212 protein-coding genes, 4 tRNA genes, 1 pseudogene and 2 riboswitches (1 of these 219 cut by a window edge) are annotated in these 230,686 nt (G+C 66.2%); of the genes and pseudogenes, 150 read left to right on the forward strand and 67 right to left on the reverse strand.

Annotation, left to right across the window (positions count from 1 at the left end):
• The 4 genes from infB to GOACH_RS07275 all read left to right on the forward strand — a co-directional run.
• On the forward strand, positions 1-2,026 hold a 2,026-nt coding region (gene infB / locus GOACH_RS07260), incomplete at its 5' end, for a translation initiation factor IF-2 (protein WP_005172780.1).
• Between the two features lie 120 nt (positions 2,027-2,146).
• Positions 2,147-2,629 (forward strand): 30S ribosome-binding factor RbfA, encoded by a 483-nt coding sequence (rbfA, locus tag GOACH_RS07265; protein ID WP_005172783.1) that lies wholly within the window; start codon positions 2,147-2,149, stop codon positions 2,627-2,629.
• Positions 2,626-3,585 carry a DHH family phosphoesterase gene (locus GOACH_RS24225; protein WP_005172786.1) on the forward strand — a complete coding sequence of 320 codons (960 nt, stop codon included), beginning with the start codon at positions 2,626-2,628 and terminating at the stop codon, positions 3,583-3,585. The genes rbfA and GOACH_RS24225 overlap by 4 nt, the downstream gene beginning before the upstream one ends.
• 2 nt (positions 3,586-3,587) lie before the next feature.
• On the forward strand, positions 3,588-4,967 hold the full coding sequence (locus tag GOACH_RS07275) for an MATE family efflux transporter (RefSeq protein WP_005172789.1): 1,380 nt from the start codon (positions 3,588-3,590) through the stop codon (positions 4,965-4,967).
• A gap of 18 nt (positions 4,968-4,985) precedes the next feature.
• Here the strand turns inward: GOACH_RS07275 and GOACH_RS07280 are convergent, their stop codons facing one another.
• Both GOACH_RS07280 and GOACH_RS07285 read right to left on the reverse strand, forming a co-directional pair.
• Positions 4,986-5,630, reverse strand: a complete 645-nt coding sequence (locus tag GOACH_RS07280; protein ID WP_174320815.1) for a hypothetical protein — start codon at positions 5,628-5,630, stop codon at positions 4,986-4,988.
• 202 nt (positions 5,631-5,832) lie between these two features.
• Positions 5,833-6,135, reverse strand: a complete 303-nt coding sequence (locus tag GOACH_RS07285) for a hypothetical protein (protein ID WP_157227582.1) — start codon at positions 6,133-6,135, stop codon at positions 5,833-5,835.
• A gap of 18 nt (positions 6,136-6,153) precedes the next feature.
• Here GOACH_RS07285 and GOACH_RS07290 point away from each other — a divergent pair, with 18 nt between their 5' ends.
• Genes GOACH_RS07290 through truB form a run of 3 tightly spaced genes read left to right on the forward strand, consistent with a single transcriptional unit; the run spans position 6,154 to position 8,700 of the window.
• The gene (locus GOACH_RS07290) at positions 6,154-7,146 is read left to right on the forward strand and encodes a metallophosphoesterase family protein (protein WP_005172796.1); all 993 of its coding nucleotides are present in this window, start codon (positions 6,154-6,156) and stop codon (positions 7,144-7,146) included.
• Positions 7,143-7,799, forward strand: a complete 657-nt coding sequence (locus GOACH_RS07295) for a 4'-phosphopantetheinyl transferase family protein (RefSeq protein WP_005172798.1) — start codon at positions 7,143-7,145, stop codon at positions 7,797-7,799. The genes GOACH_RS07290 and GOACH_RS07295 overlap by 4 nt, the downstream gene beginning before the upstream one ends.
• A gap of 1 nt (position 7,800) precedes the next feature.
• The gene (gene truB, locus GOACH_RS07300; RefSeq protein WP_005172801.1) at positions 7,801-8,700 is read left to right on the forward strand and encodes a tRNA pseudouridine(55) synthase TruB; all 900 of its coding nucleotides are present in this window, start codon (positions 7,801-7,803) and stop codon (positions 8,698-8,700) included.
• Between the two features lie 27 nt (positions 8,701-8,727).
• Here the strand turns inward: truB and GOACH_RS07305 are convergent, their stop codons facing one another.
• Positions 8,728-9,483: a metal-dependent transcriptional regulator gene (locus tag GOACH_RS07305; RefSeq protein WP_005172802.1), complete on the reverse strand. Its 756-nt coding sequence runs from the start codon at positions 9,481-9,483 to the stop codon at positions 8,728-8,730.
• A 203-nt stretch (positions 9,484-9,686) separates the two neighbouring features.
• Here GOACH_RS07305 and GOACH_RS07310 point away from each other — a divergent pair, with 203 nt between their 5' ends.
• The 4 genes from GOACH_RS07310 to GOACH_RS07325 all read left to right on the forward strand — a co-directional run bounded on the left by GOACH_RS07310 (position 9,687) and on the right by GOACH_RS07325 (position 15,441).
• Positions 9,687-10,661 (forward strand): bifunctional riboflavin kinase/FAD synthetase, encoded by a 975-nt coding sequence (locus GOACH_RS07310; RefSeq protein WP_040518071.1) that lies wholly within the window; start codon positions 9,687-9,689, stop codon positions 10,659-10,661.
• Positions 10,662-10,841: 180 nt separating this feature from the next.
• Positions 10,842-11,111 carry a 30S ribosomal protein S15 gene (rpsO, locus tag GOACH_RS07315; RefSeq protein WP_005172806.1) on the forward strand — a complete coding sequence of 90 codons (270 nt, stop codon included), beginning with the start codon at positions 10,842-10,844 and terminating at the stop codon, positions 11,109-11,111.
• Positions 11,112-11,568: 457 nt separating this feature from the next.
• Entirely contained in the window at positions 11,569-13,845 is a 2,277-nt protein-coding gene (locus tag GOACH_RS07320; RefSeq protein WP_005172807.1) for a polyribonucleotide nucleotidyltransferase, read from the forward strand.
• Between the two features lie 108 nt (positions 13,846-13,953).
• Complete coding sequence (locus GOACH_RS07325) at positions 13,954-15,441, forward strand: putative nucleotidyltransferase substrate binding domain-containing protein (protein WP_005172810.1); 1,488 nt, start codon at positions 13,954-13,956, stop codon at positions 15,439-15,441.
• A gap of 45 nt (positions 15,442-15,486) precedes the next feature.
• On the opposite strand, the gene ald is transcribed toward GOACH_RS07325, so the two are convergent.
• Positions 15,487-16,602, reverse strand: coding sequence for an alanine dehydrogenase (gene ald / locus GOACH_RS07330; RefSeq protein WP_005172814.1), 1,116 nt, complete (start codon positions 16,600-16,602; stop codon positions 15,487-15,489).
• Positions 16,603-16,797: 195 nt separating this feature from the next.
• Here ald and GOACH_RS07335 point away from each other — a divergent pair, with 195 nt between their 5' ends.
• The 6 genes from GOACH_RS07335 to GOACH_RS07360 all read left to right on the forward strand — a co-directional run bounded on the left by GOACH_RS07335 (position 16,798) and on the right by GOACH_RS07360 (position 20,564).
• Positions 16,798-17,280: an Lrp/AsnC family transcriptional regulator gene (locus tag GOACH_RS07335; RefSeq protein WP_005172817.1), complete on the forward strand. Its 483-nt coding sequence runs from the start codon at positions 16,798-16,800 to the stop codon at positions 17,278-17,280.
• A gap of 151 nt (positions 17,281-17,431) precedes the next feature.
• A complete protein-coding gene (dapB, locus tag GOACH_RS07340) occupies positions 17,432-18,184 on the forward strand; it encodes a 4-hydroxy-tetrahydrodipicolinate reductase (protein ID WP_005172819.1) in 753 nt (250 codons plus the stop codon).
• 5 nt (positions 18,185-18,189) lie between these two features.
• Positions 18,190-18,702, forward strand: a complete 513-nt coding sequence (locus GOACH_RS07345) for a hypothetical protein (protein ID WP_005172821.1) — start codon at positions 18,190-18,192, stop codon at positions 18,700-18,702.
• Positions 18,699-19,274 (forward strand): maleylpyruvate isomerase family mycothiol-dependent enzyme, encoded by a 576-nt coding sequence (locus GOACH_RS07350; RefSeq protein ID WP_005172824.1) that lies wholly within the window; start codon positions 18,699-18,701, stop codon positions 19,272-19,274. The genes GOACH_RS07345 and GOACH_RS07350 overlap by 4 nt, the downstream gene beginning before the upstream one ends.
• Positions 19,271-19,720: a flavodoxin family protein gene (locus GOACH_RS07355; RefSeq protein ID WP_005172826.1), complete on the forward strand. Its 450-nt coding sequence runs from the start codon at positions 19,271-19,273 to the stop codon at positions 19,718-19,720. Before GOACH_RS07350 ends, GOACH_RS07355 begins: the two co-directional genes overlap by 4 nt.
• Before the next feature lie 166 nt (positions 19,721-19,886).
• Positions 19,887-20,564, forward strand: a complete 678-nt coding sequence (locus tag GOACH_RS07360; RefSeq protein ID WP_005172827.1) for a GAP family protein — start codon at positions 19,887-19,889, stop codon at positions 20,562-20,564.
• A gap of 10 nt (positions 20,565-20,574) precedes the next feature.
• On the opposite strand, the gene GOACH_RS07365 is transcribed toward GOACH_RS07360, so the two are convergent.
• On the reverse strand, positions 20,575-20,940 hold the full coding sequence (locus GOACH_RS07365; RefSeq protein WP_005172830.1) for an HNH endonuclease: 366 nt from the start codon (positions 20,938-20,940) through the stop codon (positions 20,575-20,577).
• A 117-nt stretch (positions 20,941-21,057) separates the two neighbouring features.
• On the opposite strand from GOACH_RS07365, the gene GOACH_RS07370 reads away from it, so the two are divergent.
• The 5 genes from GOACH_RS07370 to GOACH_RS07390 all read left to right on the forward strand — a co-directional run bounded on the left by GOACH_RS07370 (position 21,058) and on the right by GOACH_RS07390 (position 26,416).
• Positions 21,058-21,891, forward strand: a complete 834-nt coding sequence (locus GOACH_RS07370; RefSeq protein WP_005172834.1) for a thymidylate synthase — start codon at positions 21,058-21,060, stop codon at positions 21,889-21,891.
• Positions 21,892-22,118: 227 nt separating this feature from the next.
• Positions 22,119-23,747, forward strand: coding sequence for a PE-PPE domain-containing protein (locus GOACH_RS07375; protein WP_005172836.1), 1,629 nt, complete (start codon positions 22,119-22,121; stop codon positions 23,745-23,747).
• A 9-nt stretch (positions 23,748-23,756) separates the two neighbouring features.
• Entirely contained in the window at positions 23,757-24,281 is a 525-nt protein-coding gene (locus tag GOACH_RS07380) for a dihydrofolate reductase (protein WP_005172837.1), read from the forward strand.
• A gap of 38 nt (positions 24,282-24,319) precedes the next feature.
• On the forward strand, positions 24,320-25,564 hold the full coding sequence (locus GOACH_RS07385) for a winged helix-turn-helix domain-containing protein (RefSeq protein WP_040518003.1): 1,245 nt from the start codon (positions 24,320-24,322) through the stop codon (positions 25,562-25,564).
• A gap of 87 nt (positions 25,565-25,651) precedes the next feature.
• A complete protein-coding gene (locus tag GOACH_RS07390; RefSeq protein ID WP_005172841.1) occupies positions 25,652-26,416 on the forward strand; it encodes an HAD-IIB family hydrolase in 765 nt (254 codons plus the stop codon).
• Positions 26,417-26,464: 48 nt separating this feature from the next.
• Here GOACH_RS07390 and GOACH_RS07395 read toward each other — a convergent pair whose 3' ends face one another.
• Entirely contained in the window at positions 26,465-27,883 is a 1,419-nt protein-coding gene (locus GOACH_RS07395) for an amidase (RefSeq protein WP_157227584.1), read from the reverse strand.
• 144 nt (positions 27,884-28,027) lie between these two features.
• Here GOACH_RS07395 and thyX point away from each other — a divergent pair, with 144 nt between their 5' ends.
• The 7 genes from thyX (at position 28,028) to GOACH_RS07435 (ending at position 37,733) form a co-directional block, all read left to right on the forward strand.
• Positions 28,028-28,780 (forward strand): FAD-dependent thymidylate synthase, encoded by a 753-nt coding sequence (thyX, locus tag GOACH_RS07400; protein WP_005172845.1) that lies wholly within the window; start codon positions 28,028-28,030, stop codon positions 28,778-28,780.
• A gap of 84 nt (positions 28,781-28,864) precedes the next feature.
• Positions 28,865-29,770 (forward strand): 4-hydroxy-tetrahydrodipicolinate synthase, encoded by a 906-nt coding sequence (gene dapA, locus GOACH_RS07405; RefSeq protein ID WP_005172847.1) that lies wholly within the window; start codon positions 28,865-28,867, stop codon positions 29,768-29,770.
• Positions 29,770-31,779, forward strand: coding sequence for a ribonuclease J (locus GOACH_RS07410; RefSeq protein ID WP_005172849.1), 2,010 nt, complete (start codon positions 29,770-29,772; stop codon positions 31,777-31,779). The genes dapA and GOACH_RS07410 overlap by 1 nt, the downstream gene beginning before the upstream one ends.
• A 46-nt stretch (positions 31,780-31,825) precedes the next feature.
• The gene (locus GOACH_RS07415) at positions 31,826-32,764 is read left to right on the forward strand and encodes a tyrosine-protein phosphatase (RefSeq protein ID WP_005172851.1); all 939 of its coding nucleotides are present in this window, start codon (positions 31,826-31,828) and stop codon (positions 32,762-32,764) included.
• A 35-nt stretch (positions 32,765-32,799) separates the two neighbouring features.
• Complete coding sequence (locus GOACH_RS07420) at positions 32,800-33,432, forward strand: TIGR03085 family metal-binding protein (protein WP_005172853.1); 633 nt, start codon at positions 32,800-32,802, stop codon at positions 33,430-33,432.
• Positions 33,433-33,542: 110 nt separating this feature from the next.
• On the forward strand, positions 33,543-36,488 hold the full coding sequence (locus tag GOACH_RS07430; RefSeq protein WP_169330858.1) for an FtsK/SpoIIIE family DNA translocase: 2,946 nt from the start codon (positions 33,543-33,545) through the stop codon (positions 36,486-36,488).
• A 246-nt stretch (positions 36,489-36,734) separates the two neighbouring features.
• A complete protein-coding gene (locus GOACH_RS07435; RefSeq protein ID WP_005172858.1) occupies positions 36,735-37,733 on the forward strand; it encodes a TerC family protein in 999 nt (332 codons plus the stop codon).
• 26 nt (positions 37,734-37,759) lie between these two features.
• Here GOACH_RS07435 and GOACH_RS07440 read toward each other — a convergent pair whose 3' ends face one another.
• Positions 37,760-38,044 (reverse strand): YciI family protein, encoded by a 285-nt coding sequence (locus tag GOACH_RS07440; protein WP_005172860.1) that lies wholly within the window; start codon positions 38,042-38,044, stop codon positions 37,760-37,762.
• 49 nt (positions 38,045-38,093) lie between these two features.
• A complete protein-coding gene (locus GOACH_RS07445) occupies positions 38,094-38,654 on the reverse strand; it encodes an amino-acid N-acetyltransferase (protein WP_005172863.1) in 561 nt (186 codons plus the stop codon).
• 37 nt (positions 38,655-38,691) lie between these two features.
• Here GOACH_RS07445 and pgsA (GOACH_RS07450) point away from each other — a divergent pair, with 37 nt between their 5' ends.
• The 5 genes from pgsA (GOACH_RS07450) to GOACH_RS07470 all read left to right on the forward strand — a co-directional run bounded on the left by pgsA (GOACH_RS07450) (position 38,692) and on the right by GOACH_RS07470 (position 42,482).
• Complete coding sequence (gene pgsA / locus GOACH_RS07450) at positions 38,692-39,453, forward strand: CDP-diacylglycerol--glycerol-3-phosphate 3-phosphatidyltransferase (RefSeq protein ID WP_005172866.1); 762 nt, start codon at positions 38,692-38,694, stop codon at positions 39,451-39,453.
• A 300-nt stretch (positions 39,454-39,753) separates the two neighbouring features.
• Positions 39,754-40,098, forward strand: coding sequence for a helix-turn-helix domain-containing protein (locus GOACH_RS07455; protein WP_005172870.1), 345 nt, complete (start codon positions 39,754-39,756; stop codon positions 40,096-40,098).
• Between the two features lie 137 nt (positions 40,099-40,235).
• Positions 40,236-41,060 carry a PspA/IM30 family protein gene (locus GOACH_RS07460; RefSeq protein WP_005172872.1) on the forward strand — a complete coding sequence of 275 codons (825 nt, stop codon included), beginning with the start codon at positions 40,236-40,238 and terminating at the stop codon, positions 41,058-41,060.
• On the forward strand, positions 41,060-42,277 hold the full coding sequence (locus GOACH_RS07465; protein ID WP_052003941.1) for a glycosyltransferase: 1,218 nt from the start codon (positions 41,060-41,062) through the stop codon (positions 42,275-42,277). The genes GOACH_RS07460 and GOACH_RS07465 overlap by 1 nt, the downstream gene beginning before the upstream one ends.
• Before the next feature lie 10 nt (positions 42,278-42,287).
• The gene (locus GOACH_RS07470) at positions 42,288-42,482 is read left to right on the forward strand and encodes a DUF3046 domain-containing protein (protein ID WP_005172877.1); all 195 of its coding nucleotides are present in this window, start codon (positions 42,288-42,290) and stop codon (positions 42,480-42,482) included.
• Between the two features lie 35 nt (positions 42,483-42,517).
• Here the strand turns inward: GOACH_RS07470 and GOACH_RS07475 are convergent, their stop codons facing one another.
• The gene (locus GOACH_RS07475; RefSeq protein WP_005172880.1) at positions 42,518-43,795 is read right to left on the reverse strand and encodes a reverse transcriptase family protein; all 1,278 of its coding nucleotides are present in this window, start codon (positions 43,793-43,795) and stop codon (positions 42,518-42,520) included.
• 533 nt (positions 43,796-44,328) lie between these two features.
• Here GOACH_RS07475 and recA point away from each other — a divergent pair.
• Together recA and GOACH_RS07485 are read left to right on the forward strand one after the other, a co-directional pair.
• A complete protein-coding gene (gene recA / locus GOACH_RS07480; protein WP_005172883.1) occupies positions 44,329-45,372 on the forward strand; it encodes a recombinase RecA in 1,044 nt (347 codons plus the stop codon).
• 16 nt (positions 45,373-45,388) lie between these two features.
• Entirely contained in the window at positions 45,389-45,958 is a 570-nt protein-coding gene (locus tag GOACH_RS07485; protein WP_040518012.1) for a regulatory protein RecX, read from the forward strand.
• A gap of 61 nt (positions 45,959-46,019) precedes the next feature.
• On the opposite strand, the gene GOACH_RS07490 is transcribed toward GOACH_RS07485, so the two are convergent.
• The 4 genes from GOACH_RS07490 to GOACH_RS07505 form a co-directional block, all read right to left on the reverse strand.
• Complete coding sequence (locus tag GOACH_RS07490; protein WP_005172888.1) at positions 46,020-46,928, reverse strand: amino acid ABC transporter permease; 909 nt, start codon at positions 46,926-46,928, stop codon at positions 46,020-46,022.
• Positions 46,925-47,596: an amino acid ABC transporter permease gene (locus GOACH_RS07495; protein ID WP_005172891.1), complete on the reverse strand. Its 672-nt coding sequence runs from the start codon at positions 47,594-47,596 to the stop codon at positions 46,925-46,927. The genes GOACH_RS07490 and GOACH_RS07495 overlap by 4 nt, the downstream gene beginning before the upstream one ends.
• A gap of 14 nt (positions 47,597-47,610) precedes the next feature.
• A complete protein-coding gene (locus GOACH_RS07500) occupies positions 47,611-48,570 on the reverse strand; it encodes a glutamate ABC transporter substrate-binding protein (protein WP_005172894.1) in 960 nt (319 codons plus the stop codon).
• A gap of 127 nt (positions 48,571-48,697) precedes the next feature.
• Positions 48,698-49,426, reverse strand: a complete 729-nt coding sequence (locus GOACH_RS07505) for an amino acid ABC transporter ATP-binding protein (protein ID WP_052003950.1) — start codon at positions 49,424-49,426, stop codon at positions 48,698-48,700.
• A 183-nt stretch (positions 49,427-49,609) separates the two neighbouring features.
• Here GOACH_RS07505 and miaB point away from each other — a divergent pair, with 183 nt between their 5' ends.
• Together miaB and GOACH_RS07515 are read left to right on the forward strand one after the other, a co-directional pair.
• On the forward strand, positions 49,610-51,160 hold the full coding sequence (miaB, locus tag GOACH_RS07510) for a tRNA (N6-isopentenyl adenosine(37)-C2)-methylthiotransferase MiaB (protein ID WP_373279078.1): 1,551 nt from the start codon (positions 49,610-49,612) through the stop codon (positions 51,158-51,160).
• 64 nt (positions 51,161-51,224) lie between these two features.
• Positions 51,225-51,899, forward strand: coding sequence for an Rv2732c family membrane protein (locus GOACH_RS07515; protein ID WP_005172904.1), 675 nt, complete (start codon positions 51,225-51,227; stop codon positions 51,897-51,899).
• A 29-nt stretch (positions 51,900-51,928) separates the two neighbouring features.
• Here GOACH_RS07515 and GOACH_RS07520 read toward each other — a convergent pair whose 3' ends face one another.
• The gene (locus GOACH_RS07520) at positions 51,929-53,317 is read right to left on the reverse strand and encodes a DUF349 domain-containing protein (protein WP_040518015.1); all 1,389 of its coding nucleotides are present in this window, start codon (positions 53,315-53,317) and stop codon (positions 51,929-51,931) included.
• 109 nt (positions 53,318-53,426) lie between these two features.
• Here GOACH_RS07520 and GOACH_RS07525 point away from each other — a divergent pair, with 109 nt between their 5' ends.
• The 4 genes from GOACH_RS07525 to hflX all read left to right on the forward strand — a co-directional run bounded on the left by GOACH_RS07525 (position 53,427) and on the right by hflX (position 57,826).
• A complete protein-coding gene (locus GOACH_RS07525; protein WP_005172907.1) occupies positions 53,427-54,305 on the forward strand; it encodes a class III extradiol ring-cleavage dioxygenase family protein in 879 nt (292 codons plus the stop codon).
• On the forward strand, positions 54,302-55,228 hold the full coding sequence (miaA, locus tag GOACH_RS07530; RefSeq protein WP_005172910.1) for a tRNA (adenosine(37)-N6)-dimethylallyltransferase MiaA: 927 nt from the start codon (positions 54,302-54,304) through the stop codon (positions 55,226-55,228). Before GOACH_RS07525 ends, miaA begins: the two co-directional genes overlap by 4 nt.
• A 25-nt stretch (positions 55,229-55,253) precedes the next feature.
• Entirely contained in the window at positions 55,254-56,153 is a 900-nt protein-coding gene (dapF, locus tag GOACH_RS07535) for a diaminopimelate epimerase (protein ID WP_005172914.1), read from the forward strand.
• A gap of 80 nt (positions 56,154-56,233) precedes the next feature.
• Positions 56,234-57,826, forward strand: coding sequence for a GTPase HflX (hflX, locus tag GOACH_RS07540; RefSeq protein WP_005172917.1), 1,593 nt, complete (start codon positions 56,234-56,236; stop codon positions 57,824-57,826).
• A gap of 3 nt (positions 57,827-57,829) precedes the next feature.
• Here the strand turns inward: hflX and GOACH_RS07545 are convergent, their stop codons facing one another.
• From GOACH_RS07545 to GOACH_RS07560, 4 genes are all read right to left on the reverse strand, one after another.
• Positions 57,830-58,090 carry an HPr family phosphocarrier protein gene (locus GOACH_RS07545; protein ID WP_005172919.1) on the reverse strand — a complete coding sequence of 87 codons (261 nt, stop codon included), beginning with the start codon at positions 58,088-58,090 and terminating at the stop codon, positions 57,830-57,832.
• 41 nt (positions 58,091-58,131) lie between these two features.
• Complete coding sequence (locus tag GOACH_RS07550) at positions 58,132-60,231, reverse strand: PTS fructose transporter subunit IIABC (RefSeq protein ID WP_005172921.1); 2,100 nt, start codon at positions 60,229-60,231, stop codon at positions 58,132-58,134.
• Positions 60,232-60,335: 104 nt separating this feature from the next.
• Positions 60,336-61,301 (reverse strand): 1-phosphofructokinase family hexose kinase, encoded by a 966-nt coding sequence (locus GOACH_RS07555; protein ID WP_005172922.1) that lies wholly within the window; start codon positions 61,299-61,301, stop codon positions 60,336-60,338.
• On the reverse strand, positions 61,298-62,068 hold the full coding sequence (locus tag GOACH_RS07560) for a DeoR/GlpR family DNA-binding transcription regulator (RefSeq protein ID WP_005172924.1): 771 nt from the start codon (positions 62,066-62,068) through the stop codon (positions 61,298-61,300). The genes GOACH_RS07555 and GOACH_RS07560 overlap by 4 nt, the downstream gene beginning before the upstream one ends.
• A gap of 241 nt (positions 62,069-62,309) precedes the next feature.
• Between GOACH_RS07560 and ptsP the strand changes: the two genes are divergently transcribed.
• Positions 62,310-64,007, forward strand: coding sequence for a phosphoenolpyruvate--protein phosphotransferase (ptsP, locus tag GOACH_RS07565; protein WP_052003952.1), 1,698 nt, complete (start codon positions 62,310-62,312; stop codon positions 64,005-64,007).
• A 30-nt stretch (positions 64,008-64,037) separates the two neighbouring features.
• Here the strand turns inward: ptsP and lexA are convergent, their stop codons facing one another.
• Positions 64,038-64,778, reverse strand: a complete 741-nt coding sequence (gene lexA / locus GOACH_RS07570; RefSeq protein WP_005172930.1) for a transcriptional repressor LexA — start codon at positions 64,776-64,778, stop codon at positions 64,038-64,040.
• Positions 64,779-65,042: 264 nt separating this feature from the next.
• Here lexA and GOACH_RS24230 point away from each other — a divergent pair, with 264 nt between their 5' ends.
• Both GOACH_RS24230 and nrdR read left to right on the forward strand, forming a co-directional pair.
• The gene (locus tag GOACH_RS24230) at positions 65,043-65,660 is read left to right on the forward strand and encodes a LysM peptidoglycan-binding domain-containing protein (protein ID WP_245551841.1); all 618 of its coding nucleotides are present in this window, start codon (positions 65,043-65,045) and stop codon (positions 65,658-65,660) included.
• A 144-nt stretch (positions 65,661-65,804) separates the two neighbouring features.
• On the forward strand, positions 65,805-66,368 hold the full coding sequence (nrdR, locus tag GOACH_RS07580) for a transcriptional regulator NrdR (protein WP_040518081.1): 564 nt from the start codon (positions 65,805-65,807) through the stop codon (positions 66,366-66,368).
• On the opposite strand, the gene hrpA is transcribed toward nrdR, so the two are convergent.
• Positions 66,342-70,352, reverse strand: a complete 4,011-nt coding sequence (gene hrpA / locus GOACH_RS07585) for an ATP-dependent RNA helicase HrpA (RefSeq protein WP_005172937.1) — start codon at positions 70,350-70,352, stop codon at positions 66,342-66,344. The two genes, nrdR and hrpA, sit on opposite strands and share 27 nt — an antisense overlap.
• Positions 70,353-70,444: 92 nt before the next feature.
• On the opposite strand from hrpA, the gene GOACH_RS07590 reads away from it, so the two are divergent.
• On the forward strand, positions 70,445-71,674 hold the full coding sequence (locus tag GOACH_RS07590; RefSeq protein ID WP_040518082.1) for an aminotransferase family protein: 1,230 nt from the start codon (positions 70,445-70,447) through the stop codon (positions 71,672-71,674).
• Between the two features lie 9 nt (positions 71,675-71,683).
• On the opposite strand, the gene GOACH_RS07595 is transcribed toward GOACH_RS07590, so the two are convergent.
• On the reverse strand, positions 71,684-72,451 hold the full coding sequence (locus tag GOACH_RS07595; protein WP_005172947.1) for an SDR family oxidoreductase: 768 nt from the start codon (positions 72,449-72,451) through the stop codon (positions 71,684-71,686).
• Positions 72,452-72,550: 99 nt separating this feature from the next.
• On the opposite strand from GOACH_RS07595, the gene GOACH_RS07600 reads away from it, so the two are divergent.
• Entirely contained in the window at positions 72,551-73,375 is an 825-nt protein-coding gene (locus GOACH_RS07600) for a helix-turn-helix transcriptional regulator (RefSeq protein ID WP_005172950.1), read from the forward strand.
• Positions 73,376-73,433: 58 nt separating this feature from the next.
• On the opposite strand, the gene ahpD is transcribed toward GOACH_RS07600, so the two are convergent.
• Positions 73,434-73,967, reverse strand: coding sequence for an alkylhydroperoxidase, AhpD family (gene ahpD / locus GOACH_RS07605; protein ID WP_005172953.1), 534 nt, complete (start codon positions 73,965-73,967; stop codon positions 73,434-73,436).
• An 11-nt stretch (positions 73,968-73,978) separates the two neighbouring features.
• On the reverse strand, positions 73,979-74,566 hold the full coding sequence (locus tag GOACH_RS07610) for a peroxiredoxin (protein WP_005172956.1): 588 nt from the start codon (positions 74,564-74,566) through the stop codon (positions 73,979-73,981).
• A 106-nt stretch (positions 74,567-74,672) separates the two neighbouring features.
• Between GOACH_RS07610 and GOACH_RS07615 the strand changes: the two genes are divergently transcribed.
• The gene (locus GOACH_RS07615) at positions 74,673-75,644 is read left to right on the forward strand and encodes a hydrogen peroxide-inducible genes activator (RefSeq protein WP_005172960.1); all 972 of its coding nucleotides are present in this window, start codon (positions 74,673-74,675) and stop codon (positions 75,642-75,644) included.
• Positions 75,645-75,646: 2 nt separating this feature from the next.
• Here the strand turns inward: GOACH_RS07615 and GOACH_RS07620 are convergent, their stop codons facing one another.
• Positions 75,647-77,770 (reverse strand): DEAD/DEAH box helicase, encoded by a 2,124-nt coding sequence (locus tag GOACH_RS07620; RefSeq protein WP_005172962.1) that lies wholly within the window; start codon positions 77,768-77,770, stop codon positions 75,647-75,649.
• Between the two features lie 11 nt (positions 77,771-77,781).
• Positions 77,782-78,774 (reverse strand): PAC2 family protein, encoded by a 993-nt coding sequence (locus GOACH_RS07625; RefSeq protein ID WP_005172964.1) that lies wholly within the window; start codon positions 78,772-78,774, stop codon positions 77,782-77,784.
• A gap of 240 nt (positions 78,775-79,014) precedes the next feature.
• Between GOACH_RS07625 and GOACH_RS07630 the strand changes: the two genes are divergently transcribed.
• Positions 79,015-79,677, forward strand: a complete 663-nt coding sequence (locus tag GOACH_RS07630) for a hypothetical protein (protein WP_157227586.1) — start codon at positions 79,015-79,017, stop codon at positions 79,675-79,677.
• Between the two features lie 91 nt (positions 79,678-79,768).
• Positions 79,769-80,854 carry a DUF4192 domain-containing protein gene (locus GOACH_RS07635; RefSeq protein WP_040518085.1) on the forward strand — a complete coding sequence of 362 codons (1,086 nt, stop codon included), beginning with the start codon at positions 79,769-79,771 and terminating at the stop codon, positions 80,852-80,854.
• Between the two features lie 48 nt (positions 80,855-80,902).
• Here the strand turns inward: GOACH_RS07635 and GOACH_RS07640 are convergent, their stop codons facing one another.
• Complete coding sequence (locus GOACH_RS07640) at positions 80,903-81,586, reverse strand: iron-dependent transcriptional repressor DtxR (RefSeq protein ID WP_005172972.1); 684 nt, start codon at positions 81,584-81,586, stop codon at positions 80,903-80,905.
• A 133-nt stretch (positions 81,587-81,719) separates the two neighbouring features.
• Between GOACH_RS07640 and GOACH_RS07645 the strand changes: the two genes are divergently transcribed.
• Together GOACH_RS07645 and GOACH_RS07650 are read left to right on the forward strand one after the other, a co-directional pair.
• Complete coding sequence (locus tag GOACH_RS07645; RefSeq protein ID WP_005172974.1) at positions 81,720-82,964, forward strand: acetoin utilization protein AcuC; 1,245 nt, start codon at positions 81,720-81,722, stop codon at positions 82,962-82,964.
• A 31-nt stretch (positions 82,965-82,995) separates the two neighbouring features.
• On the forward strand, positions 82,996-85,872 hold the full coding sequence (locus GOACH_RS07650) for a bifunctional acetate--CoA ligase family protein/GNAT family N-acetyltransferase (RefSeq protein ID WP_085950592.1): 2,877 nt from the start codon (positions 82,996-82,998) through the stop codon (positions 85,870-85,872).
• Positions 85,873-85,878: 6 nt separating this feature from the next.
• Here GOACH_RS07650 and GOACH_RS07655 read toward each other — a convergent pair whose 3' ends face one another.
• Positions 85,879-86,889 carry a sigma-70 family RNA polymerase sigma factor gene (locus GOACH_RS07655; protein WP_005172977.1) on the reverse strand — a complete coding sequence of 337 codons (1,011 nt, stop codon included), beginning with the start codon at positions 86,887-86,889 and terminating at the stop codon, positions 85,879-85,881.
• A 199-nt stretch (positions 86,890-87,088) separates the two neighbouring features.
• Positions 87,089-87,475 carry a DUF3099 domain-containing protein gene (locus GOACH_RS07660; RefSeq protein WP_005172980.1) on the reverse strand — a complete coding sequence of 129 codons (387 nt, stop codon included), beginning with the start codon at positions 87,473-87,475 and terminating at the stop codon, positions 87,089-87,091.
• 212 nt (positions 87,476-87,687) lie between these two features.
• Between GOACH_RS07660 and GOACH_RS07665 the strand changes: the two genes are divergently transcribed.
• The gene (locus GOACH_RS07665; protein WP_005172981.1) at positions 87,688-87,963 is read left to right on the forward strand and encodes a DUF3039 domain-containing protein; all 276 of its coding nucleotides are present in this window, start codon (positions 87,688-87,690) and stop codon (positions 87,961-87,963) included.
• A 25-nt stretch (positions 87,964-87,988) separates the two neighbouring features.
• On the opposite strand, the gene GOACH_RS07670 is transcribed toward GOACH_RS07665, so the two are convergent.
• Complete coding sequence (locus GOACH_RS07670) at positions 87,989-89,224, reverse strand: YihY/virulence factor BrkB family protein (RefSeq protein WP_005172984.1); 1,236 nt, start codon at positions 89,222-89,224, stop codon at positions 87,989-87,991.
• A gap of 333 nt (positions 89,225-89,557) precedes the next feature.
• Between GOACH_RS07670 and GOACH_RS07675 the strand changes: the two genes are divergently transcribed.
• Entirely contained in the window at positions 89,558-91,282 is a 1,725-nt protein-coding gene (locus tag GOACH_RS07675; protein ID WP_005172987.1) for a DEAD/DEAH box helicase, read from the forward strand.
• 88 nt (positions 91,283-91,370) lie between these two features.
• On the opposite strand, the gene GOACH_RS07680 is transcribed toward GOACH_RS07675, so the two are convergent.
• Positions 91,371-91,577 (reverse strand): DUF7455 domain-containing protein, encoded by a 207-nt coding sequence (locus GOACH_RS07680; RefSeq protein ID WP_005173003.1) that lies wholly within the window; start codon positions 91,575-91,577, stop codon positions 91,371-91,373.
• Between the two features lie 252 nt (positions 91,578-91,829).
• Between GOACH_RS07680 and GOACH_RS07685 the strand changes: the two genes are divergently transcribed.
• Positions 91,830-92,207: a DUF952 domain-containing protein gene (locus tag GOACH_RS07685; protein ID WP_040518025.1), complete on the forward strand. Its 378-nt coding sequence runs from the start codon at positions 91,830-91,832 to the stop codon at positions 92,205-92,207.
• 42 nt (positions 92,208-92,249) lie between these two features.
• Here the strand turns inward: GOACH_RS07685 and GOACH_RS07690 are convergent, their stop codons facing one another.
• Together GOACH_RS07690 and ppgK are read right to left on the reverse strand one after the other, a co-directional pair.
• Positions 92,250-93,707 carry an RNA polymerase sigma factor gene (locus tag GOACH_RS07690; RefSeq protein ID WP_005173007.1) on the reverse strand — a complete coding sequence of 486 codons (1,458 nt, stop codon included), beginning with the start codon at positions 93,705-93,707 and terminating at the stop codon, positions 92,250-92,252.
• A 234-nt stretch (positions 93,708-93,941) separates the two neighbouring features.
• Positions 93,942-94,727 (reverse strand): polyphosphate--glucose phosphotransferase, encoded by a 786-nt coding sequence (gene ppgK / locus GOACH_RS07695; protein ID WP_005173009.1) that lies wholly within the window; start codon positions 94,725-94,727, stop codon positions 93,942-93,944.
• A gap of 179 nt (positions 94,728-94,906) precedes the next feature.
• Between ppgK and GOACH_RS07700 the strand changes: the two genes are divergently transcribed.
• Positions 94,907-95,812, forward strand: coding sequence for an inositol monophosphatase family protein (locus tag GOACH_RS07700; RefSeq protein WP_005173011.1), 906 nt, complete (start codon positions 94,907-94,909; stop codon positions 95,810-95,812).
• A 55-nt stretch (positions 95,813-95,867) separates the two neighbouring features.
• Here the strand turns inward: GOACH_RS07700 and cei are convergent, their stop codons facing one another.
• Positions 95,868-96,581: an envelope integrity protein Cei gene (gene cei / locus GOACH_RS07705; RefSeq protein WP_005173013.1), complete on the reverse strand. Its 714-nt coding sequence runs from the start codon at positions 96,579-96,581 to the stop codon at positions 95,868-95,870.
• Positions 96,582-96,955: 374 nt separating this feature from the next.
• Between cei and GOACH_RS07710 the strand changes: the two genes are divergently transcribed.
• On the forward strand, positions 96,956-97,255 hold the full coding sequence (locus GOACH_RS07710; RefSeq protein ID WP_005173015.1) for a DUF4193 domain-containing protein: 300 nt from the start codon (positions 96,956-96,958) through the stop codon (positions 97,253-97,255).
• 120 nt (positions 97,256-97,375) lie between these two features.
• On the opposite strand, the gene GOACH_RS07715 is transcribed toward GOACH_RS07710, so the two are convergent.
• Positions 97,376-97,939 (reverse strand): DUF3093 domain-containing protein, encoded by a 564-nt coding sequence (locus tag GOACH_RS07715; protein ID WP_052003942.1) that lies wholly within the window; start codon positions 97,937-97,939, stop codon positions 97,376-97,378.
• 22 nt (positions 97,940-97,961) lie between these two features.
• On the opposite strand from GOACH_RS07715, the gene dut reads away from it, so the two are divergent.
• The gene (gene dut / locus GOACH_RS07720; RefSeq protein ID WP_005173020.1) at positions 97,962-98,516 is read left to right on the forward strand and encodes a dUTP diphosphatase; all 555 of its coding nucleotides are present in this window, start codon (positions 97,962-97,964) and stop codon (positions 98,514-98,516) included.
• Positions 98,516-99,352 (forward strand): DUF3710 domain-containing protein, encoded by an 837-nt coding sequence (locus GOACH_RS07725; protein WP_040518028.1) that lies wholly within the window; start codon positions 98,516-98,518, stop codon positions 99,350-99,352. The genes dut and GOACH_RS07725 overlap by 1 nt, the downstream gene beginning before the upstream one ends.
• Positions 99,353-99,385: 33 nt before the next feature.
• Here GOACH_RS07725 and GOACH_RS07730 read toward each other — a convergent pair whose 3' ends face one another.
• Complete coding sequence (locus GOACH_RS07730) at positions 99,386-100,138, reverse strand: alpha/beta hydrolase (protein WP_005173026.1); 753 nt, start codon at positions 100,136-100,138, stop codon at positions 99,386-99,388.
• Positions 100,139-100,260: 122 nt separating this feature from the next.
• Here GOACH_RS07730 and GOACH_RS07735 point away from each other — a divergent pair, with 122 nt between their 5' ends.
• Positions 100,261-100,638, forward strand: a complete 378-nt coding sequence (locus GOACH_RS07735; RefSeq protein ID WP_005173029.1) for an OB-fold nucleic acid binding domain-containing protein — start codon at positions 100,261-100,263, stop codon at positions 100,636-100,638.
• Positions 100,619-101,272 carry a DUF3159 domain-containing protein gene (locus GOACH_RS07740; protein WP_005173033.1) on the forward strand — a complete coding sequence of 218 codons (654 nt, stop codon included), beginning with the start codon at positions 100,619-100,621 and terminating at the stop codon, positions 101,270-101,272. Before GOACH_RS07735 ends, GOACH_RS07740 begins: the two co-directional genes overlap by 20 nt.
• A 10-nt stretch (positions 101,273-101,282) precedes the next feature.
• On the opposite strand, the gene GOACH_RS07745 is transcribed toward GOACH_RS07740, so the two are convergent.
• Both GOACH_RS07745 and GOACH_RS07750 read right to left on the reverse strand, forming a co-directional pair.
• Positions 101,283-101,942 (reverse strand): potassium channel family protein, encoded by a 660-nt coding sequence (locus tag GOACH_RS07745; protein WP_005173035.1) that lies wholly within the window; start codon positions 101,940-101,942, stop codon positions 101,283-101,285.
• A gap of 9 nt (positions 101,943-101,951) precedes the next feature.
• A complete protein-coding gene (locus GOACH_RS07750; RefSeq protein ID WP_040518031.1) occupies positions 101,952-102,617 on the reverse strand; it encodes a potassium channel family protein in 666 nt (221 codons plus the stop codon).
• A gap of 226 nt (positions 102,618-102,843) precedes the next feature.
• Here GOACH_RS07750 and GOACH_RS07755 point away from each other — a divergent pair, with 226 nt between their 5' ends.
• The 3 genes from GOACH_RS07755 to dxs all read left to right on the forward strand — a co-directional run bounded on the left by GOACH_RS07755 (position 102,844) and on the right by dxs (position 108,290).
• The gene (locus tag GOACH_RS07755; RefSeq protein ID WP_174320816.1) at positions 102,844-104,847 is read left to right on the forward strand and encodes an APC family permease; all 2,004 of its coding nucleotides are present in this window, start codon (positions 102,844-102,846) and stop codon (positions 104,845-104,847) included.
• Entirely contained in the window at positions 104,844-106,193 is a 1,350-nt protein-coding gene (locus tag GOACH_RS07760) for a class I SAM-dependent RNA methyltransferase (RefSeq protein WP_005173042.1), read from the forward strand. Before GOACH_RS07755 ends, GOACH_RS07760 begins: the two co-directional genes overlap by 4 nt.
• A 105-nt stretch (positions 106,194-106,298) precedes the next feature.
• Positions 106,299-108,290, forward strand: coding sequence for a 1-deoxy-D-xylulose-5-phosphate synthase (gene dxs, locus GOACH_RS07765; protein ID WP_005173044.1), 1,992 nt, complete (start codon positions 106,299-106,301; stop codon positions 108,288-108,290).
• 22 nt (positions 108,291-108,312) lie between these two features.
• Here dxs and GOACH_RS07770 read toward each other — a convergent pair whose 3' ends face one another.
• Together GOACH_RS07770 and GOACH_RS07775 are read right to left on the reverse strand one after the other, a co-directional pair.
• Entirely contained in the window at positions 108,313-109,611 is a 1,299-nt protein-coding gene (locus GOACH_RS07770; protein WP_005173046.1) for an HRDC domain-containing protein, read from the reverse strand.
• Complete coding sequence (locus GOACH_RS07775; RefSeq protein WP_005173048.1) at positions 109,608-110,246, reverse strand: DUF3000 domain-containing protein; 639 nt, start codon at positions 110,244-110,246, stop codon at positions 109,608-109,610. The genes GOACH_RS07770 and GOACH_RS07775 overlap by 4 nt, the downstream gene beginning before the upstream one ends.
• 143 nt (positions 110,247-110,389) lie before the next feature.
• Between GOACH_RS07775 and hemE the strand changes: the two genes are divergently transcribed.
• The 3 genes from hemE (at position 110,390) to hemQ (ending at position 113,652) form a co-directional block, all read left to right on the forward strand.
• Positions 110,390-111,415 carry a uroporphyrinogen decarboxylase gene (gene hemE, locus GOACH_RS07780; RefSeq protein WP_005173050.1) on the forward strand — a complete coding sequence of 342 codons (1,026 nt, stop codon included), beginning with the start codon at positions 110,390-110,392 and terminating at the stop codon, positions 111,413-111,415.
• Positions 111,416-111,434: 19 nt separating this feature from the next.
• Complete coding sequence (gene hemG, locus GOACH_RS07785) at positions 111,435-112,847, forward strand: protoporphyrinogen oxidase (RefSeq protein ID WP_005173052.1); 1,413 nt, start codon at positions 111,435-111,437, stop codon at positions 112,845-112,847.
• Between the two features lie 109 nt (positions 112,848-112,956).
• Positions 112,957-113,652 (forward strand): hydrogen peroxide-dependent heme synthase, encoded by a 696-nt coding sequence (gene hemQ / locus GOACH_RS07790; protein WP_005173054.1) that lies wholly within the window; start codon positions 112,957-112,959, stop codon positions 113,650-113,652.
• A 43-nt stretch (positions 113,653-113,695) separates the two neighbouring features.
• Here the strand turns inward: hemQ and msrB are convergent, their stop codons facing one another.
• The 4 genes from msrB to GOACH_RS07810 form a co-directional block, all read right to left on the reverse strand.
• Positions 113,696-114,151 carry a peptide-methionine (R)-S-oxide reductase MsrB gene (gene msrB / locus GOACH_RS07795; RefSeq protein WP_005173056.1) on the reverse strand — a complete coding sequence of 152 codons (456 nt, stop codon included), beginning with the start codon at positions 114,149-114,151 and terminating at the stop codon, positions 113,696-113,698.
• Positions 114,152-114,206: 55 nt separating this feature from the next.
• Positions 114,207-115,460 carry a glycosyltransferase family 87 protein gene (locus tag GOACH_RS07800; protein WP_005173059.1) on the reverse strand — a complete coding sequence of 418 codons (1,254 nt, stop codon included), beginning with the start codon at positions 115,458-115,460 and terminating at the stop codon, positions 114,207-114,209.
• 89 nt (positions 115,461-115,549) lie between these two features.
• Entirely contained in the window at positions 115,550-117,163 is a 1,614-nt protein-coding gene (locus GOACH_RS07805; RefSeq protein WP_245551844.1) for an alpha/beta hydrolase, read from the reverse strand.
• A 14-nt stretch (positions 117,164-117,177) separates the two neighbouring features.
• A complete protein-coding gene (locus GOACH_RS07810) occupies positions 117,178-117,930 on the reverse strand; it encodes a pyrimidine reductase family protein (protein WP_005173064.1) in 753 nt (250 codons plus the stop codon).
• Between the two features lie 35 nt (positions 117,931-117,965).
• Here GOACH_RS07810 and zapE point away from each other — a divergent pair, with 35 nt between their 5' ends.
• Both zapE and GOACH_RS07820 read left to right on the forward strand, forming a co-directional pair.
• Positions 117,966-118,982, forward strand: a complete 1,017-nt coding sequence (zapE, locus tag GOACH_RS07815; RefSeq protein ID WP_005173065.1) for a cell division protein ZapE — start codon at positions 117,966-117,968, stop codon at positions 118,980-118,982.
• Between the two features lie 160 nt (positions 118,983-119,142).
• On the forward strand, positions 119,143-120,123 hold the full coding sequence (locus GOACH_RS07820; RefSeq protein WP_005173066.1) for an alpha/beta hydrolase: 981 nt from the start codon (positions 119,143-119,145) through the stop codon (positions 120,121-120,123).
• A gap of 15 nt (positions 120,124-120,138) precedes the next feature.
• Here the strand turns inward: GOACH_RS07820 and GOACH_RS07825 are convergent, their stop codons facing one another.
• From GOACH_RS07825 to GOACH_RS07835, 3 genes are all read right to left on the reverse strand, one after another.
• Positions 120,139-120,774: a GNAT family N-acetyltransferase gene (locus tag GOACH_RS07825; RefSeq protein WP_005173067.1), complete on the reverse strand. Its 636-nt coding sequence runs from the start codon at positions 120,772-120,774 to the stop codon at positions 120,139-120,141.
• 152 nt (positions 120,775-120,926) lie between these two features.
• On the reverse strand, positions 120,927-121,139 hold the full coding sequence (locus tag GOACH_RS07830) for a hypothetical protein (RefSeq protein WP_005173068.1): 213 nt from the start codon (positions 121,137-121,139) through the stop codon (positions 120,927-120,929).
• Positions 121,140-121,162: 23 nt separating this feature from the next.
• Complete coding sequence (locus tag GOACH_RS07835; RefSeq protein ID WP_005173069.1) at positions 121,163-121,936, reverse strand: 3-oxoacyl-ACP reductase; 774 nt, start codon at positions 121,934-121,936, stop codon at positions 121,163-121,165.
• Positions 121,930-122,026: riboswitch (TPP riboswitch) on the reverse strand. Its footprint overlaps the gene before it by 7 nt.
• Positions 122,027-122,088: 62 nt before the next feature.
• On the opposite strand from GOACH_RS07835, the gene GOACH_RS07840 reads away from it, so the two are divergent.
• The gene (locus GOACH_RS07840; RefSeq protein ID WP_040518035.1) at positions 122,089-122,955 is read left to right on the forward strand and encodes a Gfo/Idh/MocA family oxidoreductase; all 867 of its coding nucleotides are present in this window, start codon (positions 122,089-122,091) and stop codon (positions 122,953-122,955) included.
• A gap of 107 nt (positions 122,956-123,062) precedes the next feature.
• Here the strand turns inward: GOACH_RS07840 and GOACH_RS07845 are convergent.
• From GOACH_RS07845 to GOACH_RS07855, 3 genes are all read right to left on the reverse strand, one after another.
• Positions 123,063-123,137: transfer RNA gene (locus tag GOACH_RS07845), tRNA-Val, on the reverse strand.
• 19 nt (positions 123,138-123,156) lie between these two features.
• Positions 123,157-123,230 (reverse strand) — tRNA-Cys (locus GOACH_RS07850).
• A 22-nt stretch (positions 123,231-123,252) separates the two neighbouring features.
• Positions 123,253-123,325 (reverse strand) — tRNA-Gly (locus GOACH_RS07855).
• 233 nt (positions 123,326-123,558) lie between these two features.
• On the opposite strand from GOACH_RS07855, the gene GOACH_RS07860 reads away from it, so the two are divergent.
• A tRNA-Val gene (locus tag GOACH_RS07860) sits at positions 123,559-123,633 on the forward strand.
• A gap of 7 nt (positions 123,634-123,640) precedes the next feature.
• On the opposite strand, the gene GOACH_RS07865 is transcribed toward GOACH_RS07860, so the two are convergent.
• The 4 genes from GOACH_RS07865 to GOACH_RS07880 all read right to left on the reverse strand — a co-directional run bounded on the left by GOACH_RS07865 (position 123,641) and on the right by GOACH_RS07880 (position 126,124).
• On the reverse strand, positions 123,641-124,234 hold the full coding sequence (locus GOACH_RS07865) for a mycothiol transferase (RefSeq protein WP_040518037.1): 594 nt from the start codon (positions 124,232-124,234) through the stop codon (positions 123,641-123,643).
• A 414-nt stretch (positions 124,235-124,648) separates the two neighbouring features.
• Positions 124,649-125,212 (reverse strand): NADPH-dependent FMN reductase, encoded by a 564-nt coding sequence (locus GOACH_RS07870; RefSeq protein ID WP_005173072.1) that lies wholly within the window; start codon positions 125,210-125,212, stop codon positions 124,649-124,651.
• 55 nt (positions 125,213-125,267) lie between these two features.
• A complete protein-coding gene (locus tag GOACH_RS07875; RefSeq protein ID WP_005173074.1) occupies positions 125,268-125,522 on the reverse strand; it encodes a hypothetical protein in 255 nt (84 codons plus the stop codon).
• Positions 125,519-126,124: a recombinase family protein gene (locus GOACH_RS07880; RefSeq protein WP_005173077.1), complete on the reverse strand. Its 606-nt coding sequence runs from the start codon at positions 126,122-126,124 to the stop codon at positions 125,519-125,521. The genes GOACH_RS07875 and GOACH_RS07880 overlap by 4 nt, the downstream gene beginning before the upstream one ends.
• A gap of 256 nt (positions 126,125-126,380) precedes the next feature.
• Here GOACH_RS07880 and GOACH_RS07885 point away from each other — a divergent pair, with 256 nt between their 5' ends.
• The 16 genes from GOACH_RS07885 to GOACH_RS07960 all read left to right on the forward strand — a co-directional run bounded on the left by GOACH_RS07885 (position 126,381) and on the right by GOACH_RS07960 (position 141,917).
• Positions 126,381-127,805, forward strand: coding sequence for a carboxylesterase/lipase family protein (locus tag GOACH_RS07885; protein WP_040518093.1), 1,425 nt, complete (start codon positions 126,381-126,383; stop codon positions 127,803-127,805).
• Between the two features lie 105 nt (positions 127,806-127,910).
• Positions 127,911-129,470, forward strand: coding sequence for a glycosyltransferase 87 family protein (locus tag GOACH_RS07890; RefSeq protein WP_005173082.1), 1,560 nt, complete (start codon positions 127,911-127,913; stop codon positions 129,468-129,470).
• Positions 129,409-129,822, forward strand: coding sequence for a TIGR02611 family protein (locus GOACH_RS07895; RefSeq protein WP_005173086.1), 414 nt, complete (start codon positions 129,409-129,411; stop codon positions 129,820-129,822). Before GOACH_RS07890 ends, GOACH_RS07895 begins: the two co-directional genes overlap by 62 nt.
• Before the next feature lie 122 nt (positions 129,823-129,944).
• A complete protein-coding gene (gene thrS / locus GOACH_RS07900; RefSeq protein WP_005173088.1) occupies positions 129,945-132,002 on the forward strand; it encodes a threonine--tRNA ligase in 2,058 nt (685 codons plus the stop codon).
• The gene (locus tag GOACH_RS07905; protein ID WP_040518094.1) at positions 131,995-132,609 is read left to right on the forward strand and encodes an ATP adenylyltransferase; all 615 of its coding nucleotides are present in this window, start codon (positions 131,995-131,997) and stop codon (positions 132,607-132,609) included. Before thrS ends, GOACH_RS07905 begins: the two co-directional genes overlap by 8 nt.
• An 85-nt stretch (positions 132,610-132,694) precedes the next feature.
• Positions 132,695-133,381 carry a phosphatidylinositol phosphate synthase gene (gene pgsA / locus GOACH_RS07910; protein WP_005173093.1) on the forward strand — a complete coding sequence of 229 codons (687 nt, stop codon included), beginning with the start codon at positions 132,695-132,697 and terminating at the stop codon, positions 133,379-133,381.
• On the forward strand, positions 133,378-134,298 hold the full coding sequence (locus GOACH_RS07915; protein WP_005173095.1) for a phosphatidylinositol mannoside acyltransferase: 921 nt from the start codon (positions 133,378-133,380) through the stop codon (positions 134,296-134,298). Before pgsA (GOACH_RS07910) ends, GOACH_RS07915 begins: the two co-directional genes overlap by 4 nt.
• A complete protein-coding gene (locus GOACH_RS07920; RefSeq protein WP_040518041.1) occupies positions 134,295-135,419 on the forward strand; it encodes a glycosyltransferase family 4 protein in 1,125 nt (374 codons plus the stop codon). Before GOACH_RS07915 ends, GOACH_RS07920 begins: the two co-directional genes overlap by 4 nt.
• Before the next feature lie 82 nt (positions 135,420-135,501).
• On the forward strand, positions 135,502-136,035 hold the full coding sequence (locus GOACH_RS07925) for a LemA family protein (protein ID WP_005173100.1): 534 nt from the start codon (positions 135,502-135,504) through the stop codon (positions 136,033-136,035).
• 107 nt (positions 136,036-136,142) lie between these two features.
• A complete protein-coding gene (gene pdxS, locus GOACH_RS07930) occupies positions 136,143-137,105 on the forward strand; it encodes a pyridoxal 5'-phosphate synthase lyase subunit PdxS (protein ID WP_005173102.1) in 963 nt (320 codons plus the stop codon).
• Positions 137,106-137,190: 85 nt separating this feature from the next.
• A complete protein-coding gene (locus GOACH_RS07935) occupies positions 137,191-138,081 on the forward strand; it encodes a PP2C family protein-serine/threonine phosphatase (protein ID WP_005173103.1) in 891 nt (296 codons plus the stop codon).
• A gap of 22 nt (positions 138,082-138,103) precedes the next feature.
• A complete protein-coding gene (locus GOACH_RS07940; protein WP_040518097.1) occupies positions 138,104-138,841 on the forward strand; it encodes a hypothetical protein in 738 nt (245 codons plus the stop codon).
• A 220-nt stretch (positions 138,842-139,061) separates the two neighbouring features.
• Positions 139,062-139,583, forward strand: coding sequence for a helix-turn-helix transcriptional regulator (locus GOACH_RS07945; RefSeq protein ID WP_005173107.1), 522 nt, complete (start codon positions 139,062-139,064; stop codon positions 139,581-139,583).
• Positions 139,584-139,631: 48 nt separating this feature from the next.
• The gene (locus GOACH_RS07950; RefSeq protein ID WP_005173109.1) at positions 139,632-140,486 is read left to right on the forward strand and encodes an acyl-CoA thioesterase; all 855 of its coding nucleotides are present in this window, start codon (positions 139,632-139,634) and stop codon (positions 140,484-140,486) included.
• Complete coding sequence (pdxT, locus tag GOACH_RS07955; protein WP_005173111.1) at positions 140,483-141,106, forward strand: pyridoxal 5'-phosphate synthase glutaminase subunit PdxT; 624 nt, start codon at positions 140,483-140,485, stop codon at positions 141,104-141,106. Before GOACH_RS07950 ends, pdxT begins: the two co-directional genes overlap by 4 nt.
• Positions 141,107-141,164: 58 nt before the next feature.
• A complete protein-coding gene (locus tag GOACH_RS07960; protein ID WP_005173114.1) occupies positions 141,165-141,917 on the forward strand; it encodes a YebC/PmpR family DNA-binding transcriptional regulator in 753 nt (250 codons plus the stop codon).
• A gap of 126 nt (positions 141,918-142,043) precedes the next feature.
• On the opposite strand, the gene GOACH_RS07965 is transcribed toward GOACH_RS07960, so the two are convergent.
• Positions 142,044-142,556: a nucleoside/nucleotide kinase family protein gene (locus tag GOACH_RS07965; protein ID WP_005173117.1), complete on the reverse strand. Its 513-nt coding sequence runs from the start codon at positions 142,554-142,556 to the stop codon at positions 142,044-142,046.
• Between the two features lie 94 nt (positions 142,557-142,650).
• Between GOACH_RS07965 and ruvC the strand changes: the two genes are divergently transcribed.
• The 9 genes from ruvC to GOACH_RS08010 all read left to right on the forward strand — a co-directional run bounded on the left by ruvC (position 142,651) and on the right by GOACH_RS08010 (position 153,487).
• Entirely contained in the window at positions 142,651-143,289 is a 639-nt protein-coding gene (gene ruvC / locus GOACH_RS07970; protein ID WP_040518099.1) for a crossover junction endodeoxyribonuclease RuvC, read from the forward strand.
• Positions 143,286-143,879, forward strand: a complete 594-nt coding sequence (ruvA, locus tag GOACH_RS07975) for a Holliday junction branch migration protein RuvA (protein ID WP_005173123.1) — start codon at positions 143,286-143,288, stop codon at positions 143,877-143,879. The genes ruvC and ruvA overlap by 4 nt, the downstream gene beginning before the upstream one ends.
• Positions 143,879-144,961 (forward strand): Holliday junction branch migration DNA helicase RuvB, encoded by a 1,083-nt coding sequence (ruvB, locus tag GOACH_RS07980; RefSeq protein ID WP_005173125.1) that lies wholly within the window; start codon positions 143,879-143,881, stop codon positions 144,959-144,961. Before ruvA ends, ruvB begins: the two co-directional genes overlap by 1 nt.
• Positions 144,962-145,070: 109 nt before the next feature.
• Positions 145,071-145,517 carry a preprotein translocase subunit YajC gene (yajC, locus tag GOACH_RS07985; protein WP_005173128.1) on the forward strand — a complete coding sequence of 149 codons (447 nt, stop codon included), beginning with the start codon at positions 145,071-145,073 and terminating at the stop codon, positions 145,515-145,517.
• 156 nt (positions 145,518-145,673) lie between these two features.
• On the forward strand, positions 145,674-147,377 hold the full coding sequence (gene secD, locus GOACH_RS07990) for a protein translocase subunit SecD (RefSeq protein ID WP_040518045.1): 1,704 nt from the start codon (positions 145,674-145,676) through the stop codon (positions 147,375-147,377).
• Positions 147,374-148,576, forward strand: coding sequence for a protein translocase subunit SecF (gene secF / locus GOACH_RS07995; protein WP_005173135.1), 1,203 nt, complete (start codon positions 147,374-147,376; stop codon positions 148,574-148,576). The genes secD and secF overlap by 4 nt, the downstream gene beginning before the upstream one ends.
• Positions 148,577-148,583: 7 nt before the next feature.
• Positions 148,584-150,263 (forward strand): ABC transporter substrate-binding protein, encoded by a 1,680-nt coding sequence (locus tag GOACH_RS08000; RefSeq protein ID WP_005173143.1) that lies wholly within the window; start codon positions 148,584-148,586, stop codon positions 150,261-150,263.
• Positions 150,256-150,864 carry an adenine phosphoribosyltransferase gene (locus GOACH_RS08005; protein WP_005173144.1) on the forward strand — a complete coding sequence of 203 codons (609 nt, stop codon included), beginning with the start codon at positions 150,256-150,258 and terminating at the stop codon, positions 150,862-150,864. The genes GOACH_RS08000 and GOACH_RS08005 overlap by 8 nt, the downstream gene beginning before the upstream one ends.
• 130 nt (positions 150,865-150,994) lie before the next feature.
• On the forward strand, positions 150,995-153,487 hold the full coding sequence (locus GOACH_RS08010) for a RelA/SpoT family protein (RefSeq protein ID WP_005173147.1): 2,493 nt from the start codon (positions 150,995-150,997) through the stop codon (positions 153,485-153,487).
• Between the two features lie 119 nt (positions 153,488-153,606).
• On the opposite strand, the gene GOACH_RS08015 is transcribed toward GOACH_RS08010, so the two are convergent.
• On the reverse strand, positions 153,607-154,551 hold the full coding sequence (locus GOACH_RS08015) for a peptidylprolyl isomerase (protein WP_005173150.1): 945 nt from the start codon (positions 154,549-154,551) through the stop codon (positions 153,607-153,609).
• Between the two features lie 201 nt (positions 154,552-154,752).
• Here GOACH_RS08015 and GOACH_RS08020 point away from each other — a divergent pair, with 201 nt between their 5' ends.
• On the forward strand, positions 154,753-155,472 hold the full coding sequence (locus GOACH_RS08020; protein WP_005173151.1) for an MBL fold metallo-hydrolase: 720 nt from the start codon (positions 154,753-154,755) through the stop codon (positions 155,470-155,472).
• A complete protein-coding gene (hisS, locus tag GOACH_RS08025) occupies positions 155,469-156,734 on the forward strand; it encodes a histidine--tRNA ligase (protein WP_005173152.1) in 1,266 nt (421 codons plus the stop codon). Before GOACH_RS08020 ends, hisS begins: the two co-directional genes overlap by 4 nt.
• Before the next feature lie 68 nt (positions 156,735-156,802).
• On the opposite strand, the gene GOACH_RS08030 is transcribed toward hisS, so the two are convergent.
• Positions 156,803-158,458: a DUF885 domain-containing protein gene (locus GOACH_RS08030; protein ID WP_005173153.1), complete on the reverse strand. Its 1,656-nt coding sequence runs from the start codon at positions 158,456-158,458 to the stop codon at positions 156,803-156,805.
• Positions 158,448-159,326 carry a KPN_02809 family neutral zinc metallopeptidase gene (gene ypfJ, locus GOACH_RS08035; protein WP_040518107.1) on the reverse strand — a complete coding sequence of 293 codons (879 nt, stop codon included), beginning with the start codon at positions 159,324-159,326 and terminating at the stop codon, positions 158,448-158,450. Before ypfJ ends, GOACH_RS08030 begins: the two co-directional genes overlap by 11 nt.
• Positions 159,327-159,511: 185 nt before the next feature.
• Here ypfJ and aspS point away from each other — a divergent pair, with 185 nt between their 5' ends.
• From aspS to GOACH_RS08065, 6 genes are all read left to right on the forward strand, one after another.
• Complete coding sequence (aspS, locus tag GOACH_RS08040) at positions 159,512-161,344, forward strand: aspartate--tRNA ligase (RefSeq protein ID WP_005173155.1); 1,833 nt, start codon at positions 159,512-159,514, stop codon at positions 161,342-161,344.
• A 139-nt stretch (positions 161,345-161,483) separates the two neighbouring features.
• Positions 161,484-164,951 carry a transglutaminase family protein gene (locus GOACH_RS08045; protein ID WP_005173156.1) on the forward strand — a complete coding sequence of 1,156 codons (3,468 nt, stop codon included), beginning with the start codon at positions 161,484-161,486 and terminating at the stop codon, positions 164,949-164,951.
• Positions 164,948-167,689, forward strand: coding sequence for a circularly permuted type 2 ATP-grasp protein (locus tag GOACH_RS08050; protein WP_040518046.1), 2,742 nt, complete (start codon positions 164,948-164,950; stop codon positions 167,687-167,689). Before GOACH_RS08045 ends, GOACH_RS08050 begins: the two co-directional genes overlap by 4 nt.
• A complete protein-coding gene (locus GOACH_RS08055) occupies positions 167,683-168,603 on the forward strand; it encodes a transglutaminase family protein (protein ID WP_005173160.1) in 921 nt (306 codons plus the stop codon). The genes GOACH_RS08050 and GOACH_RS08055 overlap by 7 nt, the downstream gene beginning before the upstream one ends.
• A gap of 205 nt (positions 168,604-168,808) precedes the next feature.
• On the forward strand, positions 168,809-169,948 hold the full coding sequence (locus GOACH_RS08060; RefSeq protein ID WP_005173161.1) for a protein kinase family protein: 1,140 nt from the start codon (positions 168,809-168,811) through the stop codon (positions 169,946-169,948).
• A 5-nt stretch (positions 169,949-169,953) separates the two neighbouring features.
• Positions 169,954-171,432 carry a replication-associated recombination protein A gene (locus tag GOACH_RS08065; RefSeq protein ID WP_040518112.1) on the forward strand — a complete coding sequence of 493 codons (1,479 nt, stop codon included), beginning with the start codon at positions 169,954-169,956 and terminating at the stop codon, positions 171,430-171,432.
• Between the two features lie 35 nt (positions 171,433-171,467).
• On the opposite strand, the gene GOACH_RS08070 is transcribed toward GOACH_RS08065, so the two are convergent.
• On the reverse strand, positions 171,468-171,959 hold the full coding sequence (locus GOACH_RS08070; RefSeq protein WP_245551846.1) for a hypothetical protein: 492 nt from the start codon (positions 171,957-171,959) through the stop codon (positions 171,468-171,470).
• A gap of 217 nt (positions 171,960-172,176) precedes the next feature.
• On the opposite strand from GOACH_RS08070, the gene alaS reads away from it, so the two are divergent.
• The 8 genes from alaS (at position 172,177) to aroB (ending at position 181,567) form a co-directional block, all read left to right on the forward strand.
• A complete protein-coding gene (gene alaS, locus GOACH_RS08075; protein WP_005173168.1) occupies positions 172,177-174,849 on the forward strand; it encodes an alanine--tRNA ligase in 2,673 nt (890 codons plus the stop codon).
• Entirely contained in the window at positions 174,846-175,274 is a 429-nt protein-coding gene (gene ruvX / locus GOACH_RS08080) for a Holliday junction resolvase RuvX (protein ID WP_005173171.1), read from the forward strand. The genes alaS and ruvX overlap by 4 nt, the downstream gene beginning before the upstream one ends.
• A gap of 445 nt (positions 175,275-175,719) precedes the next feature.
• Positions 175,720-177,327, forward strand: coding sequence for an endolytic transglycosylase MltG (gene mltG / locus GOACH_RS08085; RefSeq protein ID WP_005173179.1), 1,608 nt, complete (start codon positions 175,720-175,722; stop codon positions 177,325-177,327).
• A 4-nt stretch (positions 177,328-177,331) separates the two neighbouring features.
• Complete coding sequence (locus tag GOACH_RS08090) at positions 177,332-178,189, forward strand: shikimate dehydrogenase (protein WP_005173182.1); 858 nt, start codon at positions 177,332-177,334, stop codon at positions 178,187-178,189.
• Between the two features lie 102 nt (positions 178,190-178,291).
• The gene (locus GOACH_RS08095) at positions 178,292-178,681 is read left to right on the forward strand and encodes an A24 family peptidase (protein WP_005173185.1); all 390 of its coding nucleotides are present in this window, start codon (positions 178,292-178,294) and stop codon (positions 178,679-178,681) included.
• A 26-nt stretch (positions 178,682-178,707) separates the two neighbouring features.
• Complete coding sequence (aroC, locus tag GOACH_RS08100; RefSeq protein WP_005173186.1) at positions 178,708-179,916, forward strand: chorismate synthase; 1,209 nt, start codon at positions 178,708-178,710, stop codon at positions 179,914-179,916.
• Positions 179,917-179,969: 53 nt separating this feature from the next.
• Complete coding sequence (locus tag GOACH_RS08105) at positions 179,970-180,464, forward strand: shikimate kinase (RefSeq protein ID WP_174320820.1); 495 nt, start codon at positions 179,970-179,972, stop codon at positions 180,462-180,464.
• On the forward strand, positions 180,461-181,567 hold the full coding sequence (gene aroB / locus GOACH_RS08110; protein WP_005173190.1) for a 3-dehydroquinate synthase: 1,107 nt from the start codon (positions 180,461-180,463) through the stop codon (positions 181,565-181,567). The genes GOACH_RS08105 and aroB overlap by 4 nt, the downstream gene beginning before the upstream one ends.
• 84 nt (positions 181,568-181,651) lie before the next feature.
• Here aroB and GOACH_RS08115 read toward each other — a convergent pair whose 3' ends face one another.
• The 4 genes from GOACH_RS08115 to GOACH_RS08130 form a co-directional block, all read right to left on the reverse strand.
• Complete coding sequence (locus tag GOACH_RS08115; protein WP_040518116.1) at positions 181,652-182,182, reverse strand: B-4DMT family transporter; 531 nt, start codon at positions 182,180-182,182, stop codon at positions 181,652-181,654.
• Between the two features lie 130 nt (positions 182,183-182,312).
• Positions 182,313-183,665 (reverse strand): MFS transporter, encoded by a 1,353-nt coding sequence (locus tag GOACH_RS08120; protein WP_005173195.1) that lies wholly within the window; start codon positions 183,663-183,665, stop codon positions 182,313-182,315.
• A gap of 41 nt (positions 183,666-183,706) precedes the next feature.
• A complete protein-coding gene (locus GOACH_RS08125; protein ID WP_005173199.1) occupies positions 183,707-184,579 on the reverse strand; it encodes a shikimate dehydrogenase in 873 nt (290 codons plus the stop codon).
• 140 nt (positions 184,580-184,719) lie between these two features.
• Complete coding sequence (locus GOACH_RS08130) at positions 184,720-185,364, reverse strand: TetR/AcrR family transcriptional regulator (protein ID WP_005173200.1); 645 nt, start codon at positions 185,362-185,364, stop codon at positions 184,720-184,722.
• A 77-nt stretch (positions 185,365-185,441) separates the two neighbouring features.
• Here GOACH_RS08130 and GOACH_RS08135 point away from each other — a divergent pair, with 77 nt between their 5' ends.
• The 23 genes and pseudogenes from GOACH_RS08135 to ribD all read left to right on the forward strand — a co-directional run bounded on the left by GOACH_RS08135 (position 185,442) and on the right by ribD (position 209,596).
• A complete protein-coding gene (locus GOACH_RS08135) occupies positions 185,442-187,214 on the forward strand; it encodes a bifunctional sugar phosphate isomerase/epimerase/4-hydroxyphenylpyruvate dioxygenase family protein (RefSeq protein ID WP_005173203.1) in 1,773 nt (590 codons plus the stop codon).
• A gap of 60 nt (positions 187,215-187,274) precedes the next feature.
• A complete protein-coding gene (locus GOACH_RS08140) occupies positions 187,275-188,390 on the forward strand; it encodes an aminopeptidase P family protein (RefSeq protein ID WP_005173207.1) in 1,116 nt (371 codons plus the stop codon).
• A 64-nt stretch (positions 188,391-188,454) separates the two neighbouring features.
• Entirely contained in the window at positions 188,455-189,018 is a 564-nt protein-coding gene (efp, locus tag GOACH_RS08145) for an elongation factor P (protein WP_005173212.1), read from the forward strand.
• Between the two features lie 30 nt (positions 189,019-189,048).
• Positions 189,049-189,528 carry a transcription antitermination factor NusB gene (gene nusB / locus GOACH_RS08150; RefSeq protein ID WP_005173214.1) on the forward strand — a complete coding sequence of 160 codons (480 nt, stop codon included), beginning with the start codon at positions 189,049-189,051 and terminating at the stop codon, positions 189,526-189,528.
• 63 nt (positions 189,529-189,591) lie between these two features.
• Positions 189,592-190,164 carry a bifunctional pyr operon transcriptional regulator/uracil phosphoribosyltransferase PyrR gene (gene pyrR, locus GOACH_RS08155; RefSeq protein ID WP_005173217.1) on the forward strand — a complete coding sequence of 191 codons (573 nt, stop codon included), beginning with the start codon at positions 189,592-189,594 and terminating at the stop codon, positions 190,162-190,164.
• A complete protein-coding gene (locus tag GOACH_RS08160) occupies positions 190,164-191,135 on the forward strand; it encodes an aspartate carbamoyltransferase catalytic subunit (RefSeq protein WP_005173220.1) in 972 nt (323 codons plus the stop codon). Before pyrR ends, GOACH_RS08160 begins: the two co-directional genes overlap by 1 nt.
• Positions 191,132-192,463, forward strand: coding sequence for a dihydroorotase (locus tag GOACH_RS08165; RefSeq protein WP_005173221.1), 1,332 nt, complete (start codon positions 191,132-191,134; stop codon positions 192,461-192,463). Before GOACH_RS08160 ends, GOACH_RS08165 begins: the two co-directional genes overlap by 4 nt.
• Positions 192,460-192,981 carry a PH-like domain-containing protein gene (locus GOACH_RS08170; protein WP_005173222.1) on the forward strand — a complete coding sequence of 174 codons (522 nt, stop codon included), beginning with the start codon at positions 192,460-192,462 and terminating at the stop codon, positions 192,979-192,981. The genes GOACH_RS08165 and GOACH_RS08170 overlap by 4 nt, the downstream gene beginning before the upstream one ends.
• Positions 192,978-194,147 carry a glutamine-hydrolyzing carbamoyl-phosphate synthase small subunit gene (carA, locus tag GOACH_RS08175; protein WP_005173223.1) on the forward strand — a complete coding sequence of 390 codons (1,170 nt, stop codon included), beginning with the start codon at positions 192,978-192,980 and terminating at the stop codon, positions 194,145-194,147. The genes GOACH_RS08170 and carA overlap by 4 nt, the downstream gene beginning before the upstream one ends.
• Positions 194,147-197,482: a carbamoyl-phosphate synthase large subunit gene (gene carB / locus GOACH_RS08180; protein WP_005173226.1), complete on the forward strand. Its 3,336-nt coding sequence runs from the start codon at positions 194,147-194,149 to the stop codon at positions 197,480-197,482. The genes carA and carB overlap by 1 nt, the downstream gene beginning before the upstream one ends.
• Positions 197,483-197,484: 2 nt before the next feature.
• Complete coding sequence (gene pyrF / locus GOACH_RS08185) at positions 197,485-198,324, forward strand: orotidine-5'-phosphate decarboxylase (RefSeq protein ID WP_005173229.1); 840 nt, start codon at positions 197,485-197,487, stop codon at positions 198,322-198,324.
• Between the two features lie 471 nt (positions 198,325-198,795).
• Complete coding sequence (gene mihF, locus GOACH_RS08190) at positions 198,796-199,110, forward strand: integration host factor, actinobacterial type (RefSeq protein ID WP_005173231.1); 315 nt, start codon at positions 198,796-198,798, stop codon at positions 199,108-199,110.
• Complete coding sequence (gene gmk / locus GOACH_RS08195) at positions 199,107-199,709, forward strand: guanylate kinase (protein ID WP_040518123.1); 603 nt, start codon at positions 199,107-199,109, stop codon at positions 199,707-199,709. Before mihF ends, gmk begins: the two co-directional genes overlap by 4 nt.
• Positions 199,706-200,005 carry a DNA-directed RNA polymerase subunit omega gene (gene rpoZ / locus GOACH_RS08200; protein WP_005173238.1) on the forward strand — a complete coding sequence of 100 codons (300 nt, stop codon included), beginning with the start codon at positions 199,706-199,708 and terminating at the stop codon, positions 200,003-200,005. Before gmk ends, rpoZ begins: the two co-directional genes overlap by 4 nt.
• 11 nt (positions 200,006-200,016) lie before the next feature.
• A complete protein-coding gene (coaBC, locus tag GOACH_RS08205) occupies positions 200,017-201,261 on the forward strand; it encodes a bifunctional phosphopantothenoylcysteine decarboxylase/phosphopantothenate--cysteine ligase CoaBC (protein ID WP_005173243.1) in 1,245 nt (414 codons plus the stop codon).
• A gap of 130 nt (positions 201,262-201,391) precedes the next feature.
• Positions 201,392-202,603, forward strand: coding sequence for a methionine adenosyltransferase (metK, locus tag GOACH_RS08210; RefSeq protein WP_005173246.1), 1,212 nt, complete (start codon positions 201,392-201,394; stop codon positions 202,601-202,603).
• Positions 202,604-202,663: 60 nt separating this feature from the next.
• Positions 202,664-204,595, forward strand: a complete 1,932-nt coding sequence (locus tag GOACH_RS08215) for a primosomal protein N' (protein ID WP_005173247.1) — start codon at positions 202,664-202,666, stop codon at positions 204,593-204,595.
• Between the two features lie 38 nt (positions 204,596-204,633).
• Entirely contained in the window at positions 204,634-205,593 is a 960-nt protein-coding gene (fmt, locus tag GOACH_RS08220; protein WP_005173249.1) for a methionyl-tRNA formyltransferase, read from the forward strand.
• Entirely contained in the window at positions 205,590-206,963 is a 1,374-nt protein-coding gene (locus GOACH_RS08225; protein ID WP_005173251.1) for an RsmB/NOP family class I SAM-dependent RNA methyltransferase, read from the forward strand. The genes fmt and GOACH_RS08225 overlap by 4 nt, the downstream gene beginning before the upstream one ends.
• Before the next feature lie 121 nt (positions 206,964-207,084).
• Positions 207,085-207,225: pseudogene (locus GOACH_RS24235) on the forward strand (type I methionyl aminopeptidase); the annotation flags it as partial.
• 26 nt (positions 207,226-207,251) lie between these two features.
• Positions 207,252-207,881, forward strand: coding sequence for a GtrA family protein (locus tag GOACH_RS08230; protein ID WP_005173253.1), 630 nt, complete (start codon positions 207,252-207,254; stop codon positions 207,879-207,881).
• 31 nt (positions 207,882-207,912) lie between these two features.
• Complete coding sequence (gene rpe / locus GOACH_RS08235; RefSeq protein WP_040518126.1) at positions 207,913-208,590, forward strand: ribulose-phosphate 3-epimerase; 678 nt, start codon at positions 207,913-207,915, stop codon at positions 208,588-208,590.
• A 22-nt stretch (positions 208,591-208,612) separates the two neighbouring features.
• Positions 208,613-209,596, forward strand: a complete 984-nt coding sequence (gene ribD / locus GOACH_RS08240) for a bifunctional diaminohydroxyphosphoribosylaminopyrimidine deaminase/5-amino-6-(5-phosphoribosylamino)uracil reductase RibD (RefSeq protein WP_040518048.1) — start codon at positions 208,613-208,615, stop codon at positions 209,594-209,596.
• Between the two features lie 3 nt (positions 209,597-209,599).
• Here the strand turns inward: ribD and GOACH_RS08245 are convergent, their stop codons facing one another.
• A complete protein-coding gene (locus GOACH_RS08245; RefSeq protein WP_005173267.1) occupies positions 209,600-209,863 on the reverse strand; it encodes a lipopolysaccharide assembly protein LapA domain-containing protein in 264 nt (87 codons plus the stop codon).
• Between the two features lie 151 nt (positions 209,864-210,014).
• Positions 210,015-210,169: riboswitch (FMN riboswitch) on the forward strand.
• Between the two features lie 83 nt (positions 210,170-210,252).
• Between GOACH_RS08245 and GOACH_RS08250 the strand changes: the two genes are divergently transcribed.
• From GOACH_RS08250 to ppc, 13 genes are all read left to right on the forward strand, one after another.
• Positions 210,253-210,903, forward strand: coding sequence for a riboflavin synthase (locus GOACH_RS08250; RefSeq protein WP_005173268.1), 651 nt, complete (start codon positions 210,253-210,255; stop codon positions 210,901-210,903).
• Between the two features lie 89 nt (positions 210,904-210,992).
• A complete protein-coding gene (locus GOACH_RS08255) occupies positions 210,993-212,294 on the forward strand; it encodes a bifunctional 3,4-dihydroxy-2-butanone-4-phosphate synthase/GTP cyclohydrolase II (RefSeq protein ID WP_040518128.1) in 1,302 nt (433 codons plus the stop codon).
• Complete coding sequence (gene ribH, locus GOACH_RS08260) at positions 212,291-212,779, forward strand: 6,7-dimethyl-8-ribityllumazine synthase (protein ID WP_005173272.1); 489 nt, start codon at positions 212,291-212,293, stop codon at positions 212,777-212,779. The genes GOACH_RS08255 and ribH overlap by 4 nt, the downstream gene beginning before the upstream one ends.
• A 92-nt stretch (positions 212,780-212,871) precedes the next feature.
• Positions 212,872-213,312, forward strand: a complete 441-nt coding sequence (locus GOACH_RS08265) for a PH domain-containing protein (protein WP_052003955.1) — start codon at positions 212,872-212,874, stop codon at positions 213,310-213,312.
• A 48-nt stretch (positions 213,313-213,360) separates the two neighbouring features.
• On the forward strand, positions 213,361-215,436 hold the full coding sequence (gene uvrC / locus GOACH_RS08270) for an excinuclease ABC subunit UvrC (protein ID WP_005173278.1): 2,076 nt from the start codon (positions 213,361-213,363) through the stop codon (positions 215,434-215,436).
• Positions 215,429-216,331: an RNase adapter RapZ gene (gene rapZ, locus GOACH_RS08275; RefSeq protein ID WP_005173281.1), complete on the forward strand. Its 903-nt coding sequence runs from the start codon at positions 215,429-215,431 to the stop codon at positions 216,329-216,331. The genes uvrC and rapZ overlap by 8 nt, the downstream gene beginning before the upstream one ends.
• Positions 216,328-217,338, forward strand: a complete 1,011-nt coding sequence (locus tag GOACH_RS08280) for a gluconeogenesis factor YvcK family protein (RefSeq protein WP_005173282.1) — start codon at positions 216,328-216,330, stop codon at positions 217,336-217,338. The genes rapZ and GOACH_RS08280 overlap by 4 nt, the downstream gene beginning before the upstream one ends.
• 109 nt (positions 217,339-217,447) lie before the next feature.
• A complete protein-coding gene (gene whiA / locus GOACH_RS08285; RefSeq protein ID WP_174320817.1) occupies positions 217,448-218,425 on the forward strand; it encodes a DNA-binding protein WhiA in 978 nt (325 codons plus the stop codon).
• Between the two features lie 196 nt (positions 218,426-218,621).
• Positions 218,622-219,644 (forward strand): type I glyceraldehyde-3-phosphate dehydrogenase, encoded by a 1,023-nt coding sequence (gene gap, locus GOACH_RS08290; protein ID WP_005173287.1) that lies wholly within the window; start codon positions 218,622-218,624, stop codon positions 219,642-219,644.
• Entirely contained in the window at positions 219,644-220,855 is a 1,212-nt protein-coding gene (locus GOACH_RS08295; RefSeq protein WP_005173290.1) for a phosphoglycerate kinase, read from the forward strand. Before gap ends, GOACH_RS08295 begins: the two co-directional genes overlap by 1 nt.
• Positions 220,855-221,646: a triose-phosphate isomerase gene (gene tpiA / locus GOACH_RS08300; protein WP_005173293.1), complete on the forward strand. Its 792-nt coding sequence runs from the start codon at positions 220,855-220,857 to the stop codon at positions 221,644-221,646. The genes GOACH_RS08295 and tpiA overlap by 1 nt, the downstream gene beginning before the upstream one ends.
• A gap of 146 nt (positions 221,647-221,792) precedes the next feature.
• On the forward strand, positions 221,793-222,026 hold the full coding sequence (gene secG, locus GOACH_RS08305) for a preprotein translocase subunit SecG (protein ID WP_005173296.1): 234 nt from the start codon (positions 221,793-221,795) through the stop codon (positions 222,024-222,026).
• 126 nt (positions 222,027-222,152) lie between these two features.
• Positions 222,153-224,987 (forward strand): phosphoenolpyruvate carboxylase, encoded by a 2,835-nt coding sequence (gene ppc, locus GOACH_RS08310; RefSeq protein ID WP_005173299.1) that lies wholly within the window; start codon positions 222,153-222,155, stop codon positions 224,985-224,987.
• Here ppc and GOACH_RS08315 read toward each other — a convergent pair.
• A complete protein-coding gene (locus tag GOACH_RS08315) occupies positions 224,984-226,357 on the reverse strand; it encodes a glycosyltransferase (RefSeq protein ID WP_005173302.1) in 1,374 nt (457 codons plus the stop codon). The two genes, ppc and GOACH_RS08315, sit on opposite strands and share 4 nt — an antisense overlap.
• Before the next feature lie 91 nt (positions 226,358-226,448).
• Between GOACH_RS08315 and GOACH_RS08320 the strand changes: the two genes are divergently transcribed.
• Positions 226,449-227,075 (forward strand): TetR/AcrR family transcriptional regulator, encoded by a 627-nt coding sequence (locus GOACH_RS08320; RefSeq protein WP_245551848.1) that lies wholly within the window; start codon positions 226,449-226,451, stop codon positions 227,073-227,075.
• Positions 227,076-227,247: 172 nt separating this feature from the next.
• The gene (locus GOACH_RS08325) at positions 227,248-228,294 is read left to right on the forward strand and encodes an alpha/beta fold hydrolase (protein ID WP_005173307.1); all 1,047 of its coding nucleotides are present in this window, start codon (positions 227,248-227,250) and stop codon (positions 228,292-228,294) included.
• Positions 228,295-228,342: 48 nt separating this feature from the next.
• On the opposite strand, the gene pgl is transcribed toward GOACH_RS08325, so the two are convergent.
• From pgl to zwf, 3 genes are all read right to left on the reverse strand, one after another.
• The gene (gene pgl, locus GOACH_RS08330; protein ID WP_005173309.1) at positions 228,343-229,095 is read right to left on the reverse strand and encodes a 6-phosphogluconolactonase; all 753 of its coding nucleotides are present in this window, start codon (positions 229,093-229,095) and stop codon (positions 228,343-228,345) included.
• A complete protein-coding gene (locus tag GOACH_RS08335; protein ID WP_005173311.1) occupies positions 229,092-230,009 on the reverse strand; it encodes a glucose-6-phosphate dehydrogenase assembly protein OpcA in 918 nt (305 codons plus the stop codon). Before GOACH_RS08335 ends, pgl begins: the two co-directional genes overlap by 4 nt.
• Positions 230,010-230,089: 80 nt before the next feature.
• Positions 230,090-230,686 carry the final stretch of a glucose-6-phosphate dehydrogenase gene (gene zwf, locus GOACH_RS08340; RefSeq protein ID WP_005173329.1) on the reverse strand. The gene runs 939 nt beyond the window's last position, so only the last 597 of its 1,536 coding nucleotides appear in the window; the start codon falls outside the window, past its right edge; it ends in the stop codon at positions 230,090-230,092.

Genomic DNA, 230,686 nt, shown 5'->3' on the forward strand with positions numbered 1-230,686 from the left:
TGGCGGTGGCGGAGGCTATCGCGGTGGCGGCGCTCCCGGCGGCGCACCGGGAGGTCCTCCCGGCGGTTTCCGCGGTCGCCCCGGTGGTGGTGGCCGAGGACGTGGCGGCGCAGCCGGTGCGTTCGGTCGTCCCGGCGGTGCACCCCGGAAGGGGCGCAAGTCCAAGCGGCAGAAGCGCCAAGAGTACGACTCGATGCAGGCTCCGGCCGTCGGCGGCGTCAGGCTGCCCCGCGGCAACGGCGAGACCATTCGTCTCGCCCGAGGAGCGTCGTTGTCCGATTTCGCCGACAAGATCGATGCCAACCCGGCATCGCTGGTCCAGGCGCTGTTCAACCTCGGCGAGATGGTCACGGCGACAGAGTCGGTCAACGATGAGACGCTGGAACTGCTCGGCTCCGAGATGAACTACATCGTCCAGGTCGTCAGTCCGGAGGACGAGGATCGCGAACTCCTCGAGAGCTTCGATCTCTCCTACGGTGAGGACGAGGGCGGCGAAGAGGACCTCGAGCAGCGTCCACCGGTGGTCACCGTCATGGGCCACGTCGATCACGGCAAGACCCGACTGCTCGACACGATCCGCAAGGAGAACGTGCGCGAGGGCGAAGCCGGCGGCATCACTCAGCACATCGGTGCTTACCAGGTCAACACCCACCTCAACGGTGACGATCGACTGATCACGTTCATCGACACCCCGGGTCACGAGGCATTCACCGCCATGCGTGCGCGTGGTGCGAAGTCGACGGACATTGCGATCCTGGTGGTCGCTGCCGACGACGGCGTCATGCCGCAGACGGTTGAGGCGGTCAACCACGCGCAGGCCGCAGATGTGCCGATCGTGGTGGCGGTCAACAAGATCGACAAGGAAGGCGCTGACCCCTCGAAGATCCGCGGCCAGCTCACCGAGTACGGCCTGATTCCCGAGGAGTACGGCGGCGACACGATGTTCGTCGACATCTCGGCCAAGCAGGGCACCAACATCGAGCAGTTACTCGAAGCGGTGCTGTTGACGGCTGACGCGTCGCTGGATCTGCGCGCCAACCCCGACATGGACGCCCAGGGTGTCGCCATCGAGGCACACCTCGACCGTGGTCGCGGACCTGTGGCAACCGTGCTGGTCCAGCGCGGAACACTGCGTGTCGGTGATTCGGTCGTCGCGGGCGACGCATACGGTCGTGTCCGTCGCATGGTCGACGAGCACGGTGACGACGTCAGCGAGGCATTGCCATCGCGTCCGGTCCAGGTCATCGGCTTCACGTCGGTGCCAGGTGCGGGCGACAACCTGCTCGTCGTCGAGGAAGACCGCACCGCGCGGCAGATCGCCGACCGCCGCAATGCGCGCAAGCGCAACGCGTTGGCGGCGCGCAGCCGCAAGCGGATCAGCCTCGAGGATCTCGATTCGGCGCTGAAGGAAACCAGTCAGCTGAACCTGATCCTCAAGGGCGACAACGCCGGTACCGTCGAAGCACTCGAAGAGGCTCTCCTCGGTATCGACATGGGCGACGAGGTTTCACTGCGCGTGATCGACCGTGGTGTCGGTGGCGTGACCGAAACCAACGTCAACCTCGCCGCGGCGTCGGATGCGATCATCATCGGATTCAACGTCCGCGCGGAGGGCAAGGCCACAGAGCTCGCCAACCGCGAGGGCGTCGACATCCGGTATTACTCGGTGATCTACCAGGCCATCGACGAGATCGAGAGCGCGCTCAAGGGCATGCTCAAGCCGATCTACGAAGAGGTGGAACTCGGCCGCGCCGAGATCCGCGCGATCTTCAAGAGCTCGAAGATCGGCAACATCGCTGGTTGTCTCGTGCAGTCCGGTCTCATTCGCCGCAATGCCAAGGCGCGTCTTCTCCGCGACAACGTCGTTGTCGCCGAGAACCTCACGATTGCGTCGCTGCGGCGCGAGAAGGACGACGTCACCGAGGTCCGCGAAGGCTACGAATGCGGTCTCACGCTGACGTACAGCGACATCAAGGTCGATGACGTCATCGAGAGCTACGAATTGCAGGAGAAGCCGCGCGACTGACGCGCGAATCGTCGAACATGCTCCCCTTCCGGGGCCAGCGGGAATCTGTTGCCCGGACGGCCCCGGAAGGGGAGTACGTTCCTCGCAGCCCGCGGTTCGATTCTCGAGGAAGGACACACCATGGCTGACCCTGCACGGGCACAGCGAATGGCCAAGCGGATCTCGTCGATCGTGGCGTCGTCGATCGCCCACGACATCAAGGACCCGCGGTTGGCCCATGTCACGATCACCGATGCCAAGGTGACCAACGACCTGCACGACGCGACGGTGTTCTACACCGTGATGGGCGAATCGATCGACTCCGAACCCGATTACGACGCGGCGGCCGCAGGGCTGGCCAAGGCGACCGGGATTCTGCGCTCGAAAGTGGGTGCAGGAACGGGTGTCCGATTCACTCCGACACTGAGTTTCGTCCTCGACACCGTTCCCGACGCGGCGCGGCACATGGAAGAGCTTGTCGCGCGTGCGCGTGCCAACGACGAATTCGTCGCGCGCCAGGCGAGAGAAGCACGCCCGGCCGGTGATCCCGACCCGTATCGAAACATGGACGACGACACCGGAGATGACGGCGGAACTGACGGCGCGGACGGTCCACGGGAGTGACCGCGGCCTCCACAGCGGCGATCGCGGATGTACTCGGCGGGGCGTCGGCGGTGACGATTCTCTGTCACGTGCGTCCCGACGCCGACACCATCGGCAGCGGACTGGCCCTGGGCCACGCGCTGAAGGCGCGCGGTCTCGACGTCGAGGTCGCGTTTCCCGGCCCCGAGAGCCTGCCACACGCGCTGCGCGACCTTCCCGGCGCACAGGGTCTGCTCGTTGACCCGCCCGCGCTCAAGGGGCACGACGTGACCGTGTCGGTCGACGCCGCGGGGCCTGATCGGCTCGGCGAGCTGACGCCGGTGTTCGACGGTGCGGTCACGTCGATCGTCGTCGATCATCACACGTCCAATCGTGGGTTCGGCGACCTCGACTTCGTCGACCCCGACGCCGACTGCACCGCGGTGCTCATCCTGCGACTCATCGACCAACTCGGCGTTCCGCTGACCGCCGACATCGCGACGTGTCTCTATGCCGGCCTGGCAACAGACACGGGTTCGTTCAAATGGGCGCGCCCGGACTCGTTCCGCGTCGCGGCACGACTACTCGACGCGGGTGTCGACGGTCGGCGGTGGAGTCGGGCGCTCTTCGACACCCACCCGTTCTCGTGGCTCGCGATGGTATCGGGGGTGCTGGCATCCGCGACCCTGGTTCCCGGGGTCTGCAGCGACGGGGGACTGGTGTACGCCGTCGTCGATCGCGACGCGATGGCCGGCATGAGCTGGGAGGAATCCGAGAGCATCATCGACATCGTGCGGACGACTGCCGACGCCGAGATCGCCGCGGTGTTCAAGGAGATCGAGCCGTCGAGTTGGACGGTGTCGCTGCGGTCGAAGTCATCGGTGGATCTCGTACCGATCGCCCGCGCCCTCGGCGGTGGCGGACACCGGCATGCATCCGGCTACAGCGACACCGGTACCGCGGCCGAGGTTGTCGAGCGACTGGTGGGATCACTCTGACGGTGTCCGCAGAAGCTGCAGACCCGCAGGCCACCGCTCCGGAGACGGGGATACGACGCATCGCGGTGCTCTCGGTGTCGGCGCTGGCCGTCTTGACCGCGCCGCCGCTGTACCTGCTGCTCGACCTCGCCGTCGTCGGACGCCTCGGCGGTGACGAACTGGCCGCACTGGGCGTCGGCGCGCTGGTCCTCTCCGTCATCAGCACCCAACTGACCTTCCTTTCGTACGGTACGACCGCGCGATCGGCTCGACGCTTCGGTGCGGGTGACCGTGCAGGCGCGGTAGCCGAAGGGGTACAGGCGACGTGGATAGCACTCGGTGTCGGTGCGGCGATCGTCGCCGTGATCTACCCGTTCGCGCCGTGGGTGATGCGACTCATGGTCGGAACATCCGGTCCCGATGCGAATCACGTTGCAGCGGAAGCGACGTCGTGGCTGCGCATTGCATGCTTCGGTGTGCCGCTCATCCTCGTGTCGATGGCAGGCAACGGGTGGATGCGTGGCGTCCAGGAAACTCGACGACCGGTGGTCTATGTGGTGGTCGGTGTGGCGGTCGGAGCTGTGCTCCTGGTGGGGTTGGTCCACGGTGTGTGGTTCTTTCCACGCCTCGGCCTACAGGGCAGCGCAGTGGCCAACGTTCTCGGACAGTCGATCACCGGTGTGCTGTTCGCAGCCCGACTCCTGCGCGAGGTGCTGCCGGAGGGCGGACGCCATTCCCTGGGTCCACGGTGCGCCGTGATCCGCGCACAGCTGGTGATGGCCCGCGATCTCGTCGCGCGCAGCCTCTCCTTCCAGGTGTGCTTTCTCTCGGCGGCTGCCGTCGCGGCTCGCTTCGGGGTCGCTGCCGTCGCCGCACACCAGTTGACACTCCAGCTCTGGGAGTTCATGTCGTTGTTCCTCGACTCGGTCGCCATCGCAGCACAGGCGCTTGTCGGTGCGGCCCTGGGTGCAGGCGCTGTGTCCGCTGCACGCAGCGTGGCCCGCAGGGTGACCATCGTGTCGGTGATCGCCGCGTCCGTGATGGCTGCGGTGTTCGCGATGGGTGCGGGAGTGCTACCGAAGCTGTTCACCAGCGACGCGCGCGTGCTCGATGTGATCGGCACACCGTGGTGGTTCTTCGTGGCGATGTTGCCGATCGCGGGCATCGTCTTCGCGCTCGACGGTGTGCTGCTCGGCAGCGGCGATGCCGCCTACCTGCGCACAGCGACGCTGATCGCCGCGCTGACCGGATTCTTGCCGTTGATCTGGTTGTCGCTGGTCTTCGACTGGGGACTCGCAGGGATCTGGACAGGTCTCGTCGTGTTCATGGTGATCCGCATGCTGACCGTTGTGTGGCGAATCCGGTCGGGACGGTGGCAGCGCGTCGGCCGCGAGAGGCACTGACGTCCCGTGCCCGGTCGGTCAGTTGGGCGGCCACCCGCCGAGCTGATTCGGTGGCGGCGCGGTCGGCTGCGGATACGGTCCGACGGCGTTGGCGCCGGGCTGGCGTCGGGTGCGGCCACCGCGGATGGCGAGACCGAGCCCATCGCAGGCCCACACGCACAGGATGGCCAGAACGGCGAGGCCGAAGAACACAAGAGTGTCGAGAAGCGACGCCCACAGAAACGAGTGCGGATAGCGGATCGACTGTTCGGCCCACCCGCCGAGGCCGCTCACGGCAACCATCGGGATGATCCCGAGGAACGCGATGAACGTTCGCCTGCGCGCGAGCGACCAACCTGCGGCGACACCGAACAGGCACAGACCATTCCCCACGGTGAACCACGTCGTGAACTCGGCGTCCGTCCAGCCCGAATAGAGGTCGGGACCGATAACCAGGAACAGGCCGTCGAGTCCGCGCTGCAGACCGAGAAAACCCAGGGCTACGAGGGGGCCGAGGATTCGCTGCGGTGTCGATCGGCCCCAGATGCCCAGAACGCACACGTACAGCAGGATCAAGACGCTGAGGCCGCTGAATGACCACCAGTCGAACAGCTTGAACCGATAGATGGCGAACTCCACGGCGAAATACAGCACAGCGAATACCAGCGCGATCCCCGCGCTCACCAGTGTTTGTGCCCACCACGGACCGCGATCGCCAAGGGGCCGACGGGATATGGGGCGCCCGGGGTAGGGCGGGTAGGCAACCGGCTGCGACGGGTTCGGGTACACGAGCGCATCGTGCCATACCCGGGCCCCTCTCACCCCACAGGACCGCAGGGTGGGCCGACTCCAACTCGGAGCTGCGCTGATCGTCGGAGTCGTGGGCCTACGTCGAGACGACGACCCGAGACGATCCGCCCACGGTGACATAGGAACTGGCCAGGAACCAGACAAGCGCCAATCCGACGAGGAGGAGTGTGGTGATCAGTGCCTGCGTCGTCGGAGACCCCCGATTGCCGGGGCGTGCCCGATTGCCGGGGCGTGCCCCCGGGGTGCTCTGGGGAGGTACGAACCCGGCCGGGCCGGTGAATCTCGCGTGGTTGTCGGCCACGCCAGGCATGCTCTCACATGCCCGGTCGTCGGCCTCGCTGCGCTGTCCGGATGCGCCGCAGGTTGGGGACGCAGCCATCTGGCACGATGGATCCTCGTGGCAACACTCTGGGCGATCAGCGATCTGCACGTGGCACACCGCGGCAACGAGAGCATCGTCGACCAGATCCGACCGTCGGCATCCGACGACTGGCTGATCGTCGCGGGCGACGTGTCCGAACGCACCGACGACATCGTCGACACGCTGCGTCGGCTCAAGGCGCGTTTCGGCACCGTGATCTGGGTACCGGGCAATCACGAGCTCTACACGACGGCCAAGGACCCGCTGCAGATCTTCGGCGTGGCCCGCTATGACTACCTCGTCCAGGCGTGCCGCGACATCGGGGTCATCACGCCCGAGGACATCTATCCGCTCTTCGACGCGGACGACGGCAGTGAACCCGTGCGGGTCGTGCCCATGTTCCTGCTCTACGACTACACCTTCCGGCCGGAGGGAACGACAACGGCGCTGCAGGCGCTGGCGGTTGCCCGAGAGCGCAACGTGGTGGCCACTGATGAATTCCTGCTCTCCGCCGAGCCGTATCCGACCCGAGACGCGTGGGGCAGGGCACGAATCGATGCCACGCGCCGTCGACTCGAAGCGCTCGACCCGTCGGAGAAGACGATCCTGATCAATCACTGGCCCCTGCGCCGCGAACCGACAGACGCCCTGTTCTACCCCGAATTCGCGTTGTGGTGCGGCAGCGAACTCACCGCAGACTGGCACACCCGTTTCAATGCGGCGTGCAGCGTCTACGGGCATCTGCACATACCGCGCACCACGTGGTACGACGGCGTTCGATTCGAGGAGGTGTCGGTCGGTTATCCGCGCGAATGGAAACGACGCGGGCTTCCCGAGCCGCTGCTACGGCAGATCGCCCCGGATCCCGGCGTCCGCGAAGAGGATCTACCCGACCACGGAGCACGTTTCACACTGCCGCCCGACTATGCTGAGCGCGCTCGCGAGTTCGCCGAACGGATGGCGCAGCGACGTGCGGAGCGGTCGGGCTCATCGGCGCAGCGCCCGCACACCCAGGAGGGAAACCAGTGATCGAACGACTCGTCCCGCCGGGCGTGGCTGCCGCCGAGTCCTTCGGGGACCCGCCCGGCCTCGCACCGATGCCCGCGGAGGAATCGTTGATCGCGCGGGCTGTGGAGAAGCGACGTCGAGAATTCATCACAGCGCGACACTGCGCGCGCCAAGCACTTGCGCAACTCGGCGTCGAGCCGACCCCGATCATGCGCGGCGACAAGGGGATGCCCCTGTGGCCCAAGCAGGTCGTGGGCAGTATGACGCACTGCGACGGTTATCGTGCCGCGATCGTCGCCTACGCCATGGGGGTTCGCTCACTGGGTATCGACGCCGAACCCCACGACGAATTGCCCGATGGTGTGCTCGAGCACACCAGCCTTCCCGCCGAGCGCGACGTTCTCGCCACCAGGCCGTCCGGCCTGCATTGGGACCGACTGCTGTTCTGCGCCAAGGAAGCGACGTACAAGGCATGGTTCCCGTTGACCCAGCGCTGGCTCGGCTTCGAGGACGCGCACATCACGTTCGAGCAGACAGGGGAGAACGCGGGGACTTTCCGCTCGGCGATACTGATCGACGGATCGGTCATCGACGGCGGCACACCGATCACCGGTTTCTCGGGACGGTGGCTGGTCGACGACGGGTACATCACCACAACGATCGTGATGAGCTGACGTGGCCGATTCCTCCATCGAGAACGCCGGGCTGGTCATCGTCGACAAGGACGAGGGCATCACGAGCCACGACGTCGTGTCGCGGTGTCGAAAGTTGTTCAACACCAGACGTGTTGGTCACGCGGGCACGCTCGATCCGATGGCCACCGGCGTACTCGTCGTCGGTGTCGAACGGGCGACCAAGCTCCTCGGACTGTTGTCGTTGAACACCAAGTCGTACACCGCGACCATCCGGCTCGGGGCCGCGACCGACAGTGACGACCGCATGGGCGAGGTCATCTCGGGAGCGGACGCATCGTCGATCACGGACGAGCAGATCGCCGATGTCGTCGCGACGCTCACCGGCGACATCGAGCAGGTACCCGCAAAGGTCAGCGCCATCAAGGTCGACGGCAGACGGGCGCACGCGCTGGCACGGACAGGTGAGGAATTCGAACTCGCGGCGAGGCCGGTCACGGTGTCCCGATTCGACGTGTCGGCTCGTCGCGACGAGGGCGCCTTCGTCGATCTCGACGTCGTCGTCGAGTGTTCGGCGGGAACCTATATCCGTTCTCTCGCACGTGATCTCGGTGCCGAACTCGGAGTCGGGGGTCACCTGACCGCGTTGCGCAGAACCTCGGTCGGGCCGTTCACGCTCGAGCATGCGCGCACTCTCGAGCAGCTCGCCGAGAACCCGGAGCGCAGTCTCACCATCGACGAGGCGGCATTGATCTCGTTCCCGCACCGCGACATCGACGACGACGAGGCCGAATCCATCAGCCAGGGACGGTGGTTGACCCCGATCGGCCGCAAAGGCGTCTACGTGGTGGTCGATCCGGCGGGGCGAGCCATCGCGCTGGTGCAGGAGAAGGGTCGGCGCGCGAGTTCGGTGATGGTCGTCCGACCTGCGACGCTGCGCTAGCGCGGGAGGACCGCCGCCGCGCGACGGTCAGTGCTCGGCGACCAGGAAGATCGCCCGAGCGGCGATGTCGCCGAGCACGATCGGCTCGGCGTCGTCGACCGAGATCGAAATGGTGCCGGCGAACGGTCGTTTCTCGGCGACGCGGACAGTGCAGTCCAATGCCACCCCGAGCTGGTCGAAGTAACGGAGTACCTCGGGGTCGGTGTCGGAGATGCGCGCGATCCGGCCGCCTTCACCGGTGTCGAGGTCGGCCAGTGAGAATGCCTCGGGCGCGGGTATCGACCCGTCGATGCGGGGAATGGGATCGCCGTGTGGATCGCGGTCGGGGTGACCGAGTTTGGCGTCGAGGCGTGCCATGAAGCGGTCGGACATCGCGTGTTCGAGGATTTCGGCCTCATCGTGCACCTCGTCCCAGCCATAGCCGAGTTCGCGCACCAGGAAGGTCTCGATCAGGCGATGGCGACGCACCATCAGGACGGCCGCCGCGCACCCTTCCTCGGTGAGTGTGACCGCGCCGTAGCGTTCGTGGGCGACGAGTCCCTGGTCGGCGAGCTTGCGGATCGCTTCCGACGCCGTCGAGGCCGATACGCCCATCTTGTCGGCCAGCATCTTCGTCGTCACCTTGACCTCGGCCCATTCCTGGGTGGTCCAGATGACTTTGAGGTAGTCCTGGGTGACCGTCGACAACTCGGTGACGGATGTCTCGGGGACGCGCGTCCCGGCAGGGTCGGTCGGGTGTCCGGGGTCGGAGGTGGTGGCACCGGCCGCTCGGGGTTGGGGCATGGATCGAGCTTAGCGCCGCCTACCCACACCGAGCGGCCGTGCCCGTCCGAACGGGCGTTGCGACGGCACCGACCATGACGGTTGGCCTGGCGGGGTGCGGTGATTCATCGTGCGGATACACGCTATTCACCTCGGGTGGTCGATCGGTGTTTCGCGGGCGCGGGCGCTGGTTCGTCGGCGTCGGGCATCGTAGGCTGGTCGGCGTGTTGCGATGGCGAGGTCTCGAGGATGTGCCCGCGGACTGGGGCAGGTGCGTGGTGACCATCGGCGTGTTCGACGGGGTCCACCGCGGGCACGCGCAGTTGATCAACGCTGCGACGTCCGCGGCGGCCGAGCGTGGCATCCCTTCGGTGTTGATGACCTTCGACCCGCACCCGGCGGAAGTGGTGCGCCCCGGCACGCATCCACCGCAGTTGACGACCCTCACACGTCGGGCGGAGCTGGCCGAGGAGCTCGGTATCGACGTGTTCTGTGTGATGCCGTTCACCCCGGAGCTCGCGGCCCGCTCACCCAAGGACTTCGCCCACGATGTGCTCGTCGAGAGCCTGCATGCCGCAGAGGTCGTGGTGGGCGCCAACTTCACGTTCGGCAAGAAGGCCGCCGGGAACGTCGAGAAGCTCACCGAACTCGGTGAGCGGTTCGGGTTCGAGGTGCAGGCCATCTCACTGTTCGGTGAGCACGCGGTGACCTATTCATCGACCTATATCCGCTCGTGCGTCGCCGCAGGCGACGTCGAGCGTGCGGCCGAGGCACTCGGGCGACCCCATCGTGTCGAAGGTGTTGTGGTCCGCGGTGATGGCCGTGGACGCGAATTGGGTTATCCCACAGCGAATGTTGCGCCGCCGATGTACGCCGCGATCCCTGCTGACGGGGTGTACGCGGCGTGGTTCACGGTGCTCGGGCCCGGCCCCGTCGTCGGGCAGGTGGTACCGGGCGAGAGCTATCAGGCAGCGGTGTCGGTGGGTACCAACCCGACCTTTTCGGGACGTACACGCACGGTCGAGGCGTTCGTGCTCGACACGACGGCCGATCTCTACGGACAGCACGTCGCCGTCGACTTCGTCGATCGGATTCGAGGCATGGAGAACTTCGACAGCATCGACGACCTGCTGACGGCGATGGCGGGCGACGTCGACACGACGCGCGAGATACTGGCCTCCGGTCACACAGCGTCGTAGCCGCGGCCGAGCCGTCGACGGCGGCTGTTCGCGATTTGGGTCCGGACCAGCGGGGTTGGTAGCCTGGTGAGTCGGTGCCGCTGCAGTCCGCGGTGGCGCACCGAGCCGATGTCGACAATCCCAGGGTGGGGTCGTTGCCGGTCACAGATGACGCGGGACTGAAACAACAGGAGTATCTCCATGGCATTGACTGCCGAGCAGAAGAAGGAAATCCTCAGCGAGTACGGGCTGCACGAGACCGATACCGGCTCGCCCGAGGCGCAGGTCGCGCTGCTGACCAAGCGCATCACCGACCTGACCGAGCACCTCAAGGAGCACAAGCATGATCACCACAGCCGTCGTGGTCTGCTGCTGCTGGTCGGCCGTCGTCGCCGCCTGCTCAAGTACGTCGCCAAGGTCGACATCGCACGCTACCGCTCGCTGATCGAGCGCCTCGGTCTGCGTCGCTGACCTATCGCCACAACGCGGCGATAAGACTTCCCGACCGGCCACCTCCCATTGCGGAGGTGGCCGGTTCGTCGTTTCCTGGTGTTCGGGGGCGCAATGATAGGCTGACAAGCGGAACGTTGCAGATCTGTGTGCCCGCACATGTCGCAGAGTCAGATCGGTCCTCGGTAGTGGCCGCCGGAGTCGTCAGAGATTCCGGCCGCTTCGATCGAAGGCCGTCTGAGCACCACGGATCACCTGAGGCTAATCCGGGCATGCGGTGGCCATTTCCCCGCGATGTTCTGGGCCGGTAGTGGCGCCACGCGCGCCCCGGTGCGCGGCATCATGTGCCGCGCAGTTCACCGGGAGCGCACGTCGGTTGTTCGCTCGCCGGTCCCTATCCGCATATTCGGGCCGCTGCGAGCGGCCACCACCACGATCGCGCCGTGATGCGATCGGCACGAAGGGATTCATAGCCCACATGACAGATGTCAACACCACCGACGTCGTCGAGGAGTTCGACGACGCCATCACCGAGGCGACCGCCGTCATCGACAACGGCAGCTTCGGCACCCGCACCATCCGGTTCGAGACCGGACGCCTCGCACTGCAGGCCGCCGGTTCGGTGACCGCCTACCTCGACGACGAGACCATGCTGCTGTCGACGACAGCGGCGTCGAAGCACCCCAAGGAGCACTTCGACTTCTTCCCGCTCACCGTCGACGTCGAAGAGCGCATGTACGCCGCCGGACGCATCCCCGGATCGTTCTTCCGCCGCGAGGGTCGTCCGTCGACCGACGCGATCCTCACCTGCCGCCTGATCGACCGCCCGCTGCGCCCGTCGTTCGTCGACGGCCTGCGCAACGAGATCCAGGTCGTCGTCACGGTCCTGAGCCTCGATCCCAAGGATCTCTACGACGTTGTCGCGATCAACGCGGCCTCGGCGTCGACCCAGCTCGCGGGCCTGCCGTTCTCCGGTCCCGTCGGCGGTGTGCGCGTCGCGCTCATCCCCACGGAGGAAAACAAGGCCGGTCAGTGGGTCGCGTTCCCGACCGTCGAGCAGCTCGAAGGTGCCGTGTTCGACATGGTCGTCGCGGGTCGCGTGGTCGAGGGCGGCGACGTCGCGATCATGATGGTCGAGGCCGAGGCCACCGAGAACGTCATCGACATCGTCGCAGGCGGCGCGCAGGCACCGACCGAGACCATCGTCGCCGAGGGGCTCGAGGCCGCAAAGCCGTTCATCGCGCGTCTGTGCGAGGCGCAGAAGTCGCTTGCGGATGCTGCCGCGAAGGAGACCGCCGAGTTCCCGCTGTTCCCGCCCTACGAGTCCGACGTCTACGACGCCGTCTCCGCCGCCGTCACCGAGCGTCTGTCGCAGATCCTCACCATCGCAGGCAAGCAGGAGCGCGACGACAAGACCGACGAGCTCAAGGCCGACATCCTCGCCCAGCTCGGCGAGCAGTTCGAGGGCCGCGAGAAGGAGATCGGCGCGGCATACCGCTCGGTCACCAAGAAGCTCGTGCGCCAGCGCATCCTGACCGACCACTTCCGTATCGACGGCCGCGGCATCACCGACATCCGGTCGCTGTCGGCCGAGGTCGCCGTGATCCCGCGCGCACACGGTTCGGCGCTGTTCGAGCGTGGCGAGACCCAGATCCTCGGTGTCACCACCCTCGACATGGTCAAGATGGCCCAGCAGATCGACTCGCTCGGACCCGAGACCTCCAAGCGCTACATGCACCACTACAACTTCCCGCCGTACTCGACCGGTGAGACCGGTCGCGTGGGATCGCCCAAGCGCCGCGAGATCGGTCACGGAGCGCTCGCCGAGCGGGCTCTCGTGCCGGTCATCCCGAGCGTCGAGGACTTCCCGTACGCCATCCGTCAGGTGTCGGAAGCGTTGGGCTCCAACGGTTCCACCTCGATGGGGTCGGTTTGTGCGTCGACGATGTCGCTTCTCAACGCCGGTGTGCCGCTGCGCGCGCCGGTTGCGGGTATCGCGATGGGTCTGGTCTCCGACACCGTCGACGGCGAGACCCGCTACGTGGCGCTCACCGACATCCTCGGCGCCGAGGATGCCTTCGGCGACATGGACTTCAAGGTTGCAGGCACCAAGGACTTCGTCACCGCGCTGCAGCTCGACACCAAGCTCGACGGCATTCCGTCGAAGGTGCTTGCCGGTGCGTTGAGCCAGGCCAAGGACGCGCGCCTGACCATCCTGGACGTGATGGCCGAAGCGATCGACGAGCCCGACGAGATGAGCCCGTACGCGCCGCGGATCACCACCATCAAGATCCCGATGGACAAGATCGGCGAGCTGATCGGCCCCAAGGGCAAGACGATCAACGGCATCACCGAGGACACGGGCGCGAACATCTCCATCGAGGACGACGGCACCGTGTTCATCGGTGCGGCAGACGGTGTGTCGGCGCAGGCCGCGATCGACAAGGTCAACGCCATCGCCAATCCGCAGTTGCCCAAGGTGGGCGAGCGTTTCCTCGGCACCGTGGTCAAGACCACGGCCTTCGGCGGGTTCGTCTCGCTGCTTCCCGGCCGTGACGGCCTGGTGCACATCAGCAAGCTCGGCAAGGGCAAGCGCATCAACAAGGTCGAGGATGTCGTCAAGGTCGGCGACAAGCTGCAGGTCGAGATCGCCGACATCGACGAGCGCGGCAAGATCAGCCTCGTCCCGGTCGACGACAGCGACAAGTCCGGTGCTGCGGAGAAGTCCGACGACACGGCATCGGCAGACGCCTGATCTGCTGACGTAGCAGCGGCGTGCTCGCCGCGAGAATTCGACGGCCCGTCGTCCACAATGGTGTGGACGACGGGCCGTCGTCGTGGATCGAGAGGAGGCTGGTCGTCGATGGCACATCACACCCAAGACGACGTCGTCGCCGACAAACTCACGGTGCCGCATCGTCGCGATCCGTCCGGCAGCGGCGACAGCACCGTCGAGAGTCTCATTCGATCAGAGCCTCTACTCGGCACGCCCGACATGTCGGTGCGGCAGGCAGCGCAGTTGATGACAGAGCGGGGCCGCGACCACGTACTGATCCCGTTGCGTGACCGCGGTTTCGGTGTGCTCACAGACGCGCTCATCCGCGAGCGGGTGGTGGCGGCGGGAGCGGACCTCGACACGCCGGTGACCGTACTGACGGAGAGACGGGCGACCGTCGTCGCGCCGCACGTCGCGGCCTCCGACGCGCTCGCGGTCATCCTCGAGAACGACCTGACAGCGCTGCCCGTGGTCGACGCTGCCGGAGTGGTGCATGGCGTGGTTGCGCCCTCGGATTTCGTTGCAGTACCCGGTGGCCCGAGTGTGGCTCTGCGCGAACAGATCTCCCGTGCGCGAGACGTGCCGGAGTTGCAGGAGCGGGCATCTCGGGTGCCATACCTCGTCGCCGATCTCGTGCGACGTGAGCAACCGGCGCATTCGGTCACGACGATGGCCTCACTCGTCACCGACGCAGTGGTGCGGCGAGCGCTCGAGCTCGTCCTCGCAGCGCATCCCGAGGTCGATCCGACCCATCTGACGTGGATGTCGTTGGGTAGCAACGCTCGTCGAGAAACCGTTCTGAGTTCTGATATCGATTCGGCCGTGTCGTTCGCCGATGACGTCAGCGATGCGCAGGCGCAGGCGTTTCGGGTTGCATTCGGAGAGGTCGACGATCTGCTCCGCGGGGCGGGCATGAAAGTCGACGACAACGGCGCCGTCGCCTCGATGCCGTTGTTCTCCCGCACTCACGCGCGCTGGCGCCGGGCAGCTCAGCGGTGGCTCGACGATCCGCTGGAGAACAAGGGCATGATCCTCACGTCGTTGCTGATCGACGCTCGGCCGATCTGGGGAGACGAGGGACTGCCGGCCGTCGGCGAAGTGTTCGCCGATCTGAGACGTCATCGAGGAACGCTGAATCTCCTACTAGCAGAAGCGCTCGCCACCCGAGCGAAGATGAGGTCAGTGCGCGATCTGCTGACCCGTCGGGGCGACGACTTCGACATCAAACAGCATGCGATAGGCCCACTGGTGAATCTCGCCCGATGGGCGGCGCTGTCGGTCGGTTCCGCGCAACTGGACACCCGTGGCCGCCTGCGTGCGGCGTCGGGCACGGACCTGCTACCAGACGACCATGCGGAGACGTTGGTGGAGGTGTTCGAGGTCCTGCAGCGGGTGCGCCTGAATTATCAAGTCGCCCAGTTCGATCGGGGAGAAGTTGTCAGTGACGTGCTCGACATGAAACGTCTCTCGCCGCTCGATCGCAGTATGGTGGCCCAGGCTGTCCGTGAGATCGCCGGTGCGCAGCGTCGAGCCGCGAATCGTGCACATTACCTCCCGCTCGGTTCGTCGGAGTGAGGTGCTCGGCGGGCGGAAAGCGCGGTCTCGCGAAGAGGATCTGAATCAGTTGGTGCTGAACGGATTCTGCTCGGCGGGAAGGTCGAGTGCGGCGCCGACCTCCGCGTTGTACAACTGCCCCGAGTGGGTGCTCAGGCCGCCGGCCAGTGCTGCGTTCTCCGATAGTGCCTGCTTCCAGCCCTTGTCGGCGAGCTGGAGCACGTACGGCAGGGTCGCCCCGGTCAGTGCCTGCGTGGAGGTTCGCGCGACGGTGCCGGGCATGTTGGCGACGCAGTAGAAGACGCTGTCGTGCACGGTGAACGTCGGGTCGTCGTGGGTGGTTGGGCGCGAATCCTCGAAGCAGCCACCCTGGTCGATCGCGATGTCGACGAGCACCGAACCCGGCTTCATCTGCGCCACAAGGCTGTTGGGCACGAGGACCGGCGCCTTGGCGCCGGGGACGAGAACGGCACCGATCACGAGGTCGGCCTGCTTGAGTGCGTCGGCGAGGGCCAGCGACGTCGAGTACCGGGTGTGGACGCGTCCGCCGAAGCGGGCGTCGACAGCACGCAGCTTGGCGATGTCGAGATCGAAGACGGTGACCTGCGCACCCATTCCCACGGCGATCGTGGCCGCATTGACACCGCTGACACCGGCTCCGATGACGACGACATCGGCGGGCTCGGTGCCGGGAACCCCGCCCATCAGTACGCCGCGGCCTCCTTCCGACCGCATCAGGTGGTACGCCCCGACCTGGGGTGCGAGACGGCCGGCGACCTCACTCATGGGGGCCAGCAGCGGCAGCGAACCGTCCGCTGCGCGGACCGTCTCGTAAGCGATCGACGTGGTTCGCGACGCCAGCAGGGCGTCGGTGCACGGACGGCTCGCAGCGAGGTGGAGGTAGGTGAAGATCGTCTGGTCCTCACGCATCATGGCGTACTCGGCCTCGATCGGCTCCTTCACCTTCAGGAGCAGGTCGGCCTGCTCCCACACAGCGGCTGCGGTGTCGAGTGTCTGTGCGCCTGCGGCTTTGAAGTCGGCGTCGTCGATGGCCGAGCCGAGCCCGGCATCGGCCTGGACGATGACGTCGTGGCCGCGCTTGGTCAGCTCGGCCACACCGGCGGGCGTGATCGCGACGCGGTACTCGTTGTTCTTTATCTCGGTGGGGATGCCGATACGCATCAGGTGCTCCTTGACGTTCATATAAGAGGGCGATGTCGGTGCGCTTCGGGAGCGCGGGTGGTGGCTCGAATAGGGGCGCTACTCTGCGCTGAACACCTTCAAGAGTGAAGGAACGTCGAAGAGGGCACAATGTGGATGAGGAAAGTTCTGTAGAAGTGTCATGAAGGCGAAGAATCGTCGAGAGGGAGAGTTGTGATGGCCGCCACGCCGAAGGATGTTCGGGCGATCGAGCTCGACGCCACCGACCGTGAACTGCTGCGAGTGCTGCAACTCGACGCACGCATTCCGAACAGTGAGCTCGCAGCGAGGGTGGGGATCGCGGCGTCGACAGCGCACGGCCGCGTTCGACGCCTCGTCGACGCCGGCGTCATTCGGGGCTTCTTCGCCGACGTCGACCCGGCTGCGGTGGGACGTCCGTTACGCGCGATGGTCGCGGTGAGCCTGCAGTCGGACGCGCGTGGACAGATTCGGCAGTTCGTCGGCGAGATCGCGCGCCGCGACGAGGTGATCGACGTGTTCTTCCTCGCCGGTGCCGACGATTACCTGTTGCACGTCGCGACCGCCGACACCGAGGCCCTCCGGACCTTCGTCGAGATGCTCAACGCGCGGCGCGAGGTCGCGGGGACGACAACCTCCCTGGTCTTCGACCACCAACGCGGCGATGCGCCGATCTACTGAGGTGTGTGGTCTGTGCCGTAGTCCGATGCCACCTGGTGACACCGGACTACGGCACACGGGTGCGTGTGCGGCATGACCGGTCGGGAACGGACCTTCTCGCGCACTAGACTCGGACGGGAATGTTCGACCGAGGGCGCGAGGAGAGGCATCGATGAGTGACGAGATCAGAGTGGGCGTGTTCGGCAGTGGGGGCAAGGTCGGGCAGGCCATGGTCGACGCCGTCGAGGCAGCCGACGACCTGGTCTTCACCACGGGCGTCGACAAGGGCGACGACCCGACGGCCTTCGTCGACGCCGACACCTCCGTCGTCATCGACTTCACACATCCGAGCGTCGTGATGGACAACCTGAAGTTTTTGATCGACAACGGCATTCACGCCGTCGTCGGAACCACGGGCTTCACAGCCGAACGTCTTGATCAGGTACGCGCGTGGCTGTCGGAGGCGCCCGGGGTCGGCGTGCTCATCGCTCCCAACTTCGCTATCGGCGCGGTCCTGTCGATGCGTTTCGCGCAGCAGGCGGCTCGGTTCTTCGAGTCGGTCGAGGTCATCGAGTTGCACCATCCGCACAAGGCCGACGCGCCATCGGGCACGGCGTACCGTACCGCGGCGCTGATCGCCGAGTCCCGTGCGCAGGCCGGTGTCGGGCCGAGCCCGGATGCCACGACCGACGAACTCCCCGGTGCACGAGGTGCCGTCGTCGACGGTGTGCACGTGCACTCGGTGCGCCTCGCCGGTCTTGTCGCGCACCAGGAGGTGCTGCTCGGCACGCAGGGGGAGACACTGACCATTCGCCACGACTCGATCGACCGCAGTTCATTCGCGCCCGGAGTGCTGCTCGGTGTGCGGCAGATCGGCAGTCGGCCGGGCCTGACCGTCGGCCTCGACGAATTGATGGACCTGTAGTCGCCATGTCCGCCGACCCGAGCAAGCCCAAGAAGGATCCGACGCAGCGTGACGCCCGACCGATCGTGTGGATGATCGGATTCCTCGTCGTCGCGATGATCGTGTACTTCGTGCTGCTCGGTCGGACCGGCGTACAACTGATCGCGCACGGCGGGGTGGTCGCCGTCGGGCTCGGCATCGGCGTGCTGATCCTGCCGTTCCTGGGTGCGTGGCTCATCTACTCGACGCTGCGTGCGGGACTCGAACACCAGCGACTCGCGCGGATCATGGCCGACGAGGGGCGTGAACTCGACGTCTCGGAGCTTCCGCGCCGAGCCTCCGGTCGGATCGAACGGGAGGCTGCCGACGAGCTGTTCGCCCAGGTCAAGCAGGAGTGGGAAGCCAACCCCTCGGACTGGCAGAACACGTATCGGATCGCCAGGGCCTATGACTACGCGGGTGATCGCTCCCGTGCGCGGGAAATGATGAAACGCGCAGTGGCGCAGTTTCACGGTCGCGAACAACGGCGCAGCGCATGAGTGAGACCCTTCGTGCACTGCTCGACGCCGAGCAGTTGTGGGCTGACGCTCTCGCGCAGGTCGGTCCGGCGACACTCGATCGGCCCAGCGGCGCGGAGTCCTGGACCAACCGAGATCTGATCAATCACGTCACCGGCGGGGGTCATCGCTATGCGATGTTGCTGGCGGGCGGGAGCGCCGTCGACGCAGAGACGACCAGGGGCACCGACTACATCGTGGACGATCCCGTCGGCGAGTTCTGGAGCTACGAGACCATGTTGCGCGAGTCGGCTGCCGCAGCCGATCTCGATGCGCTCGTGGATCATCGTGCGGGGCCACGCACGGGCGAGGAGTTGTTGCTCATGCGCGCCATGGATCTCACGCTGCACACACACGACCTGTGCGTCGGCATCGGACTCAGGTGGGAGCCGTCGGAGGCCCTGGCGACATACCTCCTCACCGACGCGTCGTCGATCATCGAGCAGCTCCGCGGTCTCGGGCTGTTCGGTCCGGCCGTCGAGTACGCGGGAGCAGATGTCGAGTCGACGAGCGCGGCCGACCGTTTGCTGGCATTCGCGGGGCGGTCACGATGACCCGCCTGCTGATCGTCCACCACACTCCGTCGCCACATTGCCAGGCGATGTTCGAGGCAGTTGTCTCGGGCGCGACCGACCCGGAGATCGAAGGTGTCGAGGTCGTTCGCAAAGCGGCACTGGAGGTGTCGGCATCGGACATGCTTGCTGCCGACGGCTACCTGCTGGGCAGCCCGGCCAACCTCGGCTACATCTCCGGGGCACTCAAACACGCCTTCGACGTCTGCTATTACCCGATTCTCGATTCCACCAGGGGGCGGCCGTTCGGCCTGTACCTGCACGGCAACGAGGGGACCGAGGGCGCGGTGAACGCCGTCGACCGGATCACTGCCGGACTCGGGTGGGAGAAGGCCGCCGAGTACGTGATCGTCTCCGGCCCGCCGTCGAAGTCCGATCTCGAGGCCTGCTGGGAGCTGGGGGCGAGCGTCGCGGCACAGCTGATGTGAGTCGCTGAGTCCGACATGGTTCGATCTGTGCCATATCGGATGACTCGAGTGTCGAATCCGTTGATGCGGTGCAAAAATTCAACTTTCCGCACCAGGTGCGCACGCCGCGATCAGGCGAGCACGCGCCTGATCGATTGTTGGGAGGCGCTGTGTCGAGGTCTGCGTCGTGATCGCCCACGCGATCGGGGATGTGCTGCCGGTCGCCGTCGCGGTGGCGATCAGTCCGGTGGCGATCATCACCGGCGTCGTGCTCCTGCTGTCGGATCACGGTCGTGGCAAGGCGGCACTGTTCGCAGTCGGGTGGATTCTGACCCTGCTGATCGTCACCGGTATCGCGGTCGCGGTCACCGACGTCGCCGAGGAGGATGAGCCCGCCGCCACCGAGCACGGTGTGCAGATCTTCACCCTTGTGCTCGGGCTGTTCTTCCTCGCTCTCGCGGTGATGTCCTGGCGCAACCGACCGGCGCCGGGAGAGCCGGCCAAGGAGGCCAAACTCCTCGCGCGTGTGACCGCGATGTCGGGGCTCTCGGTATTGGCTCTCGGTCTGATCGAGGGTGTCGCGATCGTCAAGAACGTGCCGCTCAGTCTCGGTGCGGGGGCACGGATCGCCGAGGACACCCTCGGTGGTGCCTCGGCGTGGGTGGCGTTGGTCATCTACGTGCTCATCGCCAGTATCGGCATCGTCCTGCCGCTGCTGATCGCCGTTGTCGGCGGTCACCGCCTCGACCCCGCCCTGGGCAATTTCCGACAGTGGCTCGAGGACAACATCTCACCGATCACGATCATCACGCTCCTCGTGGTGGGCGCCTACTTCGTCGGCAAGGGGCTTGCGATCTTCTCGTGAACGGCTGCGTTCAGGGCTGCTCGTCGTCGAATCGGTCGACGAGCAGAGCGCTGATCTGCACCTGACGGGTGAGGAACTGACGCTCGTCGAGCTTCTTACGCCGCATCCAGGTGGTGACCTCGGTGTTGCACTTGCTGGCATTGCACGAGCGACAGCAGGGCACCACGTTGGTCAGGGTGTAGCGTCCGCCGCGCGAGATCGCGAGCATGCAATCACGTTGCAACGCAGCGCCTTCGGCGCCGCAGTACGCGCACCCGCCCCAGGCCTCGCGGAGTGCGGTCCACTGGGCGGGAGTCAGATCATGAGACTGTGCGGCGACCCGGGACCTACGACGGCGTGCATACCGATTGGCCCGGGTCCGTGAGCGGGGTGGCATGCAGCCAGACTAATCTCGATGCCCCACGCGTCACTTGCGCCACACCGTGAAGGAGGTGCTCGCGGAGCGGCCGCGCCATCCGCGGGCACGGCGACGCGTCGTCCTAGACTGGCAGCCGTGAGTACGGCCATTCGCGACCTCCGACCGACCGGGGCCATCCCGACACCATATGAGGACCTCCTGCGTCTGGTGATGGACACCGGTACGCCGAAGGCCGATCGCACCGGGACGGGAACGCGCAGTCTGTTCGGACATCAACTCCGCTATGACCTCAGCCAGGGTTTCCCGCTGGTCACCACCAAGAAGGTCCACCTGAAGTCGATCGTCTACGAGCTGCTGTGGTTCCTCCGGGGCGACTCCAACGTGCGGTGGCTGCAGGAGCGGGGCGTGACCATCTGGGATGAGTGGGCCGACGATCACGGCGAGCTGGGTCCCGTCTACGGCGTCCAGTGGAGAAGCTGGCCGACGCCCTCGGGCGAGCACATCGATCAGATCGCCGCCGCACTCGACACTCTCAAGACCAACCCGGATTCGCGACGCAACATCGTCTCGGCGTGGAACGTGGGGGAGATCCCACAGATGGCGCTGCCACCGTGCCATGCGTTCTTCCAGTTCTACGTGGCCGATGGCAAGCTCTCGTGTCAGCTCTATCAGCGCAGCGCCGATCTGTTCCTCGGCGTGCCGTTCAACATCGCGTCATACGCCCTGCTGACGCACATGATGGCGCAGCAGGCGGGCCTCGATGTCGGCGACTTCGTGTGGACCGGCGGTGACTGCCATATCTACGACAACCACGTCGACCAGGTGAACCTGCAGCTCTCGCGCGAAGCGTATCCGTACCCCACCCTGCGACTCCGCAGGCGCGACTCGATCTTCGACTACGAGTTCGACGACATCGAGGTGATCGACTACCAGTCGCATCCCGGCATCAAGGCGCCCGTCGCCGTGTGAATCCCAGACGTCTGACGTGTCCTCCGAACGGAGGATTTGTCGCGGACTACTTTTCAGTACCGACGGTATCGACATGAAAAGCGTGTTAGCCATGAGGTGCCGCGCGGAGATCTGATGGGCCTCACCGCACTCTGCCGGTCTCGTTCGTCGGCCGAGTTCGGACGCGGGGCGAGCCGAATGTCACTGTCGGGTCGGGAGCGGGCGGCCCGATCGGTTGGCAACTGCATATGGGATCGATTCTGCGCGCCTGCGTGGCGGTGACATCGGCGCTGGGTGGCGCCGTCGGGGCTGCCTGGGCGGCCGCCGCCATGACAGTGGCGAATGCGGCCACGGTGACTGCGCTCATCATGGGCGGCACCTGGAATCCTCTGGTGGACTTCGGCCCTCAAGCGCAATCAGACGAGTTCGTCGCCACCTATCTCGACCTCGTCGCATCGAACTACGTTGCGCAGGCGAGTGGCGTGAATCCAGCCGACCTGAACAAGGTTGCCGTCTACACCCCCGAGCAGTTCGCGCCGTTCACCAAGGGTGATCTGAGCTTTGACCAGTCGGTCGCGCTCGGTGTGGCCAATCTGAGCGCCTGCATCTCGGGAGGCAGCGGGTGTCCCCGGAACCCTTCCTTCGGTACTCCAACGACGGGCGATCAGCTCGTGGTGTTCGGCTATTCGCAGAGCACAAGGGTCGCAGCCATCACCAAGCGCTCACTGATCGACTACTACTCGAGCATCGGCTGGGAATCGGCTCCCGACGTATCTTTCGTGCTCGCCGCGGACGTCAACCGGCCCAATGGCGGGATCCTGGAGCGATTTGCCGGACTGTCGATTCCCTTCCTCGGGATCAGTATGGACGGCGCGGCGCCGACGAACAGTTGTGTCGACGGCCACTGTCATTTCCGCACGACCGACATCAGCTTCCAGTACGACGGCTTCTCGGACTTTCCCTCGCATCCACTGAACATTCTCGCCGATCTCAACGCCGTGCTCGGTATCGCTCTTGAACATGGTCTGTACCCGTTCGAATCGCCATTGGGGGCACCGGGCACGGTCGACCAGGGCGTCTACGGAGACACCCACTACTACCTGATCCCCGCCGAGGTCGTACCGATCCTCGTTCCGCTCGTCGGCACCCTGCCCGCGCCGTGGATCACGGCGTTGGACATGCCGTTGCGCACCATCATCGAGATGGGTTACAACCGTGAGATCAGCCCAGGGGAACCTGTTGCGGCACAATGGTTCCGATTCTCGCCGGTGCGCGATGCCATCACCGTTGCCATCGCGATCGCCACCGGTGTCGACGACGCCGTCGCGCAGAAGACCGGCGACTCGTCGAACAGGCCATTCGGCACGGCTCCGGTCGGCGGGCCGTTCGGGGTGCCGGAGTTCAGCTTCCGCGGTTGGTATGACGCCCCACACGGCGACAGTTCGCCCGGTTCGACGACCGCAGCAGCCGTGGCCCCGGTGGGCGAACCGACGCGATCCGCGGCGACAACCGACCCGTCTTCCGGATCGCGCGGCCGACCGCGCACCGATGCGCCGTCGACAGTGGGTGTCGAACCCCGTGATTCATCTGCGCCGGCGGACGTGCACCCGACGCCCGTAGGAGATGCGTCGCCCACCGACCCGCCCGCGGTAACCGAGCCGACTGCGCGGCCCTCGGCAGAGCCGACACAGGCCCCGGCGGGCGATGTTCCGGCCGGGAACAGTCGGCCGGAGGCTGATGCGCCAGGCGTCACAGAACCGATCAGCGAACCACGTGCGTCCATCGACCGTGCCGAGGGTGCTGTGCGAGAGAATGATTCGGCCGCTGCCGGCCCCACCGGGGCGGAGGCGGGTGAGCCTGTCGGAACCCGGCGGTAGTCTCGATCCATGGCCACCGTCATCACACTCATCTGGGCGCAGGACCGAGTCGGCGCCATCGGGCGGCAGAACGCGATTCCGTGGCGTGTGCCCGAGGACATGCGCCGATTTAGAGAACTGACGGGCTCGGATCCGGTGGTGATGGGGCGCAAGACATGGGAGTCGTTGCCCGAGCGGTTCCGGCCCTTGCCCGCACGGCGCAACCTCGTCATCAGTCGGAACCGTGAGTACGTGGCAACCGGGGCGGAGGTGGTGGAGTCGTTGCGCGACGCGCTCGACCGGATCGTAGGAGCGGTCACGGTGATGGGCGGCGGAGCGATCTACGAGGCAGCGATGGAACACGCCTCGCGGCTGCAGGTGACCGAGATCGACCTTCTCGTCGAGGGTGCCGACGCTTTCGCACCCGAGATCGATCCGTACGCCTGGGAAGTCGCGGACACCACATCGTGGCAGACCTCGTCGGGCGGCTTGCGCTACCGCTTCGTCGAGTATTCGCGTCACGGCGCGGCGTCGGACGTGCGTCGAGGAGCCTGACCGTCCCGTAATGACACCTCCGCAATGACACCCCCGCAATGACACCCCCGGAAATCTCGACCGCCCAGGCTGCTCGAATAGCTCTCGTCGCACAGGGATTCGGTTCCAGGCAGCCCACAGGAGCCGTGACGCGCAGACATCTGTCGCGGATCGTCGAGCGAACGAGAGTGATTCAGATGGATTCGGTGAACATCGCGGTGCGTGCGCACTATCTGCCGGTGTTTTCGCGTGTGGGTCCGTACGACCGAACCCTTCTCGATCGCGCCGCGTGGCGTCCGGGACGGACATCTCGGATGCTTGTCGAGTACTGGGCGCACGAGGCCGCATTGATCCCGGTCGACGACTGGCCGTTGTTCGGTTGGCGCATGGATGAGTATCGCGATGGGCGATACCGCCATACGCGACAACTCATGCGCGACAACAGAGAACTCGCTGCGGATATCCGGACGCTCATCGCCGAGATCGGACCGTCGACGCCGCGCCTCATCGAGAACCATCTCGGCATCGAACGCGAACCCAGCGCGCCGGGCGGCTGGTGGAATCGAGGCGATGTGAAGCACCTCTGTGAGGCGATGTTCGCCTCCGGGGAGTTGTCCGCCGTACGTGACCCCAACTTCGGTCGCCACTACGACCTCACCGAGCGCGTCATCGGCGACGTGGCGCAGCGACAGGTCGAGAGAGTCGACGCGCATCGTCAACTCGTGGCGAATGCCGCTGCGGCACTTGGTGTCGCGACGATCGCCGACCTTGCCGATTATTACCGACTCACCTCCGCCGAGGTGCGCCCCGCCGTCGCGGACCTGGTCGACGACGGCGTGTTGCAGCAGGTGTCGGTTCGTGGTTGGAAAGACGCAGCATTCATTCACGGCGAGATTGCCATTCCGCGGCGCATCGCACGCGCCGACGCACGGTCGACGCTCCTGCCACCGTTTGATCCGCTCGTGTTCTTCCGTCCGCGTGCCGAACGGCTCTTCGGGTTCCGCTACCGGATCGAGATCTACGTGCCCGAACACAAGCGTGTCCATGGTTACTACGTGCACCCATACCTGCTCGGCGATGACATCGTCGCGCGGGTCGACCTGAAGGCCGACCGCGCCGCGGGCCTTCTGCGCGTTCCGGCGGCTCATCTCGAAACCGGTCGTGATGGGGACGTGGTAGCCGAGCGTCTCGCCGCCGATCTCGCCGTGACGGCACGTTGGCTCGGACTAGACGGCGTCGCCGTCGGCGACCGCGGAGATCTCGCCGCACGGTTGGCACATGCGGCGTCGGGATCCACGGCATGACATGCTGTGTCCGGCTTTGAGACAATCCAGCACACATTCACCACGGCACACGCATTCGCCGCACTGCAGAGTTCACGAGAGGTAACGATGACGGTCACGCACGACGGGCGCCACTACCAACTGGTCATGTTCGACCTCGACGACACCCTGGCGCCGTCGAAGAGCCCGATGGACGACTCCATGGTTGAGGTATTCGGCCGACTGTTGGACCGCAGCATGGCGTGCATCATCTCCGGTGGGCGCTTCGAGCAGTTCCAGGTCCAGGTGCTCGACCGGCTCGGCGACGACGTGAACCGCCCCAACCTGCACCTGATGCCCACGAACGGAACCCAGTACGTGCGGTGGGACGGCTCCGAGTGGGCCACCGTCTACGCCGAGTACCTCACCGATGACGAGAAGCAGCGCACCCTGACAACTCTGGAGACCGGCGCGAAGGAACTGGGTCTCTGGGAAACAGAGACATGGGGGCCGGTACTCGAGGACAGGGGCAGCCAGATCACGTTCAGCGCGCTGGGGCAGGCTGCTCCCGTCGACGCGAAGAAGGCGTGGGACCCCGACGGCCGGAAGAAGGAGTCGTTGCGCGCGTATGCGGCGCAGCGCCTTCCCGACCTCGAGGTGCGCAGCGGCGGTTCGACGTCGGTCGATGTGACGCGCAAGGGCATCGACAAGTCGTACGGTGCGCGCCGACTGATGGAGATCCTCGACCTCGGCGTCGACGACATCCTCTTCTACGGCGACCGCCTCGACGACGGTGGGAACGACCGGCCCGTGATGGAACTCGGCATCACCTCGATCGGCGTGACCGATTGGCACGACACGCTGGGCAAGCTCACGGCGTTGCTCGACGAGTGACGCACCACTTCACCTATCGATGACCACGTAACCTATCGATGACCCGCGTCATCGACGCCGCGGGCGATGCCTGGCGAAGTCGACGATTCGCTCTATCTCCGCGCACAGCGAGACGAGCAACAACTCGCTGTGCGCAGGCCCGACGAGTTGAGCGCTCTGGGGCAGTCCGCTGCGGTCGAGCCCGATGGGTACTGCCGCAGCAGGATTGCCGAGCACGTTCCACGGTGAGGTGAACGACGACGTCGAGGACGCCGCCCGCAGGATCCCGACAAAGCCGTGCCTGTCGAGCTGTCCCACCGGGACCGCTGTGGTTGGTGTGGTCGGGGTCAGCAGGACGTCGTACTCGGCGAACAACTCGTCGAGGAACCGCGCCGCTGTACGTTCGGCCTGCTGCTCTGCTCGTCCGACGCCACGTCGAGCGACGCGGCCGACCCGCGCGATGCGTCGCGTGTACTGTTCGAGCAAGGCCGGATGCTCTACCCGCGCGGCCTCCTCGGCGACCCCCGTCGCGACCTGTATCGAGAAGGGCGCCGCAAGGAGCGGGTAATCCGGATCGGATTCGACCACGGTGTGCCCGGCGTTGCGTAGCCGATCGGCGAGAAGGTGCAGTGCCCCAATCGATTCGGCGTCGGCATGGGCGCCGCCCAGTGGGCCCTCGCCGGCAGGGTTGCGCGTCGACATCCGGATTCTGAGTCGCTCAGGAGAGCGCGACGCGGCGTCGACGAACGATCCCGACAGCGGCGCGGCGTGGAACCTGTCGACGGAGGTCGTGCCGGAGATCACGTCGTAGATGAGTGCGCTGTCGGCGACGGTGCGGGTCAGGGGGCCGAGGGTGCCCAGCGCACGCCACAGGTCGCGGTTGGGTGCTGTGCTGACCCGGCCGCGCTGCGGCTTGAGGCCGAACAGTCCGCACCAACTCGACGGCAGCCGAATCGAGCCGCCCCCGTCGCCGCCGATTCCGGCAGCCACCATGCCCGAAGCGACCGCCGCCGCCGTGCCGCCGCTCGATCCGGCGGGGGAGCGGTCGAGATCCCAGGGATTGCGGGTCCAGCCGTGGGCCGCGGTCTCGGTATACGGCCAGATACCGAACTCGGGCATCCGGGTCTTGCCGATGATCACCGCACCTGCATCGCGCAGGCGCCTGACCACCTCGGAGTCTGCCGCTGCCGGCGTGGTCACCGATGCACCGCCGTACGCCGTCGGCACGCCGCGGACATCGTTCTCGTCCTTCACCGCGATGGGAACCCCATGGAGTGGCCCGGGCTCGGAGCCATCGCGCAGCTCGGCATCGAGGCGATCGGCGTCGGCGCGCGCCTCGTCGGCCAGCACGGCGGAGAACGCATTGAGCGCGGGGTCGAGCCGTGTTATCTGGGCGAGGCTGTGTTCGACGAGCTCGCGCGAGGTCACCTGAGAGCCGACAACCCAGTCGCGTTGATCGCGGACAGTACTGAAGTTCAGATCGGACATGGTCTTCATCGTCCCCCTCGTACGAGTCTCCGGCAGCAGAAACTCCGCGGTGACGTGACCGCGTGGTCGCTTGCCGGGGTGGTCGGGCCGTCGACCTCGGGCTGGTGGACAATCGTTGATGCCCTATAGGTGAGAGGAGGCGACATGGCCGACATGGTCCCGTTGAAGGTGCAGATGGTCGCCGCGACCACGTTCAACGCACCCGGCGATGTTGCGTGGAGCACTGACGCCGACGGGGGCGAGGCACTCGTCGAGTTCGCCGGCCGCGCCTGTTACCAGAGTTGGGACAAACCCAACCCGCGAACCGCGACCAATGCCGGCTACCTGCGGCACATTCTCGAGGTCGGTCATCTCTCGCTGCTCGAGCACGCGAACGTGACCTTTTACATCACCGGAATCTCACGGTCGTGTACGCACGAACTCATCCGGCACCGCCATTTCTCGTATTCACAGCTCTCCCAGCGGTTCGTCCCCGAACACGACTCCAACGTCGTGGCGCCACCGGCGATCGAGGGGGACGCGCATCTCGAAGCGTTGTTCACCGAGGCCACCGACGCGAGCCGCAAGGCATACGGGGAGTTGCTCGACGCGCTCGAGGCGAAGTTCGCCGACGTCCCCAACGCCATCCTTCGTCGCAAGCAGGCGCGACAGGCCGCCAGGTCGGTGCTGCCCAACGCGACCGAGACCAAGATCGTCGTCACCGGCAACTACCGCGCATGGCGGCATTTCGTGGGCATGCGTGCGACCGAGCATGCCGACGTCGAGATCAGGCAGCTCGCCGTCGAATGTCTCCGTCAGCTGATGGAGGTGGCGCCGACGGTGTTCGGCGACTTCGAGATCGGCACTCTCGCCGACGGCACCGAGGTCGCCACGTCGCCGTTCGTGCTCGAAGGCTGAGTGACCTGCTCCCGCACGTCGGAGGCAACGGGTCGGCGTGGCCAATTCGTTAGCGCAGGATCGGTCACGGTAGCCTTGACCACCATGAACGCAGGAGCGCAGCAGCTGCACACGCACCCCTTCGGGACCAACGTGGTGGCAATGGTGACCCCCTTTCGCGCCGACGGCTCGCTCGATCTCGACAAGGCCGCTGAACTGGCAGATCATCTGGTCTCCAAGGGATGTGACGGCCTGGTGGTTTCCGGAACCACCGGTGAATCGCCGACGACCACTCCGCAGGAGAAGCTCGACCTGCTGCGCGTCGTGCTCGACGCCGTCGGCACCCGAGCCCGCATCACGCAGGGTGCGGGAAGCTACGACACCGCGGAGAGCATCCGCTTCGCGCAGGCGTCCGAACGAGCGGGCGCGCACGCGCTTCTCGTCGTCACGCCCTACTACTCCAAGCCACCGCAGGCCGGGCTGCTCGCACACTTCCGTGCCGTTGCCGATTCGACGTCGCTGCCGGTTCTGCTCTACGACATTCCGCCGCGCTCGGTGGTGCCGATCGCCAACGAGACGCTCATCGCACTCGCCGAACACCCGCGCATCCGGGGAGTCAAGGATGCCAAGGGAGATCTGCACTCGGCAGCGGGCATCATCGCCACGACCGGGTTGGAGTACCTCTCCGGTGAGGACGCGCTGAATCTTCCCTGGCTGTCGGTGGGCGCGACCGGGTTCGTCAGTGTGATCGGCCACCTTGTTCCGGACCGCCTGCGTGACATGCAGATCGCCGTGGAGAAGGGGGATCTCGTCGCTGCGCGAGCAATCAACACCTCGCTACTGCCGCTCGTCAACGCCATGGGACGCCTCGGTGGAGTGACCATGGTCAAAACATCGTTACGCGTCCTGGGATTCGACGTCGGCGATCCACGATTGCCGCAGGTGCCCGCGACCGGCCCACAGATCGAAGCGCTGATCGCCGATCTTCGCACGGCAGGAGTGCTTGCCTGATGGCCACGCAACGCCGACGCAGCGCCTCCCGCAAGGCGGGCCCGCCCTCCCCGGTCGCCGAGCGCCCGGCTTCCGCCGCATCCGATGCCCCGAACCCGAACGCCCCTGCCGCAGACGCCCCGACCTCGGACGTTGTGACCCCAGCCGCGCCGCCCTCGGACGCCGCGACGACCGACTCCCCGACGCCGGAGGCGCGGGGATCGAACCAGGGTCGTGGTCGGCGCCGTGGCCGACACGAGCGTCGCGACGAGGCACACGCTTCCACAGGGGGAAAGCAGTCCGGCGGCCAGTCCGCCCGCCGCGAATCGATTCCCGTCGACCCCGCGGTCGACCGGCTCGGTACCCCGCGCAAGCTGCCACGTGGCGGCCTGCGCGTGGTCGCGCTGGGCGGGATCGGCGAAATCGGCCGCAACATGACCGTTTTCGAATACAACGGTCGGTTGCTCATCGTCGACGCCGGAGTTCTGTTTCCCGAGGATGCTCAGCCGGGCGTCGATCTCATCCTCCCGGATTTCCGCTATATCGAAGACCGCATCGACGACGTCGAGGCAGTGGTGCTCACGCATGGGCACGAGGACCACATCGGCGCCGTGCCGTTCCTGTTGCGCTTGCGCAGTGACATCCCGGTCGTCGGCGCCAAATTCACGCTCGCGCTGGTCGACGCCAAGTGCAAGGAGCACCGTCTCCGCCCGAAGCTCGTGGAGGTGCGTGAGGGGGATCGGCTCGACTACGGTCCGTTCGACCTCGAGTTCTTCGCCGTCAACCACTCCATCCCGGACGCGCTTGCCGTCGCCATTCGCACGCCCGCCGGGCTGGTCCTGCACACCGGCGACATCAAGCTCGACCAGCTACCGCTCGATCACCGTCTTACCGACCTCGCCGGGTTCAGTCGACTCGGTGATGAGGGCGTCGACCTGTTCCTCGTCGACTCCACCAACGCCGAGGTGCCCGGTTTCGTGACGCCCGAACGCGAGATCGGCGGGGTCCTCGACCAGGTGATCGGCAAGGCCAGGCAGCGGGTGATTGTTGCATCGTTCGCCAGTCACGTGCACCGCATTCAACAGATCATCGACGTCGCGCACGCCCACAACCGGCGCGTGACCTTCGTCGGACGGTCGATGGTGCGCAACATGCAGATCGCCCAGGATCTGGGATACCTGAGCGTGCCCGACGGCGTCGTCGTCGACATGGACACCGCGGCAACGCTTCCCGATCATCGGCTGGTGCTGATCTCAACCGGTTCTCAAGGGGAGCCGCTGTCGGCGTTGTCACGCATGGCCCGGGGTGAGCACCGGCAGATCAACATCCGCGCCGACGATCTCGTCGTGCTGGCTTCCTCGTTGATCCCGGGTAACGAGAATTCGGTGTTCGCCGTCGTCAACGGCCTGGCCAAGCGTGGCGCCACCGTGATCACGCAGCAGAACGCCAAGGTGCACGTCTCCGGGCACGCCTCGGCGGGCGAGTTGCTCTACCTCTACAACGCGGTGCGACCCACCAATGCCATGCCCGTTCACGGGGAATGGCGGCACCTGCGGGCCAATGCGGCTCTCGCGGTGGCGACCGGTGTGCACCCCGACCGTGTCATGCTCGCCGAGGACGGAGTTGTCGTCGATCTCCTCGATGGTCAGGCCGAGATCGTTGGTCGGGTACCTGTTGGGCACGTCTACGTCGACGGTCTGTCGGTGGGCGATGTCGGGGAGTCGACGTTGTCGGAACGGCTCGTGCTCGGTGAGGGCGGATTCATCGCGATCACCGTGGCGATCGATACCGCGACGGGGCGTCCGGTCAGCCCGCCCGAGGTGTCCGGCCGCGGGTTCTCCGACGATCCGGAGGCACTCAAAGAGGCCGCAGGTCTTGTCGATCAGGCGCTCGATTCGCTTGCGGCAGAAGGCGTCACCGACACTCATCGGATCGCGCAGACGATCCGCCGAGTCGTCGGCCGCTGGGTTGCCGACACCTACCGTCGACGTCCGATGATCGTGCCGACGGTGCTCGCGGTCGGTTCCTGACGAGACCTCGGCCGGTCCCGACTGCCGAAGGCATATATGTGCCGATATGCTCTGTGCGGCCCGTGGTTTCACGGGAGGCGACGGGGCGCAGGCCCTGCCGGGACGTGACAGCAAGCACGAAAGGCCACCAGTGACTCCTCGCTCGACTGCCGGCTTCTTCTCCCGTGGAACCTCGTCGCGGACGGTCGGCCGCAGAGTGGCCATAGCGGCCACCGTGGTGACCACCGCGATCCTCCCGCTCGGGGCCGTCACGGCCGCGCAGGTGCAGGCCGCGCCGACCGTCATGCCCGCGCACACCATTCCCGCGCCGCTTGCCATCTCGGTGCCAGAGGTCGTGAACGCGCGCACCTTTGCCAACTACACGACCAACGACGGAATGCGTATCTCCGACAAGGTCATTCGCAGCGCCAACCTCTCGAGCCTGACCCCGGCGGGCATCACTGTCCTGCAGCGACACGGTGTGCGCTCGATCATCGACCTGCGCACTCAGCTCGAGGCGGCGGTCCAGCCGGACAAACCAGTGCCGGGTGCCACCCGCCGGAACCTCGACGTCCTCGGCGCGGTTCCCGCGTCGTACCTGGTGGATCTGCCGAACGCCTACCGTGCTTTCGTCACCGATGCCCACGCGCGCGACGCGTTCCGCAGGTCACTGCTCGAGATCAAGGACACGGTGACGGCGGGCGGGAGCGTGCTGTTCCACTGCAGCGCGGGTAAGGACCGCACGGGCTGGCTCGCCGCGGTGCTCCTGACAATCCTCGGTGTCGACCGCGGTGTCGTCGACGCTGATTTCCTCGCGAGCAACTCCTTCCGCCACGCGTCACCCGATGATCCGCTGAACGGCGTCAACATCGGTTGGCTGAACGCATCGTTCGACGCCGCGGACAAGACCTATGGCAGCTTCGACGGTTACGTCCGCAAAGGTCTGCGATTGTCGGATTCCGACATCGACGGACTGAAGAAGGCGCTGCTGCGTCCGTCGATCTGAGAGGGTCTCGGCGGCGGCGTGGCTAGGCTTGGGGTGTGACTCTCGCTCAGTCTGAACGCGCAGCCCTCGTCGACACCCTGCGTGCGGTCGGCCCCGACGCGCCCACGCTCTGCGGTGACTGGGATGCTCGGGCGTTGGCCGCGCATCTCGTGATCCGCGAGCGCAGACCCGACGCCGCACTCGGCATCATGGTCAGTCCGCTCGCCGGGCACACCGAGAAGGTCCAAGCCGCCGCGGCGGCACAACCCTGGCCCGATCTCGTCGGTCAGGTGGCCGACGGTCCGCCGTGGTACTCGATGTTCAAACTGGTCGACCGGTGGGTCAACCTGGCCGAGATGTTCATCCACCACGAGGACCTCTTGCGCGGAAGCGCCGACCCGGATGGCCCCTGGACACCGCGGCAGGTGAGCACCGACATGACACAGGCGCTCCGGACTCCGCTGAAGGGGGCGGGAAAGATGACGCTGCGATCCATGCCCGCGCGCGTCACCCTCGCCACACCCGATGGCCAGACCATCCTCGTCGCGGGCTCCGGCCAGCCGGTCACAGCAGTCGGCGGCGTGGGAGAGCTGTTGCTGTTCGCCTATGGTCGCGCGCCCGTCGCGCTCGAGTGGGATGGCGATCGCGACGCCGTCGCGGCAGTGATAGGGACGCCTCGGTCGGTCTGAGGGCCGGGGTCCGACATCGAAGCAGGGCATCGGTTACGAATTCGACACACAGTCGTGTTGCCTGTGTTGTGCATGTGACTCAGGAGATGGGTGACCACTAGTCTGTCCCTATGGCTTCAAAGGCAGGCACGGGAACCCGCGCGGCCGCGTCACGTGCGACCAGCGGACAGCGTGCGTCGGGGGGACGGGCGTCGGCTCGGAAACAGGGCACGAGTACGCGCAGCTCACGCGCGTCAACCAGCGGTAACAGCCGTCGTGCGCAGGGTGCACGTTCGTCGTCCGCGGGTACCTCGCGACGCCCGGCCACGCAGTCGACCGCGCGCCGCGAGTCCGCAGACATCAGCCGACGCTCGGCAGGTGCGGCGGTCGGTAGGGGAGTGGGCCGCGGAGTCGGCGGCGCCTGGTCGCTACTCGCACGCGGTGTCGGTTCTGTTGCGCGCGCGGGCAGTGGGCGGTCCCCTGGGCTCACAGTGCACGACGAGGAGCTCCGCGACGCAGACGATGAGTACCTGACCTCGGACGATGTCGATGGTTCCGAGGGACGGGCTGTTCGACGGGCGGCGGGGGCTCAAGGCCATTCGCATCGGCGCGACGGGACCGGATTGGCGCTGCTGGCGCTCGCACTGCTGGTCTCCGTCGGCGTCTGGCTCGGTGCAGCCGGGCCGGTGGGAGCGTTCATCGACGCACTCGTGCGGGCCGTCGTCGGGACCGCAGCGTTGCTGGTGCCGATCGCTCTGGCCGCAGGTGCGATCGTGCTGATGCGGCGCGGCCCGAACCCGGAGAAGCGCGCCCGGTACATCGGTGGGGCACTGCTCGTGGTGCTGCCGCTGCTCGGTTTGATGCATCTGGTCGCCGGCGCACCCGAGGACTTACCCGGGCGCTCGCATGCGGGTGGCTTCGTCGGCTATGTCGTCGGTACCCCGCTCACGGCGGGTGTCACCGCATGGGTGTCGGTGCCGATCCTGGTGCTGTGCATGGCTTTCGGTGTGCTGATCCTTTCGGGCCGCACGATTCGCGAGGTGGTCGATGCTGCCGCGGGTTGGCTCGGACTCGGCGGTGGCCAGATCGACGACGACGATCTGCCGTGGGACGACGACGTCGACGACTCGTACGGCGACCCTGACGACTCGTACGACGAGCTTGACGAGCTTGACGACGCGGGTGACGCGGACCTGAGCAGTTCGTACGGAACCCGCGGGTGGTCGGGCCAGGCGGCGAGCGGTCGCTCGGACGATCCCTACGAGAACTACCCGCCTGATGACTCCGCCCCGCGTCCTCGTCGACGCGGTTCGCGGTCTGACCGGCGTAGTGCGCCCATCTCTGTGCCCACACCGGACGTCGATGTCACTGACGCCCCGACCGACAACGTCGACGACATGGTTACAGAACCCGTCGTCGACGAGGTCACCGAACAGATCGCGCGTCCGGCCAGCAGAAGCCGTCAGCGCGCCGGAGAGGTCGCGAAGGCCAGTGGCCGTGACCGGCGGGAGACGGCGGCTCGGCCTGCCGCCACCGAACCCGCAGCCGATGCCGACCCGGACGCGCTGGTCGTGTCCGACGTCGAAGGCGACTACCGACTGCCGCCGGCGACGCTGCTCGTCGACGGCGATCCGCCGAAGCGCGGTAGCCAGACCAACGACGACATGATCGATCGCATCACCGGCGTGCTCGAACAGTTCAAGATCGACGCCGCGGTCACCGGCTACACGCGTGGTCCGACGGTGACGCGATACGAGGTCGAACTGGGACCGGGCGTGAAGGTCGAGAAGATCACCGCGCTCCAACGCAACATCGCGTACGCGGTGGCCACCGACAACGTCCGCCTATTGGCGCCCATCCCCGGCAAATCCGCGGTGGGCATCGAGGTACCCAACTCCGACCGCGAGATGGTGCGTCTGGCCGACGTCCTCAAGTCGCCGTCGACGCGCAAGGATTCGCATCCGCTGGTGATCGGCCTCGGCAAGGACATCGAGGGCGACTTCGTCAGTGCAAATCTCGCGAAGATGCCGCACCTGCTCGTTGCGGGCTCCACTGGTTCGGGCAAGTCGAGCTTCGTGAACTCGATGCTCGTGTCGCTGCTGACGCGTGCGACTCCCGAGCAGGTCCGGATGATCCTCATCGACCCGAAGATGGTGGAGCTCACTCCCTACGAGGGCATTCCGCACCTGATCACCCCGATCATCACCCAGCCCAAGAAGGCTGCGGCTGCGCTCGCGTGGCTCGTCGAGGAGATGGAACAGCGATATCAGGACATGAAGGCGTCGAGGGTGCGCCACATCGACGACTTCAACACCAAGGTGCGATCGGGTGAGATCAGCACCCCGCTCGGGTCCGAGCGTGTCTACAAGCCGTATCCGTACATCCTGGCCATCGTCGACGAGCTCGCCGACCTCATGATGACCGCTCCGCGGGACGTCGAGGACGCGATCGTGCGTATCACTCAGAAGGCACGTGCCGCGGGTATCCACCTGGTGCTCGCTACCCAGCGGCCCTCTGTTGACGTCGTGACCGGACTGATCAAGACCAACGTGCCGTCGAGGTTGGCGTTCGCGACGTCGTCGCTGACCGACTCCCGCGTCATCCTGGACCAGCCGGGAGCCGAGAAGCTCATCGGCATGGGTGACGGTCTCTTCCTGCCGATGGGTGCCAACAAGCCGATCCGCATGCAGGGCGCGTTCATCACCGACGAGGAGATCGCAGCCGTCGTCGACTACACCCGTGAGCAGGCGGACCCGGAATACACCGAGGGTGTCACCACTGCCAAAGCCGGTGACAAGAAGGAGATCGACGGCGACATCGGCAACGATCTCGACGATCTGCTGCAGGCGATCGAACTGGTCGTATCCAGTCAGTTCGGCTCGACGTCGATGTTGCAGCGCAAACTGCGGGTCGGATTCGCCAAGGCCGGTCGTCTGATGGATCTCATGGAAACCCGCGGCGTGGTCGGTCCGAGTGAGGGTTCAAAGGCGCGTGAGGTGCTCGTCAAGCCCGATGACCTCGCCGGGGTCATCGCATCGATCACCGGTGGAGGCGGCGACGAGGCCGAGGGCGAGTAGTCGACAGGCATGTCCGGCAAGTCGGATATGCCTGTGCGGGCGCTCCTGTTAAGGTGGTCGGCAGATCGAAGAGGGGAGTATCCCCATCTCGCAGCCCTTCCGTCAATACGGTCGAGAGGTCACACGATGCCGATCATCGTGCGGCGCTCCCGACCCGGATCGGCTGGTGCGGACACACTGTCCGCGCGGGAGAGACCTCTGGCATCGCAACCGTTGTGTGCTGCGCGCTGGAGGTAGATCGCTCTCATGAATGTTTCGCCCACCGTCTGGGTCATCACCTGTGTGGTGATCCTCGGACTCTTCGTCTTCGACTTCTTCGCCCACGTTCGGGTTCCACACGCACCGTCGCTCCGTGAATCGGGGACATGGTCGGCGATCTACATCTCGATCGCCGTTCTCTTCGGATTGTTCGTGTGGTGGCAATGGGGCGGTACATACGGCGGTGAGTATTTTGCGGGCTATGTGACGGAGAAAGCACTCTCCGTCGACAACTTGTTCGTGTTCGTGATCATCATGAGCAAGTTCGCGGTCCCGCGGGAGTACCAGCAGAAGGTGCTGTTGCTCGGCATCGTGATGGCGCTGGTCATGCGCGGTGCGTTCATCGCGGTGGGTGCCGCAGCCATCAACGCCTACAGCTGGGTGTTCTACCTGTTCGGCGCGTTCCTCATCTTCACCGCGGTCAAGCTGCTCCGCGAGAGCGATGATCCCGTCGGGCACGAGGAGGAACGCGAAACCCGGCTCGAGCGATTCCTCAAGAAGCGCCTGCGGACGAGCGATGAATACGACGGTGACAAGCTCTTCACCAGGATCGACGGCAAGCGGTGGGCCACGCCGATGCTGATGGTCCTCATCGTGATCGGGTTCACCGACGTGCTGTTCGCTCTGGACTCGATCCCAGCGATCTACGGGCTGACGCAGGAACCGTATCTGGTGTTCACAGCCAACGCGTTCGCCCTGATGGGCCTCCGTCAGCTCTACTTCCTGCTCGGTGGTCTGCTCGACCGGCTGGTGTTCCTGTCCTACGGACTCTCGTTCATCCTCGGCTTCATCGGCGTGAAGCTCGTTCTGCACGCCCTGCACGAGAACACGCTGCCGTTCATCAACGGCGGACAGCACGTCGCGGTACCGGAGATCTCCACAGTGGTGTCCTTGTCGGTCATCATCGTGACTCTTGTCGTCACGACCGTCGCGAGCCTGCTGTGGTCAAGGCGCAAGGGTGCTTCGACGGACGAACCGGCGACCTGACGTGCGGTGCCGGTGGGGCCTCGGGCCTACTCCGTGAACGGACCGTAGATCTGGGTGACCTCGACGACACGAACGCCGTCGACGGCCTGGTGCGCGTTGAACGGGTCGTTCGCGATGAAGGCCTCGGCCTCGTCGAGGTCGCTGCCGCGTACGAGGATCAGCGCACCCGAACCGTCGGGGTACGGACCGGAGAACAGAACGTTCCCTGCGGAGAACTCCTCGGATAGCCACTGGCGATGCAACGCCCGATGCTCGTCACGCACCGCCGCCTTGGCGGGTCCGTAGGTGTAGTGGACTGCGAAGATCGCCATGATGTCGCTTCCTCGTCTCTCGTCTGTCGAAGTGTGATCGGTTGACGTCTCAGGCAGGGGTCTCGCCGGTTGGGGTCCCGCCGGGCGGGGTCTGGTCGAGATGGGCGAGCATGCGCGTGTTGCCGAGGGTGTTGGGTTTGACGTAGCTCAGATCGAGGAATTCGGCGACACCGGTGTCGTACGAGCGGCACATCTCCTCGTACACCTCGCGCGTGACGGGCGTCCCTTGTATCTCGCGGAACCCGTGCTTGCCGAAGAACGTCGTCTCGAAGGTCAGTACGAAGACCCGCGACAGCTGCAGTTCGCGAGCGACCGACATCAGCTTCCCGACGAGCAGATGCCCGATGCCGCGGCCGGAGAACCGTGTGTCCACCGCGACCGTACGCACCTCGCCGAGATCGGCCCAGAGAACGTGCAACGCTCCGCAGCCCACAACGTGGTCGTCGACCTCGGCGACCCAGAATTCCTGCACGGACTCGTAGAGGGTGACGAGGTTCTTCTCGAGCAGGATTCTGCCCGCGTAGAGGTCGATCAGCTCCTTGATGCGCGGCACGTCGGACGTGCGGGCGCGCCGGATGACGGGCGCCGTTTCCTGTTCGGCAGTGGGCACGGCATATGAGCCTAGTCGCGACAGATACCCTGGAGGGGTGCGGACTCCCGATCACATCACCGACCCGGTCGATCCGGTACCGGTGGTCAACATCGCCAACGCGCTGACGGTGTTCCGCATCCTGCTGGTCCCGGTGTTCATCGTCGTCCTGTTCATCGACGGTGGGCACGACACGGTGTGGCGGATCGTCGCCGCTCTCGTCTTTGCCGGTGCCGCTTTCACCGACAGGGTCGACGGCAGGCTCGCCCGCGAGCGTGGCCTGGTGACCGACTTCGGGAAGATGGCCGATCCGATCGCCGACAAGGCATTGATCGGCGCGGCATTGATCGGCTTGTCGGTCCTGGGTGATCTGAGCTGGTGGGTGACCGGCATCATCGGCGTCCGAGAGTTGTGGGTGACGCTCCTGCGGTTCTGGGTCATCCGATACGCGGTCATTCCGGCCAGCCGGGGCGGCAAACTGAAGACGCTGCTGCAGTCGGTGGGCATCGGGCTTCTCGTCCTTCCCTTGGGCGGGGCGTGGCACACAGCAGCGATGGTCATCATGTGGGTGGCGGTCGCTGTCACCGTCGTGACGGGCATCGACTACACGTGGCAGGCCTTGCGGGTTCGTGTGCAGGCTGCCCGGTCGGATTCGACCACGGGGTCGCTGCGCAAGTCTCCGACACCGCCTGCGGAACCCCGCGCGTCGTCGAAATCCCGTAGTTCTTCGAAATCCACTGTGTCCGCCGAGCGGGCGCGTGACGACGACGGCAGAGTCGATGTCGATACGTCGTCTCCCCGCCACTCCGACACGGTGTGAGTTGTGAGTGTGACACCGCGTTGGGTGCCCGACCGGCTCCGGTGTCGTCCGAACGAATGGCGTCGCGAATGTTCGCGACGCGCGGACAGGTGGCGTACGGCGACTGTCGGCACTTTGGACTAATGTCGTCCAGACACACGGGGAGTATTCGCAACACGGAATTCGTCGGGCGGGGAACGTATCGGACGCCCCAGGCGTTGACTCCGAACGGACATACAACCGCCACGACACACACCTACGACACACCACCTACGAGACACAACCAACGGACACATCACACAGACATTGAGAGGAGACTCGATGGCGATGCTCTTGCGCGAGGCGCTGGGCGACAGCCTGCGCCGGGTGCGTACCCAGCAGGGCCGAACGCTGCGCGAGGTATCCACCGGTGCACGGGTCAGTCTGGGATATCTGTCCGAAGTGGAACGCGGCCAGAAGGAAGCGTCGAGCGAGTTGCTTGCCGCGATCTGCGACGCACTCGACGTCGAGATCGCGGATCTGCTGCTCGACGTCGGTACCGCGATGCGGCCGGCGGAGGCCGACGCCGAAGCGATGGCACTGGCGGGCGAATCCGGGCTCGGTTCCACCAAGGTCGTCATCCCATCGCCCGACGCTCATCGGGCTACTGCCCTTGCCGCTGCCTGACAAGTGCGTGTCTGTCGGTGGGTAGGCGCTAGATTGGATTCAACACCCCCGACAGAACCGTCGGTCAGACAGACCCGCCGGACACACGACCGTCGGACAGAGGTTTCGACGACCGCTGAATGGAGTTGACGAAGAGCATGGCGAATCCGTTCGTGAAGCTGTGGCGCTACCTGATGGCAGCAGGCAACGCGAAAATCGACGAGAACGCGGATCCGAAGATCCAGATCCAGCAGGCCATCGAGGACGCGCAGCGTCAGCACCAGGCACTGTCGCAGCAGGCAGCGGCGGTCATCGGTAACCAGCGTCAGCTCGAAATGAAGCTCAATCGACAGCTGGAGGAGATCGAGAAGCTCCAGGCAAACACGCGTCAGGCGTTGACCCTCGCCGATCAGGCCACTGCAGCGGGCGACACGCAGAAGGCACAGGAGTACACGAACGCCGCCGAGGCGTTCGCCGCGCAGCTCGTCACCGCAGAACAGAGCGTCGAGGACCTCAAGGTCTTGCACGACCAATCGCTGCAGGCCGCGGAGCAGGCCAAGCAGGCTGTCGAGCGCAACGCGATGATCCTGCAGCAGAAGCTCGCCGAGCGGTCGAAGCTCCTCAGCCAGCTCGAGCAGGCCAAGATGCAGGAGCAGGTGTCGGCGTCACTCAACCAGATGAGCGAGTTGTCGGTGCCGGGCAACACCCCGAGCCTCGATCAGGTGCGTGACAAGATCGAGCGGCGCTACGCCAACGCCCTCGGCTCCGCCGACCTCGCCAGGAACAGCGTTCAGGGGCGCATGCAAGAGGTGCAGCAGGCCAGCGTCCAAATGGCGGGTCATTCGCGTCTGGAGCAGATCCGGGCGAGCATGAACGGCGGAGCGTTGCCGTCGGGCGGAAACTCGGCGGCCCAGCCGACGCAGAATGTCACTCCGGCGCAGCAGCCGACGCAACCCGCGGCCGAGCCCCCGAACAGCAACTGATACCCCGTCGGCCGCAGGCGGTTTCACCACCACGGGTCGGGATAGTTGCCGGTCCCGACGCCGGGCACGCGTTCCCGGCTTTCGCCCTCGCCGAGCGGTGCCGGGAGGCGGGGTGGGAAGCAACTGTGTTCACCGGCACGCAGTGGTACGCGGCCGCTGGTCAGCGCGGGATCGACATCGCAGAGCTACCGGGTTTGCAACCCGACGACACCGACGACGACGGTGACGCCGGCCAGAAGCTGAGTGCTCGCGCGGCGCGGATGGCCGTTCGGCTCGCGCCCGTGCTCGCCAGTCGTGGCATCGACCTCGTGGTGTCGGACGTCATCACTGTTGCCGGCAGGTGGGCGGCCGAACTGATCGGGTTGCCCGTCGTCGAATTGTCGCCGCACCCGCTCTATCTGCCGTCCGCCGGATTGCCGCCGATCGGCACGGGATTGGCGCCGGGCCGTGGTCTACGCGGTCGGTTGCGTGACGCCGCGATGCGGACTGCGAGCAACCGCTCCGTTGCCCTCGGTGTCCGTCAGCGTTCCGCAGCGCGACGCGATATCGGGCTCACCTGCGACGCACCATCGCCGGCCGCGCGGCTGATCGCAACCCTTCCCGCGCTGGAGGTGTGGCGTCCGGATTGGCCTCGCGACACCCACCTGATCGGACCACTTCTCTGGGAGCCGACCGATCAGGTCTTCGAACGTCCGACCGGCGACGGACCGCTGATCGTCGTGGCACCGTCGACGGCGGTGACCGGAAGCCACGATCTCCTCGACGAGACGCTCAGCGCTCTCGGTGGCATCGCGACGCGCACGCCCGTGCGTGCGGTGATCTCGTCGCTCAACCCACCCGCACGTGAGTCACTCGCACGGGCCGAAGGAACGGCCGTGACGTACGGGCTCGGCCGGCAGGATGAGTTGCTGGCCGACGCCGACCTCGTGGTGTGTGGCGGCGGACACGGGATGCTGGCGAAATCACTGCTGGCGGGTGTCCCCGTGGTCGTCGTCCCCGGCGGCGGCGACCAGTGGGAGCTGGCGAACCGGGTGAGCAGGCAGGGCAGCGGGAGACTTGTGAGGCCCGCCACCGCGGAAGCCGTCGAGGAGGCCGTCGACTCGGTGTTGTGTGATGGCCGCTACCGCGCCGCGGCGGTTCGGGCGCGCGAGTCCGCGGACGCGGTGTCCGACCCGATCGACGTGCTGCGCGAGGTGCTCGCCTCGTCGGGAACGTAGGCTTTGCCGAGTGCGTCTCACGGAGTTCACAGAACTGATGACAACCGAGTTCGGCGTGTCGTCGGCCGATACGATCCTCGCCGATCACGTTCTCATCGAGTTCGGTGGTCGGACGGGTGCGCAAGCCATCGAAGATGGCGTCGATCCGCGCGATGTGTGGGTTGCCATCTGTCGCGACTTCGATGTGCCACGCTCGCGGTGGTGACATCCACGCCGTGACCGCGCGGCCTGTTGGCGCGTTCACCTGTTCCAGTCGACGCGGTCGGCCATCTCGAGCAGCCGTTGTCTGCGAACCTCCCCGGTGGCTCCGATCCAGGCGATCAGCCCGTACACGTGAGCGCGGAAGTCATTGTGCCCATGACGGTTCTGCGCGTTCGCACCGGTGATCGCCGCGTTGTGCAACAGTGCCCGGACAGCGTCGTACTCGCGACGCGATACCTGCGGGCGGTCGTTGACGACGAGTCCCGCCAGACGCTGTTGCTGATGCCGATGCATGACGCGGGTCTTGGCGGCGTTCAGGTGTAACCCGCAATCATCGACTATGCGCAGGACCGTCCAGAGCGCTCGGCCCGCGTCGAACTCGTCCCCGGAGATCGCCAGGTCGTCGCCGTAGCGGGTGTAGCGCAGACCATTGGCGTTCGCATACCCTTCCAATCGCCGATCAAGTTGCGCGAGAGCGAGATTCGCGAGGTGAGGTGACGTCGGTGCTCCCTGGGGGAGATGGCGTCGGCGGAGAAGGCTCGCGTGTGCGTGGTCGATTCCGGTGAGCTGGTCGGCAGGCGTCGACGTGGTGCAGAGTTCGGCGATCAGACGCGCGATATGCGGCGGATAGCCGACGTCCTCGACAACCCGACGGACGCGACCCGCGCCGATCGATTCGAAGCAGTGTTGGAGGTCGACGCGCAGTACCGTGGGGCGGTCGCTGTGCGGCCACCCGAACGCAGCGGGCGACGACCCGGGTTCGAATCCACGCGCCGCGCGGTGGGCGGGTATGCGGGCGATCAGCCGATGGAGAAGTCGACGCTGCGTCTCACGCATACGCGGTTTGGGGGCTTCGATGACGCGGACACCGGAACGCTTTTCCCGGCGGGAGACCCGGTAGTGGCGCAGTCGAGGGTTCGCGGTTCGCAACCACCCCCCGCGATCGGCGAACCACTCCAACTCGGGCACAGTGAAATCGAGCCACGAGGCGAACTCTGAGACATCCGCGAGTGGCGGCAGGCCGTGGGGGAGACCTGCCACCGGCGTCGGCCCGGTGAGTTCGACGATGCGCCCGGACGGTGAATCGGCCGCCGTCCACGGCAGCAACGCCAGCCGGAACACCTCTGCGGTGTGTGCGGGTTCGGCGGGTGCCATCGCGAACGCCGATTGTGCGATGTCGGCGCTGATCTCGGCGGGGAGTTGGGCACCGACCGCACGCAACGCCTCCGGCCACGTCCAGTCGGCCATCGCGTCGGCGATGGCCGCCGAGATGGCTCTGGCCTGGGCGGCGGTGAACGGCGGTTCAGGCCGGGTCATCGGGTCCCGTCGATCGGTCCCGGTCCGCGGGGCGGGGCGCTTGGCGATGCGGATGGACGGTCGAGGTGACCACGAGCCGAGTGCTCGTCGCCGCCCGGCACGCGCAGCGTGCGGACCGGCGTCGGACGCAGGAACCAACTGTCACATGTACCCAGGGGTTGCCCCTGGGACGGATCTCTCGATCCACTCTCACCCCGACCGCCCACGCCGGGAACTCTAGTCGTTCTCATGATCAACCACCGTCGATGGTGCATTGGGCATGCTGTCTGGGAGATCGGCGATTCAGCTTCCGCCCGCGTGTCGCACTTGCCGTCGAACACCTGTTCGCGCCATGCTGTATTCAGTGGAACCACAGCGGTAGCGGGCGCGTCAGAGTATGCACCGGAGCGTTTCTGTCAGACCCGCCGACTAGCGTCCAACGCAACATGAAACGAACATCCGCCTCGAAGACAACACGTTCAGCGTCGACATCTCGTTCAGCACGAAGCGCGCAGGACGCCACACCTCAACCATCTCGAACAAGGAGAGATCCCATGGCAGCAGCTCCCCAGGACCGCGAGAAGGCTCTCGACCTCGCGCTGGCCCAGATCGACAAGAACTTCGGCAAGGGTTCTGTGATGCGACTCGGCGAAGAGAGCAGGCAGCCGATCGAGGTGATCCCGACCGGTTCCATCGCGCTCGACGTCGCACTCGGTATCGGAGGGTTGCCCCGTGGTCGTGTCATCGAGATCTACGGGCCGGAATCGTCGGGTAAGACGACGGTCGCGCTCCACGCGGTGGCCAACGCCCAGGCGGCGGGCGGCATCGCTGCTTTCATCGATGCTGAGCACGCTCTCGATCCCGACTATGCAGCCAAGCTCGGTGTCGACACCGATGCGCTCCTGGTCTCCCAGCCCGACACCGGTGAGCAGGCCCTGGAGATCGCCGACATGCTGATCCGTTCCGGTGCGCTCGACATCCTGGTCATCGACTCGGTTGCCGCGCTGGTACCTCGCGCCGAGATCGAGGGTGAGATGGGCGACAGCCACGTCGGTCTGCAGGCGCGTCTGATGAGCCAGGCGCTGCGCAAGATGACCTCAGCGCTGAGTAGTTCCAAGACCACTGCGATCTTCATCAACCAGCTCCGCGAGAAGATCGGCGTGATGTTCGGTTCGCCCGAGACCACCACGGGCGGCAAGGCACTGAAGTTCTACTCGTCGGTGCGACTCGATGTGCGTCGTATCGAAACCCTCAAGGACGGCACCGAAGCCGTGGGTAACCGCACCCGTGTCAAGGTCGTCAAGAACAAGGTTGCCCCGCCGTTCAAACAGGCCGAGTTCGACATCCTGTACGGCCAGGGCATCTCCAAGGAGGGTTCGCTCATCGACATGGGTGTCGCCGAGGGATTCATCCGCAAGTCCGGTTCGTGGTTCACCTACGAGGGAGATCAGCTCGGCCAGGGCAAGGAGAACGCCCGGAAGTTCTTGCTGGAGAACACCGACATCCGTGACGAGGTCGAGAAGAAGATCAAGGAGAAGCTGGGCATCGGTGCCGTCGTCGACGCCGACGACATTGCGCCTGCTCCGGTGGAATTCTGATCTCCGCTCATCGCCGATGACGTCATCCGATGGCCCCGAGGAGCCGAGTGGGCACCCAGAACGGACTGGTCCGGAACGGACTGGACCGTCCGCATGGGATGTCGCACTGCGGCTCCTCGGGGTTCGTGCGCGTAGCCGTTCGGAAATGGCACAGCGTCTGGCGCGTAGAGGTTTCGATGCCGACACCGTCGCCGAGGTGATGACGCGGCTCGACGCCCACAAGCTGCTCGACGATGAGGAGTTCGCCGCAGAATGGGTGCACTCGCGACACACGTACTCCGGTCGTGGGCGCGTTGCGCTACGGCACGAGCTGGCCGCGAAGGGGGTCGAGGTTGCGATCGTCGAGCGGGCACTCGATGAGATCGATCCCGACGATGAGCGCGCCGCCGCGAGCACCCTCGTCGGTCGCAAGCTCACTCCGACCGTGACCGAGCAACTCGAACGCGCAGCCGCCGACAACGACAGGTCGGTGCGCGACAAGCACTTTCGACGTCTGGTCGGGATGCTCGTCCGTCGCGGTTACCCGCAGGCGATGGCCATCGACGTCGTCGGCGGGGCGATCGACGAGATCACATCCACCAACTGAGATCACCACCGCACGCCAGGAGCGGGCCCGACCACTCGGTGGACGGGCCCGCCCCTGTGCTTCAGGCGCGGGGCTTGGGTGAGGGCACCGGGACGTTCTCCATCGCGGCCTGGTCGACCTGATCAGCGTGGGGCACGTCGTCGGCACTGCTGCCGCGACCCTGCCGGAGTCTCCGTTCGATGTACGTCGCGAGCGACGACAGTGCGAAGTTGATGATGATCAGGATGATCGCGATCACGACGAGAACGGGAATGTAGTTGCCGTACCGGGCGGCCGACAGCTGCGCCATGTGGATGATCTCGGAGTAGCCGATGACGTAGCCGAGCGCAGTGTCTTTGAGGGCCACGACCATCTGCGAGATGATCGCCGGCATCATCGCCGTCACGGCCTGCGGAAGAAGCACCGACAGCATCATCTGCGTCTTGCGCAGGCCGAGTGCCTTGGCGGCTTCGGTCTGCCCGGTGGGGAGTGACTTGATACCCGACCGCAGGATCTCCGCCATGACCGATCCGTTGTAGAGCGTCAGACCACAGACCACGGCCGCGAACGCCAACTGCGACGACGGCACCACGCCGTACTGGGCGAAGAAGAACCATAGGAACAGCATCAGGATCAGCACCGGGATCGCCCGGAAGACCTCGATGAGCACGGTGCACACGCCCCGCACCCACGCGTGATCCGACAGTCGGCCGATGCCCAGGACCGAACCCAGGATCAGGGCGAGGACGATCGAGAGAGCTGCGGCTGCCAGGGTGCGCCACAGGCCGGGGAATATGTAGCCCGTCCACGTGCTCCACGTGACGAACGGCCGCCACTTCTCGGCCGTGAACTGGTCATTGCTTGCGAACACCGTGATCACGTACGCGAGGATTGCGACCAGGATCGCGATGAACACGATCGCGACGATCGCATTGCGTATGCGCGCCCGCGGACCGGGTGCGTCGTAGAGAACAGTTGCCTGATCGCTCATCGCTTGACCGCCCATCGCTTTGCGAGCCAACCGAACACGGCACCCTCACTCAGTGTGATGATCATGAATCCGACCGCGATTACCGCGAAGATCACCAGCAGTTGATCGGCGAACGACTCGATCTCGGTCTTCATCAGGGCCGCGGCTTCGGCGACACCGATGACGGAGGCGATCGTGGTGTTCTTGGTGAGCGCGATCAGCACGCTGCCCATCGGGCCGATCGTTGCCCGCAGCGCCTGCGGGAGCACGATGATGCCGAACACCTGGGTGAACGACAATCCGAGTGATCGGGCCGCTTCCGCTTGTCCGAGGGGAACGGTATTGAAACCCGAGCGCAGGGTCTCGCACACAAACGTCGAGGTGTAGACGATGAAGGCGAGTACCGCGAGCCAGAAGTTGTTGGTCTTGATCGTCGACGAGAACGTGAGCCCCAGGTTCTGGTACAGCCCGATCGCCGCGAACAGGACGATGAGGGTGAGCGGTGTATTGCGCACGATGTTGACGTATGCCGTGCCGAAACTGCGCATCACCGGCACGGGGGAGACCCGCATGGCGGCCAGGATGGTGCCCCAGATCAGGGAGCCGATCGCCGACCAGAAGGTCAACTGGCTCGTCACCCAGAAGGCGGGCCACAATTGCGGCCCCATGTCTTCCCAGAGTTCATTCACGAGTGGTCACCTCCTCACTTCAGGCCCGGTGGGCAGGGCGTGGACTTCGATTCGAGAAACGCGAGATCGCCGGGCTTCGGTGTGAACGTGAACTTCGAGTCCGGAGTCTGGGCTCGCTGTGAGATCTGGTTCACGTAATCGTCGCCGAGGTTGTCGCGCAGCGCGGTGATCCAGGGCGACGGTCCGTTGCCGGGGCCGGGTTTCAACATCGAGTCGAGCGCCTCGTTCACCTTGTCCACCGACGCCGTGTCGCCCTTGGCCAGTCCGATGCCGTAGCGCTCGGTCGAGAACGGTGTTCCCGCTGACTTCAGCGCCTTCTTGACGCACGCGTCCTTCAGATAGGTCATCTCCACCAGTCGGAACTCGCCCTTCCAGAAGTTCGAGTATCCGGCGAGGATCGACTCGTCTGTGGTCAGCGCATCGACCTTGCCCCGACGCAGCGCCTCAACACATGCGGAGTACGAATCGTATTCCTGCAGTTCGATGTTGGGGAGCTGTGCCTTGACGTTCTGGGCGGAGGTCGATCCGGTGACCGAACACAGCTTCTTCCCGTTGCCGAGGTCGGGGAGGTTGTGGATGGAGTCGTCGGACTTGCGCACCATCAGCCCCTGGTACGTGATGAGGTAGGGGCCACCGAAATCGACCTTCTTCGCGCGATTCTCGTTGATCGAGTACGTGGCCGCGATCATGTCGACCTCGCCGTGCTCGATCATGGCCTCGCGTCGGGCTGACGGAGTCTCACGCCAGGAGATCTTCGGATGGGCCACCCCGAGGGAATCGGCGATGTGATTGACCACGTACTCCGACACCGCCGGGTCGAATCCGCTCATCGTCTTGTCCGGGTTGTAGATTCCCAACCCCGGCTGGTCGAACTTCGTGCCCAGCACGACCTCACCACTACGGATCGAGTCGAGCAGACTCTTGGCCTCGGTGCTTCCGCAGCCCGCGAGCAGCGAGATGAACAGCGTAGACACCGCGAGCAGTATCGCGGACGCTGTCGTCCGGCGTCGTGAACGTGGTCTGGACCCTCGGGCATCGGCGGGCCTGCGCTCGGTCGTGGACCGCGGTGCCCCATGCGTCGTCGGCGACGTGTCACTCATGTCAGTGGCCCAGGATCTTGCCGAGGAAGTCCCTGGCGCGGTCGGATTGGGGATTGTCGAAGAAGCTGTCCGGATCGGTGTCTTCGACGATCGCGCCGTCGGCCATGAAGATCACGCGGTCGGCCGCCTTGCGGGCGAAGCCCATCTCGTGGGTGACCACGAGCATGGTCATTCCCTCTTTGGCCAGCGACACCATCACGTCGAGCACCTCGTTGACCATCTCGGGGTCGAGTGCCGACGTCGGCTCGTCGAACAACATCACCTTCGGGTCCATCGCGAGCGCACGTGCGATGGCGACGCGCTGCTGCTGGCCGCCGGAGAGTTGCGCGGGGTACTTGTCCTTCTGGCTGGCGATGCCGACGCGCTCGAGCAGCTCGAGTGCGCGCTTCTCGGCGTCGGCCTTGTTCTTCTTGCGGACCTTTGTCGGGGCCAGCGTGACGTTCTGGAGAATCGTCTTGTGCGCGAAGAGGTTGAACGACTGAAAGACCATGCCGACGTCGGCGCGTAGTGAGGCGAGGTCTTTGCCCTCGGCGGGCAGCGGTCGACCCTCGACCAGGATCTCGCCCGAATCGATCGGTTCGAGGCGGTTGATCGTGCGGCACAACGTCGACTTGCCCGAGCCCGACGGGCCCAGTACGACGACCACCTGCCCGGCCGGGACGTCGAGATCGATGTCTTTGAGCACGTGAAGCTCGCCGAAGTGCTTCTGGACATTCTTGAGCACGATCATGGGTGTGCCGGAGGCAGGAGCCGGAGTCGCGGGTCCGACCGCCGCACCCCCCGTCGGTGATTCGGTCATAACCGTCGACCCTAATGCGGAGAACTCCTGTAGGCGCGGTGAATGCGAACCTCGGTGTTGCGTGTCCGGGTGACCGCGTGAGCCGATTTGCACCGGCACCGTACCCTGGATCCAGTGAGTACGGAGTTGTCGGAGCGGCATGAGCTGCCGCAATCGCGGCGCAGCTATCAGGTGCGCACGTATGGCTGCCAGATGAACGTGCATGATTCCGAGCGCATCGCGGGTCTGCTCGAGGACGCCGGCTATGTGCGCGCCGCCGAGGACGACGACGCCGATCTCGTCGTCTTCAATACGTGCGCGATCCGCGAGAACGCCGACAACAAGCTCTACGGCAACCTGTCACACCTTGCACCGGAGAAGACGCGCCGACCCGGAATGCAGATTGCCGTCGGCGGCTGTCTTGCGCAGAAGGACAAGGACACGGTCCTGCGTAAGGCTCCCTGGGTCGACGTCGTATTCGGCACGCACAACATCGGATCGTTGCCTGCACTGCTTGATCGAGCACGCCACAACGAGGAGGCGCAGGTCGAGATCCTCGATGCGTTGGAGGCATTCCCGTCAACGCTGCCGGCCAAACGCGACTCCGCTTACTCCGGTTGGGTATCGGTGTCGGTCGGGTGTAACAACACCTGTACCTTCTGCATCGTCCCGTCCTTGCGTGGCAAGGAGGTTGATCGACGCCCGGGCGACGTGCTCGCCGAGGTCAAGGCACTCGTCGACCAGGGTGTGCTCGAGGTGACACTGCTCGGTCAGAATGTGAACGCATACGGCATGTCGTTCGCCGATCCCGAGCTGCCGCGCAACCGCGGCGCCTTCGCCGATCTGCTGCGTGCCTGCGGCGACATCGACGGCCTCGAGCGTGTGCGGTTCACCTCGCCGCACCCGGCAGAGTTCACCGACGACGTGATCGACGCGATGGCGCAGACGCCCAACGTGTGCCCGCAGCTGCACATGCCGCTGCAGTCGGGTTCCGACCGAATCCTGCGCGCCATGCGCCGTAGCTACCGCACCACAAAGTTCCTCGGCATCCTCGACAAGGTCCGCGCGGCCATGCCGCACGCAGCGATCACCACCGACATCATCGTCGGCTTCCCGGGGGAGACCGAAGAAGACTTCGCCGCGACGCTCGACGTGGTGGAGCGTGCGCGCTTCTCGAGCGCTTTCACCTTCCAGTACTCGCCCCGCCCGGGCACACCGGCGGCGACAATGCCCGATCAGGTGCCGCCGGAGGTCGTCAGTGAGCGCTATCAGCGACTGATCGCCCTACAGGAGCGCATCTGTCTGACCGAGAACCGCAACCTCATCGGCTCCGAGGCCGAACTGTTGGTCGTCGCCGATTCCGGACGTAAGTCGGCCAACACCGGACGCCTGACCGGTCGGTCGCGCGACGGGCGACTTGTCCACTTCCGTGCCGACGATGCCGCGGCAGCGATACGCCCGGGCGACGTGGTGGTCACGACGATCACCGACGCGGCGCCGCACCACCTGATGGCGGACGGGTCGATTGCGTCGCATCGCAGAACTCGTGCAGGCGACGCGCACGAACTCAGCCGCACCCCGATGACGGCACCGGTCGGCGTCGGACTCGGAATGCCCGGCATGGGTCCCGCACCGATGCCCGAGGTGGCGTCGACCGGATGTTCATCCGGCGCCTGCGGTGCATGAATCAGCTACCGGCAGACGCACACCGAGTGATACGCGATGGGCGATGAGAGATGAGAGGCGCGAGATGAGCGACGAACCGCGCGACGACGAGAACGCCGAACGGCCCATACCGCGGACCGACGGGTCCCGGACGGACGAGAGCCGGAGCGGTGATAGCAGAAGTGACGAGGTCGAGTTCGCGCAGTACGCCGACGACCTCCGTAAGGCAGAGCGCAAGGTCGCCGGTGAGATCGATCCGGGCGCCCGCGCCGTGGTGGTCGCGGTTGCGGTTCTTGTCGCCATGGGGTCGTTGCTACTCCCGCACACCGGCTCGGCGAGCGGGCTCGATGTGCTGACGTCCGCTGCGGACGCCGCTACCGAGCGCGTCGCGGTCGTCTCGAAGGTTTTCGTGTGGTTCCTGGTGGTCTTCGGGATCTGCGGATCGATGCTCGCGTTGGTCACTCGCCGATGGGTGATCGCGTGGATTGCATTGTGCGGCTGCGCGATCGGCTGCGTGGCAGGCATGTTGGCATGGTGGTCGCGAAACACCCCCGGTGTCGGGGGAGTGGCCCCGCCGTCGGGGGTCGGCGCCGGGTTGGTCATCGGGTGGTTGGCGCTGCTGGTGTTGACGTTCCACTGGTCGCGTGTCGTGTGGGCGCGCAGCACCTACCATCTCGCCCTCGAGGAGGAGCGGCGTCGGGAAGCGGTGGCGCGCGAAGAGGCCGCCCGCAAGCTGAAGCAACGCCCGGGCGAGCACTGATCGTCTGACCGGGGTAACTCGCCGGGGCGCTACCGATCGGCGATGGCGCTCTGCGCGGCCTGTGCCCACTCGCGCCACTGCGCGGCCTGCTCGCGGAGTTTCTCCGCGTCCCTGTTCTTGCCGCGCTCGGCAGCCTTCGCTGCCTGTTCCTCGAGTTGTGCTGCCCGGTCGGCGAACTGCGCCGCGCGCGCCTGCGCTTCCGGATCGGTGCGCTGCCACTGCGCGTCCTCCGCGTCGCGAATGCGCTTCTCCAACGCACGCGCGCGGCCCTCGAGGCTGTGCATCTGGTCGCGCGGCACCTTGCCGATCTCGTCCCACTTCTCCCGGAACGTGCGGAATTCGCGCCGTGCACCGTCGAGGTCGGATGCGGGATCGATCGACTTCTCCGCCTCGTCGAGCAGCGCGAGCTTCGCGGTTGCGTTTGCGCTGAATTCGGCGTCTCGCTCCGACGATGCGGCGTTGCGCGCGGCGAAGAAGACGTCCTGAGCGGCCTTGAAACGCTGCCACAGTGCTTCGTCGGCGTCGCGTGGCGCCCGACCGGCCGCTTTCCATTCGGTCAGCAGATCACGGAAGGCGCCCGCGGTTGGCCCCCAATCGGTCGAGGACGACAGAGTCTCGGCCCGGGCGATGAGCTCTTCTTTGCGTGCCTTGGCTCCGGCACGCTCGCGATCGAGTTCGGCGAAGTGGGCACCGCGGCGTCGATTGAACGCGTCGCGCGCCTTCGAGTAGCGCTTCCACAGTGCATCATCGGTCTTCCGGTCGATGCCCTTGATGGTCTTCCACTCGTCGAGGATCGCGCGCAGGCGATCGCCCGCAGCTTTCCATTGTGTGGATTCGGCGCCGATCGTCTCGGCTTCGGTGGCCAGTTCTTCCTTGCGCGCGATGGCAGCGGCGCGTGCCTGCTCACGCTCGGCCTTCAGCGAGTCGGCGACATCGTCGGCGCTACCGACGATGATCGTCAGCCGCTGCTCGATGGCCGCCACGTCGCCGATGACGCTGGCGTCGTGGAGGGTGTCGAGGAGATGTTTGGCCGCGGCCTGCGATTTACGAGGATCTCCCGTGCGTGCGGCGAGGCGCTCTTCGAGGATCTCCACCTCGGTCGCGAGGTCGGTGTAGCGACGGGCAAAGTGGGCGAGCCCCTCGTCGATGGTGCCCGCTTGCCACGAGCCGATCTCGCGCTCACCGTCGGGGGGGATGAGCCACACGACGCCGTGTTCATCGATCCGTCCGAAATCGCGCGGATCGAACGACGCGGGCTTGCCGACAGGCACCGCGGGGGCGGCTGTCGGTTTCTGAGCGGTCGGCGTGGGACCCGGGCGGGGGCCGGGTTTGGGGCCCGGCTTCGGTGGACCCGGCCTTGGGGCTGCGGTGTGTTCGGATGCAGATGTCGTCGGTCCGCTGAACTCGTCGCTCGTCATGGTGTGGTCCCCTCACAGCCTCGGTGGTGCCGCGCGTCACGGCTGCCTGTCACTTCGTCCCGGGTTCGCACGCCAGGACTGCACCTATTCAAGCAGGTCAGGGTTCCCGATGTGCGGCCTGCGTAACATCGCTGACCCGACAACGGGTGTCGCGGTGCTCTCCGCGGTGTCGAGTACGTCGTCGGCTAGCGTCGACGATGTGCTGGCCTGCGTGGTTTTCGTCCCGAGCGCACCGCTGCTGGTTCCCGAACTCGCGGGACCGGACGCGGTGGACACCGTCGAGGTGCGTTCTGCCGTGCGTGATGCCGGCGAGCTACTCGCCCGACACGCGCCACGCTGGCTGGCGGTGGGAGTCGACGACGTCGCTGCGGGACGCGACGCCGCCACGTCGGGGAGGTCGCGGGTACCGCGATCGATCCCCACGACAGGCGGGTTCGGCAGATTCGGCGTCGAGGTACCGGTCTCACTCGACGCCGCGCACGAGCGGCTCGACGCCGAATCCGGTGGCCGCATGCCGTTGTCGATGTTGATCGCCGGGTGGTTGCGCGAACAGGTGGGTGCGGAGTCTGTGCGTCCGGTCGTCGTCGCACCCGACACCGAGCCCCAGGCGGCTGCCGCCCTCGGCCGTGCACTGGGTGCCGAGGTCTCCGCCGATCCCGACGCGGTCGGTGTGCTCGTCGTGGCCGACGGCGCGACGGCACTCACACCGAAGGCTCCCGGCGGTTCTCGACGCGAGGCCGCCGTGCGCCTTCAAGAGCGCATCGATGCCTGCATTGCGAAGGCGGATGTCGCGGCACTGAACGACCTCGACGTGGCCGCATGCGCCGCCGAGGGTGTCGCTGGGCGCGCGGCGTGGCAGGTGGCCGCGGGGATCGTGGGCGACCGGGCGGTGTCGGCCGAGCAGTACTACGCCGACGCGCCGTTCGGGGTCGGCTATACCGTCGCGGCCTGGACGCCGGGAGATCTACCGGAGAGGGCGTCCGAATGAGTGACACGACGCGACGACCCGCGGTGTCGCCGATCGCCGTCGTCGGCCCCACCGCCACCGGGAAATCCGACCTCGCGCTCGATCTCGCGGAGCATCTCGGCGGCGAGATCATCAACATCGACGCCATGCAGCAGTACCGGGGAATGGACATCGGCACGGCCAAGCTTCCGCAGCAGGAGCGGCGCGGGATTGCGCACCATCAACTCGACGTGCTCGATGTGACCGAAACCGCGACCGTCGCCCGCTATCAGGAGGCGGCGTCCGCCGAGATCGACTCGCTGCTCGCTGCCGATCGGACACCGGTGATCGTCGGCGGTTCGATGATGTACATCCAGGGCCTGCTCGACGACTGGCGCTTCCCGGCAACCGATCCGGAGGTCCGTGCGCGTTACGAGGCGATGCTCGATGAGATCGGCGTCGCGGCGATGCACCGACATCTCGCATCGGTCGACCCGGCCGCCGCGGAGTCGATTCTCGACACCGATTCGCGACGTATCGTGCGTGCGCTCGAGGTGGTGGAGCTGACCGGGGAGCCGTTCGCGGCGTCGGCGCCCAAGATAGGCGAGCCACGTTGGGGAACAACTATTCTCGCTCTCGATCGCGACACCGTCGAACTCGACGAGCGGATCGCGTTGCGCACGCGATCGATGTTCGCGAACGGGTTTGTCGACGAGGTGAGGTCGCTGGTCGATGCGGGGCTGCGCGACGGGGTCACCGCTCGACGAGCCATCGGATACGCACAGATCCTCTCTGCGCTCGATGGTGACCGTGACCTCGCCACAGCGGAGGAACTGACCTTCATCGGCACCAGGCGCTACGTTCGCAGGCAGCGATCGTGGTTCCGCCGCGATCACCGCATCCGGTGGCTCGATGCCGCAGCGCCTGGAGTGCTCGACTCCGCGCTTGCCGCCGTGCAGGCATGACAACGCACGCACGTATCCTGGCCGGGTGACGACGATCAGCGAGGCAGTGACGTACGTGAAGGGCCACGGCACCCAGAATGACTTCGTCGTGCTCACCGACCCGGCGGTCGAACTCGACCTGACAACCGACTTCGTCGCAGCGGTATGCGATCGCCGACGGGGTATCGGCGCCGACGGAATGCTGCGCGTCGCGCGGGCGGTGGCACTGGTGCGCGCAGGTGTCCTCGACGGACTCCCCGAGGGCGTCGAACCCGATGACTGGTTCATGGACTATCGCAACGCCGACGGTTCGATAGCGGAGATGTGCGGCAACGGTGTCCGGGTGTTCGCCCACTACCTGCGAGCCACCGGGCTCGTCGAGGTCGACGAATTCACAGTGGGCTCGCGAGCCGGAGCGCGACCGGTGCATGTTCACTCGTACGACGACTTGCATGCCGACGTCAGCGTGCGCATGGGTCCGGTGACGATCGGCGACGATGCCACCGTGCGGATCGGCGACGACCTCTATCCCGGTGTTGCTGTCGACGTCGGCAATCCGCATCTGGCCTGCGTCATGCCCGACCTGTCGGCGACCGACCTCGCAGCGGTCGACTTCTCGGCCGGTGTCGTCCTACCGGACGGGGTCTTTCCGCACGGGGCCAATGTCGAGGTGCTGACCGCACCGGACACCGGCACACATGGCCTGCACGCCACGATGCGTGTCTTCGAGCGCGGGGTCGGGGAGACCAGAAGCTGTGGAACGGGCCTGGTGGCAGCGGCGGCGGCCGCACTGCGCACGCTCGAGCTCGAGAGTGGCGAGATGGTGATCGACGTACGAGGTGGCCGGGTGACGGTGACCGTCGACGCCGGTGAGGCGACACTGCGCGGTCCGTCCGCGCTCGTCGCCGACGGCACCTTCCGAGCAGGCTGGTACCGCGTCGACTGACTGTCGCGAGATGTCCGCGAGGCGGGACGTCGAATATCCACGTGCTCGAACACCCGTCGGCGTGTCACCATGGATGATGTATGACCGAGACATCACCACAGGTATCTGACCTGCACGACACACATCCCGTCGGCGCGAGCACTCGCGGAATCGACCTCGCCGACGATCTGATCGATCCGAACGATCTCGCCGACCTTCCCGACCACGACCAGTCGTCCGCCCACGACGGCGGTGCGACCGACTCACATGAGCGCATGGGCACACCGACAACGGGCGAACTCGCGCTCTCCGATCGCGCGTCGCTGCAACGCGTCGCGGGACTCTCCACCGAACTCACCGACGTCACCGAGGTCGAGTACCGGCAGCTGCGCCTCGAGCGTGTGGTCCTCGTGGGTGTGTGGACCGAGGGCACAGCCGCCGCCGCGCGAGCCAACATGGAGGAGCTGGCCGCTCTCGCCGAGACCGCCGGGTCGGCGGTTCTCGAGGCGGTGATCCAGCGGCGGTCCTCTCCCGATCCCGCGACCTACATCGGCTCCGGCAAGGCCCAGGAATTGCGCGACGTCGTCGCCGATACCGGCGCCGACACCGTCATCTGCGACGGCGAGCTGACCCCGGCACAGCTCACCGCGCTGGAGAAGGTGGTCAAGGTCAAGGTGATCGACCGCACCGCGCTCATCCTCGACATCTTCGCCCAGCACGCAAGCTCGCGCGAGGGCAAGGCCCAGGTGGCGCTTGCGCAGATGGAATACATGCTTCCGCGACTGCGCGGTTGGGGCGAGTCGATGTCGCGGCAGGCGGGCGGCCGCGCGGGCAGCAACGGCGGCGTCGGGCTGCGCGGACCCGGTGAGACCAAGATCGAGACCGACCGCCGACGTATCCGCGAGCGGATGGCCAAGCTGCGTCGCGAGATTCGTGAGATGCGTACCGCGCGCACGACCAAGAGGTCCGCACGCCTGCGGGGTGCGGTGCCGCGCATCGCCGTCGCCGGATACACCAACGCCGGTAAGTCGAGTCTGGTCAACGCGATGACCGGCTCGGGCGTGCTCGTGCAGGATGCGCTGTTCGCGACGCTCGATCCCACGACGCGGCGCGCCACCCTCGAGGACGGGCGCGAGTTGGTCTTCACCGACACCGTCGGATTCGTTCGTCACCTGCCGACCCAGCTCGTCGAGGCCTTCCGATCGACCCTGGAGGAGGTGGTCGACGCCGACCTCGTGCTGCACGTCGTCGACGGCAGCGACCCGTTTCCGGCCGAACAGATCACAGCGGTTCGTCGGGTTATCAACGACGTCGTGGCCGACGAGGGTGTCGCCCCGCCTCCGGAGTTGTTGGTCATCAACAAGATCGACGCCATCGACGCGTCGCGCCTCACCGAACTACGCGCCATGCTCGGCGCGGGCGGCAGCACACACGGCCCCAATTCCGCAGGGGTGGTCTACGTGTCGGCGCGCACAGGCGAGGGCCTGCCGGAGTTGTTCGAGACGGTCCGGGAGTTCGTCGGACGCGACGACGTCGAACTCGTCGTCGACATTCCGTTCACGCGTGGCGATCTGGTGTCACGGATTCATCGCGAGGGCGAGGTGCTCTCCACAGACCACAGCACCGAGGGCACCCGGATGCGTGTCCGTGTGCCCTCGGCGCTGGCGGGAGAACTGGCCTCGTTGGCCGAGTAGGCGCTATTCGGCGTCGAGGTCGGCGGCGACGAGCTTGGCGATGGCGTCGAGCGTTGCCTGATCATCGGATTCGACGACGACGGCGGTGCCCTTCTCGGCGCCGAGCGTCATGATCATCAGTGCCGATCCGGCGTCGACCGGCTCGCCCCCCACCACCGAGATGGTGACGGGTGTTCCCGCGTCGGCGACGGCCTCGGCGATGATGGTTGCGGGCCGCGCGTGCAGTCCGACGGCTGATCCGACCTCGACGGTGGTGCTTGGCATGGGGTGCTCCTTTGCAGATGGTGTCAGGTGACGGGTGATGGTCAGGCCGCGACGGTCTCGAGCGCGGGTGTTGCAGAGCGTTCGGTGTGCGACTTGCCCACTTGCTTGGCGGCGACGACGCAGACCGTGCCGAGGACCGTACCGGCCGCGAGTGCTGCGAGGAAGAGAAGCCAGTGGTTCATCGTGAAGAAGACGAAGATTCCGCCGTGCGGAGCGCGCTGGGTGACGCCGAAGGCCATGATCAGTGCTCCGGTGAGCGCGCCGCCCGCCATCATCGACGGGATCACGCGTACCGGGTCCTTCGCGGCGAACGGGATGGCGCCCTCGGAGATGAACGCGGCGCCGAGGAACCATGCGGCCTTGCCGTTTTCACGCTCGGGTTCGGTGAACAACCCGGGACGAATGACGGTGGCGAGCGCCATGGCCAGCGGCGGGACCATGCCTGCGCACATCACGGCGGCCATGATCTCCAGCTGCGGGGTATCGCCGATCGCGAGGCCGGTGGTTGCGAACAGATATGCGGCCTTGTTGACCGGCCCGCCGAGGTCGAAGCACATCATCAGCCCCAACACGATCCCGAGCACGATCTTGGAGCTTCCGTTCATGCTGTTGAGGCCGTCGGTGAGCTGGGTGGTGACCCAGGCCAGCGGCTTGCCCAGAAGCATGAACATGAGACCGCCGACGATGAGGCTGCCGAACAACGGGATGTTGATGACAGGCTGGAGGCCCTTTGCCCACTGGGGCAACGGAAGTCGCGAGATCGCGAGACAAACGGCACCCGCGATCAGGCCGCCGATCAGACCACCGATGAAGCTCGCGCCCACCGCAACCGACACCAGACCTGCGACGAATCCGGGCGCGATACCGGGACGGTCGGCGATCGCGAATGAGATGTAACCCGCGAGCACCGGGACGAGCATGCTCATGGCAAGCGCACCGATCGCAAAACTCACGCCGCCGAGGTACTGGCCGAGACCGCCTGCGGGCAGATCCCAGAGACTGTTGTGCAGAGCGATGTACGCGCCGTCGGACAGTGTCTTGCTCGAATCGAGCGTCTTGTTGGCGATCTGGTAGCCGGCGAGCAGGAATCCCAGGGCGATCAGCAGGCCGCCGGCTGCGACGAACGGGATCATGTAGCTGACGCCGGTCATCAACGCCTGCTGGATCTTCTTGCCGAAGGACAGACTCGACGACGTCCCCTCGGCGGTACCGGCACCGTCGCCGACAGAACCCTCGACGCGCGAGGCGTGCGGATTATGCGACGCTTCGACCGCTTCGGCGATCATCGCGTCGGGTTCGTTGATCGCACGCTTGACTCCCGACTCGATCACAGGCTTGCCGTGGAACCGGCTCTTGCCCTTCACCCCGACGTCGGTGGCGAAGATGACGGCGTCGGCACCGGCGATCACGTCGGGTGTAAACGGTGTGGTGCCCGATGATCCCTGCGGTTCGACGTGGAAGTCGACGCCCGCGCGCTCAGCGGCATACTTGAGGGCATCGGCTGCCATGTACGTGTGTGCGATTCCGGTGGGGCAGGCGGTGATCGCGACGATCGACGGCCGTTTCCCCGAGTCGGTGGTCTTGTGCATCTGCGGACCTACTGTGTCCGCCGCGGCCCCGCCCGACGTCGCACCGGCGGCGGAAGCGCCGGTCGCCGAGGCTGTGGCGGCTGTGGTGGCCGGAGCGGACGGGTTGATCGCCTCGTCGACCAGCTCGACGATGCGCGCATCATCGGGGGCTTCCCGCAGGGCGGTGACGAAATCGGGCCGCACGAGGGCGCGGGCGAGAGAGCTCAGCAGCTTCATGTGGTCGGATGCGGCGCCTTCTGGCGCTGCGATCAGGAACACAAGGTCGGCTGGGCCGTCGGGGGCGCCGAAGTCCACCTTGTGGGCCAGCCGTGCGAATGCGAGGCTCGCGGTGCTGACAGAGGCTGCGCGCGCGTGCGGAATCGCGATGCCGCCGGGCAGACCGGTCGCCGATTTCGCCTCGCGTGCCAGGGCGGCACGGCTCAGCTCGGACGGATCGGTCGTGCGCCCGGCGTCGCCGAGGTTCTCGGCGAGATAGGTGATGACGGCGGCTGGATCATTGCCGGCGTCGACATCGAGATTCACCGTTGCAGCGGTGATGATGTTGTCGGACATGGGGTTTCCTTTGATTATCTCTGTGCCGTGTGGGTGTTCCGGTGATGTTTGGTTGTAGGTGTGCGCACGGGGTGCTCCGGTGCGAGATCACCCGTGGTGTGGTGTCACGTGATCGGGGCGGCTCCGCAGAGTTCGACGACGCGCACCGAGTCGATGTCGACCAGTGACGGAAGCGGCGGTTGGGTTCCTGCGAGACCCGCGGCTGCAGAGCCATAGGCGACTGCCGTCCGGAGACGGTCGGGATCGGCGGCACCTGCAGCGTGCGCGATGAGGTATCCGGCGAGGGAGGCGTCGCCCGCCCCGACAGTGCTGCGCGGCACGATCGGTGGGGGAGTCGCCAGCCAACTGCCGGTCGCCGTCGTCAGCACTGCGCCTGCGGCGCCGAGAGTGGCGAGCACGGACCCGCCGGTGGTTGCGATCAGGGTGCGCGACGCAGCGACGACGGGCAGGTAGTCGCCGGCGGCGATGGATGCGGCGAGCTCGGTCGCATTGGTACCACTGACCTCGGCGAGTTCTTCGTCGTTGGGTTTGATCAGGTCGACCGGCCCCGACGTCGCGGCACCCAAAGGGGCGCCCGAGGTGTCGATGGCCACGCGACGCCCGCTCTCGACGAGGCGATCGGCGATGCGTCGGTACCAGTCGTCGGGCACGCCCGGCGGAAGTGATCCGCACAGCGCCACCCAGGATGCCTTCTCGGCGCCCGCGAGAACCAGTGCGGTGAGCTCGTCGAGTTCGGCGCCCCCGAGGGTGTGGCCGGGAGCGTTGATCTTCGTCGTGGTCCCATCGCCTTCGGCGACGGTGATGTTGTTGCGGACCTCACCGTCGATGTCGACGGAGCGGTAGGGAAGTGCGACGGCGTCGAGCGCGGTGAGCAACGGGTCGCCCGTGTGGGCGGGAAGCAGCGCCACGGTGGCGATTCCCGAACCCGCGATGACGCGTGACACGTTGACTCCCTTGCCACCGGGTTCGACCCGCGCGTCGATGCTGCGTTGGACCTGGCCCCGCAACAGCGGACCCGGGATCTCCAGAGTGCGATCGAGACTGGGGTTGGCCGTGACTGTGACGATCATGCGATCACGACCTCGACGCCGCGCGCGGAGAGCACAGCCGAGAACTCGGGATCGATACCGTCGTCGGTGATCAGGACGTCGATGTCGTCGAGGGAGGCGAACGAGCTGAAGTCCTCGCGGCCCATCTTCGACGAGTCGGCCAGCACGACGACACGCTGTGCGGCAGAAACAATGGCCGCCTTGACCGATGCCTCCTCGGCGTCCGGCGTGGACAGGCCATGGGCTTCGCTGATCCCGTTGGTGCCGACGAAGGCCACCGATGCCCGCATCCGACGAAGGGCGGCGACCGTCTCGGCGCCGACCGCGGCCTGCGTGAGCCCTCGGACCCGACCACCGACCATGAGCAGCGTGGCCCGCTCGTGCGCTGTGAGCGCCTGGCCGAGTTGCAAGCTGGTCGAGATCACTGTCAATCTGCGGTCCGCGGGTAGGAGTTTCGCAGCCTGGTACGTGGTAGTGCCCGCATCGAAGATCACCGAACCCCCGTCCGAGGGCAGGAATCGCATGGCAGCGCGCGCGATCGACGCCTTTTCCTCGATGTGGGCGGACTCGCGTTGGTCGATGCCGAGCTCATCGAGAACCTCGACCGTTCCTGCCTTGACCGCACCACCGTGGACGCGCTGCAGGCTGCCGGCGCGTTCGAGAACGGCCAGATCGCGCCGCACCGTCTCGCTCGTCACGTCGAACCGGTCGGCCAACGCGGTCACGGAGGCGCGGCCATGCGTGCGTACCTGATCCGCTATTGCCCGCTGTCGCTCTTCGGCGTACACCTGTCGTCTCCGATCTGTGGTGTGGCTCTCACATCGGGGGTATCGACTGTGAGTTTCTGTTGGTTTGAATGTTGATATATATGGTTTTACGCCCGACTATGTTGACAAGTCAAGGCTTCGGAGTAACTTTGATCACAGAAAATGTCGGCAGTCAGCGTCACTCACAGCGCTGGTACGGCAGGTGGACCCGGAAGGCGGTAGGCACATGGAGCATGACTTGGTATCGGACGATCGGGTCTCGATGAATGGACAGGAAGAGGTGAATGGGCAGGGAGAACTGACAGGAACCCCTGTCGTCGCCGGATATGCGTTCGGGCCCGCGCTGTGGCCCGGTGGCCGTGTCGAGCACGACGATCGACTCCTGGGGATGGACCGAACGCTCGCCGAGGAGGACCGAGATGCCGAGGCTGACAGGCTGGTGGCTGCCGCCGCAACGGTCGCAGGCCGACTGCGTAACCGCGCGTCGCACGCGTCGGGCGCTGCTGCAGAGGTGCTGAACGCGACCGCCGGTCTGGCCGAGGACAGAGGCTGGATAGGCGCGGCCGACAAGCTCATCGCAGTCGGCACACCGGCACCCGCGGCCGTCGTCGCTGCAACGCAGACCTTCGCCGAGATGTTCGCCAAGCTGGGCGGACTCATGGCTGAGCGCATCACCGACCTCAACGATGTGCGAGACCGCGTCGTCGCAGAACTCCTCGGTGAGCCCGAGCCTGGAATCCCGACGCCCACCCAACCGTCGATCCTGCTGGCCGACGATCTGGCTCCCGCCGACACCGCGGGCCTCGACCCGACCGTCATCGTCGGACTCGTGACACGGTTTGGCGGCCCGACCAGCCATACGGCGATCATCGCCCGGCAACTGGGTATTCCGTGTGTGGTCGCCGTGGCCCGGCTCGGCGAGATCACCAGCGGTACAGAGGTGTTGGTCGACGGCGCGGCCGGCTCGGTTGTCGTCGAACCCGATCCCGTGTCGGCTCAGGAACTCGTCGATCGTGGGGCCGCCGAGGCTGCGTTGGTCGCCGCCTGGAGTGGCCCCGGGCGCACCGCCGACGGCGTGGAGGTGGCCATCCTCGCGAATGTCGCCGACGGGGCGTCGGCGCGACGTGCTGCCGATGCACCGGTCGAGGGGATTGGATTGTTCCGCACCGAATTGGCGTTTCTCGACCGGGGCGATGAACCGGGCGTTGACGAGCAGACGCGGCTCTACCGCCACGTTCTCGATGCGTTTGATGGCCGGAAGGTCGTCATCAGGACGCTCGACGCGGGGTCGGACAAACCGTTGGCGTTCATCGAGCATCCCGACGAGGCGAATCCCGCGCTCGGGGTGCGGGGCAACCGAATTGCCGTCGATCACCCCGAGATCGTGCGCGGCCAACTCGACGCGATTGCCCGCGCCGGGGCCGAAACGGGGTCGCGCCCATGGGTGATGGCGCCCATGATCGCCACCGCTGCGGAGGCTGCACAGTTCGCGCGCATGGTTCGCGAGCGTGGACTGACCGCCGGCGTGATGATCGAGATCCCCGCGGCAGCGATCCTCGCTCGAGCGATCCTGGCGGAGGTCGATTTCGTATCGATAGGCACCAACGACCTGACGCAGTACACGATGGCCGCCGACCGCATGTCCGCGGAACTGGCCGAATTGACCGACCCGTGGCAGCCTGCTGTGCTCGCGTTGATCGCGCAGGTAGCCGATGCCGGGGCAGACCTGGGCAAGCCTGTGGGAGTCTGTGGCGAGGCAGCCGCCGACCCGGCGTTGGCGTGCGTGCTGGTCGGACTCGGTGTCACTTCGTTGTCGGCAGCACCGGCCGCGACACCCGCAGTGGGGGCGAAGCTGTCGACGGTGACACTCGACCAGTGTCGGGCAGCGGCCGAGGCCGTCCTCCAGACCACGAGCCCGACATCGGCCCGCCGCGCGGCCGCCGAGCACCTCGACGCCTGACAGCCGACGCCCGCCTACGACGGGCGTCAGTCAGACCCGGCGCATCACCGTCACGACCTTGCCGAGGATCGCGGCGTCGTCGCCGGGGATCGGATCGAAAAGCGGATTGTGTGGCATCAACCAGACGTGCCCGTCCTTGCGCTTGAAGGTCTTGACCGTTGCCTCGCCGTCGATCATCGCTGCGACGATGTCGCCGTTGTCGGCGACGTTCTGCTGACGGACGACCACCCAGTCGCCATCGCAGATGGCGGCATCGATCATCGACTCACCAACCACGCGGAGCAGGAACAGGGAGCCCTCGCCAACGAGTTCGCGAGGTAGCGGAAAGACGTCTTCGACTGCCTCTTCGGCGAGGATGGGCCCGCCGGCGGCGATGCGGCCCAGGACGGGGACGAATGTCGGGGTCGGGAGGTCTCCGTTGATAGCGTCCGAGTGTTGCGTGTCCGGAGCGTCGGAGACGTTCACCGCGCGCGGCCGGTTGGCGTCTCGCTTGAGCAACCCCTTCCGCTCCAGCGTGCGCAACTGGTGCGCGACCGACGACGTGGATGTGAGGCCGACGGCATCACCGATTTCGCGGATGCTCGGCGGGTAACCGCGCTCACGCACCGACTTGCGGATCACGTCGAGAACCCCGCGCTGGCGGTCGGTGAGTGACGCCTCGGCCGCGACCGGATCGATGGGTGCCTCCACGCCGCCCCCGCTCTTGTTGGCGGCGTCGCCGCGATCGTTGCCCTTGGGCGACGACGGGCTGCGTCGTGACTTCTCTGTCATCGAATCCGTCCTTCCCGGATGTGGTGAGGCGCTCCCGGTGGTGAACGCCTTGCTGTCGTGAAACGCCTTGCTCTGACGAAGCGCCGTGCTGCGGTGAAGCGCATGTCGGGCTATGTGTCCTGCTGCAACTTCTGGCGCCGACATTAGCCGAGGCCACCGACAACATCAAACACCTGTTCGACGTGTCGCAGGACTTTGTCGTACCCCCGTGGTAGAACTCGAACATCCGTTCATCGAACGCATGAGCGACCATTGGAGGTAGCGATGACCAGCACGATGACCACCCCAGCGTTTCGTTCGTCAAGCGCTCCGGTCACAACGCCGCTGGAGAAGCGGTCGGCAGCGCCCGGGACTGCCGGGACGGCCCATCACCGTGCCCACAGCCCGGCGGTCGGCGGCGGTCGGGCGTCGACGATCGGCACGGGCCGCGACGCGCGTCGTGTGTCAGGAAGCGTGCGCACACGCCAACCGCACCGAGCCGTGCATGCGGGCGTCGCGCCCCGTGGCCGAGCGGAGATCGTCGTCGAGCGCGGCACCTCGACACGACCCGTGGGTACACGGTGCGCAGGAGGTGTCGGCGAACTCACGGCGGCTCGTCGCCGCAGGGCGGCCGTACTCGCGGTGCTCGCCGGGATCGGGCTGGCACTCACGGTATGGGTGGTCGGTGTCGTTGGCGCCGATTACCAACGGGCGAGCGCACCCGCGGCAACCTCGACCCAGGTGGTCCACGTGCGAGCCGGCGAGTCGCTGAGTTCGATCGCGGCTCGCGTGGCACCCGATGCGCCGCGCCAGACCGTCATCGACGAGATCATCGACCTCAACGACCTGCCGTCGAGCGGGCTACGTGTGGGCCAACCACTCCTCGCGCCCACCTACCGATGAGGGCGGGCGGTATTCTCGATGTCACAGGGTCCAGTCGGAAACCGACACGGTCACCGCTGCGGTCTCGAATCACCGGGTCGTCTGACGATCCGGACGACCGAGACCGTCGGAGCCGCTGCGTCCCGAGATTTGCACGAGGACTACATGCGCTGCCCGTTTTGCAAGAACGAAGACACCAAAGTCGTCGATTCGCGTGTCGCCGATGAAGGGCAGGCCATTCGTCGGCGTCGCGCCTGCAGTGAATGCGGGCGACGTTTTTCGACCGTCGAGAGTGCTGTTCTGTCAGTGGTGAAGCGCAACGGAGTGACCGAGCCGTTCAGCCGGGAGAAAGTGATGCGCGGAGTGCGACGTGCGTGCCAGGGGCGGCAGGTGAATGAGGACGATCTCGCACAGCTGGCTCAGCAGGTCGAAGATGCGGTGAGGTCGTCGGGATCTGCAGAGATCCCGAGTAATGAGGTCGGTCTTGCCATTCTCGGTCCGCTTCGCGACCTCGACGAGGTTGCGTATCTGCGCTTTGCCTCTGTGTATCGCTCGTTCGACTCCGTCGAAGACTTTCAGCGTGAGATCGATGATCTCCAGGGAAACCTCACTGGTTCGCGCGACGGCTCCGGCGATCTCGACGATTCCTCAGTGAGAGACGATGCCGCTGACAGCGAGGCGTCGACCACGCACGCTGCGCTGTCACCCGAGTCGGTCAAGAGCTCGTAGCGCTCGCTTCTCCGAGATCGGGTAGGCGGTTCCGAGCTGCTGGGCGAAGAGGCTGACCCGTAACTCCTCGACGATCCAGTGTGCCTCCTCGCTCACTGCGTCGCGACGTGCCTCGGGCAGCTGTGTGAGGCATTGATTCCATCGTTCTGTGACCCTGTCGATGCTGGCCATCGCTTCTCGATCGCGAGCCGCGGCGGCTGGGAGTTGTTCGAGGCGTCGTCGAGCCGCCGTCAGATACCGCGGCACATGCTGGAGGTGTTCGCGTCCGGTGCTGAGGACGAACCCATCGAAAACCAGATCGTTGAGCTGTTCGGCGACATCGTCAGACGCTGCCTGACCCGAGTGACTGTCGATGTCGGCGCGCAGCGGAGCCACCTCTCGCAGGACTGCTACCGCCAGCGAGAAGTACTCCGGGGCCTCTGCAGCGACGAGCGGACGTAGAGTCGTGACGAGGTGTGCGAACGCTTCCGGTGTTCGGATGGACCCGAGATCTACTGTCGCGGGGGCGATGTCACGGATCGCCCGGCGTGTGCAGTCGGAGTAGAGCGCGTCGGGGTCGGTATACGGGCTCTGGCTGAGCGCCAGTCGATCAGCCGGGTCGAGCCCGGCACTGATCTTTCGCGAGAGCGGAGCTATTGCGTGATCGAGAAGTGTTGTCACTGCTCCGCGGAGCTGCGCGTGTCGCTGCGCGTCCGACGTGGCGAGCGTGCGTGCCACGCCTCGATCGCCATCGGCGTCAACCACCTCCAATGACGGATATCGCGTGATCTGTTGTCCGGCAACGGAGTCGATGGTCGAATCGGCAAGCGTTCCGATCCCGTCTGCCGTCCATGCCGTGTACCTCCGACGCGCTGGAGCGGGCGTCGCCTCACCGTCGACGCGTCGACGCAGTTCGGCCAGTGACTTGCCGGTGGCGACCGTCTCCTCCTTCTCGTCGATCACGACGAAATTCATCCGTAGGTATGCCGGAAGACGGTCCGGTGCGAAGTCCTCCGGCGCGATCGCATGTCCGGTGATCGTCGACAACTCCCGGGCGAGGCCGACGGTCAGTGGCTCCTTGCGCGGAGTGAGCCGCGACAGCGCGAGGTCGGCGAACCGCTGGGCGGGCGCCATGGTCTTGCGGATGGGCTTGGGCAGCGTTTTGATCAGCTCGGTCGCGAGTTCGTTGCGCATCCCCGGCACCAGCCAGTCGAAGCCCGCCGGTCTGACGTGGCGCAGGAGCGGACGTGGAATCAGTACCGACACACCGTCGTCCGGCGCGCCGGGCTCGAACCGGTACCGCAGGCGATACCGGGTGTCGCCCTGCTGCCACGCTCCGGGATAGTCGGCATCTGCGACGTGGACGTCTGCGGCCACGTCCTCGGGGGTCAGGTCGAGAAGTGCCGCATCGGATCTCCTCGCCTTCTTCCACCAGGTGTCGAAGTGACGTGCGGACGTGACATCGGGGCCGATGCGCTGGTCGTAGAACTCGAACAGCTGGTCCTCGGTGATCACCACATCGCGCCGACGTGCGCGGTGTTCGACTTCGGCCGCGTCGGAGAGAAGCGCTCGATTGCGTTCGAAGAACGCGTGATTCGTTTTCCAGTCACCTTCGACGAGCGCGTGTCGGATGAACATGTCGCGCGCGGCTGCCGGATCGATGGGGCCGTAGTCGACACGGCGTCGGGCCACCAGCGGAACGCCGTAGAGGGTGACCCGTTCGTAGGCCATGCTCGCTCCGCGCTTCGACGACCAGTGCGGTTCGCTGTGGGTGCGCTTGACCAGGTCACCCGCGAGTCGTTCAGCCCACAGCGGGTCGATTCCTGCGACGGTGTGGGCGAACAGCCGCGAGGTCTCCAGGATCTCGGCAGCCATGAGAAAGGCTGGCGGCTTCTTCGACAGTGACGACCCGGGGAAGATCATCAGTGTCGTGTTGCGTGCGCCGGTGTACTCGCGGCCTTCGGCGTTGCGGGCGGCGATGTTGCTCAGGAGTCCGGACAGTATCGCCCGGTGAATCGCATCGGTGTGGTGTGATACCTCCGCGCTGCCTGAGTCCGACGGTGTGGGCTCCGTTGTCGCCCAGCCGAGATCGTCGACGATGCGTCTCAGTTGTCGGTGCAGATCCTGCCACTCGCGGATGCGCAGGTAGTGCAGGAATTCGCGCTCGCAGGTACGTCGGAACTGGTTGCCGGACAATTCCTGTCGCTTGTCCTGCAGATAGCGCCACAGACTCAGATACCCCAGGAAATCGGAGCCGGGCACGACGAACCGTTTGTGCGCAGCGTCGGCCACCTCCCTGTGATCGGCGGGCCGCTCGCGGACGTCGGGGATCGACAGCGCTGCGGCGATCACCAGAACGTCGGCAAGACAACCGGATTCGTGTGCTGCGATGAGCATTCGCGCGACCCGCGGCTCGACCGGGATGCGTGACATCGTGCGGCCGACCGGAGTCAAACGGGGAGTGGTGTCGGTCTTGTCGGTCGTCGTGATCGCACCGAGTTCGGTGAGGACGCCGATACCGTCGCGAATACCGCGGGCGTCGGGGGGTTGCACGAACGGGAAGTCGGCGATGTCGCCGAGCTTCAGCGACGCCATCTGCAAGATCACCGAGGCGAGGTCGGTGCGGAGGATCTCGGGGTCGGTGAACGCCGGTCGGGCATCGAAGTCGGCCTCGCTGTAGAGGCGGATGCAGATGCCCGGCGCGACACGTCCGCACCGGCCTGCGCGCTGACGAGCACTGGCCTGCGAGACCGGCTCGACCGGAAGCCGGTGGATCTTGGTGCGCGCCGAGTACCGCGAGATGCGCGCGGTGCCGGTGTCGATGACGTAGCGGATACCCGGGACCGTCAGCGATGTCTCGGCGACGTTGGTGGACAGAACGATCCGGTTCCCGCGGGACGGGGTGAAGACCTTCTGCTGTTCGGCGATCGACAGCCGTGCATACAGCGGCACCACCTCGGCGCCCGCGGCGACGCGTCGCGACAGAGAATCGGCGGCTTCACGGATATCGCGCTCGGTCGGCAGGAACACGAGGATGTCGCCGCCGGAGGTGCTACGCCCCCATAGCTCGTCGATCGCCGCGTCGATGCCCTGGATCTGATCGAGATCGGCGTGTTCGCCGCCCCCGCGTTCGTCACCGGTGTCGGGGCTGTCGGAGGTGGTCAGTGGGCGATACCGCACGTCGACCGAGTAGGCGCGCCCGGACACCTCGAGCACAGGGACCTCGGTGTCGGCCGTGGTGAAGTGTCGTGCGAACCGGTCGGGTTCGATCGTCGCCGACGTGATGATGAGCTTCAGGTCGGGCCGTCGGGGGAGCAGCCGGTGCAGATAGCCCAGGATGAAATCGATGTTGAGGCTGCGCTCGTGCGCCTCGTCGACGATCAGCGTGTCGTAGGCACGAAGCATCGGGTCGGTGGCGATCTCGCGGAGCAGGATGCCGTCGGTCATGACCTTCACGAGGGTGTCGGCACCCGACCGGTCGGAGAACCGCACCGAATATCCCACGGCGTCACCGATGTCGGTGTTCGTCTCGTCGGCGATGCGTCGGGCCACGGAACTGGCGGCAATGCGGCGCGGCTGGGTGTGGCCGATGGAGCCGCGGATCCCTCGTCCGAGTTCGAGACAGATCTTGGGAAGCTGCGTTGTTTTGCCAGAACCCGTTTCGCCTGCGATCACGACGACCTGGTGTGCGGCGATTGCTGCCGCTATCTCGTCACGGGCCTCCGATACGGGAAGCTCGGGCGGGAAATCGAGGACCGGCACCGCGGCTCGACGACGCTCGATACGCCGTGACGCGGCATCGATGTCGCGGGTGAGCGCGCGAACCGCATCGGCGTTCGGTGAAGCCCCGAGCTTGTCGACGCGACGCCGTAATCGGTGCTGGTCGACGATCGTCAGGTCGGCAAGCCGGCGGCGAAGCGAGCGTGGGTCCGTCGACACGGGCCGTGCCTCCGGTGCGGACGCCTCGTCTGGCCGATCGGGCCGGGATTCGGGGGAGACGGACATGATGTCTCCAGGATATGGGTCGATCCCGCGTCGTCGTCCCACAGGTGACCCTGCCTGGCTCTGTCGCGACGCCGACGGGCATCATTGAGCACATGTCAGGTTCACTGTGGCACGGATTCGCCGACATGGGGTCGGTCACCGCAAGCGGCCCGTTCGTCATCACGCGGGGCGAGGGCACCCGCGTCTGGGACCGCGACGGCAACGAGTATCTCGATACCACCGCCGGGCTGTGGTTCACCAACATCGGACACGGCCGGACCGAGGTCGCGCAGGCGGTGGCCGATCAACTCTCGACGCTCGCGCACTACTCGGGATTCGGTGATCTCACCGCCGATGTGACCGACGCGCTCGCGGATCGTCTTGCCACCATCGCGCCGGTACCGGGAAGCAAGATCTTCTTCACCTCCGGCGGAAGCGACTCGGTCGACACCGCGGCCAAACTCGCCCGACGCTACTGGGTCGAGGTGGGCCGACCGGAGAAGACGATCATCGTCGGCCGGACCAAGGCCTATCACGGCATGCACGTCGCGGGTACGTCGCTCGCGGGCATCCCCAGCAATCACGACGGCTACGGGACCTTGATGCCCGACGCCCAGACCGTCGAGTGGGACGACGCCAAGAGTCTGCTCGGCCTGATCGAACGCGTGGGGGCCGACAAGGTCGCCGCGTTCTTCTGTGAGCCGATCATCGGCGCGGGCGGCATTTACCTCCCGCCGGCGGGCTACCTGGCAGAGGTCAGGCAGATCTGCCGCGACAACGACGTGCTGTTCGTCGCCGACGAGGTGGTCACGGGATTCGGGCGCATCGGTGGAGACAGCTGGTTCGCCTCGACGCGCTTCGACCTCCAACCCGACATGATGACCACGGCCAAGGGATTGACGTCGGGTTATGTCCCGATGGGCGCGGTGTTCATCGCGCCGCGCGTCGCGGAACCCTTCTACGCCGGCGGGGTGTGGTGGCGGCACGGTTACACCTACGGCGGCCATGCCGGTGCCGCGGCGGCGGCGATGGCCAACCTCGACATCATCGAACGGGAGGGCCTGCTCGGCGAGGCGTCGAGGCTCGAAGGTGATCTCGCGGACAAGCTGGGTCCGCTTGTCGAGCTCGACGCGGTCTCGGAGATCCGCACCGGACTCGGTGCCGTCACCGCCGTCCAGCTCGCCGACCCCGCCACGGCGCCCGCAGCGGTCGGTGCGCTGCGCAAGCACGGCGTCAGTACCCGGGCCGCAGGACAGGGTGCGCTGCAGATCTCTCCGTCGTTCGTCATGCAGACCTCCGAGGTGGGCGAGTTGGCTGACCGCATCACCGCCGCGCTCGGCTGAGAGTGCGCCTTACCCCTGCGTCGTCGGCAGGACCTCTATCGACGCGGCGTTGACCGCTGCGGGAAGCGATACCGACCAGGCGACGGTCTCCGCGATCGCTGAGGCGGGTATAGGCGGGTTCGCCACCGCGAAGTCGGCGAGAAGCTCCTTCGAGCCCGGATAGCTCATGTCGTGACCGAGATCTGATTCCGTCATGCCCGGTTCGATGGCCCGCACCCGGATACCGTCGGGTCCGAGCTCCGCTCGCAGTATGCGCGTCAGATGGGTGACGGCAGCCTTCGTTGCCATGTAGACCGCGTACGTCGGGAGCACCATGTGCGCACCGATCGAACTGATCAGGACGAGGTCGGCAGCCCGCCGATTGTCCGCCGCCGCCCTCAGTCCCGGGACGGCTGCACGCGCGGTGTCGAGAACGCCCATCACGTTGACGTCGAGCATGCGACGCCACTCGGCACGGTCGGCGTCGACGAACGGCGCGGCCAGCATCGCCCCGGCGTTGGCGACGACGAGGTCCGGCGCACCGAGCCTTTCGGTCACCTCGTCGAAGGCCGCGACGACCGCGGTCGGATCGCTGACGTCGGCCACGACCGGCACTCCGTCTATGTCCTGCGCGACCCGTGCGATCTTGTCGATTCGCCGGCCCAGGAGCGCAACCCGGGCTCCGCGGGCCGCGAGCGCGCGTGCGGTCGCGGCGCCGATACCTGTTCCGGCGCCGGTCACCACGGCGATGCGGTCGGTGAGGGTGGGTGTGAATGCGATGCTCTCCTGCTGTGTCATGTCCTCAGCGTCGACGAGGTCAGACGACCGGCACAGACCGTGTGGTGAGGGGTCCTCGCACTACCTGGCTGAGCACGCCAGGCGTCCTAGACTCTCCCCATGACCGCACTCGGTGAGTTTCTTCGCGCGCGACGCGAACGAGTGGACCCTGCCACATTGGGCCTACGCACGGTGGGACCGCGTCGGACACCAGGGCTCCGGCGTGAAGAGCTTGCGAGTCTCGCCGGTATCAGCGTCGAATACCTGATCCGGCTCGAACGTGGACGCGATCGGAACCCATCGGCGGCAGTGGTGAGCGGCCTGGCTGATGTCCTGGGACTCGACGACTCCGAACGCGATCACCTCGCCGCCCTCGCCGACGTACGGATCGACGTCGACTTCTCCGATGACGAAGTGGGCGAATCGATCCGGGTGTTGATGGCGCAGTGGCGCCAACCCGCGATCGTCATGAATCGATTCATGGACCTGCTCGCGGTCAACGACGCCGGTGCCCCGCTGCACGGAGCACTCGGAATCGGAGTCGGAGACAACATGCTGCGCAAGCTCTTTCTGGATCCGCGAGCTCGTCCCATCTACCTCGACTTCGAGGAGGTCGCTGCGGAGATCGTCGCCAACCTCCGGTCACTCACCGGCGGTGACATCGACCATCCACGCCTCCGCGACCTCGTCGGCGAGCTCTCGCTGCGCTCTCGATTGTTCGCCAAGATCTGGGCTCGTAACGATGTCCAGGTCAAGTCGAGAGGCTCGAAGCGGATGTTGTTACCCGAGGTCGGCGTTCTCGAGTTGCGTTGGGACACACTCGAGGTGGCAGGTGCCCGAGGACAGCGTGTCGTCGTTTATCAGCCGGTCGAGGGCACGGGTAGCGCGGAGAAGCTGCTGCGCCTCGAGGCCGCGGCGACGGCGACAACGTCCGTCGGACGCTGACCGGACGCCAGAATGCCCCGGTCTCTGGCGAGACCGGGGCATTCATGTTCGCTGGTGATCAGGCGTTGGCCAGCACCTCGGTGGTGGCGATGGCCTGCGCGACACCGGAAACGGTCGCGGCGACCTTGACGGCCTCCCAGACCTGTTCCTTGGTGAGGCCCGCGTCGCGGACGACCTTCGCGTGTGCGGCGGTGCAGTCGTGACAACCGTTGATGGTCGACACGGCGAGGCTCCACAGCTCGAAATCGGTCTTGTCGACGCCGGGGTTGCCGATGATGTTCATCCGCAGTCCCATACGCACCTGGGCGTAGTCGTCGCCGAGAAAGCTCTTGGCCCGGTAGGCGACGTTGTTCATACCCATGATCGACGCCGCGCCCAGCGCCGCGTTGTAGGCGTCGGCCGACAGGGTGTCGGCGGCTTCCTCGGATACCTCGGCGAGCACCTTCGCATTACGCGATGCCGCCGCGGTGGCGAGGAAGGTGCCCCAGAGCTGCTGCTCGGAGAGCTCGGTCGAGCGAGCCAGTGAACCCAGGTTCAGCTTGAGGTCCTTGGCGTACTCGGGAAGAGCCTCTTTGAGATTGTCGATGCTCATGCGAATTCCTCTCAGACGCTTGCGGTGAGGAGCTCGCCGGCGTCGATGGTCGGGTCGCCCTTCTTCCAGTTGCAGGCGCACAGTTCGTCAGACTGCAGTGCGTCGAGAACGCGGAGCACCTCGTCGACGTTGCGGCCGACGGAGCCGGCGGTCACCGAGACGAACTGGATCTCGTTGTTGGGGTCGACGATGAACGTCGCGCGATCGGCAACACCATCGGCGTTGAGAACGCCGGCCGCGGTTGCCAGCTCACGCTTGAGGTCACTCAGCATCGGGAAGGGGAGGGTCTTGAGATCCTCGTGCTGTGCACGCCACTGGAAGTGGACGAATTCGTTGTCGACCGACGCGCCGAGTACCTGTGCGTCACGGTCGGCGAACTCGTCGTTCAGCTTGCCGAAGGCGGCGATCTCGGTCGGGCACACGAACGTGAAGTCCTTGGGCCAGAAGAAGATGATCCGCCACTTGCCGGGATGATCGTCGCTCGACACCTGGGTGAAGTAGTCGTCGGGCTGCTGCGCGTCGACCTTGCTCAGATCGCCTCCGATGACAGCCGTCAGGTTGTATGCGGGGAATTGATCTCCGATGGTCAGAAGAGCCATGTGTCTTTCGCTCCTTCGTGTCGATGGCGTTCGTGGGTGGCGCGCGAACTCACGTATCTGCAGTTGCCCCTCAATTCTGCCCAAAGACCACCGAAAACGAAACGTGATGATTAGCACTAGACTGATAGGTATGAGTGATAGAAGTTATCAGCCGTCGATCGCCGGTCTGCGGGCATTCGTCGCGCTGGCGCGAAAACGTCATTTCGGCTCGGCGGCAACGGAACTCGGTGTCAGTCAACCGTCACTGTCGCAGGCGCTCGCCGGCCTGGAGGCAGGGCTGGGTAGGCAACTCATCGAACGTACAACCCGGCGTGTCTTCTTGACTGCGGAAGGCGAAGCGCTCCTACCCAAGGCGATCGCGGTGACCGACGCCGTCGATGAATTCCTCTCCGCGGCCGCGGGATCCGACGACCCGTTGACCGGCACCCTGCGCCTCGGCTTCATACCGACGGTCGCGCCCTACATTCTGCCCACAGTGCTGCGCGGACTCGCCGATCGATTGCCTTCTCTCACTTTGCGTGTGGTCGAGGATCAGACCGCGCGACTGCTGGCTCAGTTGAGGGAGGGATCGCTCGACGCGGCCTGTCTCGCCCTGCCGGCGGACGCTCCCGGACTTGCCGAGATACCCATGTACGCCGAGGATTTCGTCCTCGCTCTGCCGTCCGATCATCCGTTGGCCGGGCGCAAACGGGTTGATCCGAGCTCACTCGCCGATCTGCCGCTTCTGCTGCTCGACGAGGGGCATTGCCTGCGCGACCAGGCGCTCGAGGTGTGCAGGCTTGCCGGGGTGCGCGCCGACATCGGGCACACCCGCGCGGCGTCCCTCGCCACCGCGGTGCAGTGCGTGGAGGGTGGCTTGGGGGTGACCCTCATCCCCGGCACTGCCGTTGCCGCGGAGACCGCGGGCGGGGACCTCGCCACTGCCACGTTCACCACGCCCCGCCCGGGAAGGCGGATAGGACTGGTCTACCGCGAGTCGTCGGGGAGAGGTGAGTCGTATCAGCGACTCGCGTCGATCATCGCGCGGCTCGTCGAGCAGACCGGCGCGGTGCGCGTGGAAAAGGCCGCGTCGATATGAGGTCACTTCTCGCGGGCAAGGGTGTCGGCGGCATCGGTGCGAGCCAACTCCTCCCACTCGTCGAGCAGACTCGAGTCGACCTCACGCACCATGTCTCCGACCCGCTCCGTGATCTCGACGATCTCGTCGGTGAGGACCGTCGTCGGTACCCCCTGGCGTAGAACGCGATAGCAGTCGGACAGGTACCGCAGTACCACTCCTTCGCTGCGGGCAAGGCCGTATGCCGAGATCAACTCGGTGAACGTCATGGCTCGCTCGAGCATGAGGCGTAATACCGACTTCGGCGACGGCGGAAAGCCCGCGATCCACGGATGCGAACGTCGATAGACGCCGAAGGCGTAGTCGATCTCCTCCGCGAGTGGACGCGGCCAGGTGATCTCCTCCAGGCGAGCCATGCGCTCCTCGTACTCGACCCCGTCGGCCTTCATCTCGGCGATCGCCGCGTCGCGCGCTTCTTTCCGCTGCGCCATCAGGACGGGGCGGGGGTCGTCGAGCGTCGCTTCGAGGACAGAGATCACGTCGAGCGCATAGGTCGACGACTCCGGGTCGAGCAACTCGAACGCGGCAAGGGCGAACGCCGACAGTGGATTGGTGAGCGCGAAATTCTCCGGCATGTCGACGCTGAGCGCGATGTAGCGGCCGTCGGAGTCGGGCTCGGGCAGTTGTACGACGATGCCAGCGTCGCGCAGGTCGCGGTAGAGACGAATCGTGTGCCGGATCTGGCCGAGCTGGCGGTGGCGCGGGAGGTGGTTCTCCTCCAACAGATGCCGCGTGGCGGCAAAGCAGTCGCCTGGCCGTCCGAGTACCTCGAGCAGCATCGCCGTGGTCATGCGGAAATGGGACCGCAGTGGCTCGTCCGGTGCGTCGACGAGTTGCAGGAACGTCTTCTCGCCCCATGAGACGAAACCCTCGGGTGGCTTCTTGCGGACGATCTTGCGCAGGTTCTTCGGGTCGTCACCTGCCTTGGCCACGGCTCGCGCATTCTCGACGTCGTGTTCGGGCGCCTGGGCGACCACGTAGCCGATGGTGTCGAACCCCGCCCGCCCTGCGCGACCCGCGATCTGGTGAAATTCGCGCGCGCGAAGTCGACGTACGCGCGTGCCGTCATACTTGCTCAGCCCAGCGAAGAGCACGGTCCGGATCGGCACGTTGATCCCGACGCCGAGGGTGTCGGTACCCGCGATCACCTTGAGGAGCCCCTGCTGGGCGAGCCGCTCGACGAGTCGCCGATAGCGAGGCAACATCCCCGCGTGGTGCACCCCGATTCCGGCGCGTAGGAGCTTGGAGAGCGTGGAGCCGAAGCCGGTGGAGAAGCGGAAGTCGCCGATCGCCTCGGCGATCTGCGCTTTCTCCTCCTTGGTGGTGATGCGCGCAGACAACAGGGCTTGCGCGCGCTCGACCGCGGAGGCCTGGGTGAAGTGCACGACGTAGACGGGCGCGCGACCGGCGTCGATCAGGCCCTCAATGGTCTCGTGGACGGGCGTCATCGCATACGTGTACTCGAGCGGCACCGGGCGATGTGTTCCGGTGACAGCCGTGGTTGTGCGGCCGGTACGCCGGGACAGGTCGTCGACGAAGAAGCTGACGTCGCCGAGTGTTGCGGACATGAGCAAGAACTGGGTCTGCGGCAACTCGATCAGCGGCACTTCCCACGCCCAGCCGCGATCGGACTCGCCGTAGAAGTGGAACTCGTCGGCGACGAGGACCCCGATGTCGCTGTCCGGACCGTCACGAAGTGCGAGGTTCGCGACGATCTCCGCGGTGGCACAGATGATCGGAGCATTTGCGTTGACCGAGGCGTCGCCGGTCATCAGGCCGACCTGATCTGCGCCGAACTGTGCGCAGAGATCGAAGAACTTTTCGCTGACCAGCGCTTTGATCGGTGCGGTGTAGAAGGCCCGCGCGCCCCGACACCGAGCAAAGTAGATGGCCGCCGAGGCCACCAGCGATTTTCCCGAGCCCGTCGGCGTCGCGAGTATGACGTTGTTGCCCGAGATCAGCTCGAGCAGCGACTCCTCCTGGTGCGGGTAGAGGTCGATCCCGCGGTCGGCCCACCACCGGGTGAACGTGTCGAATGCGGCGTCGTCGTCGGCGACGGGGGTCAGCGTAGACGCCGACTCGGACACGGATCCGTCGATCAGTTCGGCGATGACGAACCGCCGTCGCCGTTCTCGTTCCGCGACGAGTCGTCGGGATCGACGTCGTCACGCGATTGCTCTGCGAGGAAGCGCTCGAGTTCGGCGCCGAGTTCGTCGCCGCTGGGCAGCGGTTCGTCCGCGGCGAGGAGCGATGCCCGCTGCGTCTGTGCCTCGGTGAAGCTGTCGTACTGCGCTTCGAGTGCCGCGACAACGGATTCGATTTCTCCGTTGCCCGATACCTCGGCGTCGACCTGTTCGCGAACGGCTGCCGCGGCCGATTCGAGTGCGCCGGTGGGTAATTCGAGTCCGGTCAGCCCTGATACGGCTTCGAGGAGCCGAGCCGCCGCCGCGGGATAGTCGGTCTGCGACAGGTAGTGCGGCACATGCACCGAGAGGCCCGACGTACGGCGTCCACCCTGTCCCAGACGCAGCTCGAGAAGCATCGAGGCGCTCGCGGGCAACTTCATCTGTGAGCCCCACGTCGGCAGATCCCCCAGCGATTCGGGTTCGTTGCCGTGTGCCGTCAGCGATGCAGGCCGGGTGTGGGGCACGGCCATCGGGATGGCGTTGAGACCAATCACATCGGTCACCCGGAAGTGGTCGGCGAGACGGCGGATGGCCTCGGTGAACTGTTCCCACCGCAGATCGGGCTCAGAACCCGACAACAGCAGAAACGGTTTGCCGGCGTTGTCGCGGATCGCGTGCAGCGTCAGGGTGGGCATCTGGACCTCGGTGAAGGTCTCGCCGCTGAATGTGATCGTCGGGCGCCGCGAGCGGTAGTCCATCAACTCGTCGTTGTCGAACGTTGCGACCACCTCGGAATCGAGGGAGTCCCGCAGATTCTGGGCTGCCAGCGCAACCGCGTGGCCCGCATCGGCGAAGCCGTCGAGGGCGTGGATGAGTACCGGCCCGGTTCCGGCGTCGTCGGACACCCGCGGGGCGGGGAAGGCGAGCTCGAAGAGCTGACGGCCCTCGTCCGGATGGGGATCCATGTCGTCCCTCCTCTTGAAGATCGGCACGTGCCTGTCCTACCTGTTCGTCGAATTGTCCCGCATGCACACCTGTTGTGACGAATCGGTGTCGTCTGTCGACGCATCGTTGTCGTCGAAATGCGCGGGACCGTCTGTGCTGTGTCAACAACGGAGCAGACCTACCGATTCCCGACATCGATCCGATCGCGGCCGGAGTGTCGCGGCGGGCTTACCCGCAACACGGTGGCACAGTCGAAACTCATGGCTGTGCGCAGGGTCGGTGTGGTGATGGGTGTGGCCGCTGTCTTGTTGATGGCGGCGTGTTCTGTCGACGGCGATCCGACGCAGAACAACGCTGATCTCTCGTCGCGATCGGTGACCGCAGCCGACTTCCCGGTGTCGGGGGCGACCCGCGTTCCGCAGAACTCGGTCGCGTACGCGATCGGCGACCTCATCGGCAGGCCCGCGAACTCCCCGTACGACCCGCCCTCCTGCCAACCGGCAGCAGTGGGCTCCGACGGCGCGGTGGTCTACCTGGGCATTGTCGAGGCCGACCGCGCGTCGTTCACGTCAGCTGTCGTCGGGGTCGACACCTCGTTGTCATCGGTGGTCGATCAGGCCCGGGCATGTCCGAGGGCAACGACGGGCTCTGCCTCGACCGCGCGGAGCACAGTGCAGACGACGATATCCGACGCTCCGCAGCATCCATCGGGCATCGACACCACGGCGATACAACGAACCGTCGAGACCGGTGGCGATCAGGCGCCGCTGCTGACACGCACGATGACCTATATCGGACAGCGTGGCACAGTGCGCGTGTACTGCCAGTACCGATGGCCGTCGGCAGGTGACATCAACCCGGAGGTCTCCGGCCAGCTCGAGTCACTGTTCGACAAGGCGCTGCGGGCGGCCTTCGGTACATGACGTTGTGCACGCGGCCCGGAATGTGCACAACCCCGGTGTACCGGGCATGCGTGGGGAACAAGCGTCCGCCCACACACCGAAGATGTTCGACATGTCACCTCGCAACGTCTCCTCGAACGGCCCCATCCGAACCGTCTCCGCACTGCTGACCGCAGTCCCCGGCTTCTTCGGATTCGTGCCCGTACGCTCACTCGTGCTTCTGTCGCTGGCATCGGACGCGCGCACGGTCCACGCATCAGTGCGACTCGATCTCAGCATCGGACCCGACGGTTCGCCGACGCCACACATGCTCGCCGAGATCGACAATCTGGCGCGCATTCTCCACGGTTACGGCAGCGCGGATGTCATCGCGATCATCGGCGACGACAGGTTCGAACCGACCTCGCCGAGATACAAGGAGATCCTGTCCGTCGTCGATCGGAGGATGCGACTGTGCGGCGGGGTCGGCCGGGGGTACATCTGCAGGCATTTCCGGGAAGGGGAGCGGTGGATACAGATCTGGGAGGAGGGCGCTGCGCTGATGACCCGGTCGCCGAGACACAGCGGTGTACTCGACGATCCGCGTATCTCGCCGACAGCTGTTGCCGGTGCGGTCAATTCGGGACGGTTCCTCCTCGGCAACCGCGAGGAGATCGCATCGATGTTGGCGCCGACGTCGCATTGCGACGAGGTGTGCTGCGATCTGGGCTCGTGCGCCATCGCGTGCGATGGCTGGTCGGGTGAGGCGTCGCCGTCGGAACTGATGGCCGCGGTCTTCGAGGCGGTCGTGGTGGGACCCGACCGCTTCGACTGTGCATCGGTGACCGAACTCGAGCGCGCGATCTGCGACGTGCAGGTGCGGGACGCGGCATTGGCGTTCGCGGTCACTGACCTCCGTTCAGAGGCCGAGATCCTGTGGCGCGAACTGACCCGACGGCTCGGTGGAACGGGCCGAGCGAGCGCAGCGACGCTGCTCGCTCATCTGCACTACATCGCAGGTGAGGGAAGCTTCGCGGGGGTTGCGCTCGACGTGGCACGCCACGCCGACCCGTCCTGGAAACTCGCTGAGCTCCTCGACCACTCGCTGCGCAACGGACTACGGCCCGACAACCTGTGGCACATCATCGGCGACTCGTATGAGGCCGCCAGGCGACTCGGCGTGACCCTCCCGAGCGCCACCCTGCGCGACGCGAGTTGACACGGCCGGCGCAGATCGGGCACATGCTGAGTCGACAACTGCTGGTGCTCAGACCTTTTCGACGAACAACGAGTGAGCCATCTCCGGCGACAGCGTCAGGCCGGCATGCCCGGGGGTGCTGATCTCCACCTTCTGCGGTGTGCACGTCACGGTGACACGCGCATTGGGGACCACACCCGCCTCACGCAACGCCGCGATCAGTTCGGTGTCGGACTGGGCATGCTCGGAGAGTCGGCGAACGATCACCGGAACTGCCTCGCCCTGCGGAAGATCCGACAACCGAGCGGCCTCGCCCATGGCCTCGGGCGGCTCGACCCCCAACTCGGCGAGCCCGGGGATCGGGTTGCCGTAGGGCGACGTCGTCGGATTGTCGAGGACGGACAGCAGCCGCCGCTCGACGTTCTCGCTCATCACGTGCTCCCAGCGGCAGGCCTCCTCGTGGACCTCGTCCCAGGGCATCCCGATGACGTCGACGAGCAGTCGCTCTGCGAGACGGTGCTTGCGCATCACGGCGATCGCGAGGGCCCGACCCTTGTCGGTCAGTTCGAGGTGGCGGTCGCCGGCAACGCGCAGCAACCCGTCACGCTCCATACGTGCGACGGTCTGCGAGACCGTCGGGCCACTCTGCTCGAGACGTTCGGCGATGCGTGCGCGCAGTGGGACGATTCCCTCTTCTTCGAGGTCGTAGATCGTCCGGAGGTACATCTCGGTGGTATCAACCAGATCGTTCACTTGAGTCCAGTCCCTTCCGTCCCCACAAGGGTACCTTGACCTGCATCGCGTCCGGCTCGTCACATGCTGAACGCGTCCGGGCCGCGCGGCGAGGCACTAACGTGGGGAATGTGGCGAGTGCGTGGAGACGACGATGAATGCGGCTGTGATCTGGAGTGAGGACTTCCTCTCGTATCGCTGGGCGCACACGCACCCGATGAACCCGGTACGGCTTGCACTGACGATGACACTCGCGCAGAGCCTCGGAGTGCTCGACGACATCGACGTCTCGCCGCCCCTCGACATCGGCGACGACGCACTCACCGTGGTGCACAGTCAGGACTACATCGACGCCGTGCGCGCGGTCGGATCCGGTACCGCGTCGTTGTCGGGGCCGCTTCTCGAGCGCCTGTTCGGACTCGGGGACTCCGACAATCCCGTGTTCGACGGGATGCACGAGGCGGCGCGTCTGCTCGTCGGCGGTACGTTGGCCGCGGCTCAGGCCGTCGGATCGGGTGCGGTGCGTCGGGCCGTCAACATCGGCGGGGGGATGCACCACGCGATGCGGTCGCGCGCAGCAGGATTCTGCATCTACAACGACTGCGCCGTTGCCATCCACTGGTTGCTCGAGAACGGCTTCGACCGCATCGCCTATATCGATATCGACGCACACCACGGCGACGGCGTACAGGTGGCCTTCGCGTCCGACCCCCGCGTGATGACCGTGTCGCTGCACCAGCACCCGGCGACGTTGTGGCCGGGCACGGGTTGGCCGACAGAGGTCGGAGAAGACGCAGGCCAGGGTGCCGCGGTCAACATCGCGTTGATGCCGGACACCCGGGACCGCCTCTGGCTGCGTGCATTCCACGCTGTTGTTCCGTCGCTCATCGCCGAGTTCAAACCGCAGATCATCATCAGTCAGTGCGGTGCGGACAGTCATCGCGCCGATCCGCTCACCGATCTGTCGTTGACAGTCGACGGGCAACGCGCCGCCATGATCGCGATGCGCGACCTCGCCGAGAAGTACAGCGACGGCCGCTGGATCGCGGTCGGAGGAGGCGGCTACGGCGTGGTCAACGTGGTGCCGCGTAGCTGGTCGCACCTGTTGGGCGTCGTGCTCGATCGTGACGTCGACGTCTCGACACAGATCAACGAATCATGGTGTGCCACAGCAGAAGAGATTGCCACCCAGGTCCACTCGGAATACTCCCAGGCGCCCGTGCGCGTGATGGGCGACGGCGGCGACGTCGACTTCGTCGAGTGGGACGGCGACACCGGGCAGGAACCACCCCCCGGCATCGACGAGAGCGCACAACGACAGACCGACCGCGCCATCATGGCCACCCGCCGTGCGGTGTATCCGCTGCACGGCCTCGACCCGGAGGATCCCCGTGACTGATTCCCCCGCAACCGATGTGCCCGAAACAGAGGTGACAGGGTCCACCGGGGAACACGCTGAACACGGCGAGGGTGAGCGCCCCCGCGGCCCGTGGGATTACCCCCGCCACTGGATCGCCGACGTTCTGGCATCAGACGGCGGTGTGGTGCATCTGCGCCCGATCGTGCCCGACGACGCCGACCGCGTCGTGCGCTTCCACGCTGGACTGTCCGAACGTACGCGCTACATGCGGTACTTCGGTCCGACTCCGACGCTCCCGCCGCGCGAGGTTGCACGCATGACCACAGTCGACCATCACAACAGGGTTGCGCTCGTCGCCGTGCTCGGCGGCGAGATCATCGCGATCGGCATCTACGAGGGCCTCGCCGCCGACGGGAAGCCCGAATCGGCCGAGGTCGCGTTCGTCGTCGCCGACGAACACCAGGGCCGCGGCCTCGGGCCCATCCTGCTCGAACACCTCGCAGGCGCCGCGGCCGAGAACGGGTTCACCCGATTCGAGGCCGAGGTGCTCAGCGAGAACCCGAACATGGTGGCCGTGTTCCGCGACGCGGGTTATCAGATCTCCCGTGCCTTCGACGGATCGACTGTCCACGTCGAGTTCACGATCGATCCCACCGAGGCCATGCTCTCGGTACGCAACGACCGCGAGCGTGCATCGGAGGCACGCAGCGTCGCGAATTTGTTGCGTCCGGCCTCCGTAGCGGTGATCGGGGCGTCGACCGATCCAAAGAAAGTGGGAAACGCGCTGCTGGCCAATATCATTGCCGGTGGCTTCACCGGGCCGGTCTTCCCGGTGAACGGACCGGACCGAGACCCCGACGACGAGCAGGACAGCACGTCGGCACACGATGCCGTGCGTGCGAGGGCGACTGCGCCGCAGCCTCGCCGCCATCACGGCCCCTCTCGATCGCCGCGCGTACGGCCGCCGTCGGTCAGGGGAATCCGCGCGTATCCCACCGTCCGCGACATCCCCGATCCCGTCGACCTCGCCGTGGTCGCTGTGCCCGCGGCGAGTGTCGACGAGGTACTCGACGACTGCATGGTCAAGGGCGTGCGCGCGCTTGTCATCGTGTCGTCCGGATTCGGCGAGAGCAGTGAGGCGGGCCTGGAGAGCGAGCACCGGCTCGTGCAGCAGGTACGCGAGCACGGAATGCGGCTGGTCGGCCCGAATGCGCTCGGCGTCGCGAACAATGACCCGTCGATCGCGTTGAACGCCACGCTCGCACCACGCATCCCGCCGTTGGGACGCGTCGGATTCTTCTGCCAGTCCGGCGCGCTGGGTATCGCGATCCTCGATACGGCCGCGCACCGACAAATCGGACTGTCGACGTTCGTCTCGGCAGGCAATCGCGCCGACGTCTCGGGTAACGACCTGCTCCAGTACTGGGATTCGGACACCGCCACCGACGTCGTGTTGCTGTATCTGGAGAGCTTCGGTAATCCGCGGAAGTTCTCGCGTATCGCCCGTAGGGTGTCGCGGTCCAAGCCGATCGTGGCGGTGAAGTCGGGCAAGGGGGCGATGAGTCCGGTGCGCGCGGCACGGACCGCCGCGGCAAGTCTCGACGACCGCATCGCGCAGATGATGCTCGAGCAGGCTGGTGTGATCCAGGTCGACACGATCCCCGAACTGTTCGATTCCGCGTCGATTTTCGCCTACCAACCGTTGCCGCGTGGCCCCCGGACACGCATCATCGGGAACTCGTCTGTGCTCGGTAGCCTCGCCGCCGACACCGCGCGCTCGGGCGGACTCGAGGTGGAGTCGACCATCGACCTCGGCGCGGGAGCGTCGGAGGACGAGTTCGAGGGCGCGGTTGCGCAAGCGATGGCTGATCCGGGCGTCGACAGCGTGATCGTTGTCTTCGTGCCACCGGTCGCAGTAGATCTCGACTGGCATGCCCGGGCGCTGATGGCGGGCGCGAACACGCCTGACGCCGATGCCGACAAACCGATCGTGACCACCTTCGTGGCCGTGGAGGGCATCCCGCCCGGCCTCATGAAGCCCGGTCCCTCGGGGCTGCCCACCCGCGGCTCGATCCCGTCGTATTCGTCGCCGGAGCGGGCGGCCGCCTCGTTGGCTCGTGCATGGCGATATGCGCGGTGGTGTTCCCGACCGGAGGTACCCGTCGAGCGTCCCGACGGAATCGATCCCGAGGCCGCCCGGACATGGGTGCGTGAAGTGATGTGCCCGACGTCCGATGCAGGTTCGCAGGACAACGGAGCCGATGGCGTCCCCTCGGAGACGGTCCTCGGCGACGTCGACTCCGCGCGGCTGCTGGCCTGGTACGGCGTCGAGGTGGTGCCGTTCCGAGAGGTGTCGACGATGCACGAGGCGTCGGCCGCGGCGCGCGAACTGGGATTCCCGGTGGCGGTGAAGGCCACGTCCCCGTCGTGGCGGGGCAGACTCGATCGCGAGGGGGCACGGCTCGATCTCCCGGATGCCACCGCGGTGGTGACCGCGTTCGCCGAGATATCGGAGCTGACCGGGGACGACGTGCTGCATGTGCAGAAGATGGCACCGAAGGGCGTCGGCACCATGGTGCGCATGCGCGACGACCCGTCGTTCGGGCCGTTGATCTCATTTGGACTGTCGGGCAGAACCTTCGAGCTGCTCGGGGACGACGGATATCGCGCGATCCCGATCACGGCACTCGACGCCGACGAACTGATCGACGAGCCGCGATCGGCGCCACTGCTGTACGGCTATCGGGGGGAGGCCCCGGCCGATCGAGAGGCACTCGTCGACCTGCTGATCCGCATCTCGACGATGGCCGACGACATTCCGGAGATCCGCGAGATCGTCGTCGACCCGGTGCTGTGCTCGCCGGAGGGCGCAGCCATCCTCAACGTCCGCATACGGATCGGCCCGGTGCCCACCAAAGCGGACACCGGGCCGAGACGTCTGAGTTAGGTCGAGTCAGCTCGCGTAGGCGCGCAGGCGCTCGGCGCGCTCTCCCTGGCGGAGCTTGCCCATGACCTCACGCTCGATCTGTCGGACACGCTCGCGCGAGAGCCCGAACATGCGCCCGATCTGATCGAGTGTGCGCGGTTGTCCGTCGTCGAGGCCGTAGCGCATACGGATCACCTGCTGCTCGCGCTCGTCAAGCGTGGCGAGAACCGCACGCACGTCCGTGTGCATCAGACCGGCGATGACGGCACTCTCCGCGGAGGTCGCCTCGGCGTCTTCGATGAAGTCGCCCAGCGGTGCCTCCTCGTCGCTTCCGACCGGCATGTCGAGGCTCACCGGGTCGCGGCTGTGATCGAGGAGATCTGCGATCTTCTCCGCGGGGATACCGGACTCGTTGGCGAGCTCGTCGTCGGTGGCCTCTCGGCCGAGCTGCTGGTGAAGTTCTCGTTTGATGCGCGCCAGCTTGTTGACCTGCTCGACCAGATGGACCGGAAGGCGGATGGTGCGGCTCTGATCGGCCATACCGCGGGTGATGGCCTGGCGAATCCACCAGGTCGCGTATGTCGAGAACTTGAAGCCCTTCGCGTAATCGAACTTCTCCATCGCGCGGATCAGGCCGAGGTTGCCCTCCTGGATGAGATCGAGAAGCGGCATTCCACGCCCGGTGTAGCGCTTGGCCAGCGAGACAACCAGACGGAGGTTGGCCTCGAGCAGATGCGACCGAGCGGTCTCGCCCTCGCGCACGACGATTGCGAGATCACGCTTCTTCGCAGCGGAGAGACGCTTGCGGGTCGCCAGCACGTGCTTGGCGTAGAGGCCTGCCTCGATCTGCTTGGCGAGCTCGACCTCCTGCTCTGCATTGAGCAGGGCCGTGCGGCCGATGCCGTTGAGGTAGACACGGACCAGATCTGCCGCAGGTGACTGTGCGTCGAGATCTTGTTCCGTCATGGCCGGACGCGAGGGGGTGGTGTCGCCGGGGGCGACGGTGGATGTGGAGCGTGTGACGGTGGAGCGTGACATCGGGCCTCCTAATCGAGTGCGTTCACAGGGTCCAACGACATGCACTCGTCGAAAGTTCCCTGGGGGCCGATTCAGTCTTTTGGCTTCTGACCTGCGTGAACGCAAACTTCTCACGCTCAGTCGGCTGAGAATCCGCTGAGATGTGACCCGATCGCGGCGTCGGTTCGGGTGCTAGAAGTCGCGTTTCGAGCGCGTGAGGTCAGTTCGGGTGCCTGTGGTCGGCCACGGACGAGTCGATCACGTTCGATTCGTCGCCCAGCGCGGGCGGTCCCACGACGTGGTGGTCGGGTCCGTACTTGTAGTGGGCCACCTCACCGCGCTTACGGGGCGGACGGTCGTTGGCGATCAGGACGGCGACCCAGGGGAGTGGGATGGAGAGGGCCACGATACCCAGCGCCCACCATCCCGAACCCGTCATGCTGTAGACGATGCCCGCCACGATCAGCGCGGGAACACGAAAGGCCATCAGCGTCAGATACTTACGGACGCGCGCGCGATGCTGCTCGTCGAGGGACTGCTGCGCGTCGGTGATGAGGAAAGCGTCGGTCGACGCGTGATCGCGCCTCGGCCCGTCAGTGCCGGACATCACGGTGGCCTGATCGATCAGCGCAGACCATGATCGCGCTTCGCTCCGTCGATTCCCATGGCTCCACTGTTCCACTTTCGCCGCCCGATTGCACCGACAGGTCCCCGGTGACGTGACGCGCTCGGGCGTGTCGTCGGGCGCGGGTCGTTCCGGTTGCGCCGCGTCCCAGGCCACCGTGTCGGAATCGGACGGTGAGGAGCACAATAGAGCGCATGGCAACCGAAACTATCGAGCGTCCCGACCTCGACGAATGGTCGGACACCAAGACCGACGAACGCCCCGACGCCGACGCGACCGACCGGGGAGACGACGACCGGCCCAAGTTCTTCCACTACGTCAAGAAGGACAAGATCGCCGAGAGTGCGGTCATGGGCAATCATGTTGTCGCGCTGTGCGGCGAGACGTTCCCGGTGACACGTTCGGCCAAGCCGGGATCGCCGGTCTGCCCCAAGTGCAAGAAGATATACAACCGGATGCGCAAGGAGTGAGGTTCGCCGCTCACGCCGCCGCCTGCTAGCGAGGATCGCCGGGCGGCGGTTGTCGTCGGGACCTGGTGTCCGGATGCCCCCGTGTGCTGCGGTCGCCGCGCGGCGGATTGCCGTTAATGTCGACGGCGTCCGCGGGGGAGTGTTCGTTGCGCTGGGGCGACTTGCGGATGGGCCCGGTGGCCAGACGTTCGGGCAACGATCGGATGTGTCCGGTGATATCGGACGTCTGCTCGTGCACCCAATGCCTGACGTGGGCTGTGGCGGGCGGTTTTGCGGGCCACAGTGACTGCACGGCGGCGTTGAACTCGGCGCCGATCACGATGGCGAACCCGAGGAAGAACGTGAACAGCAGGAAGGCTATCGGGGTGGCCAGTGCTCCGTAGGTGTAGCCGGCCCGGGTGACCGCCGCGAGGTAGATGCGCAATATGTAACTGGCGATCCAGAAGAAGATCCCGGCCACCACTGCGCCACCGACAAGACGGTGCCAGGGCAGCGGATTGGGCAGCGCCAGGTGATAGAGGGTGGTCAGGACCCCGAGCATCAGAACCGCGACGAAGGGGAAGTATCCGTAGTCGATCAGCGCGCTGACTCCCCGATCCCACGAGTCAGGAACGATCTCGTGAAGGTAGTTCGGACCGAGCGCCACCAGGGGCAGCAGAAACACCGACACAACCAGAAAGCACACGTAGAGCAACAGCGCGAAAATCCTCTGCCACACCGGATTTCGCACTTCGTGCTGGTCGTGTGCGCGCACAATCGAGGCGACGAAGCACGACACGGCCGACGAGCCGGCCCACAGCGACAAGATGAAGCCCACCGAGATCACCCCGACACGTCCTCGGCCGAGGACGTTGTCGACAGTCGGTGTGATGAGGTCGTTCACCACACTTGCCGAGAACGTGCGGTCGGCGAAGCTGATGATCCGCGACGAGATGACCCCTACGGTGTCGGGACCGAACCAGCCGGCGACGTAGCCGACGCTGCCCAGGAGCCCGAGGAGCAGCGGAGGTAGTGACAGGGCCTGCCAGAAAGCCGCTTGTGCCGCCCAGCCGACGATCCCGTCGTCCCACGCCTTCTTGATTGTGCGCCAGACCACGCGGTGCAGGTTCGGCAGGACCGGTGGCCCCGGGCGCGGGTCGTGGTGTTCCTGCGGATCATCGGTTCCCTCCGCCGCACGCGCGGCGTCGTGTTCCCGGCCGGTGTGTCGCGCGGCATCCGGGGCGTCGAGCGGTGAGTGCTCGTCGCCGGCGGGGAGGTCCATCGACACGGGTGCGGGCCGACGGTGTGGCCTGCGTGAGCGTGCGCCGATGACCGGCGACGGCGCGTCGTCGTCGGTCATCGGTACGGGGTTGCGGCGTGTTGTGGCTATGGGTCCAGCATCCATGATTGCCGCAGGTTGCGTGTGACACACCCCTTGCCGCGTGTCACATGACCCATCTCGCCGGGCGGGCAGGCATGTTGTGTCTGGGGGCAGGGCCGTCGGGATGAGCCGCTAAGATCGAGAAGTCCCCTCGGATGAGTGAATGTGTTTCGGCACGGTCCATCTGGCCGAGGGGTTGTTTCTTGCCTTCGCGCCGTCGGGAGCTTTGATTACGTGACTTCTGCCCAATCGTCCGCAACGCCCGCCGGTCCACCGCTACGCGCCTGGCAGCGGCGAGCGCTCACGAAGTACCTCGCAACCCGGCCGACCGATTTCCTCGCCGTGGCGACGCCCGGGGCAGGAAAGACGACATTCGGTCTGCGGGTCGCGCGGGAGCTGCTCGACGATCGCACGGTCGAGCAGGTCACCGTCGTGACCCCGACCGAACACCTCAAGCATCAGTGGGCTCAGGCCGCCGCACGCGTCGGTATCGCGCTCGACTCCCGGTTTCGAAATTCCGACGGCCAGACGAGCTCTGACTACAACGGCGTGGCGTTGACTTACGCGCAGGTTGCGGCGCACCCATCGCGGCACCGCGTTCGTACCGAGAATCGTCGAACACTGGTGATCCTCGACGAGATCCATCACGGTGGCGACGCGAAATCGTGGGGCGACGCGATCCGTGAGGCGTTCTCCGACGCCGTACGGAGATTGTCGCTGACGGGAACACCGTTCCGCTCTGACGATTCACCCATCCCGTTCGTCACCTACGAGCCCGAAGGGGGTGGCGTGTTGCGATCACGGGCCGACCACTCCTACGGGTACGCCGACGCGCTCGCCGACGGCGTGGTTCGGCCGGTGGTCTTCCTCGCGTACTCGGGCCAGGCGAGTTGGCGGACGTCCGCGGGCGAGGAGTACACCGCGCGGTTGGGTGAGCCGCTCTCCGCCGAGCAGACTGCGCGCGCCTGGCGAACCGCCCTCGACGCACACGGCGACTGGATTCCGTCGGTGTTCCAGGCGGCCCACACCCGGCTCGGTCAGCTACGAGCAGCAGGCGTTCCCGACGCCGGTGGCCTCGTGATCGCCACCGACCAGACCGTTGCGCGAGACTACGCGGAACTCCTCGAGTCGATCACCGGGCGCAAGCCGGTACTCGTGTTGTCCGACGACCCGAAATCGACATCGCGCATCGCTCAGTTCGCCGAGTCGGACGACGAGTGGATGATCGCGGTCCGCATGGTGTCCGAGGGCGTCGACGTTCCACGGCTCGCGGTGGGGGTGTACGCGACGAGTGCGTCGACGCCGCTGTTCTTCGCCCAGGCGATCGGGCGATTCGTGCGCTCGAGGCGCCCAGGGGAGACGGCCAGCGTCTTCCTACCCTCTGTGCCTGTCCTGCTGAATCTCGCCAGCCAGATGGAGGCTGAACGCGACCATGTCCTCGGGAAGCCACATCGGGAGAGCGACGGACTCGACGACGCCCTGCTGATCGACGCGAACAAGCAGAAGGACGAGCCGGGCGAGGACGAGAAGGGCTTCCAGTCGCTGCACGCCGACGCAGAACTCGACCAGGTGATCTTCGACGGCTCCTCGTTCGGTACCGCGACGTTTGCCGGAAGCGACGAGGAGTCGGACTACCTCGGTCTTCCCGGACTGCTCGACGCCGACCAGGTGCGCGCGCTGCTCCGCAAGAAACAGGCCGAGCAGGTTGCCCAGCGGTCGACGGTCACCCAGATCACACCCGCGGCCGAGAAGACTCCGACGCAGGCCACAGCTGGGGAGAATCTCCACGCACTGCGTAAAGAACTCAACGGGCTGGTGGCAATGCATCATCACCGCACGGGCAAACCGCACGGCATGGTGCACAACGAACTGCGCAGCAGACTGGGCGGCCCGCCCACGGCAATGGCGACGGCCGACCAACTCCGCGAGCGCATCAAGGCGCTGCGCGAGTGGCGGTGACACGAGGCACACTCAACGAACGACGCCCGATAACCGAACGCCCCGACCACATGGTGTGGCCGGGGCGTTCGAGTACGTGTATCGGTCTCTAGACCAGCTCTCCCGCGGACTCTTCGACGGTGGCACTGAGCTCGACGAGTCGGGCCTCGTGCTCGTTGAAGTGGTGGCGGCAGAAGAGAAGCTCGCCGCCCTTGGGCAGGACGGCACGAACCTTTGCGGCTGCGCCACAGCGATCGCAACGATCGGCAGCGGTGAGCGGTATGGAGATCGGGGTTGTGGTGGCGATGTCAGACATTTTCCTCCGTCCCGGTCCGGCGCCGGTGTGGTCGCCTTCCCTTCAGAGCCAACGCATCCGGACGATGCGTCAACCTCACTGTGTCAGACGTTTGGGGCGCTCGTATTGTTCCGCCGGTTTCCCGGGTGTGTCGTCACTCACCGTTAACACCTGTTCTTCGAGGTGCAACACAACTACACGAACCCGTTACGCGCGTGGCGATCTGGCTCACAATCGGGCGGTGCTGGGAGCGGTGGTGGCTATGGTGCTGGCGTGACGTCATCAACCGACGGGGCGGCCGTCGAACGCCTCATTCATCTGATCTCCCGCGCGGACTGGCGAGCGGCCCGAGGTGACTCCCACCTGCGACCGCCGTCGCTCGATAATGTCGGGTTCGTTCATCTCTCGACCCCGCACCAGGTGCACCTACCCGCCAACCGGTTCTATGCCGACGAGCAGGAACTTCTCGCGCTGGTGATCGATACGGCATCACTCGACGCCGAGATCCGTTGGGAACCCGGCGTCGACGACGACCCTGACGCGATGCTGTTTCCGCACTTGTACGGCCCGCTGCCGCTGGCAGCAGTAGCAGACGTCATCACCTACCCCCGTGGTGGGGATGGCGCTTTCGGTCCGTTCGACAGGCCGTGAGTCCGCTGGCGGGGGACGATCGGATGCGAAATTCGGCGAGGGTCAGTCGAGGTAGTCGCGCAGCACCTGGGAGCGGCTGGGATGGCGCAGCTTCGACATGGTCTTCGACTCGATCTGCCGGATGCGCTCGCGCGTCACGCCGTAAACCTGGCCGATCTCGTCGAGCGTGCGCGGCTGACCGTCGGTCAGCCCGAACCGCAGCCGGACTACGCCCGCTTCGCGCTCGGACAACGTCTCGAGAACCGACTGCAGTTGATCCTGCAGCAGCGTGAAACTGACCGCGTCGACCGCGACGACCGCCTCGGAGTCTTCGATGAAGTCGCCGAGCTGCGAATCACCCTCGTCGCCGATGGTCTGGTCGAGCGAGATGGGCTCACGCGCGTACTGCTGGATCTCCAGCACCTTCTCCGGCGTGATGTCCATTTCCTTCGCAAGCTCTTCGGGGGTCGGCTCCCGACCGAGGTCCTGGAGTAGCTCACGCTGGATACGACCGAGCTTGTTGATCACCTCGACCATGTGCACCGGAATGCGGATGGTGCGGGCCTGATCGGCCATGGCGCGGGTGATCGCCTGACGAATCCACCAGGTGGCGTACGTCGAGAACTTGTACCCCTTGGTGTAGTCGAACTTCTCGACAGCACGGATCAGACCGAGGTTGCCCTCCTGGATCAGGTCCAGGAATGCCATGCCGCGGCCGGTGTAGCGCTTGGCGAGGGAGACGACGAGACGAAGGTTTGCCTCGAGGAGGTGATTCTTGGCGCGGTTTCCGTCGCGAGAAATCCAGTTCAGGTCGCGCTTCTGTGCGGTCGAGATCTTCTCGCCGGACTCCATGATCCGGCGGAGACGCTCGGTGGCGTACAGGCCTGCTTCGATGCGCTTGGCGAGTTCGACCTCTTCTTCAGCGTTGAGGAGAGCGACCTTGCCGATCTGCTTGAGGTAGGCGCGCACCGAGTCGGCGGACGCGGTGAGCTCCGCGTCTTTACGGGCCTGGCGGAGAGCCTCTGACTCTTCCTCATCCCAGACGAAGTCGCCCGCCGTCTTGGCGTCGGCGTCCTTCGTGGGTTTCTCGGCGGGCGGCGCGACCGGGGGAGTCGCTCCCGCAGAGGTCTTGGCGGGAGTCTCGGACTCCGCGGTGCTGTCGTCGTCCTCGGCGGAGTCGTCGACCTCGTCCTCGTCGTCGACGTCGAGATCCTCGTCGTCGATCTCGACGTCGTCATCGAGCTCGGCGTCAGGGCCGTCGATGTCATCGATCGAGCCGCCGTCGAGCTCATCTGCGCCATCGGCGTCGCCTGAGCCGTCCGCTGGACTCGCGGCCTTCTTGGCCGCTTTCTTCGGTGCGGCCTTCTTGGCCGCCTTCTTGGCAGGAGCCTTGCGAGCTGTGGCTTTCTTGGCCGCCTTCTTGGCGGTCTTCTTGGCCGTTGCCTTATCTGCAGCCGGGGCCGACGTCGTCGTCGAATCCTCGGCTTCGGCGTCGCTCTGGCGGGTCTGGGTGGCTGCCACGTACAACCTTTCCGAACACAATCTGACACGCTGATTCACAGCGGAGAACCGCTGCGGATCGGGCTGGTTTCTCGGTGCATCGTCACCGGTGGAAACCATTGTAACGACAACATCACTCCGAATGTGACAAATGCCAGGTCAGACGGGTTGTCGCAGCGCCGATCGCGTGGTGTTTCGTGACCCGGCCGACCGTTGACGACCGGGGCGGAAAGGCTGACGAGATCTCGACGACGATCAGGGCTGGAGACCGCGGTCGACCGCCATCGCGGCACCTACGATCCCGGCAGTGTTCTGGAGCGCGGCGGGCACCACCTTGGTCTCGTTCGTCAGGTGCGGAATCCACTTGTCGGCCTTGCGGCTGATGCCGCCGCCCGCGATGAACAGCGACGGCCAGAAGAGTGCCTCGTACTCGTCGAGGACTTTGCTGACCTTCTTCGCCCACTTCTTGTAGGACCAGCCCTTCTCGTCCTTCACTCGTGAGGACGCCTGATGCTCGGCTTCCTTCTTGCCGACGATCAGATGTCCGAGTTCGGTGTTCGGTACGAGCGTGCCATTGACGAGGATCGCCGACCCGATGCCGGTACCGAAGGTCAACAGCATGACCACACCGTCGACCCCGCGTCCGGCCCCATGTGCGTCCTCTGCCATTCCCGCGGCGTCTGCGTCGTTGACGACGGACAGATCCCGGCCGCCGAGATCTTTGGCGAAGAGGTCATAGGTATTGGTACCGATCCATCCCTTGTCGATGTTCGCCGCGGTGCGCATGGTCCCGCCGGTGATGACGCCGGGGAGCGTGATGCCAACGGGCCCATCCCAATTGAAGTGGCCCACAACCTCGGCTACGCCCCGCGACACTGCTTCGGGCGTTGCCGGTTGGGGGGTGAGGACCTTGTAGCGTTCGCCGACGAGCATCCCTGTCGTCAGGTCGACGATCCCGCCCTTGATTCCCGACCCTCCGACGTCGACGCCGAACGCGCGTGGTCCGGCGGAATCCTTGGCGGAGGTGGAAGAGTCGGTCATGGCGGTTTCCTCTCTCGGGGATCGCGGTGTCCGCAATCATGCGATCTTCAGGCTAACGAGGCGTGACGTGCAACGGGCGGATCTTGTGGGAATCGTGTCGCACGGTGACGGTTGCGTGACCGTCGGGTGACGCCGCGGCGCCGAGCGGGAGGGATTCCGGCAACTGACATGATGGTCTCGTGAACACCCCACGCGAGAAGCCCGACACGACCGAGACGATCGCAGGCGTCGACGTGGAGCGACTCGGCGAGGTGGCACTCGAGGTCGCCACCGATGCGGCTCGGCATGTGCGGAAAAGACGACCGGAGTTGTTCGGACGTACGGGCGCGGGCGAGGCCGACGAAGCCACGTCGTCGGCTGTCTCGACCAAGTCCACGCCCACCGACCCGGTGACCCTGGCCGACACCGAATCCGAAGATCTCATCCGCTCGCGACTGAGTCGACTACGCCCCGGTGACGCGATCCTCGGAGAAGAGGAAGGCGGCAGTGTCGAGGTCCCGTCCGGTGTGCGATGGGTGATCGATCCGATCGACGGAACTGTGAATTTCCTCTACGGGATCCCTGCATATGCGGTATCGGTTGCCGCACAGGTCGACGGAAAGTCGGTGGCAGGCGCCGTCGTCGACGTTGCTCGCGACGTCGTGTACACGGCGACGCTCTCAGGTGGCGCCTACGAATTGCGTGACGGCGTGCGCACCAGGCTGCATGCGAATCCGATCACGTGCGTCGACCTCGCGCTTGTCGCGACGGGCTTCGGTTACGACGTCGAGCGTCGACGCGCACAGGGCGAACTGATGGCCCGATTGCTACCGCGGGTGCGTGATCTGCGTCGGGTAGGCGCCGCGGCGCTCGATCTGTGCATGGTTGCCTCCGGCGCGGTGGACGCACACATCGAGCACGGATTGAGTCCGTGGGACTGGGCTGCCGGTGCACTTGTGGCATCGGAGGCAGGCGCGCTGGTGCGCACCCCGCTGCCCGACTCGCGTTCGGGTGATGGCGACGCCACCGTTGCGGTGGCGCCGGGAATCGCAGAGGAGTTCTTCGGGCTGCTGGACGAGATCGGTGCGCTGTCGCCGATCACGTGAGTGCTCGACGGTTTCCCACGACGTAACCTACGTTCTGAGTGAACAGCAGTGTCGGTCAACAGGATTGGGCGTGAACCGCGCGCACGACGCCGGGATCGGCGCCGGTCTTGGGGTTCTGCGGATCGGCCGAGCGGAGGGCCTCCAGGGCAGCCTGCGTGTCCTGCGACTGCTCACGCGCCTTGTAGTACTCGCCGAGAGCGACGTCCACCGAGGTGCCGGGGCGTCCGTCGTCGACCAGTTCGGCGCACGGAATCGCGATCCAGACCGACGCCGCGGCGGCCTTTCCCGCGGGGCCGAACCGAATCTGCGCCACGCAGTCGAGGTCGCGGTTGGGGTAGAGCGCATCGTCGGCATACGCGCCGTCGGCAACCGGATTGAACCCCTGGGCTGTCAGATCGTCTGACACGGTCTGTGCCTCACCGCGCTGGGTTGATGCGTTGAGGACGCGCACCTGGAATGTGGAGAGCGCAGCCGGGGCGACCTCGAGCATCTGGTCGCGATCAACGACGGTGAGCTTCGGTGTCTTCGCCGAGGCCGCGGCAGGAGCCGTGGCGACCGGGGGTGCTGCGACCGAGGAACTGGCCGGGGTCGGCTGGTTGCAGCTCGTGGGTGTTGCGTCTGCCGTCGACGTGGAGAGCGCGACGGCCCATGCGATCACGCCGGCGACGAGCAGGATGACCGCGACGATGATCGCAGGTCGCGCCCGGCGACGTCGATAGGGGCGTCCCTTGTCATCGGTGGGATAACCGACCGTAATCCTCGAGACCACCGTGCTCCTTCTCGCATCTACGCATCAACTTCCGCCTCACTCTAGAGGGTTGGCGGGTGTCGGTGGGGCAGGTCCCGCGCGTGCGCGTCGGGATGGCCGGACGCATCGGGAATGAATCGGAGTACACGTGATGTTGACCGCGGACAAGCGATGCACTACAGTTCGGGCGCCCCGTCCGAGACACGGATGGACCAGCCTACGGAGTATGTGATGGACATCACATAAATCTGTTCGGTTGGGGGTAACGAATTGCAGGCGCCACGAGTTGTTGTGACGTCGGCGAAATCCAATCCCCCGACAGGCATCGTGCTCATTGGTCGACCGGCCACAAGCCAGTCCTCCTCGGCTCCAACTCCAACCAAGTAAGGCACACAATGGCTACTGATTATGACGCGCCGCGGCGTACGGAGACCGAAGACCTGAACGAGGATTCGCTCGAGGAGTTGAAGGCTCGTCGTAGCGAAGCCCAGTCGTCTGCGGTCGATGTCGACGAGACCGACACCGCCGAGTCGTTCGAGCTGCCCGGCGCTGACCTCTCCGGAGAGGAACTCTCCGTCCGGGTGATTCCCAAGCAGGCCGACGAGTTCACCTGCAGCAGTTGCTTCCTCGTGTATCACCGCAGCCGGTTGGCACGGGAGAACGGCAGTTCACTCATCTGCGTCGACTGCGCCTGAGCGGCCGCGCAGCGTGCCGGATCCTTCCGGCATCGCTGCGCCGCTTTCTACGTGCTCCCGGTGCTCGAAGCGCCGACACTGGTCGGCTGCGACGCTCCGGGGTCCGGCCTCACGGCTCGTTCAGGCCTGATGGCGGTCCGAGTGCTCCGGGTTCGCAGCGGTGCTCGCGCTGGCATCGGCGACGCCGAGCGCGGCGAGCACCTGCTCGGGATGCCGTGTCGACACCAGCCAGTAGGGCGTCGGGTCGTCGGGATCATCGAGCACCAGCAGCACCATCGTCTTGATCCACGCGTGGTGCATGAGATAGGCGGCGGGGTCGAGTTGACGGCCCAGCGCAGCGCTCTTGGCCGACGCCGGGATGCTCGCGCCGCGCGCGATGACAGAATTCGGCAACTGAGCCTTGCCTGCATGTAGTACGCCGTCGGCGCTGACTCTGATCTGCGTCCGCCCCATCGACCACAGCAGAAATGCGCACAGCAGGCCCACGGCGATGTAGCCGACGAAACTCCACGACGAGCGATGCGCCGAGAGCTGGATCTCATATCCGGCCACGGCGGTCACCACAGCGGCTGCCGGCCACCACCAGAGAGGTACACGCAGACGTTCGCTATAGCGGTCTGCTGCCGTAGCGGCCGGGCGCGGCGAACGGTTCCCGGTCTCCTCGGGTGGTTCGGATGGGGTCACAGTGTCAGCGTAGTCTGCGTGCGTGACCGCAGAATCTGACCCCGGTGCTGCACCGATCGGTCCCGTCCCTGTGAAGCGACTCGATCCCGACATTCCACTGCCCGCTCGCGCACATGTCGGTGACGCGGGCGTCGACCTGTGTTCGACCATCGACGTCGAGCTACCGCCCGGGCGCAGGCAACTCGTCGGTACCGGGATCGCTGTGGCGCTACCGATCGGCACGGTCGGCCTTGTCCATCCACGGTCGGGACTTGCTGCGCGTGCCGGTCTGTCGATCGTCAACACTCCCGGGACCATCGATGCCGGGTACCGGGGCGAGATCAAGGTGTGTCTGATCAACCTCGACCCGTCGGAGACGATCAGCATCACACGTGGAGATCGCATCGCGCAGTTGGTGATCCAGCGGGTCGAACTCGCCGACTTCGTCGAGGTCGACGCGCTGGACGAGACGGCACGCGGCGAGGGTGGCTACGGATCGAGCGGCGGACACGCCATACTGACCACCGGGGGGTCTGTCGATCCGGGTAACGGCCCGGGTCCCGTAGGCGACAACGCGAACGAGGAGAACCCGACGTGATGGCACGAGACCCCGAAACGACGTCGACGCCGGACACGTCCGATCAGCCACTCCTCATCGGTCAGGCGCGTGGTCCCTACGACATCACCGAACTCGACACGCCGGCCGACGATCTCGAGAAGTCGCATCTCGATCTCGGTGCAGTGCTCGTTCCTGTCGTCGAGGGCGGCCAGGTCACCGTCGAGATGACCGCCGACCATCAGCCGGAGGCCGTCTACCTGGTGACGCCCTACGGGCGGATCACCGTCGCGGCGTTCGCCGCACCGAAGTCACCTGGTCTGTGGCGTGAGGTGGTGGGCGAGCTGGTCGAGTCGCTGAAGAACGACGGCGCGACAACCAGTATCGAGGACGGCCACTGGGGTCGCGAGATCGTTGCAGAGGTGCCGGGCGGAAGTCATCGCTTCATCGGCGTCGACGGTCCGCGCTGGATGGTGCGGCTGGTGGCCAGCGGGCCGACCGAGACCGCGGTCGAATTGGCTCAGCTCTCCCGTGCCGTGCTCGCGGAGTCGGTCGTCCGACGCGGCACCGAGCCCGCACCGCCGCGCGAGATGCTGCCCTTGGTGCTGCCGCCGGTTCTCGCCGAACAGGTCGCGGCCGCCCAGCAGCAGATGTTCGACGACGCTGCAGCCCAGGGCGGCGAGGTCCCGTCGGGTGTCGTCGTCCCCGAGAGTGCGCCCGCTCCGTCAGACGAGGCACAGCGGGTGCCGCCCTCATCGGGGTCGGGCGTCGGGGATGGCCCTGGTCCAGCGGAACCCGCGGCCAGTGACGATGTCGGCTCCGGAGACGAGCCCCGCTCCGCAGGCTCGGCCATGCAGCGATTCCGTCGGCGTCGCTGAATCCCAGATCGACGCACCCGCCTCAGCAGGTGCTCATTCGCGCATCGTCGCTGCGGCGCGCAGGCGTAGCCAGGTGCGCGCGCAGGTCGTGCCAAGCACTGCCGGGTCGGTGCCCCACTGGGTCAATCCGACGTCGACGACGTCCGCGCACGGGGCGGCCGCCGACCACTCCTCGGCGATCTCGTGGGGATGCAGCGGGTCGTCGATCGCGGCGGTGATCGCCAGTGGCGCGGTCAGGGTCGCAATCTCGTCCGCCGTCGGCGCCACGCACCGAGCTGCTGCACGCAACTGAGCGACGAGGTCGCGTGACTGTGCGCGCCACGAGCGGCTCAATTCGACGCCGAGCCAGTCGGGGCTGGTCGCAACCATCGCAGCGATCGTCGCGTCGAGTCCGTCGCTCTCGATGGCGTCGGCGGTGAGTCGGGCGCTGGCTGCGGCAGGAGATCTCGTCGGCTCGCCACTCCACGGCGGCAGCGCCGCGAGGACGCCGGCACAGGCGCCGATGCGCCCATACAGCGGTTGGTCGAGCGCCCAGCGCAGTGCGGTCACAGCTCCGATCGACACGCCGCCGACGAGGATCGCCTCGTGCTCGGATGCTGCTGCGTCGAGTGCACGGATGTAGCCGGGTAGGAGATCTGCCGTCGGTGCGAGGGCGACGAGTTCGACGTCGAGCAGTCGCGCGGCCGCACCGAACGCGCGTCGGATGTAGTCATCGTCCGAACCTGTCCCCGGCATGGCGATGAGCGCGGTCGGGGCCGGTGAGGGAGCGGTGTCGTACGAGGGCATGAACCGATGATGCCGCGCGTTGTCAGTGAAGAGCGTAGGGGTCTAGGCTGACCGGGTGCGGCTCGGTTGGTTTCAACACCGATACGCCGGGCCCGAAACACGATGTGTACTTGGAGGTTGTGATGCCCACAGCCGGTTATCTCAAGCGACTGACCAAGCGGCTCACCGAAGATCTCGGCGAGGCGGATGCGGAGAAGATCGCGGCGGAATCGGCGGCCACCGGCGCCCAGCGCGCGGTGGAGTGTTCACGCGGCGACGAAGTGACGATGCACGGCGAGTTGCGTGCGGTCGAAACCTGTTCGCGCACCGCCAAGAGCGGGGTCAAGGCCGAGTTCTTCGACGGTAGCGACGTCGTCTTTCTGAAATGGATGGGTCGTAACCGCATCCCAGGCATCGAACCAGGACGCAAGATCACGGTCAGCGGACGCCTCGGCGAACACGACGGCACCAAGGTGATCTACAACCCTGACTACGAGTTGCATGGCGACGGAGAAGACTGACGGTTTCGACGCCGCGACGGATAACGACGCAGTACTACGAGAAAGACAACCGACTCCGACCGTTCTCGACCAGCTCGGCGGCGTATCAGGTCTGATCTCGTCGACGATCCCGGTCGTCGTGTTCGTCGCCGTCAACGCCGCCGTCGGGATGACGGCAGCCATCATCGCTGCGCTCGCCACTGCTGTGGTGCTCGCGATCGCGCGACTGCTTCGGCACGACGGACTCGCCCCGGCCGTGTCGGGATTCCTCGGTGTCGCGATCTGTGTGTTCATCGCTCACCGGGTCGGCGATGCGAAGGGCTACTTTCTCTTCGGCATCTGGACATCGCTTGCGTACGCAGGCATTCTGCTCGCCTCGATCCTGCTTCGGTGGCCGCTGGTGGGCGTGGCCTGGAACTACGTCAACGGCGCGGGCACGCGGTGGCGTCGCGACCGCAGAACGCTGCTGGCCTACGACATCGCCACAGCATTCTGGGGCCTGGTGTTCGCGGGGCGCTACCTCGCCCAGTCGTCGCTCTACGACAGCGGTGACACCGGTTGGCTCGCGGCGGCACGGATCGGTATGGGCTGGCCGCTCACCGCGCTCGCGGTCGTCGTGACGGTGGTTCTGGTGCGGCGTGCAGTACGCGCCTGACTGCTGACACTCAGCTCACATGGATGGCGGCGTGCAGCGCGGGCTCGACCTCGACGGCGGCCACGAAGACCAACTCGTCACCGCCTTCGAGCGGATCGTCGCGTTCGGGCACGATCACGCGACCTCCGCGGATGATGGCCACGAGCGCAGCATCCCGCGGCAGATCGATCTTGCGCACCGGTTTGCCTGCGAGCGGAGTATCGGGAGGCAGTGTGAGTTCGACGAGGTTGGCTTGCCCCTGACGAAATGTCATGAGCCGCACCAGATCACCGACCGATACCGCTTCCTCCACAAGGGAGGCGAGTAGGCGCGGTGTCGACACCGCGACGTCGACTCCCCAGTCCTCTCCGAACAACCACTCGTTGCGGGGATCGTTGACGCGGGCGACAACCCTGCTGACCGCGAACTCCGTCTTCGCCAGAAGACTGACGACGAGGTTGGCCTTGTCGTCGCCTGTGGCTGCGATCATCACATCGTAGGACTGCAGGCCCGCCCGCTCGAGGTTGGTCAGCTCGCACGCATCGGCGAGCAGCCAGGTGGCCCCGCTGACCGCGTCGACGTCGATGTGGCTCGCCAGACGCTCGAACAACGTCACTTCATGTCCCGCGGCAATGAGCTCACGGGCGATCGAGCGGCCGACTGCGCCCGCGCCTGCGATCGCGACTTTCATCTCTCTCCTCTAATCAGCGTGGGCCAGGGGCGCGGCGACGAGCGCGCGCACGTCGGCGAGATCGTCCAGGCGAACCGAGGCGAAGACGATATCATCTTGCTGCAGAACGGTTTTGGCCTCGGGTAGGATCGGTTTGCCGTGGCGGTTGAGAAACGACAGACGGGCGCCAGAGAGTTCTTGGAACTTCACGGACGTGATGCCGATCCACGACTCGTGCACGTCGAGCTGGGCGATCGCGATGGTTCCCGAGGGGTCGCGCCACTCGGTTGTTGTCGATGTCTCGCCAAGCGCTGAGACGAAGCGTTCGGTGGTCCACGGCACCGTCGCGACGGTGGGAATCCCCAGTCGCTCGTACACCTGCGCACGCTTGGCGTCGTAGATTCTGGCGACGACGCGCGGGACGTCGAACGTCTCGCGGGCCACCCGTGCGGCGATGATGTTGGAATTGTCGCCAGAGGAGACTGCGGCGAACGCGTCGGCCTTTTGGATCCCGGCGCGCCCGAGGACGTCGCGGTCGAACCCGACCCCGACGATCTGCTCGCCGGTGAAGTCGTCGGACAGTCGGGTGAACGCCGCGGGATCGCGGTCGATGATGGCAACCTGGTGACCGCGCTTCTGCATGGCCATCGCCAGGGACGATCCCACTCGTCCGCACCCCATGATGACTACCCGCACATCGATCCTCTCGTGGGCTCGCTACTCGTGGGCGCGGTGCTGTGTCGGTGCAGGTGGTGTCCTACCGAATGTCCGCGCGCCTTGAACCTACCCGCCCGATCACCTCGGCGACATCGGGCCGGGCGAAGTCGCCCGGGACACGCCCGCGCACACTCCCGGCGGGGGGAAATCGGGCACGTGGGGGCCGTAGTGGCCGCAGACCAGCGTGAGGTCTTAGTGTTGCGTGGTGTCCACCGTGTCAAAGGCGTCTGTCGCGACGAAACGGCTGCTTCTCGGCAGACCCTTCCGTAGCGACACATTGGGCCACACGCTGCTGCCCAAGCGGATCGCGCTACCCGTCTTCGCTTCTGATGCGATGTCGTCGGTCGCCTACGCGCCGCAGGAGATCTTCCTGGTGCTCTCGGTCGCCGGTCTGTCCGCCATGACCCTCGCCCCGTGGATCGCACTCGCCGTCGCCGTCGTCATGGCGGTCGTCGTCGCCAGCTACCGACAGAACGTGCACGCGTATCCGTCGGGCGGCGGCGACTACGAGGTCGCCACGGTCAACCTCGGCTCCAATGCCGGCCTGGTCGTCGGCAGCGCGCTGCTTGTCGATTACGTGCTCACCGTCGCTGTGTCGATCTCCTCCGCTGCGGAGAACATCGGATCGGCGCTGCCGTTCGTGCACGAGCACCGGGTGTGGTTCTGCGTCGCCGCGATCGTGGTGCTCGCCGCGGTCAATCTACGCGGCATCAAGGAGTCCGGTTCGGTGCTGGCGATCCCGACCTATGCGTTCATCTTCGGCGTGATCGCCATGCTGCTGTGGGGGGTCATCGAGATCTTCGTTCTCGGCAAGGACGTGCGGGCCGAGACGGCCGACTTCGGAATCCGCGCCGAGAACACACATCTCGCAGGCATCGCATTCATCTTCCTGGTCGCGCGGGCCTTCTCGTCCGGTTCCGCGGCGCTGACCGGTGTCGAGGCCATCAGCAACGGCGTACCCGCATTCCGGAAACCCAAGTCTCGCAACGCTGCGACGACGCTGCTCATGCTCGGCACCATCGCGATCATCCTGCTGCTGGGCATCGTGATGCTCGCCGAGCGGATCGGCGCGAAGTACGTGTCGGATCCCGCTCGGGATCTGATCGGCGCGCCGCCGGGATATCAGCAGGAAGCGCTCATCGCGCAGTTGGCGCAGGCGGTGTTCGAGAGTTTCCCGTTCGGGTTCTACTTCGTCGCGGTGGCGACGGCATTGATCCTGATGCTGGCGGCCAACACCGCGTTCAACGGGTTCCCGGTCCTCGGTTCGGTCCTCGCGCAGGACCGATTTCTGCCCCGTCAGCTGCACACTCGCGGTGACCGGCTTGCCTTCAGCAACGGCATCATCTTCCTCGCGGTGGCGGCCATCGCCTTCGTGGTGGCGTTCGGTGGCGAGGTCACCGCGCTCATCCAACTCTACATCGTCGGAGTGTTCGTCTCGTTCACGCTCAGCCAGGCGGGAATGGTGCGGCACTGGACGCGCCTGTTGCGCACCGAGACCGATCCGCGCGCGCGGCGTCGGATGATGCAATCGCGGATCATCAACTCGGTCGGCCTGGTGATGACGGCGACCGTGCTGGTGGTGGTACTCATCACGAAGTTCACCGCGGGTGCCTGGATCGCGATCCTGGCGATGGTCATCCTCTTCGTGTTGATGAAGCTGATCCACCATCACTACGCGTCGGTTCAGCGTGAACTCGAGCGCGTCGAGGCCGAGGACGAGCAGGTCCTGCCGAGTCGCACGCATTCGATCGTGTTGGTGTCGACGCTGCACATGGCCACCAAGCGTGCGCTGCTCTACGCGCGGGCGACACGACCGGACGTGCTCGAGGCCATCACCGTCAACGTCGACGACCGCGATACCCGCATCCTCGTGTCGCAGTGGGAGGAGAGCGACATCACGGTCCCGCTCAAGGTGATCGCGTCGCCGTATCGTGAGATCACCCGCCCGGTCATCGAGTATGTTCGCCGCGTCCGCCGCGAACATCCGCGCGACGTGATCACGGTCTTCATCCCCGAGTACGTGGTGGGGCACTGGTGGGAGCAGATCCTGCACAACCAGTCGGCGCTGCGGCTCAAGACCCGACTGCTCTTCGAGCCGGGCGTGATGGTCACCTCGGTACCGTGGCAGCTCACCTCCTCGGACCGTCGTCGCGATGACCTCGAATACAACGCACCCGGAGACACTCGACGCGCATTGGGCGGACAGTGAGTTGCTCCGCACAGCTACCAGAGACACCTGCGGTCACCGTGCGCGTCGATCGTCCCGCGAACGGGGGAGAAGCGGTCGGACGCCTCGATGACGGTCGGGTGATGTTCGTCCGGGGAGCGATTCCCGGCGAGACGGTCGAGGCGCGCGTCGTCGACACCCGATCGGAGTCGTTCTGGCGCGCAGAGGCCGTCGCCGTCCGCGACCCCTCACCACATCGCGTCGATGCGATCTGCCCGGCCGCGGCTCACGGCGCGGGGTGTTGCGACCTCGCATTCATCGAACCCGGTTACGCGAGGGCGCTGAAGGCGCAGGCACTCGAGGATGTGCTCGTCAGGGTGGGTCATTTCACCGCCGACCGCGTGCACGACTGGTGCGCCGACGACACGGATCCCGACGCGCCTCCAGCCATCGCCCTCCGTTCGCTGTCCGACGACGCCACCGGCTGGCGCGTGCGCACCCGGCTGGCGATCGACGGCGAGGGCCGGTGCGGACAGCATCGGTTCCACAGCGGCGACGTCGTGGTGGGGGCCGATTGTGTGCAGCCCGTTGCCGGACTTCTCGACGGACTCGACGAGCGACGCTTCACACCCGGCGCCGAGTTGGCCGTCGTCGGAGACGACGCGGGTCGCAGGCACCTCACCGAGATCGCGCCCGCAGCACCGCCACACCGCCGCGGCCGTCGCGATCGGGGCAGGAGTGCTGCACAGCGTCGTCGACGCAGCGTTGAATCACGCAGGGCCACGACGGTACTCGAAGGCGACGCATTCGCTGCGCACCGTGTGGGCGATCGGGTGTGGTCGATCCCGGTGACGGGCTTCTGGCAGGCGCATCGGGCGGCGCCGACCGTCTATGCAGACACCGTCGCCGAGTTCGTGAGCTCGACGTCGATCTCGCGGTCGCCGACGTGCTGGGATCTCTACGGCGGTGCGGGAATCCTGGCCGGCGCACTCGTCGACACCCTAAATCCCGGCCGGGTGCACATCGTCGACTCCGACGCCGCAGCCCTCGTCGCCGCCGAGGAGGTGTTCGCCGCGGAGGGTGCGTCGGTCGACACACACCGGGGTGAGGTCGCAGCGGTGATCGAATCGTTGCCGTCTCCGGACGTCGTAGTACTCGACCCGCCGCGCACCGGCGCGGGCACGCGGGTCATCGATCGGATCGTCGCCGCCTCACCCGAGGTCGTCGTGCACGTCGGATGCGACGCCGCACGGTTCGCACGTGACCTGGCACTGTTCACCGAACGCGGGTACGCAGTCATCAGGATGCGGGCATTCGACGCCTTTCCGCTGACGCATCACGTCGAGGCGATCGCTCTGCTCGTGCCGATCTCGTCTGCCGGAGTGTGACGAGGTCGAGCATGTGGTGACCGGGAGCACCCGACCGGGATCCGTAGACTGTGCGGCACGACCGCGACAAGCCCGCGCGGCCGGTGCGCGTAGTAGGAGGACTCGATGAGTGTGCTCGAGCGGATCTCATCCCCGGCCGATCTCAAGGCGTTGTCTGCCGATGAGGTGGTCGTTCTCGCCGGGGAGATCCGGGAGTTCCTGATCGAGAAGGTATCGGCTACCGGCGGTCACCTCGGCCCCAATCTGGGAGTCGTCGAACTCACTCTCGCGCTGCACCGTGTCTTCGAGTCACCCGTCGACCCGGTGATTTTCGACACCGGGCACCAGTCCTATGTGCACAAGATCGTCACCGGGCGGGCGGCAGGCTTCGACGAACTGCGGCAGCGTAACGGCCTCACGGGTTATCAGGACCGTGCCGAGAGTGAGCACGACTGGGTCGAGTCCTCGCACGCGTCGGCAGCGCTGAGCTACGCCGACGGGCTGGCGAAGTCGTTCGCCCTGACCGGGCAGGACCGCACCGTGGTCGCCGTGGTCGGTGACGGGGCGCTCACCGGTGGCATGTGCTGGGAGGCGATCAACAACATCGCCGACTCCGATCGCCCGGTGGTGATCGTCGTCAACGACAATGGCCGTTCCTATGCCCCGACCATAGGCGGTGTCGCCAAGCACCTCTCGGGACTGCGGCTTCAGCCCGGCTATGAGAGGCTCCTCGACGAGGGCCGACGCGTGATGCAGATGCTGCCGGTCGTGGGTGGCCCCGCCTATGCGGTCCTGCACGGCATGAAAAGCGGCATCAAAGACCTCCTCGCGCCGCAGCAGATGTTCACCGACCTCGGGCTGAAGTATGTCGGACCGGTCGATGGCCATGACGTCGAGGCACTCGAGGCCGCCTTCACCCACGCGCGGTCGTTCGGCGGTCCGGTGATCGTGCACACCGTGACCCGCAAGGGCAACGGATACATCCACGCCGAGAACCACGAGGCCGATCAGATGCACTCGACCGGTGTCATCGATCCCAAGACCGGTCGTGCGAAGTCGGTGTCGGCTCAGGACTGGACGTCGGTCTTCTCCGCAGCGCTGCTCGAGGCCGGTGCGACGCGGCCGGACGTGGTTGCCATCACCGCCGCGATGCCAGGCCCGACCGGACTCGCCCCGTTCGGCGCGAAGTACCCGGACCGGATGTTCGACGTCGGGATCGCCGAGCAACACGCACTCACCTCGGCAGCGGGCCTCGCGCTCGGCGGTATGCACCCGGTCGTCGCCATCTACTCGACGTTCCTCAACAGAGCCTTCGACCAGCTCCTCATGGATGTCGCGCTGCTGCGTGCGCCCGTCACGCTCGTCCTCGACCGTGCTGGCATCACCGGGCCCGACGGCCCGAGTCACCACGGAATGTGGGACCTCTCACTGATGGCGATGGTGCCCGGCCTGCGTGTCGCTGCACCGCGCGACGCCGTGCGGCTGCGTGAGGAGTTCGACGAAGCGCTGAGCGTCGACGACGGACCCACAGCGCTGCGCTTCTCGAAAGGCGCTGTGCCCGAAGATATCCGCGCAGTAGAGCGCCTCGACGACGGCGTCGACGTGTTGCGTCGGTCCTCGCCCGGGGTCGGAACTGCTGCGGGCGATGTACTCATCGTCGCGGTCGGCGCATTCTGTGGTCTGGCGGTCGACACCGCCGACCGGCTCGCGAAGCAGGGCATCGACGCAACGGTCGTCGACCCGCGGTGGGTCTTGCCCGTCGCGCCGTCCATCGTCAACCTCGCCCGCAGGCACCGGCTCGTGGTCACGCTCGAGGACAGTGGTGTGAGTGGGGGAGTCGGTGCCGCCGTCAGCGCTGCTCTCTCCGCCGCGGAGGTGCCCGTGCCGGTGCAGCTGCGCGGGATCCCGCAGCGATTCGTCGAGCACGCGTCGCGTGGTGAGATACTCGCCGAACTCGGCCTGACGGCGCAGGATCTGGCGCGATCGATCACCGCGACCGTATCCGGGATGGAAACGGTGCCAGAGCTCGAGCACGCAGACGAGTCCGTCGACGTCCCCGACAGTGCGGTCAGCACGGACAGTGCCGTCGACACGCCGGAGGGCGAGCGGAGGGGCTGAGGCGCCCGCCGTCAGTCGGCCATCAATCGTTGCGGTCGGCCTCGTCCGATGCGCGCTCCGCGGCAGCGGTCAGTGCCTCTGCGAGTGCGACGTCGGTGAGTTCGCGTTGCCAGGGTCGTGCTCCGCCCGCGGCGAGGTAGGCGTCCACGACATCGGGGGTCGCGGGCGACGCGACTCCGTCCCACGCGAGTTGACGGACCAGATCGGGTGCGAGCAGGTTCTCAACCGGCACGGTGTTGCTTTCGGCGATCTCCTTGACCACCGGGCGTATCCGCGCGATGCGCGCTGCGGCCTCCGGATCGCGTTGCTCCCACCTGCTGATCGGCGGAAGTCCTACTGTGGGCCCGCGTTTCGAGGGCAATTGGGAGTCTGGGAGGGTGCGCGCCCGCTCGATCGCCCCGAACCAGATGCCGGACTGACGACGCTGACGCGGACCACCGAAGACCGGGAGCCGGGTCAACTCGGCCACCGAGGTCGGCATCGCGTTGGCGGCGGTGACGATGGCCGAGTCCGGCAGAATCCGGCCCGGTGCGACGTCCCTGCGTTGTGCGAGTTCTTCACGCGCAGAACACAATTCGCGGACGGCGGCCAACGAGCGACCGTTCTTCACCGTGTGCACGTTCGCGGTCTTGCGCCACCTGTCGATTCGTGGAGGCGGGGCCGGGCGGTCGAGGACGTGCTGAAACTCCTGGCGGGCCCACTCGTCCTTGCCGGCCTCGATCAGCGCCGCCTGCACGGCGTCGCGCAACTCGACGAGAACCTCGACGTCGAGGGCGGCGTAGTTGAGCCAGTCGTCGGGCAGTGGCCGTCGCGACCAATCCGCGGCGCCGTGGCCCTTCTGAAGGCCGAGCCCGAGGTGGGTGGCGACCATCGCGGCCAGGTTGACCTTGGGCTCACCGAGGAGTCGACCCGCGAGTTCGGTGTCGAAGACCGTCTCACAGTGGAAACCGAGCTCCCTCAGACACGGCAGGTCCTGGTCGGCAGCGTGGAGAACCCACTCCGGACCGTCGAGAGCCTCGATCACCGGCGCAAGTGCCTCGGGCTCGCTGATCGGGTCGAGGAGAAAGCTGCCTGCGCCCGTACGGCGCAGTTGGATGAGGTAGGCCCGCTGCGAGTACCGATATCCCGATGCACGCTCGGTGTCGACGGCTATCGGGCCGGAGCCTGCGGCCAGTCGCTCGGCGGCAGCGGAAAAGTCGGCGGCACGGGAGAGTACCGGCGGGACGCCGTCGGCGGGTGAGAGCAGTGGTTCGACGACGGGCTCGGCGTCGACCTCGGTTCCGGCGCCGCGATCGGAGGGCCGATCGTCGGAGACGCTCATACCGCGCCGAGTTCGGTGACCCCGACCGGCGGAAGGCCTGCGGCAGACGACAGCACGTCGCAGAACGCCTCGAGGTGTCCGCCGAGTCCTTCGGCGGTCGGAGCGGTCCACGAGGCCCGCAATTCGAGCTGATGTGCCCGTGGGGGACCCGCTATGTCGCCGTAGCGCACCGACGTCGTCGATGTCACGGTGCCGCCCAGCGCGGTGACGACGATCGGTTCGCCGGTTCGTGATGTCTGTGCACCGTCGCCCGACGTCGCGCCGACCTCGACCCCGAGGGCGTCGGCCAGCCAACTCCACGCGACCTCGGGCAGTAACGGGTCCATGGCCAGCGCGGCCTCCACCTCTGCCTGGATGTATGCGACGAGGCGCATGGTGCCGTTCCAGGCGTCCTGGCCTGCCGGATCGTAGAGCAGGACCAGTCGACCGAAGGCGCTTCCCGACGAGTCGACCGGTACGTCGTCGTCGGCGTCGGGCACACGGACTTCGGCGCCGACCGCGTAGCTGTACGGTGCGAGCCGCTGCGGCGGACGGATCGGGCCGACCTCGATATCGCGCCGGATCTGGGCGGTATGCAGCGACTCGACCGCTGTGCGGAAGTCAGCAGGCTCCGTCGGAGCTCCAGAAGAGGTCACATCTCGACGGTAAGGCGAGGTGCCCGACCCGCGCCGGAGGCGCGCCGGGCGAGGTTGGGCCTCGGCGGGCTGCGGGTTCGTCGCACATGGCAGAGTGATCGGTGATGTCACAACGTGTCCGCACCCGCCGAAACCACTCCCGGATGCCCCTCGTCGCAGCGGCGACCGGTGGCACGCCCACGCGACGTCCCGTGTGGTTCATGAGACAGGCAGGGCGCTCACTTCCCGAATACCGCGCGATCCGCGCTGATCACGGCATGCTCGAGTCGTGTTTCGACCCGGCGATGGTCTGCGAGATCACGATGCAACCGGTGCGACGTCACGATGTCGACGCCGCGATCCTCTTCTCCGACATCGTCGTGCCGCTGAAGGCTGCGGGCATCGACCTCGACATCGTCGCGGGCACTGGGCCGGTCATCGAACACCCGGTGCGCACGGCAGACGACGTGGCGGCGCTCCCGGCCCTCGAGTCGCAGTCGGTCGGTGCCATCGCGCGCGCAGTCGGGCTGATTCTCGACGAACTCGACGACGAGACCGCGTTGATCGGTTTCGCCGGAGCGCCCTTCACTCTCGCCTCGTACCTCATCGAGGGCGGGCCGAGCCGCAATTACACCATCACCAAGTCGATGATGTATTCCGCACCCGAGCTCTGGCACGCGCTGATGGGGCACCTCGCCGACATCACGATCACTTTCTTGCGCGCACAGCTCGACGCGGGTGTCGACGCCATCCAGCTCTTCGATTCGTGGGCCGGAGCGCTCTCGGGCGCCGACTACCGGACATTTGTCGCGCCGCACAGCGCACGCGTGCTCGCCGAGGTCTCCGACTTCGGGGTGCCGCGCATCCACTTCGGCGTCGGAACCGGAGAACTGCTCTCTTCGATGACGCAGGTCGGGGCGGACGTCATCGGCGTCGACTGGCGGGTACCGCTCGACGAGGCCGCTCGCCGTGTCGACGGAGACGTTGCTGTTCAGGGAAACCTCGATCCCACAGTGCTTTTCGCTGGTGATGCCGTCGTCGACGCGCACGTGCGACGTATCGTCGCGGAGGGGCAGCGTGCCATTGCCCATGGCGCGCGCGGACACATCTTCAATCTCGGGCACGGTGTGCTGCCGGGGACCGATCCCGACGTCATCACGCGGACCGTCGAGCTGGTCCACACGATCTGAACGTCCGTGAGGTGAGGACATGACCATCGACGTCGCTGTGGTCGGTGCGGGGATCTCGGGTCTCACCGCGGCCTACCGGCTCAGGCAACGACTCGGTCCCGACGCGCGCATCGACGTCTACGAGGCGGACGAGCGGGTAGGCGGGATCCTCAAGACCGTCGACGTCGGTAGCCCAGGTGCGGATCCCATCGGCATCGACGTCGGAGCAGAGGCCTTCATCGTGCGTCGCCCGGAGGCATTGGGGCTTGTCACCGAGCTCGGTCTGGCGGATCGGGTGGTCTCGCCGACCGGGCGTCGCCCCGCCCTGTGGGCGCGTGGTCGCCTGCGCGAGATGCCGCGGCCCGCGTTGATGGGGATTCCCGCCACGCCCGACGCGGTGGCGGATCTGGCCGACCCGGGCGATCTCGCGCGGATGGCGGCCGAGCCCGACCGCCCATTCGAATGGGTACCCGGCAGCGATATCTCGGTGGGAGACCTCGTTGCCGACCGGTTCGGCCCGTCGGTGGTCTCGCGCAGCGTCGACCCGATGCTCGGCGGCGTGTACTCGAGCCTCGCCGCCGACATCGGGTTGCGCGAGGCGCTTCCGGCGCTGGCCGCGCGGCTGGACGCGGGTGCGTCGAGTCTGACCGAAGCCGTGCGCGAGCTCCTCGACAATCCGACCGCCTCCGGTCCGGTGTTCGGCACGCTGATCGGTGGTTATCGCGTGCTCGTGGACGCGCTCTCCGACGCCGCACGCCCTGATCTGCGCTTCAGTGCGGCCGTGACGGACATCCGGCGCGACGACGGGCGGTGGGCACTGTTGACCGGCGATCAGCCGGTTGCTGACGCGAGCTACGACGGGGTGGTGCTCGCGGCGCCCGCATGGATGACCGGCCACATGCTGCAACGCGCGGCGCCCGAGGTCGCGTCGACCCTGCGTGCCATTGAGCGCGCGAAGTCGGTGGTCGTGTCCATGACCCTCGCGCCCCACACCGCGCTGCCCGACAACTCCGGTGTCCTCGTGGCCACGGGAGAGGATCTGCGAGCCAAGGCATTCACTCTGAGTTCGCGGAAGTGGGCGCATCTCGGTCAGCCGGGAGCGGCTGTGTCGGTTCGCGCGTCGTTCGGCCGGTATGGGCAACCGGTGCCCGGAGAGGACGCGCAGCCGGGGATCGACGGCATGCTGCGCGAGTGGGCGGCGGCCGATCTGGACCGGGTGTGCGCGGCGGCAGGCATCGACTCGGTGACCGGTCGCATCGTCGATACCGTGGTGCAGCGATGGACCTTGCCGCGGTACGCGCCGGGCCATCTCGCTGCGATCGCCCATGCCGAGGACGCCCTTCCCGCGGGGCTCGCGCTCGCGGGCAACGCGGTGCGGGGTGTCGGAGTACCTGCGTGCATCGGCCAGGCCGGTCGAGCCGTCGAGCGCCTCGTCGCCGCGCTCGGGGCGTAGATCTCGGCTGGTCGAGTCGCGGTCGGTCAACGGGTTTGTCTGCGGACGGGCTTGTCGAGACCACCACCTGGCTGACGGCTGACAGTCGGCCGGTGGCACGATTGGTGGTATGAGCCGACTCGACTACACCGCGCTGAATTCGACGATCCGCTACCTCATGTTCTCGGTCTTCGCCGTGCGCCCCGGCGAGCTCGGCGACGATCGGGACCAGGTGAAGTCCGACGCGACAGACTTCTTCAAGTCGCTGGAGGATCAGGGTGTCGTGGTACGTGGTGTGTACGACGTCTCCGGCCTGCGAGCCGACGCCGACTTCATGATCTGGTGGCATGCCGAGCAGATCGAGCAATTGCAGGCTGCCTACAGCCGATTCCGGCGTGAGACCGTGCTCGGCAAGGCGTGCGATCCGGTGTGGAGTGCCGCGGCCCTGCACCGCCCTGCCGAGTTCAACAAGAGCCACGTTCCGGCGTTCCTTGCGGGCGAGGAGGCAGCGAAGTACATCTGCGTCTACCCGTTCGTGCGGTCCTACGATTGGTACCTGCTGCCCGACGACGAGCGTCGAACGATCCTTGCCGAACACGGCATGGCCGCTCGCGGATACAAGGACGTGCGCGCCAACACCGTCGCGTCGTTCGCGCTCGGCGACTACGAGTGGCTGCTCGCCTTCGAGGCGCCTGAACTACACCGCATCGTCGACCTCATGCGTGATCTGCGTGCCACCGAGGCACGCCGTCACGTGCGCGAGGAGGTCCCGTTCTTCACCGGTCCGCGCACCGAGGTCACCGACCTCGTCGACGCCCTGCCGTGACCAGCCTGCCGTGACCAGCCCTGCCGTGACCAGCCCGCCGTGATCAGTCCTGCTCTGGTTCGAGCGTCAGGCTGATCGAGTTGATGCAGTAGCGCAGGTCTGTCGGGGTGTCGTATCCCTCGCCGGCGAACACGTGTCCGAGGTGGCTTCCACAGTTCGCACACAGCACCTCGGTGCGTGTCATGCCCAGGGAGTCGTCGGTGCGTTCGATGATCGCGTCACCCGCCAGGGGGGAGAAGAACGACGGCCAGCCGCAGTGCGAGTCGAACTTCTGGTCGCTGCGGAACAGTTCGGCGCCGCACGCACGGCAGCGATAGACGCCGGTGGTCTTGGTGTCGGTGTACTCGCCGACGAACGGGGCCTCTGTGCCCGCCTGTCGCAGGACGCGGTACTCCTGCGGGGACAGGCGTTCGCGCCATTGCTCATCGGTGAGGTCGGACAATTGGTCGGGGGTCTGTCGGTCGGATGCTGACGGGCTTCCTGAAATCTCGGAGGTCATGCTCCAACGGTACGAGCGGCCGAATGGCTTTGCCACAACTGAGCGGCCCCGTGATTCACGATGCGGCTGTTGCCGACTCCTTGGTCGCCGACGGGGTGTGCGAACTCTGCGGTCGTGACTGCACAACCGGCTCGCCCTTGCCGCGGATGTCGAGGTAGCGGAACAGCAGCGAGCAGAACACGGCGATCATCAGCAGCGACCAACCGTAGGTGACCTTGTTGTACTCGAGCATCCAGCCGAAGGCCGTCCACTCCCGCGAGTAGAACGAGTCGAACGTCATGCAGCCGTACACGCCGAGCCATGCGGGCCAGTTCCGCATTGTGGAGCCGGGGATCAGCACGGTCATCACCAGCGGGAAGAGCAACATCGAGTAGTAGCCCTGACCGAGTGCACCCACGAGGAACGTGGTCGTCAGCAGCACGCCCGACGACGTGGTCAGCCAGAGCAGTTCATTTGTGGTCCGGTAGTACCGGTAGAGGAACCACAGGGCGAACACTGCCATCAGGACGAAGGCGATGCGCAGGACGAGCACCAGCCACGGCGCAACACCGAAGTAGGCGCCGTTGCCCGCGATAGAGCTGTTGTAGTAGTCGCGTGCCTCACCGAGATAGGGGATCGTCCGATCGATGAACGCTTCCGGATCCGCCGACAGTGGCCACGCGATGATCATCAGAATCAGCGGCACGCCGATTCCGGTGACGAGGATGCGCCACTGACGATTGAGGAGCGGGAGCAACAGCAACGGCGCCAGTACCGGCTTCACCGCGATGGTCAGTCCGATCGGGACGCCGGCCCAGAGGTCCTGGCGCTTCATCATCAGGAGCATGAACGCCGACATGCCAAGTAGCACAAAGGCGTTGAAATTGGTGAAGATCAGGGTGTGCGCGGTCGACTCCGTCATGAAAAAGAAGAAGAGGATCGTGGGCAGCACCCATGACCTGATCGAATAGCCGAACAGCTTCGTCAACAGAATCGCCGAGATCACCAGCGCCACCACACTCACGCCGATGAAGATCCATCGCGACGTCTGCGGATCGATCACCGAGATCGGTGCCATCAATAGCGTGCCCGACGGCGGATACAGATAGTGGGGGTCAACGGTGTTGAGGTTCTCGTTGTAGACCGGCTGGTTGTTCATGAACCGCAACGCAGCCTGGTAGACGGGCGAGAAGTCGTCGGTGCGGTCGCCGTTGACGGCAAGGATCACCGACCGGTGGATGGCCGTCATGATGGTGAGCGGCCACAGCACCAGCGGGATGATCCGCTGGACGTTCATCTGTGGGTAGAGAATCCGGTCGAGAGAGGCCACCCGCGAACCGTACTACGAGTGGTGGCCGACACCGAGGTGACCCCGCCGTGCGAGCCGCATCCTTTGGCGATGTGCGCAGCGGTGAAGGGTCAGGTCGGGCAGCCGCGTTCGGACGGCCCGCTCAGCGGAGCCTGCTTGACGTAGTCGGTCACGACGTCGGCTGCGCAGTCGCTGCGGGCGAGCACCGAGTAGCCGAGGCCGTCCCACGTCACGCCGACCGAGTCGGCACCGGCCTTGGTGAGCACCGTGTTGACCGTTGCGATGCCGTCGCCTCCATTGACCGGGTCACCTGTTCCGTTCAGCAGCAGCGGCGGAACAGGGTAGGAGTTCGGGGGGTTGACCGTGGGTGTCGACGCCCAGCCGAGGCACCTGCCGAGCGTGAGCGCCGAGGTGGTGCCGGTGAGCGGGTTCTGCTTGCTCCAGGTGGTGGCGAGACCGGGAATCTCATTCTGACCGATCGGTCCCGACACGTCGTTACACGCGGCGACCAGCTGTCCGTCGGATTCACGCAACGCCGCCGCGTTGTCGGCCAGTCGTGCGAGTGTGCGGGTATCGCCGCGGTCGGCGGACGCAACGGCCGACGCCACGGAATTGATTCCGTCGGAATCGTTGGGTGCCAGTGCCAGCGCAGTGGTGATCGCAGCCAGTGCGTCGGTATCGGACATGCCGCCGAGGCGACCGTCGCGGCCTTTGTCCAGAACGCTCTGCATCGTCTGGGTTCCATTCGCGCCGAAAGCACACGATGGCAATGCCGAACAGCGCTGGGCGAAGGTCCGTAACGCCGCCTGGACTCCCGTCGCCTCGCTGGCCCCCGTGTCGCGGGCATTCGCGCCGAACGGGGTCGGTGTATCGAGGATGATGCGACCCGTACGACCGCCGTACTGCGCGGTGTACGCGATCACCACATCCGACCCTTCTCCCACGCCGATCAGACCGAGCCTGTCGACACCCCAGCGTTCCCGAAGCGATTCGAGGTCCGACGCGGCATAGGAGATGCCGAAGTGTAGTTGGTTCGGCGTCAAGGTCTCTGTGCAGCCGTCCGAGGCGGTCGAGGCCGCCGCCGAGAGTCGTGTCAGTCGTGCGGAGGTGTCCGACGACCCGGCCGCGAGCCCGTTGTTCCGAATGGTCGAACGTTCATCGCGTGTCAAGCAGTCGAGGGCTCCGCTTCGTTCGATCCCACGTCTGTCGACGGCGACCACCGGGTTGGCGGCGAGGAGCTTTTTACCCGGCCCGCCTGCGAGGAGCATGAGGGTGCGCGACGAGGGCAGGTCGGAACCCGACGTCAGTACGAGGGGAGGGGCGTCGGCGGGCGTGTCGGCGGTCCTGGCGCGGGTGAGGGCGACGTCGATCGTGTCGCCTGGACGATCGGGATCGATGGGCGAGGGCAGGCTCGCGCACTCGATCGTCACGCCGCTCGGTGCCGACGTCGAGAAGTCGCGTGCGACCCGGCTGCCACACTCGCGCCAGTCGAGTTCGTTGCGGGGCTTCTGCAGTGCGGCGATCTGCGGTGCGGCACTCGATGAGGCGGGCGATCGCTCGCCGCCGCCGTCGCCCGCCGGTACGAGTCCCGGGCCGGTGTCGGGGCCGACGGCGCACGAGGACACCACGAGGACCACGAGCAGTGCGCAGACGGCACCGATGCCGGAGGTCGAGGGGTGGCGAAGACGCCAGGGTCGTCGGTGTCGGCCTCGCGCAGATCCCATGAGGGCGAGCGTAGTCAACGGCTCCACCGGCTGAAGACGTAGCCGTCGGTGTCGGTGAGGAGGTGCACGGGACGCAGGTGATGCAGCGAGGGGTTGCCCCGGTCGCTGTGCGCGATGCGAGGTGCGTCGCCGGACAGCAGGTTCGGACTGGTCGTGAGGCACAGTTCGTCGACGAGGTCGGCATCGATGAACGAGCCGAGCAGGCTCGGGCCTCCCTCGCACAGGATTCGTGGTGATCCGCTCGCGGCAAGGTGGGTCGTCACGGCATCGGGCTCGAGGGAATCATCGCCGCAGTCGACCAGCGTGGCGCCCGCATCGAGCAGCCGTGCACGGCGATCGGGGTCGGCCTGGGCGCAGGTGAGAACGACAGTGCCCGGGTCGTGGAGCGGTCTGAAGTCGGGGTCGATGGTGAGTGAACGCGACGTCAGTGCCAGTCGCGGTGCAGGGGTCTGCCCAGCCGCCGATCTGCGCTCGGCGAAGTCGGCGTCGGGTTGCGGTTGGCCGTATCCCTCTGCGATTGCGGTCTTCGCGCCCACCAGAACGACGTCGCACAGCCCCCGCAGAACTCGGAAGATCGCTTTGTCGCCGGCGCCGCCGAGCCCACCCGACTTGTCGTCGATGGCCGCGGCGCCGTCGAGCGTCGAGATCATGTTGACCCGGAGCCACGCCCGGCCGCGATCGGAGGGATAGGCGTACAGATCAGCCAGCTCGGTGAGGCTGCTCTCCGGAGAGAATGTGACCTGGGTCGCTTTCTGCAGGTAGAGCATCTCGTCCTCTCGACTGGTATCGCTACGCTCCGGATATGGTGGCTAGTCTTGTCGACCGCAATCCGGTCGTGTCTCCCGACGCTCTCATCGATGAGATGGTGCCTCCACCGACCTTCGACGAGGTCAGCTTCGACACCTACATCCCGGACCCGAACGAGCCTACGCAGTCCGCCGCGGTCGACGCCGCGCGCGACTTCGTCACTCGCGCCCGCAAGGTCAGGGGTGGCAAACGCGGGCTGTTCTCGCGCAACAAGCAACAACAGGGGATCGGGCTCTATCTCGACGGCGGGTTCGGTGTCGGCAAGACCCACCTGTTGGCGTCGATCTACCACGCGATGCCCGAACCTAAGTCGTTCGCGACGTTCGTCGAGGTCACGCACCTCGTCGGGGCGCTCGGCTTCATGCAGGCCGTCGAACGGCTCTCCGACCATTCGGTGCTGTGTATCGATGAGTTCGAGCTCGACGACCCGGGCGACACCATGCTGATCTCCCGGCTGCTCGCCGAGCTCACCGCGCAGGGCGTCTCGATCGCCGCGACGTCGAACACACTGCCCGGGCAATTGGGTGAAGGCCGTTTCGCGGCGCAGGACTTCCTACGGGAGATCCGCAAGCTCGCGTCCGTCTTCGACACGATCCGGGTCGACGGACCCGACTACCGTCATCGCGACCTCCCGCCTGCTCCCGACCCCCGCAGCGAAGCCGACCTCGTCGCTCTCGCGGAGTCGACGCCCGGCGCGACCCTCGACGATTTCGACGCTCTCAGTGAACACCTGAGCACCCTGCACCCCTCCAAGTACAAGGCCTTGGTCGACGGCGTCTCCCTGGTGTGCATCAGCGGCGTGCATCCCGCCAAAGACCAGTCGGTGGCGCTACGGCTCGTCGTGCTCGCCGACCGGTTGTACGACGCGGACATCCCGGTCACGGTGTCGGGCGGGAAACTCGACGAGATCTTCACCGACGAGATGCTCGCAGGTGGTTACCGCAAGAAGTATCTTCGTGCGACGTCGCGCCTTCTCGCATTGTCGCGATCGTCGGAATCGGCGATCGGCTGAGCGTCTCTCGAATTTCAGTGTTCGAGTGTTCACTGACGGCTCGGCGTGCTTTACTTACTCCCCAGTAGCGCAGACGTGTCGGGGGACGGGGTTCTGCGCTCTCGTGAGCGAGGTGCGCCAGCGGCTCGCATAATCCGACCCTGGGGGGCCAAGCGTGCGAATGGTGATGACGGTTGCTGCCTGTGTTGCAGCACTCTTTCTGGGAACAGCAGTATCGGCGCCGGCATCCGCGGCGCCCGCGGGCGCGTCCGACGCCTCGCGCATCGAGGCAGTGAGTATGTCGAGCGCCACGCGCGCCCAGGTGACCACCTACTCGGCAGCTATGAAGAGGCGGATCACCGTCAGCGTGCTGTTGCCGCGTGATCGGTCGACGCCGAGTCCGACGCTGTACCTCCTCGACGGGATCGACGGGGGCGTGTACACCAATTACACCCAGAGCGGTTGGACATATCAGACCGACATCGAGAAGTTCATGGCCGACAAGCAGGTCTACGTCGTCCTTCCGATCGGCGGGACCGGCTCGTACTACACCGATTGGCGCTCAAGCGATCCGGTGCTCAAGAACAATCGGTGGGAGACCTTCCTGACCAAAGAGCTCCCGCCGCTGATCGCACAACGGTTTGCCACCAATGGCGTCAACGCGATCGGTGGGTTGTCGATGGGTGCGCTGGGTGCAATGTCGATAGCGGTCCGCAATCCCGAAATGTATTCGGGGGTGGCTGCATTCAGCGGATGTCTCGATCAGGGAACTCCCGACTTCCGGCGTGCAACGGCTGCGACCGTCGAGACGCGCGGTGGAAACCCGAACAACATGTGGGGGCCCATCACCAGCTCATTGTGGGCCGCGCACGACCCGGCAGCGCACATCGGCGCGCTGCGCGGAAAGTCGATCTACGTCGCGGTCGGCAACGGCCTGCCTGATCTCTCGCTCGGCGTGAAGGGCATCGCCTCGCCGGTGGGTGGCGCGCTCGAGAGCGCGGCCCTGCGTTGTACCGAGGCGTTCAAGCAGAAGGCCGACCGTGCGGGAGTGAAGATCACCTACAACTTCCGGCAGGGACTCCACTCGTGGGGATACTGGAACGAGGACCTGCACCATGCGTGGCCGACGATCGCCAAGGCGCTCGACGTTCGGGCGGGTTGACCGTAGATCGGCGGGTCACAATCGTCGACTGAAGATGAAATCGTGCTCGATCCTGCCATTGAGATCAAACGTCTTGACGCCGGCGCGCCGGAATCCCATCTTGGTGTAGAACCGTTGTGCGCGAACGTTTTCCTGGTTCACGCCAAGCCAGACGACCACACTCCCGTGAGCGCGGGCGGCTTCGATCGCGGCGCGCATCAGCAGATGCGCGGGAGGGTCGGTGCGCCCGCGGGCGTGATGGTCGGGCACCACGTACATCTTCGAGATCTCCGACGATGCTCGCTCGGTGATCACAGCGGCCACGTCCGGCGCGGTGGGCGGTCGGTGGTGCACCAGCGAATAGCCGACGACCGCGCCCTCCTCGGTGCGAGCCACGAGAACGTCGCTCTGCTCGCTGGCGATGTGGTCGGCGAAGGACTGCACGCCGAGGCTCGTTCGGATGTACGCGGCGATGTCGTCGGGTGCCGAATGCGGGGGACAGGCCAGCGGAAAGGTCGCTGCCGCAACAGCAGCCACGTCGGGAGCCTGCGAAGGCTCGGTGACGAGGTCGACGACGACCTGGCGTGTCGCACGGTCCGCATCCGACCTCGTGGCAGCTGATCCGACGTCCTCCGAGCACGTCGACGTCGTCGACGCTACTTCTTCCCGCATGTGCAGTTCTCGCCGCACTGACACGAGGGACCGCAGGTGCAGTCGGGGTTGTCACAGGCGGGCGCATTCACATGAGTATTCATGCATATCAGTGTAGTTCTCGGATGCCGGGGCGATTGGTGGCGCAATCGGCACCCGTGGCGACCGGCTCGTCACTCGATCTGCAGGCGCCACGACCCCGCGAAAACTTCCTGCAGTTCAGTGACCTCATAGGCCATCGCCCCGGTATCGCCGGTGGTGGCCGTCGAGTTGACGATGAGCATGCCGTCGGTGATCTCCCACTTGTGGCTGTCGCCGTCGAATCTCGTGCCGTTGCCTGCGGCGTCGAAGACGGTGAAACTTCCCGCGCGGTAGTCGATGTTCATGGTCGCAGTATGCCTGCGATCGGTCAGTTCATGACGAGGCCGCCGTCGACCACCAGGTTCTGGCCGGTGACCGCACGCGCCCACGGCGACAGGAAGAACAGTGTCGCCTCGGCGAACTCCTGGGGAGTCGTGACCGAGCGCAGCGGGGTCGACGCTGCGATCGCGTCGAAGATCTCGGGCGGTGTGGCTGAACTCGCGTCCGTGGTGCGCAGGAGTCCGCCCGAGACCATGTTGACGGTGATGTTGTCGGGCCCGAGGTCGGCGGCCATGGTGCGTGTCAACGCCAGAAGTGCCGCCTTGGCCGCGGTGTAGTCGTGGTACGGGACGACCGGGTTCTGCACGAGATTTGTCCCGATGTTGACTATGCGCCCGATGCCTGCTTCCCGCATGCCGGAGAGAACGGACTGCGTGACGGTGAGCGCGCCGCCGACGATCCCACGGAACTGTGCGTCGAGTTCAGTGGTCGTGATGGTGTCGGCGGTGGAGCGGGCGTCGCCGTTGAACGAGTAATCGGGCAGCGCGTTGTTGACGACCGCGGTGATCGGCGAGCCGAAGTACGCTCTCGTTTCGTCGACCATGGCGCGTACGGCTGCGGGATCGGTGACGTCTGCGCGCACGGCGAACGCGCGATCCCCGAGTTCGTCGGCGAGTGCCAGCGCCGCGGCGGCGCTGTTCCGGTAATTGATCACCACTCGGGAGCCCTCGGCGGAGGCGGCACGTGCGATGGCCGCGCCCAAACCTCGGCCGGCTCCGGTGATAACGACGACGTGCTCGGAAAGTGGTAGCGCTGCAGCCATTTTCGGACCATCCCTTCGCCAGTGCTAACTGGAGCAGGTTCTGCGGGTGTGATCTCAGCCGACCTCGTGTCGGCACCCCGTGTCAGTTGTGGCAATCAGATCGCACTCAGGTGGCGAACGCAAGCACCGCACAGAACTCGTAGCGTGAAGACGTGCGAGTTCTTTTATGGGGTGGTACCCACGCCCACGTCAGCGACCATCTCGCTGCTCTTGACGCACATCCCGCCGTAGGGATGGTCGACATCGTGTCCGCTGACCAGACACCGCACTGTCTCGCCTCCGTCGACGCAGTGATCCTCAACGGAAACACCACTGCTCACCTGCGCCAGGCGCGCGAGGTGGCGAGTGCTCACGTCGCATGCTTCATCGAAAAGCCGTTGGGATGCACTGAGGACGAGGCTCTGGTCGTTGCGGCAACGCTGCGGGACGTGCCGACGGCGACAGGCTTCTTCTTACACCACGTGCCTGCCGTGGCGCGATTCCTGGAGCTCCTTGCCGCGCCCCCTGTGAGTGCCTCGTTCACCTTCGGACACGACGGCAGACGTCGTGGCGTGTTCGACGGCGACGCGTCGTGGATGGTCGATCCCCGCAGCGGAGGATCGGGATCGTTTGTCGATCTTGGGATACACCTGACTCACCTCATTGATCTCATCTGGCCGAACACGGGAGTGGAGGTGATTGACACTGAGTTCTATTCAGCCGCTGATGGATTGAGTGACAGCGGTGGGCGAGCCTTGCTGCATGTCGGAGCTGCGGAGGTCCATGTCGAGGTGTCTGCAGAAGTCGCATTCGGATTCCATGTGGCAGCGCGTGATGATGTCGGTCGCCTCTATCGGGTCGACGACGAAACTCTGCGGGTGGACGACGACCTCGTCGTCGAGGCATCCGGCCCAGACGCCCGAACGGCATTGCTCAGCTTCCTTGACCAGCTCGCGGGCCGGCCGAATGGTTTGCGCCCCGCGTCTGTGGATGAGGCAGTCATTGCGCAGCGCAGTGTCGAAGCCATCCGAAGGGGGTAGATCCGGTGTTGCGTGGGATCCTCGGGGGCATTTTTGTACCCCTGCATCCCACACAACTGGAACCTGGCGCGAAACGAAAAGATCCCGCTGCGAACAGCGGGATCTCATGGTGCGCGATACTGGGATTGAACCAGTGACCTCTTCCGTGTCAGGGAAGCGCTCTCCCACTGAGCTAATCGCGCGGGTATGAAATTGGTGGTTTGGAGGTGGCGACGGGAATCGAACCCGTGTACACGGCTTTGCAGGCCGTTGCCTCACCACTCGGCCACACCACCAGATGCGAGTCGACTCGCGCCGAGCGGATGACGGGATTCGAACCCGCGACCCTCACCTTGGCAAGGTGATGCGCTACCAGCTGCGCTACATCCGCATGCTTCGCGAGCAGATCTTGTGGACCATTTGTTGCTCGCGATGCGATGCAGAACATTATCCGACGGACACAGTTATGCCAAATCGCCTGGTCATCGCGTTGCAAAGTGAGAACGTCCCAGGTGCTCGGTTGCGGATGGCCCCCGAAGTGCGCGCCCAGTCGCGATTTGGGTTACCGGCGTCGATCCGTGTAGTCTTTGCCCTCGTGCACCGACGCCTCGCGGCGTCGCGCGCGGTCCCGTGGCTCAGTGGAAGAGCGTCCCGTTCACACCGGGGAGGTCGCTGGTTCGATCCCAGCCGGGACCACCAAGTGTCGTTAGGCCCCGATCGTCCCCGGCGTGGGCTCGTAGGGCGTGAAGAACTGGTTGGCAGGCCCCTCCTCGATGGTCATCACGAGCGCTGGAACCGACATCCCGTCGATCTGCTCCCTGATGATGTCCGTGTGGCCGGCGTGGCGGGCGTACTCCTCGATCAGGTGAACAAGGAAGTAGCGCAGTCGAATCGGCTGGGCGTCGAACTGCCCGTACCACGGCGATGGCGGGGCAACGACGTCCCTGTCCGGATCGCTGGCCAGGATCGCGGTCCGCAGCTGCACGCGCGCGGCGTCGAAGTCGCGGAGCAGATCGTCGACGGACTCGTCCTGACCGACCACGAATGCGGCGAGGTATCGGGCGATTCCCGCATCGTCGACGACGGGCGCGACGACCGTGCCGGCGAGGCGGGCGACTGCCCCGAGCATGCCGTCGAGCACATGTTTGATCACTCCGCCGACTGAAAGCGCACTCCTGCAAGGGGTTTCGCGTAGCTGTGTCTCGGTCAGCCCCAAAACCGCTGCTCGAATCGCATCAAGTTGCTGGTCGACGTAGTTGGCGATCCCGGTCACTTCGTCGTCGCGCTGCGGTAGGTACATTGAGAGGGCTCCCATCAAGAGTTGTTTGAACTTCTGACGAGCCTCTCAACGATTGCGGTCAGTTTCGGTCCGCCATCGATGCTGGTTTCCGCTGCGGTGTTCCGCGTCTACCTGCTCGGTGTCCGCGAGCGGCTGCGGTGAACCGTTCGTGAGCTCGAGTGAATGCGCGGCGTCGCGCGTCGTGATGTTGGCGGTGCTCGTCCGTCGGCGGGTCGGCCGGCCCGGGCCTCAAAAAAGTAGGAGGAAGCTTCTTTTCGCGGGTTGTGCGCGTTTCCGCGGGTAGTTGCGCGGGGAAGGGCCGAAAACTCGGGGAAGGGTTCCTTCCCCGAGTTTCTGCCGCGCTCGCCGTCGGCGGGTCCGTCGGCGCGTCGACGAATGCAGGGAGGGTTTGCTCCGCCCCGACGACGCCTCACATCATCCGCGCAGCGGTGCCAGCGCAGCCGATAGCTTCACGATCTCGTCGAGTTGAGCCTTGACCACCGCACTCTGCTGCTCGCTGGGCTCGAAGACGCCGTCGTCGGTCAACTGCTTCTGCGGGAAGTTGATCTCGACGTTGCCCTTGGTCATCACCATACCCAGGGCCGACACGACGATCCGTAGTGCGACCTGGGCACGGGTACCCGCCGAATTTCCACCCCAGTTGACGAAGCCCACCGGCTTGCGGTCCCACTCGCTGTGCAGGTAGTCGAGTGCGTTCTTGATGGCGGGGGAGTAGCTGTAGTTGTACTCGGGGAACACGAAGAGAAATCCGTCCGCTGCCTCGACCCGGGCGCTCCAGGCCTTCGTGTGATCCTTCACGTAGTTCTTGAGTCGAGGATGGTTCGGCTCGTCCATGAACGGAAGGTTGAGTTCGGCCAGGTCGACGAAGTCCACCTCATAGCGGTCATCGGCATCGGCCGCAGCCTTGACCCATTCGGCGATCGGACCACCGATACGGCCCTCGCGGACACTACCGAGAATGATCATGAGCTTGGTCATGTGAGCTTCTTCCCTGTTCAGATGTTGTGCGCGGCGTGTGCGCCATCGATCGTAGTCAGCGCCGCGACTGCCGTACGAAGCCGTAGAGCGCGGCCCGGTAGCCACGTTCATAGCTCTGCGCGATGTCGGGTACGTCGCCGGATGCGAGTGCCGACGACGCGTGGTGACGAGCCCAAGCGGCCGGCATGGTGGCGAGATACGTTGTCGCGTCGTCGAATCCGCGTTGGAACGCCTCTTCGTCGAGCGTGTCATCGACGATCGGCGGCTGGGACGGTGCCGACGGGAATGCGACGATTCGGCCACTGGTCATCTGGTGGATCTCTTTTCTGCGAGGGTGCGGTACAGAGTGGCGCGGCTGACGCCGAGGACGGCGGCGATCGTCGGGACGGAATCGCCGTTGTCGCGAAGCCTCCGCGCCAGTTCGACTTGTTCATCGGTAAGAGCTCGAGGGCGTCCGAGATGGCCGGTTCGATGTCGGTCGCCGGGGGCACGCGCACGAGGGGTGGACGCACCCGCTTCCTCATTGACCACCGCGAGCGAAGCCAGGACGCCCACGAGTGTTGAGCCGGCATCGTCGTGAGTGCTCAGTCCTTCGCGGACGGCGTGGATTCCGACGTCGTGGTCGGTCAGTGTGCGGACCGTCGACATCACTTCGTCGAGCGAGCGCCCCAGGCGATCCATGCTGACGACGATCAGCAGGTCGCCCGGACGTGCGTAGTCGAGAAGGGCGTCGAAACCCGGTCGTTGTGCGACAACGCTTCCGGCTGCGGCCACGTCGGTGTAAATCCGACGACGCTCCACACCCAGCGCCGCGAGGGAATCGACCTGCGCTTCGAGTGGAGGCGCCATCGCGCTCGCCCGCGCATACCCGAGCAGCATGTGGGGCGAGAGCGGCGGAGGTGTCGCGGTCATGGGTTCCAACGTATCTCAAAACACGCGGAAATCTGAGATATCGAGTGCGGCGTTTCGAGATGTAGGAATGCGGGCATCGCGTCCGAGAGGCCTACTTTAGCGACTTGATTCGCACTAGTGTTGGACCGCGTACACACCAGTTGAGTGTCGCAAAAGTATGATTACGAGACGATCGTATGAAGTTATGAGAATCGTGTCGCACGTATCCGCACGATCGGGCTCGCTCGTCCGCAGTGTCGGCGTACTGTCCGCGAGCATGACGAGATCTCATCCGAAGACCCCCGTCGTGACGACCACCTGCGGCCCTGTCGCCGGTTGCGTGACCGGAGGAGTGGCGGCGTTTCTCGGCATCCCCTACGCAGCCCCGCCCGTCGGCTACGCAGCGTTCGACGCGCCCCGCCCCGTCGCTGCGTGGGCCGATGTGCGCCCGGCCATCGAGTACGGCCCGACTGCGCCGCAGGTGTCCTACCCGGCGCCGATCGCGGCGTTGCTCGACAACGTGATCGAGCTCGGCGACGACTATCTGAACCTCAACGTGTGGACCCCTGACCCCGGAGCGGGTGGGCTGCCCGTGATGGTGTGGATCCACGGCGGCGCATTCACACGCGGCTCCAACAGGCTGTCCATCTACGCCGGCGACACGTTCGCCCGCGACGGCGTGGTCTGCGTCGGCATCAACTACCGACTGGGCACTGCCGGTTTCGCGTCGGTGCGCGGAGGCGTCGAGAACAGGGGATTGCGCGATCAGATCGCGGCGCTCGACTGGGTACAGGACAACATCGCGAGATTCGGCGGTGACCCTGACAACGTGACGGTGTTCGGCGAATCGGCGGGTGCGATGAGCGTTGCGTCGTTGCTGGCGTCGCCATTGGCGCGGGGCCGGTTCCGACGCGCGATCATGCAGAGTGGCAACGGCAACGCGGCGGGCGATGTCCACGATGCGCGAAAGGTGACCGACCGACTGGCGGAGATCCTCGGCGTCGACGCGTATGCGGAGGTCTTCGCCGCTGTTGATCCCGATGCATTGATCGGCGCGCAGTCCCAGTTGGCTCTCGAGATCATGGTCAACCCGGACCCGGCGGTGTGGGGCGAGACAACCGTTACTCAGGGGATGGGCATCATGAGCCAGTTCCCCGTGGTCGACGGCGAGGTGCTCACGGCCGTCCCGCAGGAGGCGATAGCTTCGGGCGCAGGTGCCGACGTGCCGCTGATGGCCGGGTGGAATGCCGACGAGTTCCGCTTCTTCCTCGTCGCCTCCGGTGGGGCCGACGCAGTCACAGAACAGGGGGCCGCGGCTGTCCTCGGCCGGGTCGAGGGCGGCGTCGATCACCTGCGCGCCGGACTCGATTCAGGCAAAAGCGCGGGCGATGTGCTCGCAGAAATTCTCACCGCGCGCGCGTTCGCTGACCCGACAGCAGCGATCGCCGCGTCGCGCACGGCAGGATCGACGTACCTGTACGAGTTCGGATACCGCAGTCCCCAAGCCGACATCAGGGCTGGGCATGCCGTGGAGATTCCCTTTGTCTTCGACCATCTCGACCGGGCACATGCACTTGTCGGCCCCGAGCCGGATCAGCGGATCGCGGACGCAATGCATCGTGCGTGGGTGGACTTTGCAACGAGCGGCGATCCGGGTTGGATGCCGGGCCGTAGTAGAGATCGTGCGCGACTCTTCGACTGACGCGCGGCTTCACGTGGGTACGTAATCCGCTGGTCGAAAGCAGACATTCGTCGCGTTCGGCGATTCGGTTTCTGACCTGCGGCAAGAGTTCGTTACGGTGTCTGCATGTCGGAGAGCGTCACCCTCGCGCGACGAGCGTCGCCGCTGGTGCTCGGCTGGAAGCCCGTCGCTGTCGTCGGCGCGCTCGCACTACTGGCGATCGCGTTTCACATCTTCGTGATACCGATCGACGCCCGCTTCTACGGGCTGTTCGACAACGCCACCGACCTGTTTGTCTATCGCGCGGGTGGTCAGGTCGTACTCGACGGCAAGCCGCTCTATGAGTTTCCGGTCTCGGGTCGTCTGAGCTTCACATACCCACCGTTCTCGGCGGTGGTGTTCACCGTGTTCGCTCTGATGACCGCCCTGATAGCGAAGATCGTGTGGTGGGCGGCGATCTTCGCGGCCCTGGTGCTGACGGTGTATCTCGGCATGCGCACGCTCGGCTACCGCGCCGACCGGAGGCTTGCCGTATTCGCGGCCTGCGCAGCGGTGTGCGTCACGGTGCTGGAGCCGGTCCGCACGACGATCTGGCTGGGGCAGATCAACGTCTTTCTGATGTTCCTCATCCTGCTCGACCTGGTCTTTCTCGACCTCTTGCATCCGCGGTCGAGGTTGAGGGGGATCGGCGTCGGGATCGCGGCAGGGCTGAAACTGACTCCGGCGTTCTTCGTCGTGTATCTACTCGTTCTGCGTCGGTGGCGTGCCGCGGCGATGGCGGTCGTGGCCTTCGGAGTCACTGTCGCGGTTGGCTATCTCGTCATCGGCGCCGACGCGCACCAATACTGGACGACATATATGACGGGCGAGTCGCGCATCGGACGCGTGGACTCGCCTGCGAACCAGTCGGTGAACGGCTTCATGGCGCAGATGTTGGCCTATTTCGACATTCGAAGGTTCTCGCATCCGGCACCCGGCGGGCCGCTGTTCTCTGCGCCTGATTGGCTATGGGTGCCGGTGGCGCTCGTCGCGGCGATACTCGGCCTGTGGGCGGCAGTGGTGTCCTATCGCCGTGGGCGGCGACTGCTGTCGGTCAGCATCGCGGGAATGACGGCGGCGACGGTCTCACCGTTCTCCTGGGGACACCACTGGGTATGGGTGGTGCCGCTCCTGGTCGTTGCCTTCGATTTCGCCTATCGCGGTAGCCTCAACGGTCGCCGGTACTGGTGGCGATGGCTCGCGCCGCTGGCGATCTGTGCGCTTTCGTTCTCCTACTGGTGGAACTACTTCGGAAGCGGCCCCCACTATCGCGCCGACCACATCATTGCGATCGGCTTGTTCATGATGCCGCGCTATCCCGACCCCGGGGTGCTCGACCGTATCGCGGTGATCCTCTACTCCGGCTGCTACCCACTGATCCTCTTGTTGACGATCATCGTGACGCTCGCGGCCGAGTTCCGCGCGCGGAGAGCCGACGACCTGAACGAGGCAATCGAATCCTCGACCTCGTCGACGGTTGCCGCCGAGCCCGATTCGCCTACGTACCCTGAAACAATCGAGTCGTCGTCCGGCGTGGAGAGCCGCTCTGTCCCGGGCACAGCACCTGCGGAGAGTGGAGCACGGCGTGCCGACCTGGCAACAAGTACGGATTTGGAGTCGTCAGCGCAGATACGTCATCCGGCGTGACGCGCGGCTGAACCTGACCTACCGCATCGTCGTCGGCGTGGTGGGTGCCCTCGTGCTCGCGGGCGGGATCGTCGCCATCCCATACCCGGGTCCGGGCTGGTTGATCGTCTTCCTCGGGCTCGGCATTCTGGCATCGGAGTTCTCCTGGGCGCAACGGCTTCTACGGTTCGCGCGCAGCAAGTACGACGCCTGGCTCGACTGGATGAAGCAGCGCCACTGGTCGGTGCAGGGGGTATTCGGACTCGCCACGTGTGTGGTCGTGCTCGCCTCGCTGTGGGTCCTGGGCGTGTTCGGCACGGTGGGCGGATGGTTCGGCGTCGACGCGGACTGGGCGCAGAGCCCCATTCTCTAGGCGCAGGTCAGAAGCCGGGACGCGGTGCCCACGGCGTTCGCGCACGCGGATACGATTCAAGGGCAACCCAGGCGGCCCCACATTCGAGAGGCTGCAGACCAATTCACACGAGGAGCGATGACGTGCCCGACAACGCAATGGTGACCAGCCCAGCCACGATCCGTGTGCCGGCCGGGACCACCGCGGGCACGGCGCTGCGGGAGCATGACCTGCCCAACAAGGGGCCTGAGGCCGTCGTGGTCGTTCGCGATGCCGCGGGTCAGTTGCGCGACCTGTCGTGGGCTCCGGACCTCGACACCGACGTCGAACCGGTCGCGGCGAACACCGAAGCTGGGCGCAGTGTCATCCGACACTCCACCGCGCACGTGCTGGCCCAAGCCGTTCAAGACCTGTTCCCCGACGCCAAGCTCGGCATCGGCCCCCCGATCAAGGACGGCTTCTACTACGACTTCGACGTCGCCGAGCCCTTCACCCCCGAGAACCTGGCCGCACTCGAGAAGAAGATGAAGCAGATCATCAAGTCGGGCCAGAAATTCTCCCGACGCGTGTATGCGTCCAAGGACGAGGCACGGATGCAACTCGCGAAGGAGCCGTACAAGCTCGAACTCATCGACGACAAGGGCGCGGCCGACGACAGTGAGGTCATGGAGGTCGGCGGCGCCGAACTGACCGCCTACGACAACCTCAATCCGCGTACCGGCGAGGTGATCTGGTGCGATCTGTGTCGCGGACCACATGTGCCGACCACCAAGTACATCGCGGCATTCAAACTCACCCGCAGCTCGGCAGCGTATTGGCGAGGTGATCAGGACAACGCCGACCTCCAGCGCATCTACGGCACGGCGTGGGAGTCGTCGGAAGCACAGGACGCCTACCTCGAGATGCTCGCGGAGGCTGAGAAGCGCGACCATCGACGTCTCGGTGCGGAGCTGGACCTGTTCAGCTTTCCCGACGAGATCGGCTCGGGACTGCCCGTGTTCCATCCCAAGGGCGGCATCATCCGCACCGAGATGGAGGACTACTCGCGCAAGCGACACATCGCCGCGGGCTACCAGTTCGTCAACACCCCGCACATCACCAAGAGCAATCTGTTCGAAGTGTCGGGGCACCTCGATTGGTACGCCGACGGTATGTACCCGCCGATGCAACTCGACGCCGAGTTCAACGACGACGGCTCGGTGCGCAAGCCGGCGCAGGACTACTACCTGAAGCCGATGAACTGCCCGATGCACAACCTCATCTTCGACTCGCGCGGTCGCTCTTATCGCGAGCTTCCGTTGCGTCTCTTCGAGTTCGGCACCGTCTACCGCTACGAGAAGTCGGGCGTCATCCACGGGCTGACGCGCGCGCGGGGCTTCACCCAGGACGACGCGCACATCTACTGCACCCGTGAGCAGATGCGCGACGAGCTCCGCTCGCTACTGACCTTCGTGCTCGACCTGCTGCGTGACTACGGTCTCGACGACTTCTACCTCGAGTTGTCGACGAGGGACCCGAAGAAGTCGGTCGGCGACGACGAGAGCTGGGAGATCGCAACCAACACACTCGCAGAGGTTGCCGGCGAAAGCGGGCTCGACCTGGTCCCGGATCCAGGCGGAGCCGCGTTCTACGGTCCAAAGATCTCGGTGCAGGTCAAGGATGCCCTGGGGCGGACCTGGCAGATGTCGACGATCCAGCTCGACTTCAACCTTCCCGAGCGTTTCAACCTCGAGTACACGGGCCCGGATGGCGCCAAGCATCGGCCCGTGATGATCCATCGCGCGCTGTTCGGCTCGATCGAGCGGTTCTTCGGTGTGCTGACCGAGCACTACGCGGGTGCTTTCCCTGCGTGGCTGTCACCGGTGCAGGTCGTCGGAATCCCGGTGGCCGAGGCGTTCGTCGACCACCTGCAGGGCGTCGTGGATCAGCTGAAGGCCAAGGGGATTCGCGCCGAGGTCGACTACTCCGACGACCGCATGCAGAAGAAGATCCGCACGCACACCACGGGCAAGGTACCGTTCATGCTGCTCGCGGGTGAGCGCGACGTCGAAGCGGGCGCGGTCAGTTTCCGTTTCCGTGACGGCTCCCAGGTCAACGGGGTGCCCGTCGCCGACGCGGTGCGGCTGATCGACGAGTGGGTATCGGCTCGCCGCAACGAGTCTCCGACCAAGGAGCTGATCGAAGGTGCCGGACATGCCTGACGCCGACAACGAGTCGAGCGGTGGGGCCCCGACCGGCGGTGCTCACGCCGGTCAGATCCGCGATTGCGGCACCGGCGACCCCGATCGTCTCCAGCGACTGTGGAGTCCGCATCGGATGACCTACATCACGGCCGACCCTCCGGTCGTGAAGAAGGCGGCCGACGGTTCCGAGCTGACCGGTCACCCGTTCCTCGACATCCCGACGATGACCGATGAGGACGGTTTGATCGTGGCGCGCGGCGAGCACGTCTACGCGGTGCTCAATCTGTACCCCTACAACCCGGGTCACACCATGATCGTGCCGTATCGGCAGGTAGCCGACCTCGAGGCGCTCACCGCGGACGAGTCCGCCGAACTGATGACGTTCACCCAACGCATGATTCGCACCATCAAGAGGGTGTCGAATCCGAACGCGTTCAACGTCGGCCTGAACCTCGGCTACGCGGCAGGCGGATCATTGTCGGAGCACATCCACCAACACATCGTGCCGCGGTGGATCGGCGACGCGAACTTCATCACGGTTGTCGGCGAGACGAAGGTCATGCCACAGTTGCTGCGCGATACCCGTGCGCTGCTGTCGGATGCGTGGAAACAACTCGACGCGTGAGAAACGCATTACGGGGCCGGATCAACGCGCGACCGTGCTGCCGCGGCGCGCAGACAGAATCGGATGGTCGGGAAGGAGCGGTGCGGTGCTGAGCATTCGAGGCCGGGCGTCGGTGTCGAAGGTGACGCTGCCGCTCGGACGCGCGTTGCTGCGCACCGGGCTGACACCTGATGCGATGACGGTGATCGGGACGGTGGCCACGGTCGCTGCGGCGGTCACCTTGTTCCCGATGGGCCATCTGTTCTGGGGCACGATGGTCATCTGGCTGTTCGTGATGTTCGACATGCTCGACGGCGCGATGGCTCGGGCGCGGGGCGGCGGCACAAGGTTCGGGGCTGTGCTCGACGCCACCTGCGACCGCATCGCCGACGGTGCGATCTTCGCCGGTCTTGCGTGGTGGTGTGCGTGGACCGTCCCGCACCAGTGGTTGTTCGTCGCCACCATGATCTGTTTGGTGACCTCCCAAGTGATCTCGTATGCGAAGGCGCGTGCGGAGGCCGCTGGACTCTACGGTGACGGCGGCCTCATCGAGCGTCCGGACCGGCTGATCATCGTGCTCGTCGGCGCCGGGTTCACCGGCCTTGGCCTGTGGTGGGCGATCCATGTGGCGATGTGGGTTCTCGCAGTGGGCAGCGTGATCACCGTCGGCCAACGCATGTGGTCGATTTCCCGCTCACCGGGCGCCCGCGATCTCATCCCGCTCGCCGCCCCTGCCGAGACGGACTCTGCCGACGCCGAATCCGGGCCCGACGCCGGCAGCGATCGACGATGAGCCGCCTCGGCGGCTATTTGACCGACCTGGGCTACAGGGCCGGCTGGGCTGGCGTGCGGCTGATGCCCGATCGTTGGGGGAGAGCGGCATTCGAGGGTGCAGGCGGGCTGGTCGGGCGCCGCAACGGTGGCCCCCAGCAGTTGCGGCGCAATCTCGCGCGGGTGATCGGAGTCCCAGGACCCCAGGACGTACCCGACGACCTCGTCGCCGACGCGATGCGGTCCTACGCCCGGTACTGGTACGAGGCGTTTCGTCTACCTGCGATGGACTTCTCGGCAGCCGCCGAGTCGGTGCATCTCGACCACGCCGACGTCGAACGATTCGACGCGCTCTACCGCGAGGGCAAGGGTCTGCTTTTTGCGTTGCCGCACAGTGGCAACTGGGACATGGCGGGCGTGTGGCTCATCAATCACCTCGGCAGGCGGTTCTCGACCGTCGCCGAACGCCTCGAGCCGGAATCGCTGTTCGACCAGTTCGTCGCCTACCGCGAGAGCCTCGGGTTCGAGATCTTCCCGCTGACCGGCGGAGAGCAGCCCCCCTTCGGTTTACTTGCGGATCGTCTCAGGCAGGGCTCGGTGGTGTGTCTGCTCGCCGAACGTGACCTCAGCCGGCACGGGGTACCCGTGACGTTCTTCGGGGAACCCACCCGCATGCCCGCAGGGCCGGCGCGCCTGTCCATCGAGACCGGTGCGCCGTTGCTACCGGTCCATCATTCATTTCTCCCCGACGGTCGCTCGAAGATCATCGTCGGCGAGGAGATCGATGTGTCGGCAGGCGTCCAGGAGGCCACGCAGGCGATGGCCGACGACTTCGCCGTCAATATCGCGGCGCATCCGGCCGATTGGCACATGCTGCAGCCTCTCTGGGAGGCCGACTGGTCGGCGGATCGTCGAGCGCGGATCGAGAGCGCCGAATGAAGATCGGGATGGTCTGCCCGTACTCGTTCGACGTCCCGGGCGGTGTGCAGGCGCACGTTGTCGAACTCGCCGAGGTGTTCATCGACCGCGGTCACACCGTGAGTGTCCTCGCGCCTGCCGCCGACGACACCACCCTGCCCGACTACGTGGTGTCCGCGGGCCCGGCGTTGGCGTTGCCCTACAACGGCTCGGTGTCGCGGGTGTGCTTCAGTCCGCGCGGCTATCTCACATTGCGCCGCTGGATCGCCGAGAGCGAGTTCGACGTGTTGCACGTCCACGAACCGAATTCGCCGAGTCTGTCGATGTTGGCGTTGATGGTCGCGCTCGGACCGATCGTCACGACGTTTCACACCTCGACGTCGAAATCGTTGTGGTTGAAGACATTTCAGGGTATCTTGCGGCCGTATCATGAACGGATCGCGGGCAAGATCGCTGTATCCGAACTCGCGCGCCGGTGGCAGATGGAGTCGCTGGGTTCCGACGCCGTCGAGATCCCCAACGGCATCAATTGTGCAGGATTCGCCGATTCCCCGCCGTTGCCCGGCTACCCGCATCCCGGTCGGTCGGTCCTGTTCCTCGGACGCTTCGACGAGCCGCGTAAGGGCATCGACATCCTGATGCGCGCATTGCCCACGATCGTCGAGAGCTTTCCCGACGTGCGTGTGCTCGTCGTCGGCGGCGGCAACGAGCGAGCGCTGCGACGTCGTGCGGGCGCGCTCGCCGACCACCTGGTGCTGCTCGGACAGGCCGACGACGAGACCAAGGCGCGGGCACTGGCGTCCGCAGACGTCTACGTCGCCCCCAATCTCGGCGGGGAGAGCTTCGGAATCGTGCTGGTGGAGGCCATGGCTGCCGGTGCCGCGGTGGTGGCGAGCAAACTCGACGCCTTCCGACGGGTTCTCGACGACGGCCGTGCGGGAAAGCTCGTGGCCGTCGGCGCAGCTGACGAACTCGCCGACTCCGTGATCGCGCTGCTCTCCGACGACGACGCGCGGGCCGACCTCGTCGAGGCCGGTCGGGCGAGGGCCGCAAAGTACGACTGGTCGAGGGTGGCCGATCAGATACTGCGCGTGTACGAGACGGTCACCGTCGACGCGGGTCCTGTCGTGGTATCGGACTGAGTGGACCGACATGAATGCTGCATCACACCAACACTTCTCGTCGACGTCGAGTCTGGCTGACGCCGTGAGGTTCTCCGGGATCATGGTCTCGGGCACCGTCGCGTCGATCGTTCTCGTGGCGGTGGTTCTCGTCGTCGTGGCGGCGGCGTGGGCGTACAAGACGGCCAACCGTCTCGACCGCCTCAACGTGCGCGTCGATCTGGCCCGTCGGTCCCTCGAGTCAGCACTCGAGCGTCGTAGTGTCGTCGCGCGTGCGATCGCGGCGTGGATGGAGACGTCGGCCGATGAGCGAGACCGGGAGGCGGCCGCGAGGTTGGCAGCCGTGGCCGATCGTGCCGAGCGGGCGACTCCTGATCTGCGTGAGGAGGCCGAGAACGACGTGTCGGCGGCACTGGCCCGCACCGACAACGGTGCCCGTCCCGCATCGCTGTCGATCGAGCTCGCCGACGCGGAGACTCGGGTGATGATGGCACGGCGCTTCTACAACGATGCCGTCCGTGACACGCGGGCGCTGGCCATCCGTCGGCCCGTCCGATGGTTGAGGCTCGGCGGTACGGCAGCGCCACCCGCGTATTTCGAGATCTCCGAGCGGGTGGCACCGGACGAATCCCGCTGACAAGCGGCGAACCTGCGGCGGGGACGCGAACGTGTGTCGCCTATCCTTGACGGTTGAGAGCCCAGTGGATCGCCTATGGGCAGTGAACGTGAATTCAGGAGACATCAGTGAGTCGAATCCAGTCAGGGGAGAATCCCGCGACGGACGCAACTTCGTCGGTCAACGGGCACGCCGCTGCTGACTCGCAGCCGGGACACGGCACCGCACGCGTCAAGCGCGGCATGGCCGAGATGCTCAAGGGCGGCGTGATCATGGACGTGGTCACACCTGAGCAGGCCAAGATCGCCGAGGACGCGGGTGCGGTCGCGGTGATGGCGCTCGAGCGCGTCCCCGCCGATATCCGCGCTCAGGGCGGGGTGTCGCGGATGAGCGATCCCGACATGATCGACGGCATCATCAACACCGTCAGCATCCCCGTGATGGCCAAGGCGCGTATCGGGCACTTCGTCGAAGCGCAGATCCTGCAGAGCCTCGGCGTCGACTACATCGACGAGTCGGAGGTACTGACCCCTGCGGACTACGCCAACCACATCGACAAGTTCGCGTTCACGGTGCCGTTCGTGTGCGGCGCCACCAACCTCGGCGAAGCGCTTCGTCGCATCACCGAGGGGGCAGCGATGATCCGCTCCAAAGGGGAGGCGGGTACCGGTGACGTGTCCAACGCGACAACTCACATGCGCAAGATCCGCGACGAGATCCGACGCCTCACGTCGCTGCCGAAGGATGAATTGTACGTTGCAGCAAAGGAATTGCAGGCTCCATATGATCTCGTCGTCGAGGTCGCCACTGCGGGCAAGCTGCCGGTGACCCTGTTCACCGCCGGTGGTATCGCGACTCCTGCGGATGCCGCGATGATGATGCAGCTCGGCGCAGAAGGTGTGTTCGTGGGGTCCGGCATCTTCAAGTCCGGCAATCCGGCGCAACGTGCCGCCGCGATCGTGCAGGCGACGACGTTCTATGACGATCCGGACGTGCTCGCGAAGGTGTCCCGCGGACTCGGTGAGGCGATGGTCGGCATCAACGTCGACGACATCCCCGCGCCGCACCGCCTCGCCGAGCGCGGCTGGTAGCCGACATCGACGACATGGACACGCGCGCGCCGACGGCGGGTACGTCACTCGCGCGGGGTCGCTCCGCCGGTAGGATCTGCTGATTATGGACTCGGTGAGCATCGTCCGTGATTCGTCGCTGACCGGTAGCGACATCGTCGGAGATCTGCGACTCGACTGGTCGGTGTACAGCGACGTCGGACGTGTCCGTGACGCCAATGAGGACGCTGCGCTCGTGCTGCCCGGAAGGTACCTGCTGGCAGACGGCATGGGTGGTCACGAAAGCGGCGAGTTGGCCAGTGAGGCCGCGCTGCTGACCCTGGCGGAGGTGGAGCCCGCTGCCGAACTCGTCGGCACCCGGGCGGCGCTTGACCAACTGCTCGACGACGCGCAGCAACGCATCGGCAGTATCGATGGGTTCTCCGAGCGACGAGCAGGCACCACGGTCACCGGCGCTGTACTCGTCATCGACGACGACGTCTTGCACTGGCTGATCCTCAACATCGGCGATTCGCGGACGTACCGATATCAGAACGGGACGCTGCAATTGCTCACCCGCGATCACTCCCAGGTCCAGGAGTTCGTCGACGCCGGTGTGATCACTGCCGAGCAGGCTCGGATAGACCCGCGACGCAACGTGATCACCAGGGCACTCGGCGCGGGGATGGCCGAGCCGGACGCCGACTATTTCAGCACGCCGGCACTCCCCGGAGACGTGCTGCTCATCTGCTCCGACGGTCTGACCGGTGAGCTGCCCGATGCCGAGATCGCCGACATTCTCGCGGGCTCCGATTCCGCCGAGGATGCTGCGGCGAGCCTCGTTGACGCCGCGCTGTTCGTCGGCGCGCACGACAACGTGACCGTCATCGTCGTAGCCGTGCGCAACGACGAGTCCGTAGCGGCTGACCCCGCAGAAGCTGACTCCGTAGAGAGCGACGCGGGAGATGCTGACTCGGGTGGGCACAGCGTGATCGCGCAGAACGAGACGGCGACGTGACCGCGGTGTGGTGCACCCGCCGATGACCTCCGGGCAGGCTCCGCAGGTTCAGTCAGAGCGCGCCTTCGTCGACTACTGCGGCGAGCGCTATGGAATCCTGGCGGGTCGTCGGTTCTGGATCGGGCGGGAGGCGGATCTGTCGATCGACGACAACCCGTACCTTCACCGTCGATTCTTGTTGCTGCACAACGTGAATGGCTTGTGGTGGTTGAGTAACCGGGGCGCACATCTGTCTGCGAGCGTCTCTGCGGGTGATGTCGGATTCTCGGCCGTGCTCGGACCCGGCGCACGGATGCCGCTCGTGTTCGGACACACCACGATCGTGTTCTCGGCGGGTCCGACGACCTACGAGGTCGATGTCCACACGGTGACGCCGCAGGTCGACGCCGTGACTCAACCCGAGGTGGTCGGTGGCCAGATCACCCAGGGCGTCCCGATGTTGACCGAGAGTCAGAAGCTGCTCATCGTGGTGCTCGCAGAGGAGATCCTGCGTCGTGACGGCACGGGGGCCAGTGCGATACCGACCTCTGCTCAGGCCGCGGCCCGACTGGGCTGGTCATTGACGAAGTTCAACCGCAAGCTCGACAACGTCTGCGACAAGCTCGACCAGCTCGGCGTCAGCGGAATGCGTGCGGGCGGCGGAAAACTCGCAACCAACCGCCGCGCGAAACTGGTTGAGTACGCGGTGGCATCGCGGATCGTGACCCGCACCGACCTGCCCCTCATCGACGCAGAAGCCGCTCGCAACGCCTCTTCCTGAGCACGTGCGGCCCGCAAGTGGGCACGTGATCTCAGGCCACCACACGCGCTCTGCGGCGTCGGATGGGGAGAACTCCCCATCGGGAGGGGAGTTCTCCCCATCGACGGGGGAGTCGAGCGCTCATAACGTCATCTGCACGCGGAAATTGAGTTTCGCGAATGACCGAGCCGACACGGAATGTGACCGATGCGGCGCCAGCGATGACCGAGGAGATGCCGACATGACCGCACCTACCGCACCCCGCACTCCCGCTGTGCAACTCGACGCATACGCCGAACGACGTCGCGCGGAGTCGGCGGCGCGCCGCCGGGAGGCTCTCGCCCGGCTCGCTGCGCGTCGGATGCCACTGCCCGCACCCGCTGGAGCGGTCGCTGTGGGCGGTGGACCGCAACCGGCAGCCTCGCTCTCCGGTGGCCGCGGCGGACGCCACATGCATCTGCTCCCGGAGATCGGTTCGACGCTCGACGAGCCGCAGACATCGGCGGCGGAGGCCCGGAAGGTCCGTAGCGACCTGCCGAAGCCGCAGTTGACGCCCCGGGAGATCGAGGTGCTGCGGACCTGGTTGATGGTCGACACGAAGCCCGCCACCGCGGAAGCCCTCTACATCTCGCTGGGCACCGTCAACACACACCTCACACGAATCCGTGCCAAGTACGCCGAGATCGGTCGTCCCGCCCCTACCAAGGCCGGCCTCGTCGCGCGGGCGGTTCAGGACGGGATCGTCGAACTCGACGAACTCTGACCCCGGCCATGGTCGGCTCCCACCCGACCATGCGGGATACTGTCTCTCGTGGCTGACATCGAAGAGATCCTCCAGGTCGAGCGGATCGAGAAGGACATCTACCGCGGCGGGGCGTTCGAGAGCTTTCTCCAGCGCACGTTCGGCGGCCAGGTCGCCGGCCAGGCCCTCGTCTCGGCCACTCGCACCGTCGACGACGCCTATACGGTCCATTCACTGCACGGCTATTTCCTGCGGCCGGGTAACCCCGACATCCCGGCGGTGTTCCTCGTCGACCGCATCCGTGACGGACGTTCGTTCTGTACGCGTCGGGTCACGGGCATCCAGAACGGGGAGGCGATCTTCACCATGTCGGCGTCGTTCCACGTGCATGGCGACGAGGGAATCGAACACCAGGACCGGATGCCGCCTGCTCCCGATCCCGAATCGTTGCCCGACCGTTCGGAGAATCTCTCCGACGACGACCACGCGGTGTTCAAGGAGTGGCAGAACTTCGATCTGCGTGTCGTTCCGCGCGACGAGATGGTGACCAACGAGTACTTCGCCGCCCAGCAGCGCGTCTGGTTCAGATACCGGCACCGACTGCCCGACGACCAGACCATCCATGTGTGCACGTTGGCGTACATGAGCGATATGACGCTGCTCGGGTCGTCGAAGGTGCCCCATCCGGGAATCGAGCCGCAGGCGGCCTCCCTCGACCACGCCATGTGGTTCATGCGACCGTTTCGCGCCGACGAGTGGCTCCTGTACGACCAGACCTCGCCGTCGGCCGGTGCGGGGCGTGCGCTGACCCAAGGTCGCATCTTCGATCGTGCCGGACGTCTGGTCGCCGCCGTCACCCAGGAGGGCTTGAGCCGAACGGGTCGACCGATGCCGGCAGATCAGCACGCGCGGCACGAGAAGTGAGCGCGGCCACCAGGCCCCCGCGCGTCGGAGTCCTTGCACTGCAGGGTGACGTGCGTGAACACCTCGCCGCGGTGGCCGCGGCGGGCGCGACGCCGATCGGTGTCCGCCGCCGCGACGAACTCGACGCCGTCGACGGGCTGATCATTCCCGGCGGCGAGTCCACGACCATGAGCAGACTTCTCGGAGTGTTCGACCTCTACGAGCCGCTACGGGCGCGCCTGGCCGAGGGGATGCCTGCCTATGGTTCGTGCGCGGGCATGATCATGCTCGCGTCCGACATCCTCGACACCCGCCCCGACGCACGGCATCTCGATGCCCTCGACATCACCGTGCGGCGCAACGCGTTTGGCCGTCAGGTCGAATCCTTCGAGACAGACCTGGAGGTCGACGGGATCACCGGCGGGACCCCGATGCGTGCGGTGTTCATCCGCGCACCCTGGGTCGAGGGAGCGGGCGAGGGCGTCCAGGTTCTGGCGCGGGTGCCCGACGGCCCGGCCCAAGGGCGGATCGTCGCAGTACGTCAGGGCGACGTCCTCGCGACGTCATTTCACCCCGAGGTGACAGGTGATCGACGAGTGCACCAATACTTCGTCGACATGGTCGCCGCTAAGATCGAATGACGAACGACACCGTGCGTGGCAACGACGCCGCGGGCACGCGAAAGGATCGGAAGAGCGTATGAGCGGCCATTCCAAATGGGCGACCACCAAGCACAAGAAGGCGGTCATCGACGCCAAGCGCGGCAAGATGTTCGCAAAGCTGATCAAGAACATCGAGGTCGCGGCACGTACCGGGGGTGGCGACCCCGCGGGTAACCCGACGCTGTATGACGCGATTCAGAAGGCCAAGAAGAGCTCGGTACCCAATGACAACATCGAGCGCGCCCGCAAGCGCGGCGGTGGTGAGGAAGCGGGCGGCGCCGACTGGCAGACCATCACCTACGAGGGCTACGGCCCCAACGGTGTGGCGATCCTCATCGAGTGCCTCACCGACAATCGCAACCGTGCGGCGGGCGAGGTCCGCACCGCCATGACACGCAACGGCGGCAACATGGCAGACCCGGGTTCGGTGGCGTACCTCTTCACCCGCCGTGGCGTGGTCACGCTGGAGAAGAACGGTCAGTCCGAGGACGACGTCCTGATGGCTGTTCTCGACGCAGGCGCCGAGGAGGTCAACGATCTCGGCGACTCGTTCGAGGTGGTCAGCGAGCCAACCGACCTGGTCGCGGTCCGTACCGCGCTGGTCGACGCGGGTATCGACTACGACTCGGCGGAAGCCGATTTCCGTGCGTCCGTCGAGGTACCGGTCGATGCCGAGGGCGCTCGTAAGGTGTTCAAGCTCATTGATGCTCTCGAGGATTGCGATGACGTCCAGAACGTCTACAGCAACGTCGACGTCAGCGACGATGTACTGGCGGAGCTCGACGCCTGACCGGGCCAGTGGTTGATCATCCCGGGCCGCCGTCGCGACGAGCCAGCGCGGGCCGGTCGGGATGGTCATAGCGGACCTCGAGGTCGGCAGGTCGGGCCTGTGCGGCGTCGTCGAGCAGAGGGCGGATCATCCACTGCTCGTCGTCGGGGTGCGGCGTCGCAGTGCACCTTCGGACATCTCCAGGCTGATCACGAGTTCGAGGTCGAGCGCGTGGGTTCGCAGCATGGGGCCGGCGACGACAATGATCTGACCATTCGTCGCGTTCTCGCGCTGATCGCGAAATGATCTGTCGCGCAATGGGTCCCACAACCTCGGGAGCCATTGCCGCTCCGTGCGGACAGCGACGATCACCTCGCGGGTGATGGCGGAGAAGTCGAACCAGTTGTCTCGGTAGGACTGGGGATCCGATCTGCCGTACTCCAGTCGCAGCGACGCCGGGCGCAGGTAGTCGGCCGTGCGCACGACCGCCGCTGCCCGGCCGCGTGCGCGCAGGCCGTCGACGATCTCGGACGCGAACGACTCCGGAGCGGCGGCGGGCGCACCGTCGACCCCGACAACGGCGGTCCGCGACAGTTCGGCGCAGCGCTGTACGCACAGGTCCACCAGGCCGGTGGGCGTGATCGGTTCGAATCGCGTCATCGACTCCAGTCTTACGCCGTGTCGGTCCCTCGCGATGTCAGAGACCGTCGGTAACATCTCGAACAACTGTTCGCCGTGATCCGAGGGAGTGCGTGTGCGAGTGATGGGCGTCGACCCAGGACTGACGCGATGTGGAATCGCTCTCGTCGAGTCAGGCGCGGGTCGTCAGGTGACCGCACTCGACGTCGACGTGGTGCGTACACCGACCGACATGGACCTCGAGCGACGACTCCTCGCCGTGTACACCGCGGCCTGCCAGTGGCTCGATACGCATCAACCCGATGTCGTCGCGATCGAGCGGGTGTTCGCGCAGAACCAGGTGTCCACCGCGATGGGTACGGCGCAGGCCGGTGGTGTCATCGCGCTGGCTGCCGGTCAGCGCGACGTCCCGGTACGGTTCCACACGCCCTCGGAGGTCAAGGCAGCCGTGACCGGAAGCGGGCGCGCCGACAAAGCACAGGTCACCGCTATGGTCACACGAATTCTCGGTATGCAGACCACACCACGTCCGGCCGATGCCGCAGACGCGCTGGCCCTCGCGATCTGCCATTGTTGGCGGGGTCCGATGGCCGAGCGCATGATGGCGGCGCAGCGGCAGGCGGAGGACGCAGCGGCTCGCCATCGCGAGAAGATCGCCGCCGCGCGCGAGCGTGCCGCGCCGAATCGCAGCGCGGGAGGTGCTGCGCCGGATCGCACCGCGGCAGCAACTGCGGGGGAGAGGAGGGGCGCATGATCGCTTCGGTCCGTGGGCCGGTCGTCGACGTCGCGCTCGACCACGTGGTCATCGATTGCGCCGGCGTCGGGTACCGCGTCCTCGCCACCCCCTCGACGCTGTCACGCATGCGGCGGGGTGAGGAGTCGACGCTTCTGACCTCGATGATCGTGCGCGAGGACTCGATGACGCTCTATGGCTTCACCGAACCGGATGCCAGATCGTTGTTCGCGCTGCTGCAGACCGTCACGGGGGTCGGGCCGCGCCTGGCGATGGCCACGCTCGCGGTTCTCGAACCCGAGGCGCTGCGCGGGGCACTCGCCGATTCCGATGTCAAGGCACTGACGACGGTGCCCGGGATCGGCAAACGGGTCGCCGAACGGCTTGTCGTCGAGCTTCGGGACAAGGTCGACCGTCCGACGGGGGAGGGTCCGTCGGGAGCCGTCGTGGCGAGCGGTGAAGTGCGTGATCAGGTGACGGAGGCCCTCGTCGGTCTCGGCTTCACCGCGGCGCCCGCGGAGAAGGCGGTGGCGGCGGTACTGGCCGACGCGCCCGATGCGGACGCATCGACCGTGCTGCGGAAATCCCTTGCAGTGCTGGGGAAGTCGTGATGGATTCCGACGAGCAGGCCGAGCGTGAGGTCAACGCGACCCCGGTACGGTCCGACGGCGACCTCGATGCGGGTCTGCGCCCGCGGTCGCTGGCCGACTTCATCGGCCAACCCCGCGTGTGTGAACAACTCGAGTTGGTGCTGCACGGTGCGCGTGGACGGGGAGGGACACCCGACCACATTCTGTTGTCCGGGCCGCCGGGACTCGGGAAGACCTCATTGGCAATGATCATCGCGGCCGAGATGGGTGCTGCGATCAGGGTGACGTCGGGTCCGGCGCTCGAGCGGGCGGGCGACCTCGCGGCCATGCTGTCGAATCTTGTCGAGGGTGACGTGTTGTTCATCGACGAGATCCACCGCATCGCACGCCCTGCCGAGGAGATGCTCTACCTCGCGATGGAGGACTTCCGTGTCGACGTCGTCGTGGGCAAGGGGCCCGGCGCCACGTCGATCCCGCTCGACGTGGCGCCCTTCACACTGGTCGGCGCTACGACGAGGTCGGGCTCGCTGACCGGTCCGCTCCGCGACAGGTTCGGCTTCACCGCCCACATGGAGTTCTACGAAACCGACGAGTTGGTGCGGGTCCTGCGCCGATCGGCGGGCATTCTCGGTATTGACCTCGGCGGCGACGCGGCGTCGGAGATCGCAAGCCGTTCGAGAGGCACTCCGCGAATCGCGAACCGTTTGTTGCGGCGTGTGCGCGACTACGCGGAGGTCCGCGGTGACGGCGTCGTGACCGTCGACATCGCGCGCGCCGCTTTGGCTGTGTACGACGTCGACGAACTCGGCTTCGACAGACTCGACCGCGCCGTGCTCAACGCATTGATCAGGGCGTTCGGTGGTGGTCCAGTGGGTGTGTCGACGTTGGCGGTCGCCGTGGGAGAAGAACCCGCAACGGTCGAAGAGGTGTGCGAGCCCTTCCTCGTGCGCGCGGGCATGGTCGCGCGCACGCCGCGGGGGCGTGTGGCGACTGCCGCGGCGTGGCACCATCTCGGACTGACGCCACCGGCGGGCGCGCTCAACGCCACATTCGGTGTTCGCCCGCGCGACATCGACGGCGAGACGTTGTTCGACGACCTCTGAGCGTCCGGGGTGCGACCAAAATGTCCGATTTCGCGACGTGGCACACTAGTAGGAGTGCACAGCCACGGCGTGCAACCTCCACATTCGACGAAGGACTGATCGCTCTCTCATGGAATCTCTGCTCTTCCCGCTTCTGCTCGTGCTACTCGCCGGCTTCATGTTCTTCTCGATGCGTAAGCAGAAGAAGCGCGCTGCCGAGATGCAGGACATGCAGAACTCGATCCAGACCGGTACGCGAATCCAGTTGACGTCGGGCCTGTTCGGCACCGTCATCGACTCGTCGAGTTCTGACTACATCGACGTCGAGATCGCCACCGGCGTCGTCACCCGGTGGAACCGGCTCGCGATCATGAAGGTGGTATCGACCGAGGACGCCGCGGCGACCTACGCGGGCTACGTGCCGCCGAGCGCGCCGCTGACCGCGGACGGCGACGAGTTCTCGACCATCGACGGCACGGTGAACTACGACGACGCGTCGGGCTACGACGATCTCGACGACACCGACGTGAACCTCCGCAAGGATCAGGGCCCGAGCTCACCCGACTCGGAGAAGTAGCGCGAGGCCTGCGCAGCATTGCCGACGCATTCGTACCCCCGGTGGGGTCGTGCGAATGCGTCGGTACTGATCAGTAGAGTGGCGTGCGGCCATCTGGCCGATCAGTAGAGTGGCCTGCGGCCAATCTGACGCGCGCTGAAGGAGATCGAGGACAACGTGACCACCCCTCGCCGGGCGACAGAGGTGTCGACCAACACACGAGGGTCGTCGACCGGAAAACGCGGGTCGTCGACCACAAAGCCAGCGAAGAAGCGGCGGTCGCCAGCCCGCGAGATCCCGCCGTGGCGACCGTTGACGTTGTTCATCGTGTTCCTTGCCGCGATCTACGCGCTCATCTTCTTCACCGGCGGCGGATCGCCGGAGCCCAAGCTCGGTATCGATCTGCAGGGCGGCACCCGCGTCACGCTGACGGCACGCACCGAGTCGGGTAATCCGCCCACCCGTGAACAGCTCGACCAGGCGAAGCAGATCATCGAGCAGCGCGTCAACGGACTCGGTGTGTCGGGCTCCGAGGTGGTCGTCAACGGCAACAACCTCATCATCACCGTTCCGGGTCAGGATGGCGCGCAGGCCAAGACCCTCGGCCAAACCGCGCGACTGTTCGTACGCCCGGTCGTCGAGGTACAGGCCGCGACTCCGCAGCCGAAGAAGGACACCTCACAGCAGCCCACCGACGAGCAGCCGGCGGATCAGGCGGCCAAGGCGATCGAGGAGCAGCGCAAGCTGCGGCAGGTCCCCGCAGGAGCCAACACCGACGGGCTGAAGGCGTACATGTCGAAGATGGACTGCTCGACCGGCGCCAACGATCCGCTTCTGGGCAACGACCGCTCCGACGAGTACCTCGTCGCGTGTTCGGAGGACGGCAAGCAGGTCTACCTCCTCGCGCCGCAGATCATCGACGGACGCGACATCAGTTCTGCGAGCTCAGGATCCGATCAGCAGACCGGCGCCTGGACGGTCTACCTCGACTTCAAGCCCAACGCGGCGCAGACCTGGAGCGACTTCACCGCCAAGAACATCGGCAACACCACCGCGTTCGTACTCGACAGCCGTGTGGTGTCGGCCGCAACGATCAACTCGCAGATCTCGGGTGGCAAGACGCAGATCACGGGTTCGTTCAACGAGTCCGAGGCCAGCGATCTCGCCAACGTGCTGAAGTACGGCTCGCTGCCGCTGTCGTTCAAGACCTCGGACGCTGAGACGGTCTCGGCGACACTCGGTCTGCAGTCGCTGCGCGCTGGTCTGATCGCGGGTCTCATCGGGCTGATCGCCGTCTTCATCTATGCGCTCGCGTACTACCGCGCTCTCGGCTTCCTGACGATCCTCTCGCTGGTGCTCGCCGGAGCCGCGGTGTACGGGATCATCGTGTTGCTCGGGCGTTGGATCGGGTTCACCCTCGACCTCGCGGGCATCGCCGGTCTGATCATCGGTATCGGTATGACGGCCGACTCCTTCGTCGTGTACTTCGAACGCATCAAGGACGAGATGCGTGAGGGACGAAGTTTCCGGTCCGCGGTCCCGCGTGGCTGGGCCAGCGCCCGACGGACGATCTGGTCGGGTAACGCGGTGAGCTTCATCGCTGCCGCGGTCATCTACATCCTCGCGATCGGAGAGGTGCGCGGGTTCGCGTTCACGTTGGGCCTCACCACCATCCTCGACGTCGTCGTTGTCTTCCTCGTCACCCATCCTCTTGTCGTGCTCGCGAGCAGGAACGACTTCCTCTCGCGGCCGAAGATCAACGGACTCGGTGCGGTGAGTGAGGTGGCGCGGCAGCGTCGTCAACGCACAAGCAGGGCTGAGCGGGCGGCCGCGGAGCGCACTGACAACGAGCAGACCGTCGCAGAAGGAACGTCGAAATGACCACCACCAACGACTCTCGCGACGCCTCGGCTCCGGCACCGTCGGCCGGAAGTGACGCCGACTTCGTCGCCGATACCAACCGGTCGTTCCTGTCCCGCCTCTACACCGGCACGGGTGCATTCGAGATCGTCGGACGCAGGCGCATGTGGTACCTGGTGAGTTTGGTGATCGTGATCATCTGCGTCGCATCGATCGCCATCCGCGGATTCTCCTTCGGTATCGAGTTCGAAGGCGGAACGCAGGTCTCCATACCCGTGACACAGGGGGTGTCGAGCCAGTCGGTGGAGGATGTCACCACGAAAGCGCTCGGCAGCGCGCCGGAGGCGGTCCAGACGGCGGGGTCGGGCGCAGCGCAAACGGTTCAGGTCCGCACCGACAGCCTGTCGCCGCAGCAGGCGTCGACGCTCACCCAGGCGTTGACCGATCGCTTCGGGCCCGAACTCACCAATCAGGACGTGAGTATCTCGGAGGTCAGTTCCACCTGGGGCAAAGAGATCACCGAGAAGATGCTCATCGCGCTCGCGGTGTTCCTGGTGATCGTCTTCGTCTACATCGCCATCCGCTTCGACAGGGAGATGTCGATCGCCGCGCTCGCCTCGCTGTTGTTCGACATCGTCTGTACCGCAGGCATCTACTCGCTCGTCGGGTTCGAGGTCACACCGGCTACGGTGATCGGACTCCTCACCATTCTCGGCTTCTCGCTGTACGACACCGTCGTGGTGTTCGACAAGGTCGGCGAGAACACGCGGTCCGTGCTGCAGACGACCCGCCGGACCTACGCCGAACAGGCCAATCTCGCGATCAACCAGACGCTGATGCGATCGATCAACACCACGGTGATCTCCGTGCTGCCGATCATCGCCCTCATGGTCATCGCGGTGTGGCTGCTGGGCGTCGGCACGCTCAAGGATCTCGGTCTGATCCAGCTGGTGGGTGTGGTCGTCGGTACGTACTCGTCGATCTTCCTCGCGGCGCCGCTGCTGGTGACGCTCAAGGAACGGCGTTCCGAGATCAAGAAGCACACCGACCGTGTGCTCCAGCGTCGCGCCGCGATCGAGGCAGGCGACGACGTCAGCGCGGCAGATCGTCCGGTTCGCGGACGTCCCGGCGCAGCGTCGAGCAGCCGCAGCGGTCGGGGTGCGAAGGATGCGGGCGAGCAGCCGCAGGCTCCGACCGGCAAGCGTCGGCGTTCGCGTTAGGCACGCGGTGACCTCGGGGCGCGGCACGAGAGTGCTCGCGGTGGTACTCGCGGGGCTCGTCATGATCGGTGTGGTTGCGGCATGCGGCGACGACCAGCCGCCCACGCTCGACTACCTCACCGACGCACGGTTGAGCACAGCCAACGCGAATACCGTTGCGGGTAACGCCGACGGCGCGTTGATGCTCACCGGTCGCGTACTACCGGGTTTCAGCTACCTCGGAGCGTCGGGCCAGGTCACCCCGGACCGCGATATCGGCAGGGTGAGCGAGCAGTCCGGCCCAGTGAGGACACTGACCTACCAGTTCGCCCCCGGAGCGGAGTTCTCCGATGGGACTCCACTCGACTGCGACGACCTCGTGCTGGCGTGGACTGCTATGAGTGGGCGGTATCCCGAGTTCGGGGCCGCGAGCACTGCGGGCTATCGCGATATCGACAGAATCGACTGTGAGGCCGGTGCCAAGTCCGCGACGGTCACCTTCAAGCGTGGTCGCGACTACCGTGACTGGCTCTCGCTGTTCGGCGCAGGCACGCTGATGCCCGCACAGGTGGTTGCCCGCGCGGCCGGCGTCGCGGACTTGCTCGGTCCGATCCGGTCGGGTGATCGGGCGGCCCTCAGGAAGATCGCCCAGGCATGGAAGTCGGCCTTCGACCTGCGCCCGGGTGGCAGCGCCGACAACGTGCCCTCGTCGGGGCCGTATCAGATCTCCGAGATCACCGAGGCAGGGGTACTGCTCGTTCCGAACCCCAAGTGGTGGGGCGATGCACCCAAGGTATCGAGGATCCTCGTGCACGGCAGGTCCGACTCGGCGCGCCTCATCACCGGCACCTCGTACGATGTCGCCGACGTCACCGCAGGCCTCACCCACGGTGACGCTGGGAACGATGACCAGAACTCCGCAGGGCAGGTGCAGGCCCCCGACGCTCCCGGACGTGCACTCGGTGTCGAGGAGGTGGTGCTGTCACGTCGCGGAGTGTTCTCCGACGTCTCCGTCCGGCGGGCATTTGCGGGCTGCGTGCCCCGTGCCTCGCTGACGCGCTCCTTCGGTCAGGGCGCGCAATTGTGGAATCTCCGAACCCTTGCGCCCGCCGACCGCCTCGCGGCAGCCATCAACGGCGAGTTCGGTCAGGGGTATCTGCGCGCCGACACTGCGAGGTCGCGCCAGCTGCTCGCTGACGCGGGCAAGGAGTCCGGAGTGCGGGTTCGGATCGGTTACCTCGCACCGGGCGATCGCCAAAGACAGATGGTCGCGGCGATCGCCGACTCATGCCGAGCGGCGGGCATCTCGGTCACGGATGTGTCCTCGCCGCAGTTCGGCGTCGGCGAACTCGGCAAGACGGCCGACGCCGTGCTGGCGGTCAACGGGACGTCGTTTGCCGCGGCGGGAGCAGCGGACCCCAGTCGCGACTCGTATCAGCTGTTCGACGGAGATCCGTTGGACATCAACGGGTTCGACGATAAGCAGGTCTCTGATGCGATCGCCGCACGCAGTGTTGGTGTTCTCGGAAGCGAGCAGTTGGGTCTGGTCAGAACGATCGAGGGTGCGGCGTGGTCGGATGTCCCGTCGATCCCGCTGTTCGCTGCTCCTCGGGTCCGACGATGGAATGATCGGGTCGAGAACGTGGTGGCGGGCCTCGGACGCAATGGAACGGGATGGAACATGGATCGGTGGGTCAGCAGTGAGTGAGCGGGCGGACGGCGGCCACGTGAGCGGTGATCCCGACGATGACGTCACGCGCCGAGCGGTCCGTCGAGCACGCCAGGCGATCACCGAACATGAACGCACTGTGCCCGACTTCCCGAAGCCGGGCATCCTGTTTCGGGATCTGACGCCTGTTCTCGCCGACACCGAGGGGTTCGCCTCGATCGTGACCGCGCTGACGCACGGGTGTTCGGGCGTCGACCTCGTGGCGGGTATCGATGCGCGTGGTTTCCTCGTCGGTGGGGCAGTTGCGCAGGAACTCGGTGTCGGCATCCTCGCCGTACGCAAGGGCGGGAAGCTGCCGCCGCCGGTGCACGGCGTCGACTACGACCTCGAATACGGCACCGAACGCCTGGAGATCCCTGCGAGCGGTATCGACATCAGCGGTCGGCGCGTGCTGGTCGTCGATGATGTTCTCGCGACCGGGGGAACCGCGGTCGCGGCATCGACGCTGATGAGCCTGGCGGGTGCATCGGTGGTCGGGGTCGCGGTGATCATGGAGCTCGCGGACCTCGGGGGGCGGGAGAGGATCGTCACCGAGCTGGGGCCTGAGGTTCATCTGCACGCGATCACCGACGACCGCTGAGCTGTGCACGCCGCAGGCGCAGACGACCCCGGATTAGACTCGTCACACACGGTGTTGATTTTCAAGGCGGGCGTTGTCGTGCCGACACGACGCGACCTCGACGAGGGTCACACCACGAGAAGGAGGCAGCATGGCGAACGAGACCGAGGCGGCCGTCACTCGTGAGCGGGTCGCGCCGACTGCCGCCGAGGAAGCCCGTTCGAACACCGAACCTGCTGCCCCGGTGAACGGACACGCGGAGACCGAGGAAAACGCGCCCAGCACGGTTCAGCCCGATGCTCGGCAAGCCGGCACTGGTCAACCCCGCACCGCCCAGCAGGCTTCGGGCCAGAACGATTCCGGAACCACGACCGACACCACCCATGCCTCGGCGTCGCGGCGGGTCCGCGCGCGACTGGCGCGTCGCATGACCGCGACCCGCAGTTCCGTGCGCCCGGTCCTCGAGCCGCTGGTGACCCTGCATCGCGAGATCTACCCCAAGGCCGACATCGCACTGCTGCAACACGCCTACGACGTGGCCGACGAGCGGCATCGCGGACAGGACCGGAAGTCGGGCGACCCGTACATCACCCATCCGCTCGCGGTTGCGACGATTCTCGCCGACCTGGGAATGGACACCACGACGCTCGTCGCTGCACTGTTGCACGACACCGTGGAGGACACCGGTTACTCCCTCGAGGCTCTCGAGAGTGAGTTCGGTGCCGAGGTGGCACACCTCGTCGACGGTGTGACGAAACTCGACAAGGTGGCGCTCGGCAGCGCCGCGGAGGCCGAGACGATCCGCAAGATGATCATCGCGATGGCCCGTGACCCCCGGGTGCTCGTGATCAAGGTGGCCGATCGCCTCCACAACATGCGCACCATGCGGTTCCTGCCGCCGGAGAAGCAGGCGCGCAAGGCGCGCGAGACCCTCGAAGTGATTGCGCCACTTGCCCATCGACTCGGTATGGCGACGGTGAAGTGGGAGCTCGAAGACCTCTCGTTCGCGATCCTGCACCCCAAACGATACGAGGAGATCGTGCGTCTGGTGGCCGACCGCGCACCCTCGCGTGACACGTACCTGGCGCGCGTGCGCGCCGACATCAACAATGCGTTGTCGTCGGCGAAGATCACCGCAACGGTGGAGGGCAGGCCCAAGCACTACTGGTCGATCTACCAGAAGATGATCGTCAAGGGCCGCGACTTCGACGACATCCACGACCTGGTCGGCATGCGCATCCTGTGCGACGACGTGCGGGATTGTTACGCCGCCGTCGGCGTTGTGCACTCGCTGTGGCAGCCCATGGCCGGACGCTTCAAGGACTACATCGCACAGCCCAGGTTCGGCGTCTATCAGTCGTTGCACACCACTGTCATCGGACCGGAGGGCAAGCCCCTCGAGGTCCAGATCCGCACCAACGACATGCACCGCACCGCCGAATTCGGGATCGCTGCGCACTGGCGCTACAAGGAGAACGGTTACCGAGATCGCAAGGGACGCAAGTCTGATGCCGCCGAGATCGACGACATGGCGTGGATGCGTCAGCTTCTCGACTGGCAGCGTGAAGCCGCCGATCCCGGCGAGTTCCTGGAGTCGCTCCGATACGACCTCGCGGTCAAGGAGATCTTCGTCTTCACCCCTAAAGGCGACGTCATCACGCTTCCGGCGGGGTCGACGCCGGTCGATTTCGCATATGCCGTGCACACCGAGGTCGGTCATCGATGTATCGGCGCCCGGGTCAACGGACGTCTCGTCGCGCTCGAACGTCAACTCGAGAACGGCGAAGTGGTCGAGGTGTTCACCTCCAAGGCGCCCAACGCCGGCCCGAGTAAGGACTGGCAGAACTTCGTCGTGTCACCGCGCGCCAAGGCCAAGATCCGGCAGTGGTTTGCCAAGGAACGTCGTGAAGAGGCCCTCGAGACCGGCAAGGACGCCATTGCCAAGGAGGTGCGACGCGGCGGTTTGCCCCTCCAGCGGTTGATGAGCGCCGAGTCGATGGCCGCGATCGCGAAAGAATTGCGCTACGCCGACGTGACGGCTCTCTATACGGCGGTCGGTGAGAATCACGTGTCCGCGCGGCACGTCGTCAACCGGCTGGTGTCGTCGCTGGGCGGCATCGACGATGCCGCAGAGGAGATCGCCGAGCGCTCGACGCTGTCGACGATGCCGTCGCGTACGCGCGTGGGCGGCGACGCAGGCGTCGTCGTCGAAGGCATCGACAACATCCTCATCAAGCTCGCCAAGTGTTGTACGCCGGTGCCCGGCGACGACATCCTCGGCTTCATCACCCGTGGTGGGGGAGTCAGTGTGCACCGCACCGACTGCACCAACGCGAGCGATTTACGACGTCAGGATGAGCGCATCATCCCGGTCACGTGGGCCCCATCGCCGGAGTCGGTCTTCCTCGTCGCGATCCAGGTGGAGGCGCTGGATCGGCACCGTCTGCTGTCCGACGTCACCAAGGTGCTCGCCGACGAGAAGGTGAACATCCTCTCGGCGTCGGTGACCACCAGCCGCGATCGTGTGGCGGTGAGCAAGTTCACCTTCGAGATGGGCGACCCCAAGCATCTGGGTCACGTACTCAACGTGGTGCGCAACGTCGAAGGGGTCTACGACGTGTACCGGGTGACGTCGGCGGCGTAGAGCTTCGTCCCGTAGCCGCGCCCACTCGACGTTCCTCTGCGCCCGCTCGACGGACAGAGGCGCACAATCAGCGGAACGTTCCCGCCGACCGTGCGCCTCCAGTTGTCGACTGTGCGGCCCTAGTCCAGGTCTCCGCCGGTGATCTTCGCGGTGGTGATCTGCACCGGGATCTTGGGCTTGCCGTCGCTGGCCTCGCCGGACGGGCCGGGCGTGACGCCGCCTGCGGCAACCTTGTCGAGGACCTTCAATCCCTCGGGATCGACCTTGCCGACGACCGAGTAGTCGGCCGGCAGCTGACTGTCGGACATCACCAGGAAGAACTGGCTCGATCCGGTGTTGCTGCTCTGGCCGCCCTGATTGCTGTTGGCGATCGCGATCGTTCCCCGCGGGTAGATCACCGACTGCTGACCGGCCATCGGATTGGCGCCGCCGGCCGGCTTGAGGTCGGTGGGCGGCTCGTCGGGGCTGCTCCAGCCGGGGCCCCCGGCGCCGGTGCCCGTCGGGTCACCGCACTGGAGCACCTTGAGCGCTTCGCTCGTGGTCATTCGGTGGCACGGGGTGTCGTTGTAGTAGTTGTCCCGGATGAGTGAGATGACGGCACCGGTGTTGCACGGCGCCCCGTCGCGCTTGAGGGTCATCGGGATGGTGCCCTGCGACGTGTCGAAGACCGCCGAGACGTCACCCGACTTGAGCTGACGATCGCCTGGCTTGGGGGCCGTCCGCTTCTTGGGGATGCCCTCGTTGATCATCTTGTTCATCTCGGCCGCGTACTTGCGGTATTCGTCGTGCTGTTCAGCGGGCACGCCCTGTGGCGGATCCGTGGGAATCGGCTTGAGGCGATCCGGCTGGTCCTGGTACTCACACGAGGTCCACCGCGCGGCTTCGCGGTCGTCGAGAACCTTCTTCACGATGAGCGTGGTCGCTGTCGCGACTACCGCCACCACCAGCACTGTCGAGACCGATGCGATGATGATTCGACGCCGCTTGCGCTCCTGACGCTCGCGTTCGAGCCTCTCCTCGAGCTTCCGCTTGGCGGCTTCGCGGCGTTCCTCGTTGGTGGTCACGCTGGTGAACCCTCCTGAGACGTCTGTCGGTGCGTATGAGGCGACACGGCTGTATCGACACGCAAGTGTGCCAGGACACCCTGAGAGTTCCCCAGGCAGGTACTCCGGAGTGTCGTCGGGCAGCGTGTCGCGATAGGCCAGAATGGAGGGTCAGCGGTGGCGCGTCGCCCGCGCCGCCACCCGTCGAGTCGAGGAGCGCAGATGCTGATCACCGGATTCCCAGCGGGAATGTTCCAGACCAACTGTTACATCGTTGCGCCTGAGCCGGGCGGCGAGGCCATCGTCATCGATCCGGGGCAGGAAGCCGCGGCCAAGGTCTCCGAGTTGTTGACCGAACACGAGCTCACCCCGGTGGCCGTTCTTCTGACGCATGGACACCTCGATCACACCTGGAACGCCGCCGACGTGTGTGACGCCTACGGGATCCCCGCCTACATCCATCCCGCGGACCGGCCGATGCTCGCCGACCCGGCTGTTGGCCTCGGCAGCGCACTCGGCTCCATGATCGGTCCGCTGACGTTCCGCGAGCCGGAGAAGGTCATCGAGTTCGTCGACGGCGAGCCGATTGACGTGGCGGGCATCAGATTCAGCGTCGACCTCGCGCCGGGCCACACCCAGGGATCGGTGCTCCTCGGCACCGATGTCGAGCTCACCGACAATGACGGCGCACCGACCAGCGTGCCGGTGTGCTTCTCCGGTGACGTACTCTTTGCGGGGTCGATCGGACGCACCGACCTGCCCGGCGGCAACCATCAGCAGCTACTCGATTCGATCGCGTCGAAGCTCCTTCCGCTGTCGGACGACACGCAGGTGTTGCCCGGTCACGGACCGCAGACCTCGATCGGACAGGAACGCGCGACCAACCCGTTCCTCGCCGACCTGAACGCGTCGAGCCAACCGAAGGGAAGTAGGAGACTGTGAGCGCCGACTTCGTCGCACCGAAGGGCATCCCCGACTACTACCCACCCGCCTCGGCTGACTTCCGTCGTGTGCGCGACACCTTCACCGACGCCGCTCGTCGTGCCGGCTACGGACACATCGAACTGCCGATCTTCGAGGACACCGGGCTCTTCGCACGCGGCGTCGGCGAGTCCACCGACGTTGTCAGCAAAGAGATGTACACCTTCGAAGACCGCGGCGGACGCTCGGTCACCCTGCGCCCCGAAGGTACCGCCGGCGTCGTCCGTGCCGTCATCGAGCACGGTCTCGACCGTGGCCAGCTTCCGGTCAAGCTCTGCTACGCCGGACCGTTCTTCCGCTACGAACGGCCGCAGGCCGGACGCTATCGCCAGCTCCAGCAGGTCGGCGTCGAGGCGATCGGGGTCGACGACCCCGCGCTCGACGCCGAGGTCATCGCGATTGCCGACGAGGGATACCGCAGGCTCGGTCTTTCGGGATTCCGGCTCGAGATCACCTCCCTGGGCGACGATTCGTGCCGTCCCGCGTACCGGGCTGCGCTGCAGGACTTTCTCGCGGGACTTGATCTCGACGAGGCGACTCGCCAACGCGCACAGCTCAATCCGCTCCGCGTGCTCGACGACAAGCGGCCCGACATCCGGGAGGCGACCGCCGACGCGCCGTTGATGCTCGACTACCTGTCCGACGACGCGCGCGGTCACTTCGAAAGCGTGCTCTCGCACCTGCGTCAACTCGGCGTGCCCTACGTGATCAACCCCCGCCTGGTGCGCGGACTCGACTACTACACCAAGACCACGTTCGAATTCGTCCACGACGGCCTCGGTGCGCAGTCGGGTATCGGCGGTGGCGGTCGCTACGACGGTCTGATGCGGCAGCTCGGCAGCAAGCAGGATCTGTCCGGGATCGGATACGGACTCGGCGTCGACCGCACCATGCTCGCGCTCGAGGCCGAGGGCATCGCCCACGTCGACGCCGCGCGCTGCCAGGTCTTCGGTGTTCCGCTGGGAACCGACGCCAAGGCCGAATTGGTCAGCGTCGCAGGACAACTGCGTGCCGCAGGCATCAGCGTCGACCTGGCCTATGGCGACCGTGGGCTGAAGGGGGCGATGAAGGCCGCCGATCGGTCCGGCGCCGTGCTCGCGCTGGTCCTCGGCGACCGTGAACTGGCCGAGGGAACGATCGAGATCAAGAACCTGGGCAACGGCGAACAACACAAGACGTCGCTGGAGGGCGTCGTCGACGAGGTACGCGGGCTGCTGTCCTGACCACGTCGTCGACGTCCTACCGGCTTATACGAGCCGATTCGCGGTAGGGCCGGTGACTCCGCCGAACATCAGCGTGTCATCTCCTCACGCAACACGTCGAGGCTGACCCCGCCGAGCGCGAGCGCATTGGTGTGAAAGTCCTTGAGCGTCCACTCCCGGTGATGTGCCAGCGCCTGAACCCGACACTGCTCCCACACCCGTTGGCCGAGTGCGTAACTCGGTGCCTGACCTGCCCAGCCGAGATAGCGGTCGAGTTCGAAGCGGAGCACTGCCCGGTCCATCGCCACAGAGTCGGTCAGGAACTGCCACGCCTTGTCGGCATTCCAGGTGCCCCCGTCCACGGACGGGGGAGCGGTCTTGCGGCAGTGGACACCGATGTCGACGACGACGCGCGCCGCACGTAGTCGCTGTGAATCGAGCATGCCCATCCGGTCGCCCGGATCGTCGAGCCAACCGAGCTCGCTCATGAGACGTTCTGCGTAGAGCGCCCAGCCCTCACCGTGACCCGACGTGAACGATGCGAGCTTGCGCCAGGAGTTGAGGTCCGGGTCGACGATGGCGGCCCCGAGTTGCAGATGATGGCCGGGCACGCCCTCGTGGTAGACGGTTGTCTTCTCCTGCCACGTGTGGAAGACGGTCTGCGACGGCGGGACCGCCCACCACATGCGTCCGGGTCGGGAGAGGTCGGCGCTGGGCTGTGTGTAGTAGATGATCCCGGTGGACGACGGCGCCAGTCGGCATTCCAGCCGGGTCAGGCGCTCGGGGATCTCGAAGTGTGTGCCGGCGAGTCCGTCCACCGCTTCGTCGGAGGTCTGCTGCATCCACGCGAGGAACGACGCGCGATCGTGCAGCTGATACTGCGGTGCGGCGTCGAGCAACTCGAGTGTCTCCGTCACACTCGCGCCGGGCGCGATCTCAGCGGCAATGTCGCGCTGTTCCGCAGTGATCGCGGCGAGGCGCTCGAGCGCCCAGTCGTAGGCCTCGTCGGGATCGACGTCGGTGCCGAGATGGTAGGGCAGGTGCAGAAGGTAGCGGTCGCGGCCGATGGCGTCGTCGGTGTCCGCGCCGTCGAGTACCTCGGTCCGCAGGTGAGCGGCGAATCGGTCGAATGCGGCGCCCGCGCCTTCGAGCGCCGAGGCCAGATCGGTGGCGAGCGCGTCGTCGGACGCGATGGCCGTGGTGTTCTGTGCGATTGCCGCCCGCGCCCCATTCGCCTGTGCCGCAACCAGTTCGACCTGCCGACGCGCGAGAGCGGGGCCGACATCCCGGCGGTGCCGGAGTCCGACGATCACGCTGTCGATCGCCGACGGGATCGCCGCGATCCGCGCCACCATGTCGGCCCGCTGTTCGGCCGTGTCGGTGGGCATGAGGTCGAAGATGTCGCGGATGGACTGCAGCGGTGAGGCGATCACATTGCACTCGCCGGTCAGCTCACCCGCATCGGCGAGTGCGAGTTCGCGGCGGAGTTCCGCGCGCATCGTGGCGATCGTGACCCGGTCGATGTGATCGACAGGTGTTGCGGCATCGAGCTGTGCCAGCGTCGAACGTACCTGCGCCGCGCGCTCGTCGACGGCGTCGGGGGAGAAGTCGGTCAGTAGCCGGTTGTGGCCGTCGATGCCGAATTCGGTGGCGAGGATCGGGTCGAGTGCGGCACTGCGGGCGAGATGATCGTCGGCGATCGCGTCCACCGCGGTCGCGTCGCGGACGGAACGCTCAGAGGTCATTCGTGGAGAAGGTGTCGCACTGGCGCGGGTCGCCGTTCTTGTATCCGGTCGAGAACCACCGCACGCGCTGATCGGCGGAGCCGTGCGTCCATCCCTCGGGATTGGAGTTCGAGCCCTGGATGGTGTCGTCGCCGATCGCCTTCGCGGTCTGGATCACCGAGCTGATCTGATCGGAGGTCAGGGGCTCAAGCATGGCGTCGCTGCCCTTGTCGGCGTGATATGCCCACACCCCCGCGTAGCAGTCGGCTTGCAACTCGACGCGAACCGAACCCGACTTCGGGCCGTGGGATCCGAGCTGCTGGCCCTTCTGGAGTGCGCCGGTCAGGTTCTGGACGTGGTGGCCGTACTCGTGGGCGACGACGTACTCCTGGGCGAGCGGACCGTCGCTGCCACCCATCTGTTTCAGCTCGGCGAAGAACGACGGATCGAAGTACGCGGTCTTGTCGACCGGGCAGTAGAACGGGCCGGTGGCCGACGTCGCTGCGCCGCAACCGGTGTCGACGGAATTGCTGAAGATGACGGTTTTCGGCGGCGTGTAACCCTTCATCTGGTCCGACCAGACCCGGTTGACACTGATGGTCGTGGCCTTGATGCGGCAGATGTCGTCGGTGTTCGCCTTCTCGACCGTGCACTGCGCCAGGTGCTCGTCGATCTCGCTCGCCGAACTGCTTGCCGAGCTACTGCTCGTCGACGACGACCCGAGGATCTGGCCCGGATTGATGCCGAAGAACAGGGCGACCAGTGTGACGATCAGGCCGGCACCACCGCCGAGGGCGATACGTCCGCCACCGCCGCCGCCGAAGCCGCCACCACCCCCACCGCCGGACACGTTGCTGTTGTCCAGCGACCCGCTGCCTTGGAACGTCATGCAGGTCAGGCTACCGGCGGTGGGGCGCCGATACGGGTGAACCACGCCCAACGACCCCTCCCGCGTCGATGCCGACCGGGCACGGTCGTGTCGTCGGCGGACACCAGTCGCCGACCGCGCCCGCGCCCTCCGTAGGATTGACCACGAGATTGTGAGACTTCGTACGTCCACCAGGAAGGACTCCAGTGCTTCGCACGCATTTCGCCGGTTCGCTGCGCCGCGCCGACGCGTCGCAGACCGTCACCGTCACCGGGTGGGTCGCGCGTCGCCGCGACCACGGTGGCGTCGTGTTCATCGACCTGCGGGACAGTTCCGGACTGGTGCAGGTCGTCTTCCGCGAGGATGCAGTCGCCGAGAAGGCGCATCGGCTGCGGGCGGAGTATGTCGTGAAGGTCACCGGTGTCGTCGAGGAGCGCCCCGCCGGCAGCGAGAACCCGAACCTTCCGTCGGGGGAGATCGAGATCAACGCCACCGAACTCGAGGTGCTCAACGAGTCGGCCCCGCTTCCGTTCCAACTCGATGAGAGTCCCGGCGAGGAAGCCCGTCTGCGCTATCGCTACATCGACCTCCGTCGCGAGGGCCCCGCTGCCGCAATTCGCTTGCGTTCCAAGGCGAACGCGGCCGCGCGCGGTGTGCTCGCCGCCCACGACTTCGTCGAGATCGAGACGCCGACGCTGACCAGGTCGACGCCCGAGGGTGCGCGCGACTTCCTCGTTCCGGCCCGACTCCAACCCGGAACGTTCTACGCGCTGCCGCAGAGTCCGCAGTTGTTCAAACAGCTCCTCATGGTGGCAGGCATGGAGCGCTACTACCAGATCGCACGTGCCTACCGCGACGAGGACTTCCGTGCCGACCGTCAGCCGGAGTTCACCCAGCTCGACATCGAGATGAGCTTCGTCGACGAGGACGACGTGATCGCTCTCGCCGAGGAGATCCTCGTGGCCCTCTGGCGGTTGATCGGGGTCGAGATCTCCACACCGATCCCTCGGATGACCTATGCCGACGCGATGCGTCGCTTCGGATCCGACAAGCCGGATCTGCGCTTCGGGATCGAACTCGTCGAGTGCACGGAATTCTTTGCCGACACACCCTTCCGTGTCTTCCAGGCGCCCTACGTCGGTGCGGTGGTCATGGAGGGCGGGGCCTCGCAGCCGCGGCGCACACTCGACGCCTGGCAGGAGTGGGCCAAGCAACGCGGAGCCAAGGGGCTGGCCTATGTCCTCGTCGGAGAGGACGGCACCCTGGGCGGTCCCGTCGCCAAGAACCTGTCCGACGCCGAGCGTGATGGCCTCGCCGCGCACGTCGGCGCCAAGCCCGGTGATTGTGTGTTCTTCGCCGCCGGACCGGCCAAGGCGCAGCGCGCATTGCTCGGCGCGGCGCGCAGCGAGATCGCCGTCCGCCTCGGGTTGATTCCTGCGCCCGGCGATCCGGTTGATCCTGCGACGGCAGCGTGGGCATTCACCTGGATCGTCGACGCCCCGCTGTTCGAACCTGCAGACGACGCCACCGCGTCCGGCGACGTCGCCGTCGGATCGGGAGCGTGGACCGCTGTGCACCACGCGTTCACCTCGCCCAAGCCGGAGTCGCTGGCCGACCTCGAGAGCGACCCGGGCTCGGCGTTGGCCTACGCCTACGACATCGTGTGCAACGGCAACGAGATCGGAGGCGGATCGATTCGTATCCATCGTCGTGACGTCCAGGAACGGGTGTTCGCGATCATGGGCATCGATCACGACGAGGCGCAGGAGAAGTTCGGCTTCCTCCTCGATGCGTTCGCCTACGGCGCACCTCCGCACGGCGGCATCGCCTTCGGCTGGGACCGCATCACCGCGCTGCTCGCGGGGGAGAGTTCCATCCGTGAGGTGATCGCCTTCCCGAAGTCGGGTGGCGGAGTGGACCCCCTCACCGACGCACCCGCTCCGATCACCGCGGCACAACGCAAGGAGTCGGGCATCGACGCCACCCCGAAGCCGAAGGCCGGCGACGCTGAGCATGGGGCGTCGAAACCCGCGGACTGACCCGTCGGGCACCGACGTGCGTGACACATATCGCACACCGGTGCGCTGCTGATCGCACGTCGGGCGCGTTGACGCCATCTGTGCTGAGATTTCTACCCATGGGGACGTATCTGCTCGACGACCTCCGGGAGGATGACCGGTGACAATCAAGGTGGCGCTCGAACACCGCACGGCGTATGCGTTCGACCGGCCGGTCAAGATCTATCCGCATGTGGTGCGACTGCGTCCGGCCCCGCACTCGCGCACGCCGATCGAGGCGTACTCGCTGTCGGTGGAACCGGGCGGGCACTTCCTGAATTGGCAGCAGGATGCGTTCAGTAATTATCAAGCGCGCCTGGTGTTTCCGGAACCGTCGACGTCATTGTCGATCACCGTGAGTCTCGTCGCCGACCTCACGGCGATCAACCCGTTCGATTTCTTCATCGAGGACTGGGCCGAGGAGTACGGATTCAGCTACCCCGACGACCTGCGCGAGGATCTCGAGATCTATCTGCGGCCGGTCGGGGTCACGGAGGGCGAGTTCGCCGGTAGCCCGGTACATCCCGACGTCGCAGCGTTCGCGGTATCGCATAAGCCGACGTCGTCCACGCGCATCATCGACTTCCTGGTGTCGCTCAACCAAGCGGTGCGCGACGCCGTCGGTTACACGGTTCGGCTCGAACAGGGAGTGCAGACACCGGAGTACACGCTTGCCAGCGGCATCGGCTCGTGCCGCGATTCGGCGTGGCTGCTGGTGGCGCTTCTGCGCGAACTCGGGCTCGCGGCGCGCTTCGTGTCGGGGTACCTGGTGCAACTCACCTCAGACGTCATGTCGATCGACGGCCCGTCAGGACCCAGCGCCGACTTCACCGATCTACATGCATGGGCCGAGGTCTACCTCCCGGGTGCGGGATGGGTGGGCATGGATCCGACGTCGGGCCTCTTCGCGGGTGAGGGACACATCCCGCTCGCCGCGACGCCGACGCCGGGCGGCGCCGCTCCGATCACCGGTGCAACCGGCAAGTGCCACGCGACGCTCGACTTCTCCAATACCGTCACCCGGTTCCACGAGGACCCGCGAGTCACCCTGCCCTACACGGATTCCCAGTGGGAGCGGGTCGTCGAACTCGGTGCTGCTGTGGACGCGAGGATGGCCGAGAACGACGTTCGCCTCACCATGGGTGGCGAGCCGACGTTTGTCTCCGTGGACAACCAGAGCGACCCGGAGTGGACGACCGCCGCCGACGGGCCGCACAAGCGCGAGTTGGCGTCGACGCTCGCTCGTCGCCTCGCCGAGGACTACGCGCCGGCGGGCCTCGTGCAGCGCAGCCAGGGCAAGTGGTATACGGGAGAACCGTTGCCGCGCTGGCAGATCGCGATCATGTGGCGAGCCGACGGCCAGCCGATCTGGCGTAGGCCCGAACTGCTGGCCGATCCGTGGGTGACGCGCGCACAGGCCGCCGCGTCGATGACTCTCGAGGCGTCAGGGCCACCACCCGGTTCGGGAACCGACCCATCGGCCGAGAAGCTGTTGTCGGCGTTCGCCTCCGCGCTGGGGCTGCCGGGCTCGCAGGTGATGCCCGCATTCGAGGACCCGCTGGTGCGGATGCGCGAGTTGTCGGCCCTGCCACCGGGCGATCCCGGAGCGGACCCGACGCTGTCCGCAGCGCGCGCAGCTGCCTGGGCGAGCGCTGCCGCCGAAGCCGCCGATGCCGATGCCGACATCGAACCCGACGACGACGCGACGCAGGCGCGCCGCGAGTTGATTGCCTCGCTGGACGCATCGGTGACGAACCCGACAGCCTTCGTCCTACCGCTGAGTCGCTCCGAGGATGGCACCGCGTGGCAGAGCGCACGGTGGACGACGAGGCGGGGGCGCCTTGTGCTCACGCCCGGAACCTCGCCCGCGGGGCTCCGCCTTCCGCTCAACTCACTGTCGTGGGGGCCCGCACCGGTCCTTTATGAGGCCGATCCGTCGGTGCGTGCCGAACCGTTGCCAGACGACGTCGCCGACGCACTGGGCCGCACGGTGGTCGACGTCGACCCCGCCGCCTTCGTACCGCGTACGGCGTTGGTTGCGGAGAAGCGCGGCGACACCCTGTACGTGTTCCTCCCGCCGACCGCCGAACTCGAGGAATACCTGGCGATCGTCGAGATGATCGAGAACGCCGCCGCTGCGATCGACGCACCTGTGGTCGTGGAGGGCTACGGCCCGCCGGCCGACGCGCGCCTCACCACCCTGACCGTGACGCCCGACCCGGGTGTCATCGAGGTCAATGTTCAGCCCACAGGTAGTTTTGCCGAGCAGACCGCCCTGCTCGAATCGCTGTACGAGCACGCTCGGCACGCCCGACTGGGTACCGAGACGTTCGATCTCGACGGCAGCCACGGGGGTACGGGCGGCGGCAATCACATCACGCTCGGCGGCTCGACACCTGCGGATTCACCACTGCTGCGCCGACCGGATCTCCTGGTCTCGATGCTGACCTACTGGCAGCGCCACCCGTCACTGTCGTATCTGTTCAGCGGCAAGTTCGTCGGAACCACCTCACAGGCGCCACGGGCCGACGAGGGCAGGGAGTCGGCGCTCTACGAGATGGAGATCGCGTTCGCCGAGATCGACAGGCTCGCGGTGAAGGGTGAGCCGGCGCGCGGTGCGGATGCACCGCCGAATCCGTGGGTCACCGACCGCGCACTCCGCCATCTGCTCACCGACATCACCGGCAACACTCATCGGGCGGAGTTCTGCATCGACAAGCTCTACAGCCCCGACTCCGCGCGTGGCAGGCTCGGGCTGCTCGAACTCCGTGGCTTCGAGATGCCGCCGCATCACCGGATGGCGATGGTCCAGTCGCTGCTGGTACGTTCACTGGTCTCGTGGTTCTGGGAGATGCCCTTCCGCAGCAGACTCATCCACCACGGCGCCGACCTTCACGGCAAACATCTCCTCCCGCACTATGTCATCGCCGACATCGCGCAGGTGGCCGAGGAACTCCGAGAAGCCGGCTATCCGTTCGACACCGCATGGCTCGACCCGTTCACCGAATTCCGGTTTCCGCGGCTGGGTACCGTGGCCATCCGCGACTATGAGGTGGAACTGCGCGGCGCCATCGAACCGTGGAACACGCTCGGCGAGGAATCAACGGGAACGGGGACCGCTCGCTATGTCGATTCCTCGATTGAGCGGGTGCAGGTGCGGGTCCAGGGCGCCGGCGATGACCGGTTCGTGTTGACCTGCAACGGATATCCCATCCCGCTGACGGATACGGGAAGACCGGGCGAGCGTGTGGCGGGGATCCGCTTCCGCGCGTGGCAGCCGCCGAGCGCGTTGCACCCCACCATCAGCATCGACACCCCGCTGACCTTCGACCTCGTCGACACGCTCGCGGGGCGATCTGTCGGCGGTGCGACGTATCACGTCGTGCATCCGGGTGGCCGCGCATACGACCGCCCGCCGGTGAACGCGGTGGAGGCCGAGTCGCGTCGTAACGGACGCTTCGAGGCAGCCGGACACACCAGTGGATCCGTCGACGTCGGTCTGCTCCGGGAGCGAATCGCGCGCATGGCCACCGACACCGGGGTCCCGACCATTCTCGATCTGCGTCGGGCACGTACAGTTCTTCGGTGACTGTTTCAGCGGGCGGCGGTGTGCCCGCGGTGTTCGACAGATACCGATCCGACGGTTACACGCTGTTCGATCTAGGACAACTCCACTCGGGTGGTGTCGCACCGGCTGCCGCACGCATTCATTACGACGAGGTGCTCGATCCTGCTGGATCAGTGCGTCCGGCGTGGGACGAACTCGTCGAAGGCTACGGGCTACGTGGCGACGAGCGGCTGCGCGCGTCGGCGGCGCGGCTGGCCTCGGCGGTGTCAGATGAAGGCGTCGTCTACAACCAGGTCGACGGAACCACCACGGTTCCGCGGCCGTGGCTGCTCGACGCCGTCCCGCTGATCGTCGACGGTGTCGAATGGACCGAGTTGGAGAAGGCGATCACGCAGCGGTCGATGCTGCTCGATCTCATCCTCCGCGACATCTACCGTGACCAGAAGACGATCAACGCCGGGCTGATCCCACCCGAGATGGTCTTCGGGCATCCCGGCTACATCCGTAAGGCCGCACGACTCGGGGTTGCGGGCCCGCATGCGCTGTTTCTGCACGCGCTCGACCTCGGACGCCTCTCGGATGGCACCTTCGCCGTGTATGCCGACCGGACGCAAGCGCCGTCGGGTGTCGGGTTCGCCATCGCCGACAGACGCCTGATCTCGCGTACTTTCCCTCAGCTGTTCCAGCGCTGCGCCCCACGCCCGATGGCAACATTCGCCGGGACCCTCCGGCTGGCGTTGACCGACTACGCCCCGCCGGGCGTCGACGACCCGACGGTCGCGGTGTTCAGTCCCGGAGCGATGTCCGAGACATTCTTCGATCAGGCGTATCTGGCGTCGGTGCTGGGTTTTCCGCTTGTCGAGGGTGCCGACCTGACAGTGCGCGACGGTGCGGTCTACATGTGGTCGCTCGGCAAATACAAACGGGTCGACGTGTTGCTGCGCCGCGTCGATGCCACCTACTGTGACCCGCTCGACCTGCGGACCAATTCACGGCTGGGGGTTGCGGGGCTCGTCGAGGCCATCTCTCGCGGCAACGTGACCGTCGTCAACACACTCGGTAGCGGTGTCCTGGAGAACCCCGCTCTCAACACGGTGCTCCACAAGGTCGCACCAGTGCTCATCGACGAGGAACTCGTCCTCGATTCGGTTCCCACCTACTGGGCAGGCGACCACGCGGACAGATCCAAGATCTGGTCGTCGCTCGATTCGCTGGTGCTCACGAACTTCCGAACAGGTGAGGAGTTCATCGGCCCCGCGACCGACTCCGCGACCAAGGAAGTGCTGCGGAGCCGAATCGATGCCGACTCCTGGCAGTGGGTGGGCCGCGAGGTGCAGGCGTACTCGGTGGCCCCGAGCCTGACCGAGGGTGCGCTGCCGACACGGGGGCGCGGCACCGTGCGTGCCGCGCCGGTGTCGGTTCGCGCGTTCTCGGTCGCGCAGGGGCCGACGTACGCCGTCATGCCGGGTGGTCTGGGATCGGTCCTCGCCGACGGCGTCGTCGGTGCGTCGCTGGCCTCGGTCGCGGCAAAAGACATCTGGGTGACCAATCCTGATGTGGGAGGCCATGTCTCGCGCCGAACGGAGCTGCGGGTCGAGCCCGACGACGAGGTCACCATCACCCCTCGGCCCGCGTCCGCGGGCTACTCCGACGTCGCGGCTGCCGCGAGTCCGCGTGTGCTCGCCGACATGTTCTGGTTCGGACGGTACGGCGAACGCACGGAATCGGTCACGCGACTGGCCAAGGTCGCCCGAGAGCGATACCAGGACTTCCAGTACCGGCCATGGATGTCGGGCACCGCGGCGGTTCCACTGTTCCTGCACGCGGTCGCCGAGGTGACCGGCACAGCGGGGCTCCTCGATACCGGTGAGCCGTTGTTCGACGACGATTCGTCGTTGTCGTCGATCGATCAGGTCAACTCCGCGATCGTCAAGATCGCCGAACTCACCGTGAACCGTCACACCCCCGGCACCATCGCGCACTCGACCGAGCGACTCGTCGCCACGGCCCGTGCGGTCCGCGATCAGATGTCGACGAGTACGTGGATGGTGTTGACCCCGATGGAGCGCGCACTCGAGTCCATGACGCGCCAGATCGAACGTGCGCGCGACGACGTCGGGGCGGGCACCGGGGTGTTCGGCGACGCCGCGCTCGACCTCGGTCCGGACCTCGCGCGAACACACGAGAACATCCTGCACGGCGTTCTGGCACTGTCGGGGCTTCAAGCGGAGTCGATGGTCCACGACGCCGCCTGGTTGCTCATGGATCTCGGCAGGCGCATCGAGCGGGTGATCACGCTGGCCGATCTCACCCGCACACTGTTCGGGCACGAGCACCCGCGGGACACGGAGCAGACACTGCTGGAGTCGTACCTGAGTGCGTCAGAATCCTCGGTCATCTATCGCCGCCGCAATCGTGGCCTCTACCGGGCGGAGGCTGTCGCCGAGTTGTTGATGTTCGACGAGACCAACCCGCGTGCGCTGATCTATCAGCTCGCCAAGATGCGTGACGATCTCGCGTCGCTGCCCGAAACACTGCGGTCGGCGGCGGCCGAGCGAGCCGTCGAGGAGATGACCGCCGAACTGAGACGCTGCGATCCGGCCGGTCTCAGCCACGTCGATGCGAGCGGCAGGCGCGCCGATCTGGTCGAGTTGACCACCGCGCTGCGCGACCGCGCGCGAGCGCTGTCCGATCTGCTCAACCGCACCCGGTTCGCACCGCCGCGGACCGCGCAACCGATCTGGGGAGGGCAATGGTGACGACGCCGTCCTCCGAGGCCCCGGCGACCCGCAGGTACCGGGTCTTTCACCGCACGTGTTACACCTACGACGACGAGGTGTCGTCGTCGTACGGGCGGTGCTACCTGACGCCGCGCGACCTGCCGTATCAGCGTGTCCACGAGACGGAGACGGTTATCGCGCCCGAGCCCGCGGACCGATCAGTGGGAGTGGACGTGTACGGGAACATCGACGCGTACTTTCACGTCCGCACACCTCATCGGGCACTCGAGGTGACCACGACGTCGATCGTCGAGGTCGACCCCGTCGACCAGGGTCTCGTGCACAGTCTCGCGGCCCGAGCGCCCTGGGAGGACGCGCGGCCGGCTACCGCCGGTGCGGTCCTCGTCGACGAGTTCGTGCTGGATCTCGATCCGCCGGAGATCACCCCCGCCGTCCGCGACTACGCCGCAGGCGTCTTCACGCCGGGCAGGCCACTCATCGATGCGATCATCGATCTGACGTCACGCATCTTCTCAGACTTCACCTACCGCTCGGGCTCGACGGCGATCAGTACTCGCGTCGACACCGTGCTCGAGCGGCGGATGGGTGTGTGCCAGGATTTCGCGCGGGTCGCGATCGCCTGCCTGCGTTCGGTGGGACTCGCCGCGCGTTACGAGTCCGGTTACCTCGCCACCGACCCGCCCCCGGGTACCGAGCGCATCTTCGGAGCCGATGCCAGCCACGCCTGGGCGGCGGTGTGGCTGCCAGGGGACCGATGGCTTGCGTTCGATCCGACCAACAACAAGCTCGTCGACGAACGCCATGTCACCGTGGCGTGGGGACGCGACTACGACGATGTCCCTCCGCTGCGCGGTGTGATCTACACCGACGCGTCCAAGAGCGAGATCGAGGTCTCGGTCGACGTGAGTCCGCTGTCAGCAGCCGAAGGGTGAGCGCAGCACAATCCACAGCGCCACGCGCTCACCCCGCTGATGTCGTTCGAATGGTCGGCGTGGATTGGCGCGACATCATTTGCGCCGAAAAAGAAAGTGTTATGACAAAGATGCAGGTCAAAGGAGTGCCAACCCCAGGTGGACTCGTGTCCGTGAGCAAAGTCGGTGTCGCGTGTCGGTGCCTGCGAGTAAGTTGGTCACTGCCATGACGGTCATCACAGAGAGCCGCGTCACCAGCGTGGTGCGTGCCGCAGAAACAATGTTGTCCCGCAGAGCGGGTGCCCCGGTGGTACTCGCGGATCCGGAGGATCTCGGCGGGAGCGGCCGAACCACAGTCGTCCGGGTACGTGTGGCGCAGAATCCCCTGTCGATGGATCGCACGCTTGTCATCAAGGCGTTGCCGAGCCATGAGGACCCCCAGGCGTTCCATCGTGAGATTGCCTCATACAAGTACGCAACAGCGCTGCCGACGGAATCCCGTCCCGGCCCTCAACTGATCGCATCCGATCCCGACAACCGACTCATGGTGCTGTCCGACCTCGGCCGTGGCCATCCGTTGACGGCGCTGCTCGCCGACGCCGACGTGGTCGAGATGACCCGCGTGGTCAGCGCCTGGGGTCAGGCACTCGGCCGCATGCACGCGGCGACGGTGGGCGGCGAGGGCGATTTCGACGCCCTCGTGCGCCACGGTGCCGCGGGCACGGCCGGGCGCGACATCCTTCGCGACGAGGCCATCCGTGCGGTGTCCGCAGCGTCGGTGCGTGTGGCCGATCTCGGCCTCACGCTGCCCGACGCCGCTGCCGAGGCACTGACATCGGCGTGCGCCCTGTTCGACGAGGGCGATCACCGTGCATTCAGTCCATCCGACGTCGGCCCGGAGAACATCCTGCTCAACGACGACGGCGTGCAGTTCATGGACTACGAGTGGGGTGGCTTCCGCGACGCCACGCTCGACATCGCCTATGCCCTTGTCACGTTCGCGCCGCAACTCGGACCGATGGGTGGCGCCCACCGACTCGACCTCGAGGTATCGATGGTCGACGCGTGGCGGTCGGAGGTGGTGCCGATCTGGCCGGCACTCGAGCGCGACCGCGTGATGCACCGTCAGGTATTGACTGCACGGTTGCTGTGGGTCTGGTTGTCGACGGTGTGGATGTTGCCCGATTCGTCGACCGACACCGTCCCGATGACGCACTTCGCTCACGACTGGGCGCTGCATACCAATGACCCCCGTGTCCTCGTGGCGCGCTGGACCGATCTCGCCGCCGCGGCGACGAGCAATGCAGAGATCTCTGAGTTCGCTACCGAAGTGGGCCTCGCGCTGCAGCGCTCGTGGCTGGACTGACCGCGGTGGGTGGATTGTTCGACCCGCCGCCACCGAGTCCGACGAGCGGTGCCACATCGCTGACCTCGCCTCCATCACCGAGCGCACCGTTGGCTGTCCGGATGCGTCCGCAGACCCTCGACGACATCGTTGGCCAGCAGCATCTCCTGGGTGTCGGCTCGCCGCTGCGGCGTCTCATCAACGGGTCGGGTGCCGCGTCTGTACTCCTGTACGGCCCACCGGGCACGGGTAAGACGACGATGGCCTCGCTCATCTCGAGCGCGGCGGGTGGGCGCTTCGAGGCTCTCTCGGCGTTGTCGGCAGGTGTGAAGGAGGTACGCGCGGTCATCGAGGTCGCGCGTCGTCGTCTCGCCGCAGGCGAACAGACCGTGTTGTTCATCGACGAGGTCCACCGATTCTCCAAGACCCAGCAGGACGCGCTCCTCGACGCCGTCGAGAATCGGATCGTCCTGCTCGTCGCCGCAACCACCGAGAACCCATCGTTCTCGGTGGTATCGCCACTGTTGTCCAGATCGCTTGTCCTGCAACTACGGTCACTCACCGATGAGGATATCCGCACGGTATTGACACGCGCGGTCGCCGACGACCGGGGACTCGCGGGTGCGGTCACGGTGACCGACGCCGCCTATGACCACCTCGTTGCCGTCGCGGGTGGCGACGCACGCAGGGCATTGACCGCTCTCGAAGCGAGTGCCGACGCCGCGCTGCGTGAACCGCCGCCGGACGCGGCGGGGCCAGACGATGGCTCGGACTCGGCGGGCGCAGTCGATGGGCAGGGTGCCAGCGTCGAGCAGGCCGGTGAGGGCTGGGGGAGGGCGCGCGAGACCCCCGAGATCGATGTGGCCGACGTCGAGGCGGCCATCGACCGTGCCGCGGTGCGCTACGACCGTGACGGTGACCAGCACTACGACGTGACCAGCGCGTTCATCAAGTCGATTCGCGGGTCCGACGTCGACGCCGCGCTGCACTATCTGGCACGGATGATCGCCGCGGGCGAAGATCCCCGGTTCATCGCGCGACGTCTCATGATCCACGCGAGTGAGGACATCGGGATGGCCGATCCGATGGCCCTGCAGACCGCGGTCGCCGCCGCGCAGGTGGTGGCGCTCGTCGGCATGCCGGAGGCGAAACTGGCGCTGACGCAGGCGACGATTCATCTTGCGACCGCCCCGAAATCGGCGGGCGTCGTCAGCGCTATCGGTGCTGCGCTGGCCGACGTCGAAGCGGGTAAGGCAGGCGCCGTGCCCCCGGGGCTACGGGACGCGCACTACAGCGGCGCGAAGAAACTCGGGAGCGGCGTCGGGTATCAATATCCGCACAACGACCCCGACGGCGTTGTGCCGCAACAGTATCCGCCCGACGAGCTCGTCGGTGTCGACTATTACGTCCCCACTGATCACGGATTCGAGCGTGAGATCGGGCCACGCGTGGCCAAGTTGCGGTCCATCGTGAGACGGGCGACCCGACGCCCCAAAAAGGCGTGACAGCCGCACCCCGTAGCCCTCGGCTGCGGGGTGCGTCACTTGACGACGAACACGTCTGAACACGTCGACGCAGGCAGGGTCAACAGCGGACCACGGTTCACCGGTCGCAATTCGATACGCACGCGTCCTGCACCGGTACGGACGTCCCGGAAGTCGTGCATCGACCCGCCCGTTGCCGCGGTGGTGCGCTGGACGCCGCGCAGCGTGCCCGACCGGTGCGTGTTCAGGTTGGTCCACACGACGGTCATGAGGTTGTCGTAACCCCAGATGCTGAAGCTCGCCGAGACGGAGATGTCGACGGCGCCGCGCTGTCCATTGCGCAGCCACTGCATCGTGCCAATCGTGCCGGAGTAAGTGTTGTCGACGATGTTCGGGCTGATCGCGGCACACCGGTTACGCGACGTCTGGTTGATGACGCCGTCGTATTCGCTGTAGTCGCTGGCGGATGCGACACCGACTCCCACCGCACTGAGGACGAGCGCGACGAACAGGACGAGCGCTGAGCGAACTGCTGTGATTCGGGTCATGACTGTGACATCGTGCATCGACGCATGATCATTAGCCATGTGATCGTTTCGTGCTGGTGACGACGCCGTTCGGGTGCCATCTGCGCGCGGCGGTAGGCTGGTGTGTCGCAGATCGTCGGATGAGTGGCGGCTCGATCGACCCCGACCACCGACCACAGGCGCCCCGACCACAGACACCGACAACAGACGCACCACGACCACCGAGGACGAGAACCCAGTGCAGACGCATGAGATCCGGCAGCGATTCCTGGATCACTTCATCAAGGCCGGACACACCGAGGTTCCCAGTGCCTCGCTGATCCTCGACGACCCGAACCTGTTGTTCGTCAACGCGGGCATGGTGCCGTTCAAGCCCTACTTTCTCGGTGAACAGACGCCCCCGTTCGACCGCGCGACCAGCGTGCAGAAGTGTGTGCGCACCCTCGATATCGAGGAGGTGGGCATCACCACCCGCCACAACACCTTCTTCCAGATGGCGGGTAACTTCTCGTTCGGAGACTACTTCAAGCGTGAGGCCATCAGGTTCGCGTGGGGCCTGCTGACGTCCTCGGTCGCCGATGGCGGATACGGCATCGACCCGCAGAAACTGTGGCCGACGGTCTACCTCGACGACGACGAGGCGTTCGGCATCTGGCGTGATGAGATCGGCGTTCCCGCCGAGCGCATCCAGCGGCGCGGGATGAAAGACAACTACTGGTCGATGGGAGTGCCCGGCCCGTGCGGTCCGTGCTCGGAGATCTTCTACGACCGCAGTCCCGAGTACGGCGTCGAGGGCGGGCCCGAGGTGGACGAGGATCGCTACATCGAGATCTGGAATCTCGTGTTCATGCAGAACGAGCGGGGACCCGGCGGGGCCAAGGAGGGCTACGAGATCCTCGGGCCACTGCCCAAGAAGAACATCGATACCGGCATGGGCATCGAGCGGGTCGCCTGCCTACTGCAGGGCGTCGACAACGTCTACGAGACGGATCTGCTCAAGCCCCTCATCGATCTCGCATCGACGCTCACCGGACGCGGCTACGGCACCGGTAATCACGACGACGACGTGAAGTTCCGCGTCATCGCCGACCACTCGCGCACAGCGGTGATGCTCATCGGTGACGGCGTGCTCCCCGGCAACGACGGCCGCGGCTACGTTCTGCGTCGACTGCTGCGTCGGGTGGTGCGCTCGATGCGCCTGTTGGGCGCAGCCGCGCCGACCATGGAGGTCATCGCCAACACGGTGATCGACGTGATGTCGCCGTCGTATCCAGAGCTCGCCGAGCAACGCGATCACATCGTTTCCGTCGCGGTCGGGGAGGAGACGTCGTTCTCCAAGACCCTGGAGGCCGGCTCGAAACTCTTCGCCGACGCCGCGCAGGCGACCAAGGCAGCACACAAGAAGACCATCAGCGGCAATGACGCGTTCACTCTGCACGACACCTACGGATTCCCCATCGACCTGACCCTCGAGATGGCTGCCGAGGCAGGACTCGACGTCGACCAGCAGGGCTTCACCGAACTGATGGCGGAGCAGAAGCAGCGCGCCAAGGACGACGCGGTCGCGCGCAAAACCGGTCACACCGATGCCGCCGTCTACCGCGAGTTCCTCGACCGCGGGCCGACCGAGTTCACCGGCTTCGACGAACTGGTGTCCGAAGCGCGAGTGCTCGGTCTCCTCACCGACGGTGCCCGTGTGCATTCCGCGGGGCCGGGAGAACAGACAACCGTCATCCTCGACCGCACGCCGCTCTACGCCGAGGCGGGTGGCCAGATGGCCGATGTCGGCACCATCACCACCAGCGACGGGACCCGCTTGTCGGTGGGTGACGTACAGAAGGTCGGCAAGTCGGTGTGGCTGCACAAGGCGACCGTCGAGGCCGGCGAGATCCACGACGGCGACGAGGTCATAGCATCGGTTGACCAGACGTGGAGACACGGTGCGACGCAGGGGCATTCGGGTACTCACATGGTGCACGCCGCGCTACGTGAGGTGCTCGGCCCCAGCGCAACACAGGCCGGTTCGCTGAACCGACCGGGGTACCTGCGGTTCGACTTCCACTCCGGTTCGGCGCTGACCGAGGACCAGCGTCGGCAGATCGAGGAGATCTCCAACGGCGCCGTGGAGGCCAACTATCCGGTGCACACGTTCGAAACCGGCCTGAATGAGGCGAAGGCTATGGGCGCGATGGCGCTGTTCGGCGAGAACTACGGCGACGTCGTCCGAGTTGTCGAGATCGGCGGGCCATTCTCGATGGAGCTGTGCGGCGGAACGCACGTGGCCTCGTCGGCGCAGATCGGCCCCGTCACCCTCATCGGTGAGTCGTCGGTCGGATCGGGAGTGCGGCGCGTCGAGGCATACGTCGGCATGGATTCGTTCCGGTACCTGTCCAAGGAGCGTGCTCTGCTCGCTGGACTCGCGTCGTCCCTCAAGGTGCCCTCCGAGGAGGTCCCGGGTCGCGTGGAGCAACTCGTCACCCGGCTGCGGGATGCGGAGAAGCAGCTCGAGAAGGTGCGCGCCGACGCCGCTCGCTCTGCCGCTGCGGGGCTGCTGGATTCCGCCGACACCATCGGTTCGACGCTGGTGGTCGGCGGAGTGGTCCCGGGGGTCGGTGCCAACGATCTCCGCGGCATTGCGACCGATCTGCGCGGCCGTGTGGGTGATCGCCAGGCCGTCATCGCGTTGTTCTCGACGACAGGCGAGGGCGCCGACACCAAGGTGCCGTTCGTCATCGCCACGACCGACGCGGCGCGCAGCGCAGGCATCAAGGCGGGTGATGTGGTCAAGGAGATCGCGCCTATTGTCGGCGGACGGGGCGGTGGGAAGCCCGATCTCGCCCAGGGGTCCGGGACCGATCCCGCAGGCATCGACGCGGCGAGGACCCGCATCCGCGATCTCGTCGGCCGATGAGCCTGACTCGTGGGCGTCGCATCGGCGTCGACGTCGGAAGTGTACGCATCGGGGTCGCAGTGAGCGATCCCGACGGCATCCTCGCGACACCGGTCGAGACCGTTGCGGGCGCCGACGCGGACGCCGCGGTGAGGCGCTTGCACGCGCTGGTCGAGGAGTACGAAGCCGTCGAGGTGATCGTGGGACTACCCAAGACGCTTCGCAACACCGATGGGCCGGCAGCGGAGAAGGCACGCGCCTTCGGCGCCCGACTCGCCGACGAACTGGAGGGGATTTCAGTCGTGTTCTCTGATGAACGACTCACCACCGTAGCTGCGCAGCAAGCGCTCCACGCCAGCGGACGAACCGCCAAGTCCTCGCGTGGGGTGATTGATCAGGCCGCGGCGGTCGCTATTCTTCAGGGGTGGCTGGATTCGCGACGATGAGTGGTTCAACGCTGCCCACAGACCATCTCGCCAGGCGAGCAGCTCAACACAGAGGAGGCGACGCTCGGTGACCGACGAACGGCATCGGAATCGTCATCGTGAACCCTCTGATCACCCTACCGAAGGACTCGATCTCGAGCGACTCCGGTACTTCACCCAACCGGCCGACGGCAAGCCCCACAATCGCCACCGACGACGACGTACCGGCACGACGGGGCAGATTCCGGTAGTCCGGTCCGAGAGTCCTCGCGCCGAAGCACCGCGTCCCGGCGCGCCGGGCTCCGCCGATCCCCGGGGCGATCGAACCAGGCGCGAGCCGACTGCCCCCACGCAGCGGCAGCGCAGAGCTGCGCAGCCGCCCTCACCAACGCCGCCTGCCGCGGCCCACTCTGCGTCGGCTTCGGGTCCTGTGCGTCGACCGGCGACCCGGGACGACTCGCAGACCATGCGTGGCCGCAACCCGGCCGCCGCACCTGCCGAGACGGATGCGGCCGACCCCTTCCACATGGCCACGCCGCGTCGCGCCCGCCCGCAGCGGATCTCGCCGGCGCCCCCCGTTGACGTGCAACGACACGAGACGGCGACCGAGCGCTCAGGGGCCACGCACCCCGCCGATTCCGGGTTCGTCGACGCCGGACCTCTCGATACCGGTCGTGCCGATACGGGGCCGATGGACGCGATCGCGGCATCGTCGGCGACCGTCACCGAGGACGCCACCGACCTGCACCATCAGTCGGCGCACCATGACACCGATCTGCACCATGACACCGACCTGCACCATGACACCGGTGCGCATGCCGCGTCGATTGACCGGGACGAGGCGTACGGGTCGATCGACCACGACGAGCTGATCGCTCCCCGACGGAGGGGACAGGCACGCGCCCGGACCCCAGAAGCGCAGCGCAGACGACGCAAGCGGCGGACCGTGCTCGCCGCGGTCATCGCCGTCATGCTCGTCGCGGTCGTCGGTGTCGGCTACTACGGCTTGCGCGCGACGGGCATGCTCGACTCGCGCAAGGACTACACGAATGCCGCCGGTACCGGGGACGTGATCGTCGACATCCCGCAGAACTCGACGCTGAAGGATTTCGGACGCATCCTCGCTGACGACAATGTCGTCGGCAGTCAGCGTGCCTTCATCAATGCTGCTGACGGACAAGCGATCTCAGGTGGTTACTACAAGTTGCGCACGGAGATCCCCGCGTCGACCGCTGTGCAGATGCTGACCGACGGAACGACGCATCGGGTGGGACGCGTCGTCGTCCCCGAGGGCCTACAACTCGACACCAAGGAGGGCGTCGACGGCAAGACGACGCCGGGCATCTTCCAGATGATCTCCGACGCCACCTCCGTCACCGTCAACGGGGAGAAGATCGGCGTCTCGGTCGACGACCTGCAGAAGGCCGCTGCGGGAGCGTCTGCGCAAGAACTCGGAGTGCCGGGCTGGGCGGTCACCGACGTGGAGAAGCTCAACGGTGATCACCGTCGAATCGAGGGGCTGATCGCCCCGGGCACCTGGGAGACGATCGATCCGCACATGTCAGCACGGCAGATTTTGCGCGAACTGATCTCGCAGAGCTCACAGCGCTTCGCACAGTGGGGTCTGGGTGAGCAGGGCTCCAACGACTCGGGACTGACCCCCTACCAGACGCTGGTGGCCGCGTCCGTGGTCGAGCGTGAGGTCGCCAAGCCCGACGACTACGCGAAGGTGGCGAGGGTAATCCTGAACCGTCTCGACAAGGATCAGCGCCTCGAGATGGATTCGACCGCCAACTACACGGCGACCGTGACCAACATCGATCTCGATGGCGAGGCCTACAAGTCCGACAACGCGTGGAACACCTATCAGATGAAGGGCCTGCCCGCGACGCCGATCGGCGCGGTCGGCGAGCGCGCTCTGGAGGCGACCGAGCATCCGGAGACCGGGAACTGGCTCTACTTCGTCACCGTCGACCGTGAGGGCACGACGCTGTTTGCTGACACCTTCGACCAACACAAGCGCAATCGTCAGCAGGCATGCGACAACAAGCTCCTGACCACCGGCTGCAGCTGAGCCGATGGATCTGACAGCTCCGCCGCGCCGCGCGCCGAGAGGTGGATCGGCATCTCGGAAAGCGGCAGTTCTCGGCTCGCCGGTCTCGCATTCGCGGTCACCCGACCTGCATCTGGCCGCCTACCGTGCGCTGGACCTGCACGACTGGACGTACGAGCGCATCGAGTGCGACGAGCGTCGGTTGCCGACCCTGGTGGGCGAGCTCCCCGCCGAGTGGGTCGGGCTGTCGGTGACCATGCCGGGGAAGCGGGTCGCGCTCGACGTCGCCGATGAACGTACCGAGCGGGCCGTCCTGGTCGGTTCGGCCAACACCCTGGTGCGCGTCGAGAACGGATGGCGCGCAGACTGTACCGACATCGACGGCATGATCGGCGCCCTGCGGCAGCTCGACATCGAGGTCGCCGAGCGACCGCGGGCGGTCCTCGTCGGAGCGGGCGGAACCGCGCTGCCGAGCGTTGCAGCGCTCGCGGAGGCCGGATTCGGTGACCTCACGGTGGTCGCGCGCGACGAACGCCGTGCATCCGACGTCGTCGAGCTCGCGCAGCGACTCGATCTCGACGTGCGATTTCTTCCGTTCGTCCCCTCACGTGCACTCGCCGAAGCGTCCGCAGGAGCCGGCGTCGTGGTGTCGACGGTGCCCGCTTCTGCGGCCGAGCCGATCATCGACTCACTCGCGAATACCCGCGCACTTGTCGACGTGATCTACGACCCGTGGCCCACGCCGCTCGCCGACGCGGTAGCCACCCGCGGCGGTCGGGTGGTCGGTGGTCTGGTGATGCTGCTCAACCAGGCCTACAGCCAGGTCGAACAATTCACCGGTTTGCCTGCGCCCCGGGCGGCGATGGCCGCCGCGGTCGACTGACCTGCCCGCGCGCTGTCCCCAGACGGCACTCGATGCACAGCTGGCGTCCCGCCTCGGCCGTCGTCGACGTCGCGGTCCCTCGGAGCGTTGAGACTGGGGTGCATGGGTCTTGTCTCCTGCGCGGTAGTGCTCTGGCTGACCGCGCTCGCCGAGATCGATCGCCGAACCTGTCGTTTGCCGACCGTTCTGCTGTGGCCGGGGCTTGCCGCGGTCGGCGTGTCCGCCTGTGTGCGCCTGTCGGTGGCAGTCGCTGCCATTGCGGCGGCGTCGCCGTACCTGGTGGGCTGGTTGCGCGGTCTGTGCGGCGGGGGTGACGTCAAACTGGCGCTTGTCCTGGGCGGGATGCTCGCCGATCCCGCGACCGCGCTCGTGATGGTGCTCGCCGCACAGGTGCTCGGGCTCCTGACCCGACGGGGGCGTCATCGCTGGCCGCACGGGCCGCCGATGGTCGTGGCCTGCGCGGTGCTGCTGGTGGTCACGGCCTCGGGCTGACGTGCCTGGGGTGTCGTCGCCGTCACATGGAACAATTGCTTCTTGTGTTGCGCTGGATAACCGCCGGAGAGTCCCATGGCCCGGCCCTTGTTGCCATTGTCGAGGGCATGGTCGCCGGGGTGGAGATCACCTCGACCGACATCGCCGAACAACTCGCACGCCGCAGGCTCGGCTACGGGCGCGGCGCGCGTATGAAGTTCGAGGCCGACAAGGTCAGCGTGCTCGGGGGCGTGCGGCACGGGCTGACCCTCGGCGGGCCGGTCGCCATCGAGATAGCCAACAGCGAGTGGCCGAAGTGGGAGACGGTCATGGCAGCCGATCCGGTCGATCCCGCCGAACTCGAAGGCAGCGCACGTAATGCCGCGCTCACTCGTCCGCGACCGGGACACGCCGACTACTCCGGCATGCTCAAGTTCGGCTTCGACGACGCCCGGCCGGTGCTCGAACGTGCCAGCGCCCGCGAAACAGCCGCGCGCGTCGCCGCGGGTACGGTTGCCCGCAACTTCCTGCGCCAGGTGTTCGGCATCGAAGTGATCTCCCACGTGATCTCGATCGGCGGCAGCACGCCGTATGTCGGTGTGCCTCCGACGATCTCGGATCTGGCGGCAATCGATGCGAGTCCCGTGCGTGCGTTCGACAAGGCGGCAGAGGAGTCGATGATCGCCGAGATCGAAACCGCCAAGAAGGAGGGCGACACCCTCGGCGGCATCGTCGAGATCGTCGCGACCGGCGTGCCGGTGGGACTCGGTTCGCATGTCAGCGGCGACACCCGGCTCGATTCGCGACTCGCAGGCGCGCTGATGGGCATTCAGGCGATCAAGGGTGTCGAGGTCGGCGACGGGTTCGAGACCGCACGCCGCCGGGGCAGCGCAGCGCACGACGAGATGGTTCCCGGGCCCGACGGGGTGCTCCGGTCGACCAACCGTGCGGGCGGTCTCGAAGGCGGCATGACGAACGGTGAGGACATTCGTGTGCGGGTAGCCATGAAGCCGATCTCCACGGTGCCGCGTGCGCTGTCGACGATCGACATGGCGACCGGCGAGCAGGCGCAGGCCATCCATCAGCGATCCGACGTCGTGGCCGTTCCCGCGGCCGGCGTTGTCGCCGAGGCGATGGTCGCGCTGGTGGTTGCACAGGCAGCGCTCGAGAAGTTCGGTGGCGACTCGGTGACCGAGACGTCGGACAATCTCGCGGGCTACGTCAGGCGCGTCGCCGCGCGTGGAGTCCGATCGTGACCGCGTCCGCCGCCGTCCCTCCGAGTAAGCCGACGGCGATTCTCGTCGGGTTCATGGGCGCCGGAAAGTCGACGGTCGGCCGATTGCTCGCCGACCGGCTCGGCGTCGACTTCATCGACACCGACCACGAGATCGTGCGCCGGAGCGGACGCTCCATCCCCGACATCTTCGTCACCGACGGCGCCGAGAGGTTTCGGGAACTCGAAGCGGAGGTCGTCGCCGACGTCCTCGCGAGCCACAACGGCGTCGTCGCACTTGGCGGTGGCGCGGTGACCACCGAAGCGGTGCGTGATGCTCTCGACGCGCATCGGGTGTTCTACCTACGGGTCAGTGCCGACTCGGGTTTCGCGCGGGTACGTGAATCCGATCGTCCGTTGTTGGCCTCCGACGATCCCGCGGAGCGCTACCGTGCGCTGCTGGCCGAACGAGAAGAGACGTACGCGTCGGTCGCGGGGGTCGAGATCGACGCACACGGCGATCCCGATGCCGTCGCCGACCTGATCATCCTGGCGTTGGCCGACGAACTCACGGCAGGAAGGACCTCATGACCGAGCCGATCTCCATCCGGGTCGATGGGGCGTCGCCCTACGACGTGGTCATCGGGCGCGGACTGCTCGACGAGGTCGCAGCGGCAGCTGCCGGCGCCGACCGGGTGGCCGTGCTGTATCAGCCGACATTGGCCAAGACGGCCGAACAGGTTCGCGAGTTCTTGGCCGACAACGGGTTTGATGCTCACCGAGTGGAGATTCCGGATGCGGAGGCGGGTAAGGACCTGTCCGTGGCCGCATTCTGCTGGGATGTCTTCGGCCGCATCGGACTCAAGCGCAATGACAAGGTGATCGCTCTCGGCGGGGGAGCGGCGACCGACCTCGCGGGATTCGTGGCCGCAACGTGGATGCGGGGGATCGGCGTGATCCACATCCCCACGACACTGCTCGCCATGGTCGACGCCGCTGTCGGCGGAAAGACCGGAATCAACACCGACGCAGGGAAGAACCTCGTCGGCTCATTCCACGAACCCGATGCGGTACTCATCGACATCGCCACGCTGGAAACGGTGCCGCGCAACGAGATCATCGCGGGACTCGCCGAGGTCATCAAGACGGGATTCATCGCCGACCCGACCATCCTCGACATCATCGAGGCCGATCCGGCCGCCGCTACCGACCCGGCCGGTCCGGTGCTTCCGGAGTTGATCCGACGGTCGGTTCAGGTCAAGGCCGACGTGGTCTCGGCAGATCTCAAGGAGTCGTCGCTGCGGGAGATCTTGAACTACGGGCACACCATGGGACACGCCATCGAGCGCCGGGAGCGTTATCGCTGGCGTCACGGCGCGGCAGTTGCCGTCGGGTTGGTGTACGCCGCCGAATTGGCGCGCCTTGCAGGACGACTCGACGACGAGACCGCCGATCGGCATCGGAGCATCCTCGAACTCGTCGGATTGCCGACCACCTACGACGCCGATGCGTTCGCAGACCTGCTCGAGGGGATGTCAGGAGACAAGAAGAACCGGTCGGGTCTGCTGCGGTTCGTCGTGCTCGACGGACTGGCGAGGCCTGGACGGCTCGAAGGTCCCGACCCGGGGCTGCTCGCGGCGGCCTATTCGGCCATCGCCTCCGATCGTCGCACGGAGGGCACCACACTGCTCTGATCACTGAGTGGTCGGGTGTGCAGGGCCGACCACCCTCGGGCGACCCTGATCAGGGGCGCCGCCCCGGGCGATCAGATCAGGGGATCAGGCCGACTCCGCGCCGGATGCCGCGACCGAGCGGTCATCGGCGCGCTCGATCACGGCTGTGTCGTCATCTCGGTCGGCGTCGTCGCGACGACGCTGCTCCTTGCGCTGGTCGCGCCGGGTGAGCCAGCGGCCGACCGATGCGCCGAAGAATGCCGGGAAGAACGTCAGCAGGGCGATGAACGAGCCGCCCGCGATGATCTCGATGAAGAAGCTCGCCTCGCTGATTCCCTTGACGCCGACAGTACCGAGAATCCAGCAGATCAGGCACGACACCAGACCCGCGAAGACGCCGGCTTTGAGCCAGCGGATCGTCAGGTCGTCGTAGTCGTCGGGGTCGGGGTGTGCACGAGCATCGCGGATTCCGTCGAAACCGCCCCACACCAACGCGATGAAGATCACCGCTGCGACCGCGATGGTCTTCCATGCCGTCGAGTGCAGCGGAGCCTGTACGACCGCGATGCCGAGCAGAACACGAGCGACGACGTGGACCGCGGTCATGACGACACCGCGCAGCAACCAGGACACCATGGCCGACAGCTTACCCATGGGCGACGTGATCTCGAACACGCGGGAGTGGGGTGGCGTATTTCCGCCACCCCACTCCCGCATCAGGGGTCTATCAGTCAGCGGCAGCGCACGCCGCCCTCCTGGCGGGGGCTCATGCTGCAAGGGCAGCCGTGCGGTGCACAGCGATCGGCGTGGCCACCGTGCCGAGGTCGTCAGTTGCGACGTCCTTGGTCTCGCGTGCCGTGAGCGCGGCAGCAGCTGCGATCACACAGATCGCCGCGGTGAAGATACTGATCACCACCCAGCCCCCGTCGCCGACACCGCCGAGCGCGGTCACGATCGACGGTGCGAAACCTGCCATCAGAAACCCGAGCTGCGTACCGATCGCGAGGCCGGAGAACCGCACCTTGGTGGAGAACATCTCGCCATAGAACGCGGGCCATACCGCGTTGGCCGCGGCATACCCGAAGGAGAAGGTGAGGACGGCGAGTACGAACGTCAGCAGATGATTGCTCTGGCCCATCGAGAGCATGTAGAAGGGCATCAGGATTGCCGACGAGAGCGCCCCGTAGATGAAGACCGGCTTACGCCCGATGCGGTCGGCAAGAGCGCCGAACAGGGGCTGAGTGATGAGGGCACCGATGTTGGCCACGACGACCAGCCAGAGCGTGAGCCCGGCGTCGAGTCCGACGTGCTTGCCGTAGGCGAGCGCGAGGTTGGCGAATACGGTCGACACCGCGGCGATGAAGGCGCACAGCACCACGCGGACCACGGAGCGCCACTGGTCACGCATCAGGGGGATCAGAGGCATCCGGGCGATCTCGCCAGACTCACGTGCCTCGGTGAACTGCGGGGTCTCGTGCAGGCGGCGCCGGATGAAGTAGGCCACGAGCACCACGACGGCCGACAGCCAGAACGGAACGCGCCATCCCCATGAGTACTTCGCGTCGTCGGGGAGTGCCATGAAGGGGATCAGCACCAGCGAGGCCAGGATGAGACCGCCCTGGGTACCGGTCAGGGTCCACGAGGTGAAGAACGCCCGCCGGTGATCGGGGGCGTGCTCGAGTGCCAGCGAACTGGCACCCGCCTGCTCGCCCGCTGCCGAGAACCCCTGCAGGAGACGACAGATCACGAGCAGTACGGGTGCGAACCAGCCGATCTGGTCGAAGGTGGGCAGGCAGCCGATGACGAACGTCGACAATCCCATCAGGACGAGCGTGAACATCAACACCCGCTGACGTCCGATGCGGTCACCGAAGTGGCCGAGAATCAGTGCCCCGATCGGACGCGCGATGTAGGCGACACCGAAGGTGGCGAACGACATCACCAATGCCGCGTTGTCATCCGACGGGAAGAAGATGTGCGGGAAGATCAGTGCTGCTGCGGAGCCGAACAGGAAGAAGTCGTAGTACTCGACGGCGCTGCCCATGAACCCGGCAAGGGCTGCATGGCGTGGTGTGCGTTGTCCGACGGCTCCGCTGCCGTCGGCCTGGGTTGCGGTCATGGGGTACTCCTCTGGTGCGATTGTGCCTGGTGGCGTGGCGGTCAGGACGGGTTTGCGACGAGTTGGCGGAAGTGGCGGGTCATCCGATCGGCGTCCGGGCGGAGCCCGGTGATCAGCGCGAATGCGTCGACGGCCTGGTAGACGGCCATGTGGCCTCCGTCGAGGGTCGCTGCGCCCGCTGCGCGTGCGGCTTGAAGCAGCGGGGTGTCGAGGGGGCGGTAGACGATGTCGGCCACCCACAGGTCCCGGCGGAGTAGTGATGCGTCGAACGCGATGCCGGGGTGTTCGGACATGCCGGTTGGTGTCGCGTGAACGACACCGGTGCTCTCGGGGAGCAACGCGGGCAATTTGTCGAACGCCGCGGCGTCGATCCGCAGGAGTGGATGGCGGGTGGCGAGGTCGTGCGCCAGGGCGCCCGCACGGTCGACGTCGAGATCGACGACGGTCAGATGTGCCGCGCCGAGTCGCAGTAGCGCGTCGGCGACCGCGGTGCCTGCGCCGCCCGCGCCGACGAGGACGACGTCGGCGAGATCGGCGTCGGGTAGCCCTTCGGTGAATCCATGAGCGAATCCCGTTGTGTCCGTGTTGTATCCGATGTCACCGTCATCGGTGAAGAGCACAGTGTTCACGGCACCGAGCGTTGCCGCGACCTCCTCGACGTCGTCGAGGTGATCCATGACGATCTGCTTGCACGGATGGGTGACGTTGACCGCGTCGAATCCGAGCGTGCGCGCCCACGACAAGACATCGCCGATGCGGTCGGGAGAGACCCCCGCGGCGGTGAGGTCGATCGGCCGGTAGACGTAGTCGAGGCCGAGTGCGCGCCCTTCGGTCATGTGCATCGCCGGGGTCAGCGACGGGCGGACGCCGGTGCCGATGAGTCCGACCAGGTAGCTGGTCTCGGTAGGGGTCATGAGCTTCTCCGTAATGTACGAACTAGTACGTTCGCATCTGAGTAGAGCACTGTGCCTCGCATCTCGTCAATGCTTTTGTGTGAGCGGGATCGCACGCAGAAGTGCTCAGCCGCCTCCGACGGAAGGGCCTACGGGGATGCTCAGGCGGTGGTGGTGAGCCACCCGACGACGACGTCGCCGATCATTCTGCGCAGGTGAGCTCGGTTCGACGTCTCGGAGAGATCGAGGTCGAAGAGGTATCCGAAGGTGTAGCGGTTCGCCACCTGGAAGACGCAGTACGAACTGATCACGAGGTGGACATCGAGTGCGGTGACGTCGGTGCGGAAGAGTCCCGCGGTGCGGCCGTCGGCCAGGATCTCGTCGATGAGCGACGTCGCCGGCGCACTCAACTGGGGGAGATCGGTGAGGCGGCGGATGAAGTCTCCGCGGTGGATGTTCTCGATCGACACCAGGCGGATGAAGTCGTCGTTGTCGATGTGGTGGTCGAAGGTGACCTCGGCGAGTCGTCGGATCGCCTCGATCGGGTCACTGTGGTCGACGCGGAGCTTCTGCTCGGCGCGTCGGATACCCCGGTACGCCTTGTCCAGGACAGCGAGGTAGAGACCTTCTTTGCCGCCGAAGTAGTAGTAGATCATCCGTTTGGTGGTGCGTGTGCGTTCGGCGATCTCGTCGACCCGCGCCCCGGAATAGCCCGACTCTGCGAAGACCTCGGTGGCGACGGCGAGTAGTTCCGCGCGCGTGCGCTCCGGGTCGCGCTGGAGTTCGGATTTCGGCTTGGCGGCCACGCTGGGAGCTTACTTGCGTGGTGTGGACGTAGTGCGAACCGTTGCCGTTGCTTTGTACCGGTTGGTACATTGATGTGATGAAGACCTCGATAGCCACCGTCTGTGTGTCCGGCTCACTCGTCGAGAAACTGCACGCGTGTGCCGACGCCGGGTTCGACGGTGTGGAGATCTTCGAACCCGATCTCATCGCTGCAGATGAATCCCCGGAGGAGATCCGGGCGCTTGCGCAGCGACTGGGTCTCGAGCTGTACCTGTATCAGCCGCTGCGCGACATCGAGGGGGTGACCGAAGAGCGCTTCGCCGACAACCTCCGGCGCGCGGACGCCACGTTCGCCACGGCGGCACGCCTGGGCATCACCATGGTTCTCGTCTGCAGCAACGTCGCCACCGCGACCGTCGACGACGATGCTGTGTCCGCCGAGCAGTTGCGACGGGTGGGCGACATCGCTGCGCGCCACGGTCTGCGTATCGCGTTCGAAGCACTAGCGTGGGGGCGTTTCGTCGACGACTACAGGCGGTCGTGGCGCATCGTCGAACTCGCCGATCACGAAGCAGTCGGCCTGTGTCTCGACAGTTTTCACGTACTCTCCCGCGGGCATGATCCGTCGGCGATCAGGGCCATACCGGGGGAGAAGATCTTCTTCGTTCAGCTCGCCGACGCCCAGGCTCTGTCGATGGACGTGTTGTCGTGGAGCCGACATCATCGGTTGTTCCCGGGTGAGGGGGTATTCGATCTCGAGGGGTTCGTCGGGCACGTGCTCGCCGCGGGATACGCCGGACCGCTGTCGCTGGAGGTCTTCAACGACACCTTCCGCCAGACGGATCCGGGGCCGACCGCCGTGCACGCAGAACGTTCGTTGCTGTGGCTGCAGGATCGACTCGATCTGATCGACCTTCCCGATCCCGAGCCGCCGATCGGATTCGACTTCGTGGAGATCAAAGCCGAGGACACGCGCGACGTCGAGGCCATGCTCGCCCAACTCGGATTCACCGCCTCGGGCAGACACCGCAGCAAACCGGTCACTCTGTGGATGGCGGGCGGGGCCCGAGTCGTGCTGAACGAACAGCAGGCACGTGATCAGTCGCCGCACATCGCCGCCATCGGTCTCCAGGAATCCGACCCGAAGGCGTTGAGCGCACGTGCGTCCATCCTGAAGGCGCCCGCAGTGAACAGGCGGACCCATGCGTCAGAGCACGCCTTCGGTACGGCATTGGTGCCCGGCGGCACCGAGATCTTCTGGACGCTTGACGCGCCGGGTGCGCCCGCCTGGGTCGATGAGTTCGACGACGCGCTTCCGGCGGTGAGCACCCCGATCCGCGCGATCGACCACGTCAACCTCACGCAGCAGTGGGAGACCGCCGATGACGCGCGACTGTTCATGGCGAGTGTCTTCGGTCTCGACGCCGACGACCCGGTCGAGGTGCCCGGCCCGCGTGGACTGATCCGCAGTCAGGTTCTCCGTACGCCCGACGGTGCCGTGCGGGTACCGCTCAACGTGGCGCCGCACGTGCTCGACTCCGAGGCCATCGCGCAGCACGTCGCTTTCGCATGCGACGACGTGCTCGGCCTCGCGCGCAGCGCACGGGAGGCGGGTCTTGAGTCCCTGCGGGTCCCGGACAACTACTACGACTACGTCCGCGGGCGGTTCGGTGTCGACGACGATTTCCTGGCGCAACTGCGTGAGCTCGGGGTGCTCTATGACCGCAGCCCGGAGCCGGAAGGCGGGTACCTGCTGCACTTCTACACGCGCACTCTCGGCCGTGTGTTCTTCGAATTCGTCCAGCGGTTCGACGGATACGACGGGTACGGCGTCGACAACGCTCCGGTCAGACTGGCCGCGCAGCGCTGACATGCCGAGGCTTGTCGCTCGGCGCCGACAGGCAAGGCGTCCCCGAGTAGCGTGGCAGTCATGCTTTCTCAGCCGCTGTCCGATGAGTTCGCGCGTCGTCGCGAACGGTGTCGCACGTTGATCTCGACGGGACCCGAGCCGCTCGACGTCTTCGTGGTCTCCGATCTGACCAACATCCGCTACCTGAGCGGTTTCACGGGATCCAACGCCGCACTGCTGATCTCGGCCGCCGGCAGCGACGGCGACCGCATCTGTACCGATGGCAGATACACCACGCAGATCGCGGAGCAGTCGGGCGGTCTCGTCGCCGTCATCGCGCGCGCGTGCACCGAGGAACTCGTCGGTGCGGCCGTCGCCGCGGGGGCGTCGCGCATCGGCTTCGAGTCCGACGTCCTGACGGTTGCCGAGCACGCACAGCTCACGGGAGGTGCGGCCCAAGGGCGGCAGCTCCTCGGGCGGACCGGTCTGGTCGCGGAGTTGCGTGAGGTGAAAGACGATGCCGAGGTCGAACTGCTTCGGCGCGCGTGTGCGATCGGCGACGCCGCGCTCGCGGAGATCATCTCCGACGGCGTGATCCGTGCGGGCGCTACTGAACGCGACGTGGCACGTGCCCTCGAGAACGCGATGTTCCGGCATGGCGCAGACGAGATCTCCTTCGAGACGATCGTTGCGGCGGGCCCCAACTCGGCCATCCCGCACCATCGGCCCACCTCTGCGGTTCTCGCGGACGGCGATTTCGTCAAGATCGACTTCGGGGCCGTCGCGTCCGGCTACCACTCCGATATGACCCGTACCTACGTTCTGACCCGGGCCGCGGACTGGCAACGCGAGATATACGACCTGGTGGAGCGGGCTCAGGCGGCTGGACGGGCGGCGTTGGCGCCCGGCGCCGATCTCCGAGGCATCGACGCCGCGGCGCGGTCGGTGATCGAGAACGCGGGATACGGGGAGCAGTACGTGCACGGACTCGGCCACGGTGTCGGACTCGATATCCACGAAGCACCGGGAATAGGAAAACTCGCGACGGGTACACTACCTTCCGGCGCAGCGGTGACTGTGGAGCCCGGTGTCTACCTCCCCGGAAGAGGTGGCGTCCGGATCGAGGACACGCTCATCGTCACAGACGGCGAGCCCGACCTGCTGACCACCACCGACAAGACCTTCACCGTCATCTGACGGCTCGCGCTGCCCGACGCGCAACAGACGCACACACCGACGTAGAAGATTGAGGAACTGATTCATGGCGACCACCGCCGATTTCAAGAACGGTCTCGTACTCCGCATGGACGATCAGCTTTGGCAGATTCTGGAGTTCCAGCACGTCAAGCCCGGCAAGGGACCCGCGTTCGTGCGTACGAAGATCAAGAACGTGCTCAGCGGTAAGACGGTCGACAAGACGTTCAACGCGGGAGTGAAGGTCGAGACCGCGACCGTCGATCGTCGCGACATGCAGTTCCTGTACAACGACGGCACCGACTACGTCTTCATGGACGCGCAGGACTACGAGCAGTACCCGATCGCGCCGGAGACCGTCGGCGACGGCGCACGCTTCCTGCTCGAGAACATGACCGTCCAGGTCTCGCTCAACGAGGGTCAGCCGCTCTTCGTTGAGCTCCCGGTCACCGTCGAGCTCGTGGTCACGCACACCGACCCGGGTCTGCAGGGTGATCGGTCGACCGGCGGCACCAAGCCCGCAACGGTCGAGACCGGCACCGAGATTCAGGTGCCGCTGTTCATCAACACCGGCGACAAGCTGAAGGTCGATTCGCGCGACGGCAGCTACCTCGGCCGCGTCAACAGCTGACCGCCCGGCTCTGTCAGCGAAGGTAGATCAGTGAAGCAACCCGGAACCCGGCACAAGGCCCGCCGCCGCGCGGTGGACCTGTTGTTCGAGGCTGAAGCCAAGCAGGTCAGCCCCGCGCAGCTCGTCGCCGAACGGCGCGAATTCGTGCGCGACGACGAGAGCGTCGGCGAGATCCACGACTACACCGCGACGGTCATCGAGGGACTCGCCGCCGACCAGTCGCAGGTTGATTCCGTCGTCTCGTCGCATCTGAAGGGATGGACGCTGGAACGGCTGCCCGCCGTCGACCGAGCGATCCTCCGTCTCGCGACATGGGAGCTGTTCAACTCCACCGACGTCGATCCCATCGTCATCGTCGACGAGGCGGTCGAACTGGCGAAAGAACTGTCGACCGACGACTCGCCGGCATTCGTCAACGGCGTGCTCGCGAAGATCGCCGAACTCGCACCGCAGGTGCGGGCCGCGCAGGCCGCGGGCTCCGATTCGGGTGGTCGCGCTACCGACGTGTAAAGTATTGCGGTGGCAGACATCCTTTAACGATCCGTCCCGTGAGGCGGAGAAGGAGGTCCATATATGGGCGAACGTGTACTGCTCGACGCCGCGGACGTGTCCCGCACCATCGCGCGCGTCGCGCACCAGGTCATCGAGAAGACGGCACTGGACGCACCCGACTCTCCCCGTGTGGTCATCATCGGAATCCCCACCCGCGGAACGACTCTCGCCGATCGGCTGGCCGCGAAGATCAACGAGTTCTCCGGTGTCGCCGTTCCTGTCGGCTACCTCGACATCACGCTCTACCGCGACGACCTCCGCGCCAAACCGCATCGCCCCCTTGAGCGAACCATGGTGCCGTCCGGCGGCGTCGACAACGCGGTCGTTGTACTCGTCGACGACGTGCTCTATTCGGGACGGACGGTGCGCGCCGCGCTCGATGCCCTCCGGGACCTCGGTCGTCCGGCTGCGGTACAACTGGCGGTCCTCGTCGACCGTGGTCATCGCGAACTTCCACTGCGTGCCGACTATGTCGGAAAGAACATCCCCACCTCTCGTGACGAGGTTGTCTCCGTCCACCTGACCGAGCACGACGGTGTCGACGAGGTCGTGCTCGGCCCGAAGGGGTCGGGCGACGAGCAGGCTGATCAGTGATGCGCCATCTGCTCTCGACCTCCGACCTGACCCGCGACGACGCCACCGACCTGCTCGACGAGGCCGAGCGCTTCGAACAGGCGCTGACCGGCCGGGAGATCCGTAAACTGCCCACACTGCGGGGCCGCACCGTCATGACCGTGTTCTACGAGAACTCCACCCGCACACGGGTGTCGTTCGAGGTCGCGGGCAAATGGATGAGTGCAGACGTCATCAATGTGAGTGCATCGAGTTCATCGGTCAACAAGGGCGAGTCGCTGCGCGACACCGCGAAGACGCTGCGTGCCGCAGGCGCCGACGCGCTGATCGTGCGCCACCCCGCATCGGGCGCAGCCCACCAGATCGCCGCATGGACGACGGGCGGATTCGGACCCGACGGCCCCGATGCCGAGGGCACGGGACCCGCGGTGATCAATGCCGGAGACGGCACCCACGAGCATCCGACGCAGGCGTTGCTCGACGCTCTCACCCTGCGCCAGCGTCTCGGCGCCATCGAGGGGCGTCGGATCGCGATTGTCGGCGACGTTCTCCACTCACGTGTCGCACGGTCGAACGCGCATCTGCTCTCGACGCTCGGCGCGGACGTTGTACTGGTGGCTCCGCCGACGTTGCTGCCGGTGGGAGTGGAGCAGTGGCCGGTGCAGACATCCGGCAACCTCGACGCAGAACTCCCCGCGGCCGACGCCGTGATGATGCTGCGTGTGCAGGCCGAGCGTATGAACGGCGGCTTCTTCCCCTCCGCCCGGGAGTACTCGGTGCGGTACGGCCTCAACGAGCGGCGGATGGGCTTGCTCTCCGACGACGCCATCGTCCTGCATCCGGGCCCGATGCTGCGCGGAATGGAGATCGGCTACTCGGTGGCCGACTCTCCGCGCGCGACCATTCTCGAGCAAGTCCGCAACGGTGTGCACGTCCGCATGGCGGTGCTGTTCCGCCTCCTCGCGGGCACGGAATCAGGAGGTGCGCTGTGACCGGCGCCAGCCAAGCAGTCGGATCGGTGGTGCACGGGTCCGTGTTGATTCGTTCGGTCCGGCCGTACGGTGAGGGCGATCCGGTCGACGTCCTCGTCACCGACGGTGAGATCGCCGCACTCGGTGCCGACGTCGATGCTCCCGACGGGATCGATGTGATCGACGGTGAAGGGGCGGTGTTGTTGCCCGGCCTCGTCGACCTCCACACCCACCTGCGTGAGCCGGGTCGCGAAGACACCGAGACGATCCGAAGTGGTTCGGCGGCAGCGGCTCTCGGGGGCTACACGGCAGTGTTCGCGATGGCCAACACCGCGCCCGTCGCCGACAACTCGACCATTACGGACAACGTGTGGCGCACCGGCAGGGAAGTCGGTCTCGTCGACGTCTATCCGGTCGGTGCCGTCACGGTCGGGCTCGAGGGCAAGCAACTCGCCGAGATGGGCATGATGGCGTCGGGCGCCGCTGGCGTCCGCATGTTCAGCGACGACGGCAAATGCGTCTCCGACCCGCTACTCATGCGTCGTGCGCTCGAATACGCGACGGGCCTCGGTGTACTCATCGCGCAGCACGCTGAGGAGCCTCGCCTGACCGTCGGTGCCGTCGCGCACGAGGGGCCGATGGCTGCGCGCCTCGGACTCGCCGGCTGGCCGCGCGCCGCCGAGGAGTCGATCGTGGTGCGTGACGCCCTGCTGGCGCGGGACGCCGGAGCACGCGTCCACATCTGTCACGCCTCCACCGAGGGCACCGTGGCACTGCTGCGGTGGGCCAAGGAGCAGGGAATCAACGTGACCGCGGAGGTCACCCCGCACCATCTTCTGCTCGACGACTCTCGTCTGCAGACTTACGACGCGATCAACAAGGTCAATCCGCCGTTGCGTGAGGAGCGCGACAAGATCGCACTGCGGCAGGCGTTGGCCGACGGAATCGTGGACTGCGTGGCGACCGATCATGCGCCGCATGCCTCGCAGGAGAAGTGCTGTGAATTCGCCCAGGCGAAGCCAGGGATGCTCGGGCTCCAGACCGCGCTACCGATCATCGTGGAAACCATGGTGAATCCGGGTCTGCTCGACTGGCGCGGTGTAGCACGTGTGATGAGTGAGCGCCCGGCGGAGATCGTCGGACTCACCGATCAGGGGCGCCCGATCGCCGTCGGCGAACCGGCGAACCTGACGGTGGTCGACCCGAACACCCCATGGGTGGTGCACGGGCGCGAGCTGGCGAGCCTGTCCGACAACACGCCCTATGAGTCGATGTCGATGCCGGCCAGCGTTGTCGCGACGGTGCTGCGCGGTGTGGTGACGGCCCACGCCGGCGAGGTGACCCGGTGAGCCTGACCGAGATCATCATCGTGGTCGTCGTCGTGCTGGTCTGGCTCGGATTGGTGTCGCTCGTGCTACGCGGATGGCGCAACCGTGGGCGTCGTCAGGCCGATCTGATCGGCGAGTTCCCCGTTCCGCCAACGCATCTCGGTGATGCGATACTCGGTCCGGACACGGGACTCTACGTCGGGTCGACGATTGCTCCAAGCTGGCAGAACCGCGTGGCGGTCGGCGATGTCGGCGACCGTGCCGCAGCGACGATCGCGGCGTATACCGACGGTGTGCTGATCGAACGGCAGGGAGCCGGCGACATCTGGATCCCGCGATCGGCGATCACGGCGGTTCGTACCGAGCGGGGGCTCGCGGGCAAGGTGATGACGGCCGACGGACTTCTGGTGATCCGCTGGATACTGCCCAGCGGAACCGAGATCGATTCAGGAATGCGCGCGGACGACAAGACCGTCTACCCGGGATGGGTGGCCGCATTCGACACACAGCCCGATACAGAACAGAGGAAAGACCAATGACCGCAGCGGTTCTGGTGCTAGAGAACGGCCAGGTGTTCCGCGGCCGGGAATACGGCGCCGTGGGTGAGACTCTCGGCGAGGCGGTGTTCTGCACTGCGATGACCGGCTATCAGGAGACATTGACCGATCCCAGTTATCACCGTCAGATCGTGGTGGCGACCGCACCGCAGATCGGCAACACCGGCTGGAACGACGAGGATGGCGAGTCCACCGGCAGCGCGGGCAGCGAGGACGAGGTCGGCGACTCGGGCAAGATCTGGGTCGCAGGCTACGCCGTGCGTAATCCCACTCGCCGCGTGTCCAATTGGCGCGCGACGACCTCGCTCGAGGACGAACTCGAACGGCAGGGGATCGTCGGCATCGCGGGCATCGACACCAGGACCGTCGTGCGTGTGCTGCGCGATCACGGCTCGATGCGGGCAGGCGTCTTCTCCGGCGCCGCGCTTGCTGACGACGACGAACTCCTGGCGCGCGTGCGCAGCCAGCCGTCGATGAAGGGTGCTGACCTCGCCGGCGAGGTCAGCACCGACCGCGGATACCTCGTCGAACCGAGCGGTGATCCGCGGTTCACGGTCGTCGCCGTCGACCTCGGTATCAAGACCAACACGCCGCGCATGCTCGCCGAACGCGGCGTCGCCGTACATGTGCTGCCCGCCGACGCCGGTTTCGCTGCCATCGCCGAACTGAAACCCGACGGCGTTTTCCTCTCGAACGGTCCGGGCGACCCGGCGACCGCCGACAACGCCGTCGCACTGACCCGTGAGGTGCTCGCCGCCGACATCCCGCTGTTCGGTATCTGCTTCGGCAATCAGATACTCGGCCGGGCATTCGGCCGCGGTACCTACAAGATGAAGTTCGGCCACCGCGGAATCAACATCCCGGTGCTCGACGTCGCCACGGGCAAGGTGTCGATCACCGCACAGAACCACGGGTTCGCTCTCGAGGGCGAGGCCGGCGAGGAGTTCGACACCGATTTCGGGCGCGCCCGCGTCAGTCACGTCTGCGCCAACGACGGAACAGTTGAGGGCGTGGAATTGCTTTCCGGCCGAGCGTTTTCGGTCCAGTACCACCCAGAAGCCGCGGCCGGTCCGCACGACGCGGCATATCTCTTCGACAGGTTCGTCTCCGTGATGGAGGCAGATCGCGCACACGGAACGAGGTCCTAATGCCGCGCCGCGACGACATCAATCACGTCCTGGTGATCGGCTCCGGCCCGATCGTCATCGGACAGGCCTGCGAGTTCGACTACTCGGGCACCCAGGCATGCCGGGTACTCAAGGCCGAGGGCCTCCGGGTGAGCCTGGTCAACTCCAACCCGGCGACCATCATGACCGACCCGGAGTTCGCCGATGCCACGTACATCGAGCCGATCACCGCCGAGTATGTCGAGAAGGTGATCGAAGCCGAGCGCGACGCCGGGCACCCGATCGACGCCGTGCTGGCCACCCTCGGAGGTCAGACCGCGCTGAACACCGCTGTGGCCCTGCATGATCGGGGATCGCTCGAGAAGTACGACATCGAGCTCATCGGTGCCGACTTCGACGCCATCCAGCGTGGCGAGGACCGCCAGATGTTCAAGGACATCGTGGCCAAGGTCGGTGGCGAGAGCGCGCGTTCACGCGTGTGTCACACGATGGACGAGGTGCGCGAGACCGTCGCCGAACTCGGCTATCCGGTCGTCGTGCGACCGTCCTTCACCATGGGTGGCCTCGGCTCGGGCATGGCCTACGACTCCGACGATCTGGACCGCATCGCCGGTGGGGGACTCGCGGCGTCGCCCACGGCCAACGTGCTGATCGAGGAGTCGATCCTCGGGTGGAAGGAATACGAGCTCGAGCTCATGCGCGACAACCGCGACAACGTGGTCGTCGTGTGTTCGATCGAGAACCTCGACCCGGTGGGCGTGCACACGGGTGACTCCATCACCGTCGCCCCGGCGATGACCCTGACCGACCGCGAGTATCAGAAGATGCGCGACCTCTCGATCGCGATCCTGCGTGAGGTCGGCGTCGACACCGGCGGATGCAATATCCAGTTCGCCCAGGATCCGCGCGACGGGCGTCTCATCGTGATCGAGATGAACCCGCGCGTATCCCGCTCGTCGGCACTCGCCTCGAAGGCGACGGGTTTCCCCATCGCCAAGATCGCCGCGAAACTTGCCATCGGCTACAGCCTCGACGAGATCACCAACGACATCACCAAGGAGACGCCGGCCTGTTTCGAGCCGACACTCGACTACGTGGTGGTGAAGGCTCCGCGTTTCGCGTTCGAGAAGTTCCCCGGCGCCGACGACACGCTGACCACGACGATGAAGTCGGTCGGCGAAGCGATGAGTCTCGGTCGCAGCTTCGCCGAGGCGCTCGGCAAGGTGATGCGGTCGCTCGAGACCAAGGCCGCGGGATTCTGGACCGAACCGAACCGGCCCGACCCGGCGAGCATCGACCTCGATGCCCTGCTGCGCGAGATCGCCACCCCCAAGGACGGCCGCATCTACAAGGTGATGCTGGCGTTCGACGCGGGAGCGACAATCGAGCAGGTGTACGAGGCGACCGCGATCGATCCCTGGTTCCTCGCCGAGATCGCGGCAATCGGAGCGCTCGGTACCGAGGTCCGTGACGCCGAGCAGCTGACCGAGGAACTGCTTCGGGATGCGAAGTCCAACGGCTTCTCCGATCGTCAGATCGCGGCGCTCCGTGGAGATTTCGCCGATCAGGACGCTGTGCGCGCCTACCGGCACGAACTCGGCGTCCGACCCGTCTACAAGACCGTCGACACCTGCGCTGCGGAGTTCGAGGCGAAGACCCCGTACCACTATTCGACCTACGAGCTCGATCCCTCGGCGACCAGCGAGATCGCACCGCAGACGCAACGGCCCAAGGTGCTGATCCTCGGATCGGGCCCCAACCGTATCGGTCAGGGCATCGAGTTCGACTATTCGTGTGTGCACGCAGCGTTGACGTTGTCGGAAGCCGGCTACGAGACCGTGATGGTCAACTGCAACCCCGAAACGGTCTCCACCGACTACGACACCGCCGATCGTCTCTACTTCGAACCGCTCACGTTCGAGGATGTCCTCGAGGTCTATCACGCCGAGGCGCAGTCGGGCACCGTCGCCGGCGTGATCGTCCAGCTCGGCGGACAGACACCATTGGGCCTCGCCGATCTGCTGGAATCGGCCGGTGTGCCGATCGTCGGAACGTCACCGGCCGCGATCGACCTTGCGGAGGACCGCGGTGAGTTCGGCAAGGTGCTCACCGATGCCGGGCTGCCCGCACCGGCGTTCGGAACGGCGACCTCGTTCGACGAGGCGCGCGAGACGGCGGCCCGTATCGGGTATCCGGTGCTCGTCCGTCCGTCGTATGTGCTCGGCGGCAGGGGCATGGAGATCGTCTACGACGAGGCGTCCCTGGCCGACTACATCTCGCGCGCAACCGAACTGACCCCCGATCATCCGGTCCTCGTCGACCGCTTCCTCGAGGACGCGGTGGAGATCGACGTCGACGCCCTGTGCGACGGCACCGAGGTCTACATCGGCGGTGTGATGGAACACATCGAGGAGGCGGGCATCCACTCCGGTGATTCGGCGTGCGCCCTGCCGCCGGTCACGCTCGGCCGATCGGATCTGGAGATGGTGCGGCGCTCGACCGAGGCCCTGGCGAAGGGCATCGGGGTACGCGGGTTGATGAACGTCCAGTACGCGCTCAAGGACGACATCCTCTATGTTCTGGAGGCCAATCCGCGGGCGAGTCGCACCGTGCCCTTCGTCTCCAAGGCGACGTCGGTGCCGCTGGCCAAGGCGTGTGCGCGGGTCATGCTGGGGGAGACCATCGCAGAGCTTCGTGAGCAGGAGTTGCTTCCGGCCACCGGAGACGGCGGTACCGCTCCCATCGACGCACCCATCGCCGTCAAGGAAGCGGTGTTGCCGTTCAACCGGTTCCGACGCTTCGACGGCACCGGCGTCGACGCACTGCTGAGTCCGGAGATGAAGTCGACCGGTGAGGTGATGGGGATCGACACGGACTTCGGCCGCGCGTTCGCCAAGTCGCAGACCGCGGCGTACGGTTCGTTGCCCACCGAGGGTGCGGTGTTCGTATCGGTGGCCAACAAGGACAAGCGGTCGCTGCTGTTCCCGGTGAAGCATCTCGCCGACCTGGGATTCACGATCCTGGCGACAGAGGGCACCGCGGAGGTGTTGCGCCGCAACGGGATCGTCGCCACGACGGTGCCCAAGCACTTCGAGGCGCAGCCGGGCGATCGCACGATCGTCGACGCGATCCTGGCCGGCGAGGTCGCGATGGTGATCAACACGCCGTACGGCCAATCGGGTCCTCGCGTCGACGGCTACGAGATCCGTAGCGCCGCGGTGACGGCAGGCATTCCGTGCATCACCACGGTGCAGGGGGCGAGTGCGGCGGTCCAGGGAATCGAAGCTGCGCTGCGCGGCCAGATGGAAGTCGAGTCACTTCAGCGTCGACACGCAGCGCTGGTCAACGAGGGGTGACGATGGTGACACGCTCGGATACAACAGGTTTCGCGATTCCGTATCGTTCCGCCGTTGCCGAGCGTGGGCGGCTGTGCGCAGGCATCGATCCTCACGTCGCGCTTCTCGAGCAGTGGGGGTTACCCGTCGACGCGACGGGTCTGCGCCAGTTCGCGGACATCTGCGTCGAGGCCCTCGGGCCGGTTGCCGCTGTGATCAAACCGCAGGTCGCGTTCTTCGAGGCCTTCGGGTCCGCGGGTTACGCAGTCCTGGAGGCGGTCATAGACGGTTGTCGAGAGGCAGGAGCCCTGGTGCTCGCCGACGCGAAGCGAGGCGACATCGGCTCGACGATGGACGCCTACGCACACGCCTGGCTCGACGGACGGTCACCGCTGTGCTCCGACGCGGTCACCGTCTCGCCCTACCTCGGGTTCGGTTCGCTGTCTCCCGCGGTCGACGCCGCCCGCAGCAGTGGGCGAGGTGTGTTCGTCCTCGCGCGGACGTCGAATCCGGAGGGCGGAGCGGTGCAACTCGCCGGCACGGGGGAGCGCAGCGTGGGTCAGCTCATCGTCGACGAGGCCTCTGCGAGCAACGCTGATGGCTCCGCGACGGTCGGCCTTGTCGTGGGCGCCACCCGCTCCCACGGCCTCGATCTGGAGGGTCTGGGCGGGCCGATCCTGGCCCCCGGTCTCGGTGCCCAGGGTGCGACCGCCCGGGATCTGCCCGAGGTGTTCGACGGGGCCGATCCCGCCTGGGTACTCCCCGCGAGTTCGCGAGGAATTCTGCGTGCAGGGCCGGATCCACAGGCGGTGCGGGCGTCATTTGCGACCGCTCGCGACGAGGTCGAGGCGGCTCTGGGCTGAATGGGGTCCTGTGTCGGACGGGTCGCCGCCTCGCCGCCACCGCGACACGCTCGACGCGCGTGACAATTCGTCGAGTTTATCCGTCGCAACTGCAGTCACAGCAGTCTCAGCCGTCGCCCCGCTTCCGTCGACGGCTTGTCGACGCCGGCATGGGGCTCGGGTCCGGCGAAGCTCTGTGACCTGCATCTTTCTGGTGATTGAGAACGTGTCGGATGCGACGCGTAGGCTCTGCCACGTCATCGGTGAGCAGGGGATTCTCACACCCCCTACATCACCGAGGCCGACCGGAAACGCGGGGGTGCCTCTCGCAAATGCCTGTTCAGATGGGTACGGTCGCTTTCGCTGCAGTCATTCGACGTCATGGCGCCCGGGTAGGGCGATGTGAGTGTTCGAGATCCGCGGCCATACGCCACCAGACGCCTGCCCCGGGCGCTGGTGTAGTCAGTTCGAGAACGAAAGACGGAGGAACCCGTGGCGCTTCCCCAGTTGACAGACGAGCAGCGCGCCGCTGCGTTGGAGAAGGCAGCTGCCGCTCGCCGAGTACGCGCCGAGCTCAAAGAGCGTCTCAAGCGCGGTGGCACCGATCTCTCCCAGGTGCTCAAGGATGCCGAGACCGACGAGATCCTCGGCAAGATGAAGGTCTCGGCACTGCTCGAGGCACTGCCGAAGGTCGGCAAGGTCAAGGCGCAGGAGATCATGACCGAACTCGAGATCGCCCCGACGCGCCGCCTGCGCGGCCTCGGCGATCGTCAGCGCAAGGCGCTGCTCGAGAAGTTCCCGTCCTGAGCGGGCAGAACACACACACGAGGGGTCGACTGGTTGTCCTGGTCGGCCCCTCGGCCGTGGGTAAGTCGACCGTCGTGAGGCGTGTCCGCGAACTCGTGCCCACCCTGTTCTTCAGCGTGTCCGCCACGACCCGGGCACCACGACCCGGTGAGCTCGACGGTCGCGACTACTACTTCGTGTCCGATACCGAGTTCGACCGGATGATCGCAGACGACGAGTTCCTCGAGTGGGCCGAGATCCACGGCGGTCTCCAGCGATCCGGCACGCCCGCGGCACCCGTCGAGGACGCGCTGGCGACCGGACAGCCGGTACTGTTGGAGGTCGACCTGGCCGGTGCCCGCAACGCGGTGCGCCGACTCCCCGAAGCCGTCACGGTTTTCCTCGCGCCGCCGAGTTGGGACGATCTCGTCGAACGACTTGCAGGTCGCGGCACCGAAACACCCGAGGCGGCCCAGCGTCGACTCGACACGGCCAGAACCGAAATGGACGCACAAGGAGAGTTCGACCACGTGGTGGTCAACTCCGAAGTCGACTCGACGGCCCGCCAATTGGTATCCTTGTTGGTTGGATCCGACAATACAAAGCAGGAGTTCGCGTGAGCACGCAGACCACTTTCGACACCCCCGAGATCGTCGACGCCCCGTCGTACGACACCCCGCTGGGTATCACCAATCCTCCGATCGACGATCTCCTCGAGCGCGCGTCGTCGAAGTACGCGCTCGTCATCTACGCGGCCAAGCGTGCGCGTCAGATCAACGACTACTACAACCAGCTCGGCGACGGCATCCTCGAGTACGTCGGCCCGCTGGTCGAGCCGGGTATGCAGGAGAAGCCGCTGTCGATCGCCATGCGAGAGATCCACTCGGATCTGCTCCAGCACACCGAGGGCGAGTAACTCCACTGGAGATGACCACTCCGGGCGCCAGTCGGCGCATTCTGGTCGGTGTCGGCGGCGGTATCGCGGCGTACAAGGTGTGCTCGGTCATCCGGCACTTCACCGAGGCCGGGCATGAGGTGCGGGTCATCCCCACCCGCGCGGCGCTCGAGTTCGTCGGTGCTGCCACCTTCGAGGCGCTCTCGGGTCACCCGGTCTCGACCGAGGTTTTCGAGCACGTCGACGAGGTGCCGCACGTCCGGCTGGGACAGGGAGCAGATCTGGTCATCGTGGCGCCTGCCACCGCCGACCTCATGGCCCGCGCAGTGACGGGCAGGGCAGACGATCTTCTCACCGCCTCGTTGCTGACAGCCACCTGTCCCGTGATGTTCGTGCCTGCCATGCATACCGAGATGTGGGAGCACGCCGCCACACAGGCGAACGTGGCCACTCTTCGCGAGCGCGGCGCAACCGTCGTGACACCGGCATCCGGGCGGTTGACAGGCCGCGACACCGGCGCGGGGCGGCTGCCCGAACCACAAGAGATCGCGCTGCTCGGTGAGCTGCTACTCGATCGGGCAGACGCCCTACCGTATGACTTGGCCGGAATGCGCATCGTGATCAGCGCGGGCGGCACCCGCGAACCACTCGATCCCGTGCGCTATCTCGGTAACCGCAGTTCGGGCAAGCAGGGTTTCGCGCTGGCCCGCGCCGCGGCACAGCGAGGTGCGCACGTCACCGTCGTCGCCGGATCGACCAACGAGGCAGGGGAGCCGGCAGGAGTCGAGGTCGTCCACATCGAGGACGCGCGGGAACTCGCCGACGAGATGACGACACGAGCCGCCGGCGCCGACGCCGTGATCATGGCCGCGGCGGTCGCCGATTTCCGCCCGATCAGTGTCAACGACACCAAGATCAAGAAGAACGACGACGGTCCGGCTCCCATCGCGCTGACAACCAATCCGGACATCCTGCGGGGCTTGGTCGAGTCGAGGGAGTCCGGGACCATCCCGTCCGATGTGGTGATCGTCGGTTTCGCTGCCGAGACCGGCGACGAGCAGGGCGGCGTACTCGACCACGGAAGGGCGAAGCTGCGACGCAAGGGATGCGATCTGCTCGTGGTGAACGCAGTTGGCGACGGCAAGGCGTTCGGTACCGAGGACAACACCGGCTGGCTGTTGTCGGCCAACGGCAGTGAGACGTCGCTTCCGTTCGGCTCGAAAACCCTTATGGCGAGCCGAATACTTGACGAAGTCCGCGCATTGCTGCCTGATTAGGTGCGCGCCCGACCTCATCGGTCGGATGTCGGGTCGGGTGTGTAGTTTTGAAAGCCACGAGACCACCAACGTCGACCTGTTCGGGTTGCCGTGTGCTCCCAGCGGGGGACACCAGTTTTGAGAGGATCAGATGACCAGTTCTGCGTCACGCCTGTTCACCAGTGAGTCGGTCACGGAAGGGCATCCGGACAAGATCTGCGACGCGATCAGCGACTCGGTCCTCGACGCCATCCTCGCCGACGACCCGAAGGCCCGTGTGGCCGTCGAAACGCTCGTCACCACCGGACAGGTTCATGTGGCAGGCGAGGTCACAACCACCGCCTATGTGGACATCCCGGGAATCGTGCGCAACAAGATCCTCGACATCGGGTACGACTCGTCGACCAAGGGTTTCGACGGCGCGTCGTGCGGGGTCAACGTTGCGATCGGGGCTCAGTCACCCGACATCGCCGGAGGCGTCTTCAACTCGCACGAGAGCCGCAGCGGCATCTCCGAGGACGAGATCGACGCCCAGGGCGCAGGCGACCAGGGGCTGATGTTCGGGTATGCCACCTCCGAGACGCCCGAGCTGATGCCGGTGCCGATCGCCCTCGCGCACCGGCTCTCGCGACGACTCACCGAGGTCCGCAAGAACGGAACGCTGCCGTACCTGCGGCCCGACGGCAAGACCCAGGTCACCATCGAGTACGACGGCGACAAGCCCGTCCGGCTCGACACAGTCGTCGTCTCGACTCAGCACGCCGCTGACATCGACCTCGAGAAGATGCTGACCCCCGACATCAAGGCGCAGGTCATCGATCCTGTGCTCGCCGAATTGGATCTGCCCGGCTTCACCACCGAGGGATACCGGCTGCTGGTCAATCCCACAGGCAAGTTCGTGCTCGGCGGCCCGATGGGCGACGCGGGTCTGACCGGACGCAAGATCATCGTCGACACCTACGGCGGCATGGCCCGCCACGGCGGTGGCGCATTCTCGGGCAAAGACCCGTCGAAGGTCGACCGCAGCGCGGCGTACGCGATGCGCTGGGTGGCCAAGAACGCCGTTGCAGCAGGTCTGGCGAGTCGCATCGAGGTGCAGGTCGCCTACGCCATCGGCAAGGCAGCCCCCGTGGGGCTGTTCGTGGAGACCTTCGGCACCGAGAAGACCGACCCCGAAATCATCCGCAAGGCGATCTCGGAGACGTTCGATCTTCGCCCGCTCGCAATCATCCGCGACTTGGATCTGCTGCGCCCGATCTACGGACCGACCGCGGCATACGGGCACTTCGGCCGCACCGATCTGGACCTGCCCTGGGAGAACACCGACCGGGCCGACAAGCTGCGTTCGGCCGCAGGTCTCTAGACACAAGCCACAGTTCTGAAAGAACGCGCAGCGTCGAAGCCGGTCGCGAAGGTCCTGCCCATGTTGGGGTTGGCCCATCTCGACCGGCCTTTCGATTATCTGATCGACGCCGAGCAGGATGCCGATGCCGTGCCCGGCGTCCGCGTGCGTGTGCGGTTCTCGGGTCGGCTCATCGACGGTTTTCTCCTCGATCGCGTCGACGAATCCGAGCATCCCGGCAAGTTGGGGTGGCTGGAACGGGTCGTCTCTCCCGAGCCGGTGCTCTCCCCGGAGATGGCCCTGGTCTGTCGTGCGGTCGCGCAGCGGTACGCGGGCACGATGTCCGACGTCGTTCGGCTCGCCGTGCCCCCGCGCCACGCCCGCACCGAGAAAGAGGAGTCGCCTGCGCCGACGTCGGACATCGTCGTTCCAGAGCGTGACGGGTGGCGCGCGTATCTCACCGCCGACTCCTTCCTCGACTCACTCACCGAGGCAGCTCCGCGCGCGCTGTGGCAGGCGACTCCGGGTGAGGACTGGCCTGCGCGGCTGGCCGAACTCGCGGCGCACGTCGCCGCCGCAGGCCGTGGCGTCGTCGTCGTCGTACCCGATCAGCGCGATCTCGACAGGTTGTCGGCTGCATGTGAACCGCTGCTCGGCGATCGTTGTGTGACGCTCGCCGCGGGGCTCGGACCGACCGCACGGTACCGGCGCTGGCTGGCGGTCCGGCGCGGCGCAGCCGACGTCGTACTCGGCACGCGCAGCGCGGTGTTCGCGCCCGTACACGACCTCGGACTCATCGTGGTCTGGGACGACGGCGACGACAGCCTCGACGAGCCTCGCGCGCCCTACCCGCATCCGCGTGAGGTTGCGGTCTTGCGGGCACACATCGAGCGAGGCGCACTAGTGATCGGCGGGTTCGCGCGCACCGCGGAGGCCCAGGTCCTCGCCGAAGCCGGCTGGGCACACGACCTCGTCGCCGACCGTCCGACGATCCGCGACCGCAGCCCGCGGATCGACGCGATCAGCGACGAGGACTCGCGGGTCGCACGCGATCCGCTGGCGCACAGCGCGCGGATTCCCGAGGTGGCGTTCGACGCCGCCCGCAGGGCGATCGCTGCCGACACCCCCGTCCTGTTCAGCGTGCCCCGCCGCGGGTACATCCCGTCGCTTGCGTGTGCACGATGCCGCACCCACGTGCGGTGCAGGTCCTGTCACGGTCCGGTCCAGATGGGAGCGGACCAGCAGCTGACCTGTCGGTGGTGTGGACGTGTCGAACTGCGTTTCCGTTGCGTCGAGTGCGGCGGCACCCAGGTCAGAGCGTTGACGACCGGTGCGCGACGCACCGCAGAGGAACTGGGCCGTGCGTTCGCGGGAGTCCCCGTGCTGACCAGTGGCGGTTCGTCGATCGCCGACAGCGTCGACGGTGGGGCCCGCGTCGTCGTGTCGACTCCCGGTGCGGAGCCGGTCGCCGACGGCGGTTACGGTGCAGCCATTGTTCTCGACACCTGGGCGCAACTCGACAGATTCGACCTGCGGGTCGACGAGAACGCGGTCCGACGCTGGATGGCGGTCGGCGCACTGATCCGTCCGCGCCGCGAGGGTGGCGCGATGGTGATCGTCGCCGACGCGTCGCTGAGTCCGGTGCAGGCGGTCATCCGGTGGGATCCGGTGGGCTTTGCCGCTCATGAGCTCGCCAACCGGGTCGAACTCGGATTCCCCCCCGCGGTGACGATGGCGTCCATCGACGGGGACACCGCGTCGATCAACTCGTTCACCGACCTGATCGAGTTGCCCACTGGTGCAGACGTTCTCGGGCCGGTGCCGCTGCCACCCGGCGTGCGCCCACCTGCCGGGGTTCCCGATGGCGGCGAGATCGAACGCATCCTGGTGCGTACCGACCGCCGGCGCGGGCGTGAGCTGACCGATGCTCTGACAGCGGCGCAGGTGCGTCGCAACACACATCACGAGACCGGGCCGATCCGCGTGCAGGTCGATCCACCTACCATCGGATGAGCGCAAACCATGCGCCTCACGACTCGAAGGAGCAGGACGTGCGGATCGTGTTCGCCGGAACACCCGAGGTGGCGGTGCCCTCGTTGCAGCGGCTCCTCGCCTCGCCCGATCACGAGGTCGTCGGCGTGATCTCACGACCCGACGCCGTCGCCGGCCGTGGTCGCAAGGTGTCGCGCTCACCGGTCGCCGCGCTCGCCGACGCCGGCGACATCGAGGTCATCACCCCGCGTCGGATGTCCGACGCCGAGGTCGCCGAGGCGCTCGCGCGGTGGGCGCCCGACGTCGGAGCCGTCGTCGCCTACGGCGGTCTCATTCCTCCCGACGTCCTCGGCATTCCGCCGCACGGGTGGATCAACCTGCACTTCTCGGTGCTGCCCGCATGGCGGGGTGCCGCGCCGGTGCAGGCTGCGATCGCCGCGGGTGACGAGACCACAGGGGCCAGCACCTTTCTGCTCGAGAAGGGTCTCGACACCGGACCCGTGTACGGCGTGTTGACCGAAACCATCCGGCCGACCGACACCAGTGGAGAGCTGCTGGGAAGACTCGCCGACGCCGGGTCGGACCTGCTCGTGTCGACCATCGACGGGATCGCTGCGGGGGCGCTGTCACCGGTGCCCCAGCCCGCCGAGGGCATCAGTCACGCACCCAAGGTCGGGGTCGACGATGCACGTATCCGCTGGACCCTGCCGGCACATCTACTCGACCGACGTATCCGCGCGCACACACCCGCACCGGGAGCGTGGACGACCCTCGGCGACGCCCGCGTCAAGATCGGACCGGTCGGCGTCGTCGCAGCCGACGATCCGACAGTGCCGACCGAGCTCGCACCGGGCCGTGTGGTCGTGACCAAAAAGGTGGTCTTCGTCGGCACCGCGACGTCGCCCGTGCGACTCGGGTGGGTGCAGCCACCGGGCAAAAAGCAGATGCCCGCGACCGACTGGGCGCGGGGCGCACGGCTCGGTGAGGAGACCGTGCTGGGCGAGGCGGTGCCGTCATGAGCGATCCCAAGCTTCGTAAGAAGGCCGTCGATCCGGTGCGCGAGGTCGCGCGTGACGTACTGCGTGCGGTCCGCGCGCGCGATGCCTACGCGAACCTGGTACTCCCGAAGCTGTTGCGCGAGCGCAAGATCACCGGTCGCGATGCGGCGTTGGCCACAGAGTTGACCTACGGCACCGCACGCGCACTCGGGACACTCGACGCGATCATCGCCGCCGCGGCGAACCGACCCGTGTCCGAGATCGACGGCGACGTCCTCGACGTCCTCCGTCTCGGGGCCTATCAATTGCTCCGCACCCGCATCGGGGCACACGCGGCGGTGTCGACATCTGTCGACCTGATCCGCAGCGAAAAAGGCATGGGCCCTTCGGGTTTCGTGAATGCGGTGCTGCGCAAGATCTCTCAGCGAGACGAGGACCTGTGGGTCGACGAGCTCGCGCCGCCGATCTGGGACGACCTTGTCGGGAATCTGGCGTTTCGGTATGCGCACCCGCGATGGATCGCGCAGGTCTTCTCCGACGCACTCGGTGGCTCCGCGGGCGAATTACAGGCTGCCCTCGCCGCCGACGATGAGCGCCCCCCGGTGCACCTCGTCGCCCGTCCCGGACTGATCACCGCGGAGGAGTTGGCCCTGACCAGCGGCGGTGAGGTCGGCCGCTATTCGCCGTATGCGGTGTATCTGCCCGGCGGCGATCCCGGCGACATCGAGGCTGTGCGCCAGGGTTATGCGGGTGTTCAGGATGAGGGCAGTCAACTCGTGGCGCGGGCTGTCACGGCAGCCGACGTCGGGGAGGACGGTGGCCGGTGGCTGGACATGTGCGCCGGTCCCGGCGGCAAGGCCGCTCTCATCGGCGCCATCGCCGACATCGACGGCGCGCATGTCGATGCCGTCGAGGTGAGTGAACACCGCGCAGACCTGATCCGCGGGGTCACACGCGACATGCCGGTCGACGTGCACGTCGGGGACGCGCGCAGTCTCACCGCGGAGACCGGCTTAGCACCCGGCTACGACAGAATCCTGCTCGACGCTCCGTGTTCGGGGCTGGGTTCTCTGCGTCGCCGACCCGAGGCCAGGTGGCGGCGCACACCCGCCGACGTCGATGAACTGGTGGGGCTGCAGCGTGAGCTGCTGACGGAGGCTCTGAAGATGATCCGTCCCGGCGGCGTCGTCGTGTATTCGACGTGCTCGCCGCACCCCGCGGAGACGACAGAACTCGTCGCGGGTGTTCTCGCCGACGTCCCCGAGGCCAGTCAGCTCGACGCCCGGCCGCTCGTCGGTACCGAGGAGATCGGCGATGGCCCGCACGTGCAGCTCTGGCCGCACCGGCAGGGCACCGACGCGATGTTCCTGGCGGCACTGACACGAGAATGAGGGGCCCGTTACGACGCATCGTCGTTTCTTTGATCGACCGCGACGGTCACCTCGCGGCGTTCTACATCTGAGTATCGGCTGAACCGCCCGGGTCGGCGTCGCACGACGGCGCTTCGTCCGCTGGTGGGAACGGGGATCTGCCAACCTCGTCGTCGACGACGGCTGGACATTGCGTATGGCAGACGGGCGAAATGCAGCGCATTCAGAACGCACCATTGCGATCACTTCTGACGGCGCGCGGATTCTCGGTGCGGGAGTTTGAGGAGCGACCACGTATATTGCCCTTACGTGAACGATCTTCGCCAAGCCCGCTACGCCGAGCACATACGTAGTCTGGGCCAATTTGTCCGATTCGGGATCGTCGGAGCGTGCGGGGTCGTCGTCAACATGGTCGTCGCCATTCTCCTGAACAAGGCTCACGGCGGCACCGCGAAGGCCAACGACGTGCTGTGGCACGTCAGCGGCACCGACTTCAACGTGCGATTCACTGTGATCGTCTGGGTCGTCGGGTTCCTCGTCGCCAACTGTGTGAACTTCCAGCTCAATCGCACCTGGACCTTCAAGAGTGCCAAGCACGCGAGCTGGTGGTCGGAGTTCTGGCCATTTCTCGCAGTCGGCAGCGTCGCTGCGATCGTCGGTATGTTCCTGAAGGTCGGGTTCACCAATCCGACCTCCCCGATCTACCTCTCGTCGTCGTTTTTCCATGAGGGAGCGGGTCTGCATTCGCGCGAATACTGGGCCCAGATCATCACGATCGTGATCACGATGCCCATCAACTTCGCGGTCAACAAGCTGTGGACCTTCCGCGCGGTCCGGTCGCCGATCGCTTCACCCGACGACCCGAACCAGCCCCCTGCCTCGTCGGAGCCGGCGATATCGTCGGGGCCTGCCACATCGTCGGAAGCGATGGACAATTAAATTGACTGCCATGACTGATGCCAACACCCCGATGATCGCGCCGTCGATTCTCTCCGCCGACTTCGCCAACCTGGCCGCGGAATCGGCAGCGGTCGCGCATCCTGGCGACACCCGCGCGGACTGGCTGCACGTCGACGTGATGGATGCGCACTTCGTTCCGAACCTCACGCTCGGTCTCCCCGTCGTCGAGAGTCTGCTCAAGGCCACAGACATCCCCCTCGACTGCCATCTGATGATCGACGACCCCAAACGTTGGGCGCCGCCGTATGCCGAGGCCGGGGCCTACAACGTGACCTTTCACGCCGAGGCCACCGACGATCCGGTCGACGTTGCACGTGACATCCGTGCCGCAGGTGGCAAGGCGGGACTCGCGATCAAGCCGAACACCCCGCTCGAGCCCTACCTGGAGATACTGCGGGACATCGACACCCTGCTGGTCATGAGCGTCGAGCCCGGCTTCGGTGGCCAGAAGTTCATCGCCGAGGTGCTGGAGAAGGTCCGTATCGTGCGCACGATCATCGACTCGTCGGATCTGCGTCTGCTCGTGGAGATCGACGGTGGTATCAACGCCGACACCATCGAGCAGGCTGCAGAGGCCGGCGTCGACTGCTTCGTCGCCGGCTCGGCCGTGTATGGCGCGGAGGATCCGGGTAAGGCCGTTGCCGCGTTGCGTGAGCAGGCGGCGGCGGCCCGGGCACGTGTCGACTGACCGGTCGCTGCTCGATTCCGCCATGCGCTCGGCCATGGGGGAATCCGTGGCCGCGTTGGGCATCAGCTCACCCAATCCACCCGTCGGAGCGGTCATCGTTTCACCTCACGGTGAGATCGTCGCCCGAGGCCATACGCAGCCCCCCGGCGGGCCCCACGCGGAGATCGTGGCGTTGCGGGCTGCCGGAGATGCGGCTCGGGGTGCGACCGCAGTGGTCACACTCGAACCGTGCAACCACACCGGTCGCACAGGACCCTGCTCAGAGGCGCTGATCGACGCCGGCATCGCGCGCGTGGTCTTCGCGGTCGCCGACCCCAACCCGGCCGCCAGTGGCGGGGCGCAGCGACTTCGTGACGCGGGCGTCGTCGTCGAATCAGGGCGGCTCTCCACCGAGGTCGGCGACGGCCCGTTACGGCAGTGGCTGTTCCGACAGAGGCACGGCCGTCCCTTCGTCACTGCGAAGCTCGCGTCGACGGTCGACGGCCGCGTCGCCGCCCCCGACGGCACGAGTCGCTGGATCACCGGTTCGGCGTCGCGAGAACGTGCACACCGCCAACGCGCGCAGGTCGACGCGATCGTCGTGGGCACGGGGACGGTGATCGCCGATGACCCGTCATTGACGGCGCGGTTGCCCGACGGAACCCTCGCGTCACATCAGCCGGTCCGGATCGCGATGGGACTGCGTGAGATCTCGGAGTCGGCACGCATCCGCGACGACGCCGCCCCGTTCCTCGCCGTCCCGAGTCACGATCCCGCAGATGTGCTGGCAGCAGTTCCCGACGCCACGTGGGTGGTTGTCGAGGGTGGTCCGGCCGTCATCGGCGCGTTCGCGGACGCGGACCTCGTCGATGAGGTGGAGGCGTACATCGCGCCGATGGTGCTGGGAGCCGGGGCATCGTCGGTCGATCGTCCGACGGTCACCACGCTCGCCGATGCGCGCCGATTCGCCACCGCCTCGGTCGAGAAACTCGGCGACGACGTCCTCATCCGCATGACACGCGCGTGAGCGCTACTTGCGCTTGAGTCGGTTCCTCCCGATGAACCAACCTGCGATCACACCGGCGACCGCCACGATGGTGAGGATCAGCCAGAGTGAGGCTCCGACATGGAATGCCAGGAAGTTGATGCGCACGTGCTGGGTGTTCTGCGCGATGAAGATGACGCCGACGACGATCAGGACGATCGGAACCCAGTTGCGTGCGGCGAGGGTGAGGACTTTCTGCCCGGTCGACGGGGTCGAGGTGGTGGTCGTACCGCTGGTGCCTGCGGACATGATGATGCTGCCTTTCCTGGGACCCGAGACGGGTGCTGCACGGGGTGAAACGCCCGATGATCGGAATTATCGCCCGGTGAGGGCTCGCTGGTGGGGGAACCGCCCAGTGGCGGGTGTCGCGTCGTGTGACCAGCGTGCTAGCGTCGAAAGCACACGTTCTCGGGGCGGGGTGCAAGTCCCCACCGGCGGTGAGTGGTCGCGATCGGATCGCGGCGACAAGCCCGCGAGCGCCCGGCCAGGTCGGGGTCAGCAGATCCGGTGTGATTCCGGAGCCGACGGTCACAGTCCGGATGTGAGAGAACAAGACAGCGTCGGCGCGCTGTCCTGTCCGCCCCAGCGGGTCACCCTCGACGGGGTCTCCCGGACAAGGGCAGGACAGGAGCGCACATTTGTTCACCGGCATCGTCGAAGAACTCGGCACGATCGTCACGCGCGACGACCTCTCCGACTCGGCTCGATTCACCATCTCCGGACCGCTCGTGACCTCCGACGCCTCGCACGGTGACTCGATCGCGGTCAACGGCGTGTGCCTGACCGTCGTCGACCTCTCATCCGACGGCTCATTCACCGTGGACGTGATGGCCGAGTCACTCACTCGCAGTTCGCTCGATGTCCTCGCCGCCGGAAGCCGGGTCAACCTCGAGCGCGCGATGGCCGCAGACGGGCGCTTCGGTGGGCACATCGTGCAGGGGCACGTCGACGGCACGGGCACCGTGGCGTCGGTGACCCCCTCCGAGCACTGGAGCGTCGTCCGGATCGTGGTACCCGACAAGCTTTCCCGCTACCTCGTCGAGAAGGGATCGATCACCGTCGACGGTGTGTCCCTCACGGTGTCTGCTGTCGGAACCGACCCCGACGCCGGGGGCGAGCACTGGTTCGAAATTTCGCTGATCCCCACCACGTTGAACGAAACGAACCTGGGTGCGGCGCAGGTGGGCGCCGTGGTCAACCTCGAAGTCGACGTTATCGCCAAGTACGTCGAGCGGCTTCACACGGCGGGCGCCTCCGGCGCGCCTGTCGACGCAGCAGGAATGAAGTGAGTCAGATGAGTGACAAGAACAACGTGGAGGCGTCGTCGAGCACGACGATCAACGGATCGAATGGCACTGTCGTGCCAGATGTCGGTGTGATGGGTGTCGACAGCGCGCGCACGGGCGTCGAGCTCGATTCCGTGGAGCGTGCCATCGCCGACATCGCGGCGGGCAAGGCCGTCGTCGTTGTCGACGACGAAGACCGCGAGAACGAGGGCGACCTGATCTTCGCCGCGGAGAAGGCCACACCGGAACTCGTCGCGTTCATGGTGCGCTATACCTCCGGCTACCTGTGCGTGCCCCTCGACGGCGACACCTGCGATCGGCTGGGACTGCCCCCGATGTACTCGGTGAACCAGGACAAGCACGGAACCGCGTACACGGTGACCGTGGACGCCCGCGAGGGCATCGGTACCGGCATCAGCGCATCCGACCGCGCCACCACGATGCGGAAGCTCTCCGACCCGGCGAGCACGGCCAACGACTTCACCAGACCGGGCCACGTCGTACCGCTGCGCGCGAAGGACGGGGGAGTGCTGCGCCGCCCCGGACACACCGAGGCCGCCGTCGACCTCGCGCGGCTCGCCGGATTCACCCCCGCCGGCGTGATCTGCGAGATCGTGTCGCAGAAGGACGAGGGGGCGATGGCGCAGACACCGGAACTGCGGGTGTTCGCCGACGAACACGACCTCGCGCTCATCTCGATCGCCGACCTCATCGCGTGGCGCCGCCGACACGAGAAGCACGTGGTGCGTGTCGCTGACGCGCGCATCCCCACCCGGCACGGCGAGTTCCGCGCGGTCGGCTACACCAGCATCCACGACGACGTCGAGCACGTCGCTTTGGTCATGGGAGACATCGCCGGTGAGGACGGAACCGGCAGCGATGTGCTTGTGCGGGTGCACTCGGAGTGTCTGACGGGCGACGTGTTCGGATCCCTTCGCTGTGACTGTGGGCCGCAACTCGACGCAGCGATGGAGATGGTCGCCGCCGAGGGGCGCGGCGTTGTCCTCTACATGCGCGGACACGAAGGGCGCGGCATCGGCCTGATGCACAAGCTGCAGGCCTACCAGTTGCAGGATGCGGGTTCGGACACCGTCGACGCCAACCTCCAACTCGGACTGCCTGCTGATTCCCGTGACTATGGACTCGGCGCGCAGATACTCGCCGACCTCGGCGTCACCTCGATGAGGTTGCTCACCAACAATCCGGCCAAGCGGGTGGGACTCGACGGTTACGGACTGCAGATCGTCGAACGCGTTCCCATGCCGGTGCGGGCGAACAAGGAGAACCTGCGGTATCTGCGCACCAAGCGCGACCGTATGGGCCACGACATCATCGGACTCGACGAGCCGCTCGCCGACGGAGCGGCCGTCGCGGGTGAGGCGGGACAGGCATGAGCGGCGCAGGCGAACCCGAACTCGACCTCGGCGACGCGGGCGGAGTCTCGCTGGCGATCGTGTCCTCCCAGTGGCATGCGACGATCTGCACCGCACTGCTCGACGGTGCACTGCGTGAGGCGCGAAAGAACGGCGTCGAGGACCCGACCGTCGTCCAGGTCGCCGGCGCGATCGAACTACCGGTAATCGTTCAGGCGCTGGCTCGCACACACGATGCCGTGGTCGCGCTCGGCGTGGTGATCAAGGGCGAGACACCCCACTTCGAGTACGTGTGCGACGCCGTCACCGCGGGACTCACGCGAGTCTCGCTCGACGAGTCGACACCCGTCGGAAACGGAGTGCTCACCACGCTGAACGAGCAGCAGGCTCTCGATCGGGCAGGTCTGCCCGACTCCAAGGAAGACAAGGGTGCCCAGGCGACTGCTGCGGCGCTCGCGTCGGCACTCACGCTCCGGGCGCTGGGCGCCGCCGGGTCGTCGTCGTGACCGAGCGCGTCCCCGATGCGACGTCCGTCGACAAGACGGGCAGCGACAAGACGGGCAGCGACCGAAGGGGCTCGGTTGACGCCGAGTGGGACATGGTCTACCGGCCGCGCAGGCTGGTACGGATCGCGATCGCTGTTGCCGTCGTCGTGCTGGCGATCCACGTCATATTCGGTGTGTTGCTCACCATCTCCGACACGGGCCCGGAGAACATCGGGGCGTCGGATCAGGCGGCAATCATGATCATCGGCGTGATCATTGCGGCAGCCGTGCTCCTGTTCACCCGACCGCGACTGCGTGTGGGTCCCGGCGGTGTCTCAGTGCGCAATCTGTGGTCGGACCGGCTGTTCGAATGGGATCGCGTGCGCGGGCTGACCTACCCGGATCGTGGGTTCGGTGCGCAGCTGCTCCTGCCGGCCGACGAACACATCCCCGTGCTCGCGGTCCAGGCTGGCGACGGCGACAGGGCGGTCGACGCCATGGAGCGCTACCGCGAGCTCGAAACGCGTTACCAGAGCCGGTCCGCCTCGTCCTGATCGGCGGGTGCGGGGCTGGCGTCGCAGCCGCGTACTAGCCTGGATTCCGTGGCCGACCCGACTACCTACCGTCCCGCGCCGGGAACCATCCCGACCGACCCCGGGGTCTACCGCTTCCGCGATGCACACGGCAGGGTCATCTATGTCGGCAAGGCCAAGAACCTCCGCTCGCGCCTCACGTCGTACTTCGCCGACGTGGCGTCGCTGCATCCGCGTACGCGCCGGATGGTCACCACCGCGGCGTCGGTCGAGTGGACGGTCGTCGGAACCGAGGTCGAGGCGCTCCAGCTCGAATACAACTGGATCAAGGAGTTCGACCCTCGATTCAACGTCCGCTATCGCGACGACAAGACCTATCCGATGCTCGCGGTCACTCTCAACGAGGAGTACCCGCGGTTGTTCGTCTACCGGGGACCGCGCAAGAAGGGGGTCCGGTACTTCGGTCCGTACTCCCACGCCTGGGCCATCCGTGAGACCGTCGACCTGCTCACCCGTGTCTTTCCGGCCAGGACGTGCTCGGCCGGCGTGTTCAAACGTCACCGTCAGATCGACCGTCCGTGCCTTCTGGGCTACATCGACAAGTGTGCGGCACCGTGTATCGGGCGTGTCAGTGCCGACGAGCACCGCGCGATCGTCAACGACTTCTGCGACTTCCTCGCCGGCCGCACCGATCAGATGATCCGACGTCTCGAACGCGAGATGAACACGGCGGCAGAACAACTCGACTTCGAACGCGCCGCGCGACTGCGCGACGACGTCGGCGCGATGCGTCGCGCGATGGAGAAGCAGGCCGTCGTACTCGGTGACGGGACCGACGCCGACGTCGTTGCGATGGTCGGCGACGACCTCGAGGTGTCGGTCCAGGTCTTCCACGTCCGCGACGGGCGTGTGCGTGGACAACGGGGGTGGGTCGTCGAAAAGCCCGACGACGAATCGCCTGCCGAGCAGGTCGCCCAGTTCCTCACGCAGTTCTACGGCCGTCAGGACGATCTCGACGGCAGCGACGCGATCCCGCGTGAGGTTCTCGTTCCGGAGTTACCACCCGACGAGGAGCAACTCGCGGAGTGGTTGTCGGGGCTTCGTGGGTCCAAGGTGCGTTTGCGGGTGCCGCAGCGAGGCGACAAGCGGGCGCTCTTCGAGACCGTCGAACGCAATGCTGGTGAGGCGCTCGCCCAGCACAAGCTCCGTCGTGCGGGCGACCTCACGACCCGCTCGGCTGCGCTCACCGAACTGCAGGAGTCGCTCGGCCTCGACCAGGCGCCCCTGCGGATCGAATGTGTCGACATCTCCCACGTTCAGGGGACCGACGTCGTCGCGTCGCTCGTCGTCTTCGAGGACGGGTTGCCCCGCAAGTCCGACTACCGGCACTACTCGATCCGTCAGGCCGCAGGCGATGGCCACTCCGACGACGTGGCGTCGATCGCGGAGGTGACGCGGAGACGGTTCCTCCGGCACCGTGCCGACCAGGAGGCCGCGGCCGTTGCCGCAGCATCAGTGACGTCAGGCGAGATCTCCGCGCGCGCAGTCGATTCCGCTCCGCCCCCGCCGAAGAGGTTCGCATATCCGCCGAATCTCTACGTCGTCGACGGAGGCGCGCCACAGGTACACGCGGCCGCGGCCGTGCTCGACGAACTCGGCGTCAACGACGTCTCGGTGATCGGACTTGCCAAGCGCCTCGAAGAGGTCTGGGTGCCCGGTGACGACGACCCGGTGATCCTCCCGCGCACGAGCGAAGCCCTGTTCCTCCTGCAACGTGTGCGCGACGAGGCACACCGATTCGCGATCACCTTCCACCGCAGCAAACGCAGCAAACGGATGACCGAATCGGTGCTCGACGGCGTCGCAGGACTCGGGCGAGCTCGACGCACCGCGCTTGTCACGCACTTCGGTTCGGTAGCGCGGCTGCGGGAGGCATCGATCGACGAGATCGCGCAGGTACCAGGTATTGGCGAGGCGACAGCGCGTGCGGTCCACGAGGCACTCGGCCCCGCGGAGACGGGCGACGCGAGCACGGCCGCGGTGTCGAGTCGGGCGGGAGCCGCCGCCCAGACCGAAGTTTCCGCCCAGACCGGAGTTTCCACCCAGACGGAAGTTTCCACCCAGACGGGAGCAGAGAGTGGATGAGATCGCCGACGACGATCGACTCGTCGTCCTGTTCGTCGCGGGTATGTCGGGCGCGGGCCGGTCGACCGTCGCCAACATTCTCGAGGACGACGGGTGGTATGTCGCCGACAATGTGCCGGCGCCGTTGCTCTCGACGCTGGTCGAGACCGTGCGAGGTTCCGACCCGCCGGTCACCCGACTCGCAGTGGTACTGCGTGCATCCGATCCCTCGATCGGTGCGCAGCTGGAGTCACTGCGTACAGAGCTCGAACTCGCGGGCATCGCCACCAAGGTGTTGTTCCTCGATGCGACCGATCCCGTCCTCGTTCGTAGATTCGAGCAGGTTCGTCGTCGACATCCGTTGCAGGGCAAAGAAACATTGGTCGAGGGAATAGCACGCGAACGTGTCATCCTCGCGCCGATCAAGAACTCCGCCGACCTCGTCGTCGAGACGTCGTCGCTGACCGTCTCCAAGTTGCGCGAGCTCGTCGAGGAGGTCTATCCACACGACGGCGAGCCGCGGCTGTCGATCGCCGTGCAGTCGTTCGGCTTCAAATACGGGCTTCCCATCGACTCCGACATGGTGGCCGACGTCCGCTTCCTCCCCAACCCGTACTGGGTGCCGGAATTACGGGAACAGAACGGGCGAGACGCACCCGTCCGCGACTACGTCCTCGGCCACGACGAAGCCGGACACTTCCTCGATCTCTACACAGCGCTCATCGGCGTCGTCGGCAAGGGGTACCTGCGTGAGGGCAAGCGGTACATGACGATCAGCGTCGGTTGTACCGGTGGCAAGCATCGCAGTGTCGCCATCTCCGAGGAACTGGCCGCGCGGTTGAGAGCCGCGGGAGACGAGGCCAATTCGACGCGCTACGACGTGCGCGTGATGCACCGCGATCTGGGGCGCGAATGACCGGCCCGCAGCGCATCGTCGCCCTCGGTGGGGGTCACGGGCTCTACGCGACTCTGACGGCGATGCGTTACCTGAGTTCCGATGTCACAGCGGTGGTCACCGTCGCCGACGACGGTGGTTCGTCTGGGCGTCTTCGCGGCGAGCTCGACATCATCCCGCCGGGCGACCTCCGGATGGCGATGGTGGCGCTGATGAGCGCGCCGGCCGCTCTGGACGATCGCGGCGACGATCCCGCACCTGGTGAGATGCAGCGCTCCCGCCACGAACTGTGGGCACGGACGCTGCAGCACCGGTTCGGGGGATACGGTGCACTGGCGGGACATCCCGTCGGGAACCTGTTGCTCGCCGGTCTGTCCGAGGTGCTCGGTGACCCTGTCGCGGCTCTCGACGAACTGGGCAGACTCTTCGACATCGACGGGCGGGTGCTTCCCATGTCGACCGGGCCGCTGGAGATCGAGGCGGATGTGTCCGGTCTGGAATCGGATCCTCGGATCAGCCGGGTCATCCGCGGGCAGGTCGCCGTGGCGACGACTCCGGGCAAGGTACGTCGGGTGCGTTTGCTGCCGCACGATCCGCCCGCCTGCGACGCCGCTCTCGACGCCATTGCCGCGGCGGATCTCGTCGTGCTGGGCCCCGGGTCGTGGTTCTCGAGTGTCATCCCGCACGTGCTGGTACCCGCGCAGCGAAAAGCATTGCAGGAGAGTGCAGCTCGCAAGATGCTGATCGTCAACCTCGCGCCCGAGCCGGGGGAGACGCCCGGGTTCTCCGTCGAGCGTCACCTGCACGTTTTGCATGCCCATGACGACACCCTGACCGTCGATGACGTCGTCGTCGATGCCGCTTCTGTACCGTCGGGAGCCGAGCGCGATCACCTGGTGCGGGCAGCGAAGAACTTCGGCGCGCAACTGCGCGTCGGCGACCTCGCCGTGCCCGGTCAGCACGTCCACGACCCCGTCAAGGTCGCGTCACTGGTGAAGCAACTGTGCGAAGGTGAAGTCACCGACTAGGCTGTGCCCATTGTCTGCAGCGCGTTCCCGCCAGGGAATCAGGTGACTGCGGAATCGCCGAACCGAGGGGTTTGAGAACCAGGTGACAGGAGGCAAGGGACCGGTGGCAATGACCGTGGCCGTGAAGGACGAGCTGAGCCGACTCACGGTGACACAGGTGAGTTGCCGCAGGGCCGAGGTGTCCGCGTTGTTGCGGTTTGCGGGTGGTCTGCACATCGTCGCCGGTCGTGTGGTGGTCGAGGCGGAGGTCGACATGGGAAATGTCGCACGTCGGCTGCGCCGCGAGATCCACGATCTCTACGGCTACGCCTCCGATGTCCATGTGCTCCGCAGTGGCGGCATCCGCAAGAGTGCGCGCTACATCGTCCGTGTCACCAAGGACGGTGAGGGACTCGCACGGCAGACAGGACTGCTCGATCTGCGCGGCCGGCCCGTTCGGGGTCTGCCCGCGCAGGTGGTCGGCGGGAGCGTGGCCGACGCCGAAGCTGCTTGGCGCGGAGCGTTTCTCGCGCACGGATCGCTCACCGAACCCGGCCGGTCGTCGGCCCTCGAGGTCAGTTGTCCCGGCCCGGAGGCCGCACTTGCGCTGGTCGGCGCTGCACGTCGGCTCGGGGTCTCGGCCAAGGCGCGGGAGGTGCGCGGTGCCGACCGCGTCGTGATCCGCGATGGGGAGGCCATCGGAGCTCTGCTCACCCGCATGGGGGCACACGACACCCGACTGGTGTGGGAGGAGCGTCGAATGCGTCGCGAGGTACGCGCGACTGCGAACCGCCTTGCGAACTTCGACGACGCGAACCTTCGCAGGTCAGCGCGGGCCGCGGTCGCCGCGGCTGCGCGCGTCGAGCGTGCGCTGGAAATCCTCGGCGACGAGGTGCCCGACCATCTCGTGGCCGCGGGGCAATTGCGCGTCACGCACCGGCAGGCGTCGCTGGAGGAGCTCGGGCAGCTCGCCGATCCGCCGATGACCAAGGATGCCGTCGCCGGGCGTATCCGTCGGCTGCTGTCGATGGCTGACAAGAAGGCGCGCACCGAGGGCATCCCGGATACGGAATCGGCTGTCACGTCGGATCTTCTCGACGACGCCTGAACGCGCCGGAGCGTGCCAGACCACCACGACAACGACCGCAGCGCCTGCCCTGTGGGACGGGTACCGACCCTAATGGGTGCCGCAGCAGGTCGGGACCACTAGGCTGGGTGTGACTGGGTTCGCGGAGGCTCGTTGCTCCGTCCCATGACCCGGGCCTGCAGGCCCGAGACCGACGAAACCGCTTAAGGAGCACACAGTGACTGTTCGGGTAGGCGTCAACGGATTCGGCCGGATCGGCCGCAATTTCTTCCGTGCCGTCGAGGCACAAAAGAAGCTGGGCCAGACCGACATCGAGATCGTTGCGGTCAACGACCTGGCCGACAACAAGTCCCTCGCACATCTGCTGAAGTTCGACTCCGTCGGCGGAATCCTCGACGAAGAGGTCTCGCTCGAGGGTGAGGACACCATCGTCGTCGGCAATCAGAAGATCAAGGCGCTCGAGGTCCGTGAGGGTCCGGCTGCGCTTCCCTGGGGCGATCTCGGTGTTGACGTCGTCGTCGAATCGACCGGCATCTTCACGAATGCGGCGAAGGCAAAGGGCCACCTCGAGGCAGGCGCCAAGAAGGTTGTCATCTCGGCCCCCGCGACCGACGAGGACATCACCATCGTGATGGGTGTCAACGACGACAAGTACGACGGCAGCCAGAACATCATCTCCAACGCGTCGTGCACCACGAACTGCCTCGGCCCCTTCGCGAAGGTGATGAACGACGAGTTCGGCATCATCAAGGGCCTGATGACCACGGTCCACGCGTACACCGCCGACCAGAATCTGCAAGACGGCCCGCACAAGGATCTGCGTCGCGCCCGCGCGGCCGCGATCAACATCGTGCCGACCTCGACCGGTGCTGCCAAGGCCATCGGCCTCGTGCTGCCGGAACTGAAGGGCAAGCTCGACGGATTCGCGCTGCGTGTCCCGATCCCCACCGGCTCGATCACCGACCTCACCGTCGAACTTGAGAAGACTCCGTCGGTCGATGAGATCAACGCAGCCATGAAGGCAGCTGCCGACGGCCCGCTCAAGGGCATCCTGCGCTACTACGACGCTCCGATCGTCTCGTCCGACATCGTCGGTGACCCGCACTCGTCGATCTTCGACTCCGGACTCACCAAGGTGATCGAGGGCAACCTGGCCAAGGTCAGCTCCTGGTACGACAACGAGTGGGGCTACTCCAACCGCCTCGTCGACCTCGCCGGTCTGGTGGGTAAGTCCCTGTAATGAGCGTAAAGACTCTGAAAGACCTTCTGGCCGAAGGCGTTTCAGGGCGTGCGGTGCTGGTCCGGTCGGATTTCAACGTTCCCCTCGACGGAGACAAGATCACCGACCCGGGCCGCATCATCGCCTCCCTGCCGACGCTCAACGCGCTGATCGACGCAGGCGCCAAGGTCGTCATCGCCGCTCATCTCGGACGTCCCAAGGGCACACCCGACCCGAAGTACTCGTTGGCCCCGGTCGCCGAGCGTCTCGGTGAAGAACTCGGACGCAACGTCCAGCTCGCCGCGGACGTCGTCGGTTCCGATGCCCTCGCCCGTGCAGAGGGGTTGACCGACGGTGACGTGTTGCTGCTCGAGAACGTACGGTTCGATGCACGCGAGACGTCGAAAGTCGATGCCGAACGTGAGTCGATGGCCAAGCAGCTCGCGGAACTGGTCGGCGACGACGGCGCGTTCGTGTCCGACGGCTTCGGTGTGGTGCACCGCAAGCAGGCGTCGGTATACGACGTCGCCAAGCTGTTGCCGCACTTCGCCGGTCAACTCGTCGAGCGTGAGGTCGACGTCCTGACGAAGCTGACGACCGACCCCGCACGCCCGTACGCGGTGGTGCTCGGTGGGTCGAAGGTGTCGGACAAGCTCGGCGTCATCGAGTCCCTGGCACCCAAGGTCGACACTCTCGTGATCGGCGGCGGAATGGCATTCACCTTCCTCGCCGCACAGGGACATTCCGTCGGCAAGTCGCTGTTGCAAGAGGATCAGATCGACGTCTGTAAAGACCTGCTCGAACGCTTCGCCGATGTCATCCACCTGCCGGTCGATGTCGTCGTCGGCGACACATTCGCCGCCGATGCCGAATCCGACACCGTGAGCGTCGACGAGATCCCCGACGAGTGGATGGGTCTCGACATCGGCCCGGAGTCGGTCAACCGCTTCGCCGCGGTGCTGACGGGAGCCAAGACGATCTTCTGGAACGGTCCGATGGGCGTGTTCGAGTTCCCGAAGTTCGCTGCGGGAACCAAGGGCGTGGCCGAGGCGATCATCACCGCGACCGACAACGGCGCCTTCAGCGTCGTCGGCGGTGGTGATTCGGCAGCGGCTGTTCGCACGCTCGGGTTGCCGGAGAATCACTTCTCGCACGTCTCGACGGGCGGTGGTGCATCCCTGGAGTTCCTCGAAGGCAAGGAACTCCCGGGTCTCAAGGTGCTGGAGGATTGATGGCAGGCTCTCGTAAACCGCTCATCGCGGGCAACTGGAAAATGAATCTCAACCACCTCGAGGCGATAGCCCTGGTGCAGAAGATCGCTTTCGCGCTGCCGGCGAAGTACTTCGAGAAGGTCGACGTCACGGTCATCCCGCCGTTCACCGACATCCGCAGCGTGCAGACCGTCGTCGACGGCGACAAGTTGTTGCTCACCTACGGTGCGCAGGATCTGTCCGAGCACGATTCGGGCGCCTACACCGGCGAGATCAGCGGAGCGTTCCTCGCCAAGCTGGGCTGCACCTTCGTCGTGGTGGGGCACTCCGAACGTCGGACGATGCACGGCGAGACCGATGAGGTGGTGCTCGCCAAGACCAAGGCGGCGCTGCGCCACGGTCTGACGCCGATCGTGTGCATCGGCGAGCATCTCGATGTGCGCGAGGCCGGAAACCAGGTCTCCCACAATGTCGAACAACTCAAGGCCTCGCTCGCTGGGTTGTCGGCGGAGGAGATCGGCAAGGTCGTTGTCGCGTATGAGCCCGTCTGGGCCATCGGCACCGGTCGGGTCGCGAGTGCGCAGGATGCGCAGGAAGTGTGTGGCGCCGTTCGGACTGCTTTGGCCGAATTGGCCGACGACGCCACGGCGGCGACGGTGCGCGTACTCTACGGCGGGTCGGTCAACGCGAAGAACGTCGGCGACCTCGGCGCCCAGCCGGACGTCGACGGAGCGCTTGTCGGCGGTGCATCACTGAAGGCCGACGAGTTCGCAACGCTGTCGGCGATCGCCGCGGGCGGTCCGCTGCCCTGACAGGTCATCCGCGGACAGCGGGGCACTCGAGGTAGTGCCGACCCTGACGCGTAGACTGTGGCAGGTTGGTTTCGCTGTGCGCCGTGTGCGCATGCGGGGCCAACCTGCCCTCTGCCGTTACCCGACGAAACAGGAATGCTCACCGGATGAAGCTCGCGCTCGAAATCGGTCTGATCGTGACCAGCGTTCTGCTGGTCGTCCTTGTGCTGCTTCATCGCGGCAAGGGCGGAGGCCTGTCCTCGCTGTTCGGTGGCGGCGTCCAGTCGAGCCTCTCGGGCTCGAGTGTTGTCGAGCGCAACCTCGACCGGTTGACGATCTTCGTAGGACTCGTGTGGTTCATCCTGATCATCGGCGTCGAACTGGACATCAAGTTCTCCTGACCACCGCGGTACGGATCTCCGACGACCCGGTTGTCAGCACAAGGGCCGCGCACGAGCGCGGCCCTTGTGCTGTGCGCCGACCCCGCCGAGATGCCCGCGCCGCTGAATACCTGAATACTTGAGGACATGACCTCAACCGATCCGTCCCACGGTGCCCCGAGCTGGCGTCCGTCGAAGTCCATCGACGATCTGATCTCTGTTGACGACGAGGGAAGAGCCCTCACCGAACCGCTTCGCGAAGACATACGGCTGCTTGGCGGACTCCTCGGCGACGCGATCAGGGAGCATTCGGGCGACGAGGTCTTCGATCTGGTCGAGGCAGCGCGAGTCGCGGCATTCCGTATCCGTCGTGCCGAGATCGACCGTGACGAGCTCGCCGACATGTTCACCGACCTCGACATCGACACCGCGATGCCGGTCATCCGCGCATTCGGTAACTTTGCTCTGCTGGCGAATCTCGCCGAGGACATTCACCGTGAGCGCCGACGTGCGATCCACGTGCGTGCGGGTGATCCGCCACAGGACAGCAGTCTGGCGGCGACCTACGCGAAACTCGCAGCGGCCGACCTGTCCGATGCCCAGGTCGGGGCAGCGCTTGCCGACGCCACCGTTGTCCCGGTCATCACCGCGCATCCCACCGAAACCCGACGCCGCACCGTTTTCGACGCGCAGAACCGCATCACAGAGCTCATGCGCTTCCGTGGCCGCACCGACCTGACCTCCGAGGAGGACGAGGAGGTCATCGAAGCGATCGAGCGTCAGATCCTGACGCTGTGGCAGACGGCGCTCATTCGGCTCGAACGCCTGACCATCCAGGACGAGATCCGGTCCGGTCTGCGCTATTACGACGCCTCGTTCTTCGAGGTCGTACCCAAGATCAACACGTCAGTCAGGTCGACGCTGCAGGCGGCCTATCCCGACGCGGGACTCTCCGATGACCCCATCCTCCGGATGGGGTCATGGATAGGTGGCGACCGTGATGGCAACCCGTACGTGACCGGTGACGTCGTTAGCCTGGCCACGTCATTGGCGGCGCGGACGGCGATCGGCCATCACCTGTCCGAACTCGCATTGCTGCGACAAGAACTCAGCATGTCGGCGCGGCTCATCGAAACCAGCGGGCGACTCGTCGAGCTCGCAGGCGTCGATCCGGATGATCCGGCAACCGACGAGCCATTCCGGCTGGCCCTCAAGCACATCCGAGCGCGTCTGGTGGCGACCGCCGAATCGTTGTTCGGTCCGGACGTGCTGCAGAAAGAAGACCTCGACCTCATCGACGGCAAGGCTCCGTATGCCGAGGCCTCGGAACTGCTCGCCGACCTCGACGTGGTCGACGGTGCGCTGCGGGAGAACCGCGACAACGCCATTGCCGACGACCGTCTGCTGCGGCTCCGTGAGGGTGTGCGGACGTTCGGATTCAATCTGTCGGGGCTGGACATGCGGCAGAACTCCGACATGCACGAGGAGGTCGTCGCGGAGTTGCTCGCGTGGGCTGGCGTCACTCCCGACTATCTTTCGCTGTCCGAGGAAGAACGGGTCTCCGTACTCTCCGCAGAGTTGCAGGCCCGCCGCCCACTCACGCGGCCCGATGCGGAGCTGTCTGAACTCGCACGCAAGGAACTCGACATCGTTCGTGCTGCCGCCGACGCGGTCAGCGCATTCGGCCCGCAGTCGGTACCGAACTACGTCATCTCGATGTGTACGTCGGTCAGCGACATGCTCGAGCCGATGATCCTCCTCAAGGAGGCCGGCCTGATCGACATCGACGACGACGGCGCGGTGGTCTCAACCGTGCGAATCGTCCCGTTGTTCGAAACCATCGAAGACCTTCAGCAGGGTGCAGAAACCCTGCTGGCTGCACTCGATCTGCCCTTTTACCGCGGTCTCGTCGATTCACAGGCAGGCATGCAGGAGGTCATGCTCGGGTACTCGGACTCCAACAAGGACGGCGGTTACATGGCCGCCAACTGGGCGCTCTACCGCGGGGAGCTCGATCTGGTCGAGGCGGCGAAGAAGGCCGGGATTCGCCTGCGCCTGTTCCATGGTCGCGGTGGCACTGTCGGACGTGGTGGTGGACCGAGTTATGACGCCATCCTCGCGCAGCCCCCGGGCGCTGTGCAGGGGTCGTTGCGGATCACCGAACAGGGCGAGATCATTGCGGCCAAGTACGCCGAACCCGTTGTCGCAGAACGGAATCTGGAAACCCTTCTTGCAGCCACGATCGAATCGTCGCTGCTGGATGTCGAGGGCCTCGATGACGAGTCCGAGCAGGCCTACCAGAACATGGACGAAGTCGCGGCACTTGCCCGCTCGGCCTACTCGAAGCTCGTGCACGAGACGCCCGGTTTCGTCGAGTACTTCACCACGTCGACCCCGCTGTCGGAGATCGGGGCTCTGAACATCGGCTCCAGGCCCGCATCGCGAAAGCAGACCGAGAAGATCTCCGATCTGCGTGCCATCCCGTGGGTGTTGTCGTGGACACAGTCGCGTGTGATGCTGCCCGGCTGGTACGGGACCGGGTCGGCGTTCGAGGAGTGGGTTGGCGACGACCCGGAGCGGCTCGAGACACTTCGGCGGTACTACGAGAAGTGGCCGTTCTTCCGCACGGTGATGTCGAATATGGCGCAGGTCCTCGCCAAATCGGACATGGGTCTCGCACATCGGTACGCCCAACTCGTCCCCGACGAGGCGTTGCGCGACAAGGTATTCGGCATGATCGTCGACGAACATGAGCGGACCCTGGCGATGTACGCGAAGATCACCGGCACCGACGATCTGCTCGCCGACAACGCCGCACTGAAGCGTTCGGTCTACAACCGTTTCCCGTATCTGGAGCCGCTCAATCTGCTGCAGGTGGAACTGCTGCGGCGGTTCCGCGCGGGCGACGACAGCCCGCGGGTACGTCGAGGCATCCAGCTCACCATGAACGGACTGGCAACGGCGTTGCGCAACAGCGGCTAGCGCCTGGCGGCGCGTAGCCCGGCCCGGCTCGTGCACAAGCGCGACCGTCCTCCGACGGGGTGGTTTCGTTCATCCCCATGGCTCGACGCATGCTCGAGCGCCTGTGCGATCGACTCGAGTGGAGCGTACTGCGACAGTGCGGAGGAGAGCGTGGCAGCGGCCTGTCGGTAGCTACTGTCGTCGAGTACGCGGGCCACTGCATTGCGTATCTGTGAGTGCGTCGGACTGTCGGTGCGAAGGTCGATTCCCGTGCCGTGGAACGCAACACGCGCCGCAACCTCGGGTTTGTCTTCGGCGCCGGGGGCGATCACAGCTGGTACGCCATGTGCGTGCGCCAGCATGACCGTGCCGAATCCGCCGTTGGAGATGATTGCCGACGTCGCGGGTAGCAGCTGGTCATAGGGGAGGAATTCGGCGGCGCGGCAATTGTCCGGTAGTCGCCCGAGCGTTTCGACAGGGCGCCCACCCGTGCTGGCCACGACCGTCACGTTCATGTCGGCCAGGGCCGTGGCCGCCGGGCGTACGAGCGAGTCGAAGTCGGAGTTGGCGAGGGTTCCCTGTGTGACGTGGATGATCGGTCGACTTTTGTCGATGTCGTTCCACCAGCTCGGCATCTCCGGGGCGGGGATCGATCTGCTCGTGTCGATCGGCCCGACGAAACGCACGGTCGGCAACAGGTCGTCCAGGGGGTATTCGAACTCGCGTGGCCCGAGATGCAGGTAGGAATCGAATGATGCCGCGACGTCGAGAACGAACGGGAACCCGGGCGGCACAGGAGATTCGGTCATCTCGCTGTACAGTCCGATCGCGTATCGCTGCAGCGATCGGAAGAGCACTCTCCGCGCGAAGGAGTTCATCGCCCGGTTGCGGAGCATCCCCGCGTGCGACCACGACGGGGCGAATCCGGAGTTGGGGGGTGCGGTGTTGCGACTGAACTGCGCCAACGGGCCGACTCCGACCGCCAGAACGGGCGGGCGCTGCCTGCGCTGTCCGACGAGAAGTGGCAGCGCGCCGAGGAAAAAGTTGTCCACCAGAATCGCGTCGACCGGGGCGGCGTCGAGAGCCGCCCGAAGGCCACTCCACTGCTCGGGCATCGGACGGACGAAGGTCTGGGTCAATTGATACCGAGACAGTCCGATGCCGTGATATCGGTCTGCGTGGGGCAGATAGGTGTCGAGCTCGCGCTCGTCGAAATCGGCGACGCCGTCAAGCCGAAGAGGTTGCGCGCCGGCAGCGCGGATCGAGGGGGCGAACCGTGATCCGGTCAGCATCGTCACCTCGTGGCCGCGGGCAGCCAGGTCACGAGCGACAGCCACGAGCGGTGCCACATGGCCGACGAGGGGAGTGCTCGCGAGAAGATAGTGACTCATCGTCGGCCTCCGGAGGCTGCTCGAAATTTCACCAGATTCAGATTCTGGTTAATATGAGCAATGTAACCGCACAAGAACCGAGGTGCAACAGGTGGCACGCAAATACGAGTCGCAGCTGCGCAGTGGGCGAGCGGCCGCAACGCGCGCACACGTACTCGCTGCGGCGCGCGATCTCTTCGGCGAACAGGGATACACGGCCACGTCGATCAAGGAGATCGCAAGTCGTGCCGGGGTGTCGCTCCACACGGTCCATGCCACAGGCGTGAAGGCCGAGCTGATGGCGGCAGTCCTCGAGCGCGAGTTCATGGGCGCGGAGGGCGAGTTGTTCGCCGAACAGGCCGAGGTGCGCGACATCTTCGCCGAGCCGGACAACGATGTCGCGCTCGGCCGCTACACCCGATTTCTGGCCGACGGGCACTCGCGCATCGCGCGGCTATGGCACACCGCGCTCCTCGCGGGTGATGCGGATCCGGCGATCAGGGCGGCACTGCGCCGTTCCGAGGCGGCCAGGGCTGCGGAGATCGACGTCGGCAGTCACGTGTTCGTGGCGCGCGGCCTTGTGTCAGAGGGGGAGCGAGCACGATTCGCCGTGATCCTGACACATCTGACCGACCCGGAATCGTTCCACTACTTCGTGATTCGTAACGGCTGGAGTGCCGAGGACTACGCGCAGTGGCTGCTGACGAGCATCGGGGCGCACCTCGACCGTCCTGCGTGATCACCCCGCGCACGACACTCGAGAGCTTCTGTGACACGTCATCCGCACATCGTTGCGGTGCACCAGATGTCGGTCGGGGCGCCGAATCGTCGCGACAGCCGGCGTCCCTGGACATAGCATGGTCATCGATAGTTCCATATGGAAGTACCTTGACCGAAAGGCGGACCACGCGATGCCCATGCCGACCGATGCGCAGATTTTCGAGCTCGGTGACTTCACGCTGCAGTCCGGTGTGACGTTGCGCGATGCGAGACTCGCGTACAAGACGTTCGGAAAGCTCAACGACGACAAGAGCAACGTGGTCGTCTATCCCACCTGGTACTCGGGATGGCACACCGACAACGAATGGCTGGTGGGCACCGACAAGAAGGCACTCAATCCGGACGAATGGTTCATCGTCATTCCCAACATGCTCGGAAACGGACTGTCGACGTCGCCGTCGAATGCTCAGGTGCCCTACGACCACGCCAGGTTTCCGCTCGTGACGTTCTACGACCAGGTCGAGGCGCAGCATGCGTTGTTGACTGCACTCGGCGTGTCCTCCATCGAACTGGTCACGGGATGGTCGATGGGCGCGGGCCAGACCTATCAATGGGCGGTGAGCTATCCGGAGATGGTTCAGCGGGCGGCTCCGTTCTGCGGCTCGAGTGTCACCGCGCCGCACGACAAAGTGTTCTTGGAGTCGCTAGAGGTGGCGATGATGGCAGATGCGGCGTGGTCCGACGGTGATTATGATCCGGCCTCGCCGCCGATCAAGGGGCTTCGTGCGTTCGCACGAATATACGCAGGGTGGGGTTTCTCTCAGGCGTTCTACTGGCAAGAACAATGGCGCACAATGGGATTCACCTCATTCGACGACTTCGTGCTCGGGTTCTGGGAGGCGTTCTTTCGCGATGGACGAGATCCCAACAACCTGATCTCGATGCTCAGGACCTGGCACGCGGGCGATGTCGGCCAGACACCCGGCTTCGACGGTGACACCCAGGCAGCGCTGCGCTCCATACGATGCCCGGTGCTGGCGATGCCGGCAGAGAAGGACCTGTACTTCCCTCCCGAGGACGAGGTCTGGGCCTCGCAGTTCATCGAGCGCGGCGACGTGACCGTCATCCCCGGTGTGTGGGGTCACTTCGCAGGTGGAGGCGCAAACCCGGTTGACATCGACTTCATCGATGGCAAGCTCGCCGAGTTCCTGTCGAAACCAGGGCTCGCAGATCTGTGATTGCTCGCGGGGACCAGGGAAACCGGACGGGTCGCGGCAGGGGGCAGCCTAGACGGAAAGTTTGCCCGCCGCCGCGTCGTCGAGGAACCACACCGTCTCCGACGTTCCGTGCGCGCCCGCGCACGGCCAGTCGTCACGCGACGCGCCGGAGTGCGCGGCCGCCACGGCGTCGGCCTTGTCCGCGCCGGATACCAGGAACCACACCTGCGCCGATCGATTCAGGGCGGGGAAGGTCAGCGTGACGCGGCGCGGTGGCGGTTTCGGAGAGTCCTCGACCGACACCACCGTGCGGACGTTCTCGGCAGTGGCCGCGGCGTGCGGAAACAGCGAATTGATGTGCCCCTCGCCGCCCATCCCGAGCAGATGTAGGTCGAAGGCGGGGGAGACGCCGTCGTCGGCATTCGCTGCGAGTGTTGCCGCGTAGTCCGATGCCGCAGCCTCGATGTCGTCGCCGAAGGCCCCGTCGGACGCCGCGACGGGATGCACCCGCGCCGGATCGACAGGTACGTGCGTGAGGAGGGCGTCGAAGGCTTGTCCCACGTTGCGTTCGGGATCGTCGCCAGGGACGAAACGCTCGTCGCCCCAGTAGAAGTCGATCCGCGACCAGTCCAGCTCGCCGGTGTCGACGTCGCCTCCGGGTGCGAGGGCACGCAGGATGGCGATTCCGTTGCTACCCCCGGTCAGCACCACCGATGCGATCCCTCGCTCGCGTTGAGCGCGGGACACGACGTCGACGAACCGCGTTGCGGCCGTGGTGGTGAGCATGTCGCGATCGTCGAACACCAGTGTCTCTGTCGTCATACGGGAGCTCCCTGTGCCTGTAGTTCCACCGCGCCGCGGAGGGCCAGTTCGTATATCTCGTCGGTGTCCAGCCTGCGTAACTCCTCGGCCAAGCAGATCGGCAGATCGCGGTGCATCATCGCCACCCGACCGTCGGGTTTACCGGGCGCGCTCAGCACGGCGTTGCCGTTCTGATCGATCGACATCACCGTGGTGCCCTCGTCGCGATGCAGACGCACCTCGAAGCTGCCGATGTTGCGTTGTGTCGGCACGTTGAGCGTCGAACGAAGCCATCCCGCAAGCAGATCCACGCTCGGTGAGATCGCCGGTCCGGTGACCTCTGCGCCGGTGATCGGAGTATGTGGTGGCCGCTCGACCGCGGACGCGAGCAGCGCGCGCCATGCGGTGATCTGCGTCCACGCGAGGTCGGTGTCACCGGGGGAGTAGGTCGCGAGTCTGCGCGCGAGCACGGTCTCCGGATTCGCCGACTTCGTCGCGTCGAGAATCCGGCGCCGGCCGATGCGGCCCATCGTGTCCTTTGCGGGATCCTCGGGCGCCGCACCGGGCCACCACGTGACGATTGGCGTGTCCGGCAGTAGGAAAGGCGTGACGACGCTTCGCGGGTGATCCGCAAGTTCCCCGTGCAGCGTCAACAACACCACCTCGGACGCACCCGCATCCCCGCCGACACGGATCTCGGCGTCGAGACGCGATTGCTCGTCGCGTGGATCGCACGAGATCACGATCACGCGACTGGGGTGCTCGCTGCTGGCGCCGATGGCGGCTTCGATCGCTGCCTCCGTCGGTTCGCCGTGCTCGGCGACCACAACCAGGGTCAGGACCCGGCCTAAACTGATCGCACCGCCGGCCTCGCGGACCATGACGATCTTTTTGGCGACCTCGTTGGTCGTGGTGTCGGGCAGGGTGACGATCATCGGTGCCTCCTCGGCGCGTGCGGTGACCTGCTGGGCGGTGTCTGGTCCTCATCCATCGGGAACGACGGAGTGTTCTCGGGTCAGGGTCGACGCCACGATCGGCCGGTTCTGGCCATCATCTCGTCCGCGGAGTCCGGTCCCCAGGTACCCGACTCGTAGGTGTCGGGGCGCCCCGACTGCGCCCAGTGCTCGAGTACAGGATCGAGGATCTTCCATGACAACTCGACTTCGTCGTTGACCGGGAACAGGGACGGCTCGCCGAGTAGGACGTCGAGGATGAGACGCTCGTATGCCTCGGGCGACGCCTCCGTGAACGCGGTGCCATAGCTGAAGTCCATGTTCACGTCGCGGACCTCCATGCTCGACGCGGGGACCTTCGACCCGAACCGCAGCGTGATGCCCTCATCCGGTTGCACGCGGATGACGAGCGCGTTCTGCGACAACTCCTCGGTCATCGTCTTGTCGAACGGCAGATGTGGCGCGCGCTTGAATACCAGGGCGATTTCGGTGACCCTGCGCCCCAAGCGTTTCCCGGTACGCAGGTAGAACGGCACACCGGCCCAGCGTCGCGAGTCCACCTCGAGTGCGATCGCCGCATACGTCTCGGTGATCGAGTCGGCGCTGAACCCCTCCTCGTCGAGCAGTCCAGGCACCTTCTGGCTTCCCTGCCAGCCGGG

The organism is Gordonia aichiensis NBRC 108223 (genome assembly GCF_000332975.1).
Taxonomy (GTDB): Bacteria; Actinomycetota; Actinomycetes; order Mycobacteriales; family Mycobacteriaceae; genus Gordonia; species Gordonia aichiensis.

Bases quoted from the DNA above. Each gene is read 5' to 3' on its own strand.
- rbfA (WP_005172783.1), top strand. From the start codon at position 2,147: ATGGCTGACCCTGCACGGGCACAGCGAATGGCCAAGCGGATCTCGTCG.
- GOACH_RS07285 (WP_157227582.1), bottom strand. From the start codon at position 6,135: ATGGCTGCGTCCCCAACCTGCGGCGCATCCGGACAGCGCAGCGAGGCC.
- GOACH_RS07305 (WP_005172802.1), bottom strand. From the start codon at position 9,483: ATGCCCCAACCCCGAGCGGCCGGTGCCACCACCTCCGACCCCGGACAC.
- rpsO (WP_005172806.1), top strand. From the start codon at position 10,842: ATGGCATTGACTGCCGAGCAGAAGAAGGAAATCCTCAGCGAGTACGGG.
- GOACH_RS07320 (WP_005172807.1), top strand. From the start codon at position 11,569: ATGACAGATGTCAACACCACCGACGTCGTCGAGGAGTTCGACGACGCC.
- GOACH_RS07325 (WP_005172810.1), top strand. From the start codon at position 13,954: ATGGCACATCACACCCAAGACGACGTCGTCGCCGACAAACTCACGGTG.
- ald (WP_005172814.1), bottom strand. From the start codon at position 16,602: ATGCGTATCGGCATCCCCACCGAGATAAAGAACAACGAGTACCGCGTC.
- GOACH_RS07335 (WP_005172817.1), top strand. From the start codon at position 16,798: ATGGCCGCCACGCCGAAGGATGTTCGGGCGATCGAGCTCGACGCCACC.
- dapB (WP_005172819.1), top strand. From the start codon at position 17,432: ATGAGTGACGAGATCAGAGTGGGCGTGTTCGGCAGTGGGGGCAAGGTC.
- GOACH_RS07345 (WP_005172821.1), top strand. From the start codon at position 18,190: ATGTCCGCCGACCCGAGCAAGCCCAAGAAGGATCCGACGCAGCGTGAC.
- GOACH_RS07350 (WP_005172824.1), top strand. From the start codon at position 18,699: ATGAGTGAGACCCTTCGTGCACTGCTCGACGCCGAGCAGTTGTGGGCT.
- GOACH_RS07355 (WP_005172826.1), top strand. From the start codon at position 19,271: ATGACCCGCCTGCTGATCGTCCACCACACTCCGTCGCCACATTGCCAG.
- GOACH_RS07365 (WP_005172830.1), bottom strand. From the start codon at position 20,940: ATGCCACCCCGCTCACGGACCCGGGCCAATCGGTATGCACGCCGTCGT.
- GOACH_RS07375 (WP_005172836.1), top strand. From the start codon at position 22,119: ATGGGATCGATTCTGCGCGCCTGCGTGGCGGTGACATCGGCGCTGGGT.
- GOACH_RS07380 (WP_005172837.1), top strand. From the start codon at position 23,757: ATGGCCACCGTCATCACACTCATCTGGGCGCAGGACCGAGTCGGCGCC.
- GOACH_RS07385 (WP_040518003.1), top strand. From the start codon at position 24,320: ATGACACCCCCGGAAATCTCGACCGCCCAGGCTGCTCGAATAGCTCTC.
- GOACH_RS07390 (WP_005172841.1), top strand. From the start codon at position 25,652: ATGACGGTCACGCACGACGGGCGCCACTACCAACTGGTCATGTTCGAC.
- GOACH_RS07395 (WP_157227584.1), bottom strand. From the start codon at position 27,883: ATGTCCGATCTGAACTTCAGTACTGTCCGCGATCAACGCGACTGGGTT.
- thyX (WP_005172845.1), top strand. From the start codon at position 28,028: ATGGCCGACATGGTCCCGTTGAAGGTGCAGATGGTCGCCGCGACCACG.
- dapA (WP_005172847.1), top strand. From the start codon at position 28,865: ATGAACGCAGGAGCGCAGCAGCTGCACACGCACCCCTTCGGGACCAAC.
- GOACH_RS07410 (WP_005172849.1), top strand. From the start codon at position 29,770: ATGGCCACGCAACGCCGACGCAGCGCCTCCCGCAAGGCGGGCCCGCCC.
- GOACH_RS07415 (WP_005172851.1), top strand. From the start codon at position 31,826: ATGCTCTGTGCGGCCCGTGGTTTCACGGGAGGCGACGGGGCGCAGGCC.
- GOACH_RS07430 (WP_169330858.1), top strand. From the start codon at position 33,543: ATGGCTTCAAAGGCAGGCACGGGAACCCGCGCGGCCGCGTCACGTGCG.
- GOACH_RS07435 (WP_005172858.1), top strand. From the start codon at position 36,735: ATGAATGTTTCGCCCACCGTCTGGGTCATCACCTGTGTGGTGATCCTC.
- GOACH_RS07440 (WP_005172860.1), bottom strand. From the start codon at position 38,044: ATGGCGATCTTCGCAGTCCACTACACCTACGGACCCGCCAAGGCGGCG.
- GOACH_RS07455 (WP_005172870.1), top strand. From the start codon at position 39,754: ATGGCGATGCTCTTGCGCGAGGCGCTGGGCGACAGCCTGCGCCGGGTG.
- GOACH_RS07460 (WP_005172872.1), top strand. From the start codon at position 40,236: ATGGCGAATCCGTTCGTGAAGCTGTGGCGCTACCTGATGGCAGCAGGC.
- GOACH_RS07475 (WP_005172880.1), bottom strand. From the start codon at position 43,795: ATGACCCGGCCTGAACCGCCGTTCACCGCCGCCCAGGCCAGAGCCATC.
- recA (WP_005172883.1), top strand. From the start codon at position 44,329: ATGGCAGCAGCTCCCCAGGACCGCGAGAAGGCTCTCGACCTCGCGCTG.
- GOACH_RS07485 (WP_040518012.1), top strand. From the start codon at position 45,389: ATGACGTCATCCGATGGCCCCGAGGAGCCGAGTGGGCACCCAGAACGG.
- GOACH_RS07490 (WP_005172888.1), bottom strand. From the start codon at position 46,928: ATGAGCGATCAGGCAACTGTTCTCTACGACGCACCCGGTCCGCGGGCG.
- GOACH_RS07505 (WP_052003950.1), bottom strand. From the start codon at position 49,426: ATGATCGTGCTCAAGAATGTCCAGAAGCACTTCGGCGAGCTTCACGTG.
- GOACH_RS07515 (WP_005172904.1), top strand. From the start codon at position 51,225: ATGAGCGACGAACCGCGCGACGACGAGAACGCCGAACGGCCCATACCG.
- GOACH_RS07520 (WP_040518015.1), bottom strand. From the start codon at position 53,317: ATGACGAGCGACGAGTTCAGCGGACCGACGACATCTGCATCCGAACAC.
- GOACH_RS07525 (WP_005172907.1), top strand. From the start codon at position 53,427: ATGTGCGGCCTGCGTAACATCGCTGACCCGACAACGGGTGTCGCGGTG.
- miaA (WP_005172910.1), top strand. From the start codon at position 54,302: ATGAGTGACACGACGCGACGACCCGCGGTGTCGCCGATCGCCGTCGTC.
- hflX (WP_005172917.1), top strand. From the start codon at position 56,234: ATGACCGAGACATCACCACAGGTATCTGACCTGCACGACACACATCCC.
- GOACH_RS07545 (WP_005172919.1), bottom strand. From the start codon at position 58,090: ATGCCAAGCACCACCGTCGAGGTCGGATCAGCCGTCGGACTGCACGCG.
- GOACH_RS07550 (WP_005172921.1), bottom strand. From the start codon at position 60,231: ATGTCCGACAACATCATCACCGCTGCAACGGTGAATCTCGATGTCGAC.
- GOACH_RS07555 (WP_005172922.1), bottom strand. From the start codon at position 61,301: ATGATCGTCACAGTCACGGCCAACCCCAGTCTCGATCGCACTCTGGAG.
- ptsP (WP_052003952.1), top strand. From the start codon at position 62,310: ATGAATGGACAGGAAGAGGTGAATGGGCAGGGAGAACTGACAGGAACC.
- lexA (WP_005172930.1), bottom strand. From the start codon at position 64,778: ATGACAGAGAAGTCACGACGCAGCCCGTCGTCGCCCAAGGGCAACGAT.
- GOACH_RS24230 (WP_245551841.1), top strand. From the start codon at position 65,043: ATGACCAGCACGATGACCACCCCAGCGTTTCGTTCGTCAAGCGCTCCG.
- nrdR (WP_040518081.1), top strand. From the start codon at position 65,805: ATGCGCTGCCCGTTTTGCAAGAACGAAGACACCAAAGTCGTCGATTCG.
- hrpA (WP_005172937.1), bottom strand. From the start codon at position 70,352: ATGTCCGTCTCCCCCGAATCCCGGCCCGATCGGCCAGACGAGGCGTCC.
- GOACH_RS07590 (WP_040518082.1), top strand. From the start codon at position 70,445: ATGTCAGGTTCACTGTGGCACGGATTCGCCGACATGGGGTCGGTCACC.
- GOACH_RS07595 (WP_005172947.1), bottom strand. From the start codon at position 72,451: ATGACACAGCAGGAGAGCATCGCATTCACACCCACCCTCACCGACCGC.
- GOACH_RS07600 (WP_005172950.1), top strand. From the start codon at position 72,551: ATGACCGCACTCGGTGAGTTTCTTCGCGCGCGACGCGAACGAGTGGAC.
- ahpD (WP_005172953.1), bottom strand. From the start codon at position 73,967: ATGAGCATCGACAATCTCAAAGAGGCTCTTCCCGAGTACGCCAAGGAC.
- GOACH_RS07610 (WP_005172956.1), bottom strand. From the start codon at position 74,566: ATGGCTCTTCTGACCATCGGAGATCAATTCCCCGCATACAACCTGACG.
- GOACH_RS07615 (WP_005172960.1), top strand. From the start codon at position 74,673: ATGATTAGCACTAGACTGATAGGTATGAGTGATAGAAGTTATCAGCCG.
- GOACH_RS07625 (WP_005172964.1), bottom strand. From the start codon at position 78,774: ATGGATCCCCATCCGGACGAGGGCCGTCAGCTCTTCGAGCTCGCCTTC.
- GOACH_RS07630 (WP_157227586.1), top strand. From the start codon at position 79,015: ATGGCTGTGCGCAGGGTCGGTGTGGTGATGGGTGTGGCCGCTGTCTTG.
- GOACH_RS07635 (WP_040518085.1), top strand. From the start codon at position 79,769: ATGTCACCTCGCAACGTCTCCTCGAACGGCCCCATCCGAACCGTCTCC.
- GOACH_RS07645 (WP_005172974.1), top strand. From the start codon at position 81,720: ATGAATGCGGCTGTGATCTGGAGTGAGGACTTCCTCTCGTATCGCTGG.
- GOACH_RS07655 (WP_005172977.1), bottom strand. From the start codon at position 86,889: ATGTCACGCTCCACCGTCACACGCTCCACATCCACCGTCGCCCCCGGC.
- GOACH_RS07660 (WP_005172980.1), bottom strand. From the start codon at position 87,475: ATGTCCGGCACTGACGGGCCGAGGCGCGATCACGCGTCGACCGACGCT.
- GOACH_RS07665 (WP_005172981.1), top strand. From the start codon at position 87,688: ATGGCAACCGAAACTATCGAGCGTCCCGACCTCGACGAATGGTCGGAC.
- GOACH_RS07670 (WP_005172984.1), bottom strand. From the start codon at position 89,224: ATGGACCTCCCCGCCGGCGACGAGCACTCACCGCTCGACGCCCCGGAT.
- GOACH_RS07680 (WP_005173003.1), bottom strand. From the start codon at position 91,577: ATGTCTGACATCGCCACCACAACCCCGATCTCCATACCGCTCACCGCT.
- ppgK (WP_005173009.1), bottom strand. From the start codon at position 94,727: ATGACCGACTCTTCCACCTCCGCCAAGGATTCCGCCGGACCACGCGCG.
- GOACH_RS07710 (WP_005173015.1), top strand. From the start codon at position 96,956: ATGGCTACTGATTATGACGCGCCGCGGCGTACGGAGACCGAAGACCTG.
- GOACH_RS07725 (WP_040518028.1), top strand. From the start codon at position 98,516: ATGGCACGAGACCCCGAAACGACGTCGACGCCGGACACGTCCGATCAG.
- GOACH_RS07730 (WP_005173026.1), bottom strand. From the start codon at position 100,138: ATGCCCTCGTACGACACCGCTCCCTCACCGGCCCCGACCGCGCTCATC.
- GOACH_RS07735 (WP_005173029.1), top strand. From the start codon at position 100,261: ATGCCCACAGCCGGTTATCTCAAGCGACTGACCAAGCGGCTCACCGAA.
- GOACH_RS07740 (WP_005173033.1), top strand. From the start codon at position 100,619: ATGGCGACGGAGAAGACTGACGGTTTCGACGCCGCGACGGATAACGAC.
- GOACH_RS07745 (WP_005173035.1), bottom strand. From the start codon at position 101,942: ATGAAAGTCGCGATCGCAGGCGCGGGCGCAGTCGGCCGCTCGATCGCC.
- dxs (WP_005173044.1), top strand. From the start codon at position 106,299: ATGAGTGTGCTCGAGCGGATCTCATCCCCGGCCGATCTCAAGGCGTTG.
- GOACH_RS07770 (WP_005173046.1), bottom strand. From the start codon at position 109,611: ATGAGCGTCTCCGACGATCGGCCCTCCGATCGCGGCGCCGGAACCGAG.
- hemE (WP_005173050.1), top strand. From the start codon at position 110,390: ATGCCCCTCGTCGCAGCGGCGACCGGTGGCACGCCCACGCGACGTCCC.
- hemG (WP_005173052.1), top strand. From the start codon at position 111,435: ATGACCATCGACGTCGCTGTGGTCGGTGCGGGGATCTCGGGTCTCACC.
- hemQ (WP_005173054.1), top strand. From the start codon at position 112,957: ATGAGCCGACTCGACTACACCGCGCTGAATTCGACGATCCGCTACCTC.
- msrB (WP_005173056.1), bottom strand. From the start codon at position 114,151: ATGACCTCCGAGATTTCAGGAAGCCCGTCAGCATCCGACCGACAGACC.
- GOACH_RS07805 (WP_245551844.1), bottom strand. From the start codon at position 117,163: ATGGGATCTGCGCGAGGCCGACACCGACGACCCTGGCGTCTTCGCCAC.
- GOACH_RS07810 (WP_005173064.1), bottom strand. From the start codon at position 117,930: ATGCTCTACCTGCAGAAAGCGACCCAGGTCACATTCTCTCCGGAGAGC.
- zapE (WP_005173065.1), top strand. From the start codon at position 117,966: ATGGTGGCTAGTCTTGTCGACCGCAATCCGGTCGTGTCTCCCGACGCT.
- GOACH_RS07820 (WP_005173066.1), top strand. From the start codon at position 119,143: ATGGTGATGACGGTTGCTGCCTGTGTTGCAGCACTCTTTCTGGGAACA.
- GOACH_RS07825 (WP_005173067.1), bottom strand. From the start codon at position 120,774: ATGCGGGAAGAAGTAGCGTCGACGACGTCGACGTGCTCGGAGGACGTC.
- GOACH_RS07830 (WP_005173068.1), bottom strand. From the start codon at position 121,139: ATGAACATCGACTACCGCGCGGGAAGTTTCACCGTCTTCGACGCCGCA.
- GOACH_RS07835 (WP_005173069.1), bottom strand. From the start codon at position 121,936: ATGGCTGCAGCGCTACCACTTTCCGAGCACGTCGTCGTTATCACCGGA.
- GOACH_RS07865 (WP_040518037.1), bottom strand. From the start codon at position 124,234: ATGTACCTACCGCAGCGCGACGACGAAGTGACCGGGATCGCCAACTAC.
- GOACH_RS07870 (WP_005173072.1), bottom strand. From the start codon at position 125,212: ATGACCAAGCTCATGATCATTCTCGGTAGTGTCCGCGAGGGCCGTATC.
- GOACH_RS07875 (WP_005173074.1), bottom strand. From the start codon at position 125,522: ATGACCAGTGGCCGAATCGTCGCATTCCCGTCGGCACCGTCCCAGCCG.
- GOACH_RS07880 (WP_005173077.1), bottom strand. From the start codon at position 126,124: ATGACCGCGACACCTCCGCCGCTCTCGCCCCACATGCTGCTCGGGTAT.
- GOACH_RS07885 (WP_040518093.1), top strand. From the start codon at position 126,381: ATGACGAGATCTCATCCGAAGACCCCCGTCGTGACGACCACCTGCGGC.
- GOACH_RS07890 (WP_005173082.1), top strand. From the start codon at position 127,911: ATGTCGGAGAGCGTCACCCTCGCGCGACGAGCGTCGCCGCTGGTGCTC.
- GOACH_RS07905 (WP_040518094.1), top strand. From the start codon at position 131,995: ATGCCTGACGCCGACAACGAGTCGAGCGGTGGGGCCCCGACCGGCGGT.
- GOACH_RS07915 (WP_005173095.1), top strand. From the start codon at position 133,378: ATGAGCCGCCTCGGCGGCTATTTGACCGACCTGGGCTACAGGGCCGGC.
- GOACH_RS07920 (WP_040518041.1), top strand. From the start codon at position 134,295: ATGAAGATCGGGATGGTCTGCCCGTACTCGTTCGACGTCCCGGGCGGT.
- GOACH_RS07925 (WP_005173100.1), top strand. From the start codon at position 135,502: ATGGTCTCGGGCACCGTCGCGTCGATCGTTCTCGTGGCGGTGGTTCTC.
- GOACH_RS07935 (WP_005173103.1), top strand. From the start codon at position 137,191: ATGGACTCGGTGAGCATCGTCCGTGATTCGTCGCTGACCGGTAGCGAC.
- GOACH_RS07940 (WP_040518097.1), top strand. From the start codon at position 138,104: ATGACCTCCGGGCAGGCTCCGCAGGTTCAGTCAGAGCGCGCCTTCGTC.
- GOACH_RS07945 (WP_005173107.1), top strand. From the start codon at position 139,062: ATGACCGCACCTACCGCACCCCGCACTCCCGCTGTGCAACTCGACGCA.
- GOACH_RS07960 (WP_005173114.1), top strand. From the start codon at position 141,165: ATGAGCGGCCATTCCAAATGGGCGACCACCAAGCACAAGAAGGCGGTC.
- GOACH_RS07965 (WP_005173117.1), bottom strand. From the start codon at position 142,556: ATGACGCGATTCGAACCGATCACGCCCACCGGCCTGGTGGACCTGTGC.
- ruvA (WP_005173123.1), top strand. From the start codon at position 143,286: ATGATCGCTTCGGTCCGTGGGCCGGTCGTCGACGTCGCGCTCGACCAC.
- ruvB (WP_005173125.1), top strand. From the start codon at position 143,879: ATGGATTCCGACGAGCAGGCCGAGCGTGAGGTCAACGCGACCCCGGTA.
- yajC (WP_005173128.1), top strand. From the start codon at position 145,071: ATGGAATCTCTGCTCTTCCCGCTTCTGCTCGTGCTACTCGCCGGCTTC.
- secF (WP_005173135.1), top strand. From the start codon at position 147,374: ATGACCACCACCAACGACTCTCGCGACGCCTCGGCTCCGGCACCGTCG.
- GOACH_RS08010 (WP_005173147.1), top strand. From the start codon at position 150,995: ATGGCGAACGAGACCGAGGCGGCCGTCACTCGTGAGCGGGTCGCGCCG.
- GOACH_RS08020 (WP_005173151.1), top strand. From the start codon at position 154,753: ATGCTGATCACCGGATTCCCAGCGGGAATGTTCCAGACCAACTGTTAC.
- GOACH_RS08030 (WP_005173153.1), bottom strand. From the start codon at position 158,458: ATGACCTCTGAGCGTTCCGTCCGCGACGCGACCGCGGTGGACGCGATC.
- ypfJ (WP_040518107.1), bottom strand. From the start codon at position 159,326: ATGACGTTCCAAGGCAGCGGGTCGCTGGACAACAGCAACGTGTCCGGC.
- GOACH_RS08055 (WP_005173160.1), top strand. From the start codon at position 167,683: ATGGTGACGACGCCGTCCTCCGAGGCCCCGGCGACCCGCAGGTACCGG.
- GOACH_RS08060 (WP_005173161.1), top strand. From the start codon at position 168,809: ATGACGGTCATCACAGAGAGCCGCGTCACCAGCGTGGTGCGTGCCGCA.
- GOACH_RS08070 (WP_245551846.1), bottom strand. From the start codon at position 171,959: ATGACCCGAATCACAGCAGTTCGCTCAGCGCTCGTCCTGTTCGTCGCG.
- ruvX (WP_005173171.1), top strand. From the start codon at position 174,846: ATGAGCCTGACTCGTGGGCGTCGCATCGGCGTCGACGTCGGAAGTGTA.
- mltG (WP_005173179.1), top strand. From the start codon at position 175,720: ATGCGTGGCCGCAACCCGGCCGCCGCACCTGCCGAGACGGATGCGGCC.
- GOACH_RS08090 (WP_005173182.1), top strand. From the start codon at position 177,332: ATGGATCTGACAGCTCCGCCGCGCCGCGCGCCGAGAGGTGGATCGGCA.
- GOACH_RS08095 (WP_005173185.1), top strand. From the start codon at position 178,292: ATGGGTCTTGTCTCCTGCGCGGTAGTGCTCTGGCTGACCGCGCTCGCC.
- aroC (WP_005173186.1), top strand. From the start codon at position 178,708: ATGGAACAATTGCTTCTTGTGTTGCGCTGGATAACCGCCGGAGAGTCC.
- GOACH_RS08105 (WP_174320820.1), top strand. From the start codon at position 179,970: ATGGGCGCCGGAAAGTCGACGGTCGGCCGATTGCTCGCCGACCGGCTC.
- aroB (WP_005173190.1), top strand. From the start codon at position 180,461: ATGACCGAGCCGATCTCCATCCGGGTCGATGGGGCGTCGCCCTACGAC.
- GOACH_RS08115 (WP_040518116.1), bottom strand. From the start codon at position 182,182: ATGGTGTCCTGGTTGCTGCGCGGTGTCGTCATGACCGCGGTCCACGTC.
- GOACH_RS08120 (WP_005173195.1), bottom strand. From the start codon at position 183,665: ATGACCGCAACCCAGGCCGACGGCAGCGGAGCCGTCGGACAACGCACA.
- GOACH_RS08125 (WP_005173199.1), bottom strand. From the start codon at position 184,579: ATGACCCCTACCGAGACCAGCTACCTGGTCGGACTCATCGGCACCGGC.
- GOACH_RS08135 (WP_005173203.1), top strand. From the start codon at position 185,442: ATGAAGACCTCGATAGCCACCGTCTGTGTGTCCGGCTCACTCGTCGAG.
- GOACH_RS08140 (WP_005173207.1), top strand. From the start codon at position 187,275: ATGCTTTCTCAGCCGCTGTCCGATGAGTTCGCGCGTCGTCGCGAACGG.
- efp (WP_005173212.1), top strand. From the start codon at position 188,455: ATGGCGACCACCGCCGATTTCAAGAACGGTCTCGTACTCCGCATGGAC.
- pyrR (WP_005173217.1), top strand. From the start codon at position 189,592: ATGGGCGAACGTGTACTGCTCGACGCCGCGGACGTGTCCCGCACCATC.
- GOACH_RS08160 (WP_005173220.1), top strand. From the start codon at position 190,164: ATGCGCCATCTGCTCTCGACCTCCGACCTGACCCGCGACGACGCCACC.
- carA (WP_005173223.1), top strand. From the start codon at position 192,978: ATGACCGCAGCGGTTCTGGTGCTAGAGAACGGCCAGGTGTTCCGCGGC.
- carB (WP_005173226.1), top strand. From the start codon at position 194,147: ATGCCGCGCCGCGACGACATCAATCACGTCCTGGTGATCGGCTCCGGC.
- pyrF (WP_005173229.1), top strand. From the start codon at position 197,485: ATGGTGACACGCTCGGATACAACAGGTTTCGCGATTCCGTATCGTTCC.
- coaBC (WP_005173243.1), top strand. From the start codon at position 200,017: ATGACCACTCCGGGCGCCAGTCGGCGCATTCTGGTCGGTGTCGGCGGC.
- metK (WP_005173246.1), top strand. From the start codon at position 201,392: ATGACCAGTTCTGCGTCACGCCTGTTCACCAGTGAGTCGGTCACGGAA.
- GOACH_RS08215 (WP_005173247.1), top strand. From the start codon at position 202,664: ATGTTGGGGTTGGCCCATCTCGACCGGCCTTTCGATTATCTGATCGAC.
- GOACH_RS08225 (WP_005173251.1), top strand. From the start codon at position 205,590: ATGAGCGATCCCAAGCTTCGTAAGAAGGCCGTCGATCCGGTGCGCGAG.
- rpe (WP_040518126.1), top strand. From the start codon at position 207,913: ATGATCGCGCCGTCGATTCTCTCCGCCGACTTCGCCAACCTGGCCGCG.
- ribD (WP_040518048.1), top strand. From the start codon at position 208,613: ATGCGCTCGGCCATGGGGGAATCCGTGGCCGCGTTGGGCATCAGCTCA.
- GOACH_RS08245 (WP_005173267.1), bottom strand. From the start codon at position 209,863: ATGTCCGCAGGCACCAGCGGTACGACCACCACCTCGACCCCGTCGACC.
- GOACH_RS08255 (WP_040518128.1), top strand. From the start codon at position 210,993: ATGGGTGTCGACAGCGCGCGCACGGGCGTCGAGCTCGATTCCGTGGAG.
- ribH (WP_005173272.1), top strand. From the start codon at position 212,291: ATGAGCGGCGCAGGCGAACCCGAACTCGACCTCGGCGACGCGGGCGGA.
- GOACH_RS08265 (WP_052003955.1), top strand. From the start codon at position 212,872: ATGGTCTACCGGCCGCGCAGGCTGGTACGGATCGCGATCGCTGTTGCC.
- GOACH_RS08280 (WP_005173282.1), top strand. From the start codon at position 216,328: ATGACCGGCCCGCAGCGCATCGTCGCCCTCGGTGGGGGTCACGGGCTC.
- whiA (WP_174320817.1), top strand. From the start codon at position 217,448: ATGACCGTGGCCGTGAAGGACGAGCTGAGCCGACTCACGGTGACACAG.
- GOACH_RS08295 (WP_005173290.1), top strand. From the start codon at position 219,644: ATGAGCGTAAAGACTCTGAAAGACCTTCTGGCCGAAGGCGTTTCAGGG.
- tpiA (WP_005173293.1), top strand. From the start codon at position 220,855: ATGGCAGGCTCTCGTAAACCGCTCATCGCGGGCAACTGGAAAATGAAT.
- secG (WP_005173296.1), top strand. From the start codon at position 221,793: ATGAAGCTCGCGCTCGAAATCGGTCTGATCGTGACCAGCGTTCTGCTG.
- ppc (WP_005173299.1), top strand. From the start codon at position 222,153: ATGACCTCAACCGATCCGTCCCACGGTGCCCCGAGCTGGCGTCCGTCG.
- GOACH_RS08315 (WP_005173302.1), bottom strand. From the start codon at position 226,357: ATGAGTCACTATCTTCTCGCGAGCACTCCCCTCGTCGGCCATGTGGCA.
- GOACH_RS08325 (WP_005173307.1), top strand. From the start codon at position 227,248: ATGCCCATGCCGACCGATGCGCAGATTTTCGAGCTCGGTGACTTCACG.
- pgl (WP_005173309.1), bottom strand. From the start codon at position 229,095: ATGACGACAGAGACACTGGTGTTCGACGATCGCGACATGCTCACCACC.
- GOACH_RS08335 (WP_005173311.1), bottom strand. From the start codon at position 230,009: ATGATCGTCACCCTGCCCGACACCACGACCAACGAGGTCGCCAAAAAG.